This window comes from Enterococcus sp. 2G9_DIV0600 (genome assembly GCF_002140615.1).
In the GTDB taxonomy this organism is placed as follows: domain Bacteria; phylum Bacillota; class Bacilli; order Lactobacillales; family Enterococcaceae; genus Enterococcus_D; species Enterococcus_D innesii.
This window is the reverse complement of record NZ_NGLL01000002.1, coordinates 173,015-403,700: the sequence shown is the minus strand read 5'-3', so window position 1 is coordinate 403,700 and position 230,686 is coordinate 173,015. Positions and strand designations below refer to the sequence as shown.

Annotated in this window: 222 protein-coding genes, 1 pseudogene, 1 riboswitch and 1 other annotated feature (2 of these 225 cut by a window edge); of the genes and pseudogenes, 56 read left to right on the top strand and 167 right to left on the bottom strand. The window is 43.8% G+C overall.

Annotated features, from left to right (window positions below; translation table 11 throughout):
• The 8 genes from A5870_RS15510 to A5870_RS15475 all read right to left on the bottom strand — a co-directional run.
• A protein-coding gene (locus A5870_RS15510) for a M20 family metallopeptidase (RefSeq protein ID WP_081118270.1) crosses the window boundary here: on the bottom strand, positions 1-525 show its 5' portion. Its footprint begins 684 nt before the window's first position; the window shows 525 of its 1,209 coding nt (coding positions 1-525); the start codon lies at positions 523-525; its stop codon lies beyond the left edge, outside the window.
• Between the two features lie 58 nt (positions 526-583).
• Positions 584-1,423 (bottom strand): MetQ/NlpA family ABC transporter substrate-binding protein, encoded by an 840-nt coding sequence (locus A5870_RS15505; protein WP_081118269.1) that lies wholly within the window; start codon positions 1,421-1,423, stop codon positions 584-586.
• A 52-nt stretch (positions 1,424-1,475) separates the two neighbouring features.
• Positions 1,476-2,156 carry a methionine ABC transporter permease gene (locus tag A5870_RS15500; RefSeq protein WP_010748680.1) on the bottom strand — a complete coding sequence of 227 codons (681 nt, stop codon included), beginning with the start codon at positions 2,154-2,156 and terminating at the stop codon, positions 1,476-1,478.
• Positions 2,157-3,233, bottom strand: coding sequence for a methionine ABC transporter ATP-binding protein (locus A5870_RS15495; RefSeq protein WP_086293864.1), 1,077 nt, complete (start codon positions 3,231-3,233; stop codon positions 2,157-2,159).
• A gap of 359 nt (positions 3,234-3,592) precedes the next feature.
• Positions 3,593-3,831, bottom strand: a binding site (T-box leader).
• A gap of 53 nt (positions 3,832-3,884) precedes the next feature.
• Positions 3,885-4,403 (bottom strand): cysteine hydrolase family protein, encoded by a 519-nt coding sequence (locus tag A5870_RS15490; RefSeq protein ID WP_086293862.1) that lies wholly within the window; start codon positions 4,401-4,403, stop codon positions 3,885-3,887.
• An 11-nt stretch (positions 4,404-4,414) separates the two neighbouring features.
• Positions 4,415-4,939: a transcription repressor NadR gene (locus A5870_RS15485; protein ID WP_086293860.1), complete on the bottom strand. Its 525-nt coding sequence runs from the start codon at positions 4,937-4,939 to the stop codon at positions 4,415-4,417.
• Complete coding sequence (locus A5870_RS15480; RefSeq protein ID WP_086293858.1) at positions 4,936-5,784, bottom strand: chorismate mutase; 849 nt, start codon at positions 5,782-5,784, stop codon at positions 4,936-4,938. The genes A5870_RS15485 and A5870_RS15480 overlap by 4 nt, the downstream gene beginning before the upstream one ends.
• 13 nt (positions 5,785-5,797) lie before the next feature.
• Positions 5,798-6,490, bottom strand: coding sequence for an NAD-dependent protein deacylase (locus A5870_RS15475; RefSeq protein WP_086293856.1), 693 nt, complete (start codon positions 6,488-6,490; stop codon positions 5,798-5,800).
• 157 nt (positions 6,491-6,647) lie between these two features.
• On the opposite strand from A5870_RS15475, the gene A5870_RS15470 reads away from it, so the two are divergent.
• Together A5870_RS15470 and A5870_RS15465 are read left to right on the top strand one after the other, a co-directional pair.
• Entirely contained in the window at positions 6,648-7,316 is a 669-nt protein-coding gene (locus tag A5870_RS15470) for a response regulator transcription factor (RefSeq protein WP_086293854.1), read from the top strand.
• Positions 7,317-7,330: 14 nt separating this feature from the next.
• On the top strand, positions 7,331-8,236 hold the full coding sequence (locus A5870_RS15465; RefSeq protein ID WP_086293852.1) for a sensor histidine kinase: 906 nt from the start codon (positions 7,331-7,333) through the stop codon (positions 8,234-8,236).
• Positions 8,237-8,309: 73 nt separating this feature from the next.
• Here A5870_RS15465 and A5870_RS15460 read toward each other — a convergent pair whose 3' ends face one another.
• Positions 8,310-9,071, bottom strand: a complete 762-nt coding sequence (locus A5870_RS15460) for an ABC transporter permease (RefSeq protein ID WP_086293850.1) — start codon at positions 9,069-9,071, stop codon at positions 8,310-8,312.
• A gap of 1 nt (position 9,072) precedes the next feature.
• Positions 9,073-9,990 (bottom strand): ABC transporter ATP-binding protein, encoded by a 918-nt coding sequence (locus A5870_RS15455; RefSeq protein ID WP_086293848.1) that lies wholly within the window; start codon positions 9,988-9,990, stop codon positions 9,073-9,075.
• 317 nt (positions 9,991-10,307) lie between these two features.
• Between A5870_RS15455 and A5870_RS15450 the strand changes: the two genes are divergently transcribed.
• The 6 genes from A5870_RS15450 (at position 10,308) to A5870_RS15420 (ending at position 17,285) form a co-directional block, all read left to right on the top strand.
• Positions 10,308-10,610, top strand: a complete 303-nt coding sequence (locus A5870_RS15450; RefSeq protein WP_005227198.1) for a hypothetical protein — start codon at positions 10,308-10,310, stop codon at positions 10,608-10,610.
• Between the two features lie 147 nt (positions 10,611-10,757).
• A riboswitch (Lysine riboswitch) is annotated at positions 10,758-10,931 on the top strand.
• A 115-nt stretch (positions 10,932-11,046) separates the two neighbouring features.
• Entirely contained in the window at positions 11,047-12,636 is a 1,590-nt protein-coding gene (locus A5870_RS15440) for an ABC transporter permease subunit (protein WP_086293846.1), read from the top strand.
• Between the two features lie 11 nt (positions 12,637-12,647).
• Positions 12,648-13,382 (top strand): amino acid ABC transporter ATP-binding protein, encoded by a 735-nt coding sequence (locus A5870_RS15435; protein ID WP_005227196.1) that lies wholly within the window; start codon positions 12,648-12,650, stop codon positions 13,380-13,382.
• A gap of 205 nt (positions 13,383-13,587) precedes the next feature.
• Positions 13,588-14,940, top strand: coding sequence for a branched-chain amino acid transport system II carrier protein (gene brnQ / locus A5870_RS15430; RefSeq protein ID WP_086293844.1), 1,353 nt, complete (start codon positions 13,588-13,590; stop codon positions 14,938-14,940).
• A gap of 118 nt (positions 14,941-15,058) precedes the next feature.
• Entirely contained in the window at positions 15,059-16,564 is a 1,506-nt protein-coding gene (locus A5870_RS15425) for a helix-turn-helix domain-containing protein (RefSeq protein WP_086293842.1), read from the top strand.
• A gap of 361 nt (positions 16,565-16,925) precedes the next feature.
• On the top strand, positions 16,926-17,285 hold the full coding sequence (locus tag A5870_RS15420) for an iron chaperone (protein ID WP_086293840.1): 360 nt from the start codon (positions 16,926-16,928) through the stop codon (positions 17,283-17,285).
• 64 nt (positions 17,286-17,349) lie between these two features.
• On the opposite strand, the gene A5870_RS15415 is transcribed toward A5870_RS15420, so the two are convergent.
• From A5870_RS15415 to A5870_RS15355, 13 genes are all read right to left on the bottom strand, one after another.
• Positions 17,350-17,703 carry a hypothetical protein gene (locus A5870_RS15415; RefSeq protein ID WP_086293838.1) on the bottom strand — a complete coding sequence of 118 codons (354 nt, stop codon included), beginning with the start codon at positions 17,701-17,703 and terminating at the stop codon, positions 17,350-17,352.
• Between the two features lie 106 nt (positions 17,704-17,809).
• Entirely contained in the window at positions 17,810-18,268 is a 459-nt protein-coding gene (locus tag A5870_RS15410; RefSeq protein ID WP_077453984.1) for a low molecular weight protein-tyrosine-phosphatase, read from the bottom strand.
• A 3-nt stretch (positions 18,269-18,271) separates the two neighbouring features.
• Complete coding sequence (locus A5870_RS15405; RefSeq protein ID WP_077453985.1) at positions 18,272-18,841, bottom strand: TetR/AcrR family transcriptional regulator; 570 nt, start codon at positions 18,839-18,841, stop codon at positions 18,272-18,274.
• Between the two features lie 209 nt (positions 18,842-19,050).
• On the bottom strand, positions 19,051-20,511 hold the full coding sequence (locus A5870_RS15400) for a helix-turn-helix domain-containing protein (protein ID WP_086293836.1): 1,461 nt from the start codon (positions 20,509-20,511) through the stop codon (positions 19,051-19,053).
• On the bottom strand, positions 20,489-20,980 hold the full coding sequence (locus tag A5870_RS15395) for a hypothetical protein (RefSeq protein ID WP_077453987.1): 492 nt from the start codon (positions 20,978-20,980) through the stop codon (positions 20,489-20,491). Before A5870_RS15395 ends, A5870_RS15400 begins: the two co-directional genes overlap by 23 nt.
• Before the next feature lie 43 nt (positions 20,981-21,023).
• Positions 21,024-21,818, bottom strand: a complete 795-nt coding sequence (locus A5870_RS15390; protein ID WP_086294022.1) for a class A sortase — start codon at positions 21,816-21,818, stop codon at positions 21,024-21,026.
• Positions 21,808-22,890 (bottom strand): DUF916 and DUF3324 domain-containing protein, encoded by a 1,083-nt coding sequence (locus A5870_RS15385; RefSeq protein WP_086293835.1) that lies wholly within the window; start codon positions 22,888-22,890, stop codon positions 21,808-21,810. The genes A5870_RS15390 and A5870_RS15385 overlap by 11 nt, the downstream gene beginning before the upstream one ends.
• Before the next feature lie 67 nt (positions 22,891-22,957).
• Positions 22,958-23,698 (bottom strand): WxL domain-containing protein, encoded by a 741-nt coding sequence (locus A5870_RS15380; protein ID WP_086293833.1) that lies wholly within the window; start codon positions 23,696-23,698, stop codon positions 22,958-22,960.
• An 11-nt stretch (positions 23,699-23,709) separates the two neighbouring features.
• Positions 23,710-24,510: a WxL domain-containing protein gene (locus A5870_RS15375; protein WP_086293831.1), complete on the bottom strand. Its 801-nt coding sequence runs from the start codon at positions 24,508-24,510 to the stop codon at positions 23,710-23,712.
• A gap of 37 nt (positions 24,511-24,547) precedes the next feature.
• Positions 24,548-25,270, bottom strand: coding sequence for a WxL domain-containing protein (locus tag A5870_RS15370; RefSeq protein ID WP_162985175.1), 723 nt, complete (start codon positions 25,268-25,270; stop codon positions 24,548-24,550).
• Positions 25,203-25,571 (bottom strand): LPXTG cell wall anchor domain-containing protein, encoded by a 369-nt coding sequence (locus A5870_RS15365; protein ID WP_086293829.1) that lies wholly within the window; start codon positions 25,569-25,571, stop codon positions 25,203-25,205. Before A5870_RS15365 ends, A5870_RS15370 begins: the two co-directional genes overlap by 68 nt.
• A gap of 14 nt (positions 25,572-25,585) precedes the next feature.
• On the bottom strand, positions 25,586-30,457 hold the full coding sequence (locus A5870_RS15360) for a hypothetical protein (RefSeq protein ID WP_252086059.1): 4,872 nt from the start codon (positions 30,455-30,457) through the stop codon (positions 25,586-25,588).
• Between the two features lie 919 nt (positions 30,458-31,376).
• Positions 31,377-31,766 carry a hypothetical protein gene (locus A5870_RS15355; protein ID WP_060792400.1) on the bottom strand — a complete coding sequence of 130 codons (390 nt, stop codon included), beginning with the start codon at positions 31,764-31,766 and terminating at the stop codon, positions 31,377-31,379.
• 492 nt (positions 31,767-32,258) lie between these two features.
• Between A5870_RS15355 and A5870_RS15350 the strand changes: the two genes are divergently transcribed.
• A complete protein-coding gene (locus A5870_RS15350) occupies positions 32,259-33,125 on the top strand; it encodes a hypothetical protein (RefSeq protein WP_242596018.1) in 867 nt (288 codons plus the stop codon).
• Between the two features lie 24 nt (positions 33,126-33,149).
• Here A5870_RS15350 and A5870_RS15345 read toward each other — a convergent pair whose 3' ends face one another.
• The 24 genes from A5870_RS15345 to A5870_RS15235 all read right to left on the bottom strand — a co-directional run bounded on the left by A5870_RS15345 (position 33,150) and on the right by A5870_RS15235 (position 59,519).
• Positions 33,150-33,407, bottom strand: coding sequence for a hypothetical protein (locus A5870_RS15345; RefSeq protein ID WP_008376271.1), 258 nt, complete (start codon positions 33,405-33,407; stop codon positions 33,150-33,152).
• 258 nt (positions 33,408-33,665) lie between these two features.
• Complete coding sequence (locus A5870_RS17420; RefSeq protein WP_016609543.1) at positions 33,666-33,830, bottom strand: hypothetical protein; 165 nt, start codon at positions 33,828-33,830, stop codon at positions 33,666-33,668.
• Positions 33,831-33,864: 34 nt separating this feature from the next.
• Entirely contained in the window at positions 33,865-34,824 is a 960-nt protein-coding gene (locus tag A5870_RS15340) for a LacI family DNA-binding transcriptional regulator (protein ID WP_086293827.1), read from the bottom strand.
• Positions 34,825-34,837: 13 nt separating this feature from the next.
• Positions 34,838-38,128 carry a GH36-type glycosyl hydrolase domain-containing protein gene (locus A5870_RS15335; RefSeq protein WP_086293826.1) on the bottom strand — a complete coding sequence of 1,097 codons (3,291 nt, stop codon included), beginning with the start codon at positions 38,126-38,128 and terminating at the stop codon, positions 34,838-34,840.
• Positions 38,129-38,143: 15 nt separating this feature from the next.
• Positions 38,144-40,294, bottom strand: a complete 2,151-nt coding sequence (locus tag A5870_RS15330; protein WP_086293824.1) for a glycoside hydrolase family 3 N-terminal domain-containing protein — start codon at positions 40,292-40,294, stop codon at positions 38,144-38,146.
• Positions 40,295-40,300: 6 nt separating this feature from the next.
• Complete coding sequence (locus tag A5870_RS15325) at positions 40,301-41,080, bottom strand: endonuclease/exonuclease/phosphatase family protein (protein WP_086293822.1); 780 nt, start codon at positions 41,078-41,080, stop codon at positions 40,301-40,303.
• Positions 41,077-41,991, bottom strand: a complete 915-nt coding sequence (locus tag A5870_RS15320; protein ID WP_077453868.1) for an acetylxylan esterase — start codon at positions 41,989-41,991, stop codon at positions 41,077-41,079. Before A5870_RS15320 ends, A5870_RS15325 begins: the two co-directional genes overlap by 4 nt.
• Positions 41,984-42,586 (bottom strand): DUF624 domain-containing protein, encoded by a 603-nt coding sequence (locus A5870_RS15315; RefSeq protein WP_086293820.1) that lies wholly within the window; start codon positions 42,584-42,586, stop codon positions 41,984-41,986. Before A5870_RS15315 ends, A5870_RS15320 begins: the two co-directional genes overlap by 8 nt.
• A 284-nt stretch (positions 42,587-42,870) precedes the next feature.
• Positions 42,871-44,472, bottom strand: coding sequence for a sugar ABC transporter substrate-binding protein (locus A5870_RS15310; RefSeq protein WP_005227174.1), 1,602 nt, complete (start codon positions 44,470-44,472; stop codon positions 42,871-42,873).
• Positions 44,473-44,486: 14 nt separating this feature from the next.
• Positions 44,487-45,368: a carbohydrate ABC transporter permease gene (locus A5870_RS15305; RefSeq protein WP_005227173.1), complete on the bottom strand. Its 882-nt coding sequence runs from the start codon at positions 45,366-45,368 to the stop codon at positions 44,487-44,489.
• An 11-nt stretch (positions 45,369-45,379) separates the two neighbouring features.
• A complete protein-coding gene (locus A5870_RS15300; RefSeq protein ID WP_005232388.1) occupies positions 45,380-46,291 on the bottom strand; it encodes an ABC transporter permease in 912 nt (303 codons plus the stop codon).
• Positions 46,292-46,643: 352 nt separating this feature from the next.
• Entirely contained in the window at positions 46,644-47,645 is a 1,002-nt protein-coding gene (gene ruvB / locus A5870_RS15295; RefSeq protein WP_005227171.1) for a Holliday junction branch migration DNA helicase RuvB, read from the bottom strand.
• Positions 47,646-47,659: 14 nt separating this feature from the next.
• Entirely contained in the window at positions 47,660-48,250 is a 591-nt protein-coding gene (gene ruvA / locus A5870_RS15290; protein ID WP_005232405.1) for a Holliday junction branch migration protein RuvA, read from the bottom strand.
• 181 nt (positions 48,251-48,431) lie between these two features.
• Entirely contained in the window at positions 48,432-48,863 is a 432-nt protein-coding gene (gene msrB, locus A5870_RS15285) for a peptide-methionine (R)-S-oxide reductase MsrB (RefSeq protein WP_008376288.1), read from the bottom strand.
• 88 nt (positions 48,864-48,951) lie between these two features.
• Positions 48,952-49,350 (bottom strand): GFA family protein, encoded by a 399-nt coding sequence (locus A5870_RS15280; protein WP_086293818.1) that lies wholly within the window; start codon positions 49,348-49,350, stop codon positions 48,952-48,954.
• Positions 49,351-49,352: 2 nt separating this feature from the next.
• A complete protein-coding gene (locus A5870_RS15275) occupies positions 49,353-49,913 on the bottom strand; it encodes a Maf family protein (RefSeq protein WP_077453872.1) in 561 nt (186 codons plus the stop codon).
• Positions 49,910-52,018, bottom strand: coding sequence for a DNA mismatch repair endonuclease MutL (gene mutL / locus A5870_RS15270; RefSeq protein WP_086293816.1), 2,109 nt, complete (start codon positions 52,016-52,018; stop codon positions 49,910-49,912). The genes A5870_RS15275 and mutL overlap by 4 nt, the downstream gene beginning before the upstream one ends.
• A 15-nt stretch (positions 52,019-52,033) precedes the next feature.
• Positions 52,034-54,586: a DNA mismatch repair protein MutS gene (gene mutS, locus A5870_RS15265; RefSeq protein WP_086293814.1), complete on the bottom strand. Its 2,553-nt coding sequence runs from the start codon at positions 54,584-54,586 to the stop codon at positions 52,034-52,036.
• Positions 54,570-54,959: a YlbF family regulator gene (locus A5870_RS15260; RefSeq protein WP_086293812.1), complete on the bottom strand. Its 390-nt coding sequence runs from the start codon at positions 54,957-54,959 to the stop codon at positions 54,570-54,572. Before A5870_RS15260 ends, mutS begins: the two co-directional genes overlap by 17 nt.
• Before the next feature lie 7 nt (positions 54,960-54,966).
• Positions 54,967-55,764 (bottom strand): TIGR00282 family metallophosphoesterase, encoded by a 798-nt coding sequence (locus tag A5870_RS15255; protein ID WP_005227163.1) that lies wholly within the window; start codon positions 55,762-55,764, stop codon positions 54,967-54,969.
• 150 nt (positions 55,765-55,914) lie between these two features.
• On the bottom strand, positions 55,915-57,150 hold the full coding sequence (gene pepT, locus A5870_RS15250; protein WP_086293810.1) for a peptidase T: 1,236 nt from the start codon (positions 57,148-57,150) through the stop codon (positions 55,915-55,917).
• A gap of 37 nt (positions 57,151-57,187) precedes the next feature.
• The gene (locus A5870_RS15245; protein ID WP_008376307.1) at positions 57,188-57,610 is read right to left on the bottom strand and encodes a methylglyoxal synthase; all 423 of its coding nucleotides are present in this window, start codon (positions 57,608-57,610) and stop codon (positions 57,188-57,190) included.
• Between the two features lie 117 nt (positions 57,611-57,727).
• Entirely contained in the window at positions 57,728-58,504 is a 777-nt protein-coding gene (locus A5870_RS15240; RefSeq protein WP_005227160.1) for a Cof-type HAD-IIB family hydrolase, read from the bottom strand.
• 217 nt (positions 58,505-58,721) lie between these two features.
• Positions 58,722-59,519: a formate/nitrite transporter family protein gene (locus A5870_RS15235; protein ID WP_005227159.1), complete on the bottom strand. Its 798-nt coding sequence runs from the start codon at positions 59,517-59,519 to the stop codon at positions 58,722-58,724.
• 367 nt (positions 59,520-59,886) lie between these two features.
• On the opposite strand from A5870_RS15235, the gene rpsD reads away from it, so the two are divergent.
• Positions 59,887-60,498 (top strand): 30S ribosomal protein S4, encoded by a 612-nt coding sequence (gene rpsD / locus A5870_RS15230; RefSeq protein WP_086293808.1) that lies wholly within the window; start codon positions 59,887-59,889, stop codon positions 60,496-60,498.
• Between the two features lie 148 nt (positions 60,499-60,646).
• Here rpsD and spx read toward each other — a convergent pair whose 3' ends face one another.
• The 4 genes from spx to A5870_RS15210 all read right to left on the bottom strand — a co-directional run bounded on the left by spx (position 60,647) and on the right by A5870_RS15210 (position 64,891).
• Entirely contained in the window at positions 60,647-61,096 is a 450-nt protein-coding gene (gene spx, locus A5870_RS15225; protein ID WP_010748641.1) for a transcriptional regulator Spx, read from the bottom strand.
• A gap of 50 nt (positions 61,097-61,146) precedes the next feature.
• On the bottom strand, positions 61,147-61,548 hold the full coding sequence (locus A5870_RS15220; RefSeq protein ID WP_086293806.1) for an Asp23/Gls24 family envelope stress response protein: 402 nt from the start codon (positions 61,546-61,548) through the stop codon (positions 61,147-61,149).
• 285 nt (positions 61,549-61,833) lie between these two features.
• Complete coding sequence (locus A5870_RS15215) at positions 61,834-63,276, bottom strand: peptidoglycan DD-metalloendopeptidase family protein (RefSeq protein WP_086293804.1); 1,443 nt, start codon at positions 63,274-63,276, stop codon at positions 61,834-61,836.
• Positions 63,277-63,529: 253 nt separating this feature from the next.
• Complete coding sequence (locus tag A5870_RS15210; protein WP_170924059.1) at positions 63,530-64,891, bottom strand: citrate/2-methylcitrate synthase; 1,362 nt, start codon at positions 64,889-64,891, stop codon at positions 63,530-63,532.
• A gap of 234 nt (positions 64,892-65,125) precedes the next feature.
• Between A5870_RS15210 and acnA the strand changes: the two genes are divergently transcribed.
• The 4 genes from acnA (at position 65,126) to A5870_RS15190 (ending at position 70,670) form a co-directional block, all read left to right on the top strand.
• A complete protein-coding gene (gene acnA, locus A5870_RS15205; protein ID WP_086293802.1) occupies positions 65,126-67,822 on the top strand; it encodes an aconitate hydratase AcnA in 2,697 nt (898 codons plus the stop codon).
• Entirely contained in the window at positions 67,815-69,065 is a 1,251-nt protein-coding gene (gene icd / locus A5870_RS15200) for an NADP-dependent isocitrate dehydrogenase (RefSeq protein ID WP_086293800.1), read from the top strand. The genes acnA and icd overlap by 8 nt, the downstream gene beginning before the upstream one ends.
• A 104-nt stretch (positions 69,066-69,169) precedes the next feature.
• The gene (locus tag A5870_RS15195) at positions 69,170-70,024 is read left to right on the top strand and encodes a helix-turn-helix domain-containing protein (RefSeq protein WP_086293798.1); all 855 of its coding nucleotides are present in this window, start codon (positions 69,170-69,172) and stop codon (positions 70,022-70,024) included.
• Positions 70,025-70,130: 106 nt separating this feature from the next.
• A complete protein-coding gene (locus tag A5870_RS15190) occupies positions 70,131-70,670 on the top strand; it encodes a biotin transporter BioY (protein ID WP_086293796.1) in 540 nt (179 codons plus the stop codon).
• A gap of 91 nt (positions 70,671-70,761) precedes the next feature.
• Here the strand turns inward: A5870_RS15190 and A5870_RS15185 are convergent, their stop codons facing one another.
• The 6 genes from A5870_RS15185 to A5870_RS15160 all read right to left on the bottom strand — a co-directional run bounded on the left by A5870_RS15185 (position 70,762) and on the right by A5870_RS15160 (position 74,262).
• Positions 70,762-71,328 carry a nucleotidyltransferase family protein gene (locus A5870_RS15185; protein WP_086293794.1) on the bottom strand — a complete coding sequence of 189 codons (567 nt, stop codon included), beginning with the start codon at positions 71,326-71,328 and terminating at the stop codon, positions 70,762-70,764.
• Positions 71,329-71,352: 24 nt separating this feature from the next.
• Complete coding sequence (locus A5870_RS15180) at positions 71,353-72,102, bottom strand: 3-oxoacyl-ACP reductase (protein WP_086293792.1); 750 nt, start codon at positions 72,100-72,102, stop codon at positions 71,353-71,355.
• Positions 72,099-72,320: a DUF2829 domain-containing protein gene (locus A5870_RS15175; RefSeq protein WP_005227147.1), complete on the bottom strand. Its 222-nt coding sequence runs from the start codon at positions 72,318-72,320 to the stop codon at positions 72,099-72,101. The genes A5870_RS15180 and A5870_RS15175 overlap by 4 nt, the downstream gene beginning before the upstream one ends.
• 84 nt (positions 72,321-72,404) lie before the next feature.
• Complete coding sequence (locus tag A5870_RS15170) at positions 72,405-73,298, bottom strand: metallophosphoesterase (protein ID WP_086293791.1); 894 nt, start codon at positions 73,296-73,298, stop codon at positions 72,405-72,407.
• A gap of 1 nt (position 73,299) precedes the next feature.
• Positions 73,300-73,677, bottom strand: coding sequence for an iron-sulfur cluster biosynthesis family protein (locus A5870_RS15165; protein ID WP_005227145.1), 378 nt, complete (start codon positions 73,675-73,677; stop codon positions 73,300-73,302).
• 15 nt (positions 73,678-73,692) lie between these two features.
• Entirely contained in the window at positions 73,693-74,262 is a 570-nt protein-coding gene (locus A5870_RS15160) for a GNAT family N-acetyltransferase (RefSeq protein WP_077453888.1), read from the bottom strand.
• Positions 74,263-74,369: 107 nt separating this feature from the next.
• On the opposite strand from A5870_RS15160, the gene A5870_RS15155 reads away from it, so the two are divergent.
• Entirely contained in the window at positions 74,370-74,822 is a 453-nt protein-coding gene (locus A5870_RS15155; RefSeq protein WP_086293789.1) for a YueI family protein, read from the top strand.
• Between the two features lie 14 nt (positions 74,823-74,836).
• On the top strand, positions 74,837-75,256 hold the full coding sequence (locus tag A5870_RS15150) for a hypothetical protein (RefSeq protein ID WP_005232469.1): 420 nt from the start codon (positions 74,837-74,839) through the stop codon (positions 75,254-75,256).
• 71 nt (positions 75,257-75,327) lie between these two features.
• On the opposite strand, the gene gshAB is transcribed toward A5870_RS15150, so the two are convergent.
• Positions 75,328-77,592 (bottom strand): bifunctional glutamate--cysteine ligase GshA/glutathione synthetase GshB, encoded by a 2,265-nt coding sequence (gshAB, locus tag A5870_RS15145; protein ID WP_086293787.1) that lies wholly within the window; start codon positions 77,590-77,592, stop codon positions 75,328-75,330.
• Between the two features lie 246 nt (positions 77,593-77,838).
• Here gshAB and A5870_RS15135 point away from each other — a divergent pair, with 246 nt between their 5' ends.
• Positions 77,839-78,207: a BlaI/MecI/CopY family transcriptional regulator gene (locus A5870_RS15135; RefSeq protein WP_077453891.1), complete on the top strand. Its 369-nt coding sequence runs from the start codon at positions 77,839-77,841 to the stop codon at positions 78,205-78,207.
• 282 nt (positions 78,208-78,489) lie between these two features.
• Here the strand turns inward: A5870_RS15135 and ftsY are convergent, their stop codons facing one another.
• From ftsY to A5870_RS15060, 14 genes are all read right to left on the bottom strand, one after another.
• Positions 78,490-79,782 carry a signal recognition particle-docking protein FtsY gene (gene ftsY / locus A5870_RS15130; RefSeq protein WP_086293785.1) on the bottom strand — a complete coding sequence of 431 codons (1,293 nt, stop codon included), beginning with the start codon at positions 79,780-79,782 and terminating at the stop codon, positions 78,490-78,492.
• 1 nt (position 79,783) lies between these two features.
• Positions 79,784-80,602, bottom strand: coding sequence for a Cof-type HAD-IIB family hydrolase (locus A5870_RS15125; protein WP_086293783.1), 819 nt, complete (start codon positions 80,600-80,602; stop codon positions 79,784-79,786).
• 12 nt (positions 80,603-80,614) lie between these two features.
• Positions 80,615-84,193: a chromosome segregation protein SMC gene (gene smc / locus A5870_RS15120; RefSeq protein WP_086293781.1), complete on the bottom strand. Its 3,579-nt coding sequence runs from the start codon at positions 84,191-84,193 to the stop codon at positions 80,615-80,617.
• 15 nt (positions 84,194-84,208) lie between these two features.
• Positions 84,209-84,901 carry a ribonuclease III gene (rnc, locus tag A5870_RS15115; RefSeq protein ID WP_005227136.1) on the bottom strand — a complete coding sequence of 231 codons (693 nt, stop codon included), beginning with the start codon at positions 84,899-84,901 and terminating at the stop codon, positions 84,209-84,211.
• 213 nt (positions 84,902-85,114) lie between these two features.
• On the bottom strand, positions 85,115-86,899 hold the full coding sequence (locus A5870_RS15105) for an oligopeptide ABC transporter substrate-binding protein (RefSeq protein WP_086293779.1): 1,785 nt from the start codon (positions 86,897-86,899) through the stop codon (positions 85,115-85,117).
• A 16-nt stretch (positions 86,900-86,915) separates the two neighbouring features.
• On the bottom strand, positions 86,916-87,785 hold the full coding sequence (locus A5870_RS15100) for an ABC transporter permease (protein ID WP_153883525.1): 870 nt from the start codon (positions 87,783-87,785) through the stop codon (positions 86,916-86,918).
• Positions 87,786-87,848: 63 nt separating this feature from the next.
• Positions 87,849-88,805 (bottom strand): oligopeptide ABC transporter permease, encoded by a 957-nt coding sequence (gene opp4B / locus A5870_RS15095; RefSeq protein ID WP_086293775.1) that lies wholly within the window; start codon positions 88,803-88,805, stop codon positions 87,849-87,851.
• Positions 88,805-89,749, bottom strand: coding sequence for an ABC transporter ATP-binding protein (locus tag A5870_RS15090; protein ID WP_077453896.1), 945 nt, complete (start codon positions 89,747-89,749; stop codon positions 88,805-88,807). Before A5870_RS15090 ends, opp4B begins: the two co-directional genes overlap by 1 nt.
• Positions 89,750-90,757, bottom strand: a complete 1,008-nt coding sequence (locus A5870_RS15085) for an ABC transporter ATP-binding protein (protein WP_086293773.1) — start codon at positions 90,755-90,757, stop codon at positions 89,750-89,752.
• A 323-nt stretch (positions 90,758-91,080) separates the two neighbouring features.
• A complete protein-coding gene (gene acpP / locus A5870_RS15080; RefSeq protein ID WP_005227129.1) occupies positions 91,081-91,323 on the bottom strand; it encodes an acyl carrier protein in 243 nt (80 codons plus the stop codon).
• Between the two features lie 110 nt (positions 91,324-91,433).
• Positions 91,434-92,453: a phosphate acyltransferase PlsX gene (gene plsX, locus A5870_RS15075; RefSeq protein WP_077453897.1), complete on the bottom strand. Its 1,020-nt coding sequence runs from the start codon at positions 92,451-92,453 to the stop codon at positions 91,434-91,436.
• A 45-nt stretch (positions 92,454-92,498) separates the two neighbouring features.
• A complete protein-coding gene (gene recG / locus A5870_RS15070; protein WP_086293771.1) occupies positions 92,499-94,529 on the bottom strand; it encodes an ATP-dependent DNA helicase RecG in 2,031 nt (676 codons plus the stop codon).
• Between the two features lie 111 nt (positions 94,530-94,640).
• On the bottom strand, positions 94,641-96,323 hold the full coding sequence (locus tag A5870_RS15065) for a DAK2 domain-containing protein (protein WP_086293769.1): 1,683 nt from the start codon (positions 96,321-96,323) through the stop codon (positions 94,641-94,643).
• Positions 96,324-96,369: 46 nt separating this feature from the next.
• A complete protein-coding gene (locus A5870_RS15060) occupies positions 96,370-96,732 on the bottom strand; it encodes an Asp23/Gls24 family envelope stress response protein (protein WP_005227125.1) in 363 nt (120 codons plus the stop codon).
• A 266-nt stretch (positions 96,733-96,998) separates the two neighbouring features.
• Between A5870_RS15060 and rpmB the strand changes: the two genes are divergently transcribed.
• Together rpmB and A5870_RS15040 are read left to right on the top strand one after the other, a co-directional pair.
• Positions 96,999-97,187, top strand: coding sequence for a 50S ribosomal protein L28 (gene rpmB / locus A5870_RS15050; protein ID WP_003128045.1), 189 nt, complete (start codon positions 96,999-97,001; stop codon positions 97,185-97,187).
• 162 nt (positions 97,188-97,349) lie between these two features.
• A complete protein-coding gene (locus tag A5870_RS15040) occupies positions 97,350-99,998 on the top strand; it encodes a YfhO family protein (protein WP_086293765.1) in 2,649 nt (882 codons plus the stop codon).
• Positions 99,999-100,200: 202 nt separating this feature from the next.
• Here the strand turns inward: A5870_RS15040 and A5870_RS15035 are convergent, their stop codons facing one another.
• On the bottom strand, positions 100,201-101,187 hold the full coding sequence (locus A5870_RS15035; RefSeq protein ID WP_086293763.1) for an Rgg/GadR/MutR family transcriptional regulator: 987 nt from the start codon (positions 101,185-101,187) through the stop codon (positions 100,201-100,203).
• A gap of 303 nt (positions 101,188-101,490) precedes the next feature.
• Here A5870_RS15035 and A5870_RS15030 point away from each other — a divergent pair, with 303 nt between their 5' ends.
• On the top strand, positions 101,491-102,804 hold the full coding sequence (locus tag A5870_RS15030; protein ID WP_086293761.1) for an MFS transporter: 1,314 nt from the start codon (positions 101,491-101,493) through the stop codon (positions 102,802-102,804).
• A gap of 57 nt (positions 102,805-102,861) precedes the next feature.
• On the opposite strand, the gene truA is transcribed toward A5870_RS15030, so the two are convergent.
• The 34 genes from truA to thiD form a co-directional block, all read right to left on the bottom strand.
• On the bottom strand, positions 102,862-103,608 hold the full coding sequence (truA, locus tag A5870_RS15025; protein WP_077453904.1) for a tRNA pseudouridine(38-40) synthase TruA: 747 nt from the start codon (positions 103,606-103,608) through the stop codon (positions 102,862-102,864).
• Between the two features lie 155 nt (positions 103,609-103,763).
• Positions 103,764-104,561, bottom strand: a complete 798-nt coding sequence (locus A5870_RS15020; protein WP_086293759.1) for an energy-coupling factor transporter transmembrane component T family protein — start codon at positions 104,559-104,561, stop codon at positions 103,764-103,766.
• Entirely contained in the window at positions 104,551-105,417 is an 867-nt protein-coding gene (locus A5870_RS15015) for an energy-coupling factor ABC transporter ATP-binding protein (RefSeq protein ID WP_005232516.1), read from the bottom strand. Before A5870_RS15015 ends, A5870_RS15020 begins: the two co-directional genes overlap by 11 nt.
• Positions 105,393-106,229, bottom strand: a complete 837-nt coding sequence (locus A5870_RS15010; protein WP_005227109.1) for an energy-coupling factor ABC transporter ATP-binding protein — start codon at positions 106,227-106,229, stop codon at positions 105,393-105,395. Before A5870_RS15010 ends, A5870_RS15015 begins: the two co-directional genes overlap by 25 nt.
• Positions 106,230-106,500: 271 nt before the next feature.
• Entirely contained in the window at positions 106,501-106,881 is a 381-nt protein-coding gene (gene rplQ, locus A5870_RS15005; protein ID WP_003128038.1) for a 50S ribosomal protein L17, read from the bottom strand.
• Positions 106,882-106,951: 70 nt separating this feature from the next.
• A complete protein-coding gene (locus A5870_RS15000; protein WP_086293757.1) occupies positions 106,952-107,890 on the bottom strand; it encodes a DNA-directed RNA polymerase subunit alpha in 939 nt (312 codons plus the stop codon).
• A 79-nt stretch (positions 107,891-107,969) separates the two neighbouring features.
• On the bottom strand, positions 107,970-108,359 hold the full coding sequence (rpsK, locus tag A5870_RS14995; RefSeq protein WP_005227104.1) for a 30S ribosomal protein S11: 390 nt from the start codon (positions 108,357-108,359) through the stop codon (positions 107,970-107,972).
• Positions 108,360-108,386: 27 nt separating this feature from the next.
• A complete protein-coding gene (gene rpsM, locus A5870_RS14990) occupies positions 108,387-108,752 on the bottom strand; it encodes a 30S ribosomal protein S13 (RefSeq protein WP_005227102.1) in 366 nt (121 codons plus the stop codon).
• 17 nt (positions 108,753-108,769) lie between these two features.
• Entirely contained in the window at positions 108,770-108,886 is a 117-nt protein-coding gene (gene rpmJ / locus A5870_RS14985; protein WP_002288710.1) for a 50S ribosomal protein L36, read from the bottom strand.
• Positions 108,887-108,918: 32 nt separating this feature from the next.
• Positions 108,919-109,137: a translation initiation factor IF-1 gene (infA, locus tag A5870_RS14980; RefSeq protein ID WP_002288695.1), complete on the bottom strand. Its 219-nt coding sequence runs from the start codon at positions 109,135-109,137 to the stop codon at positions 108,919-108,921.
• Between the two features lie 188 nt (positions 109,138-109,325).
• The gene (locus A5870_RS14975; protein WP_086293755.1) at positions 109,326-109,970 is read right to left on the bottom strand and encodes an adenylate kinase; all 645 of its coding nucleotides are present in this window, start codon (positions 109,968-109,970) and stop codon (positions 109,326-109,328) included.
• A 60-nt stretch (positions 109,971-110,030) separates the two neighbouring features.
• Positions 110,031-111,326 (bottom strand): preprotein translocase subunit SecY, encoded by a 1,296-nt coding sequence (gene secY, locus A5870_RS14970; protein ID WP_081118834.1) that lies wholly within the window; start codon positions 111,324-111,326, stop codon positions 110,031-110,033.
• Positions 111,326-111,766: a 50S ribosomal protein L15 gene (gene rplO, locus A5870_RS14965; protein ID WP_003128016.1), complete on the bottom strand. Its 441-nt coding sequence runs from the start codon at positions 111,764-111,766 to the stop codon at positions 111,326-111,328. Before rplO ends, secY begins: the two co-directional genes overlap by 1 nt.
• A 40-nt stretch (positions 111,767-111,806) precedes the next feature.
• Positions 111,807-111,986, bottom strand: coding sequence for a 50S ribosomal protein L30 (rpmD, locus tag A5870_RS14960; protein ID WP_003128015.1), 180 nt, complete (start codon positions 111,984-111,986; stop codon positions 111,807-111,809).
• A gap of 13 nt (positions 111,987-111,999) precedes the next feature.
• Positions 112,000-112,500, bottom strand: coding sequence for a 30S ribosomal protein S5 (gene rpsE, locus A5870_RS14955; protein WP_003128014.1), 501 nt, complete (start codon positions 112,498-112,500; stop codon positions 112,000-112,002).
• 20 nt (positions 112,501-112,520) lie between these two features.
• Positions 112,521-112,877, bottom strand: coding sequence for a 50S ribosomal protein L18 (gene rplR, locus A5870_RS14950; RefSeq protein WP_005227097.1), 357 nt, complete (start codon positions 112,875-112,877; stop codon positions 112,521-112,523).
• A gap of 57 nt (positions 112,878-112,934) precedes the next feature.
• On the bottom strand, positions 112,935-113,471 hold the full coding sequence (gene rplF / locus A5870_RS14945) for a 50S ribosomal protein L6 (RefSeq protein WP_005227095.1): 537 nt from the start codon (positions 113,469-113,471) through the stop codon (positions 112,935-112,937).
• Positions 113,472-113,502: 31 nt separating this feature from the next.
• Positions 113,503-113,901: a 30S ribosomal protein S8 gene (rpsH, locus tag A5870_RS14940; protein ID WP_005227093.1), complete on the bottom strand. Its 399-nt coding sequence runs from the start codon at positions 113,899-113,901 to the stop codon at positions 113,503-113,505.
• A gap of 32 nt (positions 113,902-113,933) precedes the next feature.
• Positions 113,934-114,119 carry a type Z 30S ribosomal protein S14 gene (locus tag A5870_RS14935; RefSeq protein ID WP_003128010.1) on the bottom strand — a complete coding sequence of 62 codons (186 nt, stop codon included), beginning with the start codon at positions 114,117-114,119 and terminating at the stop codon, positions 113,934-113,936.
• A gap of 18 nt (positions 114,120-114,137) precedes the next feature.
• Positions 114,138-114,677 (bottom strand): 50S ribosomal protein L5, encoded by a 540-nt coding sequence (gene rplE / locus A5870_RS14930; RefSeq protein ID WP_005227088.1) that lies wholly within the window; start codon positions 114,675-114,677, stop codon positions 114,138-114,140.
• Between the two features lie 27 nt (positions 114,678-114,704).
• Positions 114,705-115,016, bottom strand: coding sequence for a 50S ribosomal protein L24 (gene rplX, locus A5870_RS14925; protein ID WP_003128007.1), 312 nt, complete (start codon positions 115,014-115,016; stop codon positions 114,705-114,707).
• A gap of 35 nt (positions 115,017-115,051) precedes the next feature.
• Positions 115,052-115,420 carry a 50S ribosomal protein L14 gene (gene rplN, locus A5870_RS14920; RefSeq protein WP_003128006.1) on the bottom strand — a complete coding sequence of 123 codons (369 nt, stop codon included), beginning with the start codon at positions 115,418-115,420 and terminating at the stop codon, positions 115,052-115,054.
• A 60-nt stretch (positions 115,421-115,480) separates the two neighbouring features.
• Entirely contained in the window at positions 115,481-115,747 is a 267-nt protein-coding gene (gene rpsQ, locus A5870_RS14915; protein WP_003128005.1) for a 30S ribosomal protein S17, read from the bottom strand.
• Between the two features lie 24 nt (positions 115,748-115,771).
• Entirely contained in the window at positions 115,772-115,960 is a 189-nt protein-coding gene (gene rpmC, locus A5870_RS14910) for a 50S ribosomal protein L29 (RefSeq protein WP_002288664.1), read from the bottom strand.
• Complete coding sequence (gene rplP / locus A5870_RS14905; protein WP_005226918.1) at positions 115,950-116,384, bottom strand: 50S ribosomal protein L16; 435 nt, start codon at positions 116,382-116,384, stop codon at positions 115,950-115,952. Before rplP ends, rpmC begins: the two co-directional genes overlap by 11 nt.
• A gap of 2 nt (positions 116,385-116,386) precedes the next feature.
• Positions 116,387-117,043: a 30S ribosomal protein S3 gene (gene rpsC, locus A5870_RS14900; RefSeq protein ID WP_005226916.1), complete on the bottom strand. Its 657-nt coding sequence runs from the start codon at positions 117,041-117,043 to the stop codon at positions 116,387-116,389.
• A 13-nt stretch (positions 117,044-117,056) separates the two neighbouring features.
• On the bottom strand, positions 117,057-117,404 hold the full coding sequence (gene rplV / locus A5870_RS14895) for a 50S ribosomal protein L22 (RefSeq protein ID WP_003127973.1): 348 nt from the start codon (positions 117,402-117,404) through the stop codon (positions 117,057-117,059).
• A gap of 23 nt (positions 117,405-117,427) precedes the next feature.
• On the bottom strand, positions 117,428-117,706 hold the full coding sequence (gene rpsS, locus A5870_RS14890) for a 30S ribosomal protein S19 (RefSeq protein WP_005226914.1): 279 nt from the start codon (positions 117,704-117,706) through the stop codon (positions 117,428-117,430).
• Positions 117,707-117,748: 42 nt separating this feature from the next.
• Positions 117,749-118,582, bottom strand: coding sequence for a 50S ribosomal protein L2 (rplB, locus tag A5870_RS14885; protein WP_005226912.1), 834 nt, complete (start codon positions 118,580-118,582; stop codon positions 117,749-117,751).
• Between the two features lie 39 nt (positions 118,583-118,621).
• Positions 118,622-118,915 carry a 50S ribosomal protein L23 gene (locus A5870_RS14880; protein ID WP_005226911.1) on the bottom strand — a complete coding sequence of 98 codons (294 nt, stop codon included), beginning with the start codon at positions 118,913-118,915 and terminating at the stop codon, positions 118,622-118,624.
• Positions 118,915-119,538 (bottom strand): 50S ribosomal protein L4, encoded by a 624-nt coding sequence (gene rplD, locus A5870_RS14875; RefSeq protein ID WP_005226910.1) that lies wholly within the window; start codon positions 119,536-119,538, stop codon positions 118,915-118,917. The genes A5870_RS14880 and rplD overlap by 1 nt, the downstream gene beginning before the upstream one ends.
• Positions 119,539-119,567: 29 nt before the next feature.
• Positions 119,568-120,197: a 50S ribosomal protein L3 gene (rplC, locus tag A5870_RS14870; protein ID WP_003127967.1), complete on the bottom strand. Its 630-nt coding sequence runs from the start codon at positions 120,195-120,197 to the stop codon at positions 119,568-119,570.
• 22 nt (positions 120,198-120,219) lie between these two features.
• On the bottom strand, positions 120,220-120,528 hold the full coding sequence (gene rpsJ, locus A5870_RS14865) for a 30S ribosomal protein S10 (RefSeq protein WP_003127966.1): 309 nt from the start codon (positions 120,526-120,528) through the stop codon (positions 120,220-120,222).
• A 327-nt stretch (positions 120,529-120,855) separates the two neighbouring features.
• On the bottom strand, positions 120,856-121,686 hold the full coding sequence (thiD, locus tag A5870_RS14855) for a bifunctional hydroxymethylpyrimidine kinase/phosphomethylpyrimidine kinase (RefSeq protein WP_086293751.1): 831 nt from the start codon (positions 121,684-121,686) through the stop codon (positions 120,856-120,858).
• Positions 121,687-121,793: 107 nt separating this feature from the next.
• Between thiD and A5870_RS14850 the strand changes: the two genes are divergently transcribed.
• Both A5870_RS14850 and A5870_RS14845 read left to right on the top strand, forming a co-directional pair.
• Entirely contained in the window at positions 121,794-123,239 is a 1,446-nt protein-coding gene (locus tag A5870_RS14850; protein ID WP_086293749.1) for an aminotransferase-like domain-containing protein, read from the top strand.
• Positions 123,223-123,948 carry a nitroreductase family protein gene (locus A5870_RS14845; RefSeq protein ID WP_086293747.1) on the top strand — a complete coding sequence of 242 codons (726 nt, stop codon included), beginning with the start codon at positions 123,223-123,225 and terminating at the stop codon, positions 123,946-123,948. Before A5870_RS14850 ends, A5870_RS14845 begins: the two co-directional genes overlap by 17 nt.
• A 130-nt stretch (positions 123,949-124,078) precedes the next feature.
• On the opposite strand, the gene tuf is transcribed toward A5870_RS14845, so the two are convergent.
• The 4 genes from tuf to rpsL form a co-directional block, all read right to left on the bottom strand.
• Positions 124,079-125,266, bottom strand: a complete 1,188-nt coding sequence (tuf, locus tag A5870_RS14840; RefSeq protein ID WP_005226902.1) for an elongation factor Tu — start codon at positions 125,264-125,266, stop codon at positions 124,079-124,081.
• Positions 125,267-125,414: 148 nt separating this feature from the next.
• On the bottom strand, positions 125,415-127,499 hold the full coding sequence (fusA, locus tag A5870_RS14835; protein WP_077453910.1) for an elongation factor G: 2,085 nt from the start codon (positions 127,497-127,499) through the stop codon (positions 125,415-125,417).
• Between the two features lie 80 nt (positions 127,500-127,579).
• Positions 127,580-128,050, bottom strand: a complete 471-nt coding sequence (gene rpsG, locus A5870_RS14830; protein ID WP_003127957.1) for a 30S ribosomal protein S7 — start codon at positions 128,048-128,050, stop codon at positions 127,580-127,582.
• A 70-nt stretch (positions 128,051-128,120) separates the two neighbouring features.
• The gene (gene rpsL / locus A5870_RS14825; RefSeq protein ID WP_003127956.1) at positions 128,121-128,534 is read right to left on the bottom strand and encodes a 30S ribosomal protein S12; all 414 of its coding nucleotides are present in this window, start codon (positions 128,532-128,534) and stop codon (positions 128,121-128,123) included.
• Positions 128,535-128,837: 303 nt separating this feature from the next.
• Between rpsL and rpiA the strand changes: the two genes are divergently transcribed.
• The 4 genes from rpiA (at position 128,838) to A5870_RS14805 (ending at position 131,873) form a co-directional block, all read left to right on the top strand.
• Complete coding sequence (gene rpiA, locus A5870_RS14820; RefSeq protein WP_086293745.1) at positions 128,838-129,512, top strand: ribose-5-phosphate isomerase RpiA; 675 nt, start codon at positions 128,838-128,840, stop codon at positions 129,510-129,512.
• Between the two features lie 151 nt (positions 129,513-129,663).
• Positions 129,664-130,245, top strand: coding sequence for a recombinase family protein (locus A5870_RS14815; protein WP_086293744.1), 582 nt, complete (start codon positions 129,664-129,666; stop codon positions 130,243-130,245).
• Positions 130,246-130,437: 192 nt separating this feature from the next.
• On the top strand, positions 130,438-131,124 hold the full coding sequence (gene gpmA, locus A5870_RS14810; protein WP_005226871.1) for a 2,3-diphosphoglycerate-dependent phosphoglycerate mutase: 687 nt from the start codon (positions 130,438-130,440) through the stop codon (positions 131,122-131,124).
• Positions 131,125-131,225: 101 nt separating this feature from the next.
• Positions 131,226-131,873: an SGNH/GDSL hydrolase family protein gene (locus A5870_RS14805; protein ID WP_086293742.1), complete on the top strand. Its 648-nt coding sequence runs from the start codon at positions 131,226-131,228 to the stop codon at positions 131,871-131,873.
• A gap of 52 nt (positions 131,874-131,925) precedes the next feature.
• Here A5870_RS14805 and A5870_RS14800 read toward each other — a convergent pair whose 3' ends face one another.
• The 13 genes from A5870_RS14800 to A5870_RS14740 form a co-directional block, all read right to left on the bottom strand.
• A complete protein-coding gene (locus A5870_RS14800) occupies positions 131,926-133,113 on the bottom strand; it encodes an iron-containing alcohol dehydrogenase (RefSeq protein ID WP_086293740.1) in 1,188 nt (395 codons plus the stop codon).
• Between the two features lie 198 nt (positions 133,114-133,311).
• Positions 133,312-134,016, bottom strand: coding sequence for a purine-nucleoside phosphorylase (gene deoD / locus A5870_RS14795; protein WP_086293738.1), 705 nt, complete (start codon positions 134,014-134,016; stop codon positions 133,312-133,314).
• Between the two features lie 25 nt (positions 134,017-134,041).
• Positions 134,042-134,860 (bottom strand): purine-nucleoside phosphorylase, encoded by an 819-nt coding sequence (locus A5870_RS14790; protein ID WP_005226849.1) that lies wholly within the window; start codon positions 134,858-134,860, stop codon positions 134,042-134,044.
• Between the two features lie 10 nt (positions 134,861-134,870).
• Positions 134,871-136,037, bottom strand: a complete 1,167-nt coding sequence (gene deoB / locus A5870_RS14785) for a phosphopentomutase (protein ID WP_005232555.1) — start codon at positions 136,035-136,037, stop codon at positions 134,871-134,873.
• Positions 136,038-136,231: 194 nt separating this feature from the next.
• Entirely contained in the window at positions 136,232-137,185 is a 954-nt protein-coding gene (locus A5870_RS14780) for an ABC transporter permease (RefSeq protein WP_005232556.1), read from the bottom strand.
• Complete coding sequence (locus tag A5870_RS14775; RefSeq protein ID WP_242596025.1) at positions 137,185-138,336, bottom strand: ABC transporter permease; 1,152 nt, start codon at positions 138,334-138,336, stop codon at positions 137,185-137,187. Before A5870_RS14775 ends, A5870_RS14780 begins: the two co-directional genes overlap by 1 nt.
• Positions 138,329-139,939: an ABC transporter ATP-binding protein gene (locus A5870_RS14770; RefSeq protein WP_005232559.1), complete on the bottom strand. Its 1,611-nt coding sequence runs from the start codon at positions 139,937-139,939 to the stop codon at positions 138,329-138,331. Before A5870_RS14770 ends, A5870_RS14775 begins: the two co-directional genes overlap by 8 nt.
• A gap of 136 nt (positions 139,940-140,075) precedes the next feature.
• Positions 140,076-141,194 (bottom strand): BMP family lipoprotein, encoded by a 1,119-nt coding sequence (locus tag A5870_RS14765; protein WP_086293734.1) that lies wholly within the window; start codon positions 141,192-141,194, stop codon positions 140,076-140,078.
• Between the two features lie 63 nt (positions 141,195-141,257).
• On the bottom strand, positions 141,258-141,656 hold the full coding sequence (locus A5870_RS14760) for a cytidine deaminase (protein ID WP_081118824.1): 399 nt from the start codon (positions 141,654-141,656) through the stop codon (positions 141,258-141,260).
• A gap of 52 nt (positions 141,657-141,708) precedes the next feature.
• On the bottom strand, positions 141,709-142,371 hold the full coding sequence (deoC, locus tag A5870_RS14755) for a deoxyribose-phosphate aldolase (RefSeq protein WP_005226835.1): 663 nt from the start codon (positions 142,369-142,371) through the stop codon (positions 141,709-141,711).
• A gap of 13 nt (positions 142,372-142,384) precedes the next feature.
• Positions 142,385-143,686, bottom strand: a complete 1,302-nt coding sequence (locus A5870_RS14750) for a pyrimidine-nucleoside phosphorylase (RefSeq protein WP_034878152.1) — start codon at positions 143,684-143,686, stop codon at positions 142,385-142,387.
• Positions 143,687-143,809: 123 nt separating this feature from the next.
• Entirely contained in the window at positions 143,810-144,829 is a 1,020-nt protein-coding gene (locus A5870_RS14745; protein WP_086293732.1) for a LacI family DNA-binding transcriptional regulator, read from the bottom strand.
• Positions 144,830-145,078: 249 nt separating this feature from the next.
• Positions 145,079-145,684, bottom strand: a complete 606-nt coding sequence (locus tag A5870_RS14740) for a class I SAM-dependent methyltransferase (RefSeq protein WP_086293730.1) — start codon at positions 145,682-145,684, stop codon at positions 145,079-145,081.
• A 336-nt stretch (positions 145,685-146,020) separates the two neighbouring features.
• On the opposite strand from A5870_RS14740, the gene coaA reads away from it, so the two are divergent.
• The 11 genes and pseudogenes from coaA (at position 146,021) to A5870_RS14675 (ending at position 158,771) form a co-directional block, all read left to right on the top strand.
• Positions 146,021-146,944, top strand: coding sequence for a type I pantothenate kinase (gene coaA, locus A5870_RS14730; RefSeq protein ID WP_086293728.1), 924 nt, complete (start codon positions 146,021-146,023; stop codon positions 146,942-146,944).
• Positions 146,945-147,024: 80 nt separating this feature from the next.
• Positions 147,025-148,590, top strand: coding sequence for a glutamine-hydrolyzing GMP synthase (guaA, locus tag A5870_RS14725; protein WP_074934454.1), 1,566 nt, complete (start codon positions 147,025-147,027; stop codon positions 148,588-148,590).
• A gap of 214 nt (positions 148,591-148,804) precedes the next feature.
• A pseudogene (locus tag A5870_RS14715) lies at positions 148,805-150,867 on the top strand (DNA methyltransferase).
• 1 nt (position 150,868) lies between these two features.
• A complete protein-coding gene (locus A5870_RS14710; protein WP_086293722.1) occupies positions 150,869-153,658 on the top strand; it encodes a DEAD/DEAH box helicase family protein in 2,790 nt (929 codons plus the stop codon).
• 1 nt (position 153,659) lies between these two features.
• Positions 153,660-154,412, top strand: coding sequence for a hypothetical protein (locus tag A5870_RS14705; RefSeq protein WP_086293720.1), 753 nt, complete (start codon positions 153,660-153,662; stop codon positions 154,410-154,412).
• A gap of 208 nt (positions 154,413-154,620) precedes the next feature.
• Positions 154,621-154,935, top strand: coding sequence for a hypothetical protein (locus A5870_RS14700; RefSeq protein WP_086293718.1), 315 nt, complete (start codon positions 154,621-154,623; stop codon positions 154,933-154,935).
• Entirely contained in the window at positions 154,932-156,011 is a 1,080-nt protein-coding gene (locus A5870_RS14695) for a cell division protein FtsK (protein WP_086293716.1), read from the top strand. Before A5870_RS14700 ends, A5870_RS14695 begins: the two co-directional genes overlap by 4 nt.
• 1 nt (position 156,012) lies before the next feature.
• Positions 156,013-156,597 (top strand): hypothetical protein, encoded by a 585-nt coding sequence (locus A5870_RS14690; protein ID WP_086293714.1) that lies wholly within the window; start codon positions 156,013-156,015, stop codon positions 156,595-156,597.
• 133 nt (positions 156,598-156,730) lie between these two features.
• Positions 156,731-157,351 carry a replication protein gene (locus A5870_RS14685; RefSeq protein ID WP_086293712.1) on the top strand — a complete coding sequence of 207 codons (621 nt, stop codon included), beginning with the start codon at positions 156,731-156,733 and terminating at the stop codon, positions 157,349-157,351.
• A complete protein-coding gene (locus A5870_RS14680) occupies positions 157,344-157,550 on the top strand; it encodes a DUF3173 family protein (RefSeq protein ID WP_086293710.1) in 207 nt (68 codons plus the stop codon). Before A5870_RS14685 ends, A5870_RS14680 begins: the two co-directional genes overlap by 8 nt.
• Before the next feature lie 3 nt (positions 157,551-157,553).
• A complete protein-coding gene (locus A5870_RS14675) occupies positions 157,554-158,771 on the top strand; it encodes a tyrosine-type recombinase/integrase (protein WP_086293708.1) in 1,218 nt (405 codons plus the stop codon).
• A gap of 354 nt (positions 158,772-159,125) precedes the next feature.
• Here the strand turns inward: A5870_RS14675 and A5870_RS14670 are convergent, their stop codons facing one another.
• The 3 genes from A5870_RS14670 to A5870_RS14660 all read right to left on the bottom strand — a co-directional run bounded on the left by A5870_RS14670 (position 159,126) and on the right by A5870_RS14660 (position 161,837).
• Entirely contained in the window at positions 159,126-159,962 is an 837-nt protein-coding gene (locus tag A5870_RS14670; protein ID WP_086293707.1) for a PTS system mannose/fructose/sorbose family transporter subunit IID, read from the bottom strand.
• A complete protein-coding gene (locus A5870_RS14665) occupies positions 159,946-160,734 on the bottom strand; it encodes a PTS mannose/fructose/sorbose/N-acetylgalactosamine transporter subunit IIC (RefSeq protein ID WP_005226797.1) in 789 nt (262 codons plus the stop codon). Before A5870_RS14665 ends, A5870_RS14670 begins: the two co-directional genes overlap by 17 nt.
• A 140-nt stretch (positions 160,735-160,874) precedes the next feature.
• Complete coding sequence (locus A5870_RS14660; protein WP_170924057.1) at positions 160,875-161,837, bottom strand: PTS mannose/fructose/sorbose transporter subunit IIAB; 963 nt, start codon at positions 161,835-161,837, stop codon at positions 160,875-160,877.
• A gap of 190 nt (positions 161,838-162,027) precedes the next feature.
• Here A5870_RS14660 and A5870_RS14655 point away from each other — a divergent pair, with 190 nt between their 5' ends.
• The gene (locus A5870_RS14655; RefSeq protein WP_086293703.1) at positions 162,028-162,735 is read left to right on the top strand and encodes a GntR family transcriptional regulator; all 708 of its coding nucleotides are present in this window, start codon (positions 162,028-162,030) and stop codon (positions 162,733-162,735) included.
• 24 nt (positions 162,736-162,759) lie between these two features.
• Here A5870_RS14655 and A5870_RS14650 read toward each other — a convergent pair whose 3' ends face one another.
• The 22 genes from A5870_RS14650 to A5870_RS14540 all read right to left on the bottom strand — a co-directional run bounded on the left by A5870_RS14650 (position 162,760) and on the right by A5870_RS14540 (position 185,686).
• Positions 162,760-164,535 carry a glycoside hydrolase family 35 protein gene (locus A5870_RS14650; protein ID WP_086293702.1) on the bottom strand — a complete coding sequence of 592 codons (1,776 nt, stop codon included), beginning with the start codon at positions 164,533-164,535 and terminating at the stop codon, positions 162,760-162,762.
• 13 nt (positions 164,536-164,548) lie between these two features.
• Positions 164,549-165,712: a glycoside hydrolase family 88 protein gene (locus A5870_RS14645; protein ID WP_086293700.1), complete on the bottom strand. Its 1,164-nt coding sequence runs from the start codon at positions 165,710-165,712 to the stop codon at positions 164,549-164,551.
• Positions 165,713-165,861: 149 nt separating this feature from the next.
• Complete coding sequence (locus A5870_RS14640) at positions 165,862-166,689, bottom strand: hypothetical protein (protein ID WP_086293698.1); 828 nt, start codon at positions 166,687-166,689, stop codon at positions 165,862-165,864.
• Positions 166,664-168,430 (bottom strand): DUF2264 domain-containing protein, encoded by a 1,767-nt coding sequence (locus A5870_RS14635; RefSeq protein WP_086293696.1) that lies wholly within the window; start codon positions 168,428-168,430, stop codon positions 166,664-166,666. Before A5870_RS14635 ends, A5870_RS14640 begins: the two co-directional genes overlap by 26 nt.
• Positions 168,431-168,847: 417 nt before the next feature.
• Positions 168,848-169,864, bottom strand: a complete 1,017-nt coding sequence (gene lacD, locus A5870_RS14630) for a tagatose-bisphosphate aldolase (RefSeq protein ID WP_252086058.1) — start codon at positions 169,862-169,864, stop codon at positions 168,848-168,850.
• 185 nt (positions 169,865-170,049) lie between these two features.
• Positions 170,050-171,219: an SIS domain-containing protein gene (locus A5870_RS14625; RefSeq protein ID WP_086293693.1), complete on the bottom strand. Its 1,170-nt coding sequence runs from the start codon at positions 171,217-171,219 to the stop codon at positions 170,050-170,052.
• A 179-nt stretch (positions 171,220-171,398) separates the two neighbouring features.
• Entirely contained in the window at positions 171,399-172,133 is a 735-nt protein-coding gene (locus A5870_RS14620; RefSeq protein WP_005226773.1) for a GntR family transcriptional regulator, read from the bottom strand.
• Between the two features lie 214 nt (positions 172,134-172,347).
• Positions 172,348-173,376 (bottom strand): PTS system mannose/fructose/sorbose family transporter subunit IID, encoded by a 1,029-nt coding sequence (locus tag A5870_RS14615; protein ID WP_077453025.1) that lies wholly within the window; start codon positions 173,374-173,376, stop codon positions 172,348-172,350.
• Entirely contained in the window at positions 173,366-174,172 is an 807-nt protein-coding gene (locus A5870_RS14610) for a PTS mannose/fructose/sorbose/N-acetylgalactosamine transporter subunit IIC (protein ID WP_086293691.1), read from the bottom strand. Before A5870_RS14610 ends, A5870_RS14615 begins: the two co-directional genes overlap by 11 nt.
• A gap of 26 nt (positions 174,173-174,198) precedes the next feature.
• Positions 174,199-174,681: a PTS N-acetylgalactosamine transporter subunit IIB gene (gene agaV / locus A5870_RS14605; RefSeq protein WP_086293689.1), complete on the bottom strand. Its 483-nt coding sequence runs from the start codon at positions 174,679-174,681 to the stop codon at positions 174,199-174,201.
• A 19-nt stretch (positions 174,682-174,700) separates the two neighbouring features.
• Positions 174,701-174,976, bottom strand: coding sequence for a preprotein translocase subunit YajC (gene yajC, locus A5870_RS14600; RefSeq protein WP_086293687.1), 276 nt, complete (start codon positions 174,974-174,976; stop codon positions 174,701-174,703).
• Between the two features lie 2 nt (positions 174,977-174,978).
• Positions 174,979-175,410, bottom strand: a complete 432-nt coding sequence (locus A5870_RS14595; protein WP_086293685.1) for a PTS sugar transporter subunit IIA — start codon at positions 175,408-175,410, stop codon at positions 174,979-174,981.
• Between the two features lie 644 nt (positions 175,411-176,054).
• Complete coding sequence (locus A5870_RS14590; RefSeq protein WP_086293683.1) at positions 176,055-176,651, bottom strand: alpha/beta hydrolase; 597 nt, start codon at positions 176,649-176,651, stop codon at positions 176,055-176,057.
• 13 nt (positions 176,652-176,664) lie between these two features.
• Entirely contained in the window at positions 176,665-177,273 is a 609-nt protein-coding gene (locus tag A5870_RS14585; RefSeq protein ID WP_086293681.1) for a flavin reductase family protein, read from the bottom strand.
• A gap of 17 nt (positions 177,274-177,290) precedes the next feature.
• Positions 177,291-178,184, bottom strand: coding sequence for a VOC family protein (locus A5870_RS14580; protein WP_086293679.1), 894 nt, complete (start codon positions 178,182-178,184; stop codon positions 177,291-177,293).
• Positions 178,185-178,197: 13 nt separating this feature from the next.
• A complete protein-coding gene (locus A5870_RS14575; RefSeq protein ID WP_081117709.1) occupies positions 178,198-179,160 on the bottom strand; it encodes a ring-cleaving dioxygenase in 963 nt (320 codons plus the stop codon).
• Positions 179,161-179,170: 10 nt separating this feature from the next.
• Complete coding sequence (locus A5870_RS14570) at positions 179,171-179,599, bottom strand: MarR family winged helix-turn-helix transcriptional regulator (RefSeq protein ID WP_016611544.1); 429 nt, start codon at positions 179,597-179,599, stop codon at positions 179,171-179,173.
• Between the two features lie 296 nt (positions 179,600-179,895).
• Entirely contained in the window at positions 179,896-180,960 is a 1,065-nt protein-coding gene (locus tag A5870_RS14565) for a bifunctional transcriptional activator/DNA repair enzyme AdaA (RefSeq protein WP_086293677.1), read from the bottom strand.
• A gap of 220 nt (positions 180,961-181,180) precedes the next feature.
• A complete protein-coding gene (locus tag A5870_RS14555) occupies positions 181,181-182,419 on the bottom strand; it encodes a PDDEXK-like family protein (protein WP_254907661.1) in 1,239 nt (412 codons plus the stop codon).
• Between the two features lie 154 nt (positions 182,420-182,573).
• Positions 182,574-183,068, bottom strand: a complete 495-nt coding sequence (locus A5870_RS14550) for a glycosyl-4,4'-diaponeurosporenoate acyltransferase (protein ID WP_242596020.1) — start codon at positions 183,066-183,068, stop codon at positions 182,574-182,576.
• Between the two features lie 12 nt (positions 183,069-183,080).
• Positions 183,081-184,187 carry a glycosyltransferase gene (locus A5870_RS14545; RefSeq protein WP_086293672.1) on the bottom strand — a complete coding sequence of 369 codons (1,107 nt, stop codon included), beginning with the start codon at positions 184,185-184,187 and terminating at the stop codon, positions 183,081-183,083.
• Positions 184,188-184,198: 11 nt separating this feature from the next.
• Positions 184,199-185,686: a phytoene desaturase family protein gene (locus tag A5870_RS14540; protein ID WP_081117704.1), complete on the bottom strand. Its 1,488-nt coding sequence runs from the start codon at positions 185,684-185,686 to the stop codon at positions 184,199-184,201.
• A 310-nt stretch (positions 185,687-185,996) separates the two neighbouring features.
• Here A5870_RS14540 and A5870_RS14535 point away from each other — a divergent pair, with 310 nt between their 5' ends.
• The 5 genes from A5870_RS14535 (at position 185,997) to A5870_RS14515 (ending at position 190,784) form a co-directional block, all read left to right on the top strand.
• A complete protein-coding gene (locus A5870_RS14535; protein ID WP_086293670.1) occupies positions 185,997-187,403 on the top strand; it encodes an ABC transporter permease in 1,407 nt (468 codons plus the stop codon).
• An 83-nt stretch (positions 187,404-187,486) separates the two neighbouring features.
• Positions 187,487-188,116 (top strand): ATP-binding cassette domain-containing protein, encoded by a 630-nt coding sequence (locus A5870_RS14530; RefSeq protein WP_170924056.1) that lies wholly within the window; start codon positions 187,487-187,489, stop codon positions 188,114-188,116.
• Positions 188,117-188,135: 19 nt separating this feature from the next.
• Positions 188,136-188,804 carry a response regulator transcription factor gene (locus A5870_RS14525; protein ID WP_081117700.1) on the top strand — a complete coding sequence of 223 codons (669 nt, stop codon included), beginning with the start codon at positions 188,136-188,138 and terminating at the stop codon, positions 188,802-188,804.
• Complete coding sequence (locus A5870_RS14520) at positions 188,785-190,110, top strand: sensor histidine kinase (RefSeq protein WP_081117699.1); 1,326 nt, start codon at positions 188,785-188,787, stop codon at positions 190,108-190,110. Before A5870_RS14525 ends, A5870_RS14520 begins: the two co-directional genes overlap by 20 nt.
• Before the next feature lie 296 nt (positions 190,111-190,406).
• On the top strand, positions 190,407-190,784 hold the full coding sequence (locus A5870_RS14515; RefSeq protein ID WP_081117698.1) for a DUF7006 family protein: 378 nt from the start codon (positions 190,407-190,409) through the stop codon (positions 190,782-190,784).
• Positions 190,785-191,018: 234 nt separating this feature from the next.
• Here the strand turns inward: A5870_RS14515 and A5870_RS14510 are convergent, their stop codons facing one another.
• A complete protein-coding gene (locus tag A5870_RS14510; RefSeq protein WP_086293666.1) occupies positions 191,019-192,512 on the bottom strand; it encodes a helix-turn-helix domain-containing protein in 1,494 nt (497 codons plus the stop codon).
• A gap of 452 nt (positions 192,513-192,964) precedes the next feature.
• Here A5870_RS14510 and A5870_RS14505 point away from each other — a divergent pair, with 452 nt between their 5' ends.
• On the top strand, positions 192,965-194,452 hold the full coding sequence (locus A5870_RS14505) for a helix-turn-helix domain-containing protein (protein WP_086293664.1): 1,488 nt from the start codon (positions 192,965-192,967) through the stop codon (positions 194,450-194,452).
• 143 nt (positions 194,453-194,595) lie between these two features.
• On the opposite strand, the gene budA is transcribed toward A5870_RS14505, so the two are convergent.
• The 3 genes from budA to A5870_RS14490 all read right to left on the bottom strand — a co-directional run bounded on the left by budA (position 194,596) and on the right by A5870_RS14490 (position 198,196).
• Complete coding sequence (gene budA / locus A5870_RS14500; protein WP_086293662.1) at positions 194,596-195,312, bottom strand: acetolactate decarboxylase; 717 nt, start codon at positions 195,310-195,312, stop codon at positions 194,596-194,598.
• Positions 195,313-195,330: 18 nt separating this feature from the next.
• Entirely contained in the window at positions 195,331-196,983 is a 1,653-nt protein-coding gene (alsS, locus tag A5870_RS14495; protein WP_086293660.1) for an acetolactate synthase AlsS, read from the bottom strand.
• Positions 196,984-197,236: 253 nt separating this feature from the next.
• Entirely contained in the window at positions 197,237-198,196 is a 960-nt protein-coding gene (locus tag A5870_RS14490) for an alpha/beta hydrolase (protein WP_086293658.1), read from the bottom strand.
• Positions 198,197-198,413: 217 nt separating this feature from the next.
• On the opposite strand from A5870_RS14490, the gene A5870_RS14485 reads away from it, so the two are divergent.
• Positions 198,414-199,340 carry a methyl-accepting chemotaxis protein gene (locus tag A5870_RS14485; protein ID WP_086293656.1) on the top strand — a complete coding sequence of 309 codons (927 nt, stop codon included), beginning with the start codon at positions 198,414-198,416 and terminating at the stop codon, positions 199,338-199,340.
• A 101-nt stretch (positions 199,341-199,441) separates the two neighbouring features.
• Here the strand turns inward: A5870_RS14485 and A5870_RS14480 are convergent, their stop codons facing one another.
• Both A5870_RS14480 and A5870_RS14475 read right to left on the bottom strand, forming a co-directional pair.
• Positions 199,442-200,194 carry a hypothetical protein gene (locus tag A5870_RS14480; RefSeq protein ID WP_170924055.1) on the bottom strand — a complete coding sequence of 251 codons (753 nt, stop codon included), beginning with the start codon at positions 200,192-200,194 and terminating at the stop codon, positions 199,442-199,444.
• A 4-nt stretch (positions 200,195-200,198) separates the two neighbouring features.
• A complete protein-coding gene (locus A5870_RS14475; RefSeq protein ID WP_086293654.1) occupies positions 200,199-201,584 on the bottom strand; it encodes a hypothetical protein in 1,386 nt (461 codons plus the stop codon).
• A gap of 421 nt (positions 201,585-202,005) precedes the next feature.
• Here A5870_RS14475 and A5870_RS14470 point away from each other — a divergent pair, with 421 nt between their 5' ends.
• On the top strand, positions 202,006-203,142 hold the full coding sequence (locus A5870_RS14470; RefSeq protein ID WP_086293652.1) for a serine protease: 1,137 nt from the start codon (positions 202,006-202,008) through the stop codon (positions 203,140-203,142).
• Positions 203,143-203,251: 109 nt separating this feature from the next.
• Here the strand turns inward: A5870_RS14470 and A5870_RS14465 are convergent, their stop codons facing one another.
• The 4 genes from A5870_RS14465 to A5870_RS14450 form a co-directional block, all read right to left on the bottom strand.
• On the bottom strand, positions 203,252-203,752 hold the full coding sequence (locus tag A5870_RS14465; RefSeq protein WP_086293650.1) for a hypothetical protein: 501 nt from the start codon (positions 203,750-203,752) through the stop codon (positions 203,252-203,254).
• A 243-nt stretch (positions 203,753-203,995) separates the two neighbouring features.
• Positions 203,996-204,424 (bottom strand): DUF1761 domain-containing protein, encoded by a 429-nt coding sequence (locus tag A5870_RS14460; protein ID WP_086293648.1) that lies wholly within the window; start codon positions 204,422-204,424, stop codon positions 203,996-203,998.
• A 107-nt stretch (positions 204,425-204,531) separates the two neighbouring features.
• Positions 204,532-205,878, bottom strand: coding sequence for an amino acid permease (locus A5870_RS14455; RefSeq protein WP_086293646.1), 1,347 nt, complete (start codon positions 205,876-205,878; stop codon positions 204,532-204,534).
• Positions 205,879-206,173: 295 nt separating this feature from the next.
• Positions 206,174-206,542, bottom strand: a complete 369-nt coding sequence (locus A5870_RS14450; protein WP_016609076.1) for a YxeA family protein — start codon at positions 206,540-206,542, stop codon at positions 206,174-206,176.
• A gap of 320 nt (positions 206,543-206,862) precedes the next feature.
• On the opposite strand from A5870_RS14450, the gene A5870_RS14445 reads away from it, so the two are divergent.
• From A5870_RS14445 to A5870_RS14420, 6 genes are all read left to right on the top strand, one after another.
• A complete protein-coding gene (locus A5870_RS14445) occupies positions 206,863-207,414 on the top strand; it encodes a GNAT family N-acetyltransferase (protein WP_086293644.1) in 552 nt (183 codons plus the stop codon).
• A 75-nt stretch (positions 207,415-207,489) separates the two neighbouring features.
• On the top strand, positions 207,490-208,416 hold the full coding sequence (locus A5870_RS14440) for an ROK family protein (protein ID WP_086293642.1): 927 nt from the start codon (positions 207,490-207,492) through the stop codon (positions 208,414-208,416).
• 57 nt (positions 208,417-208,473) lie between these two features.
• Positions 208,474-209,232: a MurR/RpiR family transcriptional regulator gene (locus tag A5870_RS14435; RefSeq protein WP_081117684.1), complete on the top strand. Its 759-nt coding sequence runs from the start codon at positions 208,474-208,476 to the stop codon at positions 209,230-209,232.
• Between the two features lie 159 nt (positions 209,233-209,391).
• Positions 209,392-210,702 carry a PTS sugar transporter subunit IIC gene (locus tag A5870_RS14430; RefSeq protein ID WP_086293639.1) on the top strand — a complete coding sequence of 437 codons (1,311 nt, stop codon included), beginning with the start codon at positions 209,392-209,394 and terminating at the stop codon, positions 210,700-210,702.
• A gap of 32 nt (positions 210,703-210,734) precedes the next feature.
• A complete protein-coding gene (locus A5870_RS14425; protein WP_086293638.1) occupies positions 210,735-212,174 on the top strand; it encodes a 6-phospho-beta-glucosidase in 1,440 nt (479 codons plus the stop codon).
• Between the two features lie 205 nt (positions 212,175-212,379).
• Positions 212,380-212,937: a GNAT family N-acetyltransferase gene (locus A5870_RS14420; protein WP_086293636.1), complete on the top strand. Its 558-nt coding sequence runs from the start codon at positions 212,380-212,382 to the stop codon at positions 212,935-212,937.
• Here the strand turns inward: A5870_RS14420 and A5870_RS14415 are convergent.
• Positions 212,863-213,885 (bottom strand): YeiH family protein, encoded by a 1,023-nt coding sequence (locus tag A5870_RS14415; protein ID WP_016619553.1) that lies wholly within the window; start codon positions 213,883-213,885, stop codon positions 212,863-212,865. The two genes, A5870_RS14420 and A5870_RS14415, sit on opposite strands and share 75 nt — an antisense overlap.
• A 65-nt stretch (positions 213,886-213,950) precedes the next feature.
• Between A5870_RS14415 and A5870_RS14410 the strand changes: the two genes are divergently transcribed.
• Both A5870_RS14410 and uvrC read left to right on the top strand, forming a co-directional pair.
• Complete coding sequence (locus A5870_RS14410) at positions 213,951-214,802, top strand: LysR family transcriptional regulator (protein WP_086293633.1); 852 nt, start codon at positions 213,951-213,953, stop codon at positions 214,800-214,802.
• Positions 214,803-215,035: 233 nt separating this feature from the next.
• Complete coding sequence (gene uvrC / locus A5870_RS14405) at positions 215,036-216,826, top strand: excinuclease ABC subunit UvrC (protein WP_086293632.1); 1,791 nt, start codon at positions 215,036-215,038, stop codon at positions 216,824-216,826.
• A 74-nt stretch (positions 216,827-216,900) separates the two neighbouring features.
• Here the strand turns inward: uvrC and A5870_RS14400 are convergent, their stop codons facing one another.
• The 3 genes from A5870_RS14400 to A5870_RS14385 form a co-directional block, all read right to left on the bottom strand.
• A complete protein-coding gene (locus A5870_RS14400) occupies positions 216,901-217,641 on the bottom strand; it encodes a GntR family transcriptional regulator (protein WP_005226685.1) in 741 nt (246 codons plus the stop codon).
• Positions 217,642-217,832: 191 nt separating this feature from the next.
• Entirely contained in the window at positions 217,833-219,113 is a 1,281-nt protein-coding gene (locus tag A5870_RS14395) for a PTS sugar transporter subunit IIC (RefSeq protein ID WP_005232725.1), read from the bottom strand.
• Between the two features lie 246 nt (positions 219,114-219,359).
• On the bottom strand, positions 219,360-220,748 hold the full coding sequence (locus A5870_RS14385; protein WP_375350052.1) for a glycoside hydrolase family 1 protein: 1,389 nt from the start codon (positions 220,746-220,748) through the stop codon (positions 219,360-219,362).
• Between the two features lie 159 nt (positions 220,749-220,907).
• On the opposite strand from A5870_RS14385, the gene celB reads away from it, so the two are divergent.
• Positions 220,908-222,179: a PTS cellobiose transporter subunit IIC gene (celB, locus tag A5870_RS14380; RefSeq protein ID WP_005226670.1), complete on the top strand. Its 1,272-nt coding sequence runs from the start codon at positions 220,908-220,910 to the stop codon at positions 222,177-222,179.
• Positions 222,180-222,287: 108 nt separating this feature from the next.
• Positions 222,288-223,004, top strand: coding sequence for a GntR family transcriptional regulator (locus A5870_RS14375; protein WP_086293627.1), 717 nt, complete (start codon positions 222,288-222,290; stop codon positions 223,002-223,004).
• A 73-nt stretch (positions 223,005-223,077) separates the two neighbouring features.
• On the opposite strand, the gene A5870_RS14370 is transcribed toward A5870_RS14375, so the two are convergent.
• From A5870_RS14370 to A5870_RS14355, 4 genes are all read right to left on the bottom strand, one after another.
• Entirely contained in the window at positions 223,078-225,540 is a 2,463-nt protein-coding gene (locus tag A5870_RS14370) for a heavy metal translocating P-type ATPase (protein ID WP_086293625.1), read from the bottom strand.
• 262 nt (positions 225,541-225,802) lie between these two features.
• The gene (locus tag A5870_RS14365; RefSeq protein ID WP_086293623.1) at positions 225,803-227,239 is read right to left on the bottom strand and encodes a glycoside hydrolase family 1 protein; all 1,437 of its coding nucleotides are present in this window, start codon (positions 227,237-227,239) and stop codon (positions 225,803-225,805) included.
• Between the two features lie 167 nt (positions 227,240-227,406).
• On the bottom strand, positions 227,407-229,173 hold the full coding sequence (locus A5870_RS14360) for an ABC transporter ATP-binding protein (protein ID WP_086293622.1): 1,767 nt from the start codon (positions 229,171-229,173) through the stop codon (positions 227,407-227,409).
• Positions 229,139-230,686, bottom strand: partial view of an ABC transporter ATP-binding protein gene (locus A5870_RS14355; protein ID WP_086293620.1) — the 3' portion only. The gene runs 195 nt beyond the window's last position; the window shows 1,548 of its 1,743 coding nt (coding positions 196-1,743); its start codon lies off the right edge, out of view — the gene reads right to left on this strand; its stop codon occupies positions 229,139-229,141. The genes A5870_RS14360 and A5870_RS14355 overlap by 35 nt, the downstream gene beginning before the upstream one ends.

The following is a 230,686-nucleotide window of genomic DNA, read 5'->3' as shown; positions in this document are numbered from 1 at the left end:
ATCATTGGCTAATGACGCTGTCGTTTTGCCATAGCGATGGGCTGGATGGACACAAAGAGCGGCATCGACATCATTGAAGAACCCTTCACGGACAAAACTACCTTTAGCGGAACCATTTTCTCCACCTTCTTCTCCTGGCGTCCCATAGACTCGAATCTCCCCGCCTAGCTCATCGATGAAAGGTTGTAGAGCACTGGCAGCTAAGACGGAATAAGTCCCGAAGAGATTGTGTCCGCAGGCATGACCGATGCCAGGTAACGCATCATACTCGGCTAAAAAGGCAATCGTCGGACCAGGTTTCCCACTGACATAGCGGGCATCAAAGCCGGTGCGATGGCCTGCCACATCCTTTTTGACAGCAAAGCCTTCTTTTTCTAATTGGGCGATCAGGGCATCGGCTGAATAAAACTCATAGTTGCTGACTTCTGGGTGATTATGGATATCTAATGCCAAGGCTTGATAAGCGGCTAAACGCTCTTGGATAAATGGTTTAATCGTTGCTTTTGTAATAGTTGCTGTTGTCATAATCAAATCTCTCCTTTTTATACATGTTTTTTCAATTTTATATCAAATTACGTGGTACTTATTTCGCCCCAAAGGTTTCCCAAGCAGGAACACTTGATCCTTTTGACGTTTCCTCGATGACTTTTTTCGTATCCTCTGTTTGGTAAGCAGCGACCACTTTTTGGTATACTTCATTGTCTTCATCTTCTTTACGGGCGGCAATGATGTTGACGTAAGGACGGGCCGTTTCATCAACAGGCTCTAAAAAGATCGCATCTTCGGTTGGTACAAATCCTGCATCTACCGCCATGCCGCTATTGATGACCGAAACATCGACATCGGAAAGTGCCCGAGCGGTTTGCGCTGCATCAAGTTCTGAAATTTCTAAGTTCAAACGGTTTTCTGTAATATCCGCGACCGTTGGTGTTTGTCCGGCTGCTTCATCCACTTTGATCAATCCAGCTGATTGTAACAAAAGCAATGCCCGACCACCATTGGTCACATCATTAGGGATCGCAACTTTAGCTCCTTCAGCCAAGTCGTTGACATCCGTCACTTTGTCGGAATAAATACCTAATGGCGCATTGACTGTATTGCCGATCGATACGAGATCAGTACCAAATTCTTCATTATAGTTGTCCAAGAAAAATTGGTGTTGGAATGAATTGAGGTCGATGGAACCATCAGCCAAGGCTGCATTGGGTTGGTTGTAATCAGAAAATTGGACATATTCTAAATTGATGCCTTCGTCTTTCAAACGATCTTTGACATCATCCCAGACATCGGTGTCTGCACCAATCACCCCTAATTTCACCGTGACTTCTTCTTGATCATTGGCTGCGGCACTGCCATTGTTTCCGCATCCTGTAATAAATAATAATGCTGCCCCTAAGACGATTGATTGTACGAATTTTTTCATTTTTTCTTCCTCCATAGACTTGCTTGTTTTTTTATTTGTACGTAAGTGGTGGTCAGTGTGATACTCGTTTAATGAGTAGGTTGCTGACAAATTGACTGATAAAAACGAATACTAAGATGATCAAGGTCGCCATGATCGTAACATCGGTCTGGAATCGGTTGTACCCGCGGGTGATGGCTAAGTTTCCTAAACCGCCAGCGCCGACTGCTCCTGCCATGGCGGTCAATCCGATCACATTGATCACGGTCAATGCAGAGACCCGAATAATTCCCGCCACGCCTTCTGGCAAATAGACCCGAAAAATGATACCGAAAGGACTGGTGCCCATCGCTTCAGCTGCCTCCACGACACCGGGGTCAACTTCTAGCAAGGCAATCTCGATCTGCCGAGCAAAGAAAGGAATGATCCCAGCAATCAGAGGAACCAATGCTGCTGTTTCGCCGATGGTCGTTCCGACAAGGAATCTGGTAAAGGTTCCTAGTAACGTCAATAAGATAATGAAAGGGATCGAGCGCACCACATTGATGACTTTATCGAGAAATTCAAAGAGCGGTCGATTTTCTAAAATCCCATTCGGTCGAGTCACTACCAAAACGATCCCTAACAAGATGCCTAAGATGCCCGCGATCAAAGAGGTCCAAAAAACCATATACAAGGTTTGGATCGTTGCTGTCACAAATTCATCTTGGATCGCAACAACATTGGGAAAATATCTTTCTAATAAGGCAGCCATCTAAAATCCTCCTTTAATTACATTGTTTAATGGTTCTGCATGATTTTCTTTTAAAATATTGGTGTAAACCCCTTGAGACTTCAAATATTCTAAGGCATGTTTACGCTGTTGGTATTCGCCGGATAAGCTAACGACTAAGCTGCCGATCGGCACTTCTTGCAAGATCTCCACGTTGCCGTAAAGAATATTGGTGGTCACTTTGTAGCGGCTGTACAATTGGGCGATCAGTGGTTCATTGGTTTGATCCCCCACATAGGACAGCTCCACCAGCCATTCGTTCGGTGCCAAGGAAGAAAATTTCGAACTGCCAAGGATCGTTTCTAAGGCTTGGTCGATGTGTGTCGCCGTTCGGATGAAATCTTTGGTCAAAGGTTTTTCTGGTTGGCTGAAAATCTGAACGCTTGAGCCTTGCTCGATGACTTCGCCGTCTTCCATCACTGCCACTTTGTTGCAGATTTCTTTGACGACCTGCATTTCATGGGTAATGATCACGATGGTCAAACCGAGAGTCCGATTTAATTTTTTCAACAAAGCCAATATCTGTAAGGTCGTTTTCGGATCAAGGGCGCTAGTTGCCTCATCACACAACAAGATCTCTGGATCATTTGCCAAAGCTCTGGCGATGGCGACCCGCTGTTTTTGTCCTCCAGATAGTTGGCTAGGAAACGCTTGGGCTTTTTCTTCCAATCCAACAAGCGCCAGCAGCTCGGTAACTTTTTGATGACGTTCCTGTTTGGACCGTCCCCCATATTTTAAGGAGAAATCCACGTTATCAAAAACATTGCGGCTGTCCATCAAGTTGAAGTGCTGAAAGATCATTCCGATCGTTTTCCGTTTTTCTCGCAGGGCTTTCGCAGAAAGCGTGGTCAGCTCGGTACCATTGACGACGACGCTGCCGCTACTTGGACGCTGCAATAAGTTGATCACACGGACGAGTGTACTTTTCCCGGCGCCTGAGTAACCCACGATGCCGTACACGTCCCCTTTGTCGATCTCGATCGATACGTTTTTGACCGCTTGGATCGCGGGTTTCTTTGGTTGATTGAATGTTACTGATATGTCTTTTAATGAAATCATCGTCTTCCCCCTAGTTCTTGTCTTTTTCAATAAAAAAAGGCATCCTCAAACAAGTCACCTGTGACTTGTTTGAGGACGCCTTTTTGCGTGTTACCACCTCAGTTTAAGCTGCACTCGCATACAGCTCCTTTTCGAGTACGATCATACTCTAGCCAGATAACGGTCGCTACCGTCGTCGCCTTGCAAACTACTGCTCGGAACGAATCACTCCTTGGCCATTTTCTAAAAGTCGTTTGATGCTTCTTTTCAGCTACCGAAGCTCTCTGTTGAAAAAACGTGCTTTTGTACTTACCAATTCTTCGTGTGTGGTGCTATTTGATTTTTGGTATAAAAAAAGTCCTTTTACCAGCATTTGCTAGTAAAAGGACGAATACTCGTGTTACCACCTTTTGTTTAGAAGGTTTCCCTTCCCTCAACCCAACGTCTAGCCGTGCTAGAGATTGGTGCACTTTGTAACGGTAGTGCGCATCCGTGATTGCCTACTTATCGACAATCAATCCTCCAAGGCCATTTTTCATCGCTTCTGACTTGACTCTTTCCACCAACCAGAGTCTCTCTTTAAAGTATCCGCGGTTACTTTCCTTCTCAACAGATTCATTATTCTTGTTGAGTTGTACTTTACTGGAAAATGAACGTCTTGTCAACAAAAAATCACAATTTTTTCATCTGAGGATTTGCCAAGACTTCCGCAAAGCGTCCTTGCCAGATCATTTCATACCAATCAATGATTTCAGCTGCTGATCGTCCTCGGCTTGGATACGTCGTTGTGGCTTGGGCATACACGACGTTTTGATAACCCAGACCATGCGCGAATTTGATCGTGCCATCAAGGCAATATTCCGTCTGAGCACCAGCAAATTCGATACTACGCACTTGGTTTGTCTGTAAGACCGCTTGTAGATCTGTTTGAAAAAAACTATTGGCGTGTTTTTTTCGAATCAAACGATCCGTTGGTTCATAGGCCAATGCTGGGTGCAGTTGCCATGCTTTGCTACCGTAGGGCAACGTCTCCTCTTCATGCTGAACAAAAATAACTGGTTTTTCTTCTTTACGATATCGTTGGATTCGTTGGTTGACGAACAGCAATAATTCCGACAAATGGTCAATTGTTTGGTCATTTGTTTGACAGACCCCATTTTGCAAGTCAATGATCAATAAGACATCTTGCATCACTTCACTCCTCAATTTTGGTAGAGCATGCTTTTTTCTGCTAACTGTTGTTTGGCTTTTTCCAGAGCCGCAGGATCGGTGTAGCGCAACGTATGCAAGTGTACCCCATTGGTTAAATCTGAGAGCAAGCGGGCTTCTGCATGTTTGGTTTTGTTGATGAAATCAGTCACGTCTTGGTCTGTTTGGATCTGCAAATTGCCAGTGATCTCTCCATAGATCTCATGCTCAACGATGACATCGACCACTTCCACACCACAAGCGACAAAGATGCGCAATTCTTCTTCCGTTTGTTCAGGTCGATGCTGCACCGCTAGCTTACTTACATGCCCTGCCTCATCCAACAGCGCTTGCAGACGATAGCCGCGAGCCGTAGCCACAATCGCTTCACCAGCTGCTCGCAATAAGGCAATGTCCCCAACGATGATTTGACGGCTGACTCCGAGGGATTCTGCCAGTTTGCTGGCACTGATCGCTTTGTCCGCTTGCTTCAATGCCGCTAAAATGTTTTCTCGACGTGTTGCTCCATCCATACTCATTCCTCCAATTGATTCTCTTGATAGGTTTTTGAGTGGTTCATAATTGATTGAAACATAGCCAAAATCGTTTCTTCGTAGGCTTGATTAGAAATTGCCTGCCGAATGTTTTCCAGCACTTTCTCTTCACGATTTTCATCTAATACCGGCAGTCGACTGCTTTTCTTCAATTGCACGATTTCGTTGACCGTGCTCATACGTTTTTCCAAAAGATGCGTGAGTTGCCAATCAATGTCATCGATCGCTGCCCGCTGAACAGCCAAAGGATCTTGCTGATTGTTTTCTTCTTCCAAGTCAATCGTCTTGATGACCCGTGCCGGATTTCCCGCCAGCACAACATTGTCTGGGAATGATTTTGTAACGACACTGCCAGCCCCCACCACGACATTGTTGCCTAAGCGGACCCCTGGCAAAATCGTGGCCGCACCACCGATCCATGCGTTATCGCCAATCACGATCGGGGCCCCTAATTCTAAGCCGCTGTTTCGTTTGACCGGATGTAATGGATGCGTCGCCGTAAACAACCGAACATTGGGTGCCAGCATACAGTTGTCGCCAAAGGTAATGGGACAAACATCTAATAGCACACAGTCGTAGTTAGCATAGAAGTTTTTGCCCACAGAAATATTGTAGCCATAATCAAAACGGACATTCGGTTCGATATAGATTCGACCAGTCACAGAGCCGAAAGTTTCTTTTAGTAACTGCTCTTTGATTTTTGTATCAGTTTCTTGGTTGATCAGGTTCATTTGTTCACGGGCATACTTTCGATCTGCCACCAATTCTGGATCTGGGGAAAAGTACAATTCGCCAGCAATCATTTTCTCTTTTTCGGTACGTTGTGTCATATCATAAACTCCTTCATTCAATTTTCTGGAAAAACGTTTCGGCTGCTGCGGTCAACATGCCATATTCATTCGGGATCGCCAATGGTTCCTTATTGATGACCAACACCTGCTGGCTGTAATCGACTAGCCCTGCAAAAGGATAGACTTGCAGCGAAGTCCCCACGACCACCGTCAGGTCGGCTTGAGCAACGGCTTGAATGGCTCCTTCAATGGTTTCATCCGTAAATCCTTCCCCATAAAGCACGATCGCTGGCCGGACCTGACCGCCACATCCTGCATGGTGCCAATCCTGCAAATACGCTTGCCAAGGTACCGGATTGCCGCATTTTCGGCAATAACAGTTGTACAAGGAGCCGTGAAAATCGATTCTTTGGTGACTGCCTGCTTTTTCATGCAAGCCATCGATGTTTTGCGAAACGACCCAGACGGTTTTCTTCGCTTGCAGCTCAGCCATTTTTTGATGAATGATATTAGGCTGTGCTTGGGGATGGTAGAGGTGCTTGACGAACTGATAAAATGTTTCCGGTTCGTTTTCTAAACAGTCATGGCTTAACAAATACTCGGGCTGGGCCACTCCTTGATAGACCCCTTTTAAGGAACGGTAATCAGGAATGCCCGATGGGGTCGAAACACCGGCACCCGTCAAAAAGGTCACCGATGATGCGGCGGTGACCGCTGCGATTGCTTGCTCAATAGATACCTTCATCGTTCTAACTTCCTTTATGGCTTTTCTCTTATTCTAACCGAAAAAGAACCGTTTTTGCGAAAAATCAGCCATTTTCTTTTTTTAAAGCAACTAATGCTTTTTCGTGCGGAATTGCTTATAATAAATGCAATAAATGCAAGGAGACTGGGAAAACCAAATGAAAATTTTGATTATCGAAGACAACAATGAGATCAGCGAAATGTTGGCTACTATTTTAGCAGCTGACTATACCGTCCAGCAAGCCTATTCAGGCACGGAAGGTCTGCTGCTTTTTCAGCAAGATGCTTTCGACTTGATTTTGCTAGATCGAATGCTCCCCGGTAAAGATGGGACACAAGTCTTGCAAGAAATTCGCCAAACCTCCACGGTCCCCGTCATTATCTTGACTGCCTTAGATGAACCAGCCGATGTTTCCACCCTTTTGCTGGCGGGTGCCAATGATTACTTGACCAAACCCTTCAATGTCGAAGAATTAAAAGCCCGCATCATTGTTCAGTTGCGAACAAATAAACAAACCCCTCCAGTTGCCAGCAGCCACTCGTATAAAAACATTCAACTGTTGCCTGACTCGTTTCAGCTGCAACGAGGAGAAGCAACGGTTCAGTTAAAGAAAAAGGAGTTTGAGATTTTTTCCCTGCTCTTAGCCAACCCCCAAAAAGTGTATACGAAAGAAATGCTCTATGAAGCGGTTTGGCAGGAACCTTATTACGGTGAAGAAAACACAATCAATGTCCATATCAGCCATTTACGCAGCAAAATCAAAACACTCGATCCAGATGAAGCGTATATCGATACTGTCTGGGGCATCGGCATCAAGCTAGCTTAAAAAGGAGGAACCCCATGCATCTACTTCAGTTTTTCGCTGCCTTGATCGTTGTTTTATTGATCGGTTACTGGCTATTCTTACTGTATGATCTGAAAAAGTACCACCAGCAATTAGCAAGAATCAGCGAAATCGAAACAAATCAAGAGATCCATTTGCAGACCCGCGTCCCCGCTTTAAAAGCGATCGCTTTGTTAAACAATCAGATACTTAGAAAAAATAAGCAGCAGCACTATCAAATGCTGCAAGAAAACCAGCAGTTGGAACAAGCCATTCAAAATATCTCTCACGACTTGCGCACACCTTTGACGGTCGCCAGCGGCTACACACAACTGCTGCAAGCCGATACGACCCTCACCCCGCAACAACTACAGCTGCTGGATAAAGTCAGCAGCAACCTAGAAAAAGTCGAAAATCATCTGGAACAGTTGTTGACCTATCAACGCCTCAAAGACAACCAACTGGCTTTGACCTTAGAAGAATTCGATCTTTCTCGTTTGTTGGAGGAGGAACTGCTCCAGTTCTATCCTTCTTTTGAGGAAAACCATTTATCACTGACAGTTGCGATCCAACCCAACATCATGATCATTTCGGATAAAAAAAGCTGGCAACGAATTTTCCAAAATGTCCTTGGCAATTTACTGGAACATGGCAGTGAGACCGGAGCGATCCGCTTGAATCAGCAAGGAGAGCGCATCGTTTTCCAACAGGAAAATCAGCTGAGATCACCGATCCAGCACCCAGAAAAATTGACCCACCGCTTTTATACGGAAGACCTTTCACGGCATAAACAGCAAGCTGGACTTGGTCTGTATATCATCGCGGCATTGACTAATGCATTAGACGGCAAGGTCCAATTGGATACAACCGAAGAGACGTTTCGTTTGACTTTGTTTTGGCAGCAGTCCGTTGAATCCTACTAACTAATGGCTATACACAAAAAACACCCAATCGCTCGACCTTCACTAGTCGATACGGTTGGGCGTTTTTCTGCTCTTACAATTCTTGTCTCTTAAACACCAGATGCGCAGCCAAAAGACAAAGCAGCAAACTGATCAGACTCCCAATAAAAATTGGTTGGACTGTTTCCCATGTTTGGAAAGTAGTCATGGTCACCATCTCTAACCCACCTTGAAAGTCCAAGTATTCTAAAAACTTCCAGTTGGGTAAGGAGATTCGGGCAATCGCAAAGGCCATCGGAATAAAAATCGTCGCCAATACGCTGACTGCTGTATTTTTGGTTAAATACAGAACTAGCACTGCAAAAGAGGACGTCGCTAATAAAATCAGTACAAAACTAACGAAATAATACAACAAGTTTTCTATCTGTGAAAGGTCATTATAACCAATCCCCCCAATAACCGTTCCCGCTACAAAGCTCACCACACAAATCGCGACGATCTGTAAGACCAGTACCAACGCATATACCAAGAATTTCCCAAAAAGATAAGCGGGTTTAGAAACACCGACGGTAATGATATTCTTCATGGTCCCTTTCGTGTACTCACTGCCTAAGACCTGCATCACCAATGGCAAGGAGTAATACAGCAACATGGAAGACAGACTGGTCTGGATCGCCAGAAAGCCAGTCATTTCTGTAAGGCCGCCTGATGTTTGGGTACTATCCCCAAGAGTGACCCCCACACTACCATTAGAAACAACGGATAAAATCACCAACAATAAAATAATTCCTTCTGTGATCCAAAAACTTTTACTTCTTGATAAACGATACAAATCGGCTCGAATAAAATTCAACATCTTACTTTCCCCCTTCACTTGTTACTAACTCTTTGAAATACGACTCTAGATTTTCCCCTTCAAAAGAAATCCGATCAATAGCGATCCCTTCATAAACCATCTGACGGACCAGGTCCCGAATCAACACATTCTCTTGATAAATATGAATTTTGTGGTCACTGACAACTTTATATTCGGAAATCAGCTGACTCTCTAGCAAGCGGCTAGCTGTGGCTACATCATCCACTTCTAATTGAATAAACCGTTTCGCCATCAGCTCGAATTCGTGTTTGGTCATCTCTTTGATCAGACGCCCCTCACTAATGACCCCAAAACGTGTAGCCACTAAGTACAATTCTTCTAAAATATGGCTGGAGATCAAAATCGTCATGCCGCGTTCCTGATTCAATCGTAAAAGCAGCTCCCGAAACTCAACGATTGCTACAGGATCCAAGCCATTGATCGGCTCATCTAATATCAGAAAATCCGGTTGGTTCAATAAAGCGATGGCTAAGCCGAGCTTTTGTTTCATTCCTAAAGAAAAATCACGGTATTTCTTGTTGCCGACATTGGTCAAACCAACAAACGACAGTGCCTTACTAACGGCATCAGGTTCCACCACCCCGCTGATTTTGCAATAATAGTTTAGATTTTGTTTAGCGGTCAATTGGTCGTAAGCGACTGGAGTCTCAATCACGTTGCCGACGCGTTTCAGCATCTGAGTGTACGCTTTGCCGCCTTCGACACCAAACAACTGCAGACTGCCACCAGTGGGTTGGATCAACTGAACGATTGCTTTTAATAAGGTCGTCTTCCCAGCACCATTTCTCCCCACCAATCCATAAATATCTCCTTTCGCGATCGTTAGATCGACATCATGCAGCGCCTGCTGTTTGCCGTAACGTTTGTTCAATCCTTTGATTGTTAGAACATTTTCCATTTTTACTTCCTCCTTGCTTGCTTCTGTGATCATTCTAGCAAGTAGATCTAAATCAGCTATTAACTAATTATTAATTGATTCTTAACTCGTAGTTTTCTGCAAAAAAGCAGTTTATTTCTATTATATACAGCTGAAAATGAACCGATCTAGAAAAATCATCCCTTTTTCAGCAAACCCACCAATAGCAAATGTAGCAGACGATCTTTTCATTACTGCTTTTACGCTTTGTTTTTTGCCTCACAAAGAAAGAGATTCCTTCATGACAAGGAACAAAAAACGTGGTAAACTAGTCACGAATCAAAGTGAGGTGAAATACATTGGTAGCAGCTATTATTTATTGGGCAATGATCATTATCAGTTTCGGTTGGTTGGCAGTCAGCTTATATTTCTCTATCTTCTATTTAGCACGTAAAGAAAATGGCAATCTATGGGCATTTGGCTTTTTAAATGTCATCACAGCAATCATTCAAGCCATCGTCCTTGTGGTGTACCGTACCTTAGGACAAGATTGGGGCGTTACACAATACTCAAGCCTCATCTATCTAGCACTTGGCTTATTGCTTGGTTTGACAGTCATCCAAGCTGTTTTAGGCCGTGAACCAAAAGCGAAAGTCGCTTAAGGGTTCCAATAGACACTCGTAAAAACGATCCGCTTTCTCTTTGATAAAAATAGGGAAATGGTCGTTTTTTTGTTAAAAAGAATTGACATTTGGGTGCTTTTCTTCTAAACTCTGAGAAGAATCAAATTAAATACGAGTACCCTTTAACATTTAGGTAGAGGTCGCGAGGTTCATTAATCCTGCTGAGTGAAGCAACACGTTTACAGCAGAGCTAGGGAACATCGCCGAAACAAGATCGGTTTTGCTTGCATCGATTTTGTTGGGCCGCAAATGAACAATTTGCGGACTGTCTTAGCTTGTCTAAGTTGCGCTATGTTTTGTGAAAGGTTTGTCGACGATGACTTGTCAACAGCCGTTTTCCAATCATGGAGTACGGCTGTTTTTTTGCTTTTTCATCCTTACCTGCTTGTCCAACTCGTGAAAGGAAAGAGAAAAAATGAAAAAAAATAATTGGATCTGGGCGGTCTTCGCCCTCTGTCTAACCCTCATTCAGCTGCCCTTAACTGTGCAAGCGGATGACCAAACACCAGCAGAACAATTCCGTGTCGGCATGGAGGCGGGTTATGCGCCATTTAACTGGACGCAAACGACGGACGCAAATGGTGCCGTGCCAATTTCTGGGGAAGAAGGCTCAGCATTTGCCGGCGGTTACGATGTCCAGATCGCCAAACGAATCGCTGAAGGCTTAGGCAAGGAATTAGTAATCGTTAAAACCCAATGGGACGGCCTGCCGCCAGCTTTACAAGCGGGGACTATTGATGCCGTGATCGCCGGGATGTCACCAACTGCCGAACGTCGCGAGCAAATCGATTTTACCGATCCTTACTATGAATCAGATTTGGTGGTAGTGGTTCGTAAAGATGGCGAGTACGCAGATGCCAAAAGCCTCGCTGATCTTGCTGGAGCGAAAATCACTGCTCAGCTGAATACTTTCCATTATACCGTCATTGATCAAATCCCTGAGGTCCAAAAAGAACAAGCCATGCGAGACTTCTCCTCCATGCGCGTTGCTTTAGCTTCGGGAATCATTGATGGCTACGTCAGTGAACGACCAGAAGGCGTCACTGCCGTCGGTGCAAATCCTGATTTGAAGATGGTCGAGTTCGATGAAGGGGCCGGTTTTGAAACCAATCCAGAAGACGTCCAAGTAGCAGTTGGGATGCGCAAAGGCGATCCGGATGTTGAAAAAGTCAATGAGATCCTTGCAGGAATCTCTGAAGAAGAACGGGTTTCCCTGATGGATCAAGCAGTCTTGGATCAGCCTGCAGATGCCAGCGGAGAAACAGCGGATCAAGGTCTGATCGCTGATTTCAAAAAAATCATTGATGATTACGGCATGCTCTTTTTGCGAGGTGCTGGCTTGACCTTATTCATCGCGATCCTTTCAACGATCATCGGATTGATCATTGGTCTCTTAGTCGGTATCTTCCGGACATTGCCGCTTTCAGAAAATCCAGTAGGACGTTTCCTCCAACAGATCGTTAATGGCTTACTAACCATCTATATCGAAGTTTTCCGCGGGACCCCAATGATGGTTCAAGCAATGGTTATTTTCTACGGAACCGCTTTGGCTTTTGGCGTCTCAATGAATCGCACGCTGGCAGCCGTGCTGATTGTTTCTATCAATACCGGTGCCTACATGTCTGAGATCGTTCGTGGTGGGATCTTTGCTGTAGATGATGGTCAATTTGAAGCAGCTCAAGCCATCGGTATGACCCATTGGCAAACCATGATCAAAGTCGTGTTGCCGCAAGTGATGCGCAACATTTTACCTGCTACCGGGAATGAGATCATTATCAATATCAAAGATACTGCCGTCTTAAGTGTTATCAGTGTTGCGGACCTCTTTTTCCAAGGTACATCAGCCGCTGGAACGAACTTCCAATACTTCCAAACATTTGCGATCATCGGTGTGATCTACTTAGTCTTGACCATCAGTGCTACCCAGATCTTGCGCTTTGTTGAACGCAAAATGGATGGTCCCAGTGCGTATGTCAAATTAGAAGACATCAACCCGAACGAATAAGGAGGAAGAACATGTCAGCAATCATTGAAATTGACCATTTAAAAAAGAGTTTTGGCGACAACGAAGTCTTAAAAGACATCAGTTTGTCTGTTAATAAAGGAGAAGTTGTCACGATCATCGGTTCTTCTGGTTCAGGAAAATCCACACTTCTTCGCTGCATCAACTTATTAGAAAAACCAACCAGTGGACAAATCATCTACTTAGGTGAAAATGTGCTAGAAAAAGGCTATGACTTGCCGAAATACCGGACACATCTAGGGATGGTTTTCCAATCCTTTAACTTGTTCAACAATATGAATGTATTAGAAAACTGCGTGACTGGACAAGTCACTGTTTTAAAACGCGATCGCAAAGAAGCGGAAGCGACTGCCAAAGAAAATCTGGAGCAAGTCGGTATGGCTCAATATGCCAATGCCAAGCCTTCCCAGCTTTCAGGTGGACAAAAACAACGGGTAGCCATTGCTCGTGCTTTATCGATGAATCCAGACGTCATGTTGTTTGATGAGCCGACTTCTGCATTGGATCCAGAAATGGTCGGTGAAGTACTGAAGACCATGAATACCTTAGCCCATACTGGCTTGACGATGGTGATTGTTACCCACGAAATGGGCTTTGCCAAAGAAGTATCTGATCGGGTCATCTTTATGGATCAAGGCGTCATTGCCGAGCAAGGAACACCAGAAGATATCTTTATTCATCCAAAAGAGCAGCGCACCAAAGAATTCCTTTCCCGTGTGTTGAATTAATTCTCTGTCTTGAAGCACTTAGTGTTCTTCTTCCGAGCTTTTTATCCTTTTTTCAGTAAGCTTGGAAGAATTCAATGCTAAGTGTTTTTTTATTACGGGAAACAGAATCGTCAGAATTTACCAAAAAATAACAAAAAAACATTGCTATTTGTCGGAAAATTTGTTATTTTTTTTAAAAACTAAGGAATTATAGGAGCTTTCACTTATGGAAAAAAAGTTACAGTTTAAGGATTATATGTATGTTGGATCAATGCTTTTCGGCCTGTTCTTTGGTGCCGGAAATCTAATCTTCCCCGTTCACATGGGACAAGAAGCTGGTGCGAATGTCGGCTTAGCCAATCTTGGATTTTTAGTGACCGGAATCGGCTTGCCGTTTTTAGGAGTAATCGCCATTGGGGTATCCCAAAGTAGCGGAGTTTTTGAATTAGCTTCTCGGATCAATCGACGCTATGCAATGATATTTACGATTTTGCTTTACTTAGTGATTGGGCCTTTCTTTGCTCTGCCCCGTTTGGCCACTACTTCTTATGAGATCGGGATCGCTCCCCACGTTTCATCAGACATGCAAACTTGGTTATTGGCGTTGTTCTCTGCCCTATTTTTTGGAGCTGCCTGGTGGTTTTCACGTAAACCGAGCAAAATTCTTGATTATGTCGGGAAGTTTTTAAATCCCTTGTTTCTGGTCTTACTAGGTGTTCTGCTATTTTTCGCCTTTTGGCAACCCCTAGGAACGATCAGCGATGCGCCGATCTATCCTAGCTATCAAAACGATGCCTTCTTCACTGGTTTCACCAATGGTTACAATACCCTTGATGCATTGGCATCCTTAGCATTTGGGATCATCATCGTCTCAACGATTCGCAATATGGGGGTTGAGAAACCTACGACAGTCGCAAAAGACACGATCCTTTCCGGCTCTGTCAGTATCGTGTTGATGGGGATCATCTATACCTTACTTTCTTATATGGGAACCAAAAGTTTAGGCCAGTTTCCCATCAGCGAAAACGGTGGGATCGCTTTGGCACAAATCGCCAACCACTACCTTGGCACCATCGGCAGTCTGTTATTGGCATTGATCGTCATCTCTGCCTGCTTAAAAACCGCCATCGGTTTGATCACGGCCTTTTCTGAGACCTTTGCTGGGTTGTTTCCAAAACAAAGCTACGGTTTCTTTATCGCATTGACAAGTATCTTACCAGCGATCTTCGCCAACGTTGGCTTGACCAATATCATTGAATTCTCCATTCCAGTCTTGATGTTTATCTATCCACTGGCGATCACCTTGATTTTGTTGGCGATCATCAGTCCATTATTTAACCATCGCGCCAGTGTCTATCGAATGACGACGTATTTCACGTTGATCGCTGCAATCATCGACGGCTTAAATGCAAGTCCCGCACTGATTACCAACAACGCTTTCGTGCAAGGAATCTTGTCTTTTGCGTCAGATTATCTGCCCTTCTTCCAAATCGGGATGGGTTGGGTCGTACCAGCGGCGATCGGATTTTTGATTGGTTTGCTATGGTCATGGTTCAAAAAAGATCCTGTTTCGGCCTAAATTAGTTAAAAAGACGAAAATAACCTACCTTTTTTTAAAAGGTAGGCTATTTTTTTGATTAAAAAGACTGACAGTTTCGTAAAAAAAAGATACAATAGAGCCACAAAGGAGGATACCTATGTTTTATGAAGAACTTATGATGGACCCGCAAACATTAATTAAATTTAAAATATTCCGGCGTATGCTAACTCTGCAAAATCCTAGCCACCCAATCGCACAATTGGCAAAGGAAATGGAGTTGAGCTACCAACAAGCTTTTATCGAGTTGACTGAGATCGACCAAGATCTAGCTGAGTTGACTCCGGATCATATGTCGATACTCGGTCGTGGCGGTAAATTACAGCCTCAGAATATCGCGGTAACGATCGATGAATACCGCTTCTATTTATTGAATAAAAGCGTTCCGTTCTTATATGTTCTTTACATGCTGAATGAAGACAATCCAACGATCACGGATTTTTGTGCAAAATACGATGTCAGTCGTTCAACGGTGTCTCGCAAATTTGAACATCTAAAAAAACATTTGAAACAATTCCAGCTTCGCTTTACTTACACTGAATCAAATTTAGTAGGCGATGAGCGTCTTGTGCGGCTCTCCTTATTCAACATTATTTGGTTAGGTACCCGTGGCATTGAATGGCCTTTTGCGATCGCGGAAAGCGAAGCAGAAAAAGTAGTGGATCGTTTCACGGAATACTTCCCAATGACTCACTCTTATCTTGGTCGACTAGAGTTGAAGTATTTTGCTGCCCTGATCCTTTTACGAATAAAAAAAGAAAATTTTGCCAAATACGACAAACGGTACAATTTCTTGATGAAAAATAATCCATACTTCGATTTTGAGCGTTTGACGCAAGTCGTTGATCCTGAAGTTTCAATGACGGACAAACAACTGAAAGGTGAATCTGGCTTTATTTATTTGATGGCGCAAATCTTCCCATTCTATTTAAGTCCGGAAGAAGAAGCCTTACAACAAACGATCCATTTCTTCTCAAACAAACAAAATCCGGTCTATCCGCTTGTGGCAGACCTTTTAGCAGAAATGAAAGCAACATTTTTTGCTTCACAACCTGGCCTGTTAGACGAGCCATTAGTTGTAGGGAATTTGATTAATGTGACCTTTGGCAACTATGTTTTTCGTCAGCCATTTCCTAACATCTATCGCTTGCTGACACCATCGATCAATCGCGGATCTGCTGAAGAACAGTTACAACAAAAAATCGACGATTTCTTGACCAGCTACCGTGAAGAATCAGCAGTAGATTATATCAATGATGAAAATCAAGAGCAGATGGCAACGATGTATACTCATGCCCTCTTGCCATTTTATGATCAAATCCGTTACTCGAATCGTCTACGGGTTGGGGTTGCCTTAGAAGATAATTTCTTAGTCGTTCAAGGTTTAAATCAATTCTTGCATGACTTGACCTTCGTAGCAGCAGAGCCTTATGATCTGAATCATCAAGAAAATTATGATGTTATCGTTAGTTCCAACCAATTGATGAAAAAGCTTAAACCAGAAAAAATGAGTTATATTTGGGATTATGCGGCAGATGATCGGCAATACATTGATTTGTACCGTACCTTAAAAAATCGTTTTGATGAAAAGAATCTTTCCTTGTAATCAAACCGTTACGGTTTCTTAAGAACTTCCGAAAAGATTTGTCACAGAATATTCATATTTATCTCGTATACTCTATGTATACCAACAAACAACCCTAACTAACACTTTTTCATTTTTAACTCCTTCCCGTCGGCCACCCACCGACGGGTCTTTTTTTGGGGTATTTTCTTAGGTAGTAAACTTAAACACTTTCCAATCTTTTCTCCACAAAAAATTCATATTTGGGCAGTATAGTATACATAACCCAACAAACAACCCTAACTAACACTTTTCATTTTTACTCCTTGCCTGTCAGCCACCCACTGACAGGCTCCTTTTTTTCCTACGGAGTTTACCGTATACTAAAGGCAGGAGGTGTCCCATGACAAAAGACATTACGACAGTTGACCAATACATTGCAGCAGCTCCAGCAGAACGACAAGTGATTTTAAGAACTGTCCGCCAAACGATTAAAGCTGTCTTGCCAGAAGCGGTTGAAAAAATCAGTTACCAAATGCCCACCTATCATCAGGAAGAAACTATCGTGCATTTTGCCTGTGCCAAACAGCATCTCGGCTTTTATCCTACGCCTTCTGCGATCACGTCCTTCCAAGAGGCTCTACAACCCTACAAGACTAGTAAAGGTGCGGTCCAGTTCCCTTTTGCGCAACCGATCCCTTATGAACTGATCGCTATGATGACTGCTTGGCGACTCGCTGAAGTCAAAAACAAGCACGCTTAATTAGCAATTAAAAAAACCGCTATGTCTAATGACCCAGCGGTTTTTTTGCTATGCATAGGCCTGATTACAAGCCGGGTTTTGTATTCAAGGTGCTGACTTTTAGCACATGATTCAGGGGAATAATTCGCAGCTGCTGACGGTCACTTTGTAATTTCAAGACAACTTGTTCTTTTGCTACCGTTTTACCGACGATCCACCCGGTAACGGTTTCAAAACCACCCAATTTCTCTGTCTTTACTTGCAACACCACCAGATGCTTCGCAGTAGCTGCTTCTTGCAGCGTTCGCTGGATTTCTTTCACTTTTTCAGACTGATTCTTCTTGTCAGCATCATCACTGAAAAAGGTATCTAGCAAGGTTGTGGATGTCATCACAATGAGTTTACCCAACTGTTTAATGGGCGATGGTTTCTTTTCCATTGGACATTCCTTTCTGCGCGTTACAGCAGTTTATAAAACCACACATACGTTCGCATTTCATAATCCTATTTTAGCAAATTTTTGATAAAATACAAGCGAACACGTCTTATTTCTCCGAAGAAATACTCTCTAGCCAATAAGGAATTCCTTCTTGTAGCAGTTGGTAGGTCTCTTCAAAATCCCCTGTATAATAAGGATCTGGCACTTCCTCAGTCTCTTTGCCGGGAACGACACTCATATACGAACGGATCTTGGCTGTCGTATTGGCTGGTGCCAGCCCATGCAGGTTTTCAACATTGCTCTCATCCATGCCAATGATCCAATCAAATTTTGTAAAATCTGCCTCTGTGATCTGGCGGGAGATAAGACCTTCGCTTGATAACCCCACTTGACGGAGCTTTTTCTGAGTTCCTGGATGAGCTGAGTGTCCGACTTCCCAAGAGCTAGTCGCTGCCGAATCGATCTGCCAATCCAATTTGCGTTTTGCTATTTCTGCTCTATAAATGGCTTCTGCCATGGGGGAACGGCAGATATTACCTAAACAAACAAATAAAACTTTCGTCATCGCTCACTGCTCCTCTTTTTCATAGATTTGGTGGCCAAAAAATTCTACATCCTTCGCCAAACGAAACAATTGCGTTGCAATCTCTAATGGCGTCTCTGGAAAGTCGTTGTGAATCCAATTTTCCAAAATGCCTCCGCAGCCGTAGGAAAAGAACCGGCTATAAAATAGAATGTCTTGTTTCGTCAATTGCTGCTCTTGATCAACCTCCAAGAACAAGCGCTGAAAAAGCGGTTCTGTGATCTGTAAAAAACCGTTCATTAAGATCTCGCGGTCATAAGCCAGTGATTTGCGGTAAAAGGCCGGCGCTTGTTTCATTGCTTTCAGCATGCGTAAGGCGGCCTCTTCCCAATTATCAAGGGCGACATCTTCAGTCGTCAAAAAAATCAGCGCATCTTGCCGATAGATCCATTGGATCAAGGCTTTCTTATCAGGAAAATGATAGTAAAACGTCTGCCGATTGACCTGCGCTTTTTCGGCGATCTCCTGCACGCTGATCTTATTCACTTCTTTGGTCTCACAAAGGGTGATCAATGTCTGGCCAATCACAGCCTTCGTTTGTTTCCCATCCATCATAGGGCACCTCTTTTTCTTCTCTTTCTATCATACCAAATTTTCTAGCAAAAAAAAATCCTATCAAATGTTCCTTTTTCACAACCAATAAGTGATACATTACAAAGAAGACCGATTCATGATTGTTCTTTTGGCAATGTGATTCTCTGCAAAAAAAACGCCTGCCTCCTTGAGAGGACAGACGACGCTTTATTATTAAAACGGCGAGATGCTCATTGTGCCGTTTTGTTTTGAAACTGTTCCCTGCGGATCGCGCTGACTTTTTCTGTGAAATTGGCCCAATCAATAGGTCTAGGAGGGGCCAACCATAAGATATGGTCGATTCCTAAGGCACCATAAAAGGGGAGGTTTGAAAGAATCAAATGCGTATGATCATCTGGGTAACTCTGGAATTGCACATTCAAATCGAGAATTTTTTCGATATTCTTTTGGATCATCTGATTATAAGAATCACCAAAAGAAAAATCAACGCAGACATACAAGGGAACCAAAATCTCTTTTAAAGGAATCGTAGAAACTAATAAAATCAGGTATCTGAAAAACAAAAATTCCTTGTTGTTCCATAAGATTGGGCGATTGCGGTTTTCTTCTAAATAGTTGCGACAAAAGGCTGCATATTCGGGGTACGTCTCAAGAAAATACGTCACATCCATATATTGGTATTCATAGCGGGAACTAAAGGAAAACGATAAGAGCTGGTAATGGATCGTGGTCGTCTCGGTCTGAAGGAGTGTCAATGTTTCAGCCGTTAATGAGAACTGCTGTTGGACCGATTGAATAAAATCCGTGTTTAATTGCTGAATATAGGTTTGTTCTTGATCAATGTAACTGTTATTGTCGATCAACCACCCTTCAACGATCAAAAAGCGTAAAATATCCCGTGCCTCACATTCTAGCACTTCTTGATCTGTGATGGCTAAAATCTCTTGTAACCAGCTTTTCAACTCATCAATAATCACCAAGTGCTTCGGCATGATCAGATCATTTTCTAGCGTATTTTGCATGTAATGCCCTTTATCCATGCGGGACAAAATAATGCCTAAATAGTGTTTCTTGCGAATTCGCATGCGAGCAGACTGTTTGTGATTAAGCCAATTACTCTCATTGAATCGCGCAAAAGATTTTTCTTTTTCGAGGATCTCTTTTGGAAAGGGAGAATGATCCAAATAATATTCCTTCATAAAAAAGAGAAAAATAAATTCTCTGATTTCACTTTCCTCCCCCACCAGCTGAAACTCTTTCGTCACATCAATGTCGTATTCCTTCAAAATCAGTTTAAACTGTTTAAATTCTTTATAGACAGGATTGTGACTCAAATAATGATTGGTGGCAAATTCATATAGCGAAGACAATTGTTCAAAAAAACATTCTTTCAACATGGAAAATTTTAACGCTTGATCCAAATAATAAGTCAATAGCGTATCGGAAGTTGCCAGCCCGGACGCATTGAGTTTAATGACCGTCCCATCGGTCACGATCTCAAATTCCTCATTCAACCCTAGTTCATAAAAATCAAGATTCAATTCTTGAACGGTTTTGTTGATTAGAAATTCCGACATGGTCAATTGATCCATCAAGGTTTCTTTCGTTTCAGAAAGAGCGATGGCGTTTTCCAAATATTGTAACAGGACCAATTTTCGTTTGTCCGCTTTATTCAAAAATGTCACAAACATGCGTTTTCAAGCCTCCATTATTTTTTTGGCCATAAAGAACGTTTCCTGAAAATAAATAGCAGAGACTGGCAAGATACGAAGGTTTATCATCCCCATCGCCATCCGTATTATTTCCTGGGAGTGCTACATCCACTTTTAAACTATCCGATACGAAAACATCTTCTAGCATGACTCGTTGTCCAAAGTGTTTCTGTTTGTCCAAAAAATTACTTTCTGGAGATATGGATTGCTCCTGCTCTTTCTTCGGAACCGTTTCCGGTTCAGGAGCTGGTTGCTCTTCTGGTTCTTTTTTTTCAGCAGGTGGTTCATTCACTTTTTCTGGTACTTCTTCCGGAGGATCTGTCGGAACGATTTCTTCTGAGGGGTCCAGCGGATTATAGATGGTGGCAAAAACGACTTGTTCTGTAACAAGATCGATCAATCCAATAAACATGCAGGCACCAATGACAAAGCCAAATCTGCGTTTCATTTCTTCACCTTCCTTATCATCCGCGCACTTTCTGATGATCTTTCTATGACGCTGAACGTTCCAACAGTTTGTGAACGCTTAGCAGGCATCCACTAATTATAAATAAAATAACAAATAAAAGAAACCAATTTTTTTTAGATTGTTGTTTCCATTGCTTTTCTTGTTTTTCAATCATCCCATCCGATGATTGTGGCGTACTGCTCGACGATTTTTGCGACTGCTGGGCAGTTGTCTGCTCAACAGGAATCGCTGTCAGCACTAAACGTTCGTCCGTTCGCGTTGGTGTTGGACAAGTGATCAAGGTCAGCCTTGGCCCTTGGTCATCCGCTAAAACCGACAAGTCTGTTTCCTCCACGATTTTTTTATCGATGATGATATACTGTTGATTTTCCTCGAGATAGCTCACTGACACTTCCATCCCCACCTGTGCTTCTAGCAATTGACCAAATAACAAACTTTGTCTACCGAGATGATGCCCTAAAACGACAAAATTGCTATTTTTTAACAAACGCTGAGGAAACATCACGACACCGCCTTTCAGCAGCTGCTGATTGGTTATCCCCACCAATAGCGGCTGCTGGAACTCGATCGCTTCAATTGCAACAAAGCCGTACCCGGTGATCGTTGCTGGCTGTGGCGCTAAGACGTCCCCTAGAGTCGGTATCTGAATGGTTTCTTCTTCTGGAATCGTTGTCGGCAGCTGGGTCGCTATCGTCAATTCGCTTGTGCGTAATTGCCAACTGACGATGCTTTCTTTTAAAAAAGGAAGTGCCAACAAGAGGATACCTGCGATGATCAAGCCATCGATCAAGTATTTCTCAAGGTGCTCACGCTTCATCCGTTTCATTTTTTTTCTTTCGTCGGTACCATAAAAGCAGCAAGAAGGCGAGCAATAACAACAGACCGCCGATCAAGAAGTAAAGCCACGTGTAATCTGTTTCGATCGTCACATCTTTCTTGTTCAGATCACGTGCGACATCGCCAGTCACTGTGAATTCTTTCTCAAAGGTCCACTTATAAAGATAGCTTTCTTCTTCGCCTTCTTCATTTTCAACTTTGTATTGTCCTTCTTCACTTTTCCCACCATAGGCAACGGAAGTCAACACGTAGGTCCCGGCTTCTAAACGTTGTCCTTCTAATGAGATTGGGTACGAGAAGTTGGAATTAGGTGCCATTTGCATCCGGGAAGTATCCGAAGAATACAAAACATCGCTATCGCCTTTTTTCTTCACTTCATTGATCAGGCGTAATGAATTCAAGTACGCTGCTTCAGGATTTTGAAGGGTGACATTGATGGTGTTACGAGAATTGACTTGTCCCGGTCCAACATCTAGTAGTTTCAGATCCGGCGCAACTTCTGCTGTATTTTGACGCAATAAAATCGCAACGACATAGGCATACTCGTTCTTGATGGCTAAGCCTTGGTCTTCTTCACTGTCAGCCGTAGCATTTTCCTCTGTCGTTTCTTTTAAGGTCAAGCCACCTGCGATGACTCCTTCAAAGGATTCCGAAGGCATAGTGATCTTTAAAGGCAAGGTGATCTGGGATTGTTTCGGGATCGTGATTTCTTTCTCCACTTCAATCAAGTCAGCCATATCATAAGGCAATGTTTCATCTGCTTCGATGTCGTTTTCGCCATATTCCACGACTCCATTTAGGTTTGTGGTAGCTGAAGCGATCACTGGTGCGATGACTACCTCTTGATCGGTATCATTACGCAATTGGACTTCCACAGTTTGGACCGTCCCCGGTGCCATTTTCAAGTCAAAATAAGTCTTTTCTTTATCGATTTGGTTCTCTGGAATCACTGGATTGACGGCAAAATTAAATTCAGAAGCGGTTCCTATAGTTGGTACGAAAAAGAAAATACTCGCGAATAGGAGCGCCAAAAGCTGGTTGATTTTTTTCATGATGGATGTCCCTTCTTTCTATGTATTCTCCTTGAACCTCGAAAGGGTTCAAGGAGAAAGCTGGTACTTATGGGTTGGTTGGTGTGTCTGTTAGTAACCAAGTAAACGTGGTGTTGTATTGGCTGGCATATTTCGTCGTTGAGCCTGGAACTTCCAACTCAATACTATCCATGGCTGCGGCTAAACTATCGCCCCAACTCATTAGATAGGTTCCTGCTCCTTCACCATCTTGGGCACTCATCACTAAGGATTGGGCACCGTTTGGATTCAATGTGATCGTTGTGCTCACATTTGATGGTTTTGGTGACAATGACGGTGTTACCACAGTTCCCTTTGTCAAACGAATTTGCGCAGCAGTCAATTCTTGGTCTTCCGCTGTTTTGAACTGGCCATTTTGGCGAACATTCAATGTCCAACCGCTCTCTGTTCCCCGATTGTCTGTTACTTGGACGAAGTTGGGGCCTTCTTGATTTTCATTTGCTGAATCCACGTATTTTTGGGTTTCCGCATGATAGACCTCTGTTTTCGAGGTGATTTTTTGTGTGCCAAAGTAAAGGCTTGAAGCAAAATCAATCGATAGCGGTCCGTTGGTTCCCGGATTTGGTCCATCTGGGTCTGTTGGATCAACTGGTTTGATTGGATTTTCTGGATCTGGATCCGTTGGGCTGATTGGATTGGTTGGATCCGTATTTGGTTCAAAGGTGATTTGTCCATTTGAGTTGTATTCTGCACTGTCTGCTGCTTGTGCCAGCACTGGTACTGCTAGGCTTAAGCCTAATACTGAGAGAAATGCTAGTGTCTTTTTCATATCTATACTCCTTATCCTTCCGTTCCTGGTGTATCTGATAATACCCAAGTTAGTGTAGTCGTGTAGCTAACGGCATCTTTTGGTGTGCTGCCGGGTACAGAAAGTGCGACCGCTTTGGTAACATCTGCTTGTACTTCTTGGCCATCTTTATCTATTTCAGTGACCGTTTCAACGCTTCCCCAAGCATTGACCCATGTTCCAGCCCCCGTTTGATTTGCTGCAGTCATCACCACTGATTCAGCACCTGCTGCATCCAATGTGATCGTTGCTTCCGCCACAGGAGCTGTGACACCCACCGCATTGGATCTAACTGTCGGACTTGTTAGGGTGATGACAGAACCTGTCAATTCTTGATTCAACGTTGACTCATTTTTGAACTGCCCCTTTTGTTTCACAGACAACCGCCAACCGGCATTACTACCGCGATTATCTGTAACTTGGACATAATTGGCAGTTTTTAATGTAGAAGCTGTGTCATCGTCATTCAAGTATCCTTGTGCTCGTGCATAATAGACTTCGTTTTTATTTGAGATTTTATTGACACCAAAATCTAAGCTAGAGGCATAATCGATCGATAATGGACCATTCGTTCCAGGGTTTGGTCCATCGGGATCGGTTGGATCCACAGGATTGACCGGATTTTCTGGATCTGGATTTTCTGGATTGACTGGGTTCGTCGGATCAGTATTCGGAATAAAATCAACCGCCCCATTTGATGTGTAAGAAGCAGCTTCAGCTGCTGAAACCTCGGTTGCTGCACTCGCTGCTGCCAATACGGCAAGACTTACAAAGACCCACGCTGTTTTTTTCATTAATATATAACACTCCTTTTATTTTAAAGATCGTTTCTTAATTACTACCGATATTATCTGGGACATTTTTTAAATTCCAAGTCAATGTCGTCCGATACTCTTTGGCCAATTTTACAGAACTACCTGGCACGTTTAATTTTACTGCCGTTGCTCCTTCCGTTGCATCGGTCCCAAACTTGTAGATCCAAGTACCCATTCCTTTTCCAACAGGTGCGTTGACCAATGTGACTTCACTATCTGGTACAAAGGTATGACTTGTCGTAACCGTTGGTGCGTATTGCATATCGGTGACCGAAGTTGTAGCGCCAGAAGCGATCGATAATGAAGCGCCTACCAGTTCTTCGTCATCAGCCGTTTTGAATTGTCCATTTTGCACAACGCTCAATGACCAACCTTCTTGTGTTCCTCGTTTATCAGTTACTTGCACATAGTTTGGACCAGCAGCGCCAGCTGTGAACTCTTGTAGCTGTGCGTAATAATCTTTTGTTTCAGAAGTGATCAGTTGGTTACCAAATTGAAAACTTGAAGCAAAATCAATCGATAATGGTCCAGCTGTTCCAGGGTTTGGTCCATCGGGATCGGTTGGATCGACGGGATCCACTGGTTTTTCTGGATCGGTCGGATCAACTGGATTGGTTGGATTCGGGTCCGCTTCAAAAGTGATTGCTCCATTTGAGGTGTATTCAGCGGCATTAACGGCTGTTGGTAACAGAGCAGTGCTCATCAATAGAATGCCTGCCGTCAAGAAAAGTTTTTTCATTTTTTGTTCTCCTTTTGATTAAAATGATTCCTACTGCCAACAAAACGACAAGACCACTGATTTGATAGCGATTAAAGTGATCTGACCCTGTTGCTGGCAAAATATTGTTGCCTTTTTGATTAACTTGTTTATTCCCTGGCTGTTCTTTTATGGGCTCTTCTGGCTCCTCAACGGGTTCTTCATAGACGCCGAAAAAGGAAGTGACACCATTGCTGTCATAGGCACCTGCTTCGGCTGCTGAAACGAGTTGAGGGAACAATAATAGATAGCCAGTAATAACACCGATCATGATTTTTTTCATTTGTTTTCCTGCCTTTATGGGTTGCCAGGTGCCGAAACCAGCTGCCAGCTCAAGGTTCCTTGATAGTCCCCAACTTTTTGCTGTTCGACTGGAACGGTAAGTTTGATGCCTTCATTTTCACTTTCGCCCCAGTGCTGATTCACGACGTAAGTGCCATTTTCTGTCAATTCCGTTTCCTCGATGATCATTTCCCCACTAGTTATCATCTGTTCTTGACCGTTTTTCACAAAGCGGAAGACATCGGTTAATTGATCTGTTCCATCCGTTAATGGCTGTTGCTCTTTGACCGTCAAGCGCCATGGACTTCGTTCGGATCCTCTCGTATCTTTCACCGCTAGTTCTCCTGTGATCGTTGGCCAATAATCTTGTGTTTCTGTGGCAACTTTCTGTTGTCCAAAATCAAAGGCTGTCGGCACACTGCTTAAAACAAGCTCGCCGGCAACTGCGACATTGACGACTTTTTCTGCCCGTTGACTGCCTGCTTCATAATGGTAAGCCGTTGACACATTTTTCAACAACTCATCTTCCGTTGCTTGTTGGATCGCGGTAAAAGCTTGCGGATCGACAGTCGGTGGTACATTTTCGCGATTATCTGCAAAAATCGTGGTTGCTTGGGTATAGTCCGCCAGAGCTGCTTCATCGGTCAGCGCCGTTGCTTCCGGTAAGGTCAAACGGACATCTTTTGCATAGACGGCAAATTGCCGGTCGTCAGAAATGACACTCTCATTTTTGACCACCACCAAATTAACGGTGGTTTCTGCCTGATTCTGATCGTTTTCACCTACCGAGAAAGTGATCGCTTGTTTGCGATAGACCGCTGTTTCTAACGGTTCTTGAATTGCAGCTAAGACCTCTTCTGTCAGCGTGTCCTTAAAGAAAGGACGCCCGCTGGCTTCGAGATATGTCACGGCTTGTTCTTTGGTCAGCGATTGTGCCTCTTGTTCTGTAAGGATCACATTGCGGGCTCGAACTTCCGCCTTATTTGAGTAGCGGACACTGATATCGTAACTATACTCCCCATCAGGACTCGTCCAATCAACTGGTTCTGAATCTGGTTGTTCCGTCAACTGCTGATCCGTGCTATCTAGCTTGCTGGATTTGATTTGACCGGCATATAACCATGAACCGGACGTTTGGGTTTCTGGTGTAAACGTCAATGTTGGCAATTCCGTTACCGTATAAGGAATCAACAAACGCCCTTTTTGCACTTGTGTCCCTGCTTGCTCAGTTCCCCATGCTTGCAAGGTCAGCGGTGTATTGTTCTCTTTTACTGCCGTTACATTGTGACTAATAGCCCCGATCCCGTTCGCGACTCCCGGTGTTTCAACTTCGTAGTTAATGATCGAACCTGGTATCGCAATACCGTACCCGTTGGCTGCATTGGTGACATCGTTGTCCCCAATGAAGGTTTTCCCAGTCGCTTTTTCGATCCCACTGAAATTTATTGGGGTGATCGCTGCCGCATTAGCAGCAGTTGGATTTATGGTCAACACTTGGTAAGCACTAACCACACCAAACCACGTTCCTTGACTATTGACTCGAGAACCTGCATCATTGGTCGTCGTTTTCAGCCATGTTAAATGATCTTTATCCGTATCTGGTGTTGCGAAATCTGAGAGATTGATTCGCCCCGTTCCCGGCGGCGATTCGATCGTCCCTTCGTCTTCCACCGTTAACTTCGCGCCTGAAATCAAATTCGTTGCGGAAGAAATACCGATACCGGCATTTTTAGAAAGATGGATATCGCCGAACTGATGATAGGTCGTTGCGTGATTGGCAGCAGTAGCTGAACGGCCATTTTTGATGTCTCCCCCATTGGCCATTAGCTTGATGCCGTTTGTCACGTTCAATTCGGTAAAGTTGACGATCCCCAGACCCGTCACAGCGATCGGATCAGTTTGATAAGAAGCTGTCCCATCGACATTTTCACCAAAGTTCATCTTCACTTGATTACTGCTGTTGGCTACGATCGTGTTCGTAAAGTTATCTGACGCGTTTCCGCCTGAGATCCCATTGATACTTTTGGCTCCTTGAACCCGCATCTCGACATCTCTTAAAATTTGACTGGAAGAAATATTGGAATAGTACGTGGTGTATAAATTTCCGATACTTGATCCTTCCGCTTGGATATTCATATAAATTTTGCCGCTTCTCGTATTGCTAGCAGTCCGTCCACCATCGCCATAGATCGTTGCCCCATTCAGCGCATCTGACCCTGGTTTTGTGTATATGTTCAATGTAATCGTATTGGAGCTATCGGTCCCAACGATATTCGTACTGTTAAACGGATTGCCGCCTGAGATGTTTGTTCCAGAAGGAAGGGCAAACTCACCATCATAATTTCTCAAATCCAATGTCAAACTGGCATTCCCTAATAACCGTCCATTGTTCGTAACACCGCCTGAAAAACCATTAGACCCTGTACGCGGGGTACCTGAGAAGTTTCCACCAAACACTCGATTATCTGAGTTTCCGTTAATGGTGTGAGAAGAAGCGACACCATAAGAGGCACCGAGTGAGGCATTGATCACCCCATCATAAACCGTTACTGCGACATTGCCGGTCACTAACAAGTCATCCCAGCCGCCACCAGATAAAAACCAGTCTACTTGCCCATTATTTACGGTCGTTCGTCCATCTCCATAAACGCGGCGTCCAGTATACCCTGTTCCTTCTAGCGTATCGACGATCCCAGAGTTTAAAGTATTGGAAGAATTTCCCTCAATGACACCTGAGAAGGAACCACCGTAGGTCCAGCGAGCAACCGTGTTATTCAAGATCGTTTTGGTATTTCCTTTAATATAGATATCCCATGCTGTTCCTGGATAACCACCGCCACCAACGATATCCCATCCAGAGGCGTTTCCTCTTGTTTTATTGGTCGTTGAGTAATCTAGATTCGTTGGTCTGGTGCCTGTATAAGCAATCCCATCTCCACCAGGACTACCATCCGAAGTGATCGTGCCAACTTCAATCGTTGTGTTTCCTTCAATATAGCCGCCTCGACCAGCTGCCGTCGAATAAATCGCACCGTTTGAAAAGGAACCACTGACTAGATGAGAAGTGATATCGCCATAAACTTTAAAACTTGCCGCTGCTTCTGCCAATGCTGCTCGTTGTTCCGGAGTATAGTTGTCATACGTCGTCGTATTCGAAGCCCCCATTGAACTTTGAGATAAGGTACTGACATTGTTTCCTCCACCGCCGTTAAAATCACCAATTCCCCCGACGCTGGCACTCGGCCCTGCTTTCACGGTGTTAACGATGTTTCCTATGATGGTACCAGTATTCCGATTGCCACCTTCAAATTCACTACGTCCAGTGGAATAACTGCTGGCATCAAGGTTGGTCACGATGGCATCCTTAGAACGGTCAGAGCCGATGTTGCCATAAAATGAACCGCCTATGAAACGATTGGCTGTGCCTGACCAACCGCCAGCACCAGAAATCGTACTACGGATGGTGCCACCGATATTGCCGTATTGAACACCACCAGCAAAAGCACTTAAACGGAAGCTTGCATTAGTCGTTTGAATCGTCGTTTCAACATTGCCTGTCACATTGGCTGTATTGGAAGCGTTCGTTCCAAAACCACCGCCATAATAATTACTTAGGGTCCCATTCAAACGATTGATCGTGACACTGGTATTCCCATCAATCGTACCGATATTGGCACCTCCAGCGATCGTACTGATATTACCTACTGTATTATTTACGACAATCGCTGTATTCCCGGTCAAGGTACCACCGCTTTGATTCCCACCATAGATGTTCCAAGTTCCTGAACCTGTCGCATTTAGCGTGATCGTCGGGTTTCCAGTAAGGTCGCCATTGTTGCTTCCCCCATAAATAGCAAGGCCATTGCCGGTGGAACCACCGTTCAAGGAAAGACTATGCCCATTCATGTACATTCTCGTACCCGTATAGTTGAGGTTTCGAATCACTACATCAGAACCGAAGTAGATTTCCGTACCAAAAGGAACGGTTCGACTACCCGAAGTCAACGTTGTTGCATCTGTGATGGGATCATCACTATGTCCTGTGATGATCAAGCGACTGATTTTTCCTTGTAGTGCATAAAAAGTCATGTTTGTATTATCGACTGTGTCTGGAATTGTCTTTGAAGTCAGATTTGTTGGCAAAGTCGCTAAAGCTGAGCCAGAGCCGACATACAAAGCAAATTCTTGGCCATTGCCGTTTTGATACATATCAAACAACGCTTGACGAATCCCTTCAGCACTATTGGTATATTCCGCATATGCTAAACCATCTCCAGCTGGACTTGGTACAGCGATCACTTTCGTTTTATCGGCTTCTGCAATGATCTCTTTGATCGATTGTTCTGCTAACGAGATGTTCGCTGCTCTTGCCTTAACAGTCGGTTTAAAAACAGCAGTTAAGGTTTGATTCTCCGTGAAAATCAATTCAGTCAACGCTTGGCTCGTGTAAACTGTCCCGTCTAACGCCCATCCTTCAAAATCAGTATCATCCTCAAAAACTGGTAGTTCACTTTTTTCTATTGCTTCCCCTTTGTTTTTGCTGACCTGAATGCTGGTTTCCCCAGTAGCAAATACATGCTCAGTATCTGTCAAAAAAGTCAATTGTACTTCTTCTACGGCTTCAGATGACTCTTCGGTCTCTGACGAAGATGTCTTCGCAGTTGCTTCTGTAGAATCTGTCGAAGCAGGTTCGCTAGATGCTTGCATTTCCGTTCCGTTCGTCTCTTCCAGACTGTCAATCGATGAAACGACAGAGTCAGCAGAAGACGTACTTTGTTCTTCACTTGTTTTTGTAACACTTTCGGCTTGTGCCACTACCATTGCATATGAAAAACACGGACCTGATGTTAGTAGAAAAACAAGTAAAGATGTTAAAAACCGTTTCACTTTATCCCTCCTATCTTAAAAAATTAACGTATCGCGCAGTGCACGCCATGTGTTACAACTCTTAGTTTAGCGATTTGAAGGAAGAGAATTGTAATTCTTTTTTTCTCCCGTTCAAAATTATGATTATAATTGTTTTTTCATAATTCCAATTTTAGTAACTTCCACATCTTACAGCTATCTGTTACTCATCGATTGAAAAAATAGCAAATTATCAGGATGAATCATCGATTCTTTTCAAAAAACTGCTTTTCTCCTTCATAAATAATACAAAAAACGAGGGATAAATCAACACTAATAATTAAATTAAGATGAGAAAAATAAATAAAAAGATAAAATATTTGACAAAATCCCGTGAAGAAAAAAGCTTTTCTATCTCCCAAAAATGATAAGTTAAAAGAACGCTTCCCATCTTCTCTCTGTAGATAATGATAATGTAAGTAAAGTTATTTTTGAAATAACGCAAAAAAGAGACTGCGACAAAAGCCCATAAAAGAAAGCCGCAAGAAAGGCTCTATAATTTATGGGACTGATGAGTCAAAATTGATTCTTCAGCCTCATTTTCATTTTCGGTATTAAAAAACATATCGTTCTCTAATATGATTAAATCACGACAAAATAAACAAACTAAGAGGACGATAAGTGGTATGAATGATTCTATCAAATATGAATACAAAACAAGGAAAGTAATATTCAAAAAAATCTGAGCTAGAATGAGTTTCATCCTGCTCAGATTTATCTTTTTGCATATTAGCCTCTATTGAAAATAGCTATTATTCTCCAATGACTTGTGCGTATACATCGTTGCAAGATGTTGCCTCTCCATTAGCAAATGATACTGAATAGATGATGCCTCGGCTTCATTTGTTGCAGTAAAGTTTGTTGCTCTTATTGTAATTCCATCAAGTTCCTTTTCCATAATCTAATCTGGTGGAATTGACGTATAATTCGCAATAAATGAATCAATTTTTTCACTTAGATCTGATACTTTTGGAGAATCAATTGATGATGTCGTTTCTGATGAATGAGTTTCATTAAGCAAAGAACTGTAAGAAGTTTCTGTTTCACTTGCTATTAGACTTTGTGAGGTTGACTCTTCGGTTTTGTTATACGAATCTTCAAAGGATGTTTTATGTAGTTTTACATTATTCAAAAAACCATCTATAGCCACAAAGTACTCAATTGATTCTTCATCATCATTCAGGAAAAATGTCATATTGTTTTTATACTTAAAGTTTATTAATTCGGGAAAAATATTTTTTAGCTCATCATCAGACACTTCAATATAAAATCCATTTCCAGACTTTTTCACTATGTAAGGAGAACCAGGTGAATTATAATCATCATTTCCATAATCGATTATTTTTTTCTTTATCTATTCTAAAAGAAAACTCTCCTCCCCCTCGTTAGCAACACCATACCAATCACCATAGAAGTCTTTAGCTGGATCTACAGATAGAAAATAGCCCCCTACAAATCCAATTATAACCAACAAGATAAACCCTAATATTTTTATACTTTTTTCATAAATACCCTATTATGTTCCTTTTTTAATAATACAGAATACCGAATATTATGCATTGAAAATCAAGTTTGTGCCGCAAAGAACGAAGATTTACTTGCATATTATTGTATTCAACTTTGTTCAATTTTACATCCTTTCCTATATATTACAAAATTGTCAGATATAAATATAACTTAAAATGTTTTTTATATATTATAGTATGGTATATTAAATTTGTTAGTAAAATAATAATTAAAAAGGAGATTAAAACAATGAAGAAGTTTTTAATTAGTGTAGTGTTTGGTATATCAGTTTTTAATTTTTGGTCAAATAAATGGTTATGCAGATGAGAATGGTTTTGAGATAGATGAAACTAATCAATCATTAATTAATGAGGCAATATCCAATGAAGAGTCCAATAGAGATTATATTGATGGTGTAATTAGAATGTTTGAAGATTCTGATAGTGCTGAAGAGTTCAACGCATCTTTAAATGAGAGTTTAACAGTTTTAAATTCCTATGATGCCGAACAAGATGCATTGTTGGAAGAGTATAAAGCGGACGTTGCCGAATCAGTTGATCCTTTTTATGTTGAACCAAAGTCTAAGATAGGTGCTAGATCATCGGTAACTCCTGCAAATCCAGTTTATGCGGCTGCAATTGCTGCATACAATAAAGGTATATCAATGGTTAAGAAAAAAGGTCACAATCAGACTGCTGCTTATATGAAGCACGCCATTATTTCTGCTGAGAATTACTATTGGAATCCAACATGGAAACCTTCGACATATGTTAATAAAAACGATAGCTGGGCAAAGACTGTAGACGGCGAGGAGTTAATGACCGCTTATTATTCTAGACTTAAAAAAGAAGCATTTTCTACAGGTAAAAAATCTGGTTCTTTCTCAGGAAGTTATACATTTCTAAGCGGCCAACTTCACACAGCATTACGTGGAGTTAGTTACACAGTAACTTATAAGAAACAAGCCAATGGAAATTATTGGACTCAAGTAAAGGTTACGGATATATTTGATTTCAAATGGGAGCTAAATGGTTATGATGGCAACTTCGAGGTGGGATTTGGAAACAATTATTGTTACGCAATGCAAAGAGCAGGATTCATCATTCCTTATAAAATCGAAGTGATCCACGAAGTTTCTAGATAGTATAAAAAGAGATGAGCTTTACGCTTATCTCTTTTTGTTTAAGATATATATAATGGATTTTACTAGTGCACCCAAGAAAAGTATCAGGGCTAATACCTTAAAAACTACACCAAGTTCCCAGTTGATTGATCCTTCTCTTAAAAGCTCCTGTTTTTGGGATTTGCTTAGTCCTTCAACGCTTACAGGAATCCAATTTACACTTAAATAGACACCTATAAGTAGCGAAATCATTGAATATATATATAGGATTCTTATTTTTAAACCTTTTAAAAAGTTAATCATCTTAGCACTCCTTTACAAACTATTATATCAGAAAGGTAGCTTTAAATAATTATCGCTAATATAATTTAATAATTTGTGAGTACTTTTTATAAGAGGTTACTTTTGTCCGACCACTTGGTTATGTTAGCTATTTTAATATTCCTAATTTTATCATAGCTAACCTTATTACCACCAACATATATTTCTAGTTCATCATGCCCCCTAAATATGGCCAACTATATCAGGAAAGTAATTCCCATCTCGATCATGCGCTTCAATTTAGATAGCTACTGATTTGTTCTTGAGTGTTGCCTGATTTAAAGTTTCGGCGATCTCATTAACATCCATCTGGAACTTTTGAATTGGTTTACTTCTTTCAATAGTTCTTTCTCCATCAATTGCTTTGGTATGTTCTGTAAGATAAAATCCTCCCCATTTCACCATTCATTTTTCAACTATTTTTCCTTTAGTGGATCAATTAAATAAATGATCCACCATCCACAAAAGTGGTATAAATATGCTCGTCCGCCACTGGTTCCCCTTGGATCGATTGGACGATTTTCTCAGCTGCCACCATGCCCCATCGATGTTTCGAATAGGAGATCGTCGCTAAGCGCGGCTGCACAAAAGCGCCTAATTCCGTATTATCAAACCCGATGATGCGGATCTCTTTTCCGATGCGATAGTCGGTCTCGCGGACATATTTGTAGACTCCGATTGCCATTTCATCATTGAAGGCAAAGATATCAATGGGAAACTGAGGATCATTTGCTAAGAGCTGTTTTGCTGCGCGATAGCCAGAAGGTTCCGTGAAGTCACCAGGAATCACTTCATAAGGAATACCAAAGCGCGTCAATTCTTTCGTACTAGCGTCTAGCCGCTCCCGACTGTCATAGCCTTTTTCTGGCCCTGCTAAGAGGAAGACTTTTTGGCTTTGTCTAGCGATCAAGCGATCGATCGCCAGCGCCGCCCCTCCTTTATTGTCTAACAAGACTTGATGGATATTTTCATGAGACAAGACACGGTCTAACACGACGATTTGATGTCCTCGTTGGGCGTATTGCTCGATTTCCTTTGCTGGAAACGTCCAATCCAAAATGATGGCACCGTCCACCATCCGCTCAGGAATAAACAAGTGTGATTTCTTGCCGCTGCAGACGATCATTTCATAGCCGAAAAGTTCCAACCCTTTCTTGATGCCATCTAGCAATTCCCCATAAAAACTTCCGGCATAATCGGCGAGATAAACACCGATGATGTTGGTTTGTCTGCGTTTCAGTGTGCGAGCAGCCATGTTCGGAACATAGTTCAATTCGTTTGCGATCGCTTGAATCCGCGCGCGGGTTTCCTCGGTCACTTTTGGACTGCCATTCAATGCATACGAAACGGTGGATATGGAGACACCCGCTTTTTGGGCAATATCTTTGATTCCTACCATGGCTTCTCCTTTCTTAACGATAAATATCGATCGTATTGGTGTGGTTTTCGTTTAGTTTGGCGCAAAGTGCTGCTTTCTTCAGGACAAACGCACCTTGACGGTAGCGATTTTCCGCAAACTCAGTGGATATTTCTTCCCCGTTGATCAATACTTTCGGCGTACTTGCCGAATGATAGACGATTTCGACTGGCCGATCAAAGAGTCGATATGTCAGAGTCAATCCTGCTAACTCCGCTGGCAAGACAGGATCAAGTTCAACATGATCAACAAAGGTACGAATGCCTAGCACATTGCTGATCAACTGATTCATATAGATCCCTGGACCACTAGAATAGATGCGCCAGCCGCCTTTGACGCCGACTGCTGTCTCCTTAAGTTTACCAAAATTTTCTTGGGCTTCAACCCTTGTTTTGAAATCGCCATCAGAACTGCTGAAATACGCATTTGCTTGACGGATCTCCGCGTTTTCGACCCGTTGAGCGATCTGGATTGGATTGATGACCCCAAGCGCTTGCCAAGTCTCTTCTTCGCGACCTAATTTCGCCATCGCTTCGGTAAAGCGGATGTGGGCGTGAACGTACTGCAAACCGATTTCTCGTCCAAAGTTGGCTGCTTGTTCTGCTCGCTTGAAATTGGTGCTGACACCACCCGCATAAGTCGCTGGACGATTCATCAAACGCACCCCATCTGGAAATTGCAAATGCTCCTTGATGATCGCCACATGATGATCGGCTTGTTCGGGAGATAACAGCTCACCGATCATGCTTTGCTGCATCGGCAGCAAGCGGTATTGGATACCGGTTTTCTTGTCAGTCGGATGGACCATCAGTTCCACGTGCTCGCTATCTTCCATATAGACAAATCCTGGCAAAGTGCCATCAGCTAACATGTATTTTTCAAAGTCGTGTTTGATGCCCGCAGACAGTTCTGTTAAATGTTTGGCATACTCTGGGTCAACCGACTGCAACTGGCTGGCTAATTTTTTCAATACTTCATAGGTCAAGGCAACGGTCCAGCTGCTGGCCATTTGTTTCTTCAACTTACTGTTATTTGGCTGCAAGGTGTCATCCCAATCGCCATCACCATAACAAGACAGGTACGTTCCTTCCAAGAAGTTCGCTTCGATATACGCCACTTCTTTTTTCAAATGATCAAACAACGAAGCTTTGGTCTTGGTTTTCAAGAAGGTTGCGCGATCCGTATAAGGCAGTTCTTTTTCCAAAATCGCGAAATCTTTAGTTTTTTCGAGATAGTCACTAACGACTTTCATTGGCCAAACGATCACATCTCCGTGGCTCTCATCGGCTTTTTGTTTCTCATAGCGATCAAACATAAACCATTGTGGCCAGTTGCCGTCATCTGCAAATTGATTTTCAAACAAATGCTCGATGATGGACGCCACCATCTCAGGACGATTAAGTGCTAAGAAATACTCAGTCGGTCCTTGGGAAACGTCTCGAGTCCCCCAAGCAGCACCACCGTACTGTTCAAGGCCATGAGGAGACAAGTAATGAACAAGCATATTGTGGGTGTACCAACGTGCCAAGTGATTGAAGGATGCAACGTCTGCCTGCGAATGTTTCAATTCAAACTGATTCAACAAATCATCGACAAAGGCCGTATAGGCAGTATCTTCTTGCTGGCGATCTAACGTTTCGGAAACAAAGGGTTCACCAGTCAGTGTGCCTTGGATCACGAAGGAAACCGTCGCCTGTTCTGCAAAGGTCAATACGGTCGTGCTATCGTCGGCTGCCACATTGAAAATCGTTTCATCGGTCAGTTCAAAAGGTTGAGCCGCATAGAGATAATACGTCAATTCTGGATAAGTTTCCGCAATCGGTGAATCCGCTGTTCCTTTGATGGTGAGCAATTGTTGATCTTGGGAAATGGTAGCAGTCGGTGCAGCTTCATCGATCCCCATCACAAATTGATTAGTGATGGCCCAGGTGTAGGCACGACCTTGTTCACTAGTGATGGTGGTTGCAATCGTGCGTCCATTTGCTTTCGTGAAGGTCGTTACTTGAATGACATCATCGGCTGTTTTGTAGTACCACGTCGCCGAATTCAAGCCCATTTCAAAGGCAGATGGCATCGTTAAAATCCGCCATTGATCGCCGTCTTTCAAATAGATCCGCTGACCGGAACGTTTGAAAAGATTCAATGAGTTGCGGCTATTGCTCAACAATTTATTCATGTTCGTATTGCCTAATACGATTTGGGAGTTAAACATCCCCGTCATGTAAACGGTCGTGCTCAAAATGGGTTGATCGACGATCAGATCTTGTCCGCTCATCAAAATATGTCCATGGGAGCGTTCCATCTGTGCTTCCTTTTCCTTCAACACGACATGGTGATAGTCAGGGGTAAAAAAGGAATACAGCTGTTCGTCAACGATTTCCACTGCTTCTTGCTGAGGAAATCGCTCGTTGATTTCTTCCGTGGTAAATGTCAGCCCTGTGAGCGGTTGACCAAAGTTTTTTCGTGGCTGCGCCGTTGCTTGCAACGAGTCGAAGGACAAGGCTTGATACGTTTCTTTCAACGTTTCAAGTGCAAACTGCGGTTCATTGACTGCCGTCGCTTGATTGGCTTTGACCGCTGCGTAAAAAACGATTTCCGTAGGCGTCTCACTTACCGTCAACCATTGCGTTTGTAGTGCCGTATAGGCAAATTCGTATTGATACACTTCATTGGCTAACGTTTCTTGGCTAAGTGCAGCTGGTTGATTTGTTTCTTTGTAGCTGCGACCGAAAAATTGATAGCCATCCGTCGAGAAGCCTTTTAAGGCTTGGAAGCTGCCTTGTTCCACCAGTGGAAATTGACCATTTTGTGGTTGATTTTGACGCGAAGAAAGCACGATGCGATCCTTATCATGGCTAACATGATGGTCGATATATTGCGAAACATAGGCTTCATTGGATTGAACAGCCCCTTTGGCGGCATTGCCAAGATCTTGTCCGTAAACCAGTTCCGCTTCCCCAGAACCACTCAATTGAACCCGCCAGAACCAGCAATCTTGTGCCAATTGGAAATCAACTTGGTAATTGATGGACTGATACGTCCCAGTCCAGGTCAGCTGTTTGTCTGAGTAGGCAAAGGCACTGTCGGCATTTGAACCGATCAAGGGAATAAAGGACAATTCCCCCGCTTCACGCAGTCGTAGATAGATTTGATTTAAACTACCATCTAGCGCATTTCCGTTCAACTGATTGATCATCACACCGTGACTTTTGATCTCATATAAATCACCGTTTGGTAAAAACGTCACGGTCGTATTTGCATTATTCATCACTATTTTTTTCGTCATAGAAACCTTCCTATCTTACCTAACTAATTGCAGGGTTGTTTGTTGGGTGTCTCGGCTGTTCCCACCAATCATGATGTGGAATTTCCCTGGATCACTGCTTGCTTGTTGGTTGCTGTGAACATAGCGCAGCAGTTCTTCCGTGATCTCAAATTGAACGGTTGCTGATTCGCCAGCCTCTAGCCAAATTTTCTTAAAGCCTTTCAGTTCTTTCACTGGGCGAACCACTTCACCGACTAAATCGCGAATGTAGCATTGGACCGTTTCCCAGACCGCTGCCGTTCCTTGGTTCGTAACCGTGATGGAAGCTGTGACCGTTTGATCTTTGGTCATAGTCGGCTGATCCAACGTCACCGCAGAATATGCAACTGGGCTATAACTCAAGCCAAACCCAAATGGATATTTGGCATAATTGGAGACATCCAAATATTTTGAGACATATTTTTCATCCGGTGCACTTTCATAAGGACGACCGGTATTGTCAACGTTGTAATACACAGGAACTTGTCCAACGGTTTCTGGGAATGACATGCTCAAGCGACCGCTTGGATTGTATTCTCCCCACAGGATCTGAGCAAGTGCGTTTCCGCCTTCGGTTCCAGGGAACCAAGCCTCGACGATCGCTTTGGCTGCATCCACACCTTGCAAATCAAGAGGACGACCGTTATAAAGAGTTACGATCAATTGCTCGTTGTATTCTTTCAAGGTTTCAACCAAGGACAATTGCGCTTGCGGCAAGCGAATGTCGCTGCGGCTGGCAGCTTCGCCGCTCATCCATTCCTGCTCCCCTAGTGCTAGGACTACTTTATCGGCTGCCTTCACTAATTCGATCGCTTCTTGGATCGCCGCTTCAGATGGTGCAAAATAATCAAAGGGTTCTTGACCGATCAACAGATCCGCACCCAAGGCTTGAGCACCCTCCACTAAAGTCACTACTTCTTCTTGTTTCCCTTGCCAAGACCAAGCCCCTAATAGATCACGGGAGTGAGCACCTGGGCCCACGATCGCCACTTTTTCGGTTTTCTGCAACGGCAAGACACCTTCATTTTTCAACAATACCATTGATTTCTTTGCGATATCGCTGGCGATCTCACGGTGTTCTTGAGACAAAACAGTGGCTGCTTCAGCGGCTTCATCAGCGCCGCGGTATGGATTTTCAAATAGCCCCAGCTCATTTTTCAAGGTCAAGATTCTTAGCACCGCTTCATCGACTAAGGCTTCCTCAACGGTGCCTTCTGCGATCAGCTCTTTCAAGTTATCAGTGTAGCAAGTCGTCATCATCTCGATATCGACCCCAGCTTTGATGGCTAGTTCAGCGGCATGTTTTTCATCCTCCGCTGCGCCATGAGCGATCACTTCTTTGATTGCTGCCCAGTCAGAGATCACAACGCCTTCAAATCCGAATTCTTCTCGCAAAACATCGCGGAAGAGCCAGCGATTGACCGTTGCTGGAATGCCGTCTACCGTATTAAAGGAGGTCATCACCAGCTTGGCACCGGCATCAAGGGCTGCTTTATAGCCTGGTAAATAACTTTCTCGCAGTTGGCGTTCTGACATATTGACCGTGTTGTAATCGCGACCACCGATAGCCGCACCGTAAGCCGCAAAATGTTTGACGCAAGCAGCCACGCGGTTGAAATCCGTTCGCAGATCAGCCCCTTGATAGCCTTTGACAAAGGCTTCAGCGAAGCGACTGTTCAAGTAAGGATCTTCCCCCGTTGATTCCATGACACGGCCCCAGCGTGGGTCTCTTACTAAGTCCACCATCGGTGAAAAGGTCACATGCAAGCCAGAAACAGCTGCTTCTTTGGCAGATACTTCCGCCATCTTCTCCGCTGCTGCCAAATCCCATGAACTGCCTAATCCTAATGGAATCGGGAAAATCGTCCGAAAGCCGTGAATGATATCCGCCATCAATATCGTCGGGATATTCAAGCGGTTATTGGCGATATACTCTTTTTGGACGCGGATCGCTTCTTTTGCACCAGAAACACCTAGCGTTGTTCCCGCATTGTTGATGTTTTCTTGTGTCAGTCCTAAGTCGCCCATCGGACCTGTTTTCTCTTCTGCTTTATCTGAATAAAAAGCCGCTGCCAGTTGCAGCAACTGATCGATTTTTTCATCTAAGGTCATTTCTGAAAGTAGTTCGGTTAATTTCTGCTGTTCCATTTTTATTCATCCTTTGCTTTCTTCAAATTGGACTTCTGCTTCTAAAGGGAAATGATCGGAGGGAAAACGACGATCATAAGAATCCGTTAGACAGGCGGTTTTGACCACCGTGAAGCCTTTCGTATAGATATAATCAATTTCTTCTAGTTCTTGCCATGGTAACGTATAAATAAAATTTTGATAGGAGCCTTTTGGCCCATGATGGGGCTTCTGTCCATGTTCTTTGGCATTTTGAAAATGCCGCTCTAAGTACCGATGCACCCGCTCGGTTGGCTCCGCATTCAAGTCGCCCATTAGTAATACAGGGTAGCGTTCGATCTGATCTGCCAGCTGCTCAAAGATCACTTTCATCCCTTCAAAACGAGCCATTTCTGAAATATTATCTAAATGGGTCGTGATGACAAGAAACGGCGGATTCTTTTTTTCCTGTAAGACTGCCCAAACACATAAGCGTGAATAGGCAGCTTCTGGATGAATACTGGGTTCAGTCGGTGTCAATGACAACCAAAACGAACCTGAAGCTAATAACTCGAAAGTATCTTTTTGATAATACAGTCCGATGCCTTCGCCTAAGCCATCACCGTCACGTTCAGCCGCGACGGAAGCATACTGCGCTAACTTTGCTAAATCTGCAAATTGACTAGGTCGGGCTTCTTGGATCGCCAGAACATCCCAGTCGTAGTAATCGATCAAGGAGCAGACCGCCTCCGATCGATAGTGCCATTGCCATTCTTGGTCATAGTCGGTATCGACTCGTAGATTGTAGGTTGCTACTTTCATCTTCATTCATTTCCTTTGAGTAATTTTGTGATTTGCTGCATTTCACGACGGATTTGTTTCGCTTCGCCGCCGCCATGCCCTTTATTTAAGTAAATACGCAATTCTTTCGGTCCAGGAATCTTTTTATAGGAAACGAAGAAATCTTCCATGGGACAGATCGGATCAGCACTGCCGACCGATGTATAAACAGGACCAGTTATCTGATGAGCAAAATACTTCAAATCAAAATAATTCATGACTTGATAGATCGTTTCCCGCGTTTCTGGAAATTGTTCGATATACTCTTGGATCACCTGGTAACTTCCTGTTTTCTGTTCGATCCGATGAACAAGATTGGAGTGGCTTGGCACATCGGCAAACGTCGCAAAAATCGGGACGTTCGTTAATGCGTTGACTAATAAGGCGATGCCGCCTCCTTGTGAGCCGCCTCTTAAAATAATGCGCTGCGGATCGATTTCCGGAATCTGTTGAAGGACTTCTAGTGTGCGCAGACTATCTGCGACCAATCGCTTCATATAAAAATCTTCTTTTTTCAAGATGCCGCGTCCAAAAGGTGCTTCATGCTGCGTGGTTTCATAAGGAACTTGATCTTTCGTGCGTCCTCCTTGTCCGCGATTGTCGATGACAAGACAGCCGCAGCCGATCAATAACCAATGAGCGAATTGGAACGGTTCTTGCACATGATTCATATAGCCTAAAAAATCAATCACGATTGGACAATCTGCCGCTTGTTCTGGCAGCAGCAGATGCCCATAGATCGTTTCATTACCAAGACTTTGAAAAGAAATCGTAAAACAATCGATCCCTTTTAGCAAAGGTGCTTGTTTGGTTCTTTCAAAGGCTAGCGGAAGGGCGTCAAGTTCTTGTTGGACCGAAGCCCAAAAACAGGATCGATCAGTCGCTGTGGATTCAGTCATTTGTCTCTTCCCCCTTCGCTAATACTTTATTGAAAAACAACACTTGGATAAAGGCTGAGCCTGAGATCCCTAAACAAACAAATAAGAATAGGTTCACTTTGCTGCACAATACAAAAACAATGATTGGGATCACCAGTAAAATGATCGCATTCGCCGTACTGCTAAGAACCGCATACGCCGTTTCTTTCGCTGTTTCTTGCAATGATTGCGTAAACAAGCTGTACAAGAGGACGAACACGACAAGATACAGCGCAGCCAAGCTGACGAGGATCACAGCTAGAACACCAAAGTAAGGTGTAATCATCATTAAGGAATAGATCAAGCCGGCAAAGACTGCGACATACGCAATAACAAGACCTTCTAAGAAGAGCCCACGTTTGAGGTTGCTTAAGAATGCTTGCTTGTATCGTTGCCAAATCGGGACATCCCGTTCCTTGTACAATTGATCGATCGTCTGATACAGTGCGATCAATGCTGGTCCTGCGAAAATCAGCGTCATTGCTGGAATCATAAAGAGAAAACTAACAATGATCATATCTGCTAGAAAAGCAAAGACCCGATAGTACCATCCTTCATAAGAAAATAGTCGATTCATTATGATCCTCCAATCAAAACTTGCTGATTTGTGCTGTGAGTGCTGCGTAAACTTGTTTCTTGCCTTCTTGTGATTTTTGGTCGTTTCTCAACGTACAGTTTTCTGGGTTGCATGTCTCACTACGTGAGCCAATCGCAGTGATTCTTTGTACGGTCACTACGCTCCCTGCGGTCGCCTAGTACTTTGAAACATCAGATTTTGCGCAAAGTGTGCGCAAAACCTGTGTTTCAAAGCAAAGGAGAGGAAAGGTCTTTTTTTTGGCTTCCTTTCCTCTCCTATGGGGGTTATTTTAGTCGTTCGCGGTTTTCGGCCATTTTTTCAGTTTTAATGTCTTTGATTGCATCCCAGTTGTTTGAATCTAAGAAGCTTTCAAAGTCGGTTAGTGTGCTGTCAAATGTTCCTTCATCTTTTGAACGGATCAATGAGATGATCGTGCTGTTGATTTTGGTTTTGATGGCTGTGTTTGAACGTGCTTCAGCAGTTCCGGCATCTGGATCCGTATTTTCGATCACAAAGTGTGGATACAATTTGCCTTCGCCCCATTCTTGCATTTGAGTCAACGCATTTTCGGTTTTGACTTTCAGTGCATTGACACGGTCATTGTTAAAGTAGTTGAAACGGCTGATACCATATTTTTTGTTGTAGCCTTCGTTGTCGGTTTGTTCCATTTCTTTGATTTCTGGCAAGTAATCGATTTTGCCTTCATCGTTGTATTCATACGTCACGCCTTCAACACCGAATTTTGTCAAAATTTGTCCTGGTTCATCGATCAAGTACGTGAAGAGTTGGGTTACTTTTGCTGGATCCGCCGCATCTTTTGTGATGTAGTTGATCAACCAGCCAGAGATTCCTGTTTGGTTCAAGGTTGCTTCACGACCAGACGTGCTGGCAGGGCCATCGATTGCGATGTAACGTGTGTCAGAGTTTTTCATGAATTCAGTGAAGTTCCCACCTTGTCCACTCGTTCCTGCGACTAAGATCGTTGCATAGTCCCCTTGTTTTACTTTTTCATCATAGGTTGGGCCGTCATCAGTAAAGCTGTCATCACTGATGTTGCCGTCACGATACACTTGATTGAAGGTTTTCAACCATGAGATATATTCTTCATCTAAGTTACGGTCGTAGAAAGCACCATCTTCATCTTCTAATGGAACACCTAAGAAATCTTGCAATTTATCTAAGAATGGTCCTGCTGTTTCGCCGATCGTTGTGAAGCCCATCGGTGTCAAATCAGGGAATTTCTCGCTGATTTCTTTCATGACTTTCACATAGTTTTCTGGAGTCGAAACATCGGGTTTGCCTAATGCTTCATAGACATCTTCACGGATCACAAAGTTGTCATTGACGGGAATATTGCCGCTTTCGTAGTCCGCTGCAGTGTTGGAATAGTTCGGATAGCCATAAGTTTTGCCATCATCTAAAGCAAACCATTTGAAGGTATCTTCGGTCACGACATTCATCAAATACGGATCGTATTGTTCCGCTAAATCGTTTAATGAGTATGCCCAGCTATCAGCTTTTGTGGCTGCTTGACTGGTTTTATCCATCAACGTCACGATATCAGGCATATCACCACTTGAAATCAAGGCATTTAATTTCGAATCATCCCCTGAAATAAATTCAATATCAATGTTCAAATCTTTTTTGATTTGGGCTGTCGTCACATCTTCACCAAATGGCAAAGCTGTCCAGTCTGAATTGATGTACCATGTGATCTTGGTTGGTTCTTCTTTGGTATCGAGTTTCCATGCTGGTGTCTTTTCATCTAACTCATACCGATCTTTGATAGAAAAATCCGAACTGCTGGCATTGTCTGAGCTGCCGCCACATGCCGCTAAGCTGAGTAATGCTGATGCTGCCAATAAACCGCCTACTACTTTTTTCATGTCTATCCCTCTTTCTATTCTTTTACTGCACCGGCCATCATACCGCCGATAAAGTGTTTTTGAAGCAATGGATATATAATTAAAATTGGCACTGTCGTGATGACGATCGTAGCCAACTGAACCCCACGGGTCGTTGCTTGGACGATAAAGTCGGTACTACCGCTTTCAGTCATCGTACTCAAGTTGGATTGGACGATGATTTCATAAATCTTCATTTGCAGCGGATAGAGATACTCTTTTGTGATATACAGTTTTGTCGTCATAAAATCATTCCATTGGCCAACCCCGTTGAACAAGATGATGGTTGCCAATGCCGGTTTCGTTAATGGTAAGAAGATTTTATAGAAGATTTGGAATTCACTTGCACCGTCGATCTTCGCCGATTCTTCGAGTGAAGGCGGAATCTCACGGAAAAAGTTCATTAAAATCACGACATCATAATAGCTGAACAAAGCTGGAATAATGTAGACCCAGAAAGAATCCAGTAATCCTAGCGAGCGAATCAGCAAGTACGTTGGAATCATCCCACCACTGAAGTACATGGTGATGACCCCCATCGTTGTATAGATGTTGCGGCCAACCAAGCGTGATTTACTCAATCCGTAAGCCACGATCGCACAAAACAAGGTATGGGTCGCAGCCCCAAGAACCGTTTTTAACACTGAGATCAAGAAGGCACGAGGGATACTTGCGTCGGAAAAAACTTTCCGATAGTTTTCCCAGGTAAAGCCTTTGGGCCATAACACGAGGCCGTTGCCCGCTAATCCAGAACTAGAAGACACGGAGGAAACCAAGATATTCCAAATCGGTACGATGATCATCAATGAGAATAAAATCAAGATCACGGTATTGAAGAAGTAAAACCACGTGTTTTCTTTTGCTTTTCTTTTGATCATGTTTTTTCCTCCTATAAGATAACTGAATTGCCGTTGTTCAACTTGCGGGTCACTCGATCCGTGATCACCAATAAGATGACGGAAATGACCGCGATCCCCAAGCCGACAGCAGTTGCATAAGAGAAATCACCTTGCGTCAACCCCATTTTATAAACAAAGGAGTTGATGACTTCTGAACGGTTTTGGTTCTGTGAATTCATCAAAACTAATGTTTGATCTAGGTTTGACCCTAAGATACCGCTCACATTCAGAATCAAGTTTAAGGAGATGATCGGTGTCAGTAATGGCAATGTGATCGAGCGAATCTGTCTTAGCTTGCTGGCACCATCGATTCGTGCGGCTTCATAAAACGTTGGATCGATCCGCGACATCCCTGCCAAGTAAAGGATCGTTCCCCAGCCGACTTCTTTCCATAGATCAGAAAGGACCGCGATCCACCAATATTTGCTTGGATCCAATAGATGATTGACCCCTTTGTCCATCAATCCTACAGACATCAGCACTTGGTTGATAAAGCCGTTCGTTGACAGCCAAGAAATCATCATCCCACCTAGCACGATCCATGAGAAAAAATGGGGAATGTATGAAACCGTTTGAATAAATTTCTTCAAGCGGCCATCTTGCATTTCAAAAATCATAATGGCTAACACAATCGGGATCGCAAAACCTAATCCTAATTTCAATAAGCTGATGGCTAACGTATTTCTAACCGCTTCCCAGAAAAAACTGTCATTCATAATGATACGGAAATTCTCTAACCCGACCCATGGTGCTGATGAAATCGTGTCAATCACCGTATAGTTTTTGAAAGCGATTATAATTCCGTAGATCGGAATATAATTAAATACGATCATAAATGCCACGCCGGGAAAAACCATCCAGTGAAGCTGCCGTTGACTATAAAACTTTTGCAGTTTACTCATACACAAAATCTCCTTCTTTCTATCCTCGCAACACTACGTATATCTCCACACTTCAGTGAAACGTTTCTACAAAAAGATTATATCCGCTGCCATTCGAAAATGCAAGCCTTTCCAATTATTTTTTTTAGCTTTTCTTTTTTCACAAATATTGTTGGGTTCCTCACAAATATAAAAGCTTTTATATCAATGTTTTAAGATGAAATTATTTTCCTAAGAACTTCTAATTAATCAAATTTCACAAATATCACATTTTTCCAACATCGATTACTCCTCAGAAATTATTAAAAAATAAAAAGAAACGTTTCACCAAAAGCACAAAAAAGCAGCAATCATTGCTGATTGCCGCATCTTTCTATTCACTTCTTTGCGGATAGCCAAAATGGTCATACGCTAACGGTGTTGCGATCCGCCCACGTGAGGTCCGTTTCAAAAATCCTTTTTGGATCAAAAACGGTTCGTACATATCTTCCACTGTTTCGGTTTCTTCCCCGATATTGACAGCGATCGTACTTAATCCCACCGGGCCGCCTTGATACAATTCGATCATCGTCCGGATCAATTTCTGATCGATATAATCCAAGCCAGCATGATCGACTGCCAAAAGCGCCAATGCCTGATCGGCAACGGTGCGATCGATCAAGCCATCTGCTTGCACTTGCGCATAATCGCGAACTCGTTTAAGCAAACGGTTGGCGATCCGCGGGGTGCCTCGGGACCGACGGGCGATTTCGATCGCTCCTTCTTCCACGATATCCGTTTCAAAGATGGACGCAGTCCGCTGCACGATCTCTTTTAAATCATGGTCTTCATAATATTGCATATGCGAAATGATCCCGAAGCGATCCCGTAGTGGTGCCGAGAGCATCCCCGCCCGCGTCGTTGCGCCGACTAAGGTAAATGGCGGAAGCGGAAAATGAACTGGGTGAGCCGTTGTCCCTTGCCCCACCATGATATCCACATAAAAATCTTCCATTGCCGAGTAAAGCATTTCTTCGGCGACACGAGGCAAGCGATGGATCTCATCGATAAACAGAACATCCCCTGGCTGTAGCTCATTCAAGATCGCAATCAAATCCCCTGGTTTTTCGATCGCAGGACCGCTGGTCGTCTTGATTTGCACCTGCATCTCGTTGGCGATCACCATTGCCATCGTCGTTTTCCCTAAGCCTGGTGGACCATATAAGAGGACATGATCCAACGCTTCTTCTCGATTTTTCGCCGCTTGGATATAAATCGAAAGCTCCTGCTTGACTTTGTCTTGTCCGATATATTGGGCAAGGGTTTGCGGACGCAAGGATTTTTCGATGATCTCTTCTTGTTCTGTGCTTTCTGGCGAAACAATTCGTTCATCCATCGTCTACTTGCTCCTTACTTTTTCATCATCAATCGGAGAGCTTCCCGCAAGTACTCATCCGTTGATTTTGTCGTATTCGCCGCTAATTGTTTTTCGGCTTTCTTGACTTCTTTTTCGCTATAACCCAATGCTTTCAAGGCTTCCATTGCTTCATCTAAAGCAGTCGTTGCCACGCTTAGAGGAACGATCGCTTCTTCTCCCACCAATTCAGCCACTTTGCCTTTCAAGTCTAGGATCATTTGCTGCGCCGTCTTTTTACCGACACCTGGGAACTTAGTCAAATAGTTGACATCCCCATTTTCGACTGCCGTGATCAACCCTGTATGGTCTTCATTGGCCATGATTGCTAGCGCACTCTTTGGTCCAATACCTGAGACACTGATCAATTTTAAAAACAACTGCTTGCCTTCGATCGTGGCAAAGCCGTAGAGACTATGAGCATCTTCACGAATCACTTGGTGCAGATAGATTTTTACTTCTTGGTTCAACTTGCCGCTAAATGAATACGGATTGCCAAAAGCGATTTGATAGCCGATGCCATGGGTCTCAACGACGATATACGCCGGAAAGATATCCGTTACTTTTCCTATGATATATTCGTACATGTGCTTTCCTTTCTGTACATATGTTCCCTTTATTGTAGCACAGACGAGAGGGCAAAAAAAGGACTGTGAACGAAGGAAAAGGCTTAGCAGGAAACAAACGGCGGAAAAACCGTTGTTTCAGTCGCATTTTTTCAAACGAGACATGCTGCTGCGTCTTTTTTTCGCACACAGTTCCTAATACTTACTCAACGAGTGATTTGAATTCGCCATAGCCTTTTTCATCCATTTCTGCTAAAGGGATGAACTTCAATGCTGCCGAGTTGATACAATAGCGCAAACCGCCTTTGTCCTGAGGACCGTCTGAAAAAACATGTCCTAAATGAGAGTCAGCTTCTTTGCTGCGGACTTCTACTCGATGCATGCCGTGAGAAAAATCGGCTTTTTCTTGAATATCTTGGCGACTGATCGGCTTCGAAAAGGACGGCCAGCCACAACCAGCGTCATATTTATCAGTAGAAGCAAACAATGGTTCTCCGTTGACGATATCAACATAGATCCCTTTTTCATAAAAATCATCATACTCGCCAGTAAAGGGGCGTTCGGTTGCATTTTCTTGGGTCACCGCATATTCGATCGGCGACAATTTTTCTTTTAATTCTTTTTTATCTGTCATTTTTTCACCTGCTTTTCCTCTAGACTCATCCTGTATGCTCTATCATGCCTTTTTTCTTAGCGAATGTAAAATGACTTGCTCAAATTATTTAAGGGTTTTGCAGCTTTTCCCAACGAGTCGTTGGTTCCGCAAAATGGTAAAACTGCGGTTGGTCTTTTGTATAGATTTCTTCGGTTAAGACAGCTTCTGGCAAGTTGCCAAATAACCCAGCCGCAAAAAAATAGGTGTGTGTTTCTTTGAGGTAAAAGAACAGACTCGAGCCGCATTGACTGCAAAATCCTCGCTGTGCCCACTCAGAAGAATCGTAACGTCGCAGCCATTTCGCTCCTTGAAGAGCCATCTGGTCCTCAGCGCATGGCGCAAGAGCAAACATTGGTCCGCCGTGAAATTTCTGGCAGAGACTACAATGACAAACCGTGATTTCTTTCGCAACTCCCGTCAAGTTGATCGTGACTTTGCCGCAAAGACAACTACCAGAAACATCCATCCTTATTCCTCCTCCGTAAACTCTTGCAACAACTGATAGACCGTAGCGACAGGAAACCCTACGATCGTATAAAAATCGCCGGTTATCGATGAGACAAATACTTTGGCCGCCCCTTGGATCCCATAGGCGCCCGCTTTGTCTTGGTACTCATCTAAGACAAGATACTTGTCGATCTCTTGATCCGTCAAAGGACGAAACACAACTTCCGTCGAAACCACTGCTTGGCGTTGCTGTTTGCCTTTTTGCAAAACGACGGCGGTATGCACCCAATGGGTCCGTCCGCTCATTTTTCGCAACATCGACCGAGCATCTTTACGGTCTACTGGCTTTCCTAAGATTTCTTCATCCACCACGACCGTCGTATCGCTCGCGATCACCAGATCTTCAGGATATGCTTGCGTAATAGCCGCCGCTTTTTCTGCTGCCATCCGTTGGACATAAGGGATCGCCGCTTCGTTCGGTCGGACTGACTCATCGATATCCGCTGGTATGACCGCAAATTCCGGGACTAACTCCGCTAATAATTCTTTGCGCCGCGGCGACTGTGAAGCCAAAATAATCATTCCATGCCACTCCTTGCTCGATGAGGATCTTGAATTCGTTTGAACATCCGCTCCATGTCGCTGTTGGTGAAATGGATCAGCACCGGGCGACCATGGGGACAGTTGAAGGGATTCTCGCATTTCGCTAAGTCTTGCAACAAGATTCGCGCTTGTGCTTCATTCAAATAGTGATTGGCTTTGATGGATCGTTTGCAGCTCATCATGATCGCTGTTGCTTCACGAAACTTTTTGACACTGACACTTCCTGTGGTCAATAACATATCGATCATTTCGCGGATGATGGCTTCTTCTTCACCGCTAGGATACCACGTCGGGTGCGCCCGGACGATGAAACTATTGGTCCCAAAAGATTCCAGATGGATCCCGACTTCTGCCAGCTTGTCACTTTGTTCCTGCAATTGCAGTGCATCGCTGTTGGGATAATCCAAAACGATCGGCACTAACAATTCTTGCAGATCATTGGTCACTTCGCCGATTTTTTCGCGGTAATACTCATATTTGATTCGTTCTTGTGCCGCATGCTGGTCGACGATATATAGCCCCGCCTCGCTTTGGGCAAACAAATAGGTCCCATGCATCTGCCCAAAATAATCCAGTTGGGGAAAACGCTCCTTCGCTGGTTCTTCTTCCAGCAACCGTTCGACCGTTTTCAGGTAGTTGCGGTCATCCCCATGCATTTCCGGGTGCAGAGTCGCTTGACTTTGCAGATCTTGCGCCGTAAGCTCTGGCGTCTCATCTGGAAGAAAGGCAGGTGCTTCTGGCAGCGGCGCTTTTGTTTCCGTCTGTTCTTCCACAAATGGTTTTCGGACAGGCTTATTTGGCAACGTCTCTTCCAAACTGCGAAAGGTTTCCTCAGTTTCTTCCAACAAGTTTTCGCTAGATTCCTGTGGCATTTCTGGAAGTTTTCCACCTTCCTCCACAGGCTTTTCCACAGAGTTATCCACAGTCTGTTGATAAGTACTGCCCTGCACCTCAAATTTCCCGGTTTCGCGATTATAAGACAACCCAGAAGTCGAATTTCCTGCTGACTCCAGTTCCAAGCCAAGCTGCTGGGCTTTTGGCTGATCGGCAACTTTTTTCTTAAACCGCAGATTGTCAGCGGCGTTAGGAATCAAATTGATTTCCCACAGCGCCTCATTGATGGCTTTACTGATTAGTTTGGTCAGTTCTTCTTCTTTTGACAAACGAACTTCTTGCTTAGTCGGATGAACATTGACATCGACTAATAAGGGATCCATTTTGATTTCAAGGACAGCTAATGGAAAACGACCGACCATCAATTTTGATCCGTAACCAGCAACGATCGCTTTATTCAAAGCGAAGTTGCGAATATAACGACCATTGATGATCGTGGATAAATAGTTGCGGCTAGCTCGGGTGACTTCTGGCAGTGACACAAAGCCAGTGACTTTAAAGTCGAGGTCCTCAGTATCGATCGCGATCATTTTTTTGGCGGTTTCCACCCCGTAGATCCCGGCGATAGTTTGTTTTAACTGCCCACTTCCAGTGGTGCTCAACATCTTATTGCCTTCATGAACGAGACGAAAAGCCACTTCTGGATGGCTCAGGGCGATCCGATTGACGATATCGCCGATATTTGCTAGTTCCGTTTGCAGCGTCTTGACATATTTCAAGCGTGCCGGTGTATTGTAAAAGAGGTTTTCGACAGTGATCTTGGTTCCTTGCCGCAAGTTGGCAGGCAAATGCTCTTCAACAGCGCCGCCTTTTAAGCGCACAAAGGAGCCTTGTTGGGCGCCTTTGACTGCCGTTTCAATCGAGAGGATCGAAACCGAAGCGATACTAGGCAAAGCTTCCCCGCGAAACCCGAGGGTACGTATTCGAAACAAGTCATCTCGATTGTGGATTTTACTGGTGGCGTGGCGTTTAAAGGCAGTCAAGACATCCTCTTCTGCAATTCCTTCGCCATTATCGATGACTTGGATTTTACGCAAGCCTGCTTCTTCAATAAAAATATCGATTTGGGTACTGCCGGCATCCACGGCGTTTTCAACTAATTCTTTGACGACAGAAGCTGGTCGCTCAACGACTTCTCCTGCCGCGATTTGGTTCGCCAGACGTTCGGATAACTCTTGGATCTTTCCCATCTGCTGACCTTCTTTCTAAATTCGTTTTTGCAGCTCGTACAATGTATTCAGAGCATCCATCGGGGTCATTTCCAACAGATTCAATTTCTTCAATTGATCGATGACGCCGATTTCTTCCGTAGATACTTCACTAAACAACGACAACTGCTGACTTTCTTCGACGACGGGTTTTGGTTGTACCGTCGGTTCATGTTCTTCCAGCGCTTTTAAGATCGTGGCTGCGCGCTGTAAGAGTGCACTTGGCAGTCCAGCGATTTTAGCTACATGGATCCCATAGCTTTTATCTGCGGGCCCTTCCATCATCTTATGCAAGAAGACGACTTCGCCTTCTTTTTCAACGGCACCGACATGGACATTGCGCAAGTGCGCCAATTCCTCATCTAAAACCGTCAGCTCATGATAATGGGTGGAGAAAAGTGTTTTGGCATGAACTTCTTTGTGGATATATTCAATGATGGCTTGTGCCAATGCCATGCCATCATAGGTCGCAGTCCCACGCCCTAACTCATCAAACAAAATCAAGCTGTTAGGCGTTGCATGACGCAGCGCTTGGTTGGCTTCCATCATCTCCACCATAAACGTGCTTTGACCGGCGATCAGGTCATCGCTGGCACCGATGCGAGTAAAGATCCGATCAAAAATCGGCATCTCTGCAGATTGTGCGGGTACGAAACAGCCGATCTGCGCCATAATGACTAGCAAGGCAAACTGACGCATGTACGTACTTTTCCCAGACATATTTGGGCCTGTGATCAACAAGATCTCTGTTTCTTCATCCATCACGATACTATTCGGAATGTACTCTTGGTGACCAAGGACTTTTTCCACTACAGGATGACGGCCGTCGATGATCGATACCGCTCGTTTTTTCGCTACTGTCGGCCGCACGTATTGGTAGCGTTCCGAAACTGTGGCGAAACTTTGTAAGACATCGACCGCACTGACGGCTTTGGCTAACTTTTGCAGACGGGTGATACTCTTTTTCACTTCTTCACGGACGTCAAGAAACAGGCGGTATTCCAAATCCACTGATTTCTCTTCGGCTTCTAAAATCAAAGTCTCCAGTTTTTTCAACTCGGGGGAAATAAACCGTTCCGCATTGGCTAACGTTTGCTTGCGCTCGTAGCGAGAGGTATCTAAATTCACTAGATTGGCTTTCGTGATCTCAATGTAATAGCCAAAGACGCGGTTGAACCCAACTTTCAGGTTTTTGACTCCCGTCGCTTGGCGTTCGTTGGCTTCTAATTCCGCCAGCCATTGCTTGCCGTTACGCATCGCTGTACGGTATTCATCTAATTGTTGATGGAACCCGTCTTTGATGATGTTGCCTTCTGTGATCTGTAACGGGGCATCTTCATCGATCGCAGCTTCGATCAGTGCAACCAAATCATCTAGGGGCGTTAATTCCAGCAGCAAGTCATTCCACTCGCCACGGTTGATGCCTTGCAGCAATTGCGCGATCAGAGGCACTTGCTCCAAAGAAGATTTCAACTGCAGCAAATCGCGGCCATTGACATTTCCGAAGGCGACCCGTCCGACTAAGCGTTCCATGTCATAGACTTTCGTCAACGCTTCTTGCAGATCTGCTCGCTCAAAGAAACTGTCCAGTAACGATTGGACCATTTCTTGGCGGGCAGTGATTTTCTTTGGCTGGATCAAGGGACGGTCCAACCATTGCTTTAACAAACGGCCACCCATTGCGGTTTTTGTCTCGTCCAGCAACCACAAAAGAGTCCCTTGTTTTTTGCCAGTTCGAATCGACTGCGTCAATTCTAAGTTGAATTTGGAATAATGATCCATTTTCAAGGCATGATCGGGCTGATATTCCACGGCTTGTTGAATATGCGCTAAACTGCGTTTTTGGGTGATCGCCAAATAACTTAGCAACTTCCCTGTGACTACTTTTTCTATCTCTTGGGAGAGAGGTTCTGTTAAAAATTGAAATTCGGCATTTTCTTCCAACGTTTCTTGCTTAGAAAACACGACATTCAAGCGATTGGTCAGTGTTGTTTGCAATGACTCAGGGATCTCGCTGCACAAAACGACTTCTTTCGTTTGCAGAGCGGCGGCCTCATTGACGACAGCTTCTTCATCTTCCAATTGCGCTGCTTTTAATTCACCGGTACTTAAATCGACATAGGCAAAGCCAAAACGCTCCCCTTGCTGCAAAACAGCTGTCAAAAAGTTGTTTTCTTTGGCGGATAGGCCTTTACTGTCCATCACCGTTCCCGGCGTGATCAGTTGAACGACTTCGCGTTTGACCATTCCTTTGGTGGTTTTTGGATCTTCCACTTGCTCACAAATCGCTACTTTGTAGCCTTGCTCGATCAAAGTGTCGATGTAATTGCTGGCGGCGTGGTAAGGCACCCCACACATAGGGATCGGTTCCTCCGCATTTTTGTTGCGGCTGGTTAACGTCAGTTCTAAAATTTGTGCTGCCTTGACAGCATCCTCATTAAATAATTCATAGAAATCCCCTAAACGATAGAATAAAAAAGCATCTTGGTACTGAGCCTTGATGCTTAAATACTGTTCCATCATCGGGGTATTTTTAGTTTTTTGAGGCATTGGTTTCATCCTCCTCGATGGTTTTATTCATTTTCTTTTGGATCTCCGTCGTGACATATTGCAGCAATTCATCTGCTTGCAGTAACGCTTGGCGATAAGCAACCACTAAGGGGTGCTGCTCGTATTCGTTTGTCAATGACGCATAACGCTGCTCGGCAGCTTTTTTTGCTTCAGGTTTCTCATAATGCTCAAATTGAACGATCTCTTTTTGCGCTTGCTTCAGCGCTTCTTCCAGCTCCAATAGCCCTTGGTTTTGCAAGGCTCGTGCTTGGATTTCTTGAAATTCTTGAACGATCGGATGATCAGACAAGAGCTTTTGCAAAGCAGCCAGCTCTTGGGCAACGTGTGGTTCTTTGACTAATTGCTCTTCCATGCTTCTCCTATTCTGTAAACGGGCGATCTTCACTGATTTGGATCGGACGGATCGATTTTGCTTTACCAGTGGCTTCATCAATCTCAAGCAAGCAAGCCGACAAAATACTGCGGCCTTTTTCAATCACTTCAAACCGTTGCGGCAACGCCGTCAAAAATTTTTCAATGACTGGTTCGCGTTTCATCCCCAAGATCCCATCATAAGGACCAGTCATGCCGACATCTGACAAATAAGCCGTTCCTTGGGGCAAAATCCGCGCATCATTGGTCTGGACGTGGGTATGCGTGCCGACGACTGCCGAAACACGGCCATCCAAATACCAGCCCATCGCTTGTTTTTCACTGGTGGTCTCCCCATGAAAATCCACAAAGATAAACGGTGTACGTTTGCGGGCAATCGCAACCAATTCATCCATTTTGCGAAACGGATCATCAAGGTCTACCATGAACGAGCGAGCTTGCATGTTGATTACCGCTAATTCAATGGTGTTGACTTTCACAAATACCATGCCGACCCCCGGTGTTCCCTCTGGAAAATTGGCTGGACGAATCATTTTCTTCGCATCGCCAATAAATTCAAAAATGTCACGGTTGTCCCATGTATGATTGCCTAATGTCACGACATCGACACCATCTTGCAAAAATTTCTTATAGATTTTACCAGTGATCCCACGACCCGCCGCCGCATTCTCGCCGTTTGCGATCGTCACCTGTGGTCGATACACCTTTTTTAATTTTGGAAGGTACTCCGTGATCGTTTCTCTTCCTAATGAACCAACTACATCTCCAATGAATAATACCCGCACACATTTTTCCTCTTCTCTTTTAGCTTCTTTTCTATTATAAGGGTTTTGGTCCAGAAAAAAAAGGTTCTTTCACTTGCGGTTCTTCCCTGCAGCAGGACAAAAAAACACGCTAGACTCTTTCGCATCAGTCTAGCGTGTCGCTTAATTCTCTTAGGAAATAGTGGTGTCCTCTTGTCCTACATGTTCTACGATCGCCACGATCAAATCACGGGCTTTTTCCATCGCTTCCACGGTAATAAATTCATACTGGCCATGGAAGTTTTCACCGCCGACAAATAAGTTCGGTGTTGGGATCCCTTTATAAGTGATTTTCGAGCCATCGGTCCCGCCACGAAACGGTGCTTCGATCGGCGTCACGCCAATCGCTTGCATCCCTGCTCGGGCAGCTTCGATACTGCGGGGATCTTTCTTGATCAAATCCCCCATATTGTAATATTGATCATACAGCGTATAGGTGATACGTTCTTGCCCATAGGCTGTGTTCAGTTCATCAATGATCCCCACGATGTTGGCTTTTCGCTGTTCAAAAAGCGTATGATCGTGATCACGAATGATATAAGAAACTTCTGCTCGACCAATATGTCCTGTCAAATTGTGCAGCAGGTAGAAGCCTTCATACCCGCGGGTGCGTTCAGGAACTTCCTCTGCTGGTAAGGCATCATCGATTTGATGCGCGATTTTCAAGGCGTTGACCAAACGACCATAGGCAGTCCCAGGATGTACACTCGTACCGTCGATCGTTATATCGATACGAGCCGCATTAAAGGTTTCATACTCCATATGGCCCACGCGACCACTGTCCATCGTGTAAGCAAATGCTACTGGAAAATCCGCCGCATCAAAGCGATCAGCGCCAGTCCCGATCTCTTCGTCCGGACCAAAAGCGACCCAGACATCGCCACGCTTATGCGCATCCATCGTTTGTAAGATCCGCAGCGCATCAATGATCTCTGCGATACCAGCTTTATCATCTGCACCCAGCAGGGTCGTTCCATCCGTTGTGATCAACGTTTCGCCGACATAGTCTTTGAGATTAGGAAATTCAGCAGTTGTCATATAAATGGCTTTTTCTTTATTTAAACAAACATCCTTGCCATCGTAATTTTCATGGATCTGCGGTTGAATATTTTCAGCTTCGAAATCTGCCGTATCTACATGGGCAATAAAGCCAATCGCCGTTTTTTCAGGATTACCAGGTAGACGTCCGATCACAAAACTATTCTTTTCATAGTAAGCAACATCCGCTAATCCCATCTCGATCAACTGATCTTTCAATAAAAGAGCCAACTCAACTTGTCCCTGCGTCGTTGGGATGGTCTGACTCGTGGCATCCGAGCGAGTATTCATTTTTGCATAGGTCAAAAAATCCTTTAAGATTGCTTTCAATTCTGCACGTCCTTTTTCTTCAATTCTTCTACTATCTTTATAACGACAGGGGACGATTGTCCGTTTCGTGGATCACTTGTCGAAAATCAGCAAAGCCAGCTGCTAAGCCGCGCAGCAAGATCTCTGCCGTTCCCATATTGGTGGCTAAAGGAATCTCGTATACATCTGACAAGCGAATCAATGCCGTTACATCTGGTTCATGGGGTTGTGCGGCTAAAGGATCGCGCAAAAAGATCACCATGTCCAAGTCATCTTGCGAAATCATGGCGCCAATTTGCTGGTCTCCTCCCAGCGGCCCTGATTTGTAGCGGTGGACAGGCAACTGGGTTGCTTCTTCGATCCTCTTCCCCGTAGTTCCTGTTGCGAAAAGTTCATGCTGCGCTAAAATTTCTCGATAGGCAGTCACTAATTTTACCATTACATCCTTTTTTCGATCATGAGCAATCAATGCGATTTTCATTTGCTGCATTCCCCCTTTTTTCTATTGTACCAATTTATTTTCTTTGCGACCGAGAAAAAACAAAAAAACATAGCACAGATGCCGCAAATCGACTGTGCTATGTCTAAAGGATTCCTTTTAAATCAGTTGTAATTCTTTCAAGGCTAACCAGATGCCATCTTCATCATTGCTAGCAGTCACCATATCTGCGACTTGTTGGATCTCAGGGACCGCATTGCCCATTGCCACACCGACACCTGCGGCAGTCAGCATTTCACGATCGTTTTGGCCATCACCAAAACAGATCACATCTTCTTGCGCTATCCCTAATTGTTCTGCGACACACAGGATCGTTGCTGCTTTGGAGCCTTCTTTTGGAACGACATCCACACTGTTTTCATGCCAACGTACAAAACGCAGTTTGCTGTATTTCTCGTCAAAGAAATGCTCATACTCTTTTCCGTAAAAAGCCAATGCTTGATAGACTTCTTTTTCTTCAGGAAAGTCCATGTCCAACTCAGGAAGTTGGGCACCAAAGGAATGCATCGCTGCTTCCATTTTAGCAATATCCAGCGAAGACGCTCGTTTCGCTGTATCCATCCCGACAAAGGCCGTGTCGATCCCAAGCTCTTGGGCTTCTGCCACGAAAGCAGCCAATTGCGTTTCATCGAGCAAATTTTTATACACCTGCTGATGCGAAAGAAAGGCGGCTGCCCCATTACATAAAATGTAATTATCAAAGGACAATGAACGAATAATGTCTTGGGCGTGAAAACGACTGCGCCCAGTGGCAACGGTCACGAAATGGCCAGCATCTCGCAGAAGATCAAGGGCTTTTAGCGTACTGTCTAGTGGCTGTTTGTTCGAGTCAAGCAAGGTTCCATCAATATCAAAGGCAAAGAATTTCCGATTCATAAAAGGTTAAGGCTCGCTTTCTATTAAGAAGTAACTAAGATTTTGGTCTTGGTTGCGGTCATTTTTACAAAAAACAGCAAGAAAAACCGTACATACTTATTCTTAACACAAATGACCGCTGATTTCAACGCTCCGTTAAGGGATGATAGCTTCTTCCTAGAGAAATGTTAGAGAAAAGAAAAAAAGAAGCATCGCTGCTTCTTTTTGTAGGTTCTGATTAGTCGACATAGGTCGATTTTGAGTTGTTCAACCATGCATAGCCAAGTCCCATGACCAAGCCACCGCCGATATAGTTACCGATAAAGGCAAAAACTAAATTATGGATCACACTGCCGACAGTCATGCCTGCCAAGTGTCCGCCTGAAGCCCAGAAAGCTAAGGTAAACGCTGGGAAGTTAGCGATGACGTGTTCGAAGCCTAAGAAAGCAAAGATGAAGATGATGAAAATGATTGCTGCGACTTTTCCAGCATCGTCTTTCATCCGCATGCTGACCAACACGGCTGTGTTTACCACGATATTAGCGAACATCGCTTCCACTAAAATTTGGATAGTGGATTTTTCTAATTTTGCAGTGATCGAGGTCAGCATAAAGTTGTCTGCGGTCAGCCCTTGAAAAGGTCCCGTTAGCGCAACGATCGAGCCGAAGATCACCCCGCCGATCAAGTTGAACAAGACACACGTAAGCAAAATTTTCAATGCCAAAGGAATACTTAGACGTTTACGGTAAACCCCAACAGTCATATACAACATATTCGATGTTCCTAATTCTGCGTTCATATAAAGAATCATGACTAAAGACCAGCTAAACATAAATGCATACAAAATTTTTCCTAACCCGTGAACCATTGATTCACCTTTCATAGCGATCGCAAAAGCAATAGCTGTTCCGAGGGTCAAGAATAAACAAGCCATCATCGCACGTACAGCGTAACGCAAATAACTACTCTTGATCAAATCGATTTTCTTTTCTATGGACGAATCGATCTTCTCAAATAATGGGGATACTGGATTCATTTTTCTACTCCTTTTATGAATAATTTTACTTCGTTATCATTTGCACAATACTTCCATATTCTAATGACGAAATGCTGATTTGTAAAGAGATATTTGAAAATATAAGTAATTAATGAAAAATTTCAAGCTTTGTTTTCATCAAATCCAAAGCCAGCTCCATCTTGACTTTTGACCCTAGTTTGTCGTATACTATTCCTTGTGTAAAATAATGCAGCAGGAAAATAACAGCTCGTCACCAGTTCGTTGCCCTTCGGGTGCAATTGCGTAACCGCGGCTGCAAAGGTGAAGATTGAAGAACGAACTGCACGAATGTGAGTTTTTCAACGGATTATTTTACTCCAAACTATTTTATTGGAGGAACTAAATTATGTCTCGTTATACAGGACCATCATGGAAAATTTCTCGTCGTTTAGGAATTTCTTTATCAGAAACTGGAAAAGAATTGGCACGTCGCCCTTACGCTCCAGGTCAACACGGACCAAACAGCCGTGGCAAAAAATCAGAATACGGCATGCAATTAACTGAAAAACAAAAATTGCGTCATATGTATGGCATGAACGAACGTCAATTCCGTACATTGTTTATCAAAGCAAGCAAAATCAAAGAAGGTAAACACGGTGTTAACTTCATGATCTTGCTAGAACAACGCTTAGATAACGTTGTTTACCGCCTAGGTTTAGCAACTACTCGTCGTCAAGCACGTCAATTAGTAAACCACGGCCACATTTTAGTTGATGGCAAACGCGTTGATATCCCTTCATACCACGTTGAAGTTGGACAAGTCATCAGCGTTCGTGAAAAATCACAAAACATCTCAACAATCAAAGAAGCAGTTGAAGCAACAGCTGGCCGCGCGTCATTTGTGAGCTTTGATAGCGAAAAATTAGAAGGTTCATTAACTCGTTTACCTGAGCGTGATGAATTGTCTGCAGAAGTTGACGAAGCACTAGTCGTTGAATTCTACAACCAAAAACTTTAAGATTTCAACCGACACGATTCCTTTTTGGAATCGTGTTTTTTTGTGGACTCAACGGATTTATTAATCCCCTTAAGAAGACCCTTGAAAAAAATACAAAAAAACCGACAATGATACATTACTGTATTCATTTGCCGGTTTTGTTCCTATTTTAGATAAAGTTCGCAACAGATTCGCCTTCTTCTTGCTTTTGGCGATAATTAAACATGAGCAGCTCTGTTTGGCGTCGTTTGAAAATGATCTTTCGTAAGTTTCGTGGCACGAATTTACGAATGTCTTCTTCATTGTATCCCACTTGGAGCTTGTTCTCATCTAAGATAATTGGTCGTTTCAATAAGTTCGGGTATTTTTCGATCAATGAAAGCAGCTCTTCTAGCTTCAACTCTTCTAAATCAATGTCTAACTTTTGGTACACTTTCGAACGAGTAGATATAATGTCTTCCGTTCCATTTTTCGTTAAAGAAAGAATCTCCATTAGTTCATCACTATTTAATGGATCGCTAAAAATGTTTCTCTCTTTAAATGGTAGTTCATTTTCGGTCAACCATGCACGGGCTTTACGACATGACGTACAGCTGGGTGTTGTATATAGTGATATCATTTGTTCATTCTTCCTTTCTCTTTGATGTACTTCGAATTTTTGTTTGGTGCTCAACCTTCGATTTGATCGATCGTTTCCTGTTTGACGATATCGGCGATTCGAATATTGATCTCTTTGACTTCCAAAGAAGTCAAGCGGCTAATTTCTTCTAAGACCACTTCTTGGACTTGCGCAAAGAGTTTGGGGATATCTTTGCCGTAAGCCACGATAACTTCCAAATCAACTGCAACCTCTTCTTTGCCAACTTCCACATCAATGCCAGAAGCGACCTGCGGCTGTTCTTCAAGGTTTTCGGTCATATCTGAAAGAAATCTGCCATTTACACTAATCAAGCCATCAATTGACTGCAAAGCGACACCAACAATTGTTTCAATGACTTTTTCTTCAAAGGACAGTGGACTTGCTTGCGCTGCTTCATTAGACACATTCGTTGTTTGCTGATCGTCAGTCATTTTTCACACTCCTTGGTTAAATAAGAAAGGATACTAGAGACATCGCAAAGTCGCATACACGACCTTGTCTAAAGTGGACATTCCTCTTGGGAATTTTTTTCCCTACCTTTCTAGCATAAATTCTTTTTGTTTTTTTTACAAAGAAAAACACTTGTTTTCGGAATAAATTTATCGTACAAGATAAAATGAATGCGCTAAAAAAATCTCAAAGCATAATTTTCTTGAAATGATTCGTTTTTCTTGACAAAAAAAAGAAAGCATCTACAACGCTCTCTTTTTTTCGTGTTATTTTGACAAAACTTCCAACGGATCAATCAGTTGGTGCCGCGCTAAATTTGGTGAAAGACTGACTTCAAAATGCAAGTGCGGGCCTGTACTGTTCCCCGTACTTCCCATAGAAGCAATCACTTCGCCTTGTTCCACCGTCTGCCCAACCTCTACTAAATTGCGGTGATTGTGAGCATACAGTGTCGTCAAGCCATTTTGATGTTCGATCGCTACATAATTCCCCCAGGAAGCATGATATTCTGAGCGAATCACCGTTCCTGAAAGACTAGCCATGATCGGGGTTCCTTGAGGTGCTGCAAAGTCGACCCCACGATGGAACCCGCTACCCCGTGGACCAAACATTGATGAGATGACCGGATCACTAACCGGATAAATCATTTTTTCATTACCCGTTGGCAACTCTGCTTTCTCTTTGTCATAACTCGTCAACGCATAAGCTTCGATCAAAGCGTTCAATTTTTCATTGTATTGCGTATCTGATGCATACCGTCCCGTCAAATATTCCGTGGCATCTTCATAGGTTTCGGTTTCTGACTTCCAAGCGCCTTTATAAAAATTCGGATTGTGAGCCAATCCTTCTTTCAACAATTTCGCATAATCTTTTAAAGAAGATTCGATGCTGTCATACTGACGGAAGGTCGAACGGATGGTGTATAAATTGCCGTTTCCATCGTCTTCTTGTGTTGGGAAAGAAACCCCATTTCCTTCATATAGTCCTTTGATCCCAAAAAGATTATAGAACGGCTCCTGACTCAACTGACTTTGCGCACTACCGGATTCTAAGATTGCTTGGGCAATCATCACAGATGCGTAAAGATCTTCTTCTAAGCCGACTTTACGGGCATCCTCACCAATCTCCATAATAAAGTCCCATGTTTCTTTGACTGGGGTGACTTCAAATTTTGACGTGCCACCAGTCTGAGGTGTTGTGATTGTCAATTCAGGTACATTGGGCACTTCCTTGATCTCAGGCGTTGGCTGGCTCGGGTTCGTTTCTGGTTTTGTCGGTTGACTTGGTTCTCCCTCTGGATCTTGTTCCTCCGGTGCCGGTTCCGGAATTGGCGTAGGCTCGGGTTCTGGTGTCGGTTCCGGATCAGGCTCAGTTGGTTCTGACGGTTCTGGACTTGGCTCTGGTTCCGGTGTTGGTTCCGGACTCGGCTCCGGTTCTGGTGTTGGCTCCGGGCTGGGCTCTGGTTCCGGCGTCGGTGCTGGTTGTGCCGGAACAGCTTCATCATTTTCAGCTGGCGTTCTTGGCACGTCAGACTCTCCGGTCGATGCTTCTGTAGTTGTTCCTCCGTCTTCACTTGACACAGACATCAATGCACTCGTTTGATCAACATTTGATTCACGACTCACAGCAGAAGCCGCAGCAGAAACCGGCAATAGTGTCAACAATTGACTGGAAATGACAGAGATTGCCATCCATTTTTTCATTTTCATTAAATAAGTCATCCTCCTTTGTCACACCTTCTATCATACCTAAAAAGCACCTAATTTTATAATCATTTTTTGCATCTCTGTGTGAAAAAAAGAAAAACACTGATATAGTGCCGTTTATAACAATTTTCTTCACCAAATCTAGCATTTTATTCTCTTTTCTTCTATAAAAAATACGCCAAAAACCTGCTTTATTTATGTAAAATGTGCTTTTCCTATGAAAAACAGCAGCGAGCGTCCTCCCTGCTGTTTTGCTCTACCTTGATTCAATATCGATATATTCGCGATCGCTGGACACTTCTTTATAGGCGGGGCGCATGATTTTTTGTGCGTTAACCAGCTCTTCGATCCGATGGGCGGACCAACCAACGATCCGTGCAATAGCAAACATTGGTGTATACAGTTCTTCTGGTAGATCCAACATGTTATAAACAAACCCGCTGAAAAAGTCGATATTGGCACTGACTCCTTTGTAGATTTTGCGCTTTTCATTGATGACTTGAGGAGCAATACGTTCCACCATCGTATACAATTGATATTCTTGCCAAGCTTCTGATCCTTTTTCTTGCGCCAGCTTTGCCACATAATTTTTAAAAATCGCCGCACGGGGGTCGTTGTCGCTATATACCGCGTGGCCCATGCCATAAATCAAGCCTTTACGGTCAAACGCCTCTTTATCTAAGACTGCTTCCAAATAGCTGCGGATCGCCTGTTCATCAGTAAGGTCAGCAACGTTGCGCTTCAAATCCCCCATCATTTCCGTCACTTTGATATTGGCGCCACCGTGTTTAGGTCCTTTCAAAGAACCTAGTGCTGCGGCAATCGTTGAATAGGTATCCGTCCCACTGGAGGTAACCACTCGTGTCGTAAAGGTCGAATTATTCCCGCCGCCATGTTCCATATGCAAAACGAGCGCCATATCCAATGTTTGGGCTTCTTGGAAGCTATATTCTTTCGTTGGGCGCAGCATAGTCAAAATCGTTTCAGCTGTACTCAACTCTTCGGTCGGGCGGTGGATATACATACTCTCCCCTTGATTGTAATGATTGTAGGCATGATAGCCGTAGATTGCCAAGAGCGGAAAGACACTGATCAGCATCAGACTTTGTTCCAATACATTTTCAATGCTGATGTCATCTGCTTGTGGATCATAACTTGCCAGTGTCAAGATACTGCGAGATAAACTATTCATGATATCAGAAGAAGGTGCTTTCATAATGACGTCACGAACAAAATTGGTCGGCAAAGTACGTTTTTCTGCTAATAGGCAATGAAACGCCGCAAGATCTGTTTTATTTGGCAGTTCGCCAAAAAGTAATAAATATGCAACTTCTTCAAAGCCAAAGCGTTTTTCATTGACGAAGCCTGCAACTAACTCGTTGATGTCAATTCCGCGATAACGCAGTTCGCCACAAGCCTCGATCGGTTTTCCGGCAATGATTTTTTCTGGATAAATAGTCGAGATTGTCGTTAATCCAGCTAATACACCAGTTCCATTCAAATCCCTCAGTCCACGCTTAACGTCATATTCTGAATAAAGATTCACATCGATCAAATTGTATTTCTCACATCGCGATGCCAGATATGCCATTTTCTCTTTCTTTTCTAATCTTTCCACGGTGATGTTACCTCCAATCTTTCTCCGAACCAGCTACTTTAATGTTATTTAACCGTATACAAACATCGTTAAAATAACCATCCGATAGAATCGCTGCTTTTTAACAAACTTTCACACATTATAGCATGATGTTGAGAAAATGAAATATTTTTCATAAATTTAATTGATTTTTTAAATTATCAACGTATAATTATTCCTAATAAGTACGATTATCTTCGTAAAAGGAGGATTCTTATGAAGTGGCAAACTCAATTAACCGTCAATGACACGCAATACACGTATATTGACTTAGCGAAAATCACCCAATCTTTAGGAGCTGATTTATCTCGCTTGCCCTACTCCATTCGAGTTTTATTGGAAAGTGTTGCTCGTCATCAAGACGAGGAAATTACAGAGGATTATTTACCATTTTTAGCGAATTGGCAGGCAGAAATCCCTACTGGCGTCGTGCCATTCAAACCAGAGCGGGTCGTCTTGCAAGACTTTACAGGGGTACCGGCAGTCGTTGATTTGGCTGCCATGCGGGATGCGATGGTCGCTTTAGGCGGTGCCGCAGAAGACATCAATCCTGAGATCCCCGTCACACTCGTCGTCGACCACTCTGTGCAAGTCGATCAAGCTGGTACGCCTGGGGCGATCGCTTTTAATACGGAGCGGGAATTTGAACGCAACGCAGAACGCTATCAATTCTTGAAATGGGCGCAAGGTTCTTTCGACAATTTCGAAGTCGTTCCGCCTGAAACAGGGATCATTCATCAAGTTAACATTGAATCATTGTCTGATGTGATCTTGCAAAAAACACACGAAGACCAACGACTACTGTTTCCTGATACATTGCAAGGAACCGATTCTCACACCACGATGATCAACGGTTTGGGGGTCCTCGGTTGGGGGGTTGGCGGTATTGAAGCGGAAGCTGCGATTCTTGGCGAGCCTTCTTTCTTCCCTACACCTGAAGTCATTGGAGTGAAGTTTATCAACGAGATGCCTGCAGGTACCACCGCTACCGATTTAGCACTAAAAGTAACTGAAGTGCTGCGAATCGAAAAAGTGGTTGGAAAATTTGTCGAATATTTTGGTCCGGGCTATCGTCATTTAAGTTTAGCTGATCGAGCAACGCTAGCAAACATGGCTCCCGAATATGGTGCGACTTGCGGCTTTTGTCCGATCGATCAAGAGACCTTGAACTACTTAGCAACGACCGGTCGCTCCACCAAGCTGATCGAACTCGTTGCCGCTTACGCCAAAGCCAACCATTTCTTTTATGATGAAACGACCGTGCCGACCTATACTAAGACGATCACCATTGATCTAGCAGAAGTTCAGCCGGCATTAGCGGGCCCAAAACGCCCGCAAGATCGGATTTTGCTTCCGGCGGTCCATCATGATTTTGAGCAATCTGTCACGGCAGCCGTTGGTCCTAAGGGCTTTGGTCTTTCGGAGGATGAATGGCAAAAAGAAGCCAGCGTTACTTGGCCAGATGCTGCACCTGACAAATTAGCGACCGGCGATATCGTTTTGGCGGCAATCACTAGCTGTACGAATACTAGCAATCCTTTCGTCATGCTCTCTGCAGGCTTATTGGCCAAAAAGGCCGTTGAAAAAGGTCTGACTGTTCCGCGTACGGTCAAAACCTCCCTTGCACCTGGCTCCCAGATCGTGACCACCTATTTGCAAAACAGTGGTTTATTGCCGTATTTAGAGCAACTCGGCTTTTATTTAGTGGGCTACGGTTGTACTACCTGTATCGGAAATTCCGGTCCTTTAAAAGCGCCGGTCGCTGAAGCAATTGAGGCAGAAAATCTATTGGTAGCATCGGTTCTGTCAGGCAATCGGAATTTTGAAGGAAGAATCCATCCACAGATCAAAGCCAATTATTTGGCTTCACCGCCGTTAGTAGTTGCCTATGCGATTGCTGGCAGCATTCGCAAAGATCTGACAAAAGAACCATTAGCTATCGTCAATGATGAGCCGGTGTATTTGTCTGATATTTGGCCTAGCAATGAAGAAGTCAATGCTTACGTTCAAGAATACGTCGGACCAGAAGCATTTCGCGCTGCCTATGAGCATCTTTTTGATGCCAATGAACGCTGGAATGCGATCGAAACCACCACGAGCGCATGTTATGAATGGGAGGAACATTCCACTTACATTGCTCATCCACCCTACTTTGAAACATTGACCAAAGAATTGCCTAAACCAGATGTCTTAGCCGATCTGAAAGTCTTGGCAAAATTGGGTGATTCGGTCACCACTGACCATATTTCTCCTGCTGGCAGCATCAGTATGGATTCTGCAGCTGGAAAATTTTTACAAGAAAAAGAGGTTCCGTATCGTGAATTCAATTCCTTTGGTTCGCGGCGCGGCAATCATCAGATTATGATGCGGGGGACTTTCGGCAACATACGTCTGCAAAACCAGCTGGTTCCTGGCAGCACTGGCAGTGTCACGCATTATTTTCCAACTGGGGAAACTTTGTCGATATTTGACGCCGCTATGAATTACCAAAAAGCTGGTCAAAGCTGTATCATTTTAGCCGGTAAAGATTATGGCATGGGTTCTTCTCGCGACTGGGCCGCCAAAGGAACACAATTGTTAGGCGTTAAAGTCGTTTTAGCAGAAAGCTTCGAACGGATCCATCGCAGCAATTTGGTCATGATGGGGATCATTCCTCTTGAATATCTGGCTGGTGAAAGTGCCGCCTCGTTTGATTTGGACGGCAGCGAAGCATTCTCGATCGCTTTGCCAGAAGAGCCAGTGGTCAAGCAGCTGATCGAAGTCACTGCGCAACGGACCGACGGAAAGACTGTTTCCTTTATGACCCGCCTGCGCTTTGATGCCCCTGCAGATATTCGCTATTGGAAGCATCAAGGAATTTTGCCAATGGTCATTCGAAAAAAAGCGGAATTAGGAGGAGCTGCCCATGTCTAACCAAACAACCCATCAAGCAACGACTATCACCATTCCTTACATTGCAGGAGATGGCATCGGTGCCGAGATTTGGCAGGCTGCGCAACCTGTGATTGATGCAGCTGTGAATAAAGCTTATGACAATCAGCGCCACATCGAATGGCTAGAAGTTTTAGCTGGAGAAGCCGCCTTTGAACAGACGGGGGAATGGCTGCCGCAAGCAACCATCGATACGATCAAGGCCCAGCAATACGCCTTAAAAGGACCGTTGACTACCCCAATTGGCGAGGGCTTTCGCTCCTTGAATGTCACCTTGCGGCAAACGCTGGATCTTTATGTCTGTGTCAGACCTGTTCGCTATTTTACAGGAGTCCCTTCGCCTTTAAAACAGCCAGAAAAAACCGATATGGTGATCTTTCGAGAAAATACTGAAGATGTTTATGCTGGCATTGAATTTGCCAAAGACGACGACGCAACACAGCGTTTGATCCAGACACTGCAAGCAGACTTTGCCGTCAAGGCGATTCGTTTTCCTAAAACTGCCGCTATTGGCATCAAGCCGATCTCTTTAGAAGGCAGTCAGCGCTTGATCGCTGCTGCCATTGAGTATGCGATCGCTCAAAAGCGGCCCACGGTGACACTGGTGCATAAAGGCAATATCATGAAATTTACAGAAGGCGGATTTAAAAACTGGGGCTATCAGCTTGCAGAGACCACGTATGCCGCCCAGTGTTTTACAATGAATCAATACAACAAAATCAAAGCAGAAAACGGCTCAAAAGCAGCCGAAGCCGCCCTTGCCTCGGCAAAAGCGGCTGGGAAAATCGTTGTTAACGACGTGATCGCCGACAACTTTTTACAACAGATCCTTTTGTATCCAGAAAAATTCGACGTCATTGCCACTTGTAATTTAAACGGCGACTACATCTCTGATGCACTGGCTGCACAAGTTGGCGGCATCGGGATCGCCCCCGGCGCCAATATCAACTACGATACCGGAGCAGCCATCTTTGAAGCTACCCACGGAACGGCACCGGATATCGCAGGACTTGGCAAAGCCAATCCTTGTTCCCTGTTGCTATCGGCGTGCATGCTATTAGAACATTTGAACTGGCCGGAAGCTGCTGCGATACTGACGCAAGCCATTGAACAAGCCTTGCAAAGTCAGCACGTCACTGCCGACTTCGCACAGTTGATGCCAGAAGCGGTCTGTTTAACGACACAAACGTTTGGTGAACACCTCCTTCAGCTCATCCATTCGTAAACTCAAGCTGTGATTGAGTCGGCATTCGCCTGCTCAATCACAGCTTGATTGCGTTTCCACCTTCTGAGAAACTATACTTAGAGCATGAAAGGGGGAATTCATTTATGAGTGAATTCAACATGAGAAAAATTGGTCAGCAGATCGCTACCAAACGCAAAGAAAAAAATCTGACCCAAAGCAACTTGGCAGACCAGTTACTCGTCAGCTATCAGGCGGTCAGTAATTGGGAGCGGGGCAACTCACTGCCGGACATTGAAAAATTGCCGCAGCTAGCAGCGATTTTAGACTTATCCATCGATGAGCTGTTAGGGAAGCCAGCAGCTGCGGTTCAACATTATCAAGCAGGAACCGCACAGCCAGAAGAAATCGCCGAACTAGCTCCGCTGATCAAACCGCAAGAATTGTCGGCATTGATTCAAGAAGAGCCGTTTCAAGAAACTTCTTTAGACCTAGACTTATTGCCTAGACTAGCACCTCATTTGACCAGCGCCGACTTACAACACCTGTTAAATGGCGCCGAGAATATCCCAGAAGATATCCTGGAAGAACTCTTGCCGTTTTTGAAAAAGCCCCAAATAGAAGAGCTCCTTACAGGCAACCACTATTCCATGGCTTTTTGGGAAGAGGCGGCGCCCTTTTTAACCCCCAACTTTTTGGCGGGAGAAATCAAAGGTTGGCTTGAAACCCCTGACTTTCGCTTTTCTGAGATTGAAGAACTGTTGCCCTTTTTACCTGCACCGTATCTGGATGAGCTCCTGCTGACCGCCCTGGAACAGCCAAACGTTGTCGCTTCAGAGCGCTTATCTTATGATGAAATCGAAGAACTGCTGCCTTTTCTGACAGAAGCAACGATCTGCCGGCTTGTTCAAGCACTGCCCTTCTCAACAGATGAGTTGGAAGAAATCGCTCCTTTCCTCTCCTCAAAGAACTTACTTGTCCTATTAAAAAAAGGACACTAAAAAAACAAGATTCTTCTTTACTTTTGGTAAACCACCGTTTATAATTTCGTTAACCAAATAAATCATTTTTCAGGTTAACGAAATTATTATGAGAGAGAAGGATTCGATGAAATTATCATTACGTGAACAAATCCATGCCGCATTATTTGCGATCATTATTGCTGGTCTTTCCCAATTGACGATTCCGTTAGGTTTGATCCCATTGACAGGACAAACCTTTGCGATCGGCCTGGCGGTGACTTTCCTTGGCACGCGAACAGGAACGATGGCGATCATCATCTACTTGCTGTTAGGATTGATCGGTTTGCCCGTTTTCGCTGGTTTTTCCAGCGGTATCGGTGTTTTGTTAGGACCAACCGGAGGCTATTTAGTCGGCTTCCTCTTTAACGGATTGCTTACTGGATTGGTCGTAGAAAAAACGGCGTTTCGCTACACAGGAGCAGTGATCGGCAATATTGTCGGTGCGCTGGCAACTTTGTTGTTTGGTACATTATGGCTGAAATGGAGCACGGGCATGGCATGGCCGGCTGCTTTTAACGGTGGTTTTGTTTTGTTTATTATCCCCGGGATCATCAAAGCCGTTGCCGCAGCTTATCTAGGTATCTTTTTAAGAAACCGCTTGGCGCAACCATTGGCTTTGCGTTAATAAAAAACACTCGCGTCATATGCAGCGATTCCCATCAGTTAGCTTTTTCGTCTAACTTTTGGAAATCGCCGCATCACGCGAGTGTTCTTTTTTAGTTGTCGATCTCTTCAATCGACAACTGCGGCCAAATTTTCTGCCACTGCTTGATCGCTTGGCGTTGTCGGTAAACCGCAAGGTACTGTTCATTTTGGGCGAAATGCGGTGTTGGCCGCACCCGAAAACTGCAAACATCCTGCCAACCAAAAGGCGCCATCAATTCAAGCTTACCTTGATTCATTCGTGCCGCCACCGCTGTACAACGCTCTGGAAATTTCGTTAAAGCATCGAAGGTACTTGTATAAGGCGGCTCCTCGGCAAAATTGTGCTGGTGCATCACCGCTTGATTTCGAACCTCCCAAGGAAATTTGGGAAACGAACGGCGCAGTTGCGCTTCGATCGCTGCTGTTTCTTCTATGCTTACAGTCGGATCATAAAACACGACATCAATATCGGTCAGCGGCACCTCCGCTATTTTTCCGCTGAGAAATCCCCATAAATAATTCCGCAGGTACCCAGCACACAGCCAGCAATCCGGCAGCTGCAACGCTTCAATGATCGTAAGCAGTTGTCGACATTCACGATTTTTTGCAAGCAAGTGCTGGATCGCTTGTTCCTTCATTGGCGTCCTCCTCTAATGGGCTCATTATTTCAAGGTCCAACCACCGTCGATGGGCACGATCGCCCCCTGCAAGTAACTAGCTTGCGGACTGGCAAGAAAAAGGGTCAGTGCTGCAACTTCTTCTGGTTGCGCCCAACGCTTGACTGGCGTCTCTTCTGCCACCCATTGCGCCATTTTCCCGTCACCGGCAAAATCAGCCGCATTCATCGGCGTTCGAATCGCACCTGGCGCGATGCCCTTCACCGAGATCCCTTGATCTGCAACATCCAATGCCAACTGTTTGGTAAACCCGACGATCGCGTGTTTTGCGGTTGTATAAGCGATCCCACCTCCACCTGCGACCATTCCAGCGATCGACGCCATATTAATGATCGTTCCGCCGCCATTGGCTTGCATCAGTGGCAAGATTTCTTTCGTTAAATAAAACATGCTGGAGACATTGGTTTGAAATATCTCCTCCCACTCCATTGAGGTCGTCTCAGCGATCGTATGATAGCCGTCAAGTTTCCCAGCTGTATTTAACAAGACCGTAATACCGCCAAAGTGCGTCACACAAGCTTGGACCGCTGCAAAACAATTTTCTTTCACCGCTAAGTCACAACACGTGCCGAAAAAGCGGGGTTGGGCTAAAAGCGTATCGGGAAACGATTGGCAGTCAACCCCAAATACTTGGGCGCCTTCTGCAAGAAACGCCTCTGCTTGTGCTTTGCCGATGCCTGAAGCAGCACCTGTGACAAACACAATCGTTTTGTCATTGATCCACGGTGCTGTCATTCCACAATTTTCCAATCTTCCGCAAGAATGTCGCAAACAGTCGGTGCGAAACTCGAGAATCCTTCATCTGCTGTTTTGATCAAAAAGTAAGGGGTGACTGGTGCATTGTCGTACACTTCTCCTTCAACGAATGTCACATAAAGTTCAAAGCCACCCCAACCTTCACGAATGATTTTTTTGCCGGCTTTTAATTCTGGTAAGATTTCTTCAAATGTCATGATTTTTCTCCTTTGTGTGTTTCTTTTGTGTTTTAAATTGCGTGGGAATTCAATTACGAAAACAAGCAGGACTCGTTTGCTGCGCTAATACGGCAGCAGCGTGATCGCTTGCGCCAATTCCTCTACAAGATGCGCCGTTTTATAGTCCTCAAATGCCTCATGATGGTTTCGCAGCAGCGTCCGAACTTTCGTTGGCGAATATGCTTCTGCTAAGTGGTTTTCCAAAACGAAGCGTCGGGTCAACTGCCATTCATAATAGTAGCCGAAGGGACGGCAATAGTAGCTGGTTCCCGCAAGCTCTTTTTTCTCAAAGCGTCGATGGGTATGCCCAAAGACGACTGCCCGCACATTGGCGTACTGATCGATCACTGCGCCAAAATCAGGCGACCCCAAAAACGCATTTAGGTGGTTCCAGCGGGCGTACTTGCCGGTCTGCCGCACAATAAACGCTTCTTGAGGCACAAAATGGGTAGAAAGAAGAATTTCTTGGTCTTGCGGCAAATGGGCCAATGTTTCCGCTAAACGCTCATTGATGGCTTGGCTGATTTCCTTATCCGATCCCTTTCGTTGAATCATGCGGTCATACCAAAACAGATTTTTCAGCCGCAAGATCTCAGCTTCACTGGTCAAATCAGAATATTGGTAGTCATACCAGCCATTGATTCCCAACAGCAGTGTTTTTTCTGATAAGCGATACGTCTGAAAATTAAGAAAGGCGGGATCATCGAAAGCCTCGATCTCTTGTTCCGTCAAGTCCACCATTTCATGATTGCCCCAGTGAAAGGTTGTTGGCATCTGTCGACTTTGAAAAAATGCGACCACGTCTAATAGCCGTTGCTTTTTATTCGCCACATCTCCTGCCAGATGCAGATGGGTCACCTGATTTTGCTGCAAATAATCAGCGATCAGCTGCAGATGGGGGGCGAATAATTGGTTGATATCGACGTGCAAGTCGCTAATAACCGCCAGCGTGCCCATATCAGCGGCCTGCCGTCTGCTTTTCGATCCGTAACAATTGAACATCATTTGCTAAGATCCCGCTATTTCCCACCAATTGCAACCGTTGATAGGTCGGTTCCACCTGCATCCGAGTCTGTTCTTCTAAATACACCTGAGCCCCTTGCTTCAACCAAATCGTGCCTAAGGGTGTCGTTAAAGGGGTGTCGTAGATCGCCAATCCTTCTTCTGGATAGCTCTGCGGCACGATGATCAGGCGAAAATGGATGTCCAAACGGCAGGTGATCTCCGTTGCAGGAAACGGACCGACGCCGTCTTCAAAATCCAAATAGAGACGATCATCTGGCTGCACATAAGGGGTTATTTTTTCAATTGCTGCTGGCTCAATGTTCAGTTCCATGACGAGAGCCCTCCTTTACATGATACGTTTTTTCCATTCCTCTAGGGTGATGCCGCGCGTGACTTCATCGATGATTTCTTCACCCGATTTGCGGGCAGCTGGGATCGTTGCTTCCAATTTCATCCCAATTTTCTCCATGACCCGTCCAGACTTGGGATTTCGAGCATCATGTCGAGCAAAAATTCGAATCAATTCGAGTGTTTCAAAACCGAAATGCAGCAGTGCCATTGCCGCTTCTGGCATGATCCCTTGTCCCCAATAATCGCGACTTAATGTATAACCGAGCTCAGCGATCTCTTTTTCTGATTCTACTCGCAAATCGATGGTCCCAATCATTTTGCCTGAGTCTTTTTCTTCGATCGCATATTTTCCTAAGGGTGCAGCAACAAAATACTCGGCGATGCGTAGTTTTGTTTCTTCAACCGACCCATGTCTAGCAAAGACGAAGGTCGTCGTTTCTTCATCATTTGCATAGGCAAACATGTCCGCTGCATCTGCCAAGGAAACAGGACGCAAGAGCAGCCTCGGTGTCTCCAACTGCTGATTTTCTGCTAATAATAGCAAATGTCGTTCTTTTGTTGTCATAGGATCCCTACTTTCTATCAAAACTCTCTCACGATCGCACCCCTCTTTTGCTATTTGCTGGATATGCTATAATAAGCATAAGTAAACGCTTTGAGGAGGATACTTCAATGTCAGACGAATTAGAAAAACGCCTTGATACAGGAATGTATGGGACGCCTCGCGTCAACCCAGATGAACAGCGCAAGTATTTAGGCACGTTTCGTGAACGGTGTTATCTTAGTATGACAGTAACAGAAATGAAGAAGAAGGACAACCAGAAAACGCTCTTGAACGCCTTACCAGATTATCAAGGAGCGCTCGTGTTGCTTAACGGAAAATTGCCAGAATCGATCCAGACCGATTACATCACTTTACTGACTCAACAACAGATGGAATTTCGGATCGTCTCCGATGCACAAGATGCCGGTCCAGACAGTATCGGCTTGCTGATTGCCGGGAAAGAAGCCGTCAATCAAGACGTCATCGATATCGAACAAAAATACCCTGCAGCTACTACGCAATCGGATAAAGAGCACGAACAACCAGAGAAAACGTCATTTTGGAAACGTCTTTTCCATTAAAAGGAGGAACTATCATGGAACAATCAACACCGCCCTACCTTTCATTAAAGAAAGAACTGCTTGATGCTTTGGATCTGCATATCGATTTGTTGAAAACGGCCCCTACGATCGAATCGAGCCATCTGGATGGCGTATTGTTCATGATGCGCAGCTTGGGTTTTATGCTGGATCGCGCTCCGAAAGTACTCCTACTGGAGGATCAGAATGAAATGAACTTTATGATGTTTCAATATTATAGCCTCCTATCGGAACTGAAGTACAATCTCGTTTTAAACTTTCCCTATGCCTCGATTCAAGGCGTACCGTTATTGACCTTGATCCAACGTTTTCCTACCACGTATGAAAAAGAAATGAAACAATGGTGGGAAGCCCGAACAGGTCTCAAGGTGGAAGAAACAAAACAAACGATTGAGATCGCTGCTTTTGAATCCTAATAAAAAAGACTGCACACTTTCGAAGGGAATCACCTTCCAGAGTGTGCAGTTCTTTGCTCTCTGAGCTTCCATCAGCTTTCGAAGACTTCAGGGAACAACAGTCGTAAAACAGACATAGTTAAGCGTCGGCCTTTCCCGCTGTATGGATAAACGTGCATATGCATCGCTGGGTTGAAATTGGCTTCAATGATTCCATAAGCCCCCGGTTCATTGGCTGGCTTGGTTTTATCTGGAATAATCAGATCGATTCCGCTGATAGATGCTTGTAATGCGGCTACCGCATCGACTGCTACTTGTTTGTAGTCATCGTTGAAGTCATCCGTTACATCGATAGAATCACCGCCAGTACTGATATTCGAGTTTTCTCGCAAATAAACGATCTGCCCCTCTTCTGGCACTGAATCAACTTGATACCCTTGCTCTTTTAACATCAGTTGTTCCAGTTCCCCTAATTGAATCAACTCTAATGGAGTCCGATGATGGGTGCCGCGCAATGGATCGAGATTTTTCTCTGCGACGAGTTCCGTGATCGTGCGCTTGCCGTCACCCACGACATTGGCTGGGATACGTAATAAAATCGCATCAACTCGCCCATCGATCACGAAGAACCGATATTCCGTCCCTGATAAAAAGGTCTCAACGAGGATCGAATCATCTTCCGCAAAGGCAATGGCGACCGCCGCCCGATAATCCGCTAAAGAAGCACCTTCTTTGAAAATCGAGATACCAATCCCATAGTTGGTGGTTTTCGGTTTTACCACAAACCCGCTGTGGGCGATCTGAGGATAAAACGCGATCGCTTCTTCTGCCGAAGCGAATTCAGCGCCACCTGGTACATGAAAGCCATTTTCGGCTAAGATTTTTTTGGTGACCGTTTTATTCGCCATGATCAATGGGACGATGTACTGATCCTTACTGGTCATATTGGCATTTTTAACATATTCAACGTGGTCTTTCACGGCTAATTTCAAGAACTGATCCGTTTCATCCAGTACCGTCACTTCGATACCTTTTTGGATCGCATCGAACAAGAGAATCTGGGTCGACAATTCCATTGCTCGAAAACCAGCCAATTGATACGGTTTTTCCCAAGCAGCATGATGATACTTTTGTCCCAGCAATGTTGCTGTCTGCGCTTGGCTGGTTGCTTGACTCGCTGAGAAAAGACGTCCAGCGAAGGTTCTTTCTGGTTCAGCCAGCATCTCAGAAAGCTGATCCAAAAATGGCGGATGCGGCAGCTCAAGGGCTTGGGCAAAGTCCATCATTTCAGCAATCAGTGCTTGCGCTTCTTGCTGATAAGTCGATGGCGCTAAGGGATGCTCTAATGCCACCTGATCATTTTTCTGATTGCCTTCTTCGATCCACGCATCGGCATCGTTGCCTTCTTCTTTTGTACTTAAAAACAATAAGAAGAAATGTAAGAACGCGACTTGCTCTTTGGAAATGCCATAGCGGGCAAAGGGATCGATATCGATATTTCTTAACTCAATATAACGGATACCAGCTGAGGCTAGATCTGCGACCCGTTTTCCCCCACGTAAACGCACTGGCGCATAAAATTCTTTTTCTTCTGAAAGCTTTCCTGTCTCCACTAATTTGGCAATATCTGCAAGATAGGTCTCTAACGAAGCATAAGATACCTTGACGTCTTCGTGATTCGTGTAGCCATAACGGCTATTGCGAATACTGCGGACTGGTTCTTGCGGTCCGTTTTCTGTCGTAAAATAATTGGCTTCTGAAGCAGGGGTCGCCCCAAAGAAATACGTCAAAAACCAGCGATAATGCAAATAATTGCGAGTTACTTTTAAATAAAGCGCCGTTTTAAAGTCTTGATAGCTTTCATTCGTTTCAGATAAAGCATACAGTTGCTGCAAAAAGTCTTCCGCAAATTCAAAATTGAAATGTATCCCACTGACCATTTGCTTACGGCGACCATACGTTTTGGCCAAATAGCGGCGGTAGAGCACATCTTCAAATTGGTCTAATTTTGCAATGACGATGTCTTCTTCTTTTTCTGGTAAAGCTGGTGGCATGCTCAAAGGCCAGAGCATTTCTTCTGCTGCCATTGAACGATATGCCACATCGTGGATGGCCCCTAAGAAACGGAACAATTCATCCACTGAATCCGCGACCGGCGTGATCAGTTCCAGTTGATTTTCCGCAAAATCCGTTTGGATATAGGGATGGAAGCGACGATTACCTAGCTTTTCAGGATGATTCGTTCCAGCAAAGGTTCCGTCTAATCGTACCCGCTGTGCTTCTCGCTCAATCCCGTAACGCCCTTTCAATAAATAAGGAAAAAGCTCTTTATGTGATAATAATGTTTTTATTTTCATGCGAATGCCCTCTATGTTCTTCTACTAGATTTTTTCTTATAATCTGTTTCTTTCCATCCATTATAGTGAAAAATGGCGAAAAAAGCAGGAATTTGCTCTTCACTTGTAGTATCTCTGAATAAAATTACCAAGAATTTATAAAATACTTGAATAAATTTGATATTTACCTTCAAAATAAAGTATACTGCTTATAGAACAGTAAAATATTATGTCCATATTACTCTTTTTTGAAAGGAAGAATAGTGAATGAAGCCACTTAATCTTACCAAACGTGAACGTCAAATCATGAATATCTTTTGGAATTCAGACAAACCTCTTTCTGCAAATGACATTGCTGTCCAACAGCAAGATCTAAGCAAGAATACCATTCAAGCAGTCGTACGTAAACTAAAAAACCACGACTTATTGAAAGTAGCAGATATCGGCTACAGCGGTACTGTTTTGACTCGGTTGTATTCTCCGAATGTGACCCAAGAAGACTTCTTAGCAGCAGAGTTGTCTGATCAATCGTTATTGAATTTGATTACGAACTTTATCGAAACCAATAAAGATATCGATACGTTGAACAACTTAGAAAAAATGATCATCGAGCGCCAAGGGGAGCTAAAAAAATAATTATTTGTAGCTGAGCTTTTCATTTTATTCTATCTGATACTTCCCAGACTTTAGAAGAACGAAAAATGTTAGCCACTCAAAAAAAATCGTTTTATGCTTTAAGGCAAATTCGTACATCGCTGTATCCGTATTTGACCTAGCTAAACATTGTAACCTTTCCGCCCCAGATTGATCGGCAATAGCTGAACGGCAAATCGTTTGCTATTGCCTTCATTTGAAATAAAAGCAACAATAAAGGAGAGCCATGTGCAGGTATTTTACCTGACACAGGGCTCTTCTTTTTTATTCCTTGATCAAGCCTTTGAATAAGCCGACAACAAATTCATTTGGATCAAATGGCTCTAAATCATTGATGCCTTCTCCAAGTCCCACTAATTTGACTGGCAGCCGTAGCTCGTTACGGATCGCCAAGACGATCCCCCCTTTGGCTGTTCCATCAAGTTTCGTTAAGACGAGACCAGAAACATCCGTCGTTTCTTTAAATTGTTTTGCTTGATTCATGGCGTTTTGACCCGTTGTTGCATCCAACACAAGCAGGACTTCATGAGGGGCCGTTGGGTCCACTCGCTGAATGATCCGTTTGATTTTTTCTAATTCGTTCATCAAATTGACTTTGTTTTGCAAACGACCAGCTGTATCTACTAATAAAACGTCAGCATTTTCTCGTTTTGCGCGCTCCATCGCATCAAACACGACCGCTGCTGGATCGCCTCCGGCATTGCCACGAACGACTTCAACACCAGCCCGTTCACCCCAGACCACTAATTGATCGATGGCACCGGCACGGAAAGTATCCGCTGCAGCCAATAAGACTTTCTTGCCTTCGGCTTTGAATTGGTGGGCTAATTTCCCGATACTGGTGGTTTTTCCAACACCGTTCACGCCAACAAATAAAATGACAGTCAACCCCGGTTGCATATTCAATTCGTTGACTTCACCGACACCCGCTTCCCCATATAGGTCAACTAATTTCTCGATGATGACATTTTGGACATCCGCTGTTTTCTTTACATTACGTAGTTTGACTTCTTGTCTCAATGCATCCGCGATCTTCATCGCCGCATCAAAGCCAACATCTGCACCAATCAACGTTTCTTCCACTTCTTCGAAGAAGTCTTCGTCCACCGTACGGAAATTGGCGAACAACTCGTTCATCCGTTGCCCAAAGGTTTTTCGTGATTTCGTCAATCCTTTGGTGTATTTGTCCTGCACACTTTCCGTCTCTGGCTCTGGTTGAAGGATTGGTTCAGAAGCTGGTGCATCCTCTGATGGTGTGTTCTCGGTCACTTCTACTGGAACACTTGGTGCTTCTTCTCCTTTATTCGCTACCGTTGCTTCTTGCTGTGGGGACGCTTCGGCAGTTTCTTGCTCTGCCTTCAAATCACTGGCGTCGGCGGCATCTGTAGGTGCCACTGCTTCTGAAGCTTCTCGTTCAGCAGGTGTTTGTGCTGGCTGGCTTTCTTCTGAAGGCTGATTCTCTGGTGAATCAGCATCAACGACTGGTTTGTCGGCTTCTTGCTCTACTTCTTTGGTTTCTCCAATCAGCGCTTTTTTGATTTTGTCAAAAAATCCCATCTTACGCACCTCCTTTTAAGACATATTCTTCAATCACTGCTGCCACACCGTCTTCTTGGTTTGAAACCGTGACAACGTCAGCCGCTTCTTTAATGATTGGCACGGCATTGGCCATCGCTACGCCAATCCCTGCATAGCGAATCATTGGCAAGTCATTTTCTTCATCACCGATCGCCATCACTTCTTCTTGCTTGATTCCTAAATCTTGCGCCAATAGGCTGATACCATAGGCTTTGGTGATTCCTTTAGGCATAAATTCTAACAGGTTATTTCGGCTTTTGATGATTTCATATTTCTCGCGGATCTCTGAGGAAATCTCAGGGATCTTAGGATCCAAGACTTCCTGATGGTAGGCGATCACCGCTTTATTATAGAGCATCGATTCATCCAGATCAGCTACGGCAAAAGGACGACAATCCAACAAAGGGTTCAACGAGCCATAAATCGATGGATGCGCTGCTGAAGTCGGTAAACTCAAGACAATCTCTTCTGATACCACGTCTAGAGGCAAATTCAAGTCTTCCGCCACTGAAACCAATTCATGGATATCTGCCAGCTGCATCGCTGCTTTTTCAATGATCTCGCCAGTCTCATTTTTTTGAACCAAACCGCCGTTAAAGGTGATGCTATAGTCGCCGGGTTCTTTCAGCGATAATTCTTCTAAATAGGGACGGATCGCCCGCAATGGACGTCCGGTACAAATGACGATTTTTACGCCTTGTGCTTTGGCACGAGCAAGTACCTCTTTGTTGCGAGGAGTCACTTCTTTTTTCTCATTCAATAACGTTCCGTCTAAATCGATCGCAATCAGTTTAATCATATCATTCCTCCTCTATGCTTGATCTGCTGCAAAACTACCGCCTTCACGCACTTCTTCTAAGCGTACGGACACGGTCTTCGACACTCCAGATTCTTGCATGGTCACACCATACAACACATCTGCGGCTTCCATCGTTCCTTTGCGGTGAGTTACGACGATAAACTGCGTATCATTTTGGAAAGCACTCAAGTAATGACCGAAACGAGAGACATTGGCTTCATCCAATGCTGCTTCCACTTCGTCAAGCACACAAAACGGTACTGGACGAACTTGAATAATGGAAAACAATAACGCAATCGCAGTCAGCGCCCGCTCGCCCCCTGATAGCAAGCTGAGGTTTTGCAATTTCTTGCCCGGCGGTTGGGCTTCGATCTCGATCCCAGTGTTCAATAAATCTTTCGGATCTGTTAAGACTAATTCCGCATGACCGCCGCCAAACATATTAGGAAATACTTGTTTGAATTGCAGACGGATCGCATCGAAGACTTCGCCAAAACGGGTTTTGACTTCTTCATCCATTTCAGACATCGTATCAAACAGCTGTGCTTTAGCCGACAGCAGATCATCTCGCTGACTCGTTAAGAACAAATGCCGTTGATTGACTTGTTCATATTGTTCGATCGCATTTAAATTGACTGGACCAATTTGCTCGATCGCATGTTTTAGTTCCTGAATGTCGACTTTGGCTTGTTCTGCATCCTCGATTTCAGGGAAATCTTGCGCTGCCTTTTCAAAGGTGAGATTGTATTCTTCTTGTAAATACAACAAACGATTATCCATCACCAATTCTGCGCGATTTTTTTCGATCTCAACTTCGGTTTTTTCTGACAGCTTTTCTTTTTGCGTTAAGTTTTCAGCACTCAGGGCTTCGTCTAATGCGCCGATTTCTTGTTGAACGACTTGACGTTGTTCCCGAATCACCGTCAATTCCGCTGTTACCTGCTGCTTGGTGGTTGTGAAGGCCTCAATTCGCTGAAGAATGCTTTCTTCTGAAAACTCATGATCGCTGACGTTGCTTGTCAAGGCAGCTAACTGCCGTTCTAAGGATTGTTGACGCGCTTCGTTTTCTTCCAATGCTTGATTCGTAGCGGCAATTTTTTGCTGCAAATGCGCCACTTGTTCTTTTTGAACGGCGAAAGCTGCCTGCAAGCGTGCACTTTCTTGTGCTAAGGTTTGGCGTTTTTCCTCGATCAAGTCTTCTTCAGCATTCATTTGATGAATATCTTGATCGATTTTCGCCAATTGCGCCGCAATATTCTTTTGCTGTTCTTCCAAACTCGTCTTCTTCTCATCGTATTCCTCAAAGAAGGCTTGCACTTCGCGATGTTCAAAATCAAACACTTGCTGCTCTTGCTTCAAGCGGCTCAGGTCATTCTCAAGATTTTGTAAGCGGCTTTGCAGCTCATGCTCCGTCATGCGAGCCTGTTCGCCTTGCGTCCGCAATTCTTCTAGTGCTGCTTGTGCTTCTTTAGTCGCTGCTTCAAAGTGCTGGACTTGCTTTTCTGTTTTTAAAAGCCGCTCATCCAATTGCGCCGCTTGTGCCGTCAATTGTTGTAGCTCATTGTTTTGGCTAAACAAACTACCGGCATTTTTCTTCGTTGCGCCACCCGTCATGGAACCACCAGCATTCATGACATCCCCTTCTAAAGAAACGACCCGATAGCTATAGTTCAATGCTCGTGCTAACGCATTAGCACTTTGCAAGTCTTCGGCAATCAAGATACTGCCTAACAAGTTATCCGTAATGGTTTGGACGTGTTCCGGCGACTGGACCAATTCGCTGGCAACGCCGATAAAGCCGGACACTTGCTTGGCTTGATTGCGGGCATAATCTGGCAAATGACGGGCTTTGATGGTCGTCAGCGGTAAGAAAGTGGCACGACCGCCGCGATTTTCTTTCAAATACGTGATGGCTGCCCGAGCATCTCGTTCATTTTCAACGACAACATGCTGTGCAGCGGCGCCTAATGCGGTCTCGATCGCCACGGTATAGTCTTGTGGCACATCGATCAACTCCGCTACTGCGCCAACGATGCCGCTGATTTGCTGTTTGTTTTTCAAAATCAAGCGAACGCCTTGATAAAAGCCGCTATAATTTTCTTGAATATCTTGCAGACTGCGCTGTTTCGCTCGTACCTGCTGCACTTGACTCATTAACTGATACATTTTCTTTTGTTCTTCATCAAAGCGTTTTTTGTTGGTTTGAGCTTTTTCTTGAAGATGGATGTATTGCTTGCGTTGTTCTTCTAAAATCGCCTTAGCCTGCGTCAGTTGTTCTTCCACGATTTGCGCTTCCGTCGTCTTTTCTTTCAACGACGTATTCATTTGCGTCTGCTTGCTTAACGCCGTTTGATTTTTCGCGGCTTCTTGCTGGTATTGACGCTCCAAGTATTTCAATTCGTTTCCGATCGTTGCCTGCTCCTGCATGGCTTCGACATATTGGCTACGCAATTCTTCAATGATTTCTTTTGCTGAACGTTGGTACTTTTCCTGCTCTTGCTGACACGCCAGCATCGCTGCTTCAACTTCCTGCACACTACGATTCTTTTGTGAAAGCAAGCCGATCAGTTCCGTTTTTTCTTCATTTAAAAGTGTGACCCGTTCTGTGACTTCCTCTAAGGTTTCTTGGTATTCCGCAGAGCTTTTTTGCGTATGTTTTGATCGCTCATCCAAGACTTCTTTTTGTCCTTCGGCTTGCTTCAGGCCTTCAGTGACCTCTAAAAGCTGCTGATTCAAACGCTCCAACGTTTCATCAAAGGCGGTACGTTGTTGTCGCAAAGAATGTAGCGACAGTTCCCCTTGATTGATCTTTTCGGAAATCTGCGCCAGTTCTTGGTTAAAGGTACTTAGTTGAGCTTTGGCTGTCTCCCACGCTTCTTTTGCTTTCGTGATCTCTAAGACTGCATAGGCCACATCAACCGTCGTCAATTTTTCTTTTAACGCTAAAAAGCGGTTGGCTGCTTCACTTTGGGCTGCCAAAGGCACCAACTGATCTTCTAGTTCATAAATGATATCTTGTAGACGGCTTAAATTGTCTTCCGTTTCAAACAACTTTTGCTCAGCTTTCTTTTTCCGCTGTTTGTATTTCAATACCCCCGCCGCTTCTTCAAAAATCCCACGACGATCTTCTGGTTTGCTGCTGAAAATTGCTTCTACCTTGCCTTGGGAAATGATCGAAAATGATTCTTTCCCCAACCCAGAGTCCATAAATAACTCTTGGATATCCTTTAAGCGGCAAGCTTGTTTATTTAAGAAAAAGTCGCTTTCGCCGGTTCTTCTCAAGCGGCGAGTCACGCTGATCTCACTGTAATCCATCGGTAAATAATGATCGCTATTGTCTAAAACGATCGTCACTTCCGCTATATTTAGCGCTCTGCGGGTGTCAGAACCTGCAAAAATAACATCAGGCATTTTGCCACCACGTAGATTTTTGGCAGATTGTTCTCCTAAAACCCAACGAATCGCTTCGGTAATATTGCTCTTGCCGCTGCCATTTGGTCCGACGACTGCAGTCACACGATGTTCGAAATCAATGACTGTGCGGTCGGCAAAGGATTTAAAGCCGGCAATCTCTATTCGTTTTAAATACACTCCGCCAGTCCTCTCTTACTGTTCAAGATCTGCCAAGGCATTCGCCGCGGCGTCCTGTTCTGATAATTTCTTCGATTTTCCTTGTCCTTTTCCGATCAAGGTATCATCGCAATAGACTTCCGTCCAAAAAATCCGTTCATGGGCGGGGCCTGCTTCTTTGATCAAACGATAATTGATGGAAACATCGCCGCCACGCTGCAAGACTTCTTGCAAGCGGGTCTTGTGATCCATCTCATGGGAAAAAGCACCTGCTTTTACTTTTGGAAAAACAACTTTCGTCAAAAAGCCGCTGACACTTTCCAGTCCTTGATCCAAGTATAACGCACCTAAAAAGGCTTCAAATAGATCACAAAGCAAAGAAGGTCGTTTACGACCGCCAGAGTTTTCTTCCCCTTTGCCTAGACGAATGTATTCATCGAATCGGCAATCTTTGGCAAACATGGATAAACTGTCTTCGCGAACGATTGCCGCCCGTAGCTTCGTCAGCTTACCTTCGGGCAGATCTGGCAATTCACGATACAAATACCGTGAAACGATCAACTCTAAGACAGCATCGCCCAAAAACTCTAAACGTTCGTTATCTGACAAGTGCAAGTTGCGGTGCTCATTCACATAAGATGAATGCGTAAACGCTTGTTCAAGCAGATCTACATCATGGAACACAATATCAAACTTTTCTTTTAGTTCTTTCGTTAATTGTGTATTCATTTGTCACATTCCTTCATTAGTTTATCGACACTTCCCTATTATACTGGTTTTTGCCGAATTATGAAATGTTTCCTCCAAATTCTTGGAAAGACCGTAATAAAAATTTATCTACTTAATCTTCTCCTGTATAAAAAAGCCTGTTTTCCTCAGATACCCGCAAAAAAACAGAAAAAAAAGACGTCCCAGAAAGGACGTCTTTTCACCGATCATTGATTAACGAGATTCAGCTGTAACTGAAACTGTTGCCCATGTATTATGGTCTGCATCATATGCCCATGTAAAGTCTTTCACGCGGTTTGAAATTGGTAAAACTTCATTCCGATAAAGTGTTGGGATTACGAATGCTTCATCTGCAGCATATTCTTGCCATGCATCAAATGCTTCTTTACGTTTTGTTTCGTCAAATGAATCTTTTGAATCGATTGCTTCTAATAGCTTCGTGTTTTCTTCAGATTCAAAACGAGTGTAGTTGAATGCTGAGTTTGGTCCATAAAGGCCAGTTGGAGAAGGATCTGATCCAGTTCCCCATGCACCTTGGTAAACATCAACTTCAGGATCATCATTTTTCAACTTGTCATAGAATGCTTGGAAGTCGATCAAACGACCTGTGGTGTATTGTACATCAAGTCCGATTTCATTCCATTGTTGGATGTAGTAATCTGCTAATGGTTGTGCTGTTTCGCCACCTGACATTGAAGCAAAGTTGATGGTCAATTTCTCACCATTTTTGTCTTCACGCATGCCATCACCATCAACATCTTTGTAGCCAGCATCATCAAGTAATTGATTTGCTTTGTCGATGTTTAAAGTGTAGCCTTCTACTTCGGTGTTGTGCAATGTGCCGAATACTGGTGGGATCAATGTCGTTGCATTTGTACGCAAGCCATTGTAGAAACGACTTCCGACAGCATCATTATCTAATGCATAGCCCATTGCTTGACGCAATGATTTATCCGCCATTTTTGAATCAGGATCGTAATTAACTTTTCCTTCTTCATCATTCCAAGTTCCCAATTTAAAGCCGATATAAGTATAGGCTTGTTCAGGACGACCTAAGATTTGGTAGCCATCTGTATCTTTGTATGTTGGGTACGTATCTGTTGGCATTGACAATGCAATATCATATTGTTTTGCATTCAAAGCTTCTACGATTGAAGAAGTTGGAACAGCTTTAAATGATAATTTATCCATTTTAGGAGCGCCGCCGTAGTAGTACTCATTTGGTACATACTCAACAGATTCTCCCGCAACGATATTTGACATCACATAAGGACCAAAGACGATTGGATTTTTACGAACAGGATCGCTTGATTCCATATCTTTGACTTCAATTCCTTCAAAGGCGTGTTTTGGTAATGCTGAAGACCAAATACCGCCACCGGCTTGCATCATACCAGGGTGAACTTCTTTGTATTGAATTTTAACGACTTTGTCACTTTCTTTGGTGATACCAGAAATTGTATCAGCTTTGCCATCATGATAATCTTCCATACCAACAATGTTAGTAAAGTTATTATCGTAACGGATACCTGTATAATCTTTATGACCGATTACTTCATAAGAAAAGATCACGTCATCTGCCGTTACATCTTCACCGTCAGACCATTTCAAGTTATCACGCAATGTGATCGTTGCTGTGTTGTTTTCTTCGTCTAATTCAAGATTAGCCGCACCACCATCAACGATTCGGAAATCAGCGTCTGTTAAGAATAAACTTTCATTACTTGGTTTCATAAATTGTGCATCATAGTTATCTTGATAAAATTCTGTTTGGAACAACCCTTGGAATTGCGTATCCATCACTACTGCAACATCCAATGTTCCGCCTTCAATTGCATCCTCGTCATTCTTGACTTCTGTTGGCATTGAGCTGATATCTTCTGTTTCTGTCGCTGAATTACCGCCACCAGAAGAATCGGTTCCGCCGCCGTTGCTGCCACACGCTGCCAATGCTAACACTGACAAAAGAGTGACCATACCAAAAATATTTTTCTTCATCCTGTATCCTCCTTGTTTATCCTAGTCGTTGGCGCGCATCCGCTGAACGCTTAAATGCTTGACCAACGTAATTGATACTCAACATCAAGACTAAAATTAGAATTGATGCGGGTAACCAGATCCACTGTCTGTTGACCAGCACATCACCGCTGCTGGCATACCCGATCAGTGTCCCCAAACTTGGAACATTGGTCGGCAGACCAAAACCTAAGAATGTTAGTGTCGTTTCAATACCGATATTCGCTGCAAAGTTCATTGTTAAGTTGGTGATGATCAATGAGCTAAGGTTCGGCATGATTTCGCGGAACATGATGACAAAGTCATTGGTTCCGAGAGTTTTCGATGCACTAACATAGTCGCGACGGCCTTCTGAAAGGGTCTTACTTCGGAAGAGCCTTGCTTTTCCGACCCAGTAAAAGGCACTCATGACCCATATAAAGGTCCAAACGTTATAACGAGGTACGATCGATACGATAACGATAATGATCAGCATGATCGGTAAAATCATAACGAAGTCAACGATACGCATCAAAATATTATCAATGATACCGCCATAATAACCTGAGATGATCCCTAGTCCGACCCCAACGATCGACGTAATGATCGTGATTGAAAAACCAATCAAGATTGAGTTACGCGCACCGATGATCAATTGTCCCCAAACATCACGGCCACCTTCATCCGCCCCTAAAAGGTAGGTGCCGCCGTTTGGCGAAATCGCGCCAGGTACAGCGTATTTATCAAGGATGCTGACACGCATCACTTGTGATTGATCGATAACTGCCGAGCCGATAAACACGAATAATAAAACTGCGACTAACAAAACTAATGAAAAGATCGCCATTTTATCTTTTAAGAATTCGCGAAAAATCATTTTCAATCCCATAGGCGGGATGCTCTCTTGTTTTAGTACTTTTTCTTTCTTTTCAGACACATTTATCCCCTCCTATTACTGGATTCTGATTCTTGGATCGACAATACTCATGATGATATCTGACAGTAGCGTACCGATCAAGGTCGCTAGTCCTAAGATCAATGTTAGTGAAGTGATCACGGCATAGTCCCGTTGGACGATACTATCGATAAACAGTTTTCCGACACCTGGGTAGGCGAAGATTTTCTCAATGACCACAGAACCTGCGATCAATGACGTGATCTCGTAGCCCATTTGTGATGCGATCGGCAACGATGCATTCCGGAAAACGTGACGTGAGAAGACTTTATTCGTTGGTACCCCTTTTGAACGAGCGGTACGAACGAAATCCAATGATTTCGAATCAATGACTTCACTTCGCAAGTATTGGATCGTCACTGCTGTTCCTAATAATGCAGAAGTGATTGCCGGTAATAGTAGGTGATACAAACGACTCCAAAACTCAGCCATGCCGCTGACCCCCGGTGCAACGGAACCACCCGTTGGGAACCAAGCCAATCGGTAACCGAAGATGAACAATGCGATCAACGCAAAGATAAACAACGGTACGGCGAAACTGAAGAAGTTGTAAACAACGACGACTTTATCAAGCAATGAATTTTGGTAACGTCCTGCCCACATCCCTAAAGGAATGGCAATCACGTAAGTCAAAATGACCGTCAATAAAGATAACCACAATGTATTGCTGATACGTCCTGCTAATAATGTTGAAACAGGCAATTTATAGATAAAGCTTTGTCCAAAGTCCCCTTTTAAGGCATTTCCGATCCAACGGAAATACTGGGTATACCATGGGTCATTCAAACCAGCGGCTTCACGCATCCGCTCAATAACAGCTGGATCTTGGTTTGGATTGATCAAACCAGTAAATGGATCCCCAGGCATTGCTTGTGCGATCAAGAAAATCAAGATACTCAAAATAATGACTTGCGGGATCATCAACAACAAACGACGTAGAATTGTTTTCCACATTATTCAGCACCCCCGTTTTTCAATGCGACTTGGTGCGACTCGGTGATTTTACGCAAGTCATACACTCTGCCAGATTCGTCGTAGTAATCTTTTTGATGGGTCACATATTCCAACTCGACCTTGCGACGGTTTTCTTTGTGAGCATCGCGATTTTTTACGTCGATTTGAGGAATCGCTGATAATAAACGTTTTGTATAGATGTGACGCGGGTCTTGGTAGATGTCTTCCCGTGTCCCGATCTCAACGAAGCGGCCTTTGTACATGATGGCGATATTGTCGCACATGTGTTTTACGACCCCTAAGTCATGAGAGATAAATAAGAAACTTAAGCCAAATTCTTGCTGGATCCGTTTCATAAAGTTCAGTACCTGCGCTTGAACGGATAAGTCAAGGGCTGAAACCGGCTCATCGGCAACGATCAGTTTTGGATTGGATGCTACCGCGCGGGCAACCCCTAACCGCTGACGTTGTCCACCAGAGAACTCGTGAGGATATTTGTATAGGGCATCTTCTGGCATCCCAACGATATCCAACAAACTTTTCACACGTGTTTTCTCTTCTTGATCGCTTAAGCGTTCAAAGTTGCGCAATGGTTCTGCGATAATGTCTACCACGCGTTTTTTAGGATTCAAGCTAGACATTGAATCTTGGAAAATCATTTGGACATCTTTGTTGTAGTTCATTTTTTTGCGGACGGAACGTTTGGTCACGTCTTGCCCATCATAAATGATTTCGCCACTGGTGATTTTTTCTAACCCAACGATGGCTTTACCCGTCGTGGATTTACCAGAACCAGACTCACCAACCAATCCGTAGGTTTTTCCTTTTTCTATGATGAAGTCCACACCGTCAACGGCATACACATGGTCCGTGACACGGTTGAAGAATCCGCTGCGAATAGGATAGTGGACTTTCAGATCTTTGATTGTAATTAATTCTGTCATCTACACTTCTCCTTCTTCGTCTCTAAAATGAAAATGCTTGTAGCATGTGCAACGGACCAAATGATCAGGTGCTACTTCATGCAAGACTGGGTTTGCTTCGTGGTCGCTTTCAGCGATCCAAGGAATCCGTGCGGCAAACCGACAACCGGTCCGAGGCATATTTTTCAAGGAAGGAACCACGCCCTCGATCACATGCAGTTCACTGTCTTGTGAGTTTTCTTGAGGGATCGAGTTAAGCAGTGAGCGGGTGTATGGATGTTTCGGATTGGCAAACAACTCTTCGGCTGTTGCGACTTCCACAAACTGTCCCCCGTACATTACGGCTACTCGGTCGGCCATCTCTGCTACGACACCTAAATCGTGGGTGATCAAAATGATCCCCGTTTGCGTTTCTTCTTGCAAATCTTTTAGTAGATCAAGGATCTGTGCTTGGATCGTCACGTCCAACGCGGTCGTTGGTTCATCGGCAATAATGATTGGTGGTTTACAAGCAATCGCGATCGCAATGATGACCCGCTGACGCATCCCACCTGACAATTCATGAGGGTATTGACGTCCTACTCGCGGTGGATTCGGGATCCCAACTTGTTCTAATAATTCTAATGCCCGTGCTTGGCGCTGTTCGGCATTCATATCTGTATGATAAGACAAGCCTTCTTTGATTTGGTCTTCGATCCGCATCAACGGATTCAGTGCAGACAACGGATCTTGGAAAATCATCCCAATATCATTTCCGCGAATTTTGTTGTATAACGTTTCGTTTAAGTTTGACAAGTTTAAATCTTTATATAAGATTTCTCCAGTGATTTTCGTGTTGTTTGGGTCATGTAGCCCCATGATCGTTGTAGCTAACGTACTTTTTCCGCAACCAGATTCTCCTACGATTGCTAAGATCTCATTACGATCCAGTGTAAAAGAAATACCATCTACTGCGTCATAGTAATCGTCTTTGATACGAAAACCTGTGTGAAGGTTTTGAACATCTAGTAATTGATTATCTCTGGACAATCGAATACCCCTCTCTACTTTCTAAGATGTCTTGCGTTTTAATGTAAAAAAAGAAGGAACATGCATTTCATTTCCAAAAGCTTTCTTAACATTGTATAATATATTCTTAATAATTATATAGAAATGCTAACAATAATGCAAGTCCCAGAAAACTTAAAACACTGAATTTTCAGAAAATTTACATTACGCTTCCAACGCCGCTATGTCAGGTTTAACCATCGTTTTTTTGATTGCATTTTTGAAGAAAAGCCGCCCAAATCACGGCGGATCAATTATGAGAAAGAAAGAGCTAAGTCATCTAGGACTTAGCTCTTATGTCTGTCTTAAGCAAGATGGCTTGAAATATAATCAACCGCTCCACCGACTGTTTCGATCTGCTCGGCATCTTCATCAGAAATCTCTGTACCAAATTCATCTTCTAGTTCAAGGACGAATTCCATCACACTGATCGAATCAGCGTTCAAGTCGTCTTTAATGCTCATCGTATCCGTTACGTTCTCTGCGTCAATTTCAAAATGATTGGCGATCACGACCGCAACTTTCTTGAATACTTCATCTCGTGTCAACTGGCTTCACCTCCACGCGTTTGCACAAAACATAGAATGGCTAACAAACATTGTACTGCTTTCTATGCTTTTTGTCTAGATATTTTTGCAATTTCATTACAATGATTGCATTATGATTGCGTTTCGTCTTTTGCAGTCGGCATTTCTTCAAAGTGGGCGACTAATTGGGCCACAACATCTGTTGCTAGCATCGTATGGATCTGCTTGATGGTGTACGCTACCGCTTCTGGTCCTGTCGCCCCATGGGTTTTGATGACTGGTGCTTTCAAACCAAATAATACGGCCCCGCCATGTTTCGCATAATCCATCTCATTTTTTACTTTTCGCAACGCATCCTTCAGTAACAACGCCCCTAATTTCCCTTTGGTACCTGAATCAAGAATCGATTGCTTCAACAACGCCATTAAGTTCAAGGCAGTTCCTTCGATCGATTTCAAAACAGCATTTCCAGTAAAGCCATCTGTCACGACGACGTCAGCTGCACCATCCAATAATTCCCGAGCCTCGACATTGCCGATAAAATGGATCGTAGGGTCTTGCGAAAGCAGTTCAAAGGCTTTTTTCGTCAATTCGCTGCCTTTGGTTTCTTCCGTTCCGTTATTTAACAAGCCGACCCTTGGTCGATTGATCCCGCGAACTTTTTGGGCATAAAAGGACCCTAAGACGGCATAGTTTGCCAAATGTTCTGGTTTATTGTCGGCATTAGCGCCTAGATCCAGCATGTCAAAGCCAGCATCTTTGCCGATCACTGGCATTGTGGACATCAATCCGGGACGGTCGATCCCTTTGATCCGACCAACGATGAACAACCCGGCCGCTAATAAAGCACCGGTATTTCCGGCTGAAAAAATCGCATCTGCTTCGCCATTTTTCACTGCTTGTGCCGCTAAGACCATTGAGGCCGTTTTTTTTCGTCTGATTGCTTTAACAGGTTCATCATCACTATTGATTTTTTCATCTGTGTGGATAATAGTGACATTTTTATCATCCGTCATGTATTTTTTGATTTCATTTTCTTTTCCGTAAAGGAGGAATTCAATCTCTGGAAAATCTTTTTTCGCCAGCATAACCCCTTCTACGATCGCTTTTGGGGCGTTGTCTCCGCCCATTGCATCAACAGCAATCCGCATCTCGCTGCCACTCCCTTCATTTTCCCAATCAGTATAGCATATTCTTTAATCAAAAAATTGTTTGTCTGCTTTTTTTGCTGCTAAATAGTTCGCCAACGCCGTGAATTCCGGCAATAGCTGCCAGCCATTTTTTTGCCAAAGCTGGGTTGCCTCAACTTGAGCCACTTCTAGAATGTGGGCATCCGCGACTAAATCGGCAGCCGCAAACTCTGACAAGCCCGATTGTCGATTGCCGAAGACTTCTCCTGGCCCCCGCAACTGCAAGTCTTTTTCGCTGACTATAAAGCCATTGGTGGTTTCTGTCATGATCTTCATTCGTTCGACCCCCGTCTCATTTTTCGGGTTCGCGATCAAAATACAGTAAGAAGCATCGGCGCCGCGTCCTACCCGTCCACGTAATTGGTGGAGCTGGGCTAACCCGAAGCGATCAGCGTCAATGATCAGCATCACTGTCGCATTAGGGACATTGACACCTACTTCGATGACTGTCGTGGAAACCAAGATCTGCAGTTGATTTTCTTTGAAGGCTTCCATGATGCTGTCCTTTTCTTGATTCTTCATTTTCCCATGCAGCATTCCCACTTGATAAGTAGGAGAAAAGTAACTTTGCAGCTGCTCATAAATCTCCGTGGCATTCTTGACATCCAGCATTTCGGATTCTTCGATCAAAGGACAGATGACATACATCTGATGCCCCTGTGCCAATTCTTTTTGCGCCCACTCTAAGATCGATTCAAACTGCGGCGGTCGGACCCAGCGCGTCTCTACAGGAATCCGTCCTGCCGGCATCTCATCGATCACCGAAACATCCATTTCGCCATAAGCCGTGATCGCTAGCGTACGAGGGATCGGCGTGGCGGTCATAAAGAGTACATCAGGAAGATAGCCTTTTTCCCGTAAGACTTTTCGCTGATTGACCCCGAAACGGTGTTGTTCATCGGTGATGACTAAGCCAAGATGTGCAAAGTCTACCCCTTCTTGAATCAGCGCATGGGTCCCAACGATGATGTCGATCTCCCCAACTGCTAATTGTTCTAAGATGACCCGCCGTTCTTTTGGTTTGGTCGAGCCTGTCAAAAGAGCGGTGGTCACTTCTAAGGGGTCAAAGAGTTGATTCAAGCTCTCTAGGTGCTGCTGGGCCAAAATCTCAGTCGGCACCATCAGTGCGCCCTGAAAGCCAGCCGTCATCGTAGCATAGAGGGCGATCGCCGCCACGACTGTTTTCCCGCTTCCTACATCTCCTTGCAAGAGTCGCTGCATGTGCTGCGGACTTTTCAGGTCATGGCAGATTTCATTGGTCACGCGCTTTTGCGCATTCGTCAATTCAAAGGGCAGTTTACGAGTAAACTCTTTCAAGCGTTGCACATCATAATCGATCGCCAAGCCGTTTTTCTCGGCTTTTTCGCTTTTCTTCAGTCCTTGGATCTGCATCTGGAACAAAAAGAACTCTTCAAAAATCACCCGCCGCTTCGCTTGATGACTCTCTTGGGGATCTTTAGGAAAGTGCATCGCAAACATCGCGGATTTCCGATCCAACAAGCGATATTTTTCGATCAATGACAAAGGCAAGATCTCTGTGATCTGATCACCAAAATCAAGGAATGCCTGTTTGATCAGTTCGATCAACACACTTTGACGCACGGCTTTATTGACATGATAAATGGGGGCAAAGTCTTCTGCGCTCTTGCTGCCAAGAATTTTCATCCCCGTCAGTCCTTTGCGTTTGGCGTCCCATTTGCCATAGACGGCGATCTCTTCTGAGACCTCTACTTTATCTTTCAAATAAGGCTGATTGAAAAAGGAGACATTAAAGACATCGTGGTCTTGCATCATGCGAAATTGCAACCGACTTTTTTTATAGCCAAAGCGATTGACGACCGGCGGGGAAACGACGATCCCCTTGATCGTTACTTTTTCTTGGTCTTGAATCTCCGCTAATTGCCGTTCTTGAATGTCTTCATAACGAAACGGATAATACTTTAGCAGGTCTTCGATGGTTTCGATTCCTAAACTCGCCAAGTCTTGGGCGCGTTTTTCTCCGACACCCTTTAATACCGTAAGTGGCTGATTCAGCATAGGTACCCTCCTTTTCCAAAGTGATTTTATTTATTGCAGAGATTCCTGCATTCATAGAAAAAGACGGAGCCAAAAATCATCTACGATTTTTGCCCCCGCCGCCTAATTTGTTTATTCTGCTGAGAAAAGATACGGATAAACCGGCTGATCTCCTTGATGGATCTCTACTTCGATCTCAGGATGCAGTTCAACGATCGCTTCTTCGATTTTGGCTGCTTCTTTGGCTTTGCCTTCTTCACCGATAATGATGGTGACGATCTCAGTATCTTCTGTGATCATTTTTTCTAAGGTAGTCATAGAAGCAGAGAAACGATCAGGAACAGAAACAACGATTTTGCCGTCGACCATTCCTAAGAAGTCGCCTTCTGTGATTTCGATGCCATCGATTGATGTATTACGGATCGCATGAGTCACTGATCCGCTGACAACACTTGCTAAGACATCGGTCATGGCTTGCTGATTTTCAGCTAGTGTGGACTGCTCGTGGAATGCCAGCATCGCCGTCATCCCTTGAGAGATCGTCCGTGTTTCAACAACCGCTACTGGAATCTCGGAAACTTCCGCTGCTTGCTGCGCCGCCATAAAGATATTTTTGTTGTTCGGTAAGACGATCACTTGATCAGCATTGACTTCATTGATTGCCACCAAAATGTCTTCTGTACTTGGGTTCATCGTTTGGCCACCACTGATGACATAAGAAGCGCCTAGGCTAGTAAACAATTCTTTCAAGCCTTCCCCCGCCGCGATCGCAATGATCGCAAATGGTGTCCGCGGACGTTTTACTGGTGCTGGTTTTGCTTCTTGCTGATCGTGTTCCAAGATTGTTTCATGCTGAAGGCGCATGTTGTCGACTTTGATTTTCACCAATGAACCAAATTTTTGCCCATAATTCATGACTTCGCCGGGATGTTCCGTGTGAACATGGACTTTGATGATCTCATCGTCGTTGACCACTAATAAGGAATCTCCCAACTCGTTTAAGTAATTACGGAATGTTTCATAATCGAATTCACTATCAACGGTCGGACCTTCACCAATTTTCACCATGATTTCTGTACAATAACCAAAAGTGATATCTTCAGTCGCTAATTGCCCTTGGACACTGCGATGATGTTCCGCATTGACCATTTCATCCATTGCAGCTGGAGATGGTTCAAAAATTTCATCGGCTGGGTATTCCCCGGTCAATGCATTTAAGAAGCCTTCATAGATAAACAACAGGCCTTGACCGCCACTATCTACCACACCGACTTCTTTTAAAACCGGTAATAGATCAGGGGTTTTCGCCAATGACCGTTTTGCGCCATGAACCACTGCTTTCATGACTTCGATACAATCATCAGTGGTTTGGGCTTTTTTCTCGCCATATTCAGCGGCGATGCGTGCCACAGTCAGGATGGTTCCTTCCACAGGCTTCATGACTGCTTTATAGGCGGTTTCTACTCCATGAGTAAAGGCTTGAGCCAATTCTGGTGCAGTGAGTGTTTCTACGGTTGGAATTGCTTTAGAAAAACCGCGGAATAATTGAGACAAAATGACGCCGGAATTCCCACGTGCGCCCATCAATAGTCCTTTTGAAAGTGTAGCGGCAAGATCGCCGACGTTTTCTGAAGTCGCATCTGCGACCGCTTTTGCTCCACTGGTCATGGATAGATTCATGTTTGTCCCGGTATCTCCATCTGGAACAGGAAACACATTCAATGAGTTGACAAACTCTGCATTAACTTGTAGACGAGCCGCGCCTGCCTGCACCATTTCTTGAAACTGACTTGCGCTGATATTCGTTACCTTCACTTAGATAGTCCTCCTTAAAATCATCCGCCATGAACGGATCCCTTGCCTAATCTGGCAGTACACGTACGCCTTGAACAAATACATTTACCGAGTTCGCAGATACACCTAGCATCGTTTCTAAGTTGTATTTCACTTTTTCCTGCACGTTGCGGGAAACTTCGGAAATCTTTGTTCCATAGCTGACGATCGTGTATACATCCACTGCAATGCCGTTTTCTTCTTGGCGGACAACGACACCGCGAGAATAATTTTCTTTTCGTAAAATTTCATTGATGTTATCTTTGATTTGTTTCTTGCTAGCCATACCAACAATGCCGAACACATCTGTTGCTGCGCCTCCGACCACTGTTGCAATGACTTCATTGCTGATTTCAATAATACCTGATGAGGTTTGAATTTTTACAGCCATTTTATAGCCTCCTTCAATGGGCATGACCCATCTTTCTTCTTACATATTTTATCATAGCTGTACCGCAAATAAAAGGATGAGTCATATGAAAAGGGGCTTTCTGACCAAACGTCTTGCATTTCGACCTTGTTTAATTTACAATGTTTACCGGGAAAAGTCAATGTTTCTTGAAAATTACTCTTGCTTTTTTCACCTTTCTGTGATAAATTCAGATGGTATGAGCTGAAATAGCGCTCCAACATCAAGGCAAAGGAGGAAATAACCACATGGCTAAAGTTTGTTACTTTACTGGACGTAAAACTACAAGTGGAAACAATCGTTCTCACGCAATGAATGCGACAAAACGTACTGTGAAACCTAACTTGCAAAAAGTTCGCGTTATGATTGACGGAAAACCTAAAAAAGTTTGGGTGTCAACTCGTGCTTTGAAATCTGGAAAAGTTGAGCGCGTATAATTAGACCTTTTCGGCCGTTCGTTTTGAACGGCTTTTTTTGTACCCTTTTTTCTTTGGTGCGCTTTCACTTAGGTTTTCATTAAAGAAAATAGGTCTTTGTTTTTTTAATCGATTCACCTGTGGTAAACTAAGAAAAAATTGATAAAGAACAGGTGACTTCTTGTGACGAAAATAAAAACATTTGCCAAACAACATTGGCCTTATATGCTTGCTAGTTTCTTCTTGCCGTTTCTTATCATGGCAGTGATCTATTTGACCATTGGCATCTACCCCGGCAGCAGCCGCAGCGTCTTAGCCAGTGATGCCTTTTCGCAATTCTCAAACTTTCATGCCAGCTTCCGCAATATGCTCTTAGGCAAGCAAAGTATCTTTTATACGTGGAACGCCTCCTTAGGCTTAAATTATCTGGCATTGATCTCCTATTACTTAGGCGGGATCTTCACTCCCCTGGTCTTGTTATTCCCGAATCAGCTGATGCCAGATGCGCTGTACTTTTTGACCTTGATCAAGATCGGCAGTGCGGGCTTGGCGTTTTGGTTTTATGCCAGCCAAACCTTTAAGATCCAACGTTGGCAACACGTGACCTTAGCCGTCTGTTATGCTTTGATGTCCTTCATCACCGCCCATTCGGAACTGATCATGTGGCTTGATGCCATGATCTATCTGCCACTGGTGATTTTAGGCATTGACCGTTTAGTGAAAAAGAAAAAACCAGTCGTGCTGTTTATCAGCTACTTGCTGTTATTTTTATCCAGTTTTTACATGGGCTTTATGATTGGTCTCTTTTCCGTGATGTATTTCTTGGTCCAATTGGGCCGCAACTGGAAACAAGCTCACGGGGCGATCATCCCTTACGGCATCACCTCCTTGTTAGCAGGGGGCGCCTCAATGGTGATCATCTTACCTGCCCTGCTGGATTTGCGGTCGAACGGGGAAGAGTTGACGACGATTTCTTCCTTTAAAACCGAAGCCACCGATGTCTTTGACCTTGTAATGAAAAACATGATTGGAGTATACGATACAACAAAATACGGCTCCATTCCCTTCATCTATATCGGCTTATTGCCGTTGCTGTTATGTATTTTATATTTTGTTTCGAAGAAAATCCGCTTGAAGGATAAATTCTTATACGCTGGCATGTTTGCTGTTTTGATTGCCAGTTTTTATATCGTGCCGATGAATCTTTTTTGGCACGGGATGCATGCCCCAAATATGTTCCTTTTCCGTTATGCCTATTTGTTCTCCTTCTTAGTGATCATGCTGGCGGGATACGGGTGGGAGCAGCTGCAGCAAAAAGATCGTGGATTGTTTCTCATTATTGGTCTTTCTACGATCGTGGTGTTTGCCCTCTCCTACGCATTGAAAGGACCTGGAACCTATGAATATGTTTCCGCTACTTCTTTTGCGCTAACGATCGTATTCTTTGTTCTTTACTTGTTATGTATTGGGTTCGGGCAATTAGGTCTTTTAACACAAAAACGAGTGACGATCTTGATGCTGATCTTCGTCTGCGGAGAAATGGCCGTCAATACCAGCGGCATGGTTCGCGGAATTTTGAATGATTGGAACTATGCTTCTCGCAGTTTGTATACAGAACCTTATCCGGACATCAAAAAACTAGTCACTCAAGCCAACGACGACAATGATACCTTTTTCCGATTAGAAAACCTTGACCCTGTTTCTTCCAACGACAGTATCAATTATGGCTACAGCGGGGTCAGCATGTTTTCTTCGATCCGTAACCGCAATTCTTCAAGCTACCTGGACAAACTGGGCTTTCGGTCCCGCGGCACCAATTTAAATATCCGCTATCCGAATAATACCTTGCTGATGGATGCTTTTACAGGAATCAAATACAATATCTCCAAGCCAAATCTCACCAAATACGGCTTTCAACGAGTCGGGGAATCTGGTGAATACAAGCTCTATGAAAATCAAAATGCATTACCTTTAGGTTTCTTGGCTGAACCGACCATCGAATCGATTGAACAGCCGCAAAACGACAACTTGACGAGCCAGAAAAATCTTTTCAACGGCTTGGCCGATTTAAATTTAGAGTATTTTGCCTTTCAGCCGATCACGGTGATCCATAGTAAAAATACAGATATCACCAATGACGGCATGTATATGAAATTTACCGAGCAAGAAAGCAATGTCGCAAAAGAAGTGACTTGGCAAGTGGAGGTTCCGGCGAACTCGCAAGCGTACTTGAGTCTCTTCCCTGCCAACTTCGGAGAATTGGAAAGCTCATCTGCCACCGTAACAGTCAACGGCCAGCAGCGAGAAACGCAAATCAGTATCAATGGTCAATACTACGACTTAGGGCACTACGAGACCGATACGACGGTTCAATTCACCGTCAGCTTCTACGGAACACCTGAGATCTCCTTCCAAAACCCGCAAGTCGTCACCTTGGATACCAACGCCTACCAACAAGCAATTGATGCGATCCAAGATCGAGGGGTCGCTATGACTGTCGGCAAACGCAGTGCCAAAGCCGATATCACGACTGAAAAAGAGCAGCAGCTTGTGACGACCATCCCTTATGACAAGGGCTGGACTGCTACGCTTGATGGCAAAGAAGTCCCAATCACGGCCTTTCAAGACGGCTTTATCAGTGTGACGATCCCAAGTGGTAGCCATCACTTGGAACTGTCCTTCTTGCCGCAAGGCTTTGTTATCGGTGTTTTCTTGTTCTTCGGCTGCATCGCATTGTTTATCTTGTTTGCTTGGTTTTACCAGAAACAAGTAGCCAAAAAGCAAGTCTTGGCCGAACAACGTCAACTCATGGATCAAGCGCCAGAAAACTAATCGAAAAAGAACCAACTCGTCCCTTTGAGGTGATCCCCTTAAGTTAGAGCAAACGCTGACTTATGGGTGTCCCTCAATGATCGGTGAGTTTGGTTCTTTTTTTGTGCTGGGGTTCCGCAGCTGTTCGCTCTAGTGGTCTTAGCATCCACTATCGACTAGGTCCCCTTCGATTCGGGGGCCAAATACCTAGCCCTTAGAGCGTTTAGCGAAACATAAGATAACTGTTAGGTTCTTCCGCATTTTTCTTGATGGAGTGCAACGATCGCTCCCATAATTTAACCATTTTGGTTTGTTTCAAGATGCGAAAGATCGAAAGCCCTTGGTCGATTTTCAACAGTCCTTTTTCTTGATCTCCATAAATATACCAATACCATCCTTGATAGCAAAGGAGATGCGTGCTGTTTAGCATGTCTCCGCGATCTGCCAATAATTCCTCCGCAATGGTCAACACCTCTTTTGCCCACTCCAGACGGCGAAAATTGACAAACGTCGTAAAACAACTAAAAATCAAATCCATTTGTATTTCTCGCATCATGGACAAACCTTGTTCTTTTTTGGTCCGTGAAATAGCAACCTGCAGTAAGTGATAGGAGGTTTCGACAGGAAACAAGAATTGAAAATAGCGAAACAGCAAAATCTCATAGACGCCCCAGTTGTCTACTTTCATAAGGTAGGAGATGACGGGTCGGGTTTTGATGCGTAGCTTTTCCATATATTCATCGGGTGAGCGGTCGGGTTTAGAACCTGAGAGATTGATTTCATGTATCTCCTTTGTAATCTCAAGGTACAGAAAAACAAAAGAATGCTGTTTGGAAGCGGCGATCAGTTCGCTGCGCATTTCCTCCAGCCCTTCTTTGCTTCGCTGGGCGTGGGCGTTACTCAAGTAAGCTTCTTTGTTGATCCCTAAGATTCGATCCAGTAAATCCATAAATTCGCTCGTCATATAGCTAGGGAAACTCATCAGGTTGTCGTGACTTTTTACGCCCTTTTGTTGTGCACGTAAATAATAAAACTCCTCCACCGTAACATGGATATTTTCTAATAGGCGTTCCAATCGATGAATACTGATACTTGAAGCACCTTGCTCAAATTTACTGATAAACGAGCGACTGTTTTGTTCATCCGCCACTTGAGCGATCGTATAGCCGCGCTCTTTGCGCAATTGTCGGTACAGTTTTCCTTCTTCCATAACCATCCTCCTCACAGCGATCGATCTGCAAACGCCAAACCAATCTTGCTTTACGAATGAAACTCTGCAATTAAATGCTACTATATTTAGATTCAAATTTAGATTCAACCCTATAAAATATTGAGGAACAAAATCTACGGTACCCTATTTATATGCCACTCTTTTAGCTGTTAGCCACTCGTGACAGTAACCTCTGGTATGCTCCTGGTACATTTAAATTCCACTATAGTGGAATATTTTCTCTTCCTAGTATAAAGCATCCTATACTGATTTTACAACGTAGAACGTGAAAGGATGATTTCGATGAAAGAATATCAACAAAACAAAGGCTATCGTGCCTTAGTCAACGCCGCCTTGCTCAGCGGCATCGGCATGAGTTTATTTAATATCGTCTTTGTAGTTTATGCCAGTACATTACCCTTTAATGCCCTTGCTGTTTCCTTAGCCTCCATGGCCCTGCTGGTCCCTGATCTCTTACGAATCCTGACGGGCTATCTAGCTGATCGTACCAAAAACAAAGTGCAATGGATGATCAGCAGTCGACTATTACAAGGAGTACTTTTTGTAGCACTCACTTTTTTGATCCAATTGCCGCCTAGTTTATGGTCTTTCTTCCTTTTGCTAGGCATCAACATTGTATCTGATTGTTTGGGCGCTTATTGTTCTGGGTTACAGTTGCCCTATGTTCGCCGTCTTGTGCCTGCTGACGCCTTAGACAGTGCCATGGGTTTTCAAATGGCGTGTCAAACCACCGTTCAAATCGTCTTTCAAGGGATCGGTGCTTGGGGGATCGTTTTACTGAATAATAATTTTGCCGCTTTTGGTTTGATCAATGCCGTGACGTTTTTCTTAGCCACAATCGTGATTTTCTGGAACCGCTCGCTCTTTTATGCGGTGCCTGGGAAAATCAATCAAGCACCAACACCACTCTTTCAGAATTTCTCGGAAACCTTTAAATTATTGACTGGTACGGCTTTTCTTAAAAAGATGATCCTATTTGCCTTATTGATCAATACCTTAGCCGCTAGTACGAGCGGTCTACTAAATCTCCAGTTGTTGGATGACCTTGCGCTTTGGTTTGCCACTTATGGTAACACCGTTGCGATGGCAGGTATCGCTACTTCGATCGGTATGGTCGCCGGTGCCTTGTTTGCTGCCGACTGGTTCAAGAATACCGGTCTGGTTCGCTTGATTACGTATACCGCTTTCGTTTTATGTCTGTTGACCTTGAATTTTCTCTTCCTGCATAACCGTTGGCTCATGATTGTGCTGCTCTTTGCTGAAGGCTACCTGATTGGGAAAATCAATCCCCGCTTTTCGGCACATCTGATTCGTGAGATCGATGAAGAACATCTCGCCATCAGCAGCGGGATCTTTTCCACCATCGTGATGCTAGGGGGACCCGTCGGTCAAATGGTCTTTTTAGGCATCGGCAATCGCTATCACGTTGCTTGGAGCTGGCTGCTTTACTTGCTTTTCGCATTTTTAGTAGCCATCGCCGCCTTAGTCGCTGCCAGTACTTTAGAAAAAAACCCCACTACTGCAGCATCTAAAAACGCGGCGGCAAGGACTGAAGATTGGCAAGAAACTACCCCTGTTTTGCCTGAGAAAAAATAAAAACACAAGCTTTCGCTTTCTCTTGTTGGATAAGAGCAGCGAAGCTTGTGTTTTTCCTTATTCATAGGCAACGTGAACCAAATACAATCCTTCTGGATGAGCTGTGGGTCCTGCCGCATTTCGGTCTTTTTGCGCAATGATTGCAGGAATACTGTCAGGTGCGAGGCGTCCATTGCCGATTTTCAGCAATGTGCCCACCATGATCCGAATCATCTTATACAAAAATCCATCGCCGCGAAAGGTAAAAATCAACTCATCTCCAGCGTCATTGACCGCCATGGACGCCTCATGGATCGTCCGTGTTTTGTCATCGACGGAACTGCCCGTCGCACAAAAACTGGTAAAGTCATGGGTGCCTAAAAAATCTGGCAACGCTCGTTGGATTTTTTCCAAATCTAGCGGATACGGATAATAGCTGGCATAATGGCGGCGGAAAGGACTGCGGGGTTTCCCAATATCTACCCGAAACTGGTAGGTTTTTTCAATGACTAAGTAGCGGGCATGGAAGGTATCGTCAACGATCTCCACCGATTTTACCGCAACATCTTCTGGCGTTTGGGTATCTAAACCAAAGCGCATTTTTTCCAGTGGACGCTTTTGAGGGAAATCGAAGTGGATCACTTGCCCTTGCGCATGGACCCCCGCATCGGTGCGGCCAGAGCCATGAATCTGGATCGGCTGCCCATTGTTCATCTTCGTTAATGTCTTTTCAATCTCTTCTTGAACCGTTCGTCCATTGGGTTGACGCTGAAATCCTTGAAAATTCGTGCCATCATAAGCGATCGTCGCTTTATAGCGGACCATTGAATCACCTGTTTCTTTCTATTTTTTCAAAAAAAGGCCTATGAGAAAAGTCTGATCGATCGAGAGGCCTTTTCGAACCAGCCGCTGGGATCGCCAGCAGCCTCGTTGCTTCGTTAAGAACCTTTCGTGGGTTGACTTCAATCATAGGTCTTCGATTATCCTCTTAAGAACACTAATGCTACTGTAAAGAGCGCAAAAACGATGACAACCAATGTGTCCCGTTGATGCCAGTGCAAAATACGATACTTGGTACGCCCTTCGCCGCCTTGATAGCCTCTGGCTTCCATAGCGGTAGCTAGATCTTCCGCACGGTTAAAGCTGCTGACAAATAAAGGAATCAATAAAGGAACGATCGCCTTCATCTTCTGCAACAGTCCCCCTTCACCGAAATCGACCCCGCGGGCACGCTGAGCATTCATAATTTTTTCTGTTTCATCCATCAGGGTCGGCACAAAGCGCAACGCAATCGACAGCATCAGTGAGATTTCATGGACAGGGAACCGGATCGCTTTTAAAGGACGCAAAATGTATTCGATCGCATCTGAAAGCTCTAATGGGGGTGTCGTTAACGTCAACAAGGTCGACATGAAAATGATCAAAACAAAACGGCAAAAAATAAAAATCCCGTTTTGGACACCAAATTCTGTGATGTTAAAGATCCACCAAGACCAGTAGACGTCGCCGCCGGTAGTAAATAAAATCTGTAACGCCACGGTAAACAAAATCAGCCAAATCAAAGGACGTACGCCGCGAATAAAGAAGCCAAAATCAATTTTTGAAAAGGAGATACAAAAAAGCGTAAAAACCCCCGCTAATAAATAGCTTTGCCAATTATTTGCCAAAAAGATAATCGCGATAAAATAAAAACTAGCAATCAATTTGACCCGTGGATCTAAACGGTGGATCAAGGAGTCCCCGGGAATAAAACGACCGAAAATCAGTTTATTCATCATGGGCAGTCGCCCCCTTTGCTACTAAAACATCTGCCAGTTCATCAGCCGTTAGCGGCAACTGCTCAAATGCCAATCCTCTGGCTTGGAGTTGCTCCGCAAATGCGGTTGCTGTCGGTACCCCTAACTGCTTTTCTTGCAACCAGGCAGTATCTTGAAACACAACGGACGGCGTGCCGGCTTTGACGAGACGGCCCTTTTCTAACACATAGACATAATCAGCATAGTTTGCCACATCATCCATCAAGTGGGTCACTAAAATGATCGTCATGTTCTTTTCCCGATGCAGGCGATCAAACATTTCCATCATCTCTTTGCGTCCTTGTGGATCTAAGCCCGCTGTCGGCTCGTCTAAGACCAAAACTTCTGGTTCCATAGCCAACACCCCAGCAATCGCTACACGGCGCATTTGGCCCCCTGAAAGGTCAAATGGTGAACGTTCCAGAAAACTTTCATCTAAACCTACCAATTGAATGTATTCTTGGGCTAATCCTTTGGCTGCTTCTTCGGAGACCCCAAAGTTTTTCGGTCCAAAAGCGATATCTCTCGCCACGGTTTCTTCAAATAATTGGGATTCAGGAAATTGAAAAACGATCCCAACTTTTTTACGTAACGGTTTTAGATTTTTGTTGTCTGTCTCGGGTTTGATGACTCGCTCACCGATCGTGACCGTGCCAGTCGTTGGTTTTAATAATGCATTCAAGTGCTGCAGCAACGTAGATTTTCCGCTCCCTGTATGACCGACTAAGGCGGTATAAGAGCCTTCTTTGATCTCTAAATCGATATCGAACAAAACCCGTTGTTCAAACGGAGAATGCGGTTGGTAGGTGAATCCTACTTGTTCAAAACGGATGTCCATAGCCAATCCACCATCCCTTCTTCAGTTAAGTACGCTTGCGGTACCGTGACGCCCCGCTGTTTTAGTGCCGCCTTTAATTTTTCAGGAAATGGCAGATCTAAGCCTAGCTCAATCAGTTCTGGACCTGCAGAAAAAATCTCTGCGGGTGTCCCTTCGCGGACGAGCTCTCCTTGACGCATCACCAGCACCCGATTGGCATTGGCTGCTTCATCGATATCATGGGTGATCGAAAGCACGGTCAAATTGTTTTTCTCTTTGATTTTTTTGATCGTTGCGATCACTTCTTCACGGCCTTCTGGATCTAGCATACTAGTGGCTTCATCAAGAATGATGATATCTGGGCGCAATGCAACGACGCCAGCAATGGCTACCCGCTGTTTTTGACCACCAGAAAGACGCGCGGGTTCCCGGGTCGCAAACTCGCTCATCCGTACTTGTTCCAGAGCGTCTTTGACACGAACCAGCATTTCTTCTCGCGGGATTCCTTGATTTTCCAAACCGAAAGCCACATCATCTTCCACCGTCGAACCAACGAATTGATTGTCAGGGTTTTGAAAGACCATACCGACCATTTTTCGAATATTCCAGATATTTTCTTCATTCAAAGGCAATTCGCCGACAGAAACACTGCCTTCTTGTGGCAAGATCAAGCCATTGATGGTTTTTGCTAAAGTTGATTTACCAGAGCCGTTATGGCCGATCAACGCCACCCATTCCCCTTTGTTGATGGAAAAGGATACGTTATTTAACGCGGCACGCTCTTCTTCGCTATAACGCACAGTAATAGCATTCAATTCAATGATTGGCTTCATGATAGACTCCTTCATTTGCGATTAATTCTTTCTAACACTACCAAAAAAGCGCACGTTTTTCAATGATTCACGCACGATTTGTCTCCAGATCTTTTTTTCACTTGCCATCACCTGTCTTGACAGGTAATCGAAAGTAAAAAAAAAGCACTTTATGATGAGTGCGTACACCTCGAAATACATCGAGGTGTAGGCGCTGAGCTAGACTCGGAAAGTTTCTTCCAACATCATAACACTCTTAGTAAACATCTATAAAGTGATGATAAGTGTGATTTTAAACAAGTTCTAGGATAACCATTGGTGCAGCATCTCCGCGTCTTGGTTCTGTTTTCAAGATACGAGTATATCCACCTTGGCGATCTGTGTAACGAGGAGCGATATCATTGAATAATTTTTGTAATGCTGATTCAATAACTACTTCTTCGTTTTCTTCACGTACACTTGCAACTTCATTACGAACGAATGCTGCTGCTTGACGACGTGCATGCAAATCACCACGTTTACCTAAAGTGATCATTTTTTCTGCAGTTGAACGAACTTCTTTCGCACGAGCTTCAGTCGTAACGATACGTTCGTTAATGAATAAATCAGTTGTCAAATCACGCAACATCGCTTTACGTTGGCTAGATGTGCGTCCTAGTTTACGATAACTCACGTGGTTTCCCTCCTTCACTTTCGAATGTTGTATCGGTCAGACGAACCGAACTAACGTAATCGAAAACGGTTTAATCGTCTTTACGTAGTCCTAAACCTAAATCATGTAATTTCACTTTGACCTCTTCAAGAGATTTACGGCCTAAGTTTCTTACTTTGATCATTTCTGGTTCAGATTTGTTTGTCAATTCTTGTACAGTATTGATTCCTGCACGTTTTAGACAGTTGTATGAACGAACAGATAAGTCTAATTCTTCGATGGTCATTTCCAACATTTTTTCTTTTTGTGTTTCTTCTTTTTCAACCATGATTTCAGCGTTTTTCGCTTCATCCGTTAGGTTAACAAAGATGTCTAAATGTTCAGTCATGATCTTCGCAGACAAACTCATTGCTTCCAATGGTTCGATTGAGCCATCAGTCCATATTTCCATCGTTAATTTGTCGAAATCATCCCGACGACCGACACGTGTGTTTTCTACTTGGTAGTTGACACGACGTACTGGTGTATAGATTGAATCGACTGGAAGAACACCGATCGGCATGTCTTCTTTTTTGTTTTCGTCCGCTTGAACGTAGCCGCGGCCAGGTTTCACTGTTAAGCGAGCATGGAACGTAGCACCTTCAGAAACGGTACAGATATACATATCTTTGTTAAGGATTTCTACATCACTATCAACGATGATATCGCCAGCAGTTACTGTAGCAGGTCCTGAAATATCAATTTCAAGGGTCTTTTCTTCATCCCCGTACATTTTCAATGCAAGACCTTTAATATTCAAGATGATTTGAGCAACGTCTTCCCGAACACCCTTAACAGTTGAGAATTCGTGTAAAACTCCATCGATTTGAATATTGGTGATTGCCGCACCAGGTAAAGAAGATAATAAAATACGACGTAGGGAATTTCCTAGTGTAGTTCCGTAGCCTCTTTCAAGAGGTTCCACGATGAACTTGCCATAATATTTGTCTTCATCAATCTTTGCGATTCTTGGTTTTTCGAATTCAATCATTCTTATCTATTACCCCTTTCAAAACGAAAAGTGTCTTGTTCAATGACGTATTTGTTACACTCAAAATGAGCAGCACTCATTAAACACGACGGCGTTTTGGAGGGCGGCATCCATTATGAGGGACTGGAGTCACGTCACGGATCGCACTCACTTCTAAACCTGCTGCTTGTAATGAACGAATTGCTGCTTCACGTCCAGAACCAGGTCCTTTAACTGTTACTTCAACAGTTCTTAATCCGTGTTCCATTGCTGCTTTGGTAGCTGTTTCTGCTGCCATTTGAGCGGCAAAAGGAGTAGATTTTTTGCTTCCTTTGAAACCTAATGAACCAGCTGATGACCATGCTAATGCATTACCATGAGTATCAGTGATCATTACGATTGTATTATTGAATGTTGAGTGAATATGTGCAATACCCGCTTCAATATTCTTTTTCACACGGCGTTTACGACTCACTTTTTTTGCTGCCATGAAGTTTTAACCTCCTTCACTTAGGAATTATTTTTTCTTGCCTGCGACTGTTTTAGACGGGCCTTTACGAGTACGTGCATTGTTTTTCGTGTTTTGTCCACGAACTGGCAATCCACGGCGATGACGGATCCCACGGTAAGAACCGATTTCCATCAATCGTTTGATGTTTAAGTTCACTTCACGACGAAGGTCACCTTCAACTTTTAATTTATCAACTTCTGCACGGATAGCATCTGTTTGTTCATTCGTTAAATCACGAACACGAACTTCTTCAGACACGCCAGCGTCAGCTAAAATTTGTTTTGCAGTCGTGTTACCAATACCATAGATATAAGTAAGTGAAACGACCACACGTTTATCACGAGGAATATCTACTCCTGCAATACGAGCCATATTTGTTACACCTCCGATTATCCTTGACGTTGTTTATGTTTTGGATTTGCTGGGCAAATCACCATAACGCGTCCTTTACGACGAATTACTTTACAATGTTCGCACATTGGTTTTACTGATGGTCTTACTTTCATGATAATACCTCCTGTGGTTTTACGGAGTACAATTATTTAAAGCGATAAGTAATGCGGCCACGGTTCAGATCATACGGGGATAATTCCACCGTCACTTTGTCTCCAGGTAAAATACGAATGTAGTGCATCCGGATCTTACCAGAAACGGTCGCTAGAACTTGGTGTCCGTTTTCCAATTCTACTTTAAACATTGCATTCGGCAAAGTTTCGACGACTGTACCTTCGACTTCAATCATATCTTCTTTTGCCACGCACAGTACCTCCTTGTACTTGTGATTTTCACACGATAAAATGGCGGAAACTCGGTTCCCACCTGATATTCTCAAACTATGCTCCTACTTAATAAAAAGTAGAAGTCGGACTGACATATTCTATCATATCCTGTCAAAGATTTCAAGAGAAAGTTTTAAGCTGCAAGTTGGACTCGGGCAATCTATGATTAGTCAATGATCTTTTGAACATCTTCGAATACAGCGTCGATGTCGCGATCCCCATCAATCGATTGCAATAACCCTTTGTCTTTGTAATAAGTCAAAATTGGTTCACTGCTTTTGATATTGACAGCTAGACGATTTTTGACCGTCTCAGGCTTATCATCTTCACGCTGGTAGAAGTCATGACTTCCACAACGATCACATGTTCCTTCCTCTTTTGGAGGATTGAACAATTTATGATAAGTTGCCCCACAATTGCGGCACATGAAGCGGCCGGCTAAACGTTCTACAAGAACTTCTTCAGGAACATGAATATCAATAACGGCATCAAGTTTTTTGTTAAGGTCAGCTAGCATCTCATCTAACGCTTTTGCTTGATCCAATGTACGAGGAAAACCATCTAATAAGAAACCTTTCTCGGTATCAGGTTCAGCTAAACGTTCTTTAACGATCCCATTTGTAACCTCATCAGGAACTAATGCGCCTTGATCCATGTATGATTTTGCTTTAAGGCCTAGTTCTGTTTCGTTCGCCATCGCAGCCCGAAACATATCGCCTGTTGAAATATGAGGAAGACCGTATACAGCAACGATACGTTCTGCCTGAGTACCTTTTCCAGCACCAGGTAATCCCATTAAAATGAAGTTCATTCTAATTCCTCCTGTAAGTTTTTGAATAGTGTTGAGGAAATCCTCAACACTTCAATAACTTTAATTGATGAAACCAGTATATTTCCGTTTCAGCATAAGCCCTTCTAACTGCTTGGCAGTATCAAGTGCCACACCGATAATGATCAATAGACTCGTTCCACCTAGTCCGATCGATTGCGGTAGATTCCAAGCCATCTGAGCGATGATTGGAAGTAAAGCAACCAATCCTAAAAAGATCGATCCAACCGTGCTTAATCGCATCAACAAACGTGATACATATTCTTCGGTTCCTTTACCAGGACGCACACTCGGAATGTAACTTCCTTGTTTTTGCAAGTTTTCCGCTAATTTCTCAGGGTTCACTTGAACAAATGCGTAGAAGAAGGTAAACGCAACGATCAAGACAGTATAGATGATCGCACCCGGTACAGTGTTGTAACTAAAGATCGTTTGCACCACTTCGTACCAAGTTTCTCCTTTATATGAACTACCTAATGCTTGAATGATCGCATTTGGTGTTGTAATAAAAGAACTGGCAAAGATAACTGGGATAACCCCGGCAGCATTTACTTTCAAAGGAAGGTAACTGCTGGTAGGCGCTCCTGCTACCCGTTTTGTATATTGGATCGGAATCTTGCGTTCTGCTTGTTGAACATACGTTACTAAAGTAATGACGATCAACACAGCGATCACAAGCAGCGCCATAAAGATAGCATTCAGCCAGATATCCGATTGATCCACGTTAATGAAGTAATCTTCAATCAATTCTTTGATGCTTGCTGGTAAGCGTGAAATGATCCCTGCAAAGATGATCATTGACACACCGTTTCCGATACCACGCTCGGTGATCTGCTCTCCTAACCAAGTGACTAACATCGTTCCGGCTGTTAAAATCAGACCGATCACGATATAGGTTGCCATATTAGGATTGTTTACAAACCCGAGTTGAGTGTAATAGTTAAATCCAGCCGTTAATGTCATGGATTGGACAAAGCCCAATACCAACGTCAAGTAACGTGTTGCCTGATTTAATTTCTTACGACCCACTTCACCTTGCTTCGACCATTCAACAAATTTAGGGACAATATCCATCTGCAACAACTGAATGACAATTGAGGCAGTAATGTAAGGCGAAACCCCCATCGAGAAAATCGAAAATTGTTGCATGGCGCCACCACTTACCAAGTTCAACATGTTTAAAAATGGTAGATCCGCGATGGTATTTAGGCGACTTGCGTCTACGCCTGGCACAGTAATATGTGTTCCCAGACGAAAGACAAACAAGATTAAGACAGTGAACAATATTCTGGATCTAATATCCTTAACCTTAAAGGCATCCTTCAATAGTCTGATCATTAGATCACCTCGATTGATCCACCAGCAGCAACGATTGCTTCTTCAGCTGCTTTTGAGAATTTAGCTGCTTTCACAGTCAATTTCTTCGTTAATTCTCCGTTAGCTAATACTTTGATTCCAGCTTTTTCGTCTTTGACGATTCCAGCTTCGTGTAAAGCAACAGGTGTTACTTCAGCACCGTCTTCAAAGCGGTTCAAGACATCAAGATTGATGACTGCATATTCTTTGCGGTTCACATTTGTAAAGCCACGTTTTGGTAAACGACGGAACAATGGTGTTTGTCCACCTTCGAATCCTAGACGTACTCCGCCGCCTGAACGAGCTTTTTGACCTTTTTGTCCACGTCCAGCTGTTTTACCGTTACCAGATGAAGTTCCTCGACCGACACGGTTACGTACTTGGCGTGAGCCTTCTGATGGTTTTAATTCATGAAGTTTCATAGGTTTGGCACCTCCTTAATCAAACTAGATCTGCTGATCCTTAGACCTCTTCAACGTCCACTAAGTGAGAAACAGTGTTAACCATGCCTTTGATTGCATCATTAGCAGGTTTTACAACTGTTGAGTTCAACTTTGTAAGACCTAACGCTTTTACAGTATCACGTTGGTTTTGGGGACGTCCGATAATACTGCGTTTTAAAGTAATTTTCAATTCAGCCATTATAGTGTCCTCCTTAACCGATTAATTCTTCTACTGATTTGCCGCGAAGTGCTGCCACTTCTTCAGCGCGTTTTAATTGTTTTAAACCTTCAACTGTTGCGCGAACAACGTTGATTGGTGTGTTAGAACCTAAAGATTTAGATGTGATATCAGCTACCCCAGCTAATTCCAATACGGCACGAACTGGTCCACCAGCAGCTACCCCAGAACCTTCTACAGCAGGTTTCATAAGGATGCGTCCGCCGCCGAATACACCGATAACTTCGTGAGGGATTGTAGAACCAACCATTGGTACTTCCACCAAGTTTTTCTTCGCGTCTTCGATTGCTTTACGGATTGCTTCTGGTACTTCTTGTGCTTTACCAGTACCGAAACCTACGTGTCCGTTTTTGTCACCGACAACAACTAATGCAGCAAAACGTAGACGACGTCCACCTTTAACAACTTTAGTTACACGGTTGATCGCAACAACGCGGTCTTCTAATTCCAAATGTTTTGGATCAATATAAACCATGAATGGTGTTCCTCCTTCTCTTAAAATTCCAGTCCATTTTCGCGAGCTGCTTCAGCTAAAGCTGCTACACGGCCATGGTAAAGGTATCCACCACGGTCAAAGACTACTACTTTAATACCTTTTGCTGCTGCACGTTCTGCGACTAATTTACCGACAGCTTGTGCTTGTTCAGTTTTTGTTGCACCTGAAACTTCTTTGTCTAAGGCAGAGGCACTTGCTAGCGTCACACCCGCTACGTCATCAATTACTTGTGCGTAGATGTTTTTGTTCGAACGGAACACGTTTAAGCGTGGGCACTCAGCAGTACCAGAGATTTTGTTACGTACACGACGATGTCTTTTCTGACGTGTCTTGTTTTTATCTGGTTTTGTAATCACAATTTGTCACCTCTTTTAATTTTGCTAGCCTAAGCTGCTAGTCGTAAAGAATTACGACTATTTACCAGTTTTACCTTCTTTACGGCGTACAAATTCGCCAACATAACGAATTCCTTTGCCTTTGTAAGGTTCTGGAGGACGAACGCCACGGATATTGGCAGCCAATTCGCCAACGACTTCTTTATCTGATCCTTTAACGATCACAGAAGTGTTTGAAGGAACTTCGATTTCGATTCCAGCTGGCGCTTCGATTTCAACTGGATGAGAGTAACCAACGTTCAATACAAGTTTTTTTCCTTGTAATTGAGCACGGTACCCAACCCCGATTAATTCTAACGCTTTTTGGAAACCTTCAGAAACACCAACAACCATGTTGTTGAAGTTTGCACGGGTAGTTCCGTGGATAGTTTTCATTTCTTTACTATCATTTGGACGAGTGAATGTTACTTCGTTTCCTTCGATATTCATTGTGATATCAGAAGAGAAAGTACGTGTTAATTCACCTTTAGGTCCTTTAACTGTAATGTCGTTTCCGTTTTGCTTGATTTCAACACCAGCAGGAAGAACGACGATCTTATTACCGATACGACTCACTTAGAGGCACCTCCTTGTGGAATATTTTAAATTACCATACATAAGCGACTACTTCGCCGCCAACATTTTTTGCTCTAGCTTCTTTATCAGTGATTACACCGTCAGAAGTTGAGATAATCGCGATTCCTAGACCATTCAATACTTTTGGTACTTCGTCAGCTTTGACATAAGCACGCAAGCCTGGTTTAGAGATACGTTTTAAGTTTGTGATAACACGTTCACCGTTTTTACCGTATTTAAGAAATACGCGGATCACGCCTTGTTTGTCATCTTCAATGTATTCAACATCGCGGACGAAACCTTCACGTTTCAATATTTCAGCGATATCACGTTTGATTTTTGAAGCAGGTACTTCTAGGCTTTCGTGTTTAACCATGTTTGCGTTACGCACGCGCGTTAGAAAATCTGCAATTGGATCTGTCATGACCATGGGATAATTTACCTCCTTTATGCGAGTATAGTTTACCAGCTAGCTTTCTTCACGCCGGGAATTTGTCCTTTATAGGCAAGTTCGCGGAAGCAAATACGGCAAAGATGAAATTTACGATAAACTGAATGTGGACGTCCGCAACGTTCACAACGAGTGTATTCTTGCGTTGAGAATTTAGCAGGGCGTTTGTTTTTAGCAATCATTGATTTTTTAGCCACGTAGTTCGCCTCCTTTTTTTATTTTTGGAATGGCATGCCTAATTGTGTCAACAATTCACGAGATTCTTCATCTGTGTTTGCTGTTGTTACAATCACGATATCCATACCACGTACTTTGTCGATCAAATCATAATCTACTTCAGGGAAAATCAATTGTTCTTTGATACCTAAAGTGTAATTTCCGCGTCCGTCGAACGCTTTTTTGCTCACACCGTGGAAGTCACGGACACGTGGCAATGACACACTTACTAGTTTATCTAAGAATTCATACATTCTTTCGCCGCGTAGTGTTACTTTCGCACCGATTGGCATTCCTTCACGTAAACGGAATCCTGCGATAGATTTTTTCGCTTTTGTGATCAATGGTTTTTGACCTGAGATCAATTGTAATTCTTCAACAGCTTTGTCTAAGTTTTTAGCATTAGAAACAGCGTCACCGACACCCATGTTGATAACGATTTTATCAACTTTTGGTGCTTCCATGATTGAGCTGTAGTTAAATTTGTCCATTAATGATGGGACAACTTCTTTTGAATATTTTTCTTTAAGGCGGTTCATCTGTTAGCCCCTCCTTCCTTCATCAGATTATTTATCAAGAACTTCTCCGGTTTTCTTAGAAACGCGGACTTTTTTGCCGTCAACTTCTTTGTAACCGACACGCGTAGCTTCACCGTTCGATGGATCAACCACCATCACGTTAGAAACATGAATTGGTGCTTCCATTTCAACGATTCCGCCTTGAGGAGCAGTTTGAGAAGGTTTTTGGTGTTTTTTGACAACATTGACACCTTCAACAACGACTTTGTCTTTTTTAGGAAACGCTGCTAGCACAACGCCTTCTTTGTTTTTGTCTTTACCAGTGATAACTTTAACTTTATCGCCTTTTTTAACAAACATGTTTGTTTCGCACCTCCTTTAGATAAGAATCACTATTACAATACTTCTGGTGCTAGGGAAACGATCTTCATAAAGTTGCCTTCACGCAATTCGCGGGCAACTGGGCCAAAGATACGAGTTCCACGAGGGCTCTTATCGTCACGGATAATAACCGCAGCATTTTCATCGAATTTGATGTATGAACCGTCTGTACGACGAGCTCCTGATTTAGTACGAACGATAACGGCTTTAACGACGTCACCTTTTTTGACAACCCCACCTGGCGTTGCTTGTTTAACCGTAGCAACAATCACGTCACCAATATTGGCAGTTTTACGACCAGATCCGCCAAGGACTTTGATCGTTAGAATTTCACGGGCACCTGAGTTGTCCGCCACTCTTAATCGGCTTTCTGCTTGGATCACGATGTGTATCCTCCTTTCAGATTTTGCAATTCACAATCTATATAGGAAAATCTCGTGTGATTAGATAATCACTGCCTTTTCAACAATCTCTACTAGACGGAAACGTTTCGTAGCTGATAATGGACGAGTTTCCATAATTTTCACGATATCGCCAACTTTTGCTTCGTTGTTTTCATCGTGTGCTTTGTATTTCTTAGAATAGTTCAGACGTTTGCCGTAGATAGGGTGGTTTTTCTTTGTTTCAACGACAACAGTGATAGTTTTATCCATTTTGTCTGATACCACGCGACCTTGGTAAACTTTGCGTTGATTTCTTTCTTCAGTCATACGCTAAATGGCCTCCTTCCACTATTACTTAGCTTGTTCACGCAATACTGTTTTAATGCGTGCAATCGATTTACGTACTTCTTTGATACGTGCAGTGTTTTCTAATTGACCTGTTGCTAATTGGAATCTAAGATTGAACAATTCTTCTTTCAATTGTTTTTCTTGATCTAGCATTTCGGCAGTGGTTAATTCTCTGATTTCTTTAACCTTCATTCGATTCACCACCCATTTCCTCACGTTTTACGATCTTCGTTTTCACTGGTAATTTGTGAGAAGCAAGACGTAGCGCTTCGCGCGCAACTTCTTCAGGTACACCGGCAATTTCAAACATGATTTTACCACGTTTAACTGGTGATACCCATCCTTCAGGAGCCCCTTTACCAGAACCCATACGTACCCCGATAGCTTTGGCAGTATAAGATTTGTGAGGGAAAATTTTGATCCATACTTTCCCGCCACGTTTCATATAACGAGTCATTGCGATACGGGCAGCTTCGATTTGACGGTTTGTGATCCAGTGTGATTCAACAGCTTGTAAGCCGTATTCACCGAATGCTACTTCTTTTCCGCCTTTCGCTTCGCCACGCATTTTTCCGCGGAACTCACGACGGTGTTTTACACGTTTAGGTACTAACATGTTTATTTCCCTCCTTTCTCAGTGTTCTTTTTAGTTGGAAGAACTTCTCCACGATAAATCCACACTTTAACTCCTAGTTTTCCGTATGTTGTATCTGCTTCTTCCCATGCGTAATCAATGTCCGCACGTAATGTATGAAGTGGAACGGTTCCTTCTGAGTAACCTTCTGAACGCGCGATATCCGCACCATTTAGACGGCCAGAAACTTGTGTTTTGATTCCTTTAGCGCCAGAACGCATTGTGCGTTGGATCGCTTGTTTTTGCGCACGACGGAAAGCAACACGGTTTTCTAATTGACGTGCGATTCCTTCGCCTACTAATTTAGCATCTAAATCTGGTTTTTTGATTTCAACGATGTTGATGTGAACTCGTTTGCCAGTTAGGCTATTTAATTCTTTTCTTAGGTTTTCGACTTCAGATCCGCCTTTACCGATAACCATACCTGGTTTAGCTGTGTGGATTGAAATATTCACGCGGTTTGCTGCACGCTCGATCTCAACTGTAGACACAGCGGCATCAGCAAGTTTAGATGCGATAAATTTACGGATTTTCAAATCTTCATGTAGAAATTCAGCATACTCTTTTTCAGCATACCATTTAGCATCCCAGTCACGGATGATGCCTACACGCATTCCAATTGGATGTACTTTTTGACCCACTGATTGTCCCTCCTTATTTTTCTGATACGACTACAGTAATATGACTTGTACGTTTGTTGATCGGTGAAGCTGAACCTTTCGCACGTGGACGGAAACGTTTCATCGTTGGTCCTTCGTTTACGAATGCTTCAGAAACAATCAAGTTTTCAACATCTAAGTCAAAATTATTTTCTGCATTGGCAATAGCTGACATCAAGACTTTCTCGATGATTCCAGCTGCTTTATTTGGTGTGAACTTTAAGATCGCGATTGCTTCAGCAACGCTTTTCCCTCTGATTAAGTCAATAACTAGACGAGATTTACGAGGAGAAACGCGGACTGTTTTAGCAGTTGCTTTCGCTGATGTGATTTGTTCTGCCATTTTTGGATATCCTCCCCTCAAAATTAGCGTCTTGTTTTCTTATCATCGGCAGCATGTCCGCGATAAGTTCTTGTTGGTGCAAATTCACCTAATTTGTGTCCTACCATGTCTTCTTGGATGTAAACTGGTACATGTTTCCGTCCATCATACACAGCAATTGTAAATCCGATAAAATTAGGGAAAATTGTAGAACGACGTGACCAAGTTTTGATCACTTTTTTCTTTTCAGCGCCTTCTTGTGCTTCGACCTTTTTCATCAAATGGTCATCGACAAAAGGTCCTTTTTTCAAACTACGACCCATGGTGTACCTCCTCTCAAAATGTGCGACACACGGTCAAGTATATTACTTAGTTTTACGACGACGAACGATAAGTTTGTCTGATTTTGCTTTTTTGTTACGTGTTTTGTAACCAAGTGCAGGTTGTCCCCAAGGAGAAACTGGTGCTTTACGTCCGATTGGTGCTTTACCTTCACCACCACCGTGTGGGTGATCATTAGGGTTCATTACGCTACCACGTACAGTTGGGCGTTTGCGCATCCAACGAGAACGACCGGCTTTACCGATGTTGATCAATTCGTGTTGTTCATTACCAACAGAACCGATTGTTGCACGACATGATGCTAAGATCATCCGTACTTCACCAGAGTTCAAGCGGATCAATACGTATTTGCCTTCTTTACCAAGTACTTGAGCACTTGTTCCAGCTGAACGAATCAATTGTCCACCTTTACCAGGTTTCATTTCGATGTTGTGGATAACAGTACCGACTGGAATGTTTTCTAGTGGTAATGCATTCCCTACTTTAATATCTGCATCTGGACCAGAAACGACAGTCATGCCAACTTCTAATCCTTTAGGTGCTAAGATGTATGCTTTTACTCCATCCTCGTAATGTACTAACGCAATGTTAGCAGAACGGTTTGGATCATATTCAATCGTTTTAACCGTAGCAACGACGTTGTCTTTGTTACGTTTGAAATCGATCAAACGGTATTGACGTTTGTGACCGCCACCTTGATGACGAACCGTGATACGTCCGTTGTTGTTACGACCAGCATTGTTTTTCAAAGGAGCTAACAATGTTTTTTCTGGTGTTGAAGTTGTGATTTCAGCGAAATCAGAACTTGTCATATTACGACGGCCGTTCGTGGTAGGTTTGTACTTTTTAATCGCCACGTCTTTTTCCCTCCCATGTAAAGTTTATGCGTGAGTTGCTTATTCAGCAGCTTCGAAAATTTGGATTTCTTTAGAATCTTCAGTTAAAGTCACAACAGCTTTGCGACGTTTTTTTGTATATCCTGCATATTTACCCATGCGTTTGAATTTCGGACGAACGTTGATGATGTTCACGTTTGCCACTTTCACTCCGTCAAAGGCAGCTTCTACAGCTTGTTTTACTAAAGTTTTGTTAGCTTTTGTGTCCACTTCAAAAGTGTATTTCTTGTCATCCATGGCAAGCATTGATTTTTCAGTGATCACTGGGCGTTTAATAACGTCTAGTAAGTTCATTATGCAAGCACCTCCTCGATCTGAGTAAGAGCAGTTTGTGTCACTAACATTTTGTCGTTAGAAACGATGTCTAAAACACTAATGTTATCAGCAGTAACTACAGAAACTTTTGGCAAGTTGCGCGCAGATAAAGCGGCAAAGTCGTTTTCAGATTCTAAAACTACCAATACTTTAGAGTCAATTGTCAAGTTAGCTAAAACTTGTTTGAATTCTTTTGTTTTTGGAGCATCAAAGCTTAATCCTTCTACTGCTACCAAGTTATTTGAAGCAACTTTTTCTGACAATACAGATTTCATTGCTAAGCGACGAACTTTTTTAGGAAGTTTGTAGCTGTATGAACGTGGTGTTGGTCCGAAGACTACGCCACCTCCACGCCATTGTGGTGAACGGATTGAACCTTGACGGGCACGTCCAGTTCCTTTTTGGCGCCATGGTTTACGGCCACCGCCACGAACGGCACTGCGGTTTTTCACAGCGTGTGTTCCTTGTCTTAATGAAGCGCGTTGCATGATGATTGCATCATAGACAACTGATTCATTTGGTTCGATTCCGAAGATTTCTTCGTTCAATGTAATTTCGCCATTTTGGCTTCCATCTTGTTTGAATAATGCTACATTCGGCATTCCTTAGTTCCTCCTTTCTTCCTATCTACTTATTTAGCTTTCACAGCTGATTTGATTGTAATCAATGATTTTTTCGCGCCAGGTACATTACCTTTGATCAAGATAACGTTGCGTTCTGCGTCTACGCGTACGATTTCCAAGTTTTGGATCGTGATGCGATTTCCGCCCATACGTCCAGCAAGACGTTTGTTTTTGAATACACGGTTAGGTGCAACTGGACCCATTGATCCAGGACGACGGTGGTAACGAGAACCGTGAGCCATTGGTCCGCGGCTTTGTCCGTGACGTTTGATAACGCCTTGGAATCCTTTACCTTTCGAAGTGCCGGTTACATCGATGATGTCTCCTGCTTCAAAAATATCAACTTTGATTTCTGATCCTACTTCTAAGCCCTCTAGCTCTACATTCTTGAATTCGCGAATGAAGCGCTTAGGAGCCGTGTTTGCTTTTGCAACATGACCTTTCGCAGGTTTGTTAGACAAAACTTCACGCATATCTTGGTAGCCGACTTGAATTGCTTCGTAGCCGTCATTTTCGATTGTTTTCACTTGTAGCACTACGTTTGGTGTAGCTTCTACTACAGTTACTGGAATCAATTCGCCAGATTCAGTGAAGATTTGAGTCATTCCCACTTTTTTCCCTAAGATTCCTTTGGTCATGATTACACCTCCATCTTAATTATTATAGTTTGATTTCGATATTAACACCGCTTGGCAAGTCTAGCTTCATTAAAGCATCAACAGTTTTTGGTGTTGGATTCACAATGTCGATTAGACGTTTGTGTGTACGCATTTCGAATTGTTCGCGTGAATCTTTGTATTTGTGCGTCGCACGGATGATCGTGTACAAGCTGCGTTCAGTTGGTAATGGAATTGGACCAGATACGCCAGCTCCAGTTCTCTTTGCAGTTTCTACGATTTTATCCGCTGATTGATCTAAAATACGATGTTCATACGCTTTTAAACGGATACGAATTTTTTGTTTTGCCATTGTTTTCCCTCCTTCGCCTATTTTGAAAAGTAGACATAGCTCCACGAAAATTTTCCGTCACGCTCGTCCATGGCAAAGCGTCCGGGCGTGTCGCAACCTCTCGTTTCGTAGCCGGCAGAAAATTTCTTTGCTGCCAGTGTGACTTACGTATTTACGTAAACAGCACCTTTATGATTATATTACGGATAAACATTGATTGCAAGCTTTTTTTATGGAAAAACCGGGATTCTTTTGCATTTCTTTCAGAAAATTTTCTTTTAGTTTCGAAACAAAAAAAAAGAAGCGTTGACCGCTTCTTCATTTCCTATTTATATAGAAGAAAACCTGCTATTGCGGTGCTTCCACATTCATACGGCTTTGGGCGTAGGTATAGGCACCATGCCACACATGGCCCACATAAGGATTGATGACCACGCCTTCTTTGATCGCCGCTGTGACAAAGGCTTTTGCTAAACGAACACTTTCCACGACGGGTTTGCCTTTTGCAAGACCGGCAGCGATTGCCGCTGAAAAGGTGCAGCCTGCCCCATGATTAAAATCGGTAGCGATTTTGTCACTTTCCAACAGGAGGAAGGATTCTCCATCATAAACAAGGTCGATGGCTTTTGCTCCTGGCAATCGATGACCGCCTTTGATCACGACGTATTTAGCACCTAATTGATGGATTTTTTCAGCAGCTTGCTTCATGGCTTCCACACTCGTCAAGTCCCCCAAACCCGAAAGAATCCCCGCTTCTACTAAATTAGGGGTGACAACATCTGCTAAAGGCAACAAATGCGTGATGATGGCATCGACACTTTTCGGCTGTAAGATTTCTGCGGTCCCTTTACAAGCAATGACGGGATCGATCACCACATTTTTGACTTGCTGCTGTTGGATCATCTTCGCTGCCTGTACAATATTGTCTTCATTGCCTAACATCCCCGTTTTAAGGGCATCCATCGGATCACCTGCAAAGGCGGAGATCAATTGTTTTTCGACAAGCGCTGGTTCCATTGCTGTTACTTCATGGCTCCAACCCGTTTGTGGATCCATCGTGACGATCGAAGCGATCGTAGCAAAACCAAAGACACCATACTCCTGAAACGTTTTTAAATCTGCTTCGATACCGGCACCACCGGTTGAATCGGACCCGGCAATTGATATGACTTTTTCCATCTTCTTCATCTCCTTGTGCTTTTTGCTAAGTATAGTCAATCTTCCCCTTGACGAAAAGAGCCATTTGGCTTATTTTTAAACCATCCAATTGAAAAAGGTGGTGCAGGATGGCTTTATCAAGTATTGACAAACAAAAGAAACAACCGATTTACCAGCAGATCGTGACCCATTTTATTGAAGAGATCCAAGCAGGAACCTATGGGCCTGGGGATCGTTTACCACCAGAGCGCAGCTTGGCCCAGACTTTTGACGTCAATCGTTCCACCGTCGTCAAAGCGTTAGATGAATTGAAGAGCTTAGGATGGATCGAACGAAAACAAGGCAGTGGTTCTCGAGTATTAGAAGGCCGCTGGGGGAACCGCCAAACCCCACTTTCTTATTTACGCTCGTCTTTAAGCAGCCCTTACTTGCAGCAAGACCCTTACCTTCAACAAATCCAACATTTACGTGCTGAAAAAGATGTGCTGGATCTGTATACAGGTGATCTACCTGCCGATCTGATCCCCGACTTCACGTTTCCTGCCTTTACCTGGGAAGAGATTCGCAAAGAAAGCACCAAAATTTTGCCAACTGGTTACGAGCCTCTGCAAGAAATTTTATTGCAGCACCTTGCGGATTCCTTCAATTTGCCCACTAGCGGTCAAAAACTAGTAATTACTGCCGGTTCGACGCAAGGAATTACGTTACTAATGCAAGTGCTGCTGCAAGCGGGGGACTGTATCGCGACAGAGGACCCTTCTTTCTTGTTCTCTCTCCCCTTGTTTTCCACGATGAATGTCCAGTTGATTGGGATCAAACAAGATAGCGAAGGGATGCGACCCGCCGCGTTGGAGAAAGTGCTGAAGGAAAAGAAGATCAAATTCGTCTATCTTAACCCCACCTTCCAAAACCCAACGGGGCATACTATGAGTGAGCATCGGCGTCAAGCGATCATCCGCCTTTGCCAGACCTACCAAGTACCGATCATTGAGGATGATGTTTTTAGTGAGTTGGCTTTTGATGAAGTGCCGTCCAAGCTAAAATCCATGGCTCCCGAAACTGTCATTTATTTAGGCTCGCTTTCAAAATTACTTGGGTCATCAATCAAAATTGGTTGGCTTTTGGTGCCAGAAGCGTTAGCCGACCAATTTGCCCAAGCGAAAAAACGGATGGCGATCGATACCACGATCTTCCCGCAAGTCCTTGCCAACATCGCCTTACGCTCCTTTGATTACCACCAGCAACAGCGGACACTGCTTGCAGAAATGGCCCAGCGTCAGCAAGACTTACTCCAACTCTTGCAGGCATTTCAGGAGGATTGGCAATGGCAGCCGACGAAAGGTGGTCTTTACCTGTGGTTGACTTGGCGTCACCGCACATTGACTCGCAAAGATTGGTCACTCTTTTTGGCGAACGATTGCTTAGTAGCACCTGCTTTTCTTTTCAGTAACGATACGAATGGCTTGCGTTTGAACTATACCCGCTTAGCCAAAGATGATTTACCGCTATTTCAAGAACGATTCACAAAAATCACCCAACAGTTAAAGGAGCAAACCTATGAACGAAACCATTGAGCTTTTGCATAATCACCGCACTTACCGACAATTTGACCCTGACTACCGCTTGAGCCAAGAGCAAGTAACCGCGATTTTGACTGCGGCTCGTCAAGCACCTAGCTGGATGAACGGGCAAGCCTATTCGATCTTAGTGATCGACGACCCGCAGATCCGCCAACAAATGGTCGAATGGAATCCTGGCAATCCTCATATCGCAGCAAGTTCACTCTTTCTGCTATTTTTAGCTGATTTAAATCGAACCAAAAAAGTTGCTGACGAAAAACAGACGCCCTATCCAATCGATGAGGGCTATCAGCCATTATTGATCGCCACAACTGATGCCAGCATCGCTTTGCAATCTGGTGCGATCGCTGCTGAATCACTGGGCTTAGGCACCGTCATTTCTGGCAGTGTCCGCAAAGACAGCGCCAAAATCGCTGAATTGCTGCACTTACCGGAATACGTCTATCCTGTGGCTGGCTTGAGCATCGGTAAACCAATCGTAGAAATGAAGGTCAAACCTCGCTTGCCAGAAGAAGCGGTCATTCATTACAACCACTACCAGGACTATTCTTATGATGCGATCGAAGCCTACGATCAAACGATGACTGCTTTTGGAGAAGCCCGTGAGACCAAACCATGGTCAGAAAAATTTGCTGGTTTTTACAGCAATCGCCCTGACCAAGGATTTGACGCCTTCTTGAAGAAGCAAAAACTAATAAAATAAAAAGCACCGCTCTCTTTAGCTTCGATGAACCGTAACGGATTCATCAACGCTAGAGAGCGCGGCTTTTTTTCTACAAGAGTCGAAAAAAAAGAGCAAAAGCGCGTACGCTTTTGCTCTTCGATCAATCAAATTAAGCTTGGATTGAAGTTACAACGCCTGAACCAACAGTACGTCCGCCTTCACGAATTGAGAAACGAGTTCCGTCTTCGATAGCGATTGGGTGGATCAATTCAACGTCGATTGTTACGTTATCACCAGGCATAACCATTTCAGTTCCTTCTGGTAATTCAACAACACCAGTTACGTCAGTTGTACGGAAGTAGAACTGAGGACGGTAGTTAGTGAAGAATGGTGTATGACGTCCACCTTCTTCTTTTGTTAAAACGTAAACTTCAGCTTTAAATTTTGTATGAGGTGTGATTGTACCAGCTTTAGCCAATACTTGTCCACGTTGGATGTCTTCACGAGCAACCCCACGTAGCAATGCACCAATGTTATCCCCTGCTTCAGCATAGTCTAACAATTTACGGAACATTTCAACACCAGTTACAGTTGTTTTAGCAGTTTCTTCAGCAATACCAACGATTTCAACTTCGTCACCAACGCGAACTTGTCCACGTTCAACACGGCCTGTAGCAACAGTACCACGTCCAGTGATTGAGAATACGTCTTCGACTGGCATCATGAATGGTTTGTCAGTGTCACGTTCTGGAGTTGGAACGTATTCGTCAACTGCAGCCATTAATTCCATGATTTTTTCTTCGTATGAAGCATCGCCTTCAAGAGCTTTCAAAGCAGAACCAGCGATTACAGGAACATCGTCGCCTGGGAAGTCATATTCTGACAATAAGTCACGAACTTCCATTTCAACTAATTCTAGTAATTCTTCGTCATCAACCATATCCATTTTGTTTAAGAAAACAACGATGTATGGTACACCAACGTTACGTGATAACAAGATGTGTTCACGTGTTTGAGGCATAGGACCATCAGCAGCAGATACTACTAAGATCGCGCCGTCCATTTGAGCAGCACCAGTGATCATGTTTTTAACGTAGTCCGCGTGTCCTGGGCAGTCAACGTGAGCATAGTGACGTGCTTCAGTTTCGTACTCAACGTGAGCAGTTGAGATAGTGATTCCGCGTTCGCGTTCTTCTGGAGCGCCATCGATTTGGTCGTAAGCTGAAGCTTGAGCCAAACCTTTTTTAGATAATACAGTTGTGATAGCAGCTGTAAGTGTAGTTTTACCATGGTCAACGTGTCCGATCGTACCAATGTTTACGTGGGGTTTAGAACGGTCAAATTTTTCTTTTGCCATTTTAAAATGTTCCTCCTAAAAATGCAGTTTATTTTTTATATTTGATAGGTAGGGAGCCGCAGCTCCCCATCCCTTATCATCGATAATATTGTACACGAAACTCAGAAAAAAATATAGCTTTTTACTTAATTTCCTATACTTCCATCAATTATTCAGCTTTGCCGCCGTTTTTCTTGATGATTTCTTCTTGAACAGATTTAGGTACATCTTCATAGTGATCAAATGTCATCATGAACGTACCGCGACCTTGTGTTGATGAACGAAGTGTTGTTGCGTAACCGAACATTTCAGCTAATGGCACGATTGCGTTCACGATTTGTGAGTTACCGTGTGCTTCCATTCCTTCTACGCGTCCACGACGAGCAGTTACGTGACCCATAACATCACCTAAGTAATCTTCTGGTACAGTGATAACTACTTTCATCATTGGTTCAAGAATTACTGGGTTTGCTTTCTTCGCTGCAGCACGTAAAGCCATAGAAGCTGCAACACGGAAGGCAGTTTCACTTGAATCGACATCATGGTATGAACCATCATAAAGTTTTGCTTTGATGTCTACTAATGGGTAACCGGCTAAGACACCGTTCGCCATTGAGTCTTCAAGTCCTTTTTCAACTGCTGGGATGTATTCACGAGGAACCACACCACCGACAATCGCGTTTTCGAATTCGAAGCCTTTACCTTCTTCGTTTGGTGTAAATTCGACCCATACGTGACCGTATTGACCTTTACCACCAGACTGACGTACAAATTTACCTTCCGCTTGTGTTGCTGCACGGAATGTTTCACGATAAGAAACTTGAGGCGCACCTACGTTTGCTTCAACTTTAAATTCGCGACGCATACGGTCAACTAAGACGTCCAAGTGAAGTTCTCCCATACCAGCGATAACAGTTTCGCCTGTTTCAGCGTTTGTTTCCACACGGAATGATGGATCTTCTTCAGCAAGTTTTTGTAAAGCAACCCCCATTTTATCTTGGTCAGCTTTTGATTTAGGCTCAACAGCGACTTCGATAACTGGTTCTGGGAATTCGATTGATTCAAGGATTACTGGTGCTTTTTCATCACATAGTGTATCCCCAGTTGTTGTGTCTTTCAAACCAACAGCAGCGGCGATATCGCCTGAGTATACTGTTTGGATTTCAGCACGTGTGTTGGCGTGCATTTGTAGGATACGACCGATACGTTCGCGTTTGCCTTTTGAAGCATTCAATACGTATGATCCAGAGTTCAAGATACCTGAATACACACGGAAGAATGTCAAACGACCTACGAATGGGTCAGTCATTACTTTAAATGCTAATGAAGCAAATGGTGCTTCATCGTCAGCCGGACGATCAGTTTCTTCGTCTGTTTTAGGATTTACCCCTTTGATCGCAGGAACATCAAGTGGTGAAGGCAAGTAGTCGATGACTGCATCCAACATCAATTGAACCCCTTTGTTTTTAAAGGCAGATCCGCAAAGAACAGGGAAAAAGTCAACAGTCAATGTTGCTTGACGAATACCAGCTTTCAATTCTTCTTCAGTGATTTCTTCACCGTCCAAGAATTTCATCATTAGTTCTTCGTCAGTATCCGCAACAGCTTCGATTAATTTTTCGCGCCATTCTTCAGCTAATTCTACGTATTCTTCAGGAATTTCAGTCTCTTGGATTTCAGTTCCTAAGTCATTTGTGTAGATTTCAGCTTTCATTTTTACTAAGTCGATAATACCAGTAAAGTCATCTTCCGCACCAATTGGTAATTGGATTGGGTGAGCATTTGCTTGTAAACGATCATGTAAAGTTGATACAGAGTATAAGAAGTCTGCACCAATTTTGTCCATTTTGTTACAGAATACGATACGTGGTACGCGGTAGTCTGTCGCTTGACGCCAAACTGTTTCTGTTTGAGGTTCTACACCTGATTGTGAGTCCAATACAGTTACAGCACCATCAAGTACACGCAATGAACGTTGCACTTCGATTGTGAAGTCCACGTGTCCTGGTGTGTCGATGATATTTACGCGGTTTTCTTTCCATTGCGCAGTTGTCGCAGCAGAAGTGATTGTGATCCCACGTTCTTGTTCTTGTTCCATCCAGTCCATTTGAGAAGCACCTTCATGTGTTTCACCAATTTTATGGATTTTACCTGTGTAATAAAGGATACGTTCAGTTGTCGTTGTTTTACCAGCGTCAACGTGGGCCATGATCCCGATATTACGAGTTTTTTCTAGCGAAAATTCTCTTGCCATTCTAGGTTGTTCCCCTCTCATTCTTACTTAACTTAAGCTAAGGTTGTCTCAGTACCTTCCAATAAAAAGCAGTGAGGATCTTACCAACGATAGTGAGCAAATGCGCGGTTGGCTTCCGCCATTTTGTGTGTGTCTTCGCGTTTTTTCACAGAAGCACCAGTGTTGTTTGCTGCATCCATGATTTCTTTTGCAAGACGTTCTTCCATTGTGTGTTCGCCACGCAAACGAGCGTAGTTTACCACCCAACGAAGACCTAGAGTTGTACGACGTTCAGGACGTACTTCTACTGGTACTTGGTAGTTAGAACCACCGACACGGCGAGCTTTAACTTCCAAGACAGGCATAATGTTTTTCATTGCTTGTTCGAAAACTTCCAATGGATCATTTCCTGTAGATTCTTTGATAATGCCAAAAGCATTGTAGATAATATTTGCAGCAACACCGCGTTTACCATCAACCATTACACGGTTGATCAAACGAGTTACTAATTTTGAGTTATAAATAGGATCTGGTAAAACATCACGTTTTGCAACAGGACCTTTACGAGGCATCCGTAACTCCTCCTTCCGAGATATCAGTTCTGATTTAAATAAGATTCATTTGATCTGTTTGTCTTAAAGATTAAGCTTTAGGACGTTTTGTACCATATTTAGAACGAGATTGTTTACGATCGTTAACACCGGCAGTATCCAATGCACCACGAACGATATGGTAACGTACCCCTGGTAAGTCTTTTACACGTCCACCACGTAACAAGACCACGCTGTGTTCTTGTAAGTTGTGTCCGATACCTGGAATATAAGCTGTCACTTCAATCAAGTTTGACAAACGAACACGCGCATATTTACGTAGAGCTGAGTTCGGTTTTTTCGGTGTCATAGTTCCCACACGAGTAGCTACCCCACGCTTTTGAGGTGAGTTAACATTCGTTTGAGCTTTCTTGAAACTGTTATATCCTTTGTTCAATGCTGGTGAATTTGATTTTTCAACCTTGGATTTACGAGGTTTACGTACTAATTGATTAATTGTAGGCATCCCTAGTTGTCCTCCTTCCTTGATTCGCTTTATAGTCCCACACATCCAGGTGGTTCTTTTTTTGCGATAAAAAATAATGCACTCTCTGCATTCATATCAACTATGCTTTGATAGACAGTCAGCACGTCTCCAACGAGAGACCTGTAGATAAAGCACCTTTGATAGAATATCATGCTTATTCTTACCTGTCAAGTATCCTCCTAAGCTTTTTTCAAAAGAAATCTGTTACAAAAAATCCGCAAATTTTACGCTTCTTCCTATATAATAGAGACAAAGCATCTATTAAAAAAAGGCGGGAAGAAAATGAACCTAAAAGAAATGGTCGGCATTGAAGCGGCTAGTTATGTAAAAGATGGCATGGTGGTTGGCTTGGGTACTGGCTCAACAGCCTACTACATGATTGAAGAACTGGGTCGACGGGTAAAAGAAGAAGGTCTATCGATCACTGGTGTCCCAACTTCTTGGGCATCGAAAAAACAAGCAGAAGGATTAGGTATCCCGATTCGCACCATCGATGAAGTGGATGCTGTGGATCTAACGATCGACGGTGCAGATGAGATCAGCAAGGATTATCATGGCATCAAAGGCGGCGGTGCAGCCCTTTTATTTGAAAAAATCGTGGCGTCTAACTCCGAAAAAGTCTTGTGGATCGTTGATGAATCGAAAATGGTCGAAACACTTGGTGCCTTCCCGTTGCCAGTGGAAGTGATCCCTTATGGCAGCCAACAGCTGCTGCGTCTGTTCGAGAAGAAAAACTACCATCCAAAACTACGTCTGAATGAAGAAGGCGAACCGTTAAAAACCGATTGCAGCAATTACATCATTGATCTTCATCTGGAAACGATCACCGCTCCTACTGAGTTGGCACAGGAATTAGACGCTACAGTGGGCGTGGTTGAACATGGTTTGTTTTTGGATATGGTTCATACGATCATTGTCGGATTACCTGAAGGACCGAGTACTAAGCACGTTAGATAATGGAAACCAAAAAAGAGGAGCGATAGCGCTTCTCTTTTTTTCGTTACTTTTCTTCAATTCGCTTAAATTTTATTATTTTTTGTGCAAATTACCCTATCATTTAAGAAATAATTATGATACATTCAATAAAAAGGGAAAGGTAGGAGGGTTTATGAAAATCATAGGCTATGCTCGTTCAACGATTACCGATAACTCAACAAGTGAACAAATAAACAAACTTGAGGAATTCGGTTGTAATAAATATTTCCACGAAACGTATAGCGTGGAAGAAAGTGAAGAAAATCATTCATTGGAGTCAGTGGTAGCACAAATGCACCCCGGTGACACCTTAGTCGTTACGGAACTACATCGTTTAGGGAAAACGACCAGACAACTGACCGATCTCACTGATCTATTAAAACAGCGAGAACTTCATCTGGTTTCACTTGCAGAACAAATCGATACCCGCGGTCCGATGGGGCAGGTTTACTTCAATTTGATGGAAGGACTTGCGAACATGGAACGCTCACTCATCAAAGAGCGCACGCTAGTCGGCTTAAACAAAGCCCGCAAAAAAGGCAAAATTGGCGGTCGTCCGAAGATCGATCCGAAGACGATCAAGAAAATCCGTCATTTGTACTACGAGAAAAAAGAAACGATTCAATATATTTCTGAGAAATGCGGTGTTTCTGTAGGTACCTGCTACAAATACATAAAATTATCCGAAGAAGAATGGCGCAAGTTACGTTCATAGTTGTCGACTCTCCTAGAACAGCATAAAACAAAAGCGGTCCGTTTTTTAAAGATCCTCATTTGTTTTTCCTTAAGAATGGCGTTTTCCCTAGCTTTTCCTCCAAAACCATGGAAATTCTTTGAGAAAGAGTGTACAATAAATACGGAATTGAAAATTTCAGAAAAATATCGAATATCTAAAGGAGAGTTTTACATGCCAAAATTAGTATTTTCTCGTCATGGACTAAGCGAATGGAACAAATTAAACCAGTTTACCGGTTGGGCTGATGTTGATCTAGCGCCAGAAGGTGTCGAAGAAGCAATCGAAGGCGGACGTAAAATCAAAGAAGCAGGCATCGAATTTGACGTTGCTTACACATCTGTTTTAACTCGTGCCATCAAAACTTGTAATTACATTTTAGAATATTCTGATCAACTTTGGGTACCAACGATCAAATCATGGCGCTTAAACGAACGTCATTACGGTAAATTACAAGGTTTAAATAAAAAAGAAACTGCTGAAAAATACGGTGACGAACAAGTACACATCTGGCGTCGTTCTTACGATGTTTTACCTCCATTGATGGAAGCTTCAGATGAAGGTTCTGCTGCAAACGACCGTCGTTATGCAATGCTTGACCCTCGCGACGTACCTGGTGGAGAAAACTTAAAAGTTACTTTAGAACGTGCATTGCCTTTCTGGCAAGATGAAATCGCCCCAGCATTAAAAGACGACAAAACTGTCTTAGTTGCGGCTCACGGAAACTCTCTACGTGCATTAGCAAAACATATCGAAGGTATTTCAGACGAAGATATCATGGATCTTGAGATCCCAACTGGTCAACCACTTGTTTATGAATTGAACGATGATTTGACTGTTGCGAAAAAATACTACTTATAAGCCTCGCTTATCGCTGCCCTTTTTTAAAAAAGGGCAGTTTTTTTATTGGCATTTCCTCCCCCCTCTTTTATAATTGAGGGTGTACTCGAAAGGAGCTTATTATGAAACTAGTCAAAAATGATACCGTTTTATTTTTAGGTGACAGCATCACAGATTGCGATCGTGATCGCCAAGATCCCCACGATTTAGGACATGGGTTTGCCCGTCTCGTTGCCGATCAGCTGGCAGAAACATTCCCCACTGCAGGATTTACCTTTTATAATCGGGGGATCGGCGGCAACAAAGCTGCCGACGTCTTAGCCCGTCTCCAAGAAGATTGCCTTCAATTAGCACCTGACGTCTTGATCTTTATGATTGGGATCAACGACACGTGGCACAATGTCGGTGGTCCCGATTTTGGTTCAGAAGAGGCCGCAACGTCCTTTGAGGCAACCTACCGTAAAATTCTGGAACAAGTGACCCAACAGGGGATCACGCGTATTTTCTTGCTGGAACCTTTTGTTTTGCCATATCCTGAGGATCGCCAAACTTGGCGGATCGATCTTGATCCGAAAATCCAAATCGTTCGTCGCTTAGCTGCCGCCTTTCATTGTCAGCTGCTGTCGCTGGATGGCTTGTTTGCCGAAGCTGCCGTTGCTAGCTCCCCACAGGCACTGACAGGCGATGACGGGGTGCACCCCACTCCTGCTGGACACGCCTTGATTGCGAATCAGCTAATGGCCCGTTTGGCTTTTTCTTCTGAAGGGTAAATAAACAGACCGCTCCGCGACAACCAAGTCGCAGGAACGGTCTGTTTTATGATTAGAGATAGGTTGAAGGAGTTAATGAATCTTGGTAGATTGCAATCACGTCTTCTTCTTGCAGCGGTACATACGCATTTGTTGCAATAGAGCTGAATTGAACTGCTTGAGCCGCCATTTCAGCAAAATGGGTGTCATCGGCGATCCCTACTTCTGGCAAAGTCATCGGAATATCGCAAGAAGCAAAAAAGTCATACAGTTTTTGAATCCCCATTCGGGCAGCTAATTCTGGCACTGCTTCTTGGACACCAAAGACTTCTCTGGCAAACCGCGCAAATTTCGGCGCCGTTTCTTCATTCAATACATGAAGCATCCAGCGTGGGGTCAGAATCGCTAAGCCGATGCCATGGGTAATGTCATAAAACGCACTCAACTCATGCTCCATCGCATGACAAGACCAAGCACCACCCTTGCCGCTTCCAGTCAAACCATTTAAGGCTAAGGTGCTCGCCCACATCAAATTCGCCCGTGCATCATAGTCTGTGGGGTCCTTTAATGCGATGGGCAGATTTTTAATGACTGCTTTTAGCAATCCTTCTGCTACACCGTCTTGGACATCTGTTCCTTCTGTTTTACTGAAATAATTTTCAATCAGATGGCTCATGATATCCGCTGAACCGGCAGCCGTTTGATAGCGACTGACACTAAAGGTCGTTGTTGGATCTAAAAAGGATACTTTCGGTAAAAATTCGGGTCCGTGAACGCCAAGTTTTTGTTTCGTTTCTAGATTAGAGATCACCGCGCCACGATTCATTTCACTACCGGTAGCCGCAAGGGTCAGGATCGTCACTAATGGAATCGCTGGTCCTTGATAGCTTCTGGAAAGTACTAAGTCCCAAGGCTCTTGCTCACTACAAGCTGCCCCAGCGATCACTTTGCTGCAATCAATTACAGAACCGCCGCCAACAGCTAAAATGACGTCGATCTTTTCTGAACGACAAAGAGCGGCTCCTTGACGAACGGTTTCGATTCGTGGATTTGGATCGACACCAGTCAATTCAGTGACTTGATTGCCGTTGGCAGTCAATTGCGCCATGACTGCATCGTACAAACCGTTTGTCTTGATACTGCCGCCACCATAGACTAGCAAGACGTTTTTTCCAAATGTATTCAGTACTTCTGGCAGCTCGTTCAGACGGTCTTTCCCAAAACGAATGTCCGTCGTTACATGAAATGTAAAATTATTCATTGTCTCGTCTCCTTTTTACACCTTTTCTTTTCATTAAACCATTTTCTGGCAAAAGTGCAACGCTTCTTCGTGGCTTTTTGCCAACAAAAAAAGATAACACATTCTCGGTTGCATGCAAACCAATACGATTTGGCTGCTTGCTCTATCAAAAGCAAGCAGCCTTCGCATCGTTCATGCACCGATCCTGCGGTATCGTTTTTACGCGATCGCTGTTTCTAAGCCAACTTTGATCATGTCGTTAAATGTCGTTTGTCTTTCTTCTGGCGTTGTTTCTTCTCCAGTGATGATGTGGTCGCTGACGGTACAGATCGCTAAGGTTTGAACGTGGAATTTCGCCCCTAAATAGTATAAGGCTGCGGCTTCCATCTCAACACCCATCACTCCAAGGTCTGCCAACTGTAAGGTTTCCGTTATGTCATCTTTGTAGAAGGTATCTTCAGATAAGATGTTGCCGACGTGGGTGGTAAATCCTGATTCAATCGCTGTATCATAGGCTTTACGCAGCAGTGCAAAGTCAGCGATTGGTGGGAAATGGAAACTTTGGAAGTTTTTTGCCACCATCGATGAACTTGTTGCTGCCGCTTGGGCAATCACAAGATCACGTACGTGGACATCTTTTGAGATGGCACCACACGTACCGACCCGAATCAATTTCTTCACGCCGTAAGAGTTGATCAATTCATGGGCATAGATGCTCGCTGAAGGCATGCCCATGCCAGTTCCTTGGACAGAGACCCGCTCGCCCTTATAAACGCCTGTATAGCCCAACATCCCCCGAACATTGTTGTAACAGATCGGGTCTTCTAAAAATGTTTCAGCAATATATTTTGCCCGCAGTGGATCACCTGGTAACAAGATTTTGTCTGCGATCTCGCCTGCTTTTGCTTCGATATGAACGCTCATTCGTTTTTCTCCTTTGGTCTGCTTTTTATAGTACTGCTAACGTTTCTTTGATCAACGCTTTAAATTCTGCCTTGACCCGTTCCGTCGTTTCCACGACTTCTTCATGATTCAAGCTCGCTTGCATACCAGCAGCCAAGTTTGTGATGCAAGAAACACCTAAGACTTTCAAGCCACTGTGAACCGCAACGATCACTTCTGGGACAGTCGACATACCGACAGCATCGGCACCGATCGTCCGAGCAAAGCGAATCTCTGCTGGCGTTTCATACGTAGGACCTGAGAAGCCCATATAGACGCCTTCTTTTAAGTGCAATCCTTTTGATGCACCAACTTTTTGTGCCGCTTCCCGGTAAGGCAGATGGTAGGCTTGGCTCATATCTGGGAAACGCGGACCCATTTCTTCTTCGTTTTCACCAATCAGTGGGTTGTCCCCCATAAAGTTGATTTGATCGGTGATCAACATCAAGTCTCCCGGCTGGAAGCTTTCGTTTACGCCGCCACAGGCATTGGTCACGACTAAAGAATGAGCTTTCAATGCCGCCATCACACGGACGGGGTAAGTGACCGTCTGCATCGAATGGCCTTCATAATAATGGAATCGTCCTTGCATCGCTAAGACTTTTTTCCCAGCTAGTGTTCCATAGACCAATTGTCCTGCATGACCGACCACTGTCGAAACAGGAAAATGCGGGATATCGTTGTAAGGCAACACGATTGGATTTTCGATCTCATCGGCTAATTCACCTAAGCCAGAACCTAAAATCAAGCCAAATTCCACTTCACCGACGCCGCTTTCTTGGATAAATGCCGTTGTTTCTTGTAATTTCTCATGTAACGTTGTCATTTCATCACCTCTAGTTTAAATGTTTTAAAAAGCTAGTTCCGTTTTCTGTAGCTGAAACACCAAAGTTTTCAGCGATCGTTGCGGAAATATCTGCATAATAGCCTTGTGGCAATTTACCTTGGCCTTGGAATTTCTTGCTGTAGGCTAGTAATGGCACATATTCTCTCGTGTGATCCGTTCCCGTAAAGGTTGGGTCATTGCCGTGGTCAGCTGTGATCAATAACAGATCCTCATCTCCCATTGCTTCTAAGAGTTCTGGAATACGCAAATCAAAATCTTCAATGGCGTGGGCATACCCTACGACATCGCGACGGTGACCATAAAGCGCATCGAAGTCGACCAAGTTCGTAAAGCTTAGACCCGTAAAGTCTTGTTTCATCACCTTCAGTAATTGATCCACACCGTCCATATTGCTCTTCGTCCGTACAGAATCAGTGATTCCTTGCCCGTTGAAGATATCATTGATCTTCCCAACGGCGATCACGTCTTTTCCAGCTTCTTTCAATGAATCTAACACTGTATGGCCAAATGGATCGAGTGCGTAGTCATGACGATTGCTCGTACGAGTAAAGTTTCCAGGCTCACCGACATACGGACGCGCGATGATGCGGCCGATCATATACGGCTCATCTTTCGTGATATCCCGAACGTACTGACAAATACGATACAATTCTTCTAATGGAATGATTTCCTCATGTGCGGCAATCTGCAACACTGGGTCAGCCGAAGTGTAAACGATCAGATCGCCGGTCTTCATTTGATGTTCGCCGAAGTCATCAATGACTGCTGTCCCTGAGTACGGCGCATTGCAGACGATTTTACGTCCAGAGAACGCTTCGATCTGTTGCAACAATTCATCGGGAAACCCATCGGGAAATACGCGGAAAGGTTTTTGAATATTCAAGCCCATGATCTCCCAGTGCCCTGTCATCGTATCTTTCCCAACGGAAACTTCTTCCAATTTGGTTGCATACCCATCATGGTCAGCTACCGCCTTCACGCCTTCTAAAGGACGGATCGTCCCTAGGCCTAATTGTTCCAAGTGAGGGATCGTTAAGCCTGCTTCTTTTGCAATATGGCCTAATGTATCTGAACCGACATCACCAAAAGCTGCCGCATCAGGTGCTTCACCAATTCCGACTGAATCCATCACGATCAAGTGTACACGTTTAAACATTCTATTCCCTACTTTCTTTATTTTATGCTTTTACAAGCGGATCTACTACCTCTATCATACTAAACTTAAGCAAAAATTGCGCTGGGTTGCTTCGGAAATTTCCTGATGCGTTCCTTTCACCCAGAGGATAGAAAAAGGGCAGGACACAGCAACACATTCATGTCCCATAGCCCCACCCTTTCATACTGAAAAAATTATTTAGATTTAATGTAGTTCTTCCCGTTAGCTTTCGGACCAGCAGCTTTTCCAAGGAAAAGGACAAGCACGATGATCGTCAAGGCATAAGGCGCAGCTTGTAAGTAAACCGCTGGAATCGAAGAGATGATTGGCAGCTGGCCACCTACGATACTGATGTTTTGCGCGAAACCGAAGAAAATCGCTGCTCCCATCGCACCAAGTGGATTCCATTTACCAAAGATCATCGCAGCCATCGAGATAAATCCTTGACCGGCGATCGTTGTCACGGCAAAGCGACCCGCGATCGATTGAGCAAACAAGGCACCGCCCATCCCACCAAGGAATCCAGAGATCAAGACGCCTGAGTAACGCATCACGTAAACATTGATCCCTAAGGTATCCGCTGCTTGAGGATGCTCACCGACAGAACGAAGACGCAACCCAAAGCGTGTTTTGAAAATCACGAACCACGCGATCACTGAGATCAAAATGGCGAAGTACGCCGGTAAGAACGTTTGATTAAAGAAAATCGGGCCAATGATAGGAATATCTTTAAGGATCGGAAAATTGAAATACCCCAATGTCCGTTGGATGTTATCCGTTTGCCCTTTGTTGTAGATCGCTTTGACTAAGAACACGGCCAAAGCTGGTGCCATCAAGTTCATCACCGTACCACTGATGATATGGTCTGCACGGAAGTTGATGGTTGCCACCGCATGCAGCAAGGAGAAAACCACACCGACAAGTCCGCCGACGAGCATCCCTAACCACGGTGTCCACGCACCGAATTGTGACGCAAATTCAATATTGAAAACAATCGAGCTAAAAGCACCCATAACCATGATTCCTTCAAGACCCACGTTAACGATCCCACTGCGCTCTGAGAACACGCCACCTAGCGCCGTCAAAATCAGAGGAGACGCATAAATCAATGTTTGAGTGACGATCGAAGAAATTAAACTAATATCCATTAGATGGTTCCTCCTTCCTGATCTTGATCGTTTGGTTGGGCTTCAATCTCCTGTACGACCAGCGCTTCTTTTTTGCCGTCAAAGATTTTTGCCAACAAGAAACGAATCACAAAACTGATCGCTACGAAGAAAATAATAATTGCGATATTAACATCAACTAATTCAGATGGAATACCTGCAAACTGCATGCCTTGTCCACCTAATTTCAAAATACTGAACAAGAGGGCTGAAAGCAAGATTCCGATCGATGAGCCGCTTCCTAACAAGGATACAGCCATACCGTCAAACCCGATGCTTAATGATGACCCTTGAACGAAGAAGTTTTCAAACGTTCCTAGTCCTTGAACGACTCCACCTAATCCAGCAAGCGTTCCAGAGATGATCATTGAGATAATGATCGTCCGTTTGCTGCTCATCCCCGCATATTCAGAAGCGCATGGGTTCAAGCCCACCGCGCGAATCTCATAACCAAGAGTGGTTTTTTTCATCAAGAACCAAACCAAAACTAAGAAGATCAAGGCTAAGAAGATCCCTAAGTTCAAGCGAGAGTTGCTCGTGATGCTTGCTAGAAACGGCGTCTGCATGGAGGCATTTTCCCCCACCATTTTTGTGACCCCTTTTGTCGTGATCATGGATTCGCTCATCACATTATTGACTAAATGGTTCCCCGTATAAAGCAAGATATAGTTCATCATGATCGTCACGATGACTTCACTTGTTCCAAAGAATGCCCGTAGGAAACCAGGAATCGCAGCTGCGATCGCCCCGCATAAAGCCCCTACGATCACAGCTAATGGCAAGACCACCAACCGAGGCGCATCTGGCATCGCTAGTGCGACCCAGATACTGGCAACCCAACCTGCTAACGCTTGACCAGAAAGACCGATATTGAAGAATCCGGCTGAGTTTGCAACGGCAAACCCCAGAGCGGTAAAGATCAATGGTCCTGCTGTAACAAAAATCTCACCAATGTTGCGGGCATTTAACCCACCTGTTTGTCCGTTGATAAAAACGGTCCGAAACATTTGTGTATACCCTGTGATTGGGCTGTAGCCGAAGGCCGCCATGATGATCCCGCCAAGGACGAATCCCAACAAGACAGCGATGATCGGCACTAATATATTGCGGATCTTTTCTTTGCGGTTATTCAACCGAACCACCTACTTCCTCCATTTGCAGCTCTCGTCTTGCTTCCTCCAAGGAGTACCCTGCCATCAACAAGCCAAGCTCTTTCTCTGATGTTTCTTTCGGATCAACGACCCCAACGATCTCACCAGCATGAATAACAGCAATGCGGTCTGATACATTCAAAATTTCATCTAATTCAAAGCTGACTAACAACACCGCTTTGAATTTATCCCGCTGTTCAATCAAGCGTTTGTGGATAAATTCGATCGCTCCAACATCCAACCCACGGGTCGGATTGGCAACGATCAATAGATCAGGATCGCGGCTGATTTCTCGTGCGATGATCGCTTTTTGTTGATTCCCGCCGGACAATGCCCGTGCTGGTACGATCTCGTTGACTGTTCGTACGTCAAATTCTTGAATCAAGTCACGAGCAAACTCGTTGATCTCTCCGTAATCCAAGACACCTGCATTACTCAAAGGTTTTTTGTAGTAGGTTTGCAAGGCGATGTTTTCTGATAACATCATATCCAAGACAAGTCCGTATTTATGGCGGTCTTCTGGCACATGACCAACGCCGGCTTCGGTGACTTTCCGAGGCTTGAAGTTAGTGATGTCATCACCATTCAGCAAGACCTTGCCGCTTTCGACTTTCCGTAAACCAGTGATGGCTTGTAACAGCTCTGATTGCCCATTGCCATCGATCCCAGCAATCCCCAATACTTCACCTGCACGTACTTCTAAGCTTAAGTTTTTGACTGCTTCTAAGCCACGGTTTTCTTTTACGACTAAGTTTTCAACAGAAAGCACGACTTCTTTTGGTGACGCTTCTTTCTTCGGTGTCTTGAAGGACACAGAACGACCAACCATCATATCGGCCAACTGTTGCGAGCTGACGTCTTTGACATTGACAGTGCCGATCCCTTGTCCCCGACGGATAACTGTACAACGGTCTGCCACCGCTTTGATCTCATCCAGTTTGTGGGTGATCAAGATGATCGATTTGCCTTCACGCACCAATCCGCGCATGATCTCGATCAGCTCTTCGATTTCTTGCGGTGTCAAAACTGCCGTTGGTTCATCAAAAATCAGTACATCTGCGCCGCGGTAAAGAGTCTTCAAGATCTCTACCCGTTGTTCCATCCCGACAGAGATGTCACGCACATAAGCATCTGGATCAACCGATAAACCATATTGTTCAGAAACTTTTTTGATTTCTTTGCGGGCTTTCTTGCGATCTAACACACCGAGATGATGGGGTTCGCTCCCCAAAATGATATTTTCTGTTACAGTAAAGGCGTCTACCAGCATGAAATGCTGATGCACCATCCCGATCCCCAATTTGTTTGCTGCGGTCGGACTCGTGATATTCACTTTTTCACCATTCATCCAGATTTCACCAGATGTTGGTTCCAATAATCCTGACAGCATATTCATCAAGGTCGACTTACCCGCTCCATTTTCACCAAGCAATGCGTGGATTTCTCCTGGCCTTACTTGCAAGTTGACATCGTCATTGGCTTTGAACGTTCCAAACTCTTTGGTGATATGACGCATTTCTACAACATATTTTTCCTCAGCCAAATTACTCACATCCTTACTTTCTAATTCGCTTATACAAACCATTCGTCATGTCAAAAAAATAATTGCTATTGCTTAGGATGATTACTATCCTCATGAAAACCCGTAGCTTTCATCAACATAGTAATCCAACAACGATCATCTTGCCCTAAACTAGGGCAAGATAACCGAAAAAACAACTTTATTTTTCAGGTGTTTCTGGTACTTCTACTTTGCCGTCGATCACGTCTTGTTTCGCTGTTTCGATCGCTGCTTTGGCATCATCTGAAAGGAACCCTTCAGTAATGTCTACACCGCCATCTTTCAAGCCGTAAACAATGTGTTCGCCGCCAGGGAAGTTGTCTTCTAACGCACGAGTTGAGATATCTTGTACCGCTGCGCCAACACCTTTCAATGTTGAAGCCAATGTGAAGTTATCTTCTTTGCCGTCAGCAGTTGTGAATTTTCCTTCGTCTTGTTGATCGCTATCCACACCGATGACCCAAACTTTTTTGTCTTCTAGGTCTGCTTCGTTCAATTGTTCATTGATTGCTTTTGCTTCTTGGAAGACACCTGCACCAGTACCACCAGATGCGTGGAAGATTACGTCAGCGCCGCCTTGATACATTGAAGCTGCCAATGCTTTCCCTTTGGCAGGATCACCAAATGATGCTGCATATTGAGAATCAATTGTAATTTCTTTACCTAATTTTTCAGCTGCGTCTTGAACACCCTTCGTGAAACCAGCTTCGAAACGGTCGATAACGACGCCTTCTTCACCACCGATGAAGCCGACTTTGTTTGTTTTGGTTGTATACGCTGCTGCAACACCAGCTAAGTAAGCTGCTTCATTATCTTTAAATGTTGCTGAAACAACGTTGTCTTTGCCTTCGATCACATCATCGATGATCCCGAATTGTGTATCAGGGTTTTGGTCAGCTGCTGCTGCGATTGAATCTTTCAATAAGTAACCCACACCGAAAATCGTTTTGAAACCATTTTGAACGGCACCATTTACGTTTGTTGTGTATTCTGATGCTTCATTTGATTGCACGTAGTCATAACCACCAGCACCGCGAGCGATCCCGTGTTCTTCACCCCATGCTTCTAAGCCTTCCCACGCTGACTGGTTGAATGAGCGGTCATCCACCCCACCGATATCGGTAACGATTGCGACACTATGCGCTGCATCAGTCGTACCGTCTGCAGAACCGCCGCCTGTTGAATCAGTTGAGCCTGAATTTCCTCCGCCACAAGCACCAAGTAAAGTCAACCCAGCTACTGCAACAATACCGAAACTAAATAATTTTGCTTTTTTCATTGCTGTAAAGCCCCCTAAAAATATAGTTTTTTTCAACAGCCGCATCGACTGAATGAACATGGTTTATAAATCTTTGTTCGTGAAGTAATAAGGCAATAGGCCTTCTACCGTGGTTTCTTTGATGACACCATCATCGCCGACTAAGGTCACCGGCATATCTGGCGCACAAAATTCCACCATGACCTGGCGGCAAGCACCGCAAGGAGAGATCGGTTCTGGCGTATGACCCGCCACAACCAAATGTTGAAACTCTTTTTCGCCTTCAGAAACGGCTTTGAAAAAAGCCGTTCGTTCTGCGCAATTTGTTAAGCCATATGAGGCATTTTCAATGTTGATCCCTTGATATATCGTACCATTTTTGGAAACGAGACAAGCACCGACCGGAAACTTAGAGTACGGCACATATGCTTTATCTAAGGCGGAAACGGCGGTGTCGATCCACTCTTTTTTCGCTATTGTCATTGTCTTCCCCGCTCTTGTATTTAATTTTTGCTACTTTAACTTAATGCTAGGCTTAGTAGCCAGCACCTGTTGAGCCAGTCACGATGGCAACACTCGCGCTTGTTCCTAAGCGGTTTGCGCCCGCTTCGACCATAGCTGCCGCTTCTGCTTCGTTGTGGATACCACCGGAAGCTTTGACACCCATTTCTGGTCCTACTGTTTCACGCATCAAGCGAACATCTTCAACGACTGCCCCACCAGTTGAAAAGCCAGTTGAGGTTTTCACGAAATCTGCACCGGCTGCTTTGGCTAATTCACAGGCTTTGACGATTTCTTCGTTGTCTAATAACGCTGTTTCAATGATTACTTTGACAAGCGCTTTGTCTTTGGCCGCTTCAACGACTGCTTCGATGTCTGCTTGAACTTTTTTGTATTGTTTTGACTTCAAGGCACCTACGTTGATCACCATATCGACTTCATCTGCGCCATTTTTGATCGCATCTGTTGTTTCATAAGCTTTGACCTCAGATGTGTTTGCCCCTAAAGGAAAGCCGATCACGGTACAAACAGCCGTTGGTTCGCCTTGTAATTTTTCTGCTGCCAATGAAACCCACGTTGGATTGATGCAGACAGAATAGAAGTGATAGGTTTTTGCCTCTTCGATGATTCGTAAAACATCTTCCTCCGTTGCGTCTGCTTTCAAAATCGTGTGATCGATCATGCGATTCAATTCCATTTTTATTCGCTCCTTATTCTGTAATAATGTCATGGATCAATGGCGGTTCTGCGCCATCTTCCCCAATTTCAATATTTTGGTCGATCAATGCTTTGACATCCTCGATTGCTTCGGTATTGCTATAGATCGTCAACAGCGATTCTCCTTCAGTTACGGATTCGCCAACTTTCTTATGCAATTTAATACCCACTGCATGGTCGATGTCTTCGTCTTTGGTCTTACGACCCGCTCCTAACATCATCGCCGCGATCCCTAGCTCATTGGCAACTAATTTCGTCACCACGCCACTAGTTTTCGCTGGGACTTCCACTTCATATTTCGCTGTCAAAATCTTGCTCGGGTCATCGATCACTGAAGCGTCTCCACCTTGATCTGTGATCATCTGTCTGAATTTTTCTAACGCTTTGCCTGAATGCAAGGCTTCTTCCAACAGTTGGCGTGCTTCTTCCAATGAATCAGCTTTTTTCGCTAAAACCACCATTTGGCTGCCCAGTGCATAGCACATTTCTTCCAAGTCTTTCGGTCCTTTTCCTTGCAGTGTCTCAATAGCTTCCACCACTTCCAAACTGTTGCCGATCGCTTCCCCTAGAGGCTGTGACATATCAGAAATGACTGCCATCGTTTGGCGATTTGCCAATTTTCCGATGCGGACCATCGTTTGGGCTAAGCGTTTGGCATCCTCCAAGTTTTTCATAAAGGCGCCATCGCCTGTGGTTACATCTAACACGATCGCATCGGCACCTGCCGCGATTTTTTTACTCATGATCGAGCTGGCAATCAATGGGATCGAACTAACCGTTGCCGTCACATCTCGTAAGGCATACAGTTTTTTGTCTGCAGGAGCTAAATCTCCTGATTGACCGATCACGGCCACTTTGCTTTCATTGACTAATCGGATAAAGTCAGCTTCAGAAAGCTCGATTTTAAATCCAGGGATCGCTTCAAGCTTGTCTAACGTCCCACCGGTATAGCCTAAGCCGCGGCCAGACATTTTCGCAACCGGTACACCAACACTAGCTACTAATGGCGCTAAGATCAATGTGGTCGTATCACCAACACCGCCAGTCGAATGCTTATCGACTTTGATTCCTTCAATTGAGGATAGATCGATCACTTCACCAGAATTTGCCATTGCTAGCGTTAAGTTCGTGATCTCTTCATCTGTCATATCTACATAAAAAATAGCCATCAACAAGGCACTCATTTGATAATCTGGAATACTTCCTTCAGTATACGCAGTTACAATGTAGTCAATTTCTTCCTTCGTCAATGACTTGCCGTCACGTTTCTTTTCAATTAAATCCACCATTCGCATCGAAATGACCCTCGCTTCCTTTAACATTATACAATAATTTTTCGTAGGGTAAACCACTTTAGTAAAACAGTTTACTAAATATCGCGAAACTATGAAAACACTTACAAGAAGAAATATACCGCATTATTTCTCGCTTGTCAATGTCTTCACGCTCTCACGAATAATTAATTTTGTATCAAAAATCTTATTTGGAATTCGCCGTGTCGGAAACTCAATGGCGTCCACTAAAAACTTCGCTGCGGTAAAACCGATCTCAAAGGTCGGCTGCATGACCGTGGTAAGCGGTGGTGTGATGTATTCCGATAATTTCAAGGCATCAAAGCCGATCACCGAGTAGTCTTCTGGTACTTTTTTACCAGCCTCATAAATCGCTTGATAACAGCCGATCGCCATGGCGTCGTTGCCGCAGAAAAACGCTGTGATCTCTTTGTACTTCAATAATTCTTTCGTTGCTTCGTACCCGCCGGTAACCGTTAATTCAGCATTTTCTACATATCGGCCTTTAAAAGGGATCTGATGATCCTTTAAGGCATGGCGATAGCCATTGAACCGTTCCTCTAATTGATAGTAGCCGGTGATTTCTTTGAGCATCGCAATATTGCGGTGACCATTTTTGATCAAATAGCTGACGGCTTGGTAGGCGCCTTCGTATTCTTTCACGATCAAACGACCATTGTCCCGCTGATTGATCCCACGATCGACTAAAATAATTGGTCGGTCATCAAAGAACCCGCTCTTCAAGGAATATTCCTCTGGCAGCAAATGCGGCGTCGCTAATAAGATGCCATCTACCGAACGATGAGACAGTTCATTCAAATATTGAACTTCTTTTTCTTGGCTGTGGCGCGAATTGCATAACACTAGCATGTAACCTAGTGGATTGAAATAACTTTCCGCCCCTTCAATGACTTTAGAGAAAAAGAAATCCGTCACATCAGGCACGATCATTCCGATCGTTTTTGAATGGCGGTTGATAAGATTCGAAGCAAAAAAATCCGGCTTATAGTGATATTTATTTACGATATCTAAGACCCGCTTTCGGGTTTCTTCACTAAAACGGCTGCCTTTATTGTTTAGGATCTGCGACACGGTCGTGACAGAGACGCCAGCCATTTCAGCAATCTGTTTAATCGTCAATTTCATCTGCTTCTCTCCTCTCTTGCCTAAAGTGTAGCAAATTTTTCTCAAAAAAAATAGCACACTTTCAACAAGTGTGCGACTTTCTTTTTCGTTGATCAAAAATAGCCCGATGATACAGCCAGCTGTTTTAACGGAGCTGTGATCGTTTGAAAGGCTGCTGGCAATAGGCTTTTTGAGAAACCAACTGCCCAGTTGCTGCTAACCAGCATTTGCCTTGGCGATGCCTTTGATCTGTTGAGAATCAAAGAGCAGCTACGCTTCTTTTACGCTTTGAATGATGTAATAGCCTTTGTCTTTTTTGATGATTTCGGCATTGCCAAAGGTCTCTTGCATTTTCTTTTGAGCACTCGGCGCCCCTTGTTTCTTTTGGATTACGATCGTTAAGGTCCCCCCTGCTTTTAGCAGCGGAAACGCCCCTGTCAAAATCTCATGGACGACTTCTTTTCCTGCCCGAATCGGTGGATTGCTGAGGATCGCCGCATAAGCAGGTTGATTTAATTGGGCATAGATATTGGATTGATGGATATCTACCTGTTCAATGCCGTTACGCTGGGCATTGCCTTTTGCCAAATCCACTGCCCGCTGATTGATATCGATCATCTCGACAGGCCGCTGACTTGCATAAGCCAACGCTAAACCAACAGGACCATAGCCACACCCAACGTCTAGCAGGCTTCCTTCTGGCAGCTCCGCCCACTCAAACGCATCGATCAGCACCCGCGAGCCGTAGTCCACCGTGTCACGGGAAAACACCCCGCTATCTGTCACAAAATGAAACTTCTTTCCTCTTAATTCAAACGACCACTGTTCAAAATCATGGGCCGTATCAGGATTTTCTGTATAGTAATGATTACTCATGTTTATGCTCCTTTCTTCTATTTCCTCTTCGCCTGTTTTTTCTACTGGCTTCTACTGGTTTTTCCTTGTTTCTTCTACTAGAACGAGTGAACGTAGTGAAAACACCAGTAAAAAAGCCGTGCAAGATTTGCCTGCTGTTTCTTTCTAATCATACCGAAAAACAGCCAGAAGTAAACGCCCAGCAAAAAAAACAACGAAAAAACAGTTTTTTGTTGTTTCTGCAAAGGAAATCATGTCTTTTTTCCAAGTTCCGCAGGTTTCTATGGTAAAATACTTTCGAACAGTGGCCTATCGCTTCTAAGAGAAACCGATGATGCCGCAAAAAAGGAGCCTACTATGCAAGAAACCATGAATTTTTATCAAATTCCTCGTGAGCAATGGCAAGGGTTTTATACGAACGGCATGATGCCTTTCACTCAAGAAGAATTGGATAATATCAAAAGTTTGAACGACCGGATCTCGGTCCAAGATGTGGAAGATGTTTACGTGCCTTTGTGCCATCTGATCCATCTTTATATGAAAGAGTTTGAATCATTGACCCTCAGCAAGGGACTCTTTTTACACCGCTACGTCAAAATGCCGCCTTTTATCATCGGCATCGCCGGAAGTGTCGCCGTCGGCAAAAGCACCACCGCACGACTCGTCCAAAATTTGTTGGCCCGTTTGTTTCCCCGTAGAACTGTCCAACTAATCACCACTGACGGCTTTTTGTACCCGAACGAAGTCTTGGAAGAACGTGGCAGCTTGAATCGCAAAGGATTTCCAGAAAGTTATGACATGGAAGCCTTGATCAACTTTTTGAATGCGGTCAAATCAGGAGAACCAGACATTCAGATCCCCGTCTACTCCCATGAAGTCTACAATATTATTTCTGATACGTATGAAACGATCAGTCAACCAGATATCTTGATCGTGGAAGGCATCAATACCCTGCAGCTGCCTGCCAACCAACAAATCTATATCAGTGACTTTTTTGATTTTTCAATTTTCGTGGATGCCCAACCAGCACTGATCGAAAAATGGTATTTGGAACGATTTGAATCATTACTAGACACTGCCTTTCAAGATCCCAGCAATTATTATTACCAATATGCGATTGGGGATCGCAAGGAAGCGATTAAAATGGCAAAAGAAGTATGGAAAAATGTGAATTTAAAGAATTTACACGAGTATATCTTGCCTACACGCAGCAGAGCCGATATAATTCTTCATAAAACAAAGCACCATTTGATCGATGAAGTGTTCTTGCGCAAGTATTGACCGCTTCATTTTTATAATTATGCTGTTGAAAAGGCCCAGCCTTTTTTCAATAAAAACTAAAAGAATTGAGGTAATTTATTGTGACAAACGTTGACACTTTGCCAAACGTCGAAAAAATTATCGTACTTGATTACGGTAGTCAGTATAACCAGCTGATTACACGCCGTATTCGTGAGTTCGGTGTTTTCTCAGAATTATTGAGCCACCGCATTACCGCTGAAGAAGTAAAAGCGATGAATCCAAAAGGGATCATCTTATCTGGCGGACCAAACAGCGTCTACGACGAGAACTCTTTCGGCATCGACGAGAAAATTTTTGATTTAGGCATCCCAGTTTTAGGGATCTGTTACGGCATGCAGTTGATTACTTATAAATTAGGCGGAACAGTTGAACCAGCCAAAAACCGTGAATACGGCAAAGCAGAATTGGAAGTCACTTCTGATGCAGCGGCCCTTTTCCAAAACACGCCCGCAACCCAAACCGTGTGGATGAGCCACGGGGATTTGGTCACTCAAGCACCTGCAGGCTTCGACGTTGTGGCGACGAGCAAAGATTGCCCGATTGCTTCTATCCAAGATGCCGAACGCAAAATGTACGGTATCCAATTCCACGCAGAAGTTCGCCATTCAGAATACGGCAACGACTTATTGCGTCACTTTGCCATTGACGTTTGTCAATGTACAGGTGATTGGACAATGGACAACTTCATCGATATGGAAATCGCAAAAATCCGCGAACAAGTGGGCGACAAAAAAGTCTTGCTTGGTCTTTCCGGCGGGGTCGATTCTTCTGTCGTTGGTGTTCTTTTACAAAAAGCGATTGGCGATCAACTGACTTGTATTTTTGTTGACCACGGTCTCTTGCGTAAAGGCGAAGCCGAGCAAGTAATGGAAAGCTTAGGTGGCAAATTCGGCTTGAACATCATCAAAGTTGATGCCAAAGAACGTTTCCTATCAAAACTTGCTGGGGTATCTGATCCTGAAGAAAAACGCAAGATTATCGGAAATGAATTCGTGTATGTCTTCGATGATGAAGCAACGAAACTAGCTGGCGAAGAAGGCGTTTCTTTCCTTGCCCAAGGAACCCTTTATACCGACGTCATCGAATCAGGAACCGAGACTGCTCAAACCATCAAATCTCACCACAATGTAGGTGGTTTACCTGAAGACATGCAATTCAAATTGATCGAACCATTGAACACCTTGTTCAAAGACGAAGTCCGTGAATTAGGGACCCAGCTTGGTATGCCAGACAGCATCGTATGGCGCCAACCATTTCCTGGACCAGGTCTAGGCATTCGTGTCCTTGGCGAATTAACAGAAGAAAAACTAACGATCGTCCGCGACTCGGACGCAATCTTGCGGGAAGAAATCGCAAATGCCGGCTTAGACCGCGACATTTGGCAGTATTTCACCGTCTTACCAGGCATCCGCTCCGTCGGTGTCATGGGTGATGGCCGGACCTACGATTATACCGTCGGCATCCGTGCAGTCACTTCAATCGATGGCATGACTGCTGACTTTGCCCGCATCCCATGGGAAGTCCTACAAAAAATCAGCGTCCGCATCGTCAACGAAGTCGCACACGTCAATCGGATCGTGTATGATATTACGAGCAAACCACCTGCTACTGTGGAGTGGGAATAAAGAAGTGGCACTTTATATCGCTTGAAACGTTGATTTTACTGCATTTGGCTAAAACTCAAGTGACGTTCGGAGACACAAAATGATTTGAATTGTCGCCAAAACTGTCGCCAAAAATCCTCTCACTGAATGGTTGTCGGTGGGAGGATTCTTTTGGTTCTTGCTAACTTGTATAAGGCGTTCAATGCTATAATTTAAGAGATAAACGATTAAGGAGATGAGCAAAGTGGCAAAGATTGAACCGAAAATTTTTGACGAGTTGAAAACGGCTTTGGTATCTTTTGGCGACAAGTATTTTGTCGGCGAAGAATTAAACCGGTCAAAACTCACGGATGATTTACGAAACTATGATGAAGCACTTTTGAGCAAATTGTTTGAAGTGGATTTCATCAAGCAACATTTCATTAAGGAAGTGGCAGGACAAAAGCTCTTTCAAATTGAACAACTTGAAGAAGCCGTTCTCTATAACGATTATTGGGACACAAGCTACACCAAGTATGAAAACCGTGTTGGGTTAGCTTCAAAAGGTAAGTTCTTACAAGATAGCCAAGATGTTGTATTAGACTTCCCGTTCAAAGATGGCGTTCTCACCGCTTCTATGACAAAGGAAGATAATGAGGATGGCTATGATGACGCATTCTTGAATGAGGTTATCGAGAAAGACGAAATTGACCGTCTCTTTGACAAGAAAGTGTTTGTAAATGTCAAACGCTTTGGCGATAATCAGACAGCACAGCACAGCACAGCACAGCAGATGGTATCACAACAGAATTAGATAATGGGATTGTTTCTTTTGATAAGGAGAAAGACAATCTGATTATCAAAGGAAATAATCTGTTGGCGTTGCATACGCTTAAAGAAAAGCTCATTGGGCAGGTCAAACTTATCTATATTGACCCACCTTACAATACTGGCAAAGACTCTTTTTCTTATAATGATAAATTTAACAGAACAAGTTGGCTTACATTTATGAAGAACAGGCTAGAAATTGCTTATGAACTTCTCAAAAATGACGGTGCTATTTTCGTATCAATCGACGAAAAACAACAAGCGTATCTACGAGTGTTGATGAATGACATCTTCGGAGAGAGCAATTCGCTAGAGGTATTTCACATTCAAGCGAGGTATACTCAAAAGTCTCTTAATGAGAAAGATAACTTTCAACCTGTCATGGAGTATGTATTAGCTTATGCGAAAAATAAAAATCTGTTTACGCCGAATAAACCACATGATGACTACGATTTATCAAAATTCAAGTGGGCGATTGAAGAGTTATCATCTGGAGAAGAAATTGAGCTTGGTGGTAAAAAAGTTCATATTTTCAAAAAAGGTGAGTATGCCATTAGGAAACTTCCAGAACCAACATTGAAAGGCCTCAAAGATACATGGGCAAGTGGAAGTGTTTTGACAGGTAATACATCAGGGAAATTCTTTGATACACAGCTCTCTAAGCGAAAAGATATTGATGGTTTAGAGGTACTCTATAAAGTGGAAGGTATTGGAGAAGATGGACTTGGGTATAGATATTTTACTGGTCCAAAGAAAGAAAGTTCAATTAGGGGTCAGTTCTTTTCAGGGATTCCATTAGAGAGGCTTGAGCAAATTGATAAGGGGGAGGCTCGAAAATATCGACCTATTGTGAACTACTATGATTTCAGTGGTGATTTCGGTAATATCCGCCACGAAGGTGGTGTTCCGTTCAATGGTGGGAAGAAGCCTGAAAAAATGCTTAAGTGGTTAATTGAAATGGCTACTCAAGAAGGTGATTTGGTATTAGATTATCACTTAGGTTCTGGAAGTACAGCGGCTTCATCTTTGAAATTGAACAGACGGTTCATTGGTATAGAACAGATGGATTATATTCAGGATTTAGTGGTTCAAAGACTTGAAAATGTAATTTCCGGAGATTCGACTGGTATTTCAACTGAAGTCAATTGGCAAGGTGGCGGGTCATTTGTCTACGCTGAACTCTTCCCTAAAAATATGGGTTACTTAAAAGATGTTATCCATTCCAAAGACCTTGATGAATTAAAAGCAGTCTATGACCGTATGCTTTCTGGTACTGATACGGCTGATCCTGCTGATATTTCATTCCGTGCCGACCTATCCAAGATTGATTGGTTACAAGGATTTGATGAAAACAAACGCCTACTTGTGAAGCTCCTTGATAAAAATGGGCTTTACTACAACTACTCAGAAATTGAAGATAAGAACGTCCGTGGCTTAATCTCTGATGAAGATTACACCTTCAACAAGACTTTCTATGAGGGCGGTGACTAGGATGGCAAAAGCAAAGAAAACACCTGCAAATGCTCGTCAATTTCCCCTTATGGATCAGGCTGAACAAGCTGAAAAGGATTTGTTCAGTCAGCACCAAGGTTATGAAATTCCCGAGTACATCAATGCAAATCTAGTCCATACTTTACGTGACTATCAGGATGAAGCCATCCGAAATTACCACTACACGCAAACACAAATTAAGCCGAACCCTCAACATGTTTTATTTAACATGGCGACTGGTTCAGGTAAAACCGATTTGATGGCGGGGCTTATCCTCTACCTTTATCAAGAGCACGGCTATCGTAATTTCTTGTTTACCGTCAACACTAACTCAGTTTTGATGAAAACCAAAGACAACTTGGTAAACGAAAACAGTGAAAAATACCTGTTTCAAGACAAGATTGAAATTGATGGCAAGCACATTTTCGTTAAGCAGGTAGAACGGTTCCCACGTATTCAACAAGACAACACCATTTACATCAAATTATCTTCGGTTCAAAAAGTATCAGATGACTTGTTTGTCGTGAAAGAAAATACAATGGGGCTTTCAGACTATGAAAATCAACCTGTTGCGGTCTTAGCGGATGAAGCCCACCATTATTCCGCAAGTACCAAGTCTGAAAAGGAAGCCGAAAACACTTGGGAATCTGCTATTAACAAAATCTTGCGTGCTCGTGATGACAAGGAACAAAAGAATCTACTCCTTGAATTTACAGCAACAGTCGATTTTGATAAGGACGTCATCTATAACAAGTATCGGGATAAGGTGGTTTACCGCTACCCGTTGAATCAATTCATGTTTGATGGCTACTCCAAGCAGGTTAAACGAATTGAAACGTCCGCAAGCGACCAAGATAAAATGTTGAACGTTGTCTTGCTTTCACAGTTTAGAAAATATCGTGCCCACTCTGAGGGAGTTACTGGCACATTTAAGCCATTGATTATGTTCAAGTCCGCAAAAGTGGCGGTATCTCTAGAAGCTAACAAGGTCTTTAATGAGCTCATTCAAAATCTTAATGTATCGGACTTGCTCGCATTTATCAAACGCCAACAAGTCCTAGACAGCAATGATAGCTCAGCATTGGAATTGGCGTATAACTTCTATATCAAAAATGAAGATGACCTTGCAAAAATTGTCCGTGAGATTAAGAAGGATTTTGACCCTAGAAATGTGTTAAATGCTAACGACACAAGTGGAAATATGCTTGAAAAAGGGCAATATGAAGCCTTGAATACGCTTGAAAGTCCAAACAACCTTTATCGTGTGGTTTTTGCGGTCGCTAAACTGACTGAGGGATGGGATGTTCTCAACCTCTATGATATTGTCCGCATTGAACAGGAAGCTGCGACAAACAAAAATGCCACAATGGTTGAAGCGCAACTCATTGGTCGTGGTGCTCGATACTATCCATTTGAGTTAGATGGCGTGAAAAGTTATCAGCGTAGATTTGATGGGGATACGTCAAACAAACAACTATTCTTAGAAACCTTACACTACCATACCATGAATGAACCCCAGTATCTAAAACAGCTTGTCGGCGCTTTGAAACAAATGGACTTGCCAACGGGTCAAGATAAGAAGAACCCACCAATTGAAATCAAGATCAAGCCAGCGTTCAAGAAAACGGAAACCTATAAAAAAGGTAAAATCTATTATAACCAAGCTGAGGACGTAGCGGATGAATGGTTCGATTCCATTGAGAAATATGGAATCACTCACAAGACAGATGTTGCAAGAAGTCTAAATTATGGTAGCCGTGAAGTCTCCTATCAAGCGAGTGTTGCACTGACTGAAACCAAAACAATCAGTGTTCATAAATTTGATGACCGCTATATCAAAAAAGCGATTCAGCGTTTAGAATTTTATCAGTTTGATAACTTGAGAAAGTATCTCCCAATGCTAAGTTCGATGAAAGAGTTCATATATGGGGGAAAATGGCTAAACGCTGGCAAGATGAAACTATTCTTGACCGTGCCCAAAGAGTACAAGTCAACCGATATTACGGCAGACGAGATTTTGAAAATCACCATTGACCTTTTAAAAGAATATGAAGTTAAATTCAAGTCTGGTTATGTCAAAAAACGCGGTACAAACAGATTTGTTGGCTACCCAATCAATGAGTATCTAACCAACTATAATAAACGAGTACCAGAGTACGATACGGCAAACCTCTTAACTGAAGCAACTCAAAAAGTAGCTGTCTATGATATATCTGAGGACTTCTATGTTTATGACCGTGCGATCGTCAACAAGTTGGAATATGAGTTGATAGAGCGGATTAAAGCTCATGTGACGGAGTTGAAACAGAAGTATCATAAAGCGGTCTACTTATTCCGTATGGATGAGAATATGCACCGTGAATCAGCTAAAAGTGAGAATCTCAAGTTATACCAATATGGCTCACGGATCAATCGTGCTGGCGAAACTGTGGAAATGCACTTGCAAGGCTTTCAACCGGACTTCATTCTGTTCCTTGAAGATAGCGACTTTTATTTCCAGATCTTTATTGAACCCAAAGGAATGAGTGGTGATAGGTTTGTTAGCGAACTTTGGAAACAAGACTTACTGCTGTATATGACAGACCACCAAGCTGAAATGGAATTTGAGGACGGTGTAGATAATGTCAAAATCAGCGGATTGAAATTTTATACAAAAGGCGATGGTCAGAAGACGATACTTGAATTGATGACTACTGTTGGAGTGGACTATCGTGATGTTTTGACTGAACAAGTTGATTTGACCATGGTTGCGGAAAATTTTCCTAGGAATAATATTGGGGAGAGTGAGTAACTTGGTTAAAGTAGCCAAAGAAAACCCATATCCCAAAACTACACAATTGATTTATTCGCAAGCTTCAGAACGCATTGATGAAAAATACAAGGCGTGGGCAAAACGTCAAAAACGTCCTGCAAAGGTCGATATTTATTCCGATACTAAACTCCTGACTAATGTAATAGATTATCATATAACTAAAAAAATAATTGATGGGAATTATTCTAAGCTGGTTAGCTTGGATTTGGCAAAGGCGTTAGTAACCAACTTAGGCTTTAAAGACTTAAACGAAGTGTACTGGGGAGACCCAGAAATTTATTTTGAGGATTATATCGTTACATTACTCTTGGAAATGCAAGAATCAAAGGACTATAGTCGTTACTTTTGGGATATTCCATTATCAACAAAAGAAGATGTTGAAAAATTTTACAAGAATTATAAAGATGAAATTCTTGATGATGGTGAAAGTAGCCAGTCTTTGGTATCAAGTTTTATTGATTTTACCTATAATGTTCACGAAAGCTTAGAGCCTGTTGGAGATGTTTTTGATTTCCAAGATATCAAAGTTGATAATAGCAAACTAAAAAATGTAAGTTCAGAAACACTTACATTTGAAAATTTACCTCATTCATTGGATGTGTTTATTAAAGAAATTCTATTGCCTTTTATTTGGTGCGTTGGGTTTGACGATTTTAATCAGCTCTTTGAGCAAGAGGGGCAAAAGAAGCATAATATTTCCAAAATAAAGATAAAGAAAATCAATAAAAAGTAGTTCAAGTATAACCCTTCGCAGAAAGTGCGGGGGTTTTATTTTTTTTATTTTTAAACTCCCCTACTCCTCAATAAAAAAAATGGCATACTCAGTTCATCAAGTAAAGCAGTGCTTGATAACAAGTCACCAAGTTGGTTGCAAACAACTCGGCGGACGGGTCGGCAAACTGCTGATAGCCGATACTATTAAATTGATGAGGTACAGAACTATGAAAACACGTAATTCACAAAGCACTTACAGTTCAGAAACTACAGGAAAATATATTGCAGATGATAAGCCAATCTATAATGTATCATCTGAAGTTGAAACTCAGTACAACTATATCGAGAAAAAACGTACGGATGAAGTCAAAGGGTATAAACTTTACTTTTCTCAAGAAGGCGTTAATCCTTTTACAGTAAAGTTTGTAAAAATGCCGACATTACCACCGTTTCTTTCAGAAGTGAAACTTGATAACTTAGAAGCTATTGAAATTCGTTCTAATGTTTACTTCCGTGCCGAAGGGATTCGTGTGGTGAAATGATAAAAAATACACGGCTAGAATTAGCAAAGTATTTATTACAGGGATTAAATATGGCCTTGCAGATTGGCGGAGAAACCAGTTACACCAACTCGTTTGATATAAAGGTGGCGGATGAGGGAGTTTCCTTCATCCCCCGTCTACCTGCAAGTTATCTAGTTGATGACGACCTATATCAGAAAATTTTTCTCATCATGAATGCCATGCTTTACCCAGATTTTACTTTGCTTAAACAATCAGGAGCATACTTCGTTCCATTAGATACTGACGATATTCACGTAAAACGTGCTTTGTTCTTCCCGTGGGTCACGGGAATTTCAAAACGGCTTATCATCACTGATATTGAAAGCTTTGTTGTCCGTTTACCACTCAATAGGATTCCTGTCATGAAAAATCTGACGATTGATTTGAATAAAGTCACAAGTATTGCTATTGCGGGCAATAGTGGATCAGGCAAATCGTACGCCCTCACCTACTTTCTCTGCGTTTTGAAACGGTCATCGAAGCTCGTCATTGTAGACCCTAAGTTTGATCTGCCAAGTCGTTGGGGTAGGGAGAATAACGTGCTTGTTGTCGCTCCTAATGCAAGTCAAAGCAAGTCTGATTTTGTATCGGAAGTGAATAGCGAATTGAGCAAAGCGCTTGAATTAATTCAGCAACGGCAACAAGTTTTGTATAACAACCCTACAGAAGATTTTGAACATTATACCATCGTCATAGATGAAGTTTTGGCATTAAGTGACGGTGTAGCGAAACTGATAAAAGACGCATTCTTTAGTTTGCTTTCACAGATAGCCCTATTAGGCAGAGCTAGCAAAGTACATTTGCTTTTGGTTTCACAGAGATTTGATAATAATGCCATACCTATATCAGTTCGCGAACAAATGAACATACTCATGCAGGTCGGCAACATTAACTCCAAAACTACTCAGTTTCTGTTCCCAGATTTAAACCTTGAAGGTATAGTCATTCCGCAAGGTATTGGGACGGGATTGATACAAGTGATAGACTCCGAGCACCCTTTCCAGATTGTTCCATTACTAACGCCTACATTCAATAAATTAGAAGGGATAATGTAAAATGAAAAAATCATATTTTATTCGGACGTTCCGTTTGAATGGCTACCTGCTATTAGCTTGTGTATTACTATTTATTGCTGATTTTGGTTTTAAGTTGGTTGGGATATTCCTGCGAAGTCAAGAAAACGGTAATATGGATAAATACATTCAACTTCTCAATAAGTATGTGCTGATTGTTCAACACGGATTGCAACAGGCGCTAATCGTTTCGATTTTAATCACTCTTGCGATTATCTTACCCGAAATCATTACAAGGATTTTGAAGGATTCAGTGGTAAATATTGGTAAATCAATCTGGATTACTTCTCGGATAAGAAAATTTTTGCAAATGAGGCCAACCCATGAGGAAGAAAAAAACAAGATACTCAGATACAACAAGGTAATCAGTAAAACTATTGTTGACGTTCACAATAATAGCGTTGTCTTCTTGCTGAAAATTCCTAATGAGTTTGGAATACACGGCATGATTTCAGATAACAAAGATATAATACGTGATGAAATTTCCCATCGATTAACTGATTATTCATTTTCAAATGTTGAGCGAGTAAAAAGCTATCTACGCCTTGAAGGAACAAGAATTAGATAAAACAGGACAGCGGAGCTTTTGCTTGCCATCGGCAAGAGCAAAGAGGCTCCGCTGTATTTTTCAGGAAGAAAGAAACGGTACATATTACTACGACAATATGTACCAGTAATCAATAATCAAAGGACCAGATAATATGAAAAAACAGAAAAAAGAGAGACGTTCTAGTAAATGGACGTTTATAATTTACGAGGAAAGTGTGCCAGAAAATTATCTGGATATACTCGAAGAAATGCAAGTGCCATTTGTATTGAGTCCATGGCATGATAAAGATGTTGATAAAGAAACAGGTGCGATACAAAAATCCCATAAACACGGGGCGTTGTTCTTTGATAGTTTGAAAAGTTATTCGCAAGTCTCAGATTTAATCAACGAAAATTTGAATGCCCCAAAACATGTTGAACCAGTTCATTCACCAAAAGGAATGTACGATTATTTTATACATGCACAATCACCAGATAAGGCGCCTTATAACATTGATGATATCGAGAGCGGTTCGGGATTTGATATTGCAAAATTTTTAATGGAGCAAGAAAGTGGAACATTTTTGAACACAGTCATTGATATTATTGAGGAACAAGATTTCACTAATTTTGATTCTCTTGTTAGCTATGCAAGGAAAAACAACGCCCTGTTATTAAGTTTAATAGTAGATAAGACCTATTTCTTTGCTAGATTACTTGATTCAAGAAAGTTTCGGAAGGAAAGAAATAGCACAAGAAAAGCAACGAAGCGTGTAGGTGCAGAAGATGAATAAAGAAATGGTAAGTTGGCAAGATTTAGAACGCTTGGGCTTTCCACCCTACACAGCGAAAAGTATCATTCGACAAGGTAAGGCATATATGGTACAACAAGGATATGAGTTTTATCAAGGGAAGCGGGTGTCCGTTATTCCTTTGAAGGCGGTAAAATCCGTTATCGGTGATATTGAATTGTCATCAGAAGCGGAGGAATAAAAATTGCCAACAACACAATATGCAGGTGTATTTACTGATGATAAGGGGCAGTTTTACTACGAAGCCAGTCTTGGTTTCGACCTTATCACAGGGAAACGCATTAAGAAAAAAGCACGCAAAAATCAGAATGGAAAACGTTTCTTATCGGCAAGAGATGCTTACAAAGAATTAACTCGTGTTCGCAGTGAGTTCTTTCAAACAAATGGCTACTCAAACTATGATATGACCTTTGAGCAATTCATGAATGATGTGTATTTGCCTTTTTATGAAACGGATGTGCTTGAACAGACTTATCAGAGCCGAAAACCAATGCTAAAAATCATCATGAACCGATTCGGAAAAAAACAGCTTCGAGCGATCACCGTTCAGGATGTACAGCATTTCCGCACGTGGCTCTTGTCAAAACGGCGAGGTGGTGCAAACTATTCAAACGGTTATGCAAGTCTGATGTTTTCAACTTTGAAGAAAATTTTAGGAATGGCGGTTAGTTTGCAATATCTGGAAACCAATGTTGCCATGAAAGTGAAAGCAATTCCTAAAGGCAAAGCACAAGTAGCGTACTGGACTAAACAAGATTTTGAAAAGGTCATCAATCAAATTTGCCTTGATAGTTTGTATGAACACCTTTGCTTTGTTATGCTTTGGGTTTACTTTAATACTGGTGTTCGTGTCAATGAAGGAACATCGCTCTGGTGGAATGATGTTGATTTCAAGAAAAAAACATTACGTGTAACGCATATGTTGATACTTGAAAGTAAAACAAACTGGCAACGGCAATCTTACACAAAAACAGAAGCAGGTAGTCGCATTATTAGCCTTGATGATGATACGATTGAAATTTTGAAAACGTGGAAAAAACGACAAGCAGAAGAAATCGGCAATCTTGATTTCATATTTAGCTATGATGGTAACCCAATGATTAAGTCAACCATTGCCCGCATTGTCAAACGGTACGCAAACATTGCAGGCGTTCCAGAAATCGAAGCAAAAGGACTTCGCCACAGTCACGCAAGCTATCTCATTAACGAATTTAATGTATCGGTTCTGATACTTTCAAAACGTCTTGGTCATTCAAGCCCAGAAATTACGTTGAAACACTATTCGCATATGTATTCAGGCATAGACCAAGAAATTGCACAAGTTATGAATGGAAATATCAAAATTGAAACAGCAAAAAAAAGCAACGTCGTATTTAATGGAAATCAGGCAGTGAAAAAGTAACTGTCTCCAACACTGTCACCAAAATAAAATGACCACTCATAAACGTTGATATAAAAGGTTTTGTAGAACCCAAGTTCTACATTGAGTGGGAATAATCTTCAACAAGACAGAAACCTTATGTATCATTGGTTTCTGTCTTTTTTTATTTTGATTCTGACCAATAGATATTCAATACACATCAAAATATTAGTAGACGAGCAAAAAGGGAATGACCAAATTTATTTTTTTCTATGTTTCCGATTGAATTAAATTCTTTACGAGTAAAAACGTACAAATTATTTTATAAAAAAAGAGTGCGGAAAAATATTCCACACTCTTTATTATATTTACATATTCTTATCTATCAGCTGTCTCTTATACACATCTAGATGTGTATAAGAGACAGCCCAAAATACCAAACGCACTCAAAACGATCGACAAGATCAAGATGATCCAAATTACTCGAGTGGAATTTAGTTTCTTTTGGCCTAACATCCAGTAGGTCAGCAAGACGAGCAAGATAGGTACAAGGGATGGCAAGATGGCATCCAACGTGTCTTGGATCACTAATTCGACGCCGTCTTTTTTATAGACAAAAGGAACGGTCGCTTTAACGACAGAGGGAATCAAAGCACCAATCACTGTGACCCCTAAAACGGTTGCGGCATTGGTGAAGGCAGATAATTTGTCTTTCAAGGTCGTCACTAATTTGACCCCTTGTTTGTAACCTAGGGGAAGCAACGCTGCCCGACCGAAAAGTAACGCGATGTTGGCGATGATCCAGATGACACAACCAACAACGGAACCATTTTGCGCCAATGTGCCAGCAACAGAGCCAAAGATCGTTCCCCAAATCACGTGGAACAAGGAGTCACCGACACCTGCCAAGGAACCCATCAAGGCCGTTTTCAAGGCGATGATCGTTTCTTTGGCTTTGTGTCCGTCTTGTTCTTCAATCGCGACATCGATCCCCATGATTAAGTTCCCAAAGATCGCATTAGTATTAAAAAACTGATTGTGGGTCCGCAGCATATCTTGCAGCTGGGTTTCATCATGGCCATAGAATTTTTTCAAGACGGGCAGGATGCCGTAAAGGTAGCCTGAACTCATCATTCGCTCATAGTTCCAGTTTAATTGGCTTGCCAAAATATAACGCCAGCTAATGGTATTCAACTCTTTTTTTGTCAGTTTTTGATCACTCATCGCCATCATATCCTCCTTCAAAATCTCCGGCAGCTGCCGTTGCAACCGTGCCTTTTTCGCTATCACGTTTAAAGACTAACATTGCTGCTACGAGCCCAATGATGGAAACGCCGAGCATTGGCACTTGCAGGTACGCAGCTAAAAAGAAGCCTAATAACAAATAAGGAATGTAGTGCTTTGTTGGCAAGTAGCGTAATAAGATCGCTACGCCGACGACTGGCAAGACGCCACCAGCGGTTTTTAGTCCAGTCATCAGCCATTCTGGCGTGTTATCGGTAATCGTCGTAACGACTGCATCTCCAGCTAAAAGCATCAATAAAATCGGAATCGCCCGTGACAATCCCCATAAGAAAGAACCCGATAAAACTAACCGTGGGATTCGTTTGACTTGCATGTTGTCGATGGCTCTATCGATCCGGTGTAGTAGAAATACGTTACAAAAACGAGCCACGACATCCAGTTGCAGCATCAGCAAGGACACTGGAACTGCTAAGCCGATGCCATATTCCGCGCCGTTTCCTGAGATCACGGCAAACGCCGTTCCCAGTACTGCGCCGGTAAAATAATCTGGGACGGATGCACCACCAAATGCGGCGATCCCTAAACGCATCAACTGCAAGGTCCCACCGACCATCAAACCGGTCTTTAAGTCCCCCATGATCATTCCAGAAATCATTCCGGCGATCGCTGGTTGGGTCAACGTATTGGAAATAAGTGAATCATTAATAGCAATAAAAGCATAAACAGTAATAAGAATGATTTGATACGCTGCTAAATGCATGAATTTTCCTCCTAATTGTATGAACGAGTCTTAACTGGCTGGTTATCGATCGTTATGTCGCCTCAGATAAATTGTGAAAAATACTCGTTTTTTGACAAATCTTCCGCTACATATTCTCCTCGATTCAATCCCTGCCTGGTTTATCCTCGTAATTTCTTCATAAAGTCGATCGATGGTTCATTGGGTACAAGCTGTGCCGTGACGGTGATGCCTTTTGCGGCGATCGCTTCAAAGATTGGTTCTTCTTCTGGCAGCACTTGAATACTTTTGGTTACTTCCCGTGCACCATCTTTGTAGCTCATGTTGCCGACGTTGATCGCTTTGATCGGTCCATCTGCTTCAATATAACGCAAAACATCTTGGGGATTTTTGAAAAGCAAAAACAACCGTTGCTTGCCATAACGACCGGCACGAATATTTTTGGCTGCCGTTGCCACTGGAAGGACGGAAAGTCGCATCGAAGTTGGCGCTGCCATTCGTAAAGAAGATTTTTGTAATGGGTCTGCGGCGGCTTCATCATTGGCCACGATGATCCGTTGCGTGTTTAAACTGGTGGACCAGATACCGGCGACTTGTCCGTGGATCAAGCGCTCATCGATCCGACTATTGACGATATTTTCTTGCCCAGCATACGCACTGTAATCCCCTAATTCCTCTTGCTTTTCTTCTAAAATTTCTTGTTCTGCCTGGTTCATCCCTGCTTTGACATCAACGATGTTTTCTTTGGCTAAGCAAAGCAGCTCGTTGATCGTCGCTCGTTGATTGACGACTGCCTCGATCACTACGGACAATGTCATTCCAGCGAAAATCGCCACTTCGTCATCCTCTAAATAATTCTTGACTGCAACGTTGCACGGGGTTCCTCCTAATAGATCCGCAATAATCAATGTTGAACCGTTAAGGGCTTTCATTTTCTCGTTCAATTCTTTTTCAAACTGCAGATTGTCACTATCTGGTCGTAATGAAACGGTGTGAACGTTTGCTTGCTGGCCTACGATCATCTCGAGACTACTTTTGACCCCTTCTGCCATGCCGCCATGACTGATCAATACAATGTTTTCCACTAATTTCCCTCCTACTCCGTAGGTCGCCCCACTTAACATGTTATGTTCCTTATAAGCATACTATACCACATGGCAAGCCATCCGTAAACCTAATATCTTAACATATTGAATTTTATTTTTAAGGCATGTACAGACTGGAAAACAACATATTTTCTACAATAATTAAGTGGCAGGAAAGGATTTAACATGTTATGCTTGATGTATTCATATGGAATGGAGGGAAACCACTGTGCTGCCAAAGTATGAGCAGATCAAGCAAGATCTTTTACAAGAAATCAAAGACCATAAATTCATTCCCGGCGATAAGTTTTATTCAGAGGCGGATATCAAGCGAATGTATTCTGTTAGTTCGATCACGGCAGTCAAAGCGTTGAATGAATTGACGAGTGCTGGCTATCTGTATCGCATCCAAGGCAAAGGGACCTTTGTTTCAAAAGCAAAAGTATCTCAAAGTGTGAAGTTTTCCGACATTGAGCTGCATTCACTGGACCAAGAAAAGGTCAAGGTCCTTGCGGTGGAAGAAGGAAATGACCCGGAGATTTTGAAAGAATTAGGGTTGGCTGCCAGTGCTTCCTACTACCGAATCAAACGAGTCCGCTATTTTGGCGATGTTCCTTTCTTGGTTCACATCACTCATCTACCGAAGAAACTGATGAAAGAACCGATCGCCAAAAACCTCAACCGATATGCTAGTGTTTATGAGCGGGTCCGAAAAGACTTTGCGATCGACCTTTTCTCATTGGCTTCTGTTGAAACCAACGAAATCGTCTTTCCTGATGACGCTGAATTGTTGAACTTATTGCAACTGAGCTTCCGAGAGCCTGCGGTCAAACAAGTCAAGCACTCCTATTTAGCAGATGGAAGTGTCGCTGAATACATCGTCATCTACAAGCACTGGAAATATTTCAAAACAAAAATAGAAGTAGAGCCCGCGTAAATTTGGGTCTCTACTTCTATTTTTTTATTCTACGACAGGTTGATCACAGAAAACGAGTTCCTTGATCTCAACGCCATCGGTTTCAAATACCACGACTTCGTTGCTGCCTTTTTTCAAAAATTCTTTCGGACAGTATAAGGAATGCACGGGGCCACGTTGCCAATAGCGACCAAGATTGATGCCATTGACGATAACGACGCCTTTGCCATACCCACGGCAATCGATAAACGTATCTCCTACCTCTGTCAGCCTGAAGGTCGTTTGATAAAAGGAGGGGTGTGTCGGATTTTTTCCTGCTTGATAATCGATGGCTTGTAGCTGCTCTGCGGAAAGCGTCACTGGGTAATGACGATAGCCTTGGTGGAAATGAATATCTTGCATGATGCCCCCACGGATGCCTTTGGTTTGCGTAGGCCCATTCAATTTAAACCCGTAATTCACACGCCCCATGTTTTCCACTAAGACATCTAGCTCGATGATTTCTTTATCTGGTGCCCCTTGGATCAACAGCTCCTCGCCTAGCGTCTCTTGGTATTGGATCGCCTGTAATTGGCCGTCGGTAAAAATATGCAGCCGATCGCTAGCTTCTACCACTTTTAGTTTGTTTTCTCGATGATAGTTTTTTAACTGAACCGAATAGAGCAAATAGCCGTAGCCTGTGCTGACAGTTTCCATTGTTAGTGGATACATGTTTTCTTGCGGTGCCATCAGCTGATCTTTGATAGCCAATAATGAGACACTGTTTTCGATGGGAAAGGTTCCTAATGCCGCTAATTGCTTGGTCCGTGGTTTGGCTTGCCACACTTCGGGACAGGCTTCTTTTATGGCTTTTTGTACCTGATAGTATTTGTCGGTAGGTTCTCCTGCTTCTGTCAGTAAAGCATCGTAATCATAGCTGGACACTTGTGGTAGATCCAGCGCTCCCCGAGCGGAACAGCCATTGTAAAAGCCAAAGTTCGTGCCTCCATGGAACATGTAGAGATTCAAGGAGCCGACCGCTAACATCTCTTTGACTTCATTAGCTAAGTCTTGACCGTCTCGCTTGATGATCGGCTCGCCCCAGCGGTTGAACCAGCCATCCCAGTATTCCATGCACATGATGGGCCAATTTTTGCCATGTTTTGCCATAAACTCTTTCATCACAGCCGCATTTTCCTTGGAACGACTGCCGAAATTGCCTGTGACAAAGATGTCGTCTTCAATCAATGTCCCAGCGTCCAGTACTTCTTCCCATGCCCCATCTGAAGTAAACAAGGGTACATCGATGCCGTATTCTTCCATCAACTCCTTGGTCTGGCGCAAATACGCTTTTTCCATTCCATAAGAGCCGTACTCATTTTCCACCTGCATCATGATCACTGGTCCCCCATGGGTGATTTGCAACGGCACAAGTTTTGGCAGCAAGACCTGGAAATAGTTACGCACCTTTGCCATGAAGCGTGGGTCGGTTGAGCGCAACCGCATCGGTTCGTTTAACAGCCAAGCTGGCAACCCGCCAAATTCCCATTCAGCACAAATGTAGACGGAAGGCCGCAAAATGACCATCAAGCCTAGCACTTGGGCTTGCTTTACAAAAGCACAGATGTCTTTCATTCCTTCAAAGTCGTAGACTCCTTCACGAGGTTCGTGGAGATTCCAAGGAATGTAGGTCTCAACTGTGTTGGCTCCCAGTGCTTTTAGATTGTAGAGGCTATCTGTCCATTGCGCCGGTGTCATGCGGAAATAATGGATCGCTCCGCTGATCAATTTGATTGGTTTTCCATCTAACAAAAAATCTTCTTTTATCTCAAACGTTCGCATGTCGTCTTCCCCTTTACCAGTATCTTTGCCAATTAGGCAATGCCAATCGGATCAATCCTTCTAAATAGAAATAGTCCCCCCAAAGATTGGGTTCATCGATGCCTTTGCCTTCCGCATGAGCATACACACCATACAGCAATAAGCCCTCATTTTCTGGCACTTGGCTCGCTGCATACTGCTCGCCTAATTGGTAAAGCATCCCTTTAGCGATTTTTTTAGCATCAGGATACGCCCCCATTTTCTCTGCTTCCAACAAGCCACAAGCCGCAATCGCTAAAGCAGAGCTGTCTTTTTCAGCAGGATGTTGGTCGTTAAAATCAAAGTCCCAATACGGCACGAGATCTGCGGGTAAATGTGCTAAGAACACCTCCACGATCTGCGGATAATTTTCTGGAAAAGGCTGGCTATGCAAGTAGCTTTCATTCAAAGGGAGCCCTAAAATCGCCCAGCTTTGCCCTCGTGCCCAAATCGATTGGTCGCTGTTTCCTTGATGCGTCGCCCCGTGACTTGGCTGCCCCGTTTCAGGATCGAAATAATACGTATGAAAGGTGGTGGCGTCATTTTTGATGACAGTCTTTCGCACTGTCTGATAATGCTTACTCGCGGCCTCTGCGTAACGAGGCTCTCCCGACAATTGGGTTGCTGCAAATAAAAGCGGCAAGTTCAGTAGCGAATCAATAATCAAGCGGTATTCTTGTGGGTCGCCATAAGTGCCCCAAGCTTGAATAAATTCCCCCTTTTCTTGAAAACGTGCCAACAAAACATCTGCTGCTTGAATGACTTCTTGCTTGCAGTGTTCATCGCCAGTGATCTTGTAGCCAGCACCGGCGGATAAGCTATATAAAAACCCGATATCATGATGATCTAATACAAAATGGTCGTCTAAGCGCGTTTGAAAACTGTCGATATTCTCCATAGCTCGAGTCAAAAAGTTCTTTTCTTTGGTCCACTCATAGGCGAGCCACAACATCCCCGTCCAAAAGCCATTGGTCCAATCATCGTTGCCTTTCAGCCGATATTTGCCATTGGTGGCACAGGCTGAAGGAAACTGTGTGCCAAAGCGCTGACTATTTTTTTCGATCTGTTGGATGCACGCGGTGATTTTATCCGCTAACCACACATCGGTCACTTTTTCTCCTAACAGGATCAAGCGTTGTTTGTTCTCTTGCAGACGCATGTTTACCCTCCTCTTAACTTGTTAACATATTAACTGAAATCATTATAACGTAAACGAACAAAAAAAGCGACCTTCCTTCATTGATTCCTAAAAAAAGAGCATGACAGCTGCCCACAAATGCAGACCTGTCATGCTCTTGTCCTCTTTTTTTAACAGTTCCAACCAAATACTTCGATTTGTGTAAGAGCTGGAAATGGGGAATCATCCTCTGCTTTTTGCAGCTCTTTATAGGTTAGCTTAGTCGTTTCTTTTTTCGGAAAACGAACTTCTTGAAATGACGCCGTATTTGTCGTTCCCACCAACAGCTCTTCTCCATCAGCAAAGACCAAGGTCCCTTTGGTCCAATAGCTATCATGGGGATAATCTGCCCGTAATAGGAAGCGAACCCGATCGATCAAGACAGGACGACCAAAATCAATGGTCAATGCAGCATCGGCTTGCTGATTGATGCCCCAAGAAGCAAACGGATACGAACCGTGGGATCGGTTGCCATATTTTCCATCGATCGCATTCTTGGCAAAAAAGACGGAATCATCTCGCGTCTCCACATTCGCTGAAGCATGAGGATACGCCCCTGTCGCTGACTTTTGATCATGGGCATTGAAAGATAAATTTTGATAATTCGTGATCTCAAACGCATGGGCTTTACGCACCATCAGGTGATGGCGCTGCGAGGCAAAGGCCGTTTCCACCGAGGACTTTCGATGAGATTCCGTCCAAGGGATCTGATATTCCCAAGTGGATTGGGAAAGATAGATCAGTGATGGTGCTAAGGTTTCATCAAGCTGAAGGACATAATACGGATTTTCCCCCGTCACCTCAACGACGATCTTATCCCCTTCCTCATAGGGATAGTTTTTAATGGCTAATACGGCCAAATCATCACCAGAAACTTGAAACGGCGCGGGTTCTTTTTCATGGTCGATGCGACCGACGATCACCTGGTCCTGCTTATTTTTTATTGCTAGCGTAATCATTTGGATCGCTCCTTTCTTTTTCTACGATACCACCGACTAAACAAATCAAACGGTGCTTCCCTGGTGGAATATGTTGTGCTAAGTATGGAAAACTAGTTCTTGGAAAAAAGACGGAGGTATTGGCTTCTGGCTGAACAATACTGGCTTGTTGATAGCCTTCGATGTTGATGATTTGAGAACAAAAGCCTCCTTCACTGACTCGACTCCAGGTCGGTCCTGTTTGGGCCTGAGGCAACCGTCCAGTCAGCGGTACACTAAACCCGCCCTCACGGAGGTCCAACGAAATCGTCGTCGTCAACTCGTGCACGCGCACATGCCACTGACCAAAGGGATAAATCTCAGTTTCAATCACTACCTCCTCAAAGGGTGCCCATTGGTAAAAGACCCCTTTTTCCGTCACTCGATAATCCCTGACTGCGCCCTTCGTGCGAAAATAGCTGCCATCTCGAGCAATAGCTAATGTGCTATCGAAGGCGCCTTCGGCATACGTGACGCCAGCTTTCGGCACACTGAAACCAAGTTTGCTCGAATAGACGAATTTGCTGTATTTTGCTTGAGCATGGGCTTGCTGTTCAAGCATCAAGCCTGCAGGATACCCCAACAGATGATGGCTTTTTTCATTGTGCACCAGCAACATATTGCCTTTTTCAATCCGTTTTTGCGGCTCTCTTTTGATTGGCTCAGGTTCAGCCCGCCAAAAAGGATGCGTTTCTGCGACCGCTAAAAGCAAAAAGGTCTTCAGCCCCCAATAAGGCGAGCCTGGTGCATTATACCCTTCTGCCATTACATGATTTTCATAGTGGTACCCGATGGACAAGCGACCATCGAAAGTGAAAATTTCTTGTGCCATCCAATTGCGCAAGTGCTTCGCCAGTAGTCCTCGCATCTGTCCCCATGGGATCGCTTCGACGTCTGCGAAAACCAGTGCCGAGAAAAACGCCCCTTGCGCAAACCGATAAGTCAGGCTGCGGCCATAGGGCAAGGCTTCGCCATCTTCATCAAAATAATAGACGAAGTCTTGGGCAAATCGGGTGGCTCGTTCTTTAAAACGCTGTGCCCATTCTGGGTCTTCGTCTTGCATAAATGTAGCGTAAATCAAGCCATAATAATGAAACGCAAAAGGAATATAGTAATCTCGCTGCGTCGTTTTCCCATCTACGTACCAACCATCGCCAATGTACATGGAATCGATCAATGCCAACTCTTGGGACAATGCTTCTTTTGCCAACGGTTCCCCACAGTGAAACAAGGCAACGCGTATCAACACTTTGAAGAATGTCCAGTTGTTCTTAGGAATCTTGCACTCAAGTGCTTGGGAAAGCCAAGCCACTAGCTTTCGCTGGTTCTTCTGCGGCAACGCTGTCCAAAAAGCGTCCTTCTGCAACAATAGGGTCAATGACAATGCGGCTGCTTCCACGATGTATTGATCATAATCCGTGATCCTTCCCCAGTAAAACGCGTGTTCAGGATCTGTCCCTGCTATCACTTTTTCTACGTAAGCTGCTCGTAACGGATCATCTGGGCAAACCCTCCAATAAGGCGCCAGCCCCCACAAAGGACGCACAAGCGCTTCCATCTCAGCCCGTGTTCGATCATATACGGCCCCACTGCTACCTAGATTCAATCCTGGATAGTCATCTGCCAAGATCGCTTCTCGCAAAGGAGCGATCATGTCTTCCAATGCCCGCTGATAATCCAGACGCGTCAAAAATGGATTCTCTTTGATTGCCATTTGCTTCATACGCCATCTCCTTCTGTCAATTTACAGAACAGAATAGCAAGCAACGGCTTTTTTATCAAGCGATCTTCTACTGGCAATACTGCTGAAAAATGAGAAAAGATTTTGAGGGATTTTTGACTTAACCTGTTAACAAATCTTTTAGGATTGATTTTCTTCCCTTCTTTTTCTTTTAACTAGCAAAGTTAACTTAGTCTATATGAAAAAATTATGATAAATCATCCATAGTGCTCTGACTTTTTTTCATAATTTTTTGCTAACCCTTTTTTGTCTAGATGAGGGCAGCGTCCGTTATACTATCAACCTTTTTTCACTAGAAAAAGACACCCTAAAGCCTTAAGTCAGAAGCCTACCACTTCTTCTCAAAAGCCCTTAAGATGTCTGATTACTGGCCATTTCTCTTGTCAAACAGCGAAAAAACTATTCTTCGACCGCGACTTTGTCCCACCAAGAAGTGGCGGTCTTTTGGATCACTTCATTCAAGTCTTCGATGTGCTGTTTTCCAGTACTTGCTAGCCATTCTTGTGCTGCTTCTGTTCCTTGTTTTACAAAGGATTCAACACCATCTTTCCACGTTGCCCGGCCGCACAAGACGCCATTGAAGGTGGAGCCAGCTTCTTTGGCAAAAACCAGCGTTTCTTGGAATAAGCTGGCTGATACGCCTGCACTGAGAAAAATAAACGGCAGATGTGTCGCGTCGCTTTGCGCTTTGAAATACGCGGCAGCTTCTTCCTTGGTATGCACGGCTTCTTCCTTGGTATGCACGGCTTCTTCCTTGGCAAAACCTGCCACATAATTCATATTGACTGGTACTTCCACTTTTAACACATCGACTTTGTACTGTGGTTTTGAAAATTCCTTCATCAATCCGATGACTTTTTCTGGTTTGCGTTGCGCATATGCTTTTGAGTCGACTTCAGGCAACTTAGCATCATAGGAAAGAACTTCTAAAAAGAAGGGCAGATCAGCGGCTTGGCATTCGCTGCCGAGTCGTTCCACAAAGACGTGTTTCAACTGATTGATCTGGGTAGCTTCATCTACATCATAATAAAGCAAAAATTTGATGGCATCGGCGCCTGCTGCTTTTAATCGCTCAACCGACCATTCCCCTAATAAATCAGGCAAACGTCCCGGCGTAGTCGCATCATAGCCGGTTTTTTCATACGCCAGCAAAAGCCCCGCCTCTGGATCACGGCTTTGCGCAGCTGCCAACCCATATTCTGGATCTAATAAAATAGAAGACGCGTAAGGGGTCAATTCTTGTGAGACTAGCGTTTTAAACTGGCTGATTTTCTCTGCATCAGCCTCCACGCCAAGTGCTGCCATCATTTTTTTCAAGGCACCTCGTTGGTCGATCGCTAAAGCTGCGATCACTCCTTCTTTCGTTGACAGGCGATCCATCGCTGCTTTTTTGGCTTTCGTTACGGTTGCTTTCATTAAAATTCCTCCTTTTTTGTCCATGCCAAAGAATCAACCGCTTTCACTTTTTTCAGCGTTGGCGAAACGGTTGTCAGCACGTATAAAAATGTCTATTGATGAAGCCGTTCGACTGATTGACCACCGCACGTATCGACTTCGTACAAGAAAAGATACGTGCTCGTGGTGGGCTTTCTCAGTCATCGTTAGTTGTTATACGGATGAATCGTCACGCCTTTGACCACCCGATTGACGGTACGCGTTGGCGAAGGGGTGTCGGGTGTATTCCCGACTTTGATCGATGCCAGCAGTGCGATCGTTTGTGCAAAGACAATGTCTGCTAAGGTTAGATAACCGTCTGGCAATGATGTGTCATCTGGAAAGAAAAAGTTTGTTCCTGAAAAATTCACAGCGGTTGGCTGTCCGATAGCAGTCACTGCGGCGGCGATGCCGTCACTCTTTAATTCTTCCAACATATCAAGATCATACTTCCGCGTGTAGGACGTATTGCTGACAAAGACAAAGACGAGGGTTTGATCATCTACGAATGATTTCGGTCCATGACGGAAGCCCATCGAAGAATCGAACACGGTGGCGATTTTTCCCGCAGTCAGTTCCAATACTTTTAGCTGTGCTTCCCTGGTCAACCCCGACAACGTGCCTGAGCCCAGGTAAACGATCCGCTTAAAGGAACGGTCCGTCAGTACTTGGAGTTCTGTTTCTCTGTCGATCACTTCTTGCCCCAATCGGCTAAGGGTTTCAACATAATGCCCCTTTTCTGTCAGAGGCGTCTGGTCAAAAATCAGCAGTGCGGAAAGAGCCATGCAAGAAAAACTTCCCGTCATTGCAAAGCCAGCATCATTTGACCTCTTAGGCATCAATAACAGATAGCTCGTTTCATCAGCGGCAGCTTGTTGTGCCAAAGATCCGTCGGCTGCACAAGTGATCGCCAAATGATAGCTGTCGGCAACGAATTGGTCGACGATTTTGACCGCCGCCAAACTTTCTGGTGAATTGCCGCTTCTAGCAAAAGAAACGAGCAGTGTTGGTTCATCCGCAAATAAAACTTGTTCTGGAGCAGCGACGATATCCGTCGTAGCAATACTTTCAAAAAGATAATCCGCAGTTGCGCCCGTCTTATTCAAGTAAGGAACGATCGTATCTCCAACATATTGCGACGTCCCCGCTCCCGTGAAGACCACCCGGATTCGTTTGTCCGTCTTTTGCTTGATGGTACGTAAGAAAGTCGCGATCGCCTCTTGCTTTTCTTGATAGATCGTCAAGGTTTCTTGCCAAAGTTCTGGCTGTTGTTTGATTTCTCTTGTTGTAATCTCCGCACCTAATTCTGCTAATTCCTTTGTTGACAGTTGAAACATCTTTCTTCCTCCTAGCTACTGTTTTTCCAGTATGTATTCCCAGTGACGGTGCGAGGAACGCTTGTCTTGGATGAATGCTTAGCGATCACCCAAAGGGCAAACTTCCCCGACCTCACTGGTTTTGAATACACGCCTTTTCTTTGCTCGAGTGGATCATTTCAGACTGTCTAGGAAATGCGCTACTCGTCGTTACGCAAGTGGCGGACTTTGTATCTAAATTGGTCTGCTCGGGCAACACTCAAGGTGTATTCGATCACTTCATTTTCAATATTGAACGTGCTGCGTACCAGGTTCAACACTGGCGCACCTTCGTGGATTTTCAGCAATGCCGCATCTTTCGCACTGGCAATGCTGGCAAAAAATTCTTCGTCCGCGAGGCGGATCACTTGATGAAAGTCTTCATGGAAGATGTCGTACAATGGTTTTTGCTCGATCATCTCACTCGTTAAATGCATGAAGCGTTTGACCGGCAGATAAGAACGCTCGATCATCATCGGTTGCCCATCAGCAAGACGCAATCGTTTTAACTTGTAGATCGGCTCGCCGATGGAAACTTGCAACTGAGTGGCAAAATATTTTGTCGCTTCCATTTTTTTGAATGCCAATACTCTAGTTTCTGGTTGTTTCCCTAGTGCTTTCATCTGTTCGGTAAAACTATAGGAACCTGATAAATTGGTTGCCTGTTTGCGGATATCCGAGACAAAGGTGCCTTTGCCATGTTGGCGATAAATATAGCCTAATTTTTCTAGCTCCTGTAGAGCCAAGCGAACGGTGGTCCGACTTAATCCGTAGCGCTTTGACAGCTCTCTTTCTGAGGGAAGCATTGTGTCTGCTTCCATTTCATTTTCGATTTTTTCAATCAGTAAATTTAACAATTGATCGTATAATGGTTGTCGATTTTTATTGATATTCATAAGCCCCTCCAAACTGGTTACTACCACATAACGAGTGTACTATTTCCCGATAGGCGTGTCAAACAATCGTCTACAGGGGCTCTGTTTCCTGAATTTGCGTCTTTTCACGCAGGAAAATGAACCAATGGCCAGCACGAGCTAAGCTGAAAAGTCAGCTGTTGCTTGCTTAGCAAAACTCCTCCTGCGTGTTGCGCCGTTTCTTCTGCTAGCTTGCTTATTGCGGCCAAATGGATGGATACAGACCAAAGCCAGAACCGATCAAGCCGATCACTAGCAGCAAAGCGATACATTTCAACGGCGTCCAGCCGCGTTTTGATAAGAAGAAATACAGCATCAGTGTGATGGTCAATGGAATCACTTGTGGCAAGATCCCATCGAGGATTTTTTGAATATCGATCGTCACGGGCACTTCGTTGACTTTGTTAAACGTCAATTCATATTTGCCGTTAGCCAGTTCGTTGACCGCTGCATTTTCTTGCAGTGTGTCGGTCAATTGACCATTCTCATCCGTGGTATACAGCATATCTCCATAAGCGGCAATGGCTGCTTGATCATCCACGATCGTCGTCGCTTGCGTCACTTCATTGGTAGTGCCGTTAGGGATCTGAATATCCAAAGACGTCGCCCCATACACGCAGGTCAAGGAACCGACAACAAAAATTCCTAAAATACTCGCTGCTCGGGTAAACTCTTTGGCATTTTCCGTTAAGATCCCAATGGCATCTGTCCCTAAACGATAGGACCAATGCATCAAGAAGAACCGTAAGCCGAATTGGGCCGCATTGAATACCAGTAAGAAAATAAACGGTGCAGCGATGTTTCCATTGATCGCCATATTTGCTGTGATACCAGCTGTTATCGGTACCAGAGTGAACCAGAATAACGCGTCACCGATCCCGCCTAGCGGTCCCATCGCGGCGACTCGCACTGCCCGAATCATGGGAATGTCGGCTTTGTTTTGTTCCATCGATAGAATGATCCCCATCACAAAGTTCACCAAAAATGGATGGGTATTGAAAAACTCTAAGTTATGGCTCATTGAAGCAGCCAAGTCCTTTTCATTTTTATGGATCTTTTTCAATCCCGGTAAAATACTGAATAACCAGCCTCCTGCCTGCATTCGCTCATAGTTGAAAGAGGCTTGTAGAAATAAGGAACGCCAAACCATATTGTTCAAGGTCTTTTTATCCAGTTGTTCTGCTGGCGCTTGTTCGCTATAAGAATCGGGAATATTATATGCCATCTTCGTCGCCTCCGAAATCATAGGTATTGGCTGCTGCTACTTTAAATTTGGACTGGATTTGATAATCCCAAAAGGCTAATGCAAAACCGATAAAGGCTAGAATGATCAAGGCTGGTCCTTGCAAAGAAGGTGCCGCCATTACGATCGTGGCTAAACCAAACCCCATAAAGAAGAAGCCCCACATTTCTTTGGAAACCATCACTTTTAGTAAAATCGCAAAACCGACATACCGCATCATGCCCCCAGCTGCGCCAAGCCCACCCATCAACCATTGAGGGATCGCTGCGACCGCCTGATTCCCGAAGGCAGCACCGCCGATAAAGAATAAGACCACGATCAAGCCAAAGATCGTTCCAAGACCCGCCATCGCTAAATAATTGATTCGATCAATGCCCTTCGTATTGGCATCATGGGCGTAGCTGTCGGCTTTTGACATCACTGGTGACATTAGTGAGAAGATAATCGTCACCCCATATTGCCCCAGCAAAGAAAACGGAATCGCCGTAGCAACCGCTACTGTTGGTTCTAGCTGCAGCGTGATTGCTAAGATTGCTGCCATAATTCCGCCAATCACCGCATTTGGCGGTTGCGCGCCGCCCACCGGCGTATTGCCGATCGTCATTAACTGATACGTTCCGCCAACGATCAAGCCGGTTTGAAGATCTCCAAGAATAAGTCCGATAACCATCCCGGTAACAATGGGTTGGTACAATGATTCTAAAAAACTAAATTGATCGATTGCGGCAATGAATGTAACTATGAAGACTAAAATGATTTGAAAAATCGTGTAATCCATTTTCTTTCTCCTTCCTTACCTCTGCATTACTGAAATAATTTCTTTTCATCTTCAACAGGTGTCGTTGGAACCCGCTGAATCATTAATTGCACCCCCATTTCCTTCAGTTTTTTAAAGGCATTGACATCTGCTTCATCGACGGCAACTGTTGTAGCAACCTGTCTTTTCCCTTCTGACATATGCATATTCCCAATGTTCAGTTTCTTGATTGGTACTCCACCTTCAGCTAATTTCAACGCATCTTGCGGATTTTCAACCACCATGAAAATCTTTTGTTTTGGCGATGCTTTATGAATGATCTCGATGGTTTTTTGAATCGAGAAATACCTCGTTTGGACGCCAGCTGGCGCCGCCATATCCATCAATCCTTGTCTGACTTTGTCTTTGGCGACCTTATCGTTTGCCACTAAAATTAGATTTGCTCCCAACGTACCGTTCCATTGGGTGGCAACTTGCCCATGAATCAATCGATTGTCGATTCGCGTCAATAAAATATTTGGTTCTCCCATAAATATGTCCTCCTTCTATTTACTGCATGATTTCTGCAACCGCACTACGTTCTACTTCGATCACTGTTCCCGATTTCACCCTTAGATCCACTGTCTCTTTCCCAAGTGCTTGAATCTCCCCAATAATGCCGCCGTACAATTTGATTTTCTGTCCCTTTTTCAAAGACTGCTGCAATTCAGCGAAATAGCCTTTTTGCTTTTTCAGATTTTTCCCATTCAAGAAAGAAGAGACCGCCAAAAAGAGAAAGAGAAAAACAAGCACCACGATTGAGGATGCTAAGATCATTTCCCACATGTTTAAATTCCTTCTTCCTCATTGATTTCCTCATGGCCTTTGATCTTTCCGTGAAAAATACCGCTCTTGCCAATCTCTGCCAGTTCTTGACAAAAATCCTCTGGATCAGTTGCCGTATATCTAGTCAACGAACCTTCTACTAGCATCAGTAGATTGCTGCCACCGATGACTTCGACTTGCGGGTCGTCATTGGCAGCGGTCATCGCAACATTAAAAGGAGTCCCGCCCACAAGGTCTGCACAAATCACGACCCCATCACAGGTTTCCTTTAATTGATCGATTGCTCCTTGCAACTCTTTTTCAAAGTCAGCTAACGGATTTTCCTCTAAAAATGACACTGCTAGAAATTGTTCTTGCGGTCCCGCAATCATCGCAAGCGCATTTTCCATCCCTTGCGCAAATCCTCCATGACCTGTTAAAACCAAACCAAGCATCTTATGTCCTCCCCTTATTCTCAACTGGTAGTAACCACATATCCAATATAAACGCTTTCATTTTGTCTGTCAACAAATTTTTTGTTTTCATATAAAAATATCTTTGTTATCTTTAAATACGCAAAAAAGCGCCAAAACAATGATTATCAAACAAAAAACTAACTTCAAAAAGTATTGAAATCCATCAACAGAATGTTTACAACGTTATTTTAAACAAATAAACACATTCGTTTTCGATTTCTGGTATCTAAAGAACCACAAGTCACTCACTATTCACCGATACAACAAGCAACGTTGTTAAATAAAGGAACTATCAACAAATTTGCTTCCTTACTAAAAAAACCAGCTAGATATAATCCCTAACTGGTTTTGATCATCACCAAACTCATTTTCCATTATGCGTTTTATTAAATTTTATTGCCATTTTTTTAAGAAAAATTCATGTTATTAACTTAAACAGGTTAGAGATAACAAGCTACCGTATAATCCAGAAGCTTTAAGAATATAAAAACCACCCATACTAACAGAACTAATGTAAAGCATATCTTGGTGGAGCTGATGTACTCTCTGTTCAATGTTTTCACGTGAAACAAAAAAACCTAACCAACCAGCAGGATCGCTGATTGATTAGGAGATAGACTGCTTTATTGTTCGGTCAACCACGTGCGCGAGTGTTCAACTTCTTCATACGTTAACTGATGACTCGGGGTCCAAACGGTTGAAAGGACTGCGCCCCGCGAGGTAAAGATCTCTTGGACGTAAGCACTGTCAGCTAGGGAAACGATCGGGTCGTTTCTGCCAAAACTCAGAAACACATGAGTGTCACTCAAGGAATTCGTCGGTACATTCTCGACTGGATACATGGCGTGGTAGAGGATCGCTTTTTTAAAGTGGTCACTATCATTTAGTAATAAGCGAATGGCAATGTTGGCGCCATTGGAATAACCCACCAGTACCACTTGGGCTAACGAAAAGTGGTATTCTTTGGCGGCTTGCCGAATGAACTCGGCTAATTCGTCGCCGCGAAGTGCTAAGTCGGCTTCATCATACACCCCTTCAGCCAGGCGTTTGAAGTAACGGGGCATGCCGTTTTCTAAGACATTGCCGCGAATACCTAATAGTGACGCTTGGGGATCAAGGGCTTTGCCTACTTCTAGCAGCGACTGTTCGTCGCCACCGGTGCCGTGGAGCAGTACCAAAACTGGTGCGTCAGCTGCTCCTTGTTGGTAGATTGCTTTCATCGAAGTTCCTCCTTTAACTTGGTCGTTTGATATCGAAAATCTCCCCAATCGTTGCGTAAGAATTTCCCGCTAGCCGGCTGACTGCTTGTAAGGCACGGGGATCGATCTTGCCATCTTGATAGACATCCTCTGCAATCTGGTAGCCGACGACTTCCAACAATAAGAGATCGGCAGTGGTCTGCTGGTCTTTTTTGATGGGTACGTGTTGATGCAGAGTCGTTTCTAAGCGTACATTGGCTTCTTTCAAACCAGGCACGGCAATTGTTTTCGATGTCGTTGTCGTAAATCCAGAAACCGACAACTCGCTTTGGTCTGCGGGCAATAATGCCGCGGTTTTATTGGCCTCTTGGACATTTGTTTGATCCAAAATATGCACGACGGCTTCTTTCGTCGCCAACAGATTGCGGGCGGTGTCTTTCAGTTCCCCCTCTTTGCGCTGGATAGCTAACGAGAGGATCACGGGTTCTGAGCTGACGATGTTAAAAAAACTGAATGGAGCGATGTTGACGATACCGTCGGCTGATTGCGTACTGACCACTGCCACTGGCCGTGGGATGATGGAGCCGATCAGTAGTTTATAATTTTCTCGTTGGGTCAAATCCTTGGGATCTAAATAGTGCATACAGCGTCTCCTTTTTTCTAAACCGATAAATCTGGCAAGCGATCCTCGATCTCTGCACGACGACTTTCAAATTGGGCTGGCAACATCAACTGCTGTCCTAACGTTTCCAACGGTTCATCAACTAAAAAGCCCGGGGTTTCTGTTGCGATCTCAAAGACGATATTGCCCCGCTCTTGGAAATAGACGGCTTTGAAATAGTTACGGTCCTTGATTTCAGTGACGCCGTATCTTTGATCGTACAAGTATTCTTGCCACTCTTTTTGCACTGCTTCCGTTGGCACGGACCACGCGATGTGATGGACGGTGCCGACACCCCAGCGCCCTGCTGGCATTGCTTCATGGGGCACGACGATCTCATGAGCGAGGGTGCCTGCGGTATGAAGATGGGTGCTTTTCTCTGTTTTGTTAAAAATGTTCAGACCTAGATCATCTGCCAGCGTTTGAATGGTCGCTTCTGGTTGTGCCGAAAGCAAGACGGCCCCATGAAAGCCTACAATCGCTGGTGTTTCCGCCGATTCTTCGGCTTCGACTAACGCCAAAGACAGGTCATGCTGATCATGAAGTTCTAACGTTGGCCGATCAAACAATGTACTTTCTTGGACAGTTACTTGATGTTTCGCCAAATGTTCTTGCCAATAGGCACTGCTGCCTTTAGGAATACGAAAGGCGATCGTGCCGACTTGTCCGCTTCCTACTCGTCCAGGATGGGCATTTGCCCAAGGGAAGAAGGTGATGATGGTCCCATTTTCTAACGCTTGATTGCTGTAATAAAGATGATACGTGTAGGGATCATCAAAATTGACGGTTTGTTTGACGAGGCGCAACCCCAACACGTCGCGGTAAAAGGCAACGTTCGTTTGCGGATCGCCTACGATAGCTGAAATATGGTGGATCTGTTGAATGGGTTGCATACTATGTGCCTCCTTAAGCGCGTTTTGTATTGAAGGGTTTGATGACTCCTTCGATGTATTCACGGCGATTTTCTAAAAATGGTGCCAATGATAAGGATTCACCCAATGTTTCATAAGGCTCATCCCCCATGAACCCTGGTTCATCTGTTGCTAGTTCAAAAAGAATGTGGCCGATGCGCACATACAAAGATTCAAAATAGTAGCGATCCACATAGCCGGAGTTGGCCAATCCCAAGTTATCAAAGATTTCTTGCCAAACTGCTAATGAGTCGTGGTGAGCTAAACGAAAAGCGACATGATGCACTTCGCCATCGCCTTGTTGTGCTTGCGGGCTCGTGGTATCTTCCACTAAAACGACTTGAGCGCCATTGCCGCCTTCACCGACTTCTAGCAAATAGCGATTATCTACTTGATCAATGGTTTTGAAATCAAAAACGGATTCCAGCAGCCCTTTGAAATCTGCCAAGTAAGAAACAGACATTTCGACAGGACCTAAGCCATAAATCGCAAATTCAGTAGGAACCGGTCCTTTTTTCCAAGGGGTACCAGCTTTCACGCCAGTATTGTGTTCATCAGAGATCAATTGATAGGCTTGCGTATCAAAATCCCAAAAGCGCAACACTTTTTTCCCAAATTCGGTGGTGATTGCTTCGTGTTTTACCTCAAATTCATCAAAGCGTGCGGCATAATAATCAAGGGCAGCATCACTGGGTACTCGGAAACTGGTGCGGGTGATCGAGTTGGTTCCTTTGCTGCCGCGAGCGGTATTGGGAAAATCAAAGAACGTCATGGTCGTTCCCGGTGACCCTAAATCATCCGCAAAGTAGGTATGGTAAGTATAAATGTCATCTTGATTGACGGTTTTTTTCACTAAACGCATCCCTAACACATCTGTAAAGAAATGGTAATTCCGTTCCACATCACTTGTCATGGCCGTCACATGGTGTACCCCTAATAATTGATCTTGTTTTCTCATTTTCTTTTCCTCATTTCTGATCGTAAGTTATTTTTCGTAAAATTGTTTTTAATTGTTGCAATTCTTCACTGCTGAGTTCGGAAAAACTCGCCGCAATCTTTTGTGCATGACTGGGAAAAATTTTCTCCATCAATGCCCTGCCTGCTTCCGTAATACTGACGTAAGTTACCCGTTGATCTTCTTGGCTAGGTTCCCGGCGCACGCAGCCTTTTTTGACTAATTGATCGACTACATAGGTTGTCGAGCTGCTGGCGATCAAGATTTTTTCCTTGATGGCTTGCGTCGTATGGGTGCCTTTATGGTAAAGCAATTCCAGTACAGAAAACTCTGTAATATTTAAGCCATAACAACGAACATCTTTTTTTGCTACTTGTTCCAAACGACTCGCCGTACGCAGCAAACCGATGTACGCTTTGAGCGCTTCTTCTTGATGCGCCATTTTCCTCACCTCTTTATTTCGAATTCGAGATAATCATAACTTACTTTTTGTAAGTTGTAAAAAGATATGCTTTGGTTGTTTAAGAAAATCATTCAATGCTTATTTTTATAGAGGTTAAGAACGGTTAGACACTAACGAAGGTCCACCTTTTCTCTACGTCCCCTTCAAATCTAATAAAAAACGGAACTCATGAAAGATTCCATAAGTTCCGTTAAATATATATTTTACTGAAGAGGATTCGATCCATTCCATGTACTGATCGATGAAGCGCTGATTCCGACGCATACTTGTCCTTTTTAGATCATTGTGGTCGGCTGCACCTGCTTTTCCAAAGCCAGCAACCACTTTTTGCGTTCGACACCGCCGCCATAGCCGCCGATGCTGCCATCGCTATTGATGACGCGGTGGCATGGAACAATCAACGCCAATTGATTTTTTCCGTTGGCATTGGCAACAGCTCGGGTGGCTTTTTCATTGCCGATTCGCTGTGCCAATTGTTTGTAAGAGTATGTTTCTCCGATCTTCATCGCCAACAGCTGCTGCCAGACGGCTTTCTGAAAATCAGAGCCGATCAATGCGATGGGTACCGTGAAGGCAGTTCGATTCCCTGCAAAATATTCCGTCAATTCTTGCTTGAGTTGCTGAATGATTGCCGTTTGCTGGGGAATAATCACTGCATTCAAGCGGCTTCTCAAAACAGCAATCTCCGTTTCTAGCCCTCTGCGATCCACGAATTCTAACAAGTAAAGCTGCTGCTGGTCGCTGATCGCCAACATCGACCCAAGCTTGGTCTCAAGCCAAGCAGAAGAAAGAATCGTTTTTTCGCGGCTGTTGGAAGGCAGCTCCCCCATAATCCGAGAAAACGCATCTCGAAAGCCGTTGCCAGAATCGAAACCGGCTTCTAATTGCGCTTGTATCAGCGGTTCTCCTTCACGAATCTGCTTAAACGCTAACCCTAAACGGCGGGCACGGGAATATTCGATAAAGGTCATGCCAAAATATTTTTTAAATTGTCGACGCGCGGTATTGGGATGGATCGCTAGCGCTTCAAAATCTTTGTCGGTCCACTTTTTCTCTGGGTTACTCTCCACCGCTTCCACTAGGCTTTTCACGTCAGGAGATAAGTGGCTAGGTGAGCTGAGCGGGCGACATCGTTTACAGGGACGATACGCCGCCAGCAACGCTTCTTGTGCCGTCTGAAAAAACTCGCAATTTTTTTTGAGCGGTTTTTTCGCTGGGCAGGTGGGACGGCAAAAGACGCCGGTGGTTTTTACCCCAACGTAAAAGATCCCTTCATATTGGGAATTTTTTTCAATCAGCATGTCGTAATAGTGGTCCCGTTGTCGGCTATCTTCAATCATCTTGCGCACCCTCCTTCCTTTCTACACTTACAAAAATACTTCGTGCCTGTCCAAACACACGATCAACCAATGCAACAGCCTGCATTGGCAGTTCGAAAATTTGCCCACATCCTTCTGATGACATACGATCACCCTTTCCTCTGAATGACCTTAGTGTACAAAGAATGGTCTTGACGCATCCCATAAAAATTAACACCAATTTTTTAGGAAATGAAACACATCATTTAAGACGTGTATTTTCTGCGATACCCTCTATCCTATCTACGAACTGATCAATTTGAATAAGCGTTTTTTCTAAGTTATTCTTAATTTTACTTACTATCTTTTCTCTACCCTCTTCAGCAACAATTATAAAAATATCTTCTACAAACTTGTTATTGATACCAGCAATTTTCCAATTCCCTGTTCCCCACCACTCCCAAGTATCTTTTCTTTTTCTACCACCATCTACTTCTGTAAGAATACGCTCTAATCTTTGACGTCCATCAGGATCAATTTTTCCTGTAAATGCTATCTTAATTCTTCCAGAAATAGATTCAGATTTATTGTACAATTCAATACCGTAAGGCTTGTGGTTATTCCATCCACCGGGGAAATTTTCTGGCAAGTCTGGAAACAATTGATTCAGCCTCTTTGTTTGGAATCGAATCATTGTTTTGCTAGTAGAAATAATCTTTATTTCCTCATTCTTTTCGTTAGCTAATTCCGCCAAGGCCTCAACATATAATTCACTCATCAAACTTAAATTATCAGGGCGGTTTTCAAAAATTAAATCTAATGCATCTTGATGTTCTGCATATATTTTCCGACATATCTCTCTAAGTTTTTCATCCACTAAAAGATCACTCCTTAATACGTTTAAATAGTCGTTTATTATGTAGCTTATTTTTGATTCTAGCTTATTCAGCTTTAATAATCGCTCCAAAATAAGTGCGATATCATAGTAAGAAACTATACACCATTCTTCGTCAGAGGGCTCTATTCCTTCTGGAGTTAAAAAAACAAAAATCCGATTATATTCTTTATAGTTTTCTTCTACATAGCTCTTATATTTATTTAATTGATGTTTTGATTCGAGTGATATCGTTTTATTTTCTATACACAATACCATCTTATTCTTTTGTGATATCAAAAGAAGATCAATATCCTTATGCTCACGAAATATCTCTATATCTTCATAATCCGCTAACACAATATCAAAATAATCTAATCCAATAAAATCATACTGGTCCATTTTTAAACATATTTTTAAAAATGATTTCAGAAAATAGTCCTTCATTCCATGACCTTCTTTTGGATTAAACAAGTAAGCTAAAAAGTTACTATGTCGAATTTCTGTTCGAGATAACTTTAATATCTGAAAAATGTTTTCTTCTTTTAACCAGGGAGCTAGTTGATCACTTATCATGTCAAAATCTTTCAACAGATAATAAAGTTTTTCTTTATCGGTATTCTTCACATCGTTCACTTTCTTCCCACAATTTTTTTCCACAAAGTTTATTCAACCACTGTCAGACTAAAAATACAATGAGTATTTGGTTTACAAACAGTAGTAGTTATATACAAAAAAGCTTAGAGCGACAAATCCGTCTAAGCTTTAATTCAAATATCTTTTAACCAAAAAGTTTTTCTTTTTTCCGCAAGACTCGCTCTAAACGGGGGCGATTGTAGCGTTGGATCATGATGAATGGGCAGTTAGCCAATAACGCATAGACGATCATCACCCAGCCCGCCCACGCAGGATTCCAGAGGAAAAAGAACGGTGCTGGAACCATCAGCAGCCAATGGGTCAGCTCTGCTCGGCGTGTCTCGATGACGAATTTTTCCAGATAGTCCTTTTGTTGCTGAGCCAAGCGAGATTTGTCAAAGCCTTTTTTGGCAATCACAGTGCCGTCGGGCAATTTGTCTTTCCACTGACGAATACGAAATACCTCCGCCCAGATCCTACCGCCTTTTTCAAAGGCAAAAGAACGGAACCAGTTGGCATGACGTTCAAAAAAAGCATCACTGACTTTGCGCAAGCCAAAGGAGATGCCTAGATGAAACAGCAGCCAAGCCAAGCTGTCTGTAATGAGCAAGAGCAGTGGGGATAAGGTGATCAACGGCATGTGCATCGCCTCCTATAAATTGATTTTGCGTCCTTTCCAGGTCACGGATTTCAACAAATGGGTTTGGATCCATGACCAACCAAATAAGCCTAGGAAAAAAAGAAAGTAACACGGGAAAAAAAGCAGCAAGACTCGGTTGAAGTTGCCGACACGGCGGGCAAAGCACAGAGTTTGTCCAAAATAAGCAGCATAAAAAAGCAGGCCTAACCAAAGCGGTTTCATCAGAAACGGTGCCGCCAGTACCCCAATGCCGCCGCTGATCCACAAGATGACACCCGCCATAATCAAAGGGTGAGTGAATTGCGAAGCAGTGGCAAAGTCCTTCGTCCAGCCTTGAACAAGTTGACGAACACCAGCTGGATACATCCGAAAGGCCAACAGGTCTTTTCCACCATACAAGGCGATCGGCAAGCGTTTTTTCTTAAAACGTCTCGCTAGTGCTAGATCATCTAAGATTCCTTCTGGCATGTCCTGATGTCCATTGGCTTGAAGGTACGCAGTTTTGCTACACAAAATACACGGACCAAAGGCGCCGCCAGCTGAGAGTTTTTCGCCTACGATAGAAAAGCGGTTCAACCCGACAGGTAAGACGACATTAAAGACGGCAGACAGTTGTTCATACAGGCGCTTCGTTTGATGATAGGGCTGCACCGAGAGCAGGCCTTGTCCCAATCGCTCCTCAAACGCAACGAAAAGACGCTCTAAGCCATCTTCTGCTAGAAAGAAGGTATCGGCATCCAAAAATAATAGATACTTGCCCACCGCTTGTGAGGCGCCTAACCAGCAAGCCGCCGCTTTCCCAGCAGAATCAGCAGCGGTTTGCAAGACCGTCGCACCGAAGCCCTTGGCACAGGCGGTCGTCTCGTCTTCCGATCCGTCATCAACCACCAAAATCTCCACAGGATGGAGGGTTTGCTGCTGCAAGGATGCCAACAATTGCGGCAAATTTTCTGCTTCATTGCGGGCGGGGATGATGATCGACAATTCTGCCCTCTCCTTCAAGTCTTTGGATGCGGCTGTCTCCTTGCGGGTGGGTATCGTCGGCAGGCGGAAAAAAATCAGCCAGCCTGCCAGCCAAGCAGCGCAAATACCAGCGAGCAGCAGGTACACAGTCATCATCCTTTCTTGTCTTAGTGTTCTCTTTTGGTGATCATCTCACTGACTTGCTGGCCACTAAGGGTCACCATCGGCATGCCGGCACCGGGATTGACCGTACCGCCAACGAAGTATAGATTGTCGTAGCGTTCGCTGTGTTTCGGGTGTTTAAAGCCATGATTTTTCTTGCGATTAGAGACCGTGCCGTAGATGGCACCGCGATGTGACAAATAATTCTTTTGGATGTCTTCGGGTGTCCAGCGGTCTTCATACACGATGTGCTTACGTAGATCCGTTAAGCCCATGTTTTCCAGCTTGATCAAGATCCGTTCACGAAAAGCATCGTATTCCGCTTCCGTAAAGGGTTTATCCTGCAAATAAGGGATATGAGGCAAGATTTTGATGTTCTCATGCCCTGCCACTGTTTGCGAAGGATCGGTTTTGTTGGCATTGACCAAGTAGATCGTTGGGTCTTCCGGCAGCTGATGCTGATGGAAATTTTGATCAAAGTTTTCTTTTGAGGCATTGGAAAAGAAAAAGTTGTGGTGCGCCAGTTGCGGATAGGAGGTTTTGACCCCTAAGTGCAAGACAAAACCAGAACTTGCTGGTTCAAATTTTTCTTCCAGTTTTTGAGTAAAGGTCGGCGCTTCTTCTAACAGCTCTTCATAGGCCGGGATCACTTCCATGTTGGAAACAAAATAGTCGGCTTCGATCAGCGTACCATCATCCAAACGAGCGGCACGGATCTGTTCTTGTTCAACGATCAATTTTTCCACTTTGTGTCCCGTGTGGAAAGTGACCCCGATCTCTTTTGCTAAGCGAACGATGCCCTCGGCTAAACGATGCATCCCGCCTGGCACGTACCAGACACCTTGGGCATGCTGCATATAGATCATCATGTTCAAGACGGCTGGGGCGTCATAAGGAGACGAGCCGACATACTTGATAAAATAGCTCAGCATGTCTTGCAGCTGCGGATTGCTGACACGTTTTTGAATAGCATCATGCATCGAAGAGAAATAATCAAAACCTTTCAACGCTTTGATCACGCCATGATACTTCAAGATTTCTTTCGTGGTATCTAAGCCTTTCTCGAAATAGCCTTTTTCCGTGATTGCATAAATCTTTTGCGCATAGTCCAAAAAGTCTTGGTACTCGGCCATGTCTTTTTCCGACAAGTGCGGGTTTTCCTTTGCCATGCGGGCAAGATCGCCATAGAGATCGATCTTGGTGCCGTCAGGAAAAAAGGAGCGCCATTCCAATGGCAATCGGCGAATCGCAACATAATCCGCCATATCGCGATTGCTGCCAGTAAATAATTTTTCGAAAATCTGCGGCATCGTCAAAATCGAAGGACCTAAGTCAAAGCCGAAGCCGTTTGTTTCCAGTCGGTTCAACTTGCCGCCTAAATGGTGATTTTTTTCATATAATGATACATCAAAGCCATTTTGGGCTAATGAGACCGCCGCTGATAGACCACCAAGTCCGCCACCGATCACTACAACTGTTTTTTTCTCTTTCATTGAATTGCTCCTCGTTTGCTTTAATGAACGTCCCTATTTAGCCAAACCTTCTCGTCAAAACAGACGGTTGTGTCTCACTGCAACTGCGTGTCTGGACACTGTTTTGGTATTGACGACTTAAATCAAAGGATCGTTTTTCTAGATAATTCTATAGTATCACACCTTTGAAAAAATGACGGGGATGAGCCTAGCGCCCATGGGATGACAGGAAAGCCTTCAAGCGTTCGCCAACTTCACACGAAACACATATTGGCCACATATTCGGCTAACCTTCTTCCTGTATACTTTCGCATATCAAAGGAGGAATTTTATGAACTTTTTTACTCGTATCATCAAAAGTATCATCAGTCTCAAAAAACGGACCGCAATCATTGGCGGGTTGTTTCTGGTCGTCTCAACGTTTTTGATCACGGCGAGGCTGACCCAATACGAACTGCAAAAAGTATTGGAAAATGTCCAAAAAGACTTGAATTCAATAGTAACCATCGAGCTGGATTATGAGAAGATCCTTCAGTCCATGTATTCCGGCGATCTGCAATCTGGTACCGATGTGTTGAATGAAGAATTGCTGGAGAAAATTGAAAAATCCAGTTATGTCGAAGATTTTTCCGTCAGCGCTGCGACCCAGCTATTCACCCAGTATGCTGACCGGACACCAAAACATGAAGACAAGGTGCCGGGAGGTATAATCGAACCTTCCAATGAAATCGAAATTTATGACAGCAACGATCCTGAATTGGCAAAATACAATCTGCAGATCATTGAGGGCGATCTTACTACCAATAACAAAGAGACTTATCCAATCATGGTCTCGAAAAAGTATGCGGAAAAACACAAACTAAGCATTGGTGACCCTTTAACGTTGGATTTCAATTCGGGTTTCGATGAAGAACAAGAAGCTTTGAAAAAAAGCGGAGTTATCACTGGTATTTATGAGTTAGCTGCCAATAGTCCTCGCCCCCACAAAGATAATGAAGAGCGGTTATTTTTTTCGACACGAAGGGTTCTCAAAGAAGTCAAAGAACTGCAATTTGGTGAAAACACTCCTTTGATGGCGGGTTATGACAAAATCAAAGTCAGCTTGAAAGATCCGATGGATACTCAAAAGTTCTTGAATGAATTAGATGCTGAAAACAGCAAATACCAGCAGGTCGCATTCAAAAGCTCCTACGAGCAATACAAAACGATCCAATCAATGATTACAGATTTTTCTTCGATCTTGAACTTCATTCAGCTTTTCTTGATCCTTTTTGCCTTGATCGTCATCGGGTTGATTATGATGCTCTCGTTACGAGAGCGTAAATACGAAGTCGGCTTGTTACTGTCATTGGGAGAAACAAAAATCAACATCCTTTTGCAGATGTTCTTAGAAGTCGCAATCGTTTTTGTCGTCAGCTTCGGTATCAGTTTCGCCTTATCCACCACAGTGATCGCACCTCAAGCAAGTGCAGTCGTCAATGAACAAATGCAAGCTTCTATGGGGGAACTTAGTGCCAATAGTAGCTTGAGCATGCCGCGAGGAGACAATTATGTGGAAGATGAAAGCACCAAACTCAACACCGAGGTCTCTATCCAGCAAACCGATTTCAAAGAGTCGCTCATTTTTTCTTCAGTCATCTTTTCATTATTGGCAGTCATCACTTGTGTCACAACGATCCTGCCAACTATGAAGATCATTAAGAGAAGTCCCAAAGAGATCTTGTCCAATAACGAATAAGCAAAATGTTAAAAAAAGTTAAAAATACCTATTTTTTTAAAGAAACCTTCACAGATTTGATGAATACTAAAGGAGAAGATCAAATGCTCAAAATTACAGATATCAGTTACTCATACAAAGATGAGACTATTTTGCAAAATGTCAGTCAAGTGTTTGACGCTGGCAAGATCCACACGATTATTGGTCAATCTGGTGTCGGAAAAAGCACTTTTTTGTCTTTGATTTCCGGTCTTGAATTTTTGCAAAGCGGTTCAATCGAGTTCAATGGCCAGTCAATGACGAATTTAGTCTCCTACCGCCGGCAAATCAGTTACATTTTCCAGTCCCTCAACTTGATCCCTTATTTGTCACCGTTGGAAAACATCACGATCGCCACAAATATCCACAAAGTTAAAAACCCTCAGTCTCCCAGCAGCTATTTAAACAAAGTAGGGATTTGTGGCGATATACAGCACAAAAAATGTCACCAGTTGTCTGGGGGACAACAGCAGCGGGTGACAATCGCCCGAGCTCTCGCCTTAGATTCTGATCTGATCATCGCCGACGAGCCGACTGGCAGCTTGGATCTGGCAAACAGTGAAAATGTCATGACGATCTTTAAAGACTTGCGGGATGCAGGCAAGTGTATCATCATCGTCAGCCATGACTTAACTTTTAAAGAAATCTCAGACTATGTATATACGATCAAAAACGGACGATTGACCCTTCTTTAGTAATAGAAAGGAGTAATCCATGGCCACAGAAATTCTTCTTATTGAAGATACCGATGAAATCAGAAGAGGCATCCAGTTGAGTTTACAAAAAGAAGGCTATCAAGTCACAGCCTTTGATGAAGCGGAAGCTGCTTTGAACGCCCTAGAGACAAAAACTTTCGCTTTGATTTTACTCGATTTGATGTTACCTAAAATGAGCGGAGAAACGTTTTTAAATGAGTTAGGCGAAAACAACCCGATCCCGGTGATCGTGATCAGCGCATTGAACGATGAATTCACTCAGATCAACCTTTACAGCAAGCGGATCGATGATTATGTAATCAAACCTTTTTCTACCAACATCCTCGCTTTAAAAATCGATGCGATTTTGCGCAGAGTCGGTCACAAAGAAAATGCGGCGGTCACGTATAACGACTTGACATTGGAGATCAATAACTATCAAGTTCACAGGCAAGGCCAGCCGATCGAATTGACTTCAAAAGAATTTGAGCTCTTGCAAATGATGCTCTTAAGTCAAGGAAAAGTCTTTTCCCGTGAAGAATTTTTAGACACAATTTGGGGCTATGACTCCTTTGTCGACTCTAGGGCGATCGATGTTCACATTAAAAACCTCCGTAGCAAATTAGGCAAAGACATCATCCAAACTGTTAAAGGGATCGGGTACCGAATTGAAAAAGAAACGAATTAAATGGAAAACGACTCGCATCATCTGCTTCTTTACATTGACAATGTCATTCGTGACTTTTGTGAGCGTGATAGGTTTTTTCTTACTAAATATCGGTCCTCGGATCGAAATGAAACAACAAGCGGTCTTTGACACTGTAGTCCGGGAAATTTTTGATATTGTCAATGACGATGAACTTTCTTTCCAACGTTTGGACAGTTATCGAATCGATGGCTATACCATAATCATTTTTGATGCCCAGCAAAATACCATCTATCCCATCCAGCAACCCATCACCGCGAAAAATGGTGAGCTGATCCATCTCACCAATGGTTATCAATCGACGTTTGACACTAATGGCTACAAAGTTTACGTTAGTTACCCTGTCCAAATCAGTGCCGTCGATGTAAAAGAGATCATTTGGCTAGCAACGCCTTTTGTTTTGCTGCTAGTTAGCCTATTGACCTTGGCTGGAAGCGGCTTGTATACCTACTTATATCGAAACGAAAAGAGCAAACTGGCGTCTGTCTTCCACATGATGGAAAAAAATATTCCGTATGAGGAGATTCATGACGTAAATACCATGATCAAATTGCATGATTATCTAGTGATCGAAACTCAAGTAACTGCCCTATATCAACAACTCCAATGTGCCCAGCGGGCCGCCTTGGAACAAGTTCAGCAGATCAAACAGCTGGAGTTAGAGAAAAAAACATTGCTAGAAGGATTCACCCATGAGATGAAAACACCGATCATGGCAAGCCAACTGCTATTAGCGAATGTCAGAGATGACTCTTTATCTGAAGAACAGCAAGAGTCCCTTCTAGCCACAGAAAATGAATTGAAAAAGCTGCAGCAGTTGATCAAAGAAATCCTGTTCGTTTTTCACAACCAACAGGCCCATGACGACCAACCACTTTCTGTGCGGGAAATGATCGATCACTTGATCGAAGAATATGAAGTTTTATGGAGTGATAAAGGTTTGCGGATCGAAATTGATCAACAACAAGAGCTGACGTTTTTCTACCACCCGAAATTGGCAAAGAAAATTTTCTCAAACCTTTTGAGCAATGCGATTTTTCATTCCCCACCCAACAGCGTCGTCACGATCATTCTTACTAACAAACAATTAACGATCAAAAACCCTATCAAAAAAACTGGGCCGCTGAAACACTCAGATTTGGCCAAACCCTTCTTCTCTTATGGAGAAGAGGCTGGTACAGGTTTAGGTCTGTATATCGTCAAAACAATGCTAAAACACTCGCACTATGGTTTTACATTTGATTGTCAAAAAGATTTCACCGTATCCATATATAAAAAACAGGACTAAGCCGCTGTACATGTCCTCTTTTATTTTTTATAACAAAAGATATTGTATATTCTCGACTTTATTGACTGATTCATCAACGAAAAAAAGTTCTTCGTATGGATGCGAAAAAACGCGTTTGAGACTCCATGAGAAATCAAGTACATTGGATGTAACGAAAGTCCTCGTTGATACTGCGACTGCAAAACGCTCCTGTAAATACGAGTGCCTCCTGTCAGATACCCAGTTGCCGCAAATGCTTTCGATGATCGAATCAAATAGGTTTCACTACAAGTCAACTATAATGAAGGAGTATCGATATGAACTTAAAAACGATTCAATCAGCTGAAGAATATTTAAACTTTTTCGATGAAGAATTTATTCATTCTAGCTGTTCTAGCGAAGACCCTAAGATCTTTAACTTTTATTTATCCTTGCGCCAACGTTTTCTAAACATCTACAACGACTCCGATAATAGTTTTTTCCAAAAGATGTCGTTGTTGCTGGACATTGATGCTCAGTTGCAGATCTTAAAAGAGCTGTACAACTTAAAAAAAAGTGCTTTAAACGAATACACGCAAGAAGAGATCATTCAGCTGACTGTCAAAGACAAAACCTGTTTTTATCGGGAATTGACCGGAATTCAACTGAATCAAAAAGCTCCTTGGAGCTTGATTTATTTAAGCGAAGCACAGTAAATAGCTAAACTGGTTCTCCCTAACTCATTTGTTTTAAAAGGCTTGTACTCACTATCATTGACACTTCCCCATCCCCAAAATCGATGTTTTTTGTGTAAAAACAAGCCTTTAAAACCAAAGCCCAATTCCTTGACTGCTAGATAGTTTGAAGGAACTGGGCTTTGCTTATGCTATTCGTATAGAATTGGAATAGACCTTTTCTAGCGACTCTTCATAATTGCAGATGAAGAGAAATTAGAAGAGGTCTTTTAGCGCGAACTGTCGCGTGACATCCGGGTTGATTCTTTCCAATAGCCGATTCCAATCAGAGGAAGAAGGAATCGTTTTGAAGACAATGCATTCGATGGTATCGCGAAAAGCGGACGCATGCTCTGCATAGTTCGTTACTATCAGGTCGATCTGATTTTGCTTCAAATAGTGGGGGGTGACTTCGCCAGAATCCGGATAAAATACTCGGTGAGAGCAGCTGAAATACCGATTGGACCACCCTTCAATGTACTGAACGATATGGTGATTGCCCTCGAAAATAAAGGCAATGTTTTTTCGGGGAAACCAATAGCGCTCACGAATAGACTCGATATAAATAACTAAATTCGCGCAAAAATCCGGCAAATATTGAGGAGAATACAACTCTTGATAAAAAGGATTGTTCTCTAAGAATCGTTGATAAAAAGCAAATTCTTTCGGAAATGTTTTACGAATAAAAGTATTGACGTCCCAAATATTGCGATTCGCTGAAGTCGATAAGCATTCCCTCAATTTAGCAGTAGTAAAAAAAGATTCAATCAAAATCAAATCATTTTTTTGGTTTGGACTGGTGACATTCAAGAGTTGATAAAAACTGTTGGTCAATTCGCGAATTTTTGGCCAGTGATTATACGAGAGACAGAATTTTTGCTCTACGATGACATTTTGCAATTTCCTTTTAGTGATAATACTCACAAACAAAAAGACCAACTCATCGTGAGGAAACTGAAACTCAAAATACTTGTCTATCACTTCATTGATCCGTTGAAAGTGCATCAGTTGGATACTATGTCTCAAAGCATGGTATAACTCTTCTTTTACCTGAATCCTTTGCCCTTGTAAAAATCGCTCGATCGAAATATGCAGCAGATAACTGTATTGAGAAAATGAGGCGGTATGATAGCTATTTTTTTCAAACATCCCACTGATTTCAGTGACTGCCTGTTGAACCGCTACCGTCGGAAAAACCGTGTGAGGGGTAATGTCTGTCTCGTAGAAAAAGGTACAGAAGAAATTCCGAATATCTGCTTCCTCGCCTACGATATTCACAGGATCCAGTGTTAAGGTCAAATCAAAATGAGTAAGCTGTTGATGGATACGCCGCAAATATTTCGATAAGGTGCTTTTAGATAGAAAAAGACAGTCGGTCCACTCATCAATAGATTTCAACTCACCCATAAAAATATTTTCCAGCATAAGAAACAAGGGCTCATTCGCTAGCAGGGATGCTTTTTTCTTTTCATAACTTGGGTAGTTGTTCAATTCAAATAAATACCCTTGATTCGTCGAAGAGATTTGCAATAAGCCAGCAAAGTACTCATTGATTCCGCCAATATCTTTTCCAATCGTTCTTGTAGTACTTTCTGTGACTTCTGCCAAGCTACTCGCACTGCAGATCTCACTTTTTTCAAAGGCATTGAGAATCTGGAACCATCTAGCCGTTGATTTATTTGTGACAAAACTTAACTGGAAATTCTTCAAAAATAAGCTCCTTACTGAAAAACATCGTTTTTACTGATTTGCGCAAGAAGGCGCCTAGGAGATGTCATTATACCGGGTTTTCTTTCAGCTAAAAAATTTGTTTTTTCATAGACGGGTGAAAAAAGTTGCTTTCCCCCATTCTGTTGTACAACAATAATTGTAACTATTGATTAAAATAGTGCAAGGAATTTGCGTTTATTTAAGAAAAATAGTAAATTTCAGGATGGTTCTTTGATTTGACAGTCAAAACTCTTTCAGTTGATACATATCTGACAACAAAGGAGGCAACTTTTGGCTATCATGGAAATTGCATGAAAGCTCCGTTTTAGCGTCAGATTGCTTCCAAGAGTTGCTTTGCGTTATTCTTGCTAAAAGGCCATCGATGACCGACACAAACCAAAGGATTGCACACCTTTTTTATAAATGGCTATTTTATATGATGGGAGACTACTATGAAAACATTTCAATTAAAATTCATGAAAAATCGTTCTCTTGTTCGTTGGTTACAATTATTAGATGAATTTGAAAAAAATCCCACTTGTACTCTTAACGACTTGGCTAAAATAACCAAAAGTAGTACGCGGACGGTTATCTCAGATATCGCTAGTATTCGGAACTATTTTAGTGACTCAATCGAAATCCATGCGGCTAAAGTCGGGTATTTCTTCGAAGAGCTTGATCACGAATCTTATCGCAGAAAAAAACAAGCCATGGTCAAGGATGAACCAATTTTTTTGATTTTCGAAAGTATCTTTTTTAATGAGGTCCAATCATTGATGGATTGGAGCCTTTCACTCAACCTTTCTGAGCAGTCATTGCTTAGTTATTTTAAAAAAATCGAAATTTACTTACATCCTTTTAACCTTCGTCTTAAGACTAATCCAGTGACATTTGCAGGATCTGAAATTGATATCCGTAAATTTTTTTGTCTTTTTTACTATGAGTCTGACATCAACATCAACACGATATTTCCTTCAATCAATGTACAAGAAGCGATCAAGGAGATCACTGCTCTTCTGCAAGCAAAACAAATGCAGTCTTCTTCCTTCTCCTATTTTGCCTATGTTCTTTACATCAGCATCGAGCGCAGCAAACGAGGTCTTTTGGCAAAACCATCTTCTGAGCTCTATGAACTGATCAAGAAAAATAATTTGTTATCACAATATCAAGAGTTGCAAAAAATCATGCAACGACATTTTAATTATGAACTTCCTAAGGCAGAAGCTGTTTATATTTTCACCTGTATTATTTGCCGTCGTAAAATCAATAGTCCTTCTTGCGAAGAATTTTGTCGAACATATAACTATTGGCCTGAAATTAAACAGATCGTCAGCGATTTTTATGCAGAAAACCAAGGCAACAGTCTCGATGAACGAAAAGACTTCCTTTGGCTTGAGTCTTTTTTCATCGTAGTAAAGTTACGAGAATTGCTCTCTTTGACTATGAACATAAACATTGATGATTTAAATCAATTTGTCAAAGAGAAGTTCGCAAAAGAGTATCAAAAAAATTATGATTTCCTCTTTACACACACCTTAGTGAAAAAGCTCTATTCTCGAAAATACTTAAATGACTTTTGTGCCAGTCTCACTATGTACATGGAATCCATCAAGGAAGCAAACTGGGGCTCCCCACGGACGATTGCCGTGATTTTTGAAGGCAATGAATATGTCTGCGAGTATGCTGAAAATATTATTCGTCGCTACCTAGGTGCCTATCATACGATGTACTATCCTGATTCGAATGAACTGTCACACGAATATTTGAAGGAAAAAAATATTGAGCTTTTGATTACTAATTACTCTGAATATGCTACAGAGTATTTATTGGACGTCGAAAGCATCTTGCTAAAACCGATCCCCGATGCCTCCGACTGGAATCGATTATTGAATAAAATCAACACACGAATATTACGCTTAGTCGTATTAGATAACAATTGATTTGCGATTTCTGAATCAAAGGAGATCTCAAGGGAACACGGGTAGCTTGTCATGCTACAAAAAACCGTCCATAACAAAAAGCAAGCTAGAATGCGATTCTAGCTTGCTTTTTATCGTTTGTCTATTAAGAAATCTACCGTTGCTTATTCCGCTGATTCAATATCTTTGGCGATTTTTGCAACATCGATCTCCCGCTGCAAGTAATCTTGATTATCAATAGGAAAATGCTGACGAAATTCAGCTAGTTCCATCAATTCGACTTCGCCTGCCGCCACTTCAAAGTCCAAGACATGACCAGCAAATGTGCGGTCATCACTAATAAAATGCAGGTGGAAACCGGCGGCCGCAGCACCGTGGAACAACAACGGGGTAAAGAACCCGACGATCGTACCACTGATATCTTCTGCTTGAAATTCCGGCTGATGCTGGATGATCTCAATGAATTTTGGGTACGGTTTTTCTTGCTTTGGGGCAACGCGGACGTGCATCTTGGCAAATACCCCATGGATTTTGACAGCGGAAAACAAATTCGGACTGACTTCTGTCAGGACGTGATTTTTCACTTCTTCATCGGTCATCTCTTGGCTGACCTGTAGGTGCTTCGCCGCAGAAAAATCAACGACTGCCGCATAAGGGGTTCCTTCATTTCCTTGGAGCACTTGCACCTTGCCCGATTCGTCTACATGGTAGATTTCACCATCTAAAATAATTACTTCCCCATTGGAACCAGCCAACGTACCGATCCCAAAATTACCATATTCAAGCATTTTGCCGATTTGCTCCGTGCCATCCATTAAATCCTGCATCAACCCACCTAGGGTACCATGCTGATATAAATAACTTTTGTTTTTCACTTTCATCTTGCTGCTCCTTTGGTCTTAATAAAATTGATCAGGTAGGATCGTTTTGCCCAGATCGGCATTATCTGAATAATCCACAGGGATGTCAATGATCACTGGACCATCCGTGGCAAAGCCTTCTTCGATGGCTGCCATCAATTCTTGTTTAGTGGTTGCCCGCAAACCTTTGGCACCAAATGCTTCGGCATATTTTACGAAATCAACTGGTCCAAAATCAACCCCAGAAGCACGATCATATTTCATTTCTTCTTGGAATTTCACCATATTGTAGGTACCGTCATTCCAAATCAAGTGAATGATGTTTTGTTTCAAACGGACGGCTGTTTCTAACTCTTGGGCAGAAAACAAGAAGCCACCATCGCCAGATACAGAGATCACTTGAGTATTTGGTCGCACGAGCGCTGCAGCGATCGCCCATGGCAAAGCGACTCCTAAGGTCTGCATGCCATTACTAAAGAGCAGGTGTCGTGGCTCATAGCTGCGGAAATGACGGGCCATCCAAATGTAGTGGCTGCCGACATCCACCGTCACCGTCATGTCATCGGTCACTTCTTGTTGCAAAGCATCGATGATTTCTAGGGGATGTAAGGTATTGTTGCTGCCTTCGACATCCGCTGGTTTTTCATTGAGTTTGGTTTGCAGCGTCGTTAAATAGTTGCGAGCGTCTTCGCTCAAGTGATACTGATCGATGGCTTTTGATAGCTGTTCAATAATTTTCGCGATACTGCCCATCAGTTCAACTTCGGGCTGCATAAATGGATCGATCTCCATCGGTACTTCATCGATGACGATCACGCGGGCATCTTTTTCCGCATTCCAGTTGCGAGCTTCGTATTCGATCGGGTCGTACCCCACAGCGATCACTAAGTCGCTGCGTTTCAACAGCATATCACCGGGCTGATTGCGGAACAAGCCGACGCGGCCAAAGAAATGCTCTTCTAATTCACGAGAAATGATCCCAGCGCCTTGGAAGGTCTCTACGACAGGCAACCCAGTTTTTGCAACTAAATGACGAATCGCTTGTGTTTCTTTGACGCCTGAAGCCCGCATCCCTAAGAGTAAGACGGGCAGTTTGGCTTCTTTGATCCGATCGACGAGTGCCTGGATATCTTCTGCATCGGCACTGCCTAATTTAGGCGAAGATAGTGGTTTGATCGCTGCCCCTTGGACAGTTCCGTCTGTCACATCTTGAGGAATGGATAAAAAGCTCGCCCCTTTTTTCGCTGTTTTTGCGATGCGAAAAGCGTTGGCAATACTTTCAGAAAGGGTTTCAGGATCTTGGACTTCACTGCTGAATTTCGTGATCGGCGCAAACAACGCCGCATTATTCATGCTTTGGTGGGTCAATTTTGAAAGGTCAGAACGCTTCACTTGGCCTGCTAGTGCCAAGACGGGATCGCCTTCGGCAGTTGCCGTGACCAACCCAGTCGCTAAATTACTGGCTCCTGGTCCACTTGTTGCAATGACGACTCCTGGCTCTCCTGTCAGGCGACCGATTGCCTGTGCCATAAATGCCGCGTTTTGTTCATGTCGTGCCAAAACCAACTCTGGTCCCCGTTCACTCAACACGTCAAAGACGCCATCGATTTTTGCACCAGGAATCCCAAAGATATAAGGCACCCGATGATTTTCTAAACTTTCAACAATGATTTCTGATCCTTTTGCACTCACTGTATTACCTCTTTTCAAAAACTGTATTAATCACAATACATATAATAGCACTTTTTATTTATTTATCAACGAAAAACACTTATTAATATCTGTACTATAAAAACGCGGTTTTTTAGAGAGCGTTTGCATTTGCTTCAGACTGCAGGTGTATGTCTTTCCATTTTTCCGACAAAAAAAGGAGTGGATCGCTCCACTCCATACATCCTTTTCTGTATCAGAACACCGCTTAAAAAGAAGTTCTTTCGTCGGTTTCTTATTCTGCGGGGACATTTTTTTCCGTCAACCAACCGACAGCCAGTATCATGGCAGCTCGTGCGGCTTGGGTCTGATCCATCGCATTGACCATCACAAAATCATGGATGATCCCTTGCATCCGTGCTTGGGTGACTTCCACGCCAGCTGCTCGTAAATGCTGCGCATAGGCTTCCCCTTCATCCCGCAAGACATCTGCTTCGCCTGTAATGATCAACGCTGGCGGCAGATCGGCTAACTCCTCTTTGGTCGCGCGTAGAGGAGAAGCGGTAATTTGATTCCGCTGTGTTTCATCCGTCGTGTATTGATCCCAGAACCATTGCATCCCTTCTTTGGTCAGAAAATAATTTTCACCGAATGCTTCATACGAAGGCGTATCAAAGCGGGCATCTGTCACCGGATAGAACAATAATTGTTGTGCGATCGGAATGCCACCACGGGCTTTCGTTAACAAGGTCATAACGGTCGCCATGTTCCCACCTACGGAATCGCCAGCCACGGTCAAACGGCTAAGGTCTAAGCCTTTGACATCGACAAATCCCGGTAATTGCTGCAAGACCGCATAATTTTGTTCGATTGCCGTTGGGTATTTTGCTTCTGGTGAACGACTATATTCAGGAAAAATGACGATCGAGTTGGTTCGTACCGCCAATTCACGGATCAATTTATCATGAGTCGCGGCACTGCCGAAGACCCAACCCGCGCCATGGAGATAATAAATGACAGGGAGAATCGCATGATTTCCTTCAGGACGAACAAAACGAACATTGATGGTCCCCCATTCGCCTGTATCAACGGTCTGATCTTCTATCTCAACCGCCAATTTATTGACGGGTGACTCTTGGACTTGTTCCAATAATGCGCGCCCTTCTTCTGGCGGTAATTCATAGATCCGTGGGTGCGGTGCATTTGCCTCACTAAATTCAACGGCTGCTTTTTCCAACGAAATTCTATCTGTCATACGATTCTCTCCTTTTGTTTGAAATCGTTCATGTTGACCTTAAGGGTACCACCAAGTCATTCTGATGCAAAGAATCTTGCTTTCTTCTGTTTCCAGGCATTTTGTTCGACAAAAAAGGTGGTTTTTGCACTCTTAACTGCCTTGCCTTCATGACCGATAACTGTAAGACACTCGCTGTGTAAACTTCCCAAAAACTGAAAGGCGTAGGTAAGTACGTATGAAATTCACATTAGATGAAACACAAAATAACCGTCTGCTCGCTGCTATTTTTCAAGAACTCGCTGTCATAGTCTTTGATCCGCAAAAAGAAGTTGTTTTCGCCAATGCCAACATGACTGATATCCTAGGGTACAGCCAAGAAGAAATCATTGGCTTACCGCATCGGACCTTTTGTTTTGACCATTATGCTGTCAGTACGGATTACCAAGCTTTCTGGAATCAACTGCTTTACTCAAAGCAACGGTTTCAAGACAAAATCATTCGGAAAAACAAACAAGGAGAAAAACTGATTTTAGAAGGGAGCTACTTCCCTGTCCTCGATGAGCAGCAAGAAGTCGTCAACGTCGTCAAAATCGCTTTTGACATTACCCAAAGAGAACAAGCCTTAGCGGTCACTATCAAAAAAGTGCAAGAAAGTGCTGCCTCCCTGACACGACTTTCTGCCAACGGGCACCAGCAAGTCGATCATTTGTCAGAGAACTTGGCGCAAGTCAAACGGCTGTCTGATCAAAATCAAGCAACGACCCATGCCTTAGAAATGGATAGCCAACAGGTGACAGCGGTGCTGCATGACATCGACCGCATTGCACAACAAACCAAACTGCTATCCTTCAACGCTTCCATCGAAACAGCACGAATCGGCGAACAGGCAGCTGGTTTTCGGGTAGTTGCCGATGAAATGCAAAAATTAGCCGAACAGACCAAGCAGTTGACCCAAACCATTGCCGCAACCATGCAAGCCATCAACCAACAAGCCTTAGTCGTGTTAGATAGTGCCGATTCGACGACCATGAAAATCAGTGATTCACAAAAAAGCCTCGCTGCCGTTTTGCATTCTTACGACACGCTGCGAACGACGGCCAGTCTTTTAAACGATGAAGCCGAGTATTTATCAGAAACCAACGACGCTGAGTTGGAAACCTAGAAACCAAATGAATAAAAAAAGAGCGCCGCTGTTTGCGACGCTCTCTTTGTTTTTTTTGACCAATAAATTGATCCGTTATTTGATTTTATTGATACTCAGCACTAGCCAGCCTCCCACTCTTGCAACAACTGCTGTAATTCTTGCAAAAATGATTGGGTCGTAAAGCCCAATGCTTGGAGAGGAACACGATATTCCTGTTGAACCACCAAAAAACTGCCAAAGATTTTATGTTGGAACGAAAAGGAAAGAGTTTTCCAAATACTCCACGAAAAACTGGCTATTCGTTTTTCTTTCTTTTCGTACGTGCACAAATACACTCGCTCGATACCAAAAAGTAGCCCCGCATTCGCTTTCTTGCCAGTCATCTTTGCCGTTAGCAGCGCCAGAGGTGTCTCCGTTTCAGGCACTTGAAAACTAGCAAGGACTTGGCTTTGCCATTGCCGTGGCAGCACTTGTCTTTCTCCAGAGAAATAGAACAAAAAATTTTGTTTTTGAAAAAAGGCAGTCAAACGGTTTTGTCGCTGGTTGTGCTGATGGATGGGCGCCCTTTGAATCGGAGACGCCTGGTTTCCTGACGTTGGTTTTGGCTGCTCCCGTCCAACGAAAACGTCGGCTGATGGTGCGTTTTCCCTAGGAGCAACAGATGACAGACTGATTTTCTTCAGGAGAGCTGCCAGCTGGGTCAGCGCAAGCTGTTTGTCCGTCAGGGAACTGGACTGGTCAATTTTGGCGTGGTCAAAGGGCAATTTGATGACCATTTTGCCTCGGCAATACAGACAGACTGCCGTGCCAACACCCCAGTTTACTTCTAGTTCCCCTAAACAATGGGGACATTGAATGGGAATGATATCCATGAGATCATCCTTTCGTTTTGATACAGGTATCGGAGCTATTCGTTGTAAAAATACGGATCGTATTCCAGCTGACAAACGCCAGCAGCACTAGAAGCGATAAGCCATAAAAACCGAAATACCAAATCAGGAATGCTAAAAAAAGGATCAAGGCGAATTCAAACGCCATATTTTCGAGACTGCTGTAAAATACTGTTTTCCGGACGAGTTTCTTCCTACGCGCATCAAAAGCTTTCTTCACGGCAGCTGTTGATGCATCCGGCTGACTCAATGCTTGAGAAAGTTCCGCTTTGAATCTGCCGTATTCTGAGAAAAACTTGACCTCTGGTACGAGCAAGAAATACCAAGTCGCAAGACAAGCAATCAGCAAGATGACCGCTGAAGCGAGCAGACTAAAGGCAACAGCCGGTAATAAAAACCCATCAAATAGAAGATTCGAAGTAATTCCAGAAAAAAATCCCACAAAAAAGAAGGTATAGCAGAACCGCCAAAGAACACTGCTGGTCCTAGAAAAACTTTTCTTGACTTGCACCAGCTGTTCACATTCAGGAAGCTCGGTTGGAAAGAGCTGTTCAGCATCGGTACCATCAGCCACGAAAGAATAGGTTTGGTTTCCGTACCTGAATTCGCCGATGTAATAAGGAAAATACAGTTTTTCCGTATCACAATGCTTAGGAAAAAGGGTTAGTTGAAGCTCGCTTGGGGTTTCTGTTCCAATCAAATAGTCTCTCGCTCCCGCTTCAAAGGCTTCCAATAAATGGGGATCAGCGAGTGCCGTTTCTCTAGAAATATCAAAAGGTAGCACTTGGACGTCTTGGTTATGTGCCGAAAACTGCTGCATCTCTGTGCAATAAGCGGCTCCTTTTTTAATATGCAGCGGCAGTTTGCCATTGATACTGTAGTCAGCCTCTTTTTGGGCATCCGTCGGAAACACTTCACTGAAAACCGTGGTGTTGCCACTGCTATGTAAATGAATACTGGCACTGATACGCCCCTGTCCCCTCTGCTGTTCCTGATGCACATAAGCCCCTCTTACTTGGGCTTCATAGTCGATCTGAAAATAATACAGGGGGATAAATACACGTTTCAGCTGAACTAATTCGAGCTCAAAAAAGACACTTTCCGAAATGGTGTCCTGCCAAGCCAGCTGCTTTTTCAAGGCCTGGAGACACCCCTCTTCGTCATAGGCAAAGGGATAGAAGCCTTCTTTGACTGATCCTTGAATGTGCGCTAAATCTTTGAGTGTGGCCTCTGGTTTCTTTTGTTCCGTTTTTCGAAGTTCCGGTTTGATCAGCAACTCGTTCAAACAATACTGACAGACAGCTTTTCCTGAGTCCCAATCAACTTCTAGACGTCCCAAACAGCTGGGACATTGAATTTGGGTGATTTTCATTTTTACTCCTTTTTTTGAATACATATTTTCTTGTTGATAACCTAGTTGATTTTTTAGAGGGGAGAACCGTCTATTTTTATGGCGGCTTTTGGGGGAAGATACCACAGGAACCTGCTGATTTACAGATGTTTGCTCGTTTCATTATGTATGATCTTAACGTCTTTTTTCAGTGATGAAGTAAAAAAACGTACTAAAACTAAGTGCCCTTTCGAAAAAGACAATACAGATAAAACAGCCAGTTACGTATCATATTATAACAAAAAATAAAGTAAATCTATTTTTTATTGATAAAAATAGACATTGATTTGCGATTGCTCCTCCCTTCTACTCTTATCAGCATTGATTACCGGTTATGGATGGCTTATAAGTTAGGAAAAATGTTATAATTGAAATATTCACAAGAAAGGAAATGAAGAAAGTTATGGGGATGTTTATTTTTTTTATTGGTTTTTTGACAATGGTTGTAAGCGGAATCTTTTTTATTCTTGGGTTGATCAAGAAAAAGCCGCTTCGCAACAAGATCGTTATTTTTATGGGTGGTTTTCTCTTATTGATTGGCGGGGCATTAATGACTCCTGCAGCAACACCGGAGCTTCACGTAGATGAAGCAGAACTGGTTACCAACGAGCAAGGCGAAGCGGCGATTACGGGTCAAACCAACCCAGAAGCGCAACTGACGATCAACGGGGTGGAGGTTTCGCTGGCGGACGAAACATTTTCTTACACCGTGCAACTTGAAGATGAAGAGGAACAGGAATTTACTCTCCAAGCCTCAATGGGTGGAAGCACCAAAGAAGAAGTCGTCAACGTCAAACCTTCTCGCGCATTTCTAGCAAATTTACAAGCTGAAAGACAAGAACAAGCAGCACTGGAAAAAGCTGAGACGGCACTGGCTCTTGCCGAAACCCAGCCAAACCAAAAGAATTATGACGAAGCCGTGACGCTGATTCATGCTTTAAGTAAAACCTACGAAGATCTCGCTACTCGGCTAGCTGTAGTTGAAGAACACCTTGCCATCGGCAAAGCCCTTGATACCGCTGAAGCTTCTCTTGAGCGCAGGGATTTCGATCAGGCAAAAGAATTGGTCGCACAAGCGGTTTTGAACAAGGAAACGTTTGAAGGTCGGTTATCCACTGTAGAAACTAAGATTTCTGAGAAAGAAGCAGAAGCACTCGTTGCAGAAGCTGTCCAAGCGGTGGAAGCGGCAGAGGCGGAGCCGACAAAAGATACCCTTGCTCGTGCAAAAGATGCTGTCGCTCGTCTCAAGACCCCCGATGAGGAATTAGCTGCTCGAACGAAAACAGTGGCGCAAACGATCACTGCCAACGAACAAGCAGCCGCACAAGCTAAGGCGGAGGAAGAACGGCAGGCAGCCGCCGCTGTGCCAGAACAAAGTCAGCCAGCCGCTGCTAGCAATCAAGCCCAAACGTCGGTCCTCGTTACACCAACAGGTTCGAAATATCATACGAGAAAATGCGGCAACGGTACCTACACGCCTGCCACTTTAGCAGAAGCGCAAAGTCGCGGACTTACTCCTTGCGCAAAATGTTTTCCGTAATAGTCACTAATATTTTGCAACGAAAAAAAACAAACCTCATTTTTGCCTAAGGTTTGTCCACAGTCTGAAGCGGTTGTCTCTTCGGAGACAGCCGCTTTTTTATCACTTGCTATTTCTCATCGTAAGAAAACTCGTACTCGTTTTGTTCGTCATCGATTAGACGCTTGTCATTGTTGTCCGCCATTTTGAATACTTTCTCAAAATCATCACCAGTCATGCGCACTTCCTTTTTCTCTTGATCAATGATCACATGGGCATTTGTCACTTCAAAAGTGTGCATAGGACCAATGTCTGCCGCAGTCAGTGCTTTGCTTTTGGGAAACTCTGCTTGCAGATGTTCATTGATCTGCGCTAACTGTTCTTCTTGTTTCTCCGCGATATCCGCAGGTGATTGATTCGGATTGGTAAAAAAAGTCAGCGTTTTATTGACAGTGATCTTTCCATCTTCAAATAGATACAAAGCATATTGTTGATGACTGTTGCTATTGGTCAATACTTGATTCGCAGCTGCAGAGTCAACCCCTGAGCGACTGCAGCTTGCCAAAAAAAATAACGCCGCTAAACAAACGGTAGCAAATATTCCTCTACCTAACTTGCTTTTCACTTTCATTTCCCCCTCCTCGTTGTGCCTCAGTTTCCTTCTTTCATGATTTTTCGCGTGGTTTGGTTTATCCTATTCGATTCAGTTGCTTTCAGTATAGCACAAATTATTTGCTTACATAGCTGTTTTTTGTAGTTACGTTAATTTTACACAAAAAACCAACCTTATTAAAAAGATTGGTTTTCTACATTTATTAGGATTACTTGCTTCATTTGATGTCGTTGAAAGCCCGTTCCGTAGTATGATCGCTGCCTATTGTCCAATTAGTCCGACAACAAGTCCTAAAACGATCACTCCTAGAAACCCATTCACAAGGTGCAACCCGACTAATTTGCGGGACTGTCCCGAGTAAACAGCCATCACGAAGGTGGCGACCCCATAAACCCCTAACCACAATAAGCAAGCGACTTGCAAGGAGGTCATCAGCCAACCATCATGATCGAATGTGGCAAACCAATAGACGACTTGATAGGTCGCTGCCGATAAGAGAATCCCACCAACGATCGTTCCGCCAAAGGTAAAGAGCATGTCTCCGGTCGTCATCTGTTGACCGTTCATCTTCTCTGCCATTCCTGATTCTTTCGCCCAAAACTTGCCCCACTTATGCATCGGATTGTAAAGCAGACTTTCCACCACGACCCAGCTGAGGGTACCGAAAATCAATGTCCAAAAATTAACCATTATCGTTTTCTCCTACACTTTATTTTATCGTCACATTCCTGAGAACCGAAGAAACAACCGAACGCGGGGTTCCTTCTCCATCAGTTTATGTCTTAAGGGATGTTTCTTCAACTTTTTTCACTGGTTTCCCCTATTTTTCGATGGTTCCAATAAAAACTAAGAAAAATGATCGTATACAGCAATGCGGTGAAACCTGTGACCGCTAATGGGTTAGTGATCAAGATACCGGCAAACAGCAAAAGCAACGCAAGGATCGCCCCACCCAAAAAAATCGTATAGCCCATTTTCTGCTGCTTGCGTACCAAAACAAACGCCGCCACACTGATCAACAACCAAATCAGCAATACAGTATAAGACAGGGAGCCTGCTAGATAATTGAAGAGTTTGTCGCCTAAAAAGTAAGAAAGAACGACTCCAAGATATAAAGTACCGCTGCAAAACATGATCGCTCGTTGGGGCACGCTGTTTTTATTCAGCATCGTAAAGCGGCTTTTTTTCTGGCCATTGTTGCTTAATCGGAAAAACAACGTTCTTGAAGAAGCATAGACTCCAGAATTGATTGACGAAAACAAAGCCAAAATAATCACTAAATTGACGATGTCGGAGGCAAACGGGACATGGATTTTTTGAAACACCATCACAAAAGGACTGACATTTGGATCGGCTAATTGATTCCACGGATAAATGATCAGTAAAAGAAACAAGGGAATGATGTAAAAAGCGGCAATCCGAGTCATCACTCCTTTGATTGCTTGCGGGATCGCTTTTTTGGGATTTTCTGCTTCACTGATCGTAATGGCTACTAATTCAGAACCGCCGTACGAATAGATTACGACCAATAACGAATTGATAAATCCTTTGAGACCATGAGGGGCAAAACCACCATAGTCTGTCATTTGGCTCATCGTCGGGAAAAAGCCCAAATCAAAGATTTGCGTGGCAACCAGATAGAGACCCACCAAGATCAACGCGATCACCACACTGATTTTGGCCCAGGAAAGCCAGTATTCCGTTTCCGCAAACAAGCGAACCGAAAACAAATTGATGATGGTCGTGAGTAGTGCCAAAATCAACACAAAGATCCAAGCTGGAATATTGGGAAACCACAACTGCAAAAAACTTGCGGCAGCAACTGCTTCGGCGATGATGTTGATCATCCACATCGACCAGTAGATCCAGTCGATGAAATCGGCTGTATGCACGCCAAGATATGGCTGGACTAAGCCCGAAAGGCCATGTTGTTTTTGGTCAGATAAGACCAACTGTCCCAGTCCTGTCATGACGACAAATAAGATCAGCCCGCAAAAAATAAACGCCAGCAAGACCGCAGGTCCCGCTAACTGGATCGCTTCACCGCTGCCTTTGAATAGGCCAGCACCGATGGCGCCACCTAGTGCCAACATAGTGATATGTCTGGTTTTCATCTGCTTTTTTAATTGATTTTTTTCTGTCATAGGTTCCTCCTTGAAAACCGTTGATCCTCCATACAAGGTGATTCTCTCACTGTTGCTATTTTTAATTATATAAATGATTTTTTTAAACTACCTCATAGAGAATACCAGACGCTTCTGCTATTGCAACTAAGAATTGAAAAAATTATCTATTTTTTCTGAAAATTCTATCATCCTCTAATCTTTTTCACCTAAATCAAATCTTGGCGAGCTTTTCTCTAAGTGAATGCACGAAAAAAGCCATCTCCCAACTTGCGGGAAATGACTTCCTGTCCTTTTTTTCAAGCAGGCTTGATGATCAATGAGTCGTAACCAACTCGTCTTTGACGGCGTCAGGGAGATCTTGCTCGGTCACCTCTTGATACGACTCCACATGTTTGCCCTTTGCATCAAGCTCTAGGTAGGCATTTTCTTTTAGCTTTTGTGGTGCCCAAAACGTGATTTTGATCTTTTGCCCATCTTCATTGACTCCTTCTTGTGTATATTCGTAGGAATCGTGTTCTTGCAACACGCCATACTCGTCGGATGTTTTGACATAGACCTTTTTCTCCGGTACGAACGGATTGAAACGATCCACCAGCTGAACCAGTTCGCTGGAATCATCTTTCGTAAAATAAGACCATGTAACCAATGTTACGGTCCCGATCGTTAACACGAGCAGGATCATACTAATTGCTTTCTTCAAGTGATTGTCCTCCGTTTTTTCTATCTACCTTCAGTATAAAAAAACAAGCGATAAATATAATCAAACTTAAGGCGTATTTTTCCGTCGGTCATTGTGACTAAGGTATCAATGGAATATTTCTGCTTTTTCCAACCTCAACGTATAGACAAACAACTAAGTTCTCCTACAAAATCGTCCCTTCTCACAGGAAGACTAGACTGTTTAATAAGTATCGTGATTTTTCATTCTTTGTAGTAAACTAAACTGCAACAACTTACTTTTAAATACTCATGATTGAAATCTATAGAAAATCGAGGTGCCCCATGCTAGAAATCAAACGGATCGATCAAGAACACCAAGCTGATATCCGCTTGAAAAACGAACCCTTCTCCTTATGGGGGAAAATGCTGCCGTCTTATAATGAGGGCAGCTGGCAGTACACGATCTGTAAATTTGCACCTGAAGACATTCAGACGATGCGTTTCCCAGATGAAAATTATTGCTATGATGAAATGAGCCGAAACAGTCTGTTTATCGGTGCTTATGATGATGGAAAATGCATCGGCTTAGCAATCGTTCAAGACGCTTTTTTCAAGTATCTGTACCTCTATGACTTAAAAGTCAACACAGACTACCGCCAGCAAGGAGTCGGTCAACTGCTGATCCAACAGGCACTGAAAGCGGCCCTTGCCAAGGGCTATCGCGGCATCTACACGCAAGCGCAGGACAACAATCCTTCTGCCTGTCTGTTCTACTTGCGGGCAGGCTTTCGCATCGGAGGTCTGGATACGGAGGTATACAAAGGCACCAATCAGGAAGGCAAAAGTGACATTTTGTTTTATTTGGATGCAGCGGAAACGGCAGGCAAAAAATAGCTGAAAAAAGAAAAAAATTCCTCCTGCCAGATGGTACACTTAAGGCAACAATGTTTTAGAAGGTGAGGAAGAAGAATGTACGTAGGATTTGATATTGGCGGAACAAGTATTAAATATGGTGTTTTGGATGAAACCGGCGTGATCCTTGAAAAATCAGCGATCCCCACAAGTTATGAGCCAGCGCAGTTTTATCAGGATCTACTCACGATCATCGAAGATGCCCAGAGCCGCCACACGATTGATGGTATTGGGATCAGTGCCCCAGGGATCGTTCAAAAAGACGGGTTTATGTTAACGGCGGGCGCTATCAAATCGTTGTATGGTGAAAATTTTAAAGCAGCCTTGGAAGCGCGTACAGGATTGCCTGTGGCGGTGGAAAATGATGCCAATGCAGCAGCGATTGCTGAAAAATGGATCGGCAATGCGCAAGAGGCTGCCAACTATTTGTGTCTTGTCCTAGGCACTGGTGTAGGCGGTGGGATCGTGATCAATAACCAAGTCTACCGAGGTGCTCATGGCATGGCTGGTGAATTTGGCTGGATGGTGATCGATCAGCTGCCAGAAGAAGGCAATATCGAGGAAAGTTCCATCAATAAAAAAACTGCCGTCGTGGGCGGCTTGATTCGCCTCTACAATTTAGCTGGCGCAGCAGTTCCTGGCTTTGAACCCACCCAAGACGCCAAAGAAATTTTTGACCGCGCGCAGCAAGGCGAAGCGTTGGCGCTGAAGCTGACGGACCAATTTCTAACGGATTTATCTGTAGGACTGATCAATTTGATTAGCTGTTTTGACCCAGAATTGGTGTTGATCGGCGGCGGCATCAGCGCCAATCCTTATTTCTGGGAACGCCTGCAGGCTCGCTTGACGATCACGGAAACACGGCATGAAGCGATCAATTATTTGCGCGGACAAACCATCGCGCCTGTTCGTCCAGCGAAGCTAAAAAACGATGCCGGCTTGATCGGCGCAGTCTATCAGATCCACCAACAGCTGCACCGTTAAAAGTTCGAATATGCTATACTGGTGTAAATTGATTATCTAGGACAGCGAGGAACCAGCATGGCGCTTTTTGAACAATTAAACTTGAACAAGCTCTCTGCGGTAGAACAAGAAATCTACCGTTTTATCGTCAATCACTTAGAAAAGATCCCGTATATGCGCGTACGCGACATTGCCGATGATGCTCATGTCTCTTCGACTTCGGTCTTTCGTTTTATTCAAAAAGTCGGCTTTCAGTCGTTTCCAGAATTTCGCTTCTATATCAAAAATCATTTAGAAAAAGCTCATTTTGATGCGCATCCGGAACACTTAGGTTTAGAAGCGCGCATCAAAGGCTTGAATATGCAGATCTTCCACCCTGATGCGGAATACCAAATACGAAAACTTGCCGAAGCGATGCGGGATGCTGATTTGATCTTATTTATGGGGATGGGGGCATCCGGTGCGATCGCGCAATACGTTGCCCGCAAGTTGGCCAGTCTCGGGTACTTTAGTATCAGCATAGACGAGCTGACCTACCCGATCAAAAGTTTTTTGCGTAAAGATCAAAAAAATGTTTTGGTTTTTCTGAGTGTCTCTGGTGAAACCAAAGAACTGATCGAAGTCATTACTGGCTTAGAGAATCAGGCAATCGTGCAAAAATATTGCATTACCCCCAATCGGGAAAGTACGTTGGCACGCCTGTGCGATTATTCGATCGAGTATGCGATCAAAGAGGAACGCAAAGACATCTTTCTTGATTTGACTAGTCAATTGCCTTCAGTAGCGATTTTAGAAACACTGATCGGTTATTTGCAAGATTATCGTTCCAACCCTTGATGGTTCTGTTTACTGAACCATCTTTTTTTGTAACACTGTGTTCCGGCTGCGGAATTTTTTTCATTTCTTGAGAGATATGTACGGAATCCGTATCCGCTTACTTTTAGCCGCTTTCATTCGCTATAATGATGGCATCAATTAAGGAAAGGTGTTATTATTATGCAAAAATTCAATGACCTGTTAGACCGCTCGTTGGTACCAATCGCAACAAAGTTGAACAATCAACGCCACGTAGCAGCGATCCGGGATGCGTTCATGCTGATTTTCCCACTGACCATCGCTTCTTCTCTCGTTATTTTGGTCAACAATATTTTATTTTCCAATGAAAGTTTCATCGTGCAATTATTTCAACTGAATCGACTTTTCCCAAATCTGGAAAGTGCCCAGCAAGTCCTAGCTTCCGTGGCGAACGGGACCATCAACATCATGAGTTTATTCATTGCGTTTCTTGTTGCCCAACTTTTAGCCAAACATTTCCAAGCAGATGCTACGCTAGTTGGTTTGACAAGTGTCGCTGCCTTTATGATCTTGTACCCGACCTCCTTTGCAGTAGAAGATGTCAATGTGATCTCCACACAATATTTAGGCGCCCAAGGGTTGTTCGTAGCTATGATCGTGGCTTGTTTGGTCGGTGAATTCTTGCCGAAGCTTTTCAAAGTCAAACGACTGCAGATCAAAATGCCTGAAATGGTACCGCCAGCAGTTTCTCGTTCCTTTTCTGGCATGATTCCGATCGTGATCATCGTGGCAGTCACTGCTTTGATCAATTTCTTAGTTTTGATGATCGCACCAGAAGGCATCAATGAACTGATTTATAATGGGATCCAAAGTCCATTGCGGGATCTGGGGGGCAATGTCGTCGGTGTCTTGATCTTGGCGTTCTTGCAAACTACGTTGTTTGCGATCGGGATCCATGGACCAAATACTTTGAATGCGGTTCGTTCAGCGATTTTTACCGAACAGGACCTAGCTAACCTAGACTTTATCAACCAAGGCGGCTCCTTGTGGGACGTTCCTTACAAAGAAACTTGGGGCGTTTTAAATGATATGTTCGCAAATATGGGCGGAACTGGTATGACATTGGGCTTGATCATTGCGATTTTCATCGCCTCAAAACGTCCAGAACAACGTGAGATCGCTAAGATGTCCTTAGTTCCAGGGATTTTCCAAATCAATGAGCCGATGATCTTCGGTCTACCGATCGTCTTGAACCCAATCATGATCATTCCGTTTATTTTAACGCCAATGGTCAATATTTTAGTGGGTTATTTTGTCACTGTTGTCTGGCCGATCATGCCGACCCCAGCGATTGGGGTACCATGGACGACCCCCGGAATCATTAATCTCTTTTTAGGAACTGGAGGAAATGCGATCGCTGCGGTTGTCGGTGTCGTTTGTCTTGCGATTTCGGTCTTGATCTATTTGCCATTCGTGATCGCCTCTAACCGTTCCCAAAAAGTAGAATTATAAGCAAACGAATGAGTCGAGGAGGAATGAAATTTATGTCCGCAAAAATGCCAAAAGATTTTTTATGGGGCGGCGCGATCGCTGCCCATCAAGCGGAAGGCGCTTGGAATGTTGCTGGTCGTGGAATGAGTACCGCCGATGTCATGACGGCCGGCGGCAACGGTATTCCCCGTAAAATCACCAAAGGCGTCATTGAAGGGGAATATTACCCGAACCATGAAGCCATTGACTTTTATCACCGCTACAAAGAAGATATCCAGTTATTCAAAGAACTGGGCTTGAAATGTCTACGGACATCGATTTCTTGGAGCCGGATCTATCCAACTGGAACAGAAGAAGAACCAAATGAAGCCGGTCTCCAATATTACGATGATCTTTTCGAAGAATTGCAGGCAAATGGCATCGAACCCGTGATCACTTTGTCCCACTTTGAAATGCCCTACGCCCTCTATGAAGAATTTGGTGGGTTTGCTAACAAAGAAGTGATTCCCCTCTTTGTCAAATTCGCTAAGACTGTCTTTCAACGGTATCGTGACAAAGTGACGTATTGGATGACTTTCAATGAGATCAATAATCAAGCAGATGGGCAAGAGCCGCTGCACGTTTGGACCAATTCTGCCATGATCATCGAGGATGACAGTCAAAAAGAAGCACTCGTCTTTCAAGCGGGCGTCAATGAGTTGATTGCCAGTGCGGCAGCCGTGATCGAAGGCAAAAAAATCAATCCAGAGTTTCAGATTGGCTGTATGATGGCCTATGTCCCGGTCTACCCCTACTCTTGTGCGCCAGCTGATTTGATGGCATCCGTCAAAGCCAATGAACGGCGCTATTTTTACAGCGACGTCCACGTACGAGGCAAGATCCCAACCTATGTGCAAAAATATTGGGCAAAAAAAGGCATCACGATTGAGATCACGCCCGAGGAACAAGCGCTATTAAAAGGGGGAACCGTTGATTATATTGGGTTCAGCTATTACATGTCAGGAACGATCTCAACCCTTGATGAAGTGGCTGGCACACCAACTGAGGATATCCCGGGAGCAAAAATCGTGAGGAATCCTTATATTAGTGCTTCTGATTGGGGCTGGCCTATCGATCCAGTCGGGTTGCGCTATGTGTTAAATACGATCTATCAACGCTATGACTTGCCGCTATTTATCGTAGAAAATGGCTTTGGTGCTTACGATCAATTAACCGATGAACAGCAAGTCCATGATGACTACCGCATCACTTACCTGAAAGAGCATATCGAACAGATGGAAAAAGCGGTGGTTGAAGATGGTGTACCGCTATTAGGCTATACGCCTTGGGGGATCATTGACATCGTCAGCTTCGGCAGCGGCGAAATGGAAAAACGCTATGGCATGATCTATGTCGACAAAGACAATACCGGCAAAGGAACCTTGAATCGTTTGAAAAAAGATTCCTTTGCGTGGTACCAGCAAGTGATCGCCTCTAATGGTGAAACGCTCTAATTACTGCTTCCATGACGAACACAAAAACCGCCCCCTCGTTGCGCCATCCTCCTTTTCACATTAGGAGCCTGGCAACGAGGGGGCGGTTTTCTTATTAAAGAGGGGCGCCATTGCGAGGATGGCTTTTCTTATCATCACTAAACACTACCTCGATGCTGTGGTACACTATAGCTATTCATTTACTTTTACGTTAAGGAGGAACTGCATGAAGCCGATATTTCGTCCGATCCAATCTCAAGATGATGCGCCCTTAGCCGCTATCATTCGCAAAAGCTTGACCGACCACCAGTTGGCGGTTCCAGGAACTGCCTATTTTGATCCCGAGTTAGACCACTTAAGTGAATTTTATGCAGCGGATCCTGCTACCCGCCATTATTTTGTCGTCACCGATGAATCGGGTACCCTTTTAGGTGGCGGTGGTCTTGCCGCTTATGATTCAGAAGGGAAAATCGCCGAGCTGCAAAAATTTTATCTCAGTGATGCCGCCAAAGGGCAGCGCCTCAGCTATCCCCTGCTGGCGAAGATCGAGGCCAAAGCTTTTGAACTAGACTATCGGCAACTCTATTTAGAATCCCATCATTCTTTAGAAGCTGCCTTGCATGTCTATCAAAAAGCCGGCTTTCGCGCATTGTCCCAACCACTACTGGCGGCACAGCATACCACGATGGATCGCTTTTATGTGAAAACATTAGAGCCGCAGCAACCAAATCAATGCAACAGCACCCACGGTTTGGACGGCGCCAACGGAAAGACCATAGAATAAAAAGCGCGGGCCTTCTTTTAAAAACTTGCGGAAATCCAGCCGCAAACCGATGGCTGCCAACGCCGTCGTTTCAAACCACGTACTGATAAAATGAGCCCCCTCATTCAACCAGCTAGGCAGTGGCAAGAAGCTGTTCAAGATACAGATGGTCAAGAAGCCCAACACATACCAAGGGATCGGCAGCCGTAGTTTGCCTTTTCCTTTGGTTTTGGTGGGGGTCTTTGTCGTCATTCGTTCAAAAACAATGACGACGACTGCCAACATGATGATGCGCGCGATTTTAAAGAGCATCGCGTATTTGACGGTGTCGGCATCAATCAAACTAGCCCCCGCCACGACTTGCCCGACGGATTGCAGCGTGCCACCAAGTAAGGCGCTTTTTTGCAATAGATCATCGCCGTATAAGGCCAAGCCTAAAAACGGCAGCGTCAGCATCATCACCGTTCCTAAAAGATTGACCAAGGTGATGATCTGCCCTTTTTCTTCATCATCGGCATCAATGGCTGGTGCGATCGCCGCAATCGCAGAGGACCCGCAGACAGCGTTGCCGCCTGCCATCATCAGGCTCATCTTTTGATTAAAGCCCATTTTTTTCCCTATCAAATAAGCAGCGGTAATGACCAAGCTCATCATCAGCAAAATAAAGAGAAAGCCCCGAAGGCCCATTTCACTGATGGTCTGGAAAGTGACGGTAAAGCCCAGCAAAACCACCGAATATTCCAAGAGCCGACTTTCCGCAACCTTCGTCCCGACTTGATAGCGTTCTTGCTTGAACAGTGTATTTCCTAAAATGATTCCTAATAAAATAGCAAGGGTTGCTCCCCCTAATTTTGGCACAGCCAAAGCCATGATTCGGGCGATGACGGCTACCGAAAAGGACAGGAACAAACCGGGAAGTATCAAAGCTGTTTGTCGTTGCTTCATTGCTTTCATCCTTTCATATAACATCCATTATACACAGATTGACCGATCAGTAGGATTTATTGGTATAATAGTTATGATTGAATTTTCTAATGGAAGGGATTGCAATGCTAAAATTACTGGAGACCTTTAAGATGGTCTATGAAACGAAAAATTTTTCGAAAGCTGCCGAATTGCTGTTTATTTCGCAGCCCACGGTTTCTGCTCAAATCAAGCAGTTGGAACAAGACTTGGATACACCGCTTTTTTTACGCAATGGTCGCAAAAACGTGATCGCCACGCCCCAAGCAGAGTACCTTTACGAAAAGGCACTGAATTTATTGGATGAGTGGTCGACGATCGCCAGCGAGATCCATACCAACACGCAACATCAAAGTCACTGTGCCCTAGGCATCTCTCATACCTATGCGATGGCGTTGATGCCTGACTTGATGATTGCTTTATACAACGCCTTTCCCACGGTGCGTTTTCGGGTATCGATGATGAACTCCGCTGAAGTCTTAACAGCGCTTGAACAACATCAACTGGATTTAGGGATCATTGAAAAACCCTTATCCGCACCAAGTATTTTGCGTTTCCCGATTTTGAAAGATCAACTCGTCTTAGCTGGTGATCCCCAAGTCGGTCCTTGGCTCGTCCGAGAAGCGAGTTCTGGTGTCTACTATTACACTAAGCGCTATCTGGAGGAACAGAACATTCAAGGATCGATCATCGAGATCGCCAGCAATGAACTGATTGTCGCTTTGCTGAAAAAAGGTTTCGGCTGTTCGATCCTTTCCAAGCGAGCCGCCCACGGCATTGGCTATCAACTGCTGGATAAAAACTTTGAGAGGCAATTTTACCTCATCCAGCGCAAAGTAGTCACAGAACCAGCCATCGAGGGATTGCGGACCTTCATTCAGGAGTGGTCTCAAGAGGATTCCTTACAAGCAGAAAGCAAATAAATTCACCTGTTTTTAAGGGAGGAAATCACCGCCTCGTGGGATTTCTTAACCTTTTCTTACGATTACGCTTCCTCGCTGCCGATCTGGTCCGATTGATTGTTTCTTAAGAAATTTGTGCTAAAATGAAGAGTACTGGCTATGGGCTCTAATGTTCCCCTTTTTGAGGAGAGCTTAGACCACCCTTTGACTACTTTTGCAGTTCGTGAAGCAAACCAGTAAGAAAGGATCTTGAAATGAACGAACAAATCAAGAACAAATTAGCGCTGCTTCCTGATCAACCTGGTTGTTATTTAATGAAAGATAAAAATAACAAAATCATCTATGTTGGGAAAGCCAAAATTTTAAAAAATCGTGTCCGTTCGTATTTTACCGGCAGCCACGATACGAAAACCGAACGGCTCGTTCAAGAAATCAATGATTTTGAGTACGTCGTTACCGAATCAAATACGGAAGCCTTGCTGCTGGAAATCAATTTGATTCAAAAAAACAAACCAAAATACAATATCATGTTAAAGGACGACAAGTCGTATCCTTTTATTAAAGTGACCAAAGAGCGCTATCCGCGTCTGATCATCACTCGTAAAGTTTTAAAAGACGGGGCTTTATATTTTGGCCCTTATCCTGATGCACGAGCAGCCAACGAAACCAAACGGGTGCTAGATCGCCTCTTTCCTTTGCGAAAATGCGGTCCTTCTCAAAAGCGGCCTTGTCTTTATTATCATTTGGGTCAATGTGTCTGTCCTTATGTCAACAATGTAGACCCTAAGGATTATCAGAAGATCGTTGATCAAGTCAAACACTTTTTCCATGGCGGTCACGTCGATATTTTGAAAGATCTGAAAGAGAAGATGGGCGAAGCCATTGAAACGTTAGAGTTTGAGCGAGCGGCTGAGCTGCGGGATCAGATCCAAGCGATCGATACCGTCATGACGCGACAAAAAATGACTCTGACAGATCTGATGGACCGTGATGTCTTTGGCTACAGTGTCGACAAAGGCTGGATGTGTGTCCAAGTCTTCTTTATCCGTCAAGGAAAGCTGATCGAACGAGAAGTCTCTTTGTTTCCTTTCTACAATGAAGCGGATGAGGATTTCTTGACCTTCGTCGGCCAGTTTTACCAAAAGAATGAACACTTCATTCCCAAAGAAGTCTTTGTTCCGCAAAATGTCGATGCCGCACCGTTAGAAGCGCTGCTGGAAACCAAAGTCCTGCAGCCCCAACGAGGCGACAAAAAGAAATTAGTCGATTTGGCCAATAAAAATGCCCGCATTGCCTTGGCACAAAAATTTGCGTTGATCGAGCGTACTGAAGAACGGACGATCGGTGCAGTGGATCGTCTAGGCGAAGCCATGGGGATCCCGACACCTTATCGGATTGAAGCCTTCGATAACTCCCACATCATGGGGACCGATCCGGTTTCTGCAATGGTGGTTTTTGTCGACGGGAAGCCGTTTAAAGATGATTATCGGAAATATAAGATTCGTACCGCACAAGGCGGCGACGATTATGGCTCTATGCAAGAAGTCATCTACCGCCGATACTCTCGTGTCCTAAAAGAAAACCTGCCTTTTCCTGATCTGATCATCATCGATGGCGGGAAAGCCCAAGTCGGTGCTGCCCAAGAAGTGCTGCATAACCAGCTAGGTTTAGATATTCCCGTTGCCGGTTTAGTGAAGAACAACAAACACAAAACCAGTGAGTTAATTTTCGGAGAATTTTTAGATCCGATCCAGCTGGAACGCAATTCTGTAGAATTCTTTTTGCTGCAACGGATCCAAGATGAGGTCCATCGTTTTGCGATCACCTTCCATCGCCAACTGCGCAGTAAAAACAGCTTTTCTTCCAAGCTAGATGAAATTCCTGGCTTAGGACCAAAACGCAAGCAACAGCTCATGAAAACCTTCAAGTCGTTAAAAAACATCCAAGCAGCTTCCGTGGAAGAGATCCAGCAAGCTGGTATTCCCAAAGCCGTTGCGGAAACTATCTTAGCCAAACTAGGCGATCAAAACCAACCCACTTCTTAAGTCAAAACAAAAACGCTCCATAGCCAACAGTAGCTATGAAGCGTTTTTTCGTTGAAGAAGCATTTTGTAAGCCGTTACTTTTTGCGGTGCTGTAACAGATCAGGCTTCATGTCTAACATGGAATAGCCACGAACATCATACCGATTGCGGCTGCAGGAATAGTCCACTGGCCGTCCCGATTCTAAATAGATGATCTGTTCTAATTCCAATACTGGATCATCTACTTGGCACGCTAAATAGGTTTGATCGTATTCATCACTTTTGGCGGCCTGAAAGGTCCGATAAGCACCAGCAAATTTGTAGCCTAAATCTTGCAACAGATAGTCATAGACGGATTCTTCCAAGATCTCTTTCGTCAAACCGCTGACCAGATCCAATGGCATATAGGAATGCTCAAGTATGTAGGGATTGCCTTCTAAGATCCGCAAACGGATCACATGGTAGATTGGTTGTTCAGCAGTGATCTGAAGCATCTCTTGAATTCTTGTTGTAGGAAAACAGACTTCAAAGGTGATGACTTGGCTAGTCAACGTCCGTTTTTCTTGTTTCATTTGATAGCTCAGGCCTTTGTATTCTGTCACCGATGAGGTATCTTTGCCCCAAAAGGAATGATTCAAAACTTTGGTCCCTAAGCCGCGCTTTGTCAGCAGCAAACCTTCCATAATCAGGATATTCACCGCATTTTTAATCGTCATTCGGCTGACGCCAAACTCTTCCACTAACTCTGTTTGATAAGGTAAAAGACTGTCTTTCGGATAAGTTCCGTCCTTGATTCTTTTACGCAGAACATCTGCGATCTCCATATATTTGGGCATTTTGCCACCTCCAAAACGTGTGTTGTATTGTATTGATTGAAAAATGAGAAAAGAACCGGCCAAACGAAAAGAGTGTCATCACACCACTGCACCTTCCAATGAAGCAGTGTGATAAGGGGTATTGCACTCTGATCGCGGCCGGATAAGGTCTATTACGTTTGGCGCTTGTTTCTAATCGACTCGATCAGACATTACGCATTTTTTAAACGGCGTGTTTCTTGAATTTGCGCCATTTTCACGAACGGCAAGTAGATAACGATCGACAAGATCAAGTTAACAGCTGCCAAGATTCCGCCAGCAATACTTTGTGTCGACAAAATACCGCCGATGATTGGTGGCGTCGTCCATGGTGCGATGACGGTACTTGCAGGAACTAAGCCAGTTGCGGTTGCAAAATAAGCAGTCGTTACTAAAACAAGTGGTGTCAACACATATGGGATGAACAAGATTGGGTTCAAGACAACGGGTAACCCAAACATCACTGGTTCATTGATCATGAACACACCTGGTGCAACGGATAGTTTTGCGACAGTCATATACGCTTTATGATGACGAGCAACTAAAAAGATCGCAATCAGAAGACCTAGTGTCGCCCCTGTTCCGCCGATGTTCACGAAAGAATCAAAGAATGGTTTGTTGACGATATAAGGCAAATCTGTGCCTGCTTCTAATGCTCGTGCGTTTGCTTCGATCGCTGGCACATTGATCGTTTGCATGAACGGGTCGATGATGTTGGCACCATGCAAACCAAAGAACCATAAGAATGCAGAGATAAAACCTAATAGCAAAGCAGCTGGATAAGAGTTTGCCAAGCCCATGAATGGTTGTTGCACCAATTCATAGAAGGACAATACGATACTTGTCACACCAAATGCTTGGAAAATTGCTGTAAACAAAGCAAAGATCGATACGGTGATCATTGCTGGGAATAACGCAGCAAATGAACGTGATACTGCTGGTGGTACGCCATCAGGCATGTTGATGACTAAGCGTGGGTTGCCAGCTAGACGACGGAAGATCTCAGTAGAAATGATCGATACGATTAATGCTAAAAATAATCCTTGAGAACCAAGTCCGGCAGCTGTTAACAAACCATCTGGGCCTGTCGCCATTGCACCTAATGCGAAGAAACTTGCAACTGAGATCGCCCCAGCACCTAATGCGTCTTGATTGTAGCTTTTAGCTAAATTATACGCTACTGTGAAAGCGATTAACAGACCAAGTATTGAAAAAGTACCTGCTGACAAGTTGTTCCCAAAGGCTTGCCATGTCCCTTCACCAAAAATGCCATTCATAAAATCAATATAGGCAGGAATTGGTAAGTTGTTGATCAATACCCCAAAAGAGCCTAAGATCATCAACGGCATCGTTACGATGAATCCGTCACGAATGGCCACTAGATGTCTTTGAGAGCCTATTTTAGAAGCGATCGGAATAAAGTGCTTCTCCATAAATCCAATAAATTTATCCATTGTTTTTTCTCCTTTCAAACCCAAAACAAAATAATGAAACCGATTTCTACTAAAGAATACCACGAGAACGTTTCCATGTCTAGTCTTTTCTTTATCAAAACTGTTCTTTTATTTAACCCAGCTTATCATTTGCAAAAACAGGTGGTTTTTTAATAGAATACCCCCTTTGAAATCAGCCAGAAAAATCCGCGATTTTACACAAAAAAAGCAATGCTGATTCCTACAGCATTGCTTTTTTCATTGTTATTAAAAGCCGTTATTATCTGAAACTTCTTTAAACCAACGACCTGATTTTTTCACCGTTCGTTTAGCATCATTTGCTAAGTCAACGGAGATAAATCCGTAACGGTTCTTGTAAGCATTGGTCCATGACCAGTTGTCCATGCAGGTCCACATATGGTAGCCGACACAATTGGTTCCTTCTTGGATCGCTTGGTGGACGTACTTTAGGTGGTCAGAGACAAATTCGATGCGGTAATCATCTTCGATCACGCCATTAGCATTGACGAAACGTTCTTCTCCTTCGACACCCATGCCATTTTCAGAAATGTAGCACTTGATATTGCCATAGTTTTCTCGCGTGTTCGTCAAAATATCATAGATCCCTTTTTCATAGATTTCCCATCCGCGATACGGGTTCATTTTCTTGTTTGGCATATCATAGTTATCAAAGTAATCATCAGGCATTGGACTTTTCGCTTCATCGATCGGTGATTCTTTCTTCATGATACGACGAGGTTGGTAATAATTGATCCCCAACAAGTCGATCGTATTTTCGCGAATCGTTTGTAAATCATCTGCTTCCATTGCTGGTACCATATCCAATTCCTTGACGATGGTCACTAATTCTTCTGGGAACGTCCCTTTGACCGCTGGGTCTAAGAAAGAACGATTAAAGAAGGCATCTGCGATTTGCGCTGCTTTGACATCCTCTGGATCGTTCTCATCTCTTGGATAGCTTGGCGTCAAGTTCAAGATGATGCCGATCTCCCCATCAAGGTTCATCTCATGATAGACTTTGATGGCTTTGGCACTCGCCAACGTTTCGTGGAACCCAACTTGGACTGCATGTTTCATGTTGATCTCATTCGGATAATGGAATTGGTAAAGATAGCCGCCTTCAACAGGGACAATCGGTTCATTATGAGTGAACCATTTCTTGACACGATCACCAAATAATGTAAAGCAGGTTTGCGCAAATGCGACATAGGCATCCACGGTCTCTCGGTTCAACCAGCCGCCTTTTTCTTGCAGCGCCATTGGCATATCGAAGTGGTATAAATTCATGAAAGGTTCGATCCCGTTGGCGATCAGCTCATCAATGTAGGCATTGTAAAAATCAACGGCTTTTTGATTGACTTCTCCTTTGCCTTGCGGGAAAAGACGACTCCATTGGATCGACGTCCGAAACGTCGTATGGCCGGTTTCTTTCATGAGTTGAATATCTTCTTGATAGCGTGTGTAGACTTGCGAGGTTTTTTCAGGACCTACCCCATTGAAAAATTTCTCTGGTTCTTGCTGATACCAGTAATCCCAGATGCTTGCCCCTTTGCCATCACCTTCAAATACACCTTCTGTTTGTGGGCCACTAGCGGCTGACCCCCACCAAAAGCCTGCTGGAAATTGATAATCCATCTTCATTCACTCCTCATTTTTTCTTTGCTGCCCTAATCATAAAGGAAGCAGTTACAAAAATCAATCTTTTTTAAAATAAATGTATAGACATTTAAAATAAAACATGATACATTATCAATGTAATCGATTGCAAAAAGAAATTTAAGGAGTGAACTAATAATGAATGGTTTTATGGACAAGTTATCTGAAAAGATTTTGCCTTTGGCGAATGCCTTAGGACAAAATCGCTACCTGACCGTCTTGCGGGACGCATTTATGCTTTCGTTCCCAATCACTATGTTTGGATCGATCGTGGTCGTTTTAAACAACCTGCCCTTCTTCAGTGATGCCACTAAAGGAACATTAGGAACACTGTTTGGTAATGGGCAAAATGCAACAATGAGTATCATGACTGTTTTCGTTACTTTCGGTATTGGCTATTATTTATCAAAATCATATGATGTGGAAGGGATTTTTGGCGGTGCCGTTTCTTTTGCCAGCTTTTTGATCTTGACTCCTTTCTTTATGACTACTGAATCTGGCGAAACGATCTCCGGTGTGCTGTCTCTTGATCGTCTTGGCGCAAAAGGGATGTTTATCGGGATGATCGCAGCATTTTTGGCAGCTGAAATCTATTGCCGCATCACAAAACGCGGCTGGCAGATCAAAATGCCTGATGGGGTGCCACCAGCAGTTTCTAAATCTTTTGCCGCTTTGATTCCAGCAATTATCACCTTAACGGTATTCTTAGTGATCAATGCCATCATGACGGGTGTCTTCAATGCCAACTTGCATGACTTGGTTTATGAATTGATCCAAAAACCATTGACTGGACTAGGCAGCAGCTTGCCAGCAACTCTACTGGCTTTGTTCTTTGTTCAATTCCTTTGGTTCTTCGGTCTACATGGTCAAATCATCGTCAACTCTGTGATGGACCCGATTTGGAATACATTGATGTTAGACAACTTAGAAGCGTATCAAAATGGGGATGCACTGCCGCATATCGTCACAAAACCATTTATGGAAACCTTTACCGTTGGATTAGGCGGTTCTGGTATGACGTTAGCCGTTGTTATCTTGATGGCTTTCGTATTGAAGAAAAAACAATACCGCGATGTGGGTCGTTTGGCTTTAGCACCAGGGATCTTTAACGTTAACGAACCAGCCATCTTCGGTATGCCGATCGTCTTGAATGCGACGATCCTGATTCCTTGGGTCGTGGCACCTCTTGTGGTAACGACCTTCAACTACTTAGTGATGGCGGCTGGACTTGTTCCTGCACCAACTGGTGTATCTGTCCCTTGGACCGTTCCAGTGGTCTTCAGTGGTGTCTTAGCAACCAACTCTTGGTTAGGTGGTTTGCTACAAGTCATTGACGTGGTGATCGTCGGCTTAATCTGGTATCCATTCTTACGTGTGTTAGATCGTCAAGCAGAACCATCGATCGATTAAGCGCAACGGCTGGCTGAATTTTTTCAGTCAGCCATTCTTTTTATAAAAAAACCAAGGTTTGATTGTCGAAACCGCTTTTTTCAGCTATACTTCTTGCGAGGTGATCAGATGCCAAAATACCAAGAAATTGCCAATATTTTACGCACACGTATCAAAAACAACACGTATCCGCCTGACAGCTTACTGCCGAATCAAACTGATTTAGTCGAGGAATTCGGAGTCAGCCGGATGACCGTCAAAAAAGCCATCGGTATTTTAGCCATGGAAGGACTGGTTTATTCTCAGCGGGGCGCTGGAACAAAAATATTGAACCACCCATTCTTAAAAAAAGACACCACTGCTTTAACGGTCTATGAAGGCTTGTCAACGGAAATGGGCAAAGCTGGCCGCAAGCTAGTCAGTCAGGTCATCGATTTTCAAGTCGAATTTCCTGACCAAACGATCCAAGAAAAGTTGATGTTGACGGAAGAACAGCCGATCTATAGTATTGTCCGCTTGCGGATTCTTGAAGACCAACCGTTTATTTTAGAATATACCTATATGCCCGTCCATTTGGTGCCCAATTTAACTCGTGGCCATTTAGAAAGTTCTATCTACCGTTATGTCAAAGAGGAACTAGGGGTCCAGTTTGCTGGCGCTTACCGCACCATCGCCGCTGATAAAAGTACCGCGTACGATCAACAGTATTTGGACTGTAAAGCCGATGATCCGGTCTTAGAGATCGAACAGATCGTCTATCAGAAAAATGGCTCACCCATTGAATTTTCCCGTAGTCGCAACCGTTATGATGTGCGGGCCTACTCTTATTTAGATGTCCAGAACTAAAAAGACCTACCCACGGTTTCTGATGGAAGAAAACCGTGGGCAGGTCTTTTTGTTGTTTCATTCGTTACTTCGGTTATTTTTTCGCTGAGGGTTGGAATCGTTTCAGCCGCAAGGCATTTAATAAAACGGATACCGAGCTGAAGCTCATGGCCGCCCCAGCGATCATTGGATTGAGCAAGGGGCCGCCGAAAAGATGCAGCACACCCATTGCAACAGGGATGCCTAAGACGTTATAAGCAAAAGCCCAGAAAAGATTTTCTTTGATGTTTTTGATGGTTGCCCGACTTAACTCGATCGCGGATGGGACGTCCATCAGATCGCTGCGCATCAGTACGATGTCTGCCGATTCGATGGCGACATCGGTACCGGAGCCGATCGCGATCCCTACATCGGCTTGGGCTAACGCGGGCGCATCATTGATCCCGTCACCTACCATCGCAACCTTTTGGCCTTTGGCTTGCAGGCCAGCTACTTTGGCGGCTTTATCTTCTGGCAAGACGTCACTGATCACTTCATCGATACCGACTTGTTTGGCGATGGCTTGGGCCGTTCGGGCATTGTCGCCCGTGATCATTGCTACGTACAAGCCCATTTGATGCAACCGTTCAATAGCTTTTCGACTGCTTTCTTTGATAGTATCTGCCACAGCGATGATCCCGATCGCTTCGCCGTCTTTGGCAACATACATCGGTGTTTTCCCTTCGTGAGCCAATTGTTGGGCTTGCTCGATCAGGCCATCGAGGGCAACGTTTTGTTTTTCCAGCCATTTCTGGTTGCCTAATAGGACTGGACTGCCAGCAATCGTGCCTTGTATCCCATGCCCTGGGATCGCTTCAAACCCGTCAACTTCTTGCAGGGAGAGCGCCTGCGTGCGGGCTTCGATCACAATGGCTTCGCCTAATGGATGTTCTGAGCCTTTTTCAACAGAAGCCGCCAGCTGCAGCAATTCCGTCGGCGTGTGGTTGCCGGCAGGCAGGAGATCGGTTACGACTGGTTTGCCTTCTGTGATCGTGCCGGTTTTATCAAAAACGATCGTCGTCACGTTTCTAGCTGTTTCTAACGCATCGCCGCTTTTGATCAAGACGCCATTTTCTGCCCCTTTGCCCGCACCCACCATAATGGCGGTCGGTGTCGCTAATCCTAAGGCACACGGACAAGCAATCACTAATACAGAGATCGTAATGGTCAATGAGAAGATCCAGGTTTCTTGTCCTAAGAAAAACCAGGCAAGTCCTGCAAAAACCGCCAAGACCATGACGATCGGGACAAACACACCCGAAACTTTGTCAGCCATGCGGGCAATCGGCGCTTTGGAACCTTGGGCATTTTCTACTAACTGAATGATTTGCGCTAACGTTGAATCTTCTCCCACATTGGTGGCTTCATATTGAAACGAGCCGTTTTTGTTGATACTGGCGCCGATCACCCGATCACCGACTTGTTTTTCGATAGGTAAGCTTTCTCCGGTGATCATTGATTCATCGATGGCAGAGCGTCCTTGGGTAACGATCCCATCCACAGGAATCTTTTCACCAGGTCGTACGACTAAGATATCGCCGGCTGCGACTTCTTCAATACCCACTTCGACTTCTTCGGCTTGATGCCCGCTGCCGCGAAGCACACGGGCTTTTTTCGGTGCGAGATCCAACAACTTCTTGATGGCTTCGGAGGTTTTGCCCTTCGAGACCGACTCAAGGTATTTTCCTAAGGTCACTAATGCCAAAATAACGGCGGCCGTTTCATAGTACAAGTGCATCGCATAGTGGGTCGTGCCCAGGTAGACCATCACGGTCCCATAAATACTATAAAAGAAGGCAGCGCTGGTTCCCAATGCGACGAGGGAATCCATGTTGGGATGGCCTTTCCAAAGCGCTTTGAAACCAGCAATGTAAAAGGCGCGACCGAGGACCATCACCGGTAAGACCAAAAGCAATTGAGTGGTAACGAAATTGACTGGATAGGCCATCGGATCTAAAAAGCCAGGGATCGGCAAACCGATCATTTCCCCCATCGTCAAATAGAACAAGGGGATCGTAAAGAGCGCTGAAAGCCAAAACCGTTGCCATAAAGCACGAATCTCTGCCTGTTTTGAATCCACCTTGTCGGCAGAAGCGGTCGGCAGCTGTGCATCATAGCCCGCCTCTTTCACGGCAGCTGCGATCTTCGCGGCGGTCACTTGATCTTGTTGATAGCTGACCGTCAGTTTTTCTGTTGCCAGATTGACGGAGGCTTGCTCCACACCCGCTAATTTTTGGACAGCTTTTTCTACTGTTTGGGCACAAGACGCACAGGTCATGCCCGAGATGGCAAAGGTCTCTTGTCTTTGAGAGCCGATCAGTTGATAGCCCGCTGCTTTGATGGCCGCAGCGAGTGTTTCTTCGGTGAGCTGCTGCTCATCATAACGAATATGTAATTTTTCAGTAGCCAAATTGACCGCTGCTTGGTCGACCCCCGCCAGCTTGCTGACTGTTTTTTCGACGGTCTGGGAACAAGACGCACAGGTCATCCCTTTTACCCCATAATTCTTTTCGATCATTGTTTCCTTCCTCCTTGCTTGCTAGGCAAACTCATTAACCTTTTATGTTTACAATTGTAATCTTCTTCTACTTTACAATTATCGTTTACACTTGTCAACGATAATACTCAAAAAAAGGACGTTCTCCTTTGAAGCGGCCCAAAAAGCGAGACTTTTGGTCTACCTTTGGGCGGTCGCTACAGGTGGAACGTACTTTTTTCTAAGAAACGATCACTGCCGTTGCAGGGGTCGTTTCGCTTATTCAGGTATTGGTTTTAGGAGGCTAGCACTCTTGCCCGTTGGTTTTGATCAGCTCTTGGTACCAGTAGAAACTGTCTTTCTTGTAGCGTGCCAAAGATCCTTCTTGCGTTTCATCTTGGTCGACATAGACAAAGCCATAGCGTTTTTGGTAGCCATTCAACCAGCTTAGCAAATCAGTGAAGGACCAGGTGCAATAGCCAAGAACTTCCGCGCCGTCGCTGATCGCTTCTTTGATGGCATGGACATGCCCTGCTAAATAATCGATGCGGTATTGGTCATGGATTTGATGATCATCCGTTAGTTTGTCGTATTCACCAAGTCCGTTTTCTGTAATGATCACAGGCACCCGATAACGGCTAGTGATTCGTCGTAAAGCGATCCGCAGCCCTTGAGGATCGATCTCCCAATCCCAATTCGTCCGTTCCACAAATGGATTTTCGGCTTTTTTGAACATTCCTGGTGTCCCGGTTTCTTCGGAGCTGCCTTTTTTCCCAGTGGTGTTCATTTTCCCCGCACCGACACCATCTAATGGATTGTAGGCATTTGTTGCTGTTTGGTAATAGTTGATCCCTAAGAAATCTGGTTTTGCTGAACGCAGCAAGTCCATATCTCCTGGTTCGATCGTTGGCGCGATCCCTTGCTCTTTCAAGTAATTCATTGCAGCAATCGGGTATTCGCCCCATAGATAGACGTCTAACCAATAATGCGCCATCAAGTCTTCCGCGTTTTCAGCTGCCAAAATATTTTTCGGGTCGCTGTTGATTGGGTAGTTTGGTGAGTAGGCGAAACTTGGTCCGATTTTCCCTGGGATTTTCATCTCATGGAACTTGTTGATCACCGAAGCATTCGCCAAGTTAGCGATATGATTGACTTCATACATCCGTTTAGGATCGGTCACTCCTGGTGGATGGGCAGCTAAAAGATAGCCTAAAGAAGTAAAGATATTTTGTTCATTCAAGCTGACCCAATAGTGGACTTTGCCGCGAAAGGCTTCAAACAATACGGCCGCATAGTTGGTGAAATCTTCAATGATTTTGCGAGATTCCCAGCCACCGTATTCTTCTTGCAAAGCTCGTGGCAGATCCCAATGGTACAAGGTCACCATCGGTTCGATCCCTGCATTTATCAGTTCATCGATCAAGGCTAAATAAAAGTCTAACCCTGCTTGATTGACTTCTCCTCGTCCTTCTGGAAAAATCCGTGTCCAAGCAATAGAAAAACGATAGGTTCTCAATCCTTGTTCTTTCATCAAGGCAACATCTTCTTTGAAGCGGTGGTAATGGTCGACTGCGACATCTCCGTTCGTTGCTTTAAAGGTTTTTCCTGGAATGCGGACAAAATCGTCCCAAACCGAAGCACCTTTGCCGTCTTCTTGCCATGCGCCTTCTACTTGATAGGCTGCTGATGCTGAACCCCATAAAAAATCATTGGGGAATTCTTTTAGTTGTTTATGATCCAATTGTTTCCCTTCTTTCTGTTTGATGATACCCCTTTCTTAAGTATACCGATAATTGCCTGATTTGTCATAAGAAGATTTTGTACCTATGCCAAGAAAGCCGATGGCACGCAAAAAACATCCGTGCAAGCAGTGGCGTTCTCCTTTCAAGGATGCAGGCTAGCTATGGATCATGCGTCAAATTGTGCCTGATAGAGTGCGGCATAACGCCCCTCTTTAGCTACTAACTCTTCGTGGGTCCCCTGCTCTACGATATTGCCCTGTTCCACCACGAGGATCGTGTCGGCATGTCGAATCGTGGACAAGCGATGGGCGATCACAAAGGAGGTTTTGCCTTTCATCAATTTGGTCATCGCTGCTTGGATCAGCAGCTCTGTTTGCGTATCGACATTTGATGTGGCTTCATCAAGAATCAACAGATCGGCATCCAACAGCATCGCTCGTGCAATCGTCAACAGTTGTTTTTGTCCTTGTGAAATACCGGTTCCGTCTTCAGAAATCAAAGTATCATAGCCTTTTGGCAGGCTCATAATAAAGTCATGGATATGGGCGGCTTGTGCAGCAGCTTGGACTTCTGCCAACGTCGCATTCGCCTTGCCGTAGGCCAAATTGTCGAAAACCGTTCCCGTGAACAACCAGGTATCTTGCAGCACCATCGCATAGCTTTGCCGTAAGCTGCGGCGTGTCGCTTGGCGGATATTTTTGCCGTCTAAACGAATCGCTCCTTGGTCAGGGTCATAAAACCGCATCAAGAGGTTCACAATGGTGGTTTTCCCGGCTCCGGTTGGTCCGACGATCGCGACCAAGCTGCCAGCCGGTACTTCCAGCGAAAGGTCTTTGATGATGGGCTGCTGTGCTTGATAGCCGAAGGTCACATGGTCAAAGGCGACATCACCAGACACCTCGTGGTATTCGTAGGCTCCAGGAACATCAGAAACTTCCGGTTCTTCATCCAGCAAACGGAAGATCCGTTCTGCCGCCGCCAACGCCGATTGCAAATCACTGAAGATGTTGGCTAACTCATTGATTGGTCCTGAGAATTTTCTGGAGTATAAGACAAAAGAAGAAACGTTCCCGAGTGTCAGATGACCGAACAAAAACAGCAAGGCGCCAAACATACTGATCAAGGACAACGACAGATTGTTGATAAAGTTGATGGAAGGACCAGTCATACTACCGTAATACTCGGCATTGTAATAGGCATCCACCGCTTCTTGGTTTTTTTCGTCAAAACGGCTGATGATCGCTTCTTCTTGGTTATACAGCTTGATCGTTTGCTGACCAGAAATAATCTCTTCCACAAAACCGTTCAGTTCGCCTAATTTGCGGGAACGACGGCGAAACAATGGTTGAAATTTGCTCATCAAAAAACGAGTCAAAAAGATCGAAGCGGGAACCGTTACGACAAAAATCAGCACCAGCAGCGGCGAAATCAAAACCATCATTACAAACGAACCAATGATCGTCACAAGACTGCTGAGGACTTGAATGGCATCGCTGGCCAATGACGTATTGATGGTATCGACGTCATAACTGATGCGGCTGATGATATCCCCAGTGGCGACTCGGTCAAAATACCCCACCGGCAGTTCGGTGATTTTATCAAAAATCGCCTTGCGCATCGCTGCCACCACCCGCTGACTCAAGCGGATCATCATGAGCGAAATCAGATAACTAAGAAGGGAAGACGCAAGATAAAACAGCAGCATCAGCCCACAATAAAAGAAGACTCGTTCAAAAATGACCTTGCCGGGACCCGGTTGAATGGCATCAATGGCGTACCCGGAAAGCAACGGTCCCACCAAGGCGAAGATGTTGCTGACCATCATTAAAATAGCGGCTGCCAACAGGAGTCCTTTGTACTCGTAGAGATAGCCCCACAAACGCCGGAGTGTTTTCTTGCTATCCTTTGGTTTTTCCGTTTTTTTCTTCGGCATCGTCGGCACCTCCTGTCTGCCCTTGATAAATGGCTTGGTAGATCGCATTTTCTGCTAGTAATTTTTGGTGACTGCCAAAGCCGTTCATTTGCCCGTTTTCCAGTACCAAAATTTTGTCGGCATGCTGGATCGAGCTGATCCGCTGCGCGATCAAGACCGTCGTAGTCTGTTGAAACTGCTGTCTCAGGACCTTGCGCAACTGAGCGTCGGTTCGATAATCCAGCGCACTGGCAGAATCATCCAAAATCAAAATCTCTGGATCCCCCGCCAATGCCCGCGATAACAAGACCCGCTGCTTTTGACCGCCGCTTAAATTGCTGCCTTTGGCATGCAGTGGATGAGCTAAGCGCTTGGGTAGTTGATTGATAAACTCCTTGGCTTGGGCGCGAGCCGCCGCTTCTTCGATCTGTTCTTTGGAAAACCGCCGACCAAAAGCGATATTTTCTTCGATCGTTTCCGCAAAAAGCACGTCTTTTTGTAAGACGACACCGAATAACTGATGCAACTCCGTCGGATCGATGGAGCGAATGTCGCGACCAGCGATGCGGATCATACCCTTCGTTGGGTCATAGAGCCGCAGCAGTAGTTTGACGATCGTTGATTTTCCACTACCAGTCGCACCGATGATCCCTAAGGTTTCTCCCGGCTGCAAGGAAAAATCGATGTCTTTCAGCACCCGAGTGCCATTAGGATAGGTGAAGGAAACTTTTTCAAAAACGATATGCGCCGACTCTTCTTTGACAGGCGCCTCAATGACTTGCATATTTTGCGGCAGGCGCAAGACGGATTGGATCCGATCGGCAGAAGCCAGCCCCTTCGACACGATTACAAAGATGCGCGTGATGCTGAGCATGGCATTCAAAATGATCGTAAAATAGGTCAAAAAGGCGATGATGACCCCTGGTTGGGTCAACCCTTGATTGACGCGAAAGGCACTGACAACGATCACCAATGTCAACCCGATATTCAAAAAGAGGTCCATCAGGGGTGGTGTCGCAGCCATCGTTCGATTAGCAGTGGTTTCCGCAGCTACTACGTCTTGATTGACGTGGTCAAAGCGTTTTTTCTCGTAATCTGCTTTGGACAAGGCCTTGATCACCCGAGACCCAGTCACATTTTCACGGACAGTTCGCACCAACACATCCACTTGCTTTTGCAATGAGGCAAACAAAGGGATCCCCCGTTTGGAGATGGTGACTGCTGCCACTAAAGTGAAGGGCAAGACGCCTACTAAGACCAGTGTCAAAACGGGATCTAATGTAGCAGTGATCATGATTCCCCCTAATAACAGAATCGGGGCACGAATCCCCATCCGTTGGATCATCCCTACCGTTTGATGGATGTTGTAAGTGTCTGTCGTCAAGCGAGACACCAAGGAAGGAATCCCGACTTCTTCGACTTGCGGAATCGACAGATAGGAAACTTTTTCAAATAAATCATGGCGAATACTACCGGTGGTATCGCGAGCAACACTGGAGGCCATCCGATTAGCGATGATATTGGTGACGACTGC

Coding starts and splice junctions, on each gene's coding strand:
- A5870_RS15505 (WP_081118269.1), bottom strand. CDS start 1,423: ATGAAAAAATTCGTACAATCAATCGTCTTAGGGGCAGCATTATTATTT.
- A5870_RS15500 (WP_010748680.1), bottom strand. CDS start 2,156: ATGGCTGCCTTATTAGAAAGATATTTTCCCAATGTTGTTGCGATCCAA.
- A5870_RS15495 (WP_086293864.1), bottom strand. CDS start 3,233: ATGATTTCATTAAAAGACATATCAGTAACATTCAATCAACCAAAGAAA.
- A5870_RS15490 (WP_086293862.1), bottom strand. CDS start 4,403: ATGCAAGATGTCTTATTGATCATTGACTTGCAAAATGGGGTCTGTCAA.
- A5870_RS15485 (WP_086293860.1), bottom strand. CDS start 4,939: ATGAGTATGGATGGAGCAACACGTCGAGAAAACATTTTAGCGGCATTG.
- A5870_RS15480 (WP_086293858.1), bottom strand. CDS start 5,784: ATGACACAACGTACCGAAAAAGAGAAAATGATTGCTGGCGAATTGTAC.
- A5870_RS15475 (WP_086293856.1), bottom strand. CDS start 6,490: ATGAAGGTATCTATTGAGCAAGCAATCGCAGCGGTCACCGCCGCATCA.
- A5870_RS15470 (WP_086293854.1), top strand. CDS start 6,648: ATGAAAATTTTGATTATCGAAGACAACAATGAGATCAGCGAAATGTTG.
- A5870_RS15465 (WP_086293852.1), top strand. CDS start 7,331: ATGCATCTACTTCAGTTTTTCGCTGCCTTGATCGTTGTTTTATTGATC.
- A5870_RS15460 (WP_086293850.1), bottom strand. CDS start 9,071: ATGTTGAATTTTATTCGAGCCGATTTGTATCGTTTATCAAGAAGTAAA.
- A5870_RS15455 (WP_086293848.1), bottom strand. CDS start 9,990: ATGGAAAATGTTCTAACAATCAAAGGATTGAACAAACGTTACGGCAAA.
- A5870_RS15440 (WP_086293846.1), top strand. CDS start 11,047: ATGAAAAAAAATAATTGGATCTGGGCGGTCTTCGCCCTCTGTCTAACC.
- A5870_RS15435 (WP_005227196.1), top strand. CDS start 12,648: ATGTCAGCAATCATTGAAATTGACCATTTAAAAAAGAGTTTTGGCGAC.
- brnQ (WP_086293844.1), top strand. CDS start 13,588: ATGGAAAAAAAGTTACAGTTTAAGGATTATATGTATGTTGGATCAATG.
- A5870_RS15425 (WP_086293842.1), top strand. CDS start 15,059: ATGTTTTATGAAGAACTTATGATGGACCCGCAAACATTAATTAAATTT.
- A5870_RS15420 (WP_086293840.1), top strand. CDS start 16,926: ATGACAAAAGACATTACGACAGTTGACCAATACATTGCAGCAGCTCCA.
- A5870_RS15415 (WP_086293838.1), bottom strand. CDS start 17,703: ATGGAAAAGAAACCATCGCCCATTAAACAGTTGGGTAAACTCATTGTG.
- A5870_RS15410 (WP_077453984.1), bottom strand. CDS start 18,268: ATGACGAAAGTTTTATTTGTTTGTTTAGGTAATATCTGCCGTTCCCCC.
- A5870_RS15405 (WP_077453985.1), bottom strand. CDS start 18,841: ATGATGGATGGGAAACAAACGAAGGCTGTGATTGGCCAGACATTGATC.
- A5870_RS15400 (WP_086293836.1), bottom strand. CDS start 20,511: ATGTTTGTGACATTTTTGAATAAAGCGGACAAACGAAAATTGGTCCTG.
- A5870_RS15395 (WP_077453987.1), bottom strand. CDS start 20,980: ATGAAACGCAGATTTGGCTTTGTCATTGGTGCCTGCATGTTTATTGGA.
- A5870_RS15390 (WP_086294022.1), bottom strand. CDS start 21,818: ATGAAGCGTGAGCACCTTGAGAAATACTTGATCGATGGCTTGATCATC.
- A5870_RS15385 (WP_086293835.1), bottom strand. CDS start 22,890: ATGAAAAAAATCAACCAGCTTTTGGCGCTCCTATTCGCGAGTATTTTC.
- A5870_RS15380 (WP_086293833.1), bottom strand. CDS start 23,698: ATGAAAAAGACACTAGCATTTCTCTCAGTATTAGGCTTAAGCCTAGCA.
- A5870_RS15375 (WP_086293831.1), bottom strand. CDS start 24,510: ATGAAAAAAACAGCGTGGGTCTTTGTAAGTCTTGCCGTATTGGCAGCA.
- A5870_RS15370 (WP_162985175.1), bottom strand. CDS start 25,270: ATGAAAAAACTTTTCTTGACGGCAGGCATTCTATTGATGAGCACTGCT.
- A5870_RS15365 (WP_086293829.1), bottom strand. CDS start 25,571: ATGAAAAAAATCATGATCGGTGTTATTACTGGCTATCTATTATTGTTC.
- A5870_RS15345 (WP_008376271.1), bottom strand. CDS start 33,407: ATGATTAACTTTTTAAAAGGTTTAAAAATAAGAATCCTATATATATAT.
- A5870_RS17420 (WP_016609543.1), bottom strand. CDS start 33,830: ATGGTGAAATGGGGAGGATTTTATCTTACAGAACATACCAAAGCAATT.
- A5870_RS15340 (WP_086293827.1), bottom strand. CDS start 34,824: ATGGTAGGAATCAAAGATATTGCCCAAAAAGCGGGTGTCTCCATATCC.
- A5870_RS15335 (WP_086293826.1), bottom strand. CDS start 38,128: ATGACGAAAAAAATAGTGATGAATAATGCAAATACGACCGTGACGTTT.
- A5870_RS15330 (WP_086293824.1), bottom strand. CDS start 40,294: ATGGAACAGCAGAAATTAACCGAACTACTTTCAGAAATGACCTTAGAT.
- A5870_RS15325 (WP_086293822.1), bottom strand. CDS start 41,080: ATGAAGATGAAAGTAGCAACCTACAATCTACGAGTCGATACCGACTAT.
- A5870_RS15320 (WP_077453868.1), bottom strand. CDS start 41,991: ATGACTGAATCCACAGCGACTGATCGATCCTGTTTTTGGGCTTCGGTC.
- A5870_RS15315 (WP_086293820.1), bottom strand. CDS start 42,586: ATGAATCGACTATTTTCTTATGAAGGATGGTACTATCGGGTCTTTGCT.
- A5870_RS15310 (WP_005227174.1), bottom strand. CDS start 44,472: ATGAAAAAAGTAGTAGGCGGTTTATTGGCAGCATCAGCATTACTCAGC.
- A5870_RS15305 (WP_005227173.1), bottom strand. CDS start 45,368: ATGATCAAAAGAAAAGCAAAAGAAAACACGTGGTTTTACTTCTTCAAT.
- A5870_RS15300 (WP_005232388.1), bottom strand. CDS start 46,291: ATGAGTAAACTGCAAAAGTTTTATAGTCAACGGCAGCTTCACTGGATG.
- ruvB (WP_005227171.1), bottom strand. CDS start 47,645: ATGGATGAACGAATTGTTTCGCCAGAAAGCACAGAACAAGAAGAGATC.
- ruvA (WP_005232405.1), bottom strand. CDS start 48,250: ATGTACGAATATATCATAGGAAAAGTAACGGATATCTTTCCGGCGTAT.
- msrB (WP_008376288.1), bottom strand. CDS start 48,863: ATGACAGATAAAAAAGAATTAAAAGAAAAATTGTCGCCGATCGAATAT.
- A5870_RS15280 (WP_086293818.1), bottom strand. CDS start 49,350: ATGGATGTTTCTGGTAGTTGTCTTTGCGGCAAAGTCACGATCAACTTG.
- A5870_RS15275 (WP_077453872.1), bottom strand. CDS start 49,913: ATGATTATTTTGGCTTCACAGTCGCCGCGGCGCAAAGAATTATTAGCG.
- mutL (WP_086293816.1), bottom strand. CDS start 52,018: ATGGGAAAGATCCAAGAGTTATCCGAACGTCTGGCGAACCAAATCGCG.
- mutS (WP_086293814.1), bottom strand. CDS start 54,586: ATGCCTCAAAAAACTAAAAATACCCCGATGATGGAACAGTATTTAAGC.
- A5870_RS15260 (WP_086293812.1), bottom strand. CDS start 54,959: ATGGAAGAGCAATTAGTCAAAGAACCACACGTTGCCCAAGAGCTGGCT.
- A5870_RS15245 (WP_008376307.1), bottom strand. CDS start 57,610: ATGAAAATCGCATTGATTGCTCATGATCGAAAAAAGGATGTAATGGTA.
- A5870_RS15240 (WP_005227160.1), bottom strand. CDS start 58,504: ATGAATCGGAAATTCTTTGCCTTTGATATTGATGGAACCTTGCTTGAC.
- A5870_RS15235 (WP_005227159.1), bottom strand. CDS start 59,519: ATGAATCCAGTATCCCCATTATTTGAGAAGATCGATTCGTCCATAGAA.
- rpsD (WP_086293808.1), top strand. CDS start 59,887: ATGTCTCGTTATACAGGACCATCATGGAAAATTTCTCGTCGTTTAGGA.
- spx (WP_010748641.1), bottom strand. CDS start 61,096: ATGATATCACTATATACAACACCCAGCTGTACGTCATGTCGTAAAGCC.
- A5870_RS15220 (WP_086293806.1), bottom strand. CDS start 61,548: ATGACTGACGATCAGCAAACAACGAATGTGTCTAATGAAGCAGCGCAA.
- A5870_RS15215 (WP_086293804.1), bottom strand. CDS start 63,276: ATGAAAATGAAAAAATGGATGGCAATCTCTGTCATTTCCAGTCAATTG.
- acnA (WP_086293802.1), top strand. CDS start 65,126: ATGAAGTGGCAAACTCAATTAACCGTCAATGACACGCAATACACGTAT.
- icd (WP_086293800.1), top strand. CDS start 67,815: ATGTCTAACCAAACAACCCATCAAGCAACGACTATCACCATTCCTTAC.
- A5870_RS15195 (WP_086293798.1), top strand. CDS start 69,170: ATGAGTGAATTCAACATGAGAAAAATTGGTCAGCAGATCGCTACCAAA.
- A5870_RS15190 (WP_086293796.1), top strand. CDS start 70,131: ATGAAATTATCATTACGTGAACAAATCCATGCCGCATTATTTGCGATC.
- A5870_RS15185 (WP_086293794.1), bottom strand. CDS start 71,328: ATGAAGGAACAAGCGATCCAGCACTTGCTTGCAAAAAATCGTGAATGT.
- A5870_RS15180 (WP_086293792.1), bottom strand. CDS start 72,102: ATGACAGCACCGTGGATCAATGACAAAACGATTGTGTTTGTCACAGGT.
- A5870_RS15175 (WP_005227147.1), bottom strand. CDS start 72,320: ATGACATTTGAAGAAATCTTACCAGAATTAAAAGCCGGCAAAAAAATC.
- A5870_RS15170 (WP_086293791.1), bottom strand. CDS start 73,298: ATGGGCACGCTGGCGGTTATTAGCGACTTGCACGTCGATATCAACCAA.
- A5870_RS15165 (WP_005227145.1), bottom strand. CDS start 73,677: ATGGAACTGAACATTGAGCCAGCAGCAATTGAAAAAATAACCCCTTAT.
- A5870_RS15160 (WP_077453888.1), bottom strand. CDS start 74,262: ATGACAACAAAAGAACGACATTTGCTATTATTAGCAGAAAATCAGCAG.
- A5870_RS15155 (WP_086293789.1), top strand. CDS start 74,370: ATGTCAGACGAATTAGAAAAACGCCTTGATACAGGAATGTATGGGACG.
- A5870_RS15150 (WP_005232469.1), top strand. CDS start 74,837: ATGGAACAATCAACACCGCCCTACCTTTCATTAAAGAAAGAACTGCTT.
- gshAB (WP_086293787.1), bottom strand. CDS start 77,592: ATGAAAATAAAAACATTATTATCACATAAAGAGCTTTTTCCTTATTTA.
- A5870_RS15135 (WP_077453891.1), top strand. CDS start 77,839: ATGAAGCCACTTAATCTTACCAAACGTGAACGTCAAATCATGAATATC.
- ftsY (WP_086293785.1), bottom strand. CDS start 79,782: ATGGGATTTTTTGACAAAATCAAAAAAGCGCTGATTGGAGAAACCAAA.
- A5870_RS15125 (WP_086293783.1), bottom strand. CDS start 80,602: ATGATTAAACTGATTGCGATCGATTTAGACGGAACGTTATTGAATGAG.
- rnc (WP_005227136.1), bottom strand. CDS start 84,901: ATGAATACACAATTAACGAAAGAACTAAAAGAAAAGTTTGATATTGTG.
- A5870_RS15105 (WP_086293779.1), bottom strand. CDS start 86,899: ATGAAGAAAAATATTTTTGGTATGGTCACTCTTTTGTCAGTGTTAGCA.
- A5870_RS15100 (WP_153883525.1), bottom strand. CDS start 87,785: ATGGGATTGAAAATGATTTTTCGCGAATTCTTAAAAGATAAAATGGCG.
- opp4B (WP_086293775.1), bottom strand. CDS start 88,805: ATGTGGAAAACAATTCTACGTCGTTTGTTGTTGATGATCCCGCAAGTC.
- A5870_RS15090 (WP_077453896.1), bottom strand. CDS start 89,749: ATGACAGAATTAATTACAATCAAAGATCTGAAAGTCCACTATCCTATT.
- plsX (WP_077453897.1), bottom strand. CDS start 92,453: ATGCGGATTGCTGTTGATGCAATGGGCGGAGACAACGCCCCAAAAGCG.
- recG (WP_086293771.1), bottom strand. CDS start 94,529: ATGCTGAATCAGCCACTTACGGTATTAAAGGGTGTCGGAGAAAAACGC.
- A5870_RS15060 (WP_005227125.1), bottom strand. CDS start 96,732: ATGGCTGTAAAAATTCAAACCTCATCAGGTATTATTGAAATCAGCAAT.
- rpmB (WP_003128045.1), top strand. CDS start 96,999: ATGGCTAAAGTTTGTTACTTTACTGGACGTAAAACTACAAGTGGAAAC.
- A5870_RS15035 (WP_086293763.1), bottom strand. CDS start 101,187: ATGGAAGAAGGAAAACTGTACCGACAATTGCGCAAAGAGCGCGGCTAT.
- A5870_RS15030 (WP_086293761.1), top strand. CDS start 101,491: ATGAAAGAATATCAACAAAACAAAGGCTATCGTGCCTTAGTCAACGCC.
- truA (WP_077453904.1), bottom strand. CDS start 103,608: ATGGTCCGCTATAAAGCGACGATCGCTTATGATGGCACGAATTTTCAA.
- A5870_RS15020 (WP_086293759.1), bottom strand. CDS start 104,561: ATGATGAATAAACTGATTTTCGGTCGTTTTATTCCCGGGGACTCCTTG.
- A5870_RS15015 (WP_005232516.1), bottom strand. CDS start 105,417: ATGGACATCCGTTTTGAACAAGTAGGATTCACCTACCAACCGCATTCT.
- A5870_RS15010 (WP_005227109.1), bottom strand. CDS start 106,229: ATGAAGCCAATCATTGAATTGAATGCTATTACTGTGCGTTATAGCGAA.
- A5870_RS15000 (WP_086293757.1), bottom strand. CDS start 107,890: ATGATTGAATTCGAAAAACCAAGAATCGCAAAGATTGATGAAGACAAA.
- rpsK (WP_005227104.1), bottom strand. CDS start 108,359: ATGGCAGCAAAAAAAGTGAGTCGTAAACGCCGTGTGAAAAAGAATATT.
- rpsM (WP_005227102.1), bottom strand. CDS start 108,752: ATGGCTCGTATTGCAGGAGTAGATATTCCTCGTGATAAACGTGTGGTC.
- rpmJ (WP_002288710.1), bottom strand. CDS start 108,886: ATGAAAGTAAGACCATCAGTAAAACCAATGTGCGAACATTGTAAAGTA.
- A5870_RS14975 (WP_086293755.1), bottom strand. CDS start 109,970: ATGAACTTCATTTTAATGGGATTACCTGGTGCTGGAAAAGGTACTCAG.
- secY (WP_081118834.1), bottom strand. CDS start 111,326: ATGATCAGACTATTGAAGGATGCCTTTAAGGTTAAGGATATTAGATCC.
- rplO (WP_003128016.1), bottom strand. CDS start 111,766: ATGAAACTTCATGAATTAAAACCATCAGAAGGCTCACGCCAAGTACGT.
- rpmD (WP_003128015.1), bottom strand. CDS start 111,986: ATGGCTGAATTGAAAATTACTTTAAAACGCAGTATTATCGGACGTCCC.
- rpsE (WP_003128014.1), bottom strand. CDS start 112,500: ATGGTTTATATTGATCCAAAACATTTGGAATTAGAAGACCGCGTTGTT.
- rpsH (WP_005227093.1), bottom strand. CDS start 113,901: ATGGTCATGACAGATCCAATTGCAGATTTTCTAACGCGCGTGCGTAAC.
- rplE (WP_005227088.1), bottom strand. CDS start 114,677: ATGAACCGCCTTAAAGAAAAATATTCAAAAGAAGTTGTCCCATCATTA.
- rplX (WP_003128007.1), bottom strand. CDS start 115,016: ATGTTTGTTAAAAAAGGCGATAAAGTTAAAGTTATCACTGGTAAAGAC.
- rpsQ (WP_003128005.1), bottom strand. CDS start 115,747: ATGACTGAAGAAAGAAATCAACGCAAAGTTTACCAAGGTCGCGTGGTA.
- rpmC (WP_002288664.1), bottom strand. CDS start 115,960: ATGAAGGTTAAAGAAATCAGAGAATTAACCACTGCCGAAATGCTAGAT.
- rplP (WP_005226918.1), bottom strand. CDS start 116,384: ATGTTAGTACCTAAACGTGTAAAACACCGTCGTGAGTTCCGCGGAAAA.
- rplV (WP_003127973.1), bottom strand. CDS start 117,404: ATGGCAGAACAAATCACATCAGCGAAAGCAACTGCTAAAACAGTCCGC.
- rpsS (WP_005226914.1), bottom strand. CDS start 117,706: ATGGGTCGTAGTTTGAAAAAAGGACCTTTTGTCGATGACCATTTGATG.
- A5870_RS14880 (WP_005226911.1), bottom strand. CDS start 118,915: ATGAACTTACTAGACGTTATTAAACGCCCAGTGATCACTGAAAAATCA.
- rplD (WP_005226910.1), bottom strand. CDS start 119,538: ATGCCGAATGTAGCATTATTCAAACAAGATGGAAGCCAAAATGGCGAA.
- rplC (WP_003127967.1), bottom strand. CDS start 120,197: ATGACCAAAGGAATCTTAGGGAAAAAAGTGGGAATGACTCAAATCTTC.
- rpsJ (WP_003127966.1), bottom strand. CDS start 120,528: ATGGCAAAACAAAAAATTCGTATCCGTTTAAAAGCGTATGAACATCGT.
- thiD (WP_086293751.1), bottom strand. CDS start 121,686: ATGGAAAAAGTCATATCAATTGCCGGGTCCGATTCAACCGGTGGTGCC.
- A5870_RS14850 (WP_086293749.1), top strand. CDS start 121,794: ATGGCTTTATCAAGTATTGACAAACAAAAGAAACAACCGATTTACCAG.
- A5870_RS14845 (WP_086293747.1), top strand. CDS start 123,223: ATGAACGAAACCATTGAGCTTTTGCATAATCACCGCACTTACCGACAA.
- tuf (WP_005226902.1), bottom strand. CDS start 125,266: ATGGCAAAAGAAAAATTTGACCGTTCTAAACCCCACGTAAACATTGGT.
- fusA (WP_077453910.1), bottom strand. CDS start 127,499: ATGGCAAGAGAATTTTCGCTAGAAAAAACTCGTAATATCGGGATCATG.
- rpsG (WP_003127957.1), bottom strand. CDS start 128,050: ATGCCTCGTAAAGGTCCTGTTGCAAAACGTGATGTTTTACCAGATCCT.
- rpsL (WP_003127956.1), bottom strand. CDS start 128,534: ATGCCTACAATTAATCAATTAGTACGTAAACCTCGTAAATCCAAGGTT.
- rpiA (WP_086293745.1), top strand. CDS start 128,838: ATGAACCTAAAAGAAATGGTCGGCATTGAAGCGGCTAGTTATGTAAAA.
- A5870_RS14815 (WP_086293744.1), top strand. CDS start 129,664: ATGAAAATCATAGGCTATGCTCGTTCAACGATTACCGATAACTCAACA.
- gpmA (WP_005226871.1), top strand. CDS start 130,438: ATGCCAAAATTAGTATTTTCTCGTCATGGACTAAGCGAATGGAACAAA.
- A5870_RS14805 (WP_086293742.1), top strand. CDS start 131,226: ATGAAACTAGTCAAAAATGATACCGTTTTATTTTTAGGTGACAGCATC.
- A5870_RS14800 (WP_086293740.1), bottom strand. CDS start 133,113: ATGAATAATTTTACATTTCATGTAACGACGGACATTCGTTTTGGGAAA.
- deoD (WP_086293738.1), bottom strand. CDS start 134,016: ATGAGCGTTCATATCGAAGCAAAAGCAGGCGAGATCGCAGACAAAATC.
- A5870_RS14790 (WP_005226849.1), bottom strand. CDS start 134,860: ATGACAACGTTACATGAGAAATTACAAGAAACAACGGCATTTATCCAA.
- deoB (WP_005232555.1), bottom strand. CDS start 136,037: ATGTTTAAACGTGTACACTTGATCGTGATGGATTCAGTCGGAATTGGT.
- A5870_RS14780 (WP_005232556.1), bottom strand. CDS start 137,185: ATGGATATTAGTTTAATTTCTTCGATCGTCACTCAAACATTGATTTAT.
- A5870_RS14770 (WP_005232559.1), bottom strand. CDS start 139,939: ATGGTTTGTATAAGCGAATTAGAAAGTAAGGATGTGAGTAATTTGGCT.
- A5870_RS14765 (WP_086293734.1), bottom strand. CDS start 141,194: ATGAAAAAAGCAAAATTATTTAGTTTCGGTATTGTTGCAGTAGCTGGG.
- A5870_RS14760 (WP_081118824.1), bottom strand. CDS start 141,656: ATGACAATAGCGAAAAAAGAGTGGATCGACACCGCCGTTTCCGCCTTA.
- deoC (WP_005226835.1), bottom strand. CDS start 142,371: ATGGAATTGAATCGCATGATCGATCACACGATTTTGAAAGCAGACGCA.
- A5870_RS14750 (WP_034878152.1), bottom strand. CDS start 143,686: ATGCGAATGGTGGATTTAATTGAAAAGAAACGTGACGGCAAGTCATTG.
- A5870_RS14745 (WP_086293732.1), bottom strand. CDS start 144,829: ATGAAATTGACGATTAAACAGATTGCTGAAATGGCTGGCGTCTCTGTC.
- A5870_RS14740 (WP_086293730.1), bottom strand. CDS start 145,684: ATGAGTAATCATTACTATACAGAAAATCCTGATACGGCCCATGATTTT.
- coaA (WP_086293728.1), top strand. CDS start 146,021: ATGCAAGAAACCATGAATTTTTATCAAATTCCTCGTGAGCAATGGCAA.
- A5870_RS14710 (WP_086293722.1), top strand. CDS start 150,869: ATGGCAAAAGCAAAGAAAACACCTGCAAATGCTCGTCAATTTCCCCTT.
- A5870_RS14700 (WP_086293718.1), top strand. CDS start 154,621: ATGAAAACACGTAATTCACAAAGCACTTACAGTTCAGAAACTACAGGA.
- A5870_RS14695 (WP_086293716.1), top strand. CDS start 154,932: ATGATAAAAAATACACGGCTAGAATTAGCAAAGTATTTATTACAGGGA.
- A5870_RS14690 (WP_086293714.1), top strand. CDS start 156,013: ATGAAAAAATCATATTTTATTCGGACGTTCCGTTTGAATGGCTACCTG.
- A5870_RS14685 (WP_086293712.1), top strand. CDS start 156,731: ATGAAAAAACAGAAAAAAGAGAGACGTTCTAGTAAATGGACGTTTATA.
- A5870_RS14680 (WP_086293710.1), top strand. CDS start 157,344: ATGAATAAAGAAATGGTAAGTTGGCAAGATTTAGAACGCTTGGGCTTT.
- A5870_RS14670 (WP_086293707.1), bottom strand. CDS start 159,962: ATGATGGCGATGAGTGATCAAAAACTGACAAAAAAAGAGTTGAATACC.
- A5870_RS14665 (WP_005226797.1), bottom strand. CDS start 160,734: ATGCATTTAGCAGCGTATCAAATCATTCTTATTACTGTTTATGCTTTT.
- A5870_RS14660 (WP_170924057.1), bottom strand. CDS start 161,837: ATGTTAAGTGGGGCGACCTACGGAGTAGGAGGGAAATTAGTGGAAAAC.
- A5870_RS14650 (WP_086293702.1), bottom strand. CDS start 164,535: ATGCGAACGTTTGAGATAAAAGAAGATTTTTTGTTAGATGGAAAACCA.
- A5870_RS14645 (WP_086293700.1), bottom strand. CDS start 165,712: ATGCGTCTGCAAGAGAACAAACAACGCTTGATCCTGTTAGGAGAAAAA.
- A5870_RS14640 (WP_086293698.1), bottom strand. CDS start 166,689: ATGATTACGCTAGCAATAAAAAATAAGCAGGACCAGGTGATCGTCGGT.
- A5870_RS14635 (WP_086293696.1), bottom strand. CDS start 168,430: ATGAAGCAAATGGCAATCAAAGAGAATCCATTTTTGACGCGTCTGGAT.
- lacD (WP_252086058.1), bottom strand. CDS start 169,864: ATGAAAGCAACCGTAACGAAAGCCAAAAAAGCAGCGATGGATCGCCTG.
- A5870_RS14625 (WP_086293693.1), bottom strand. CDS start 171,219: ATGTTTCAACTGTCAACAAAGGAATTAGCAGAATTAGGTGCGGAGATT.
- A5870_RS14620 (WP_005226773.1), bottom strand. CDS start 172,133: ATGAATATCAATAAAAATCGACAACCATTATACGATCAATTGTTAAAT.
- A5870_RS14615 (WP_077453025.1), bottom strand. CDS start 173,376: ATGGCATATAATATTCCCGATTCTTATAGCGAACAAGCGCCAGCAGAA.
- A5870_RS14610 (WP_086293691.1), bottom strand. CDS start 174,172: ATGGATTACACGATTTTTCAAATCATTTTAGTCTTCATAGTTACATTC.
- agaV (WP_086293689.1), bottom strand. CDS start 174,681: ATGGGAGAACCAAATATTTTATTGACGCGAATCGACAATCGATTGATT.
- yajC (WP_086293687.1), bottom strand. CDS start 174,976: ATGTGGGAAATGATCTTAGCATCCTCAATCGTGGTGCTTGTTTTTCTC.
- A5870_RS14595 (WP_086293685.1), bottom strand. CDS start 175,410: ATGCTTGGTTTGGTTTTAACAGGTCATGGAGGATTTGCGCAAGGGATG.
- A5870_RS14590 (WP_086293683.1), bottom strand. CDS start 176,651: ATGAAAGCAATCTACCAACAAGGAGCAGCTGACGCACCAGTTTTGGTA.
- A5870_RS14585 (WP_086293681.1), bottom strand. CDS start 177,273: ATGCACTATTTAGATCCCAAGGATTTGACCCAACGAGAAAATTATAAA.
- A5870_RS14580 (WP_086293679.1), bottom strand. CDS start 178,184: ATGCAACCCATTCAACAGATCCACCATATTTCAGCTATCGTAGGCGAT.
- A5870_RS14575 (WP_081117709.1), bottom strand. CDS start 179,160: ATGAGAAAACAAGATCAATTATTAGGGGTACACCATGTGACGGCCATG.
- A5870_RS14570 (WP_016611544.1), bottom strand. CDS start 179,599: ATGGCGCATCAAGAAGAAGCGCTCAAAGCGTACATCGGTTTGCTGCGT.
- A5870_RS14565 (WP_086293677.1), bottom strand. CDS start 180,960: ATGATTGAAGATAGCCGACAACGGGACCACTATTACGACATGCTGATT.
- A5870_RS14550 (WP_242596020.1), bottom strand. CDS start 183,068: ATGCCGTTGATCACCTTATCCCCACTGCTCTTGCTCATTACAGACAGC.
- A5870_RS14545 (WP_086293672.1), bottom strand. CDS start 184,187: ATGATGACTGTGTACCTGCTGCTCGCTGGTATTTGCGCTGCTTGGCTG.
- A5870_RS14540 (WP_081117704.1), bottom strand. CDS start 185,686: ATGAAAGAGAAAAAAACAGTTGTAGTGATCGGTGGCGGACTTGGTGGT.
- A5870_RS14535 (WP_086293670.1), top strand. CDS start 185,997: ATGAACTTTTTTACTCGTATCATCAAAAGTATCATCAGTCTCAAAAAA.
- A5870_RS14530 (WP_170924056.1), top strand. CDS start 187,487: ATGCTCAAAATTACAGATATCAGTTACTCATACAAAGATGAGACTATT.
- A5870_RS14525 (WP_081117700.1), top strand. CDS start 188,136: ATGGCCACAGAAATTCTTCTTATTGAAGATACCGATGAAATCAGAAGA.
- A5870_RS14515 (WP_081117698.1), top strand. CDS start 190,407: ATGAACTTAAAAACGATTCAATCAGCTGAAGAATATTTAAACTTTTTC.
- A5870_RS14505 (WP_086293664.1), top strand. CDS start 192,965: ATGAAAACATTTCAATTAAAATTCATGAAAAATCGTTCTCTTGTTCGT.
- budA (WP_086293662.1), bottom strand. CDS start 195,312: ATGAAAGTGAAAAACAAAAGTTATTTATATCAGCATGGTACCCTAGGT.
- A5870_RS14490 (WP_086293658.1), bottom strand. CDS start 198,196: ATGACAGATAGAATTTCGTTGGAAAAAGCAGCCGTTGAATTTAGTGAG.
- A5870_RS14485 (WP_086293656.1), top strand. CDS start 198,414: ATGAAATTCACATTAGATGAAACACAAAATAACCGTCTGCTCGCTGCT.
- A5870_RS14480 (WP_170924055.1), bottom strand. CDS start 200,194: ATGGATATCATTCCCATTCAATGTCCCCATTGTTTAGGGGAACTAGAA.
- A5870_RS14475 (WP_086293654.1), bottom strand. CDS start 201,584: ATGAAAATCACCCAAATTCAATGTCCCAGCTGTTTGGGACGTCTAGAA.
- A5870_RS14470 (WP_086293652.1), top strand. CDS start 202,006: ATGGGGATGTTTATTTTTTTTATTGGTTTTTTGACAATGGTTGTAAGC.
- A5870_RS14465 (WP_086293650.1), bottom strand. CDS start 203,752: ATGAAAGTGAAAAGCAAGTTAGGTAGAGGAATATTTGCTACCGTTTGT.
- A5870_RS14460 (WP_086293648.1), bottom strand. CDS start 204,424: ATGGTTAATTTTTGGACATTGATTTTCGGTACCCTCAGCTGGGTCGTG.
- A5870_RS14455 (WP_086293646.1), bottom strand. CDS start 205,878: ATGACAGAAAAAAATCAATTAAAAAAGCAGATGAAAACCAGACATATC.
- A5870_RS14450 (WP_016609076.1), bottom strand. CDS start 206,542: ATGATCCTGCTCGTGTTAACGATCGGGACCGTAACATTGGTTACATGG.
- A5870_RS14445 (WP_086293644.1), top strand. CDS start 206,863: ATGCTAGAAATCAAACGGATCGATCAAGAACACCAAGCTGATATCCGC.
- A5870_RS14440 (WP_086293642.1), top strand. CDS start 207,490: ATGTACGTAGGATTTGATATTGGCGGAACAAGTATTAAATATGGTGTT.
- A5870_RS14435 (WP_081117684.1), top strand. CDS start 208,474: ATGGCGCTTTTTGAACAATTAAACTTGAACAAGCTCTCTGCGGTAGAA.
- A5870_RS14430 (WP_086293639.1), top strand. CDS start 209,392: ATGCAAAAATTCAATGACCTGTTAGACCGCTCGTTGGTACCAATCGCA.
- A5870_RS14425 (WP_086293638.1), top strand. CDS start 210,735: ATGTCCGCAAAAATGCCAAAAGATTTTTTATGGGGCGGCGCGATCGCT.
- A5870_RS14420 (WP_086293636.1), top strand. CDS start 212,380: ATGAAGCCGATATTTCGTCCGATCCAATCTCAAGATGATGCGCCCTTA.
- A5870_RS14415 (WP_016619553.1), bottom strand. CDS start 213,885: ATGTTATATGAAAGGATGAAAGCAATGAAGCAACGACAAACAGCTTTG.
- A5870_RS14410 (WP_086293633.1), top strand. CDS start 213,951: ATGGAAGGGATTGCAATGCTAAAATTACTGGAGACCTTTAAGATGGTC.
- uvrC (WP_086293632.1), top strand. CDS start 215,036: ATGAACGAACAAATCAAGAACAAATTAGCGCTGCTTCCTGATCAACCT.
- A5870_RS14400 (WP_005226685.1), bottom strand. CDS start 217,641: ATGCCCAAATATATGGAGATCGCAGATGTTCTGCGTAAAAGAATCAAG.
- A5870_RS14395 (WP_005232725.1), bottom strand. CDS start 219,113: ATGGATAAATTTATTGGATTTATGGAGAAGCACTTTATTCCGATCGCT.
- A5870_RS14385 (WP_375350052.1), bottom strand. CDS start 220,748: ATGGATTATCAATTTCCAGCAGGCTTTTGGTGGGGGTCAGCCGCTAGT.
- celB (WP_005226670.1), top strand. CDS start 220,908: ATGAATGGTTTTATGGACAAGTTATCTGAAAAGATTTTGCCTTTGGCG.
- A5870_RS14375 (WP_086293627.1), top strand. CDS start 222,288: ATGCCAAAATACCAAGAAATTGCCAATATTTTACGCACACGTATCAAA.
- A5870_RS14370 (WP_086293625.1), bottom strand. CDS start 225,540: ATGATCGAAAAGAATTATGGGGTAAAAGGGATGACCTGTGCGTCTTGT.
- A5870_RS14360 (WP_086293622.1), bottom strand. CDS start 229,173: ATGCCGAAGAAAAAAACGGAAAAACCAAAGGATAGCAAGAAAACACTC.